The organism is Pseudoduganella sp. SL102 (genome assembly GCF_027856995.1).
Taxonomy (GTDB): Bacteria; Pseudomonadota; Gammaproteobacteria; order Burkholderiales; family Burkholderiaceae_D; genus Rugamonas; species Rugamonas albidiflava.
The window spans coordinates 4188220-4416909 of record NZ_CP115554.1; the positions used below are offsets into that span (position 1 = coordinate 4188220).

Genomic DNA, 228690 nt, shown 5'->3' on the forward strand with positions numbered 1-228690 from the left:
TCCACGGTCGCATCGTCCTTCTCCTTCCCCAACCTCGGCAGACGCACGCCCCTGGTCAGTACGATGTCCACCTGCCGCTTAGCACCGACCTCGATGACGGGAAACGTCTCTTCGGCCAGCTTGATGTAGTAATTCGCCAGGTTGTCCAGTGCACGCCCCACGCCGCTACCGATGCCGCGCTGCATCCGGTCGCCCATGCCTTCGGGCGACGTGGCCAGCGTACCGAACGGTGTGGTGGAAAACGTTGCGCCACTTTGCGCAAAACCCTGGCCAATACCGCTGACAATGCCGGCACGCAGCGCATTGGCCAGCATCTGCCCCTGCATGGTCACCAGGCGGCCGCGCAGCCCCAGCATGCCGTCCTCGCCTAGCACGTTGCCGTCGATCTTGACTTCCAACGCACGGCCATCCCGGCGCACGCAAGACAGGTTCACGGTTCGCAGGTATGCGCGGGAAGCGCTGATGCTGCCGTAGCCGGAAGCGATCACGAAACACTCCCTCACCTCGCTGCGGTAATGGTTCGGCAGCACGGCGTTGTCCAGCAGGCGGATCAACACCGGCAATGGGTTGGCCTGTGCCTGCCCGCCGGTCGGCGCCGCGATGCCACTCAACGTTTCGCCACGAATAAAACCCACCGGCAGATACGTGTCGAGCATGCCGCCTTCGGAACTTTCCTGATCCGCCTCGCGGCCGGCGGATTCCGGCGCGTCGGCCGATTTCGCGGCAGGTGTCGGCTGCGCCAGGTTAACGCGGATCAGCGCTGGCGCCGGCTCGGCGGAAGGCACCGGCATATCCGCTGTGCCGTTGGCCACTGGCAGCGGTGTTACAGGACTGCCAGGAGGATAGCCGGACGGGTCTACCAGCGGCGGAGCGCCGGAGGCGGTATGCGACGGCATGGCGGGCGGACGGCCTGTCGGCACCGGTGCAGATGGCGCGGCCGGTGGCGCAACGGGCGCTGCTGACGCGGCCAGGTTCTGCTCCTGCTGTTTGCGTTCCAGATCGGCCAGTCGCTGCATCAGTGTCTGTTCACCGGCCTTGCGCTCCGCATTGAAACGGTCCTGCGCATCCTTGTCCACCTTGTATTGCGCCAGTGTCTTGCCGGCGGTCCCTACCCACTGGTCCAGCGGGTCCACACGGGGCGGGGTCACACCCTCCTGTTCCGGGTTGACCACCACTTTTTCCTTGGCCTGGCCAGCATTGGGGGCCGTCTTGGGCTCGTCGGCACCGGCCAGGCTCAACACCAGCCAAAGCATGCCGATACCGCCTGCCAGGATGCTGCTGGCCGTCATGTACTGCTTCTGCCTGGGGCTCAGACGGCTCGTTACCGCTTCCCATCGTTCTCGAAGCTTCATCGCGCGCCCTCCTCCTGGCCCGCGATGACATGGACCAGCGTCGCCTCGCCCGGCCGCAGGTTGTGCCGCTCGATCGCGACCGCCAGCACGCCTTCGCGGTCGAATTCCTGTTCGGCCAGCACCATGACGGTATTGCCGATATTGCGCAACCGGTAGGTTTCGCCGACCAACGCCCGCGTCTCGACGCGGCGCAGTTGCGTGTATTCGGCCTCCTGCCATAAGGCCTTGCGCACTTCCATGTGTTCGGCCTGCGCACCATCGGCGTTGCGGCCAGTCGCCATCGATACCAGCAAGGCCTTCAGGGCCCGCACATGGTGCGCAGCGGCGGGCCTGTTGCTCGTCGACGCTGTCTGCGTGCTGTCGATATGGCGGTCACGCAGGATCAGCGTGTCCGCCGCCATGCGTGCCGGGCGCAGCAGCAGGGTGTAGGTGGCGCGCGGCGACGACACGAATAAATTGATCGGCTTGGCCAGGCTCCCGGAAACCGGCCTGACGTAGATTTCGCCCTTGTCGAGGTCGCAATTGAGGATGACGTCGCCGCGCGGATTGACAGTGGGGGTTGCCAGTTGCGCCGCGGTCTGCGGCACGGCGCCGTTGGCCGGCGCGCCCTCGCAATTGCTGCTGGAGTGGATATTGCCAACCACGTTGACGATGCGTTGCCCGTCCAGGCGCACGCGCGTGGGCGCGTCGGTCGAAATGGCCGCTTCCATGATTTCGCCATCGCGCACGTCTCGCGGCTGGCCCGCATGGGAGCAGGCGCCGTGGCAGGCCATTACGAGCGGCAGGATGACGTGTCTACGTTTCATCGCGAAGTTCCTTGAAGGTTTTCAGGTGGGTGCGTCCGCCCGAATACTGGAAGGCCAGGTGATAGCGCTTTTGCAGCAAGGAGGTTTCCTGGCCGTTGACCAGCGTGCGCAGGCGCCCGGTCATCAGTACTGTCTGCGCCTCCTCGTCCGGCTCCAGCTGCTGCAGCTGGAAATAGGTGCTGCCGTTGATCTTGCGCAGACGCTCGGCTTCCAGCTCCATGCGTAGCTTCAGCGTTTCGTAGTCCTCTGGCGCGACAAAGCCCAGCAAGGCATCTTTCTTCCAGGTTGCCGAGGCAGGCGTAACGTCGAGCATTAGCCAGGCAACATAGCCTGCCATCTGCTCCAGGTATTCATTACTCACACGTTCCCCCGACACCCAGAACGATTTGGTCACCTGCGGCGGCATGACGATCACGCGCTGCGCGCCGACCAGTTCATAGGTGATCAACAGCGTGACAAACAGGCACAAACCCAGCACGCCCATGGCAATCCGGTGGCCGCGGATGCGCACGCGCAGTTCCCGCAGATCGTCCTGGTAGCGGATGTTGTCCATGTTCGCTCCTTATCCCACCATGCGGCGGATGTGCGATGGCGGCGTGGCGCGCATCGAACTCACCGGATTGGTGGGCAAATGCCAGTACAGCCAGTGCAACGCATAGGCAGGGTGTTTGTCAGCCTTGGTGCGCGCCATCTTGCGGGCGAAGTAAATGCCAATGGCCACGGCAGCGCAGAAGCCCCACAGGCTGCTGGCCAGGTAGCCCACAAACAGCATGAAAAGGACGGGTGCTGCGACATCGATGTCCCACAGGCCGATCTTCCACTGATCGTCCAACCGGCGTGGGATATAGGTGTCGGTCAGCATCCCGTCCTCCGTGGCGATTCAGATCACCGCGCCCATGATCGCGCCGGCGATCACGAGACCCACGGCACCGAAAATGGCCAGTCCGACGTAGAACAAGACCGGACCGAAGTTGCGGAGCGCGGCTAGGGAGATCAGCGCCACCACGAAACCGATGAACCCGACCAGCGCCTTGATGCCGGGCGCCAGACTGGCCATCTGGGTCAACGCCGACACCAGTGGACCGGTCAGGCCCGTGAAAGCGACCAGATCGATTGCCTGACCAGGGGCCGCAAGGACAAGCCCCAGCAGCATCACGATGTATAGCGCTGCCGCGCTTAGGCCCTTGCGGGGCAGACGCCACGGTACGGGCGTTGGCGCCCAAGTATTCAACGTACTCATGCATTTCTCCTTTGGATTCATATGGCACGCGCAGGGTGTGCTTGCCCGGCTCGCGTCATCCGGGCGTCCAGCGCGTCCCGGGTGGGCCGCGCACCATCGCCTTGCGACGTGGCCGCCCGCGCTTGGGATGGTGACCGCGCGGCCGGGTCCACGGCCAGGGCAATTCCTTGACACGCTCGTCGCGGGCAGGCGTAGCGCCTTTCATGGCAAGGCCTCTTGTGCAAGGTGGAATGTGACGACGGCATGCCGGTTGGCCCGGCGACCGTCGCTGGTCGTGTTGTCGGCCACGTAGCAGCACGCGCCGCGCCCTTCCACTGTGATCCGCGCGGGTGCAATACCCAACTGTTCGCGCAGAAAAGTGCCCACGACACGTGCGCGCTGCCATGCGAGGCGCTGATTGAATGCACGGCTACCTGTGCTGTCCGTCCTGCCGACGACCGTGATGTGCGCCGCATGGCGTGCCTGGTCGGCTAACTGGACAAGCGCAGCTGTAGCCGATTGCTCCAGTTCTGCAGAAGCGGCATCGAAGTGAATCACGAAGCCTTCAGGTTTCATAAACCGGTCCTGGGACGGTGGGGCCTTCTGGCGCGTATCGCTCGGTGCTGCAGGTTGCGCGGAAAGCGCGTTCGTCTTGGGAGTCACCACCGGGCAAGCAGCTTGAAGGCACATGCCGAAATAGCTTGATTCATCGTACCCAAGCTGGGCGATCGAGAATCCCACCAATGGCCGTGTTCCGGAAATCTGCTGGGCACTGTCCGGCATTGGTGTGCTGGCGCAGCCCGAAAACAGGATCGGCAACGGGAGAGCGGCGGACAGCATCAGCGCCGCACGCTGTGCCTGGCGCTTCATCGCAAGCTTACCGAGTCCAGCGGCGCTGTGGCGGCAAGCCGAGCGCTCGCGGGTTGAGACGGTGCAAGCCTGCGCATCAGTGACCGATATACCCGCCACGCATAACGCATTCGCGTGCGCAGGCACTGCTCCGCGGTCATCGTGACGCACGCGGCGTTGTAGGCGCCGACGGCCTCCCATGTGTAGCCATGGCGCGCGATCTTTTCGGAAAGGATGCGTGCACCTGCATTGATGTTGGTGCAGGGTTCGAACAAGTCTTGCTTGCTCACGCCCAGATTGCGCAGTACGCGCGGGTCCGAATTGACCTGCATGTAGCCGATATCGACCGTTTTCGTGCGACGAACGTGGCTGTTGTTCACTGCTGCCGGATTCATGCCGGACTCGGTGTCGGCAATGGCCAGCAACAGGACAGTCGGGACGTTGTGTTTCTTCGCCGCCTGCTCCCAGCAGGCACTGGCCAAGCCGGGGATCAATACCAGCAGCGGCACGGTAGAACGGATGGAGAATCGCATACGTACCTCACGACAAAACCCAAATGAATCGATCTCGCGTCAACGCGAGGACTCTGGTGAATCCGGGTATGCCGGCGGTAGCCTGGCGCGGTGAAATGCAGGTGTGCGCCTGATCGACGCAAATAACGCTTAGATGAAACCTCGGGAAGCCCTGCGCGCGATGTTGCGGCGGGCTTGCTCGAACAGCTTGGCCTTCGCCCCTTCTTGTGCCATCACCAGGGCGACGCACGCCGTGGTGAAATGATCCAGCTTGAACTGCGGATGCGGGTGGCGGTTCTGCTCCGACTTCTGCAAGGCCAGCAGCAAAGTATATTGTTCGCGCCACATGTCTTCGCGCCGGCGCGTGGTTGCCTGGTCGCGCAGCACCAACTGCTGATGCAAGAAGGCGAACACACGGCGCTCCGGCGCTGGGTCATCGAATACCAGCGACACGCACGCACTGATCAGATCGGGAAAGCGCAGCTTCGGTGAGCAATTGGCAGCGTCGTTATAGAGTGCTTCCAGCCAGTTGTACTCGTCGATCCAGACGCGCGTGGCGACAGTCAACCCCTCATGCATGTCAGGCAGCGCCGCCGCAAGATCGCTGTGTGCCAGCTGCGGCGCTTGGTCCAGCGGAATGAATGCGGTAGTCATTGTGATGCACCTCAAGACGTTTCCCCACAGCGGGGCTTGATGAACATCATCGTACTGTTGTCGATTCGGTTCTGCACCTTGATATGCCCTCTATTTTGGCGACATTTCGCCGCACATTCGCGCGCTCCCATGCACGAATGCCATTGCTCGCTTACCTGAACAAATGACCAGTCTTCTCAGGCAGCCTAATCATCGATACCAAAGATCGCGTTCAGTGATCGATAGCGGCAAGATTCGTGTTCAGGAGCGTTGGCAGTGTTGAACCAGATCGAGCGCTGCACGAACTGACTGACAGGGAACAGGTAGTACGAGGCGATGGCATCGTTGGCGATGTTGAGGCGTGCGCACAGCACGAAATCGTACGGGCGCTGTGAACGAAGCGTTACCTTCCAGCGACGAGCGTGTTCTTCATGACGGCAGCATGAAACGGCGATGCGCAGGCGAACACCGCCATTGATACGCAGCATTCCCCGGCCTAGTCGCTCGCTGGCAGCCCCGGCATCGCGGATCAGGTCTTCTACCTGTGGTACAAGCTGGTCGAGCAGCGCAAACGTGGCGGCCTTCGTCAATGCGCTCCGAGCAGTACGGGCTGGAGCAATATCAGCGGCTGCGTAGGCTGCCGCCAGACTGCCGAACACGGACCGGATGAACTGCGGACCAGGCAGCCGGGAGTCGGCCTTGATCAGTGCAGCGTTGACCTTGCCAGTCCGCTCATGTAGCGCCTTCAAGCGCATGGTGATTGCGTCCTTGGCAGGCATCTTCAGCCTGCGCTTTCGTTCCATTTGCGCCGCGTCGAAAACGGCTCGGGGCACGATCTGCGGGTGGGCGTCGAGAACACGCACCCACTGTTCTTCAGGATTTAACAGCCGTCTGCTGTTCAACTGCGTGGAGCTGCGGTTGTACACGATAGCCCCCGTGTACTTTTCGCTGGTCAGAATGCGCCTGACGTTGTAGGGGTCCCAGCACTCGCCAAACTGATTCTTGATACCGCGTGCATTCCAGTGTGCCGCAATGGCCGTATCGCCCAAGCCGTCCTCCAAGTACAGCCGGTAGGTTTCCTTGACTACTGCGACTTCCTGCTCTGGGCCGAGCGCAAATTTTACGCGATCCGTCAGCGCAGGCTTGCGCTCACCTGGGGCAAGTATTCGCTTGAAGGTCCCGTCCGCTGCCGCACACACTCGGCGCAGTCCATATCCCGCATCGCCACCGTGGGCCTTGTAGCCCAGGCGAGCAAAGGAGCATTGTGCATTGAGCACCTTGGCCGAAAGCTCGCGGCTGTACTCCGCGGCCATGAGCCGCTTCAGACCCTTGATCATGGAAGCCATGGGTGTCCCGTCATTCGCAAAAGCTTCGGCCACATAGAGCACTGTCACCCCGGCCTGGCGACACATAAATTCGTAGTGTGCGCTTTCGTCAATGTCCTGGAATCGGCCCCATCGGCTAACGTCATACACAAGCACTGTCCTGTATGGGGCATGCCCGCTGAGAATCTCCGCGAGCATTTGACGAAGTGCTGGCCGCCCTTCAATCGTCAAACCACTTCTTCCTTCGTCGGTATATTCGCGCACGATGTCAATGCCGTTCTGCTGCGCAAACAAAGCAATTACAGCCGTTTGGTGTCGTATGGAATAGTTCTGCATGTCTGTCGACATCCGCGCGTACGCTGCGGCAGCATGCTGCTTCTGTTCACTCATCTTTCCTCATTGTCGCGGTGAAGGGTAGTTGGCGTTTTCACTCGTATGGACCAGGTCGGCCAGGAATCGAATGCCTCTCCCTGCTGGAGCAGTTCTCGTGCCAGGACTGCAGGATCTGGCATGAGCACACGAGATGGAGGTCATCTGTAAAAAAATCCGACAGCCGAACATCGCTTACCTGTGTGCTTAAGTCACGAACTCCGATACTTTACCGAGACTTGCTTGTCGTGAGGTACGCGCTGCTTGACGTCGCTCAATGACGAACGGCAGCTAGGTTTTACGATAGAGCTGGAGGTGAACGATGACAACCTACGCGGATCTGAATACTTCGCAAATCGCAGCATTACAGCTAGTCTTTAATGTGCTAAGCGCACATCATGCCCCGCCGTTTGCTGCTGAATTTCTGCAGGAATTTCGGGTGCAAATCTTGGCTGCCGTCTTGCACGAGGGCCTTCGAATTGATGGACTTTTCCTGCAAGTTTCGCAGGAATGAAAACAACGATTGACATGCGGGCCGCCATTCGGGCATGACTTCGGCGCAAGGCGGCGGCGGTCAGCACGCATGTTGCGCGAGCAGCAGTAATAACTCAACTGCATGGTGATGGCGGTTGCGACTTGTCTAGATGCCCACTTTTGGCCGATAGCGGCTGATCACAGTCCCCTAATTTACGATGCTGCTGTTTATAGGACGAGCAAGACGTTTTGCTCGATGCTTTTAGTTGCGCGTTTGCCCATCGGGATAGTTCGCAATGGCAAAGCCAACAGCGAAAAATGCACAGCCTGTCAAAGACGGTAGCAATGCCAGCGGCATTGCTACCGGGAGGACCGACGAAATGATTCCCGCGCAGCAGACTATACACACACAGCACACGCTACCTGTCCATACCTCTGGATGATGTTGGGAAAATTCCCTCCCCTTGACCCAGCGCCGCGCCAACCCGTCCACCACGTAGGCTGTGGCGAGGAGAAACAGGCCAGGTGCCAACTGCGCCAAGACTGCGAGTCGGAAGCCCGCCAACAGTGCGAGTGCGTTGAAGGCGCGCAAATAGTCGCTGTCCAGAAGTCGCCGGCTCACGGTATCGAATTGCTGTCCCGCTGCCGTCGCTGCCTTGCCTTGTTGAGCAGAGGCCTCATTCATCAATGGTGCGGACACCGGACGCTCGATCATGGCCATAGCGTCTTCCAGCGCCCGGTATGCAAGGCTCCGTCCCCAGGTGGCGCCGTGCGCGGAATACTCACTACGTACTCGTTCGAAAAAGGCCGCTGGTGGCGTGACAGCAGGTAGGTACAGCACCAGCATCAACAGCGTAACCAGCGAAGCAATGGCGACGCCCCGGATCATGGCGTCGCCTCCGCACTTTGCTTTTCATCAGGTGCGCCCCCAGGATCGAGCAAGGTGAACCGTCCCTTGCACAGGTGGCCGCCGGAGACCGATGCAAAGAACTGCAGGTTGGGCAGCTTGCCCAGCAACGACATCGGCACCAACTCGTTGAACTCCTCGGCAATCTGGGTCGATTCCACCATGGTGAAGTCACCCATGTGTCCGTCACGCGCCGTGTTGCGGCCCACCTTCATATTGTGGATCGCCGTCTGGCCGAAGGTCTCATTGATGAATTCCTGCGTGGGCTGGTCCTTGGTGCGAAACGCGATCAGGTTGTTCAGGTTGCCCAGCGCCATGCGCGCGGCTTCCTGGCTACCCAGGCGCTTGGCCAGGTCGGCAATGGTCTGCATGGCGACCGTGGTGTAGATGCCACCTTCGGCGCCTTTGTTCATGATCTCGATCAGCGGCTGGTTGATCACGTTCGACACCTCATCCACGAAAAGCGAAATGCGTCGATACCCGCCCAGGTTGTAGCGGATGCCGGACCGCGCGGCCAGGTCGGCCAGGCACATGGCGCCGATGGCCGACGCCACGGCGGGATCAGGCAGCGAATCGAGACACATCAGGAGCACATGGCCTCCGCGCTCGATCTTCTCCAGATTCATGATGGGCCGCTCGTCATCCGCGTCGAAGGGCTCCGGCGACAACGAGCGCCCCAGGTCACCCGAGGTCAGCATCGACAGGATGGGCAGCAGGTTGGCGGTGATTTTCTGGTAGTGCTCCCGGTTGTGCCGAAGCACGCGCACCTGGGAATCAATGGCCTTGTCATGGCGCGACTCGTGCACGTGGCGCTCGTAGTATTCGACAAACGCCACCAGTTCGGCGCTGGCCACCGGCGATGGCGACTTGATGCTGCCTTTGCGCGCCTTTTCCAGCAGGCGCACCAAGTCGGGATTGGTACGCCAGCCACGGCCCAGCAATTCCTCGTAGAAGCGCTTGAGCGTCTCCTCCAGGATGGGCTCGATGCCCGCCTCGATGTACTTCGTCAGTTTCATCAGGTTGGGCCGGCGCTCCAGCCGTACCATGCCCTGCGTGACCACGTTCACCGCATCCCAGCCGAACGCGGAGAATGCACCGGCGGTGTCGGGCGGCAGAATGGACTGGATGCGCGAAGCGATCTCGGTCGGCTTTTGCCAGTTGAAGGTGAAGTCCAGACGCACGCCGCTTTCGGGGAACGCTGGGTGGAACCACAGGAAGGTATCTTCCTCCCGGTAGTCGGCGCAGGCCCGTTCCACCAGGCGCCGAAGACGTTTGGAATTCTTCGGGTCGAGGATGATCACCACATCACCGCGCCGGATTGCCTGCGTGATCAGCCAGCCCAGACAAACGCCCTTGCCCGACTGCGTCGTGCCCACCACCACCGTACCACCCTCGAAATTCTGCAAGGGCCGCTTGAGCAGCGTTTCCCGCCCTTCCACGCCGTGAATGTAGGGCAGCCCGATCTCGTCGTCGGCCTGCGGATTGACGACATACCCCAGCGCGCGCAATACGGGCGGTGGGATGCGTAGCTCGCGCCAGTCAGTCTTGGCGAGCTCGTACAGCCGCTGCGAATGGAGCGGTTGCCACTCAAAGCCGAAACCGATTACCACCATGTCGGGATCGGTGGTCAGCCGCGCCAGCTGCCTGGTCGTGATCATTTCCATGGCCCGTCCGGAAAGCGCCGCGCGCACGGCGATAATGCATAAGCCCTGGCGTGTCCGCCACAAGGCCATCGGAAGCATCACCCCCAGCAGCGCCAGCCCGAGTGGCAAGGGCACCATTGCCGGCGTCAGCGCGACAATGCTTAGTCCAGCCAGGCTCCACACGGCCGCGGCCACCAGCTCCATCGGGCTGCGCCAAGGCATTTCATAGCGACGCATCAGCATGGCACCCTCCTCGCGATTGCGCCGGCATCGCTACGGGCGTTTCCAGCCCTGCCACGTATTCAGCCAGGACGCATATCCCGGCCTGCTGCTGGCCGTCGATCCGTGTGGACCGCACACCTTCGCCGCTCTCGTCGGGCTCCAGCATTCCGGCATCTTGCAACGAACGGCATGCCTGGCGTGCATCGACACCCTGCTCCGCCAGCGCAGACAATGGCACAAACAGCGATCCGTCGACGACATGGCATAGCGGCCGCTCTCCGTGCAGGGTGCTAACGATGGCAGCCAGTGCGCGCGCGACCCTGCGATTCAGGCGCATTGGCGGACGCAGCTCAGCATGCGACGCAGCGACAGGTTCCGGGAGCCCCGGTGAATTGCCACCCACCGCCGTGGTCTCGTGCGTACCAGCCGCGGCCAGATGGCCTCCGTCCCGCACGGCATCCGGTGGCGTCATTGCCGGCAAAGGCAATTGCGCCTGCGTGCTCCCGCCGGCGGCCACTGTTCGGGCCGTGCGCCTGCGTTCTAGCTTCCTGGACACGTCGTCCACGTGGGGTGGGATCTGCTCCACGTCCACCTCGGCAGCGGATGCGGCATGCGCGGCATGCGCGCGCAGGGTATCGCCCGGCCGCTCCGCGACCATCGCTTCGGGCAGCGGTTGCACCACCGGCACAACATCGGCGAGCAGCAGGCCGGGTGGCGTGATGGGTATGGCATCCAGCGGTTCTGACGCTCCCGGTGGCTGGATCGCGATGATGGATGTGCCAGGTGGACGGACTGGCACGACGCCGGCAGCCACCAGGATGGCCAGTATGGCGTCGGATTTGTCTGGCGCTCCCGGCAGTTGTTCATCGGCCAGCAGGCGGATGACATCAGCCGCGCCGTTTGGCCACACCAGAAACAGGCCGTCGGTACCGAACCACAGACGCGAGCGCGGTGCATTCGGCAGCCAGTTGTGGTCCGACTGCACCAGTTCACGCATGGCCTCGAGGATGTGGCGCGCCAGATGGGCCGGCACCTCGTCCGGCGAAGCATCGCTGGCCGGGGCGCAACGCTCACGCTGGACCACCAGCGCCACCGCATGCCGCACCAGGCGGTCCATCACATTGTGGTCGTGATAAGTGGCCAGGCCCGAGATCGACGCGAGCATGTTGGGCACGATGACCTCGTTGCCGAAGGCAAGGTCTTCCATGGTTGCGGGCGGAACGATCAGCGGCAGCGCATAGAGCCCCACGGCCCGGCGCTCCGGCCCAGGCAGCCATTGCACCATGAAGTGTGTGCTGCGGCGCTGGCGCAGCCAGAGCGTCAGCGGGGCGAGATACGGTTGCCAGACCTGGCCCTGTGCATCGTGCACCTTGCACTGGTTAAAGCAACGGTATAGCTCGCCGCACAGGCCGGCGACGAAGGTGGCGCGCCGCCAGCGTGGCTCCAGCATGCGGCGGTTGGTGATGGTCTGGCGTCCGGCAAAGATCTGCGAATCGGTCGCCTGCAGCGCATAGAAAGCAGTTTCCAGCCCCAGGCGCAGGAGGCCACCTGGCCGATTGAAGTAGCTGTTCTGCGTGGCCGGTAGCGCATTCACGTAAGCAGCATAGTGGCGAATCGGCGCGAGCAAGTCAGCTTCAAACGTCGCGTTGTCGCTACCGTAGCACAGCTTGATCCGGGCGATGATGTCCTTGTGATTTGCCAGCAATTCATCGATGGAACACGCGCGGATACCGGCCTTGACGGACACTCCGTGCTCGACTGCCGGTGATGGCGCAGCATTGGCCTCGCTCGCGCCTCCTCCACGCAGCTTCGACAACAATTGCGCAATGAACATGGCTCGGCCCCAGGAGATGGCGGGCTCTCAGTATCGAACCACCATCTGCGGCAGTCCACGCGAAAAGGAGGCGATTACCGCCCTATTTCAAGGTCAGCTTCCACCCGGCGCCACGATCGCTGGGACGACGCGCTGGCGGCGTATGAAGTAGGCCTGTATCCGGGGATCGCGCGGCATCCGGTGCAACAGGACACAGAAGATGCACCCGTTAGCCATCGGCGGCGGCGCACCGATGCCGGCCACGTACCGCGCGAGGCAGCGCGGACAACGGTGCATCGCAAGGCTTGGCTGTGTGTGCTTCCAGACGCCGCACAGCGCACTGACGAGCACGAAGGCCTTGTCGAAGGTCAGCGTGGACCGATGCGCACTGCGTTCGACAAAAAGTCTGTATGCCGCGACCAGTGCATCGGCTGGCTCGCATCGTTGCAGCTCCATCAGCGCGGTGAAGATGTTGGCGAATTCGGAGCCCTCGGAGCGCAGACAGACATTGCCGTTGAATAGCCAGTCGCTGGACTCGGGACGACGGCCAATGGCGGCGCGTTCCTTGCGGTAGAAATAAGTTCGCAGCGTCGCCTGGCTCAGTCCCGTGACGTCGGCCACGGTCCCGAAGCGCGCTCCCAGTGCAATACACTCACGGGCCAACTGCAACGCCCGGATGTGCGTGTCGGCATCGGTCGCAGCCATGATGCGGTTCAGAAGGTGGCGGTATTGGTTTGCCCCGCAGGCATGCCGGCGGCATTCTGTCCTACTCCCGCGGTGCACAACATGCCTGCCAAGCTGCGCGGGGCCTTCAACAAAGCTGCAAGATTGGCGATTGGCCGGCACAGGCTCTCCTGGGTGACGCTCTGCGCTAGGGTGCTCAATTCCCGCACGCTCATGGTCGGCAGGATGGCGGCGCTGTCGGGATCCAGATGGAACGTGTAGCTGGCGGTGAGCCGGTCCTGCTTGAGGGCGGCCTGGACGATCAACAGGTAGTCGAGGTTCAACTGCTGTACATCCGATAGGTGTGGGGCGTTGTCCATGATGGGTACTCCGTAATGCCCCAGGACCGGGGCGTGGTCGCATCTAAGATTCGGTAGCAACAGCACGGGCTCTGGCGCTGTGCGATGCAGCAGTGGCCGCCTATCGCGAAGCAGGCTACACCGCACCTTCAGGCGCGTCAACAGCAATTGCTATCGCTACTCGTGTGAAAAAGCTTGAGGGATTGACTTTATTGTTCACTTAGGTGGATGCTATAAGCCGTGTACCTAGCTTAACTTTAATTTTGCTAGCGTGAGCAGCTGCTAGCATTTCATGCGCTCTTCCTCGATCCACGACAAACTTATCAATCCATGGAACCTGAACAGCGTAGTGTTCCGCTTACCCGACGGCAGGCTCAGCAGCTAGACTTAAGGCTCATTCCAGGTCTACGTGACCGACTTGTCGCTGAGTTAGATGCCCGCCACGTCTCATCGCACGAATTCGTCCTATTCCTTCACCGCCTAACTGGTCGCGCCAAGCAGACCGTGGCACGCTGGATCGATGCCGATCATCCCGGATTACCGGACCCGGCTTCGCTGGCCGTGCTGTCGCTGCAGCTGGACGTCGATACGGGCTGGCTCCTGGGACTGACCAGCCGACGCCTGCCTTTCGCGGTCGATCGCCTGCCATTGCAACTACTTCAGCAACTGCCCTCGTCGCCTTCCCGGCCCGCCTGGTTCGGTGCAGTAGCCGACAAGACGGCCGTCGCCAGTGGGCTAGCCATGGCCATCATGCACGGCCACGACATGGCGCCCCGGATACTGCACGGCAGCCCTTACTTCTACGATCCTACCCAGAACCGGATCGCTTGCAACGGCGTTTATGTGCTCGAATATCTCGGTCAGACCATCGTCCGCCACATCGAACTGCGGGTCGGTGCCGGCCTGCTGCTACGCTGCGAGAACACCCAGTACGGTGACGTCCTGGTGGACGAAGCTGCGCTGCGTGCGGACGGTGTGCGCGTGCGTGGCCGGGTTACCCTGGCCATCAACGTTTGCGACTTCTGAGGCACAGTCTTCGACGCCGATTGGGTTGTCCCTGGCGCCCCACGGCGCTCGCGCGCAGTTGGCTCCAGGGACTTCCCTCCGCTGTCAAACCGCCTCGGCGATCTGCTTCCATTCGCCGCTGGACAGCTCCAGCAATTTGCCGCCCAGCTCTTCGAATTCAGTGGCGCGGTCATAGCACGCCACTTCCTGCGAATAGCCGGTGACGGCATTGACCAGGCCGTACCCGGTCAATTCATGCTCTTCGAACAGGTGCCGCAGTACGCCGGCGCTTTCGGCCTCGTTCAGCGCATACCGGTTGGCCAGCACTTCGACCGCTTTTACCGGATTACCGACCATCTTGATGCCGATCGTCCTGCGGAACTTCTCCGACAGCAGCTCGAAGGTCGCCTCCGACACAGCCGTCTTCACCAGGTCGCGCACTTTGAGGAAGATGGCCTTGTCATCGGCCTCCAGCGTATCGTCCTGGTAGACCAGCACTTCGTCGTCATCTGCGACCAGATTACGGCCTGCATGGTTCTTGCGCATGCTGCGGTCCTGGACAATCAGGCCGTTGCTGCACACCAGACGGAACAGCAGCGGCTCGACCCGCAGCGTACCGCAACCGATCTCCGAATTGCTGACAATGACGCCGGCCTGCACCACATCGCCCGGCTTCACCTCGCATTGGATCTTCGAACTGACCACCTTGATGTACAGCTTCTTGGCGGTCAGTTCGACCGACTCGAAACGCGCACCAGGCAGTTCCTGCAACACCGGCACAATGCTTTTTGCCAGATCAAAGTTGTCGAGCCGGCGATAGCGTGTGGACAGGAATGCGCGGACATAACCGTCAAGGGTCCGCACCAGATAGCTATCCGGTACATTCACCTTGAGCCAGCCGTTGACGTTCTGGTCCAGCAGTTCGGGGTGGTACTCGCGCATGCGCTTGAAGTACGACAAGGGAATGTCGAGCTTCTTGGCCAGCTGACCACACACGAAATCGTCCAGCGGATAACGCACTTCGCCACCGGCCTCGTCGATCACCAGGCGAAACTGCCCGGAGGGCAAGGTGGAGGCGTGCATTTTTTTGGCCGGCACGATCAAATCGCGCTTGGCCGCAGCCTGGCGTTCCAGTTCAGCTGCCAGGTCCATCAAGGTGCATCCTGCTTTCATGATATTTCTCCAGTCATCAAAACGCGGACGGACCATCCCTGCCGGGGACGGTCCCCGCAGGGTTGAACAACACGGCATCGCTGCCGCACCGGCGCCTGTGCGCCGAACCAATGGCCTTGCGGCCCCTACCACTGCTTCCACAACATAACTACGCGGCCAGCTCTTCGTGCGTGGCGTGACGCTCGGACACGTTCGCCCAATCGGCACCGGCACGACGGGGGATGAACACTTCGGCCTGACGGCCTTCCCCATGGCGACAGCACTTCATGTAGCGCCTTGCCAAGCCATATGCAGCGGCCTGGCCGTCGAACATGGCGTCGGCATCGTTGTCACCGTAGATGCGCAGCCGCGTGACCTGGTCCGGAATCCAGATCCGTTCCAGATTGCTCGCGCAAATGCCCACCCACACGGGATGACCGGTACGCTTCTGGATCGCCAGGCCGGTCTCAATGCCCTCGCAGACGGACAGCTCGCCAGCTGGCTCGCCCAATCGGATGGCAGCACCGTTCACGCCACCACACAGCAGCTTCTTCGACTCCGCGCCCAGCGCCTTACGACCGTCCTGCAGGTAGGTGCGCAGCAGTGAAACCACCTGCCCACCCTGGTCCTGCACGATGGCTACCAGTGCCGGGTAATGACGTACGAGCTTCGGCTTGCCGCTGGACGGATCGAGCTCGTAGTAGCCAAGGCCCGGATGCATGCGCAGCGTGTCCGGATAACCGTCCATGCCCACGCCACGAAACCGCAGATAGCGGTCAACCTCGTCACCTGCCGCGATCGGGCGAGTGTCGGACAGGATGCGATGCAGCAGCCTTCTGGCATCCTTGACCGGCCCGGGTGATTGCAATGGCGCCGGCAGCAGCCCAAGGCTCAGCTCGACGCGGTGCAATGCCGTACCAGCGTTCCAACCGAAGTAGCCCATCAGCAGCTTGAAACCGCCACCGGCGCCACAGGCGCGGCACACGTAATTGCCGTCGCCAAACTTGTCGGTGTATTGGAACCGGTCGGTACCGCCACAACCCGCGAGCGGGCATGGCTGGTTGCGCCGGTTCAGCACTTTCTCGTCCACGCCCAGCGTCCGCAGCAACGGCGTCCAGCGCCCGAAGGCACTGGCGCGCGCGGCCTGGAACCGCCGTTCGAATTCTTCCTGTTCGGGTGTCATGGCGCCTCCTGTTCGTCAAGCGGCTTCCGGCTTGGAAAACAGGTCACCACGTTCCTCGTGCAGGCGAATCTGTTCGTTAATCCACTGCGGATTGGCCGCTAGGCGATCGGCGACCCATTCCGGGTTGGACATCACTGCTTGCCGCACCCATACGGGATAGCAAGCGAGGGATGCCTCGAACCAGCGCCGCAGATGCGCGGCAATCCAGCGGCGTACCTCCTCCGGATCGCAGGCGCCGATAAAGGGCAGCCGCGAAAGAGGACTGCACGCCGCCACGCGCATGCAATTGACGAACGAGAACGGCTGCCGATCGCGCACGGGGTCGGTGAACACCCAGCGCACCAGCTCGAACTTCTCGGCCAATGGCGTACTCGGAATCTCCAGCAGGCGCACCTTGCGTAACAGCCACCAGTGCAAACCAATCACGTCCTCTTCGCTAAATTCCTCGACAGGTCCATCGTCCAACAGGTCCCATGACGTGCTTGCGCACCGGGATGAATCGGCATCTTCGCTCAGGGAATCTTCCATGATTGCCTCCGTAAAAAATAAACGGGACAATCGCCCGCACGGGACGTTGTCCCATGGGGAGTGACAGGGGTTGGTTACCCTTCATTGACATGCTGGCTGTGCTGCCACGGCGGAACCGTGTTCGATGGGCTGCCAGCTACCATCGGAAAAAATCATTCGGCACGCGGATGGCGCCGTTCGAATGCACTGTAGGCGGCGCTCCGTCCAAAGTCAAATGCGGCGTAGCGGATTCATGCCTGAACGCGCGCGCTGCGGTGAGTAGCAGCGCCAATGAGGAAATGGCCTCTATTTCGCTGGCATTTCAATTTGGGATGATGGGCGCTACGCGCTATGCTCGGGCGGGACCGCACTCTCCCGAGGTGATATGATGAACGCGCATACCGACACTCCGGTACTCGTCGGCGTCAACCATGGCGCCACCAACCTCAAGCTGCTGGCGCGCCAGGCTGCCGCGAAAACGGACCGCATCGAATCGGCCAGCCGGAAGATTGGCGTAACGCTCTACAGCCCCGAGGGCAAGCGCCTATACCTGCGCTGCTTCGAGATCAGCCAGATCAACTTCCACTACATCACTGTGTTCGCGCGAATGAAGGTCGCCGACAGTGAGGTGGAGCGCATTGAGCAGGAGTTGCGGACCATGCTCGATAGCCGGCTCAAGCGCCTGAATAAGGCCCTGGTGGATGCGGAGGCAAAGTGCACAGCGAATGGCATCAGCCAGCTTGCGACCTATGACGTGGAACCGCTGGCCTTCGACGCAAAGGTCTTCTCAATGCTGGACCGCCGGCTCCTGGAACTGATCGAGAAGGTTGACCAACTCATGCCAATGCTGGAAACGTTGTGCATCGACGAAGTGATCACACCAAGCCAACTGCTCATCGAGAAATCGCGGAACAAAAATGCTGTGCGTGGTGCGACGAAGGCTATTCGCATCGTCCGGGCCTCCCTGGAGCGGAAGGCGAATACGCCAACGCCCATTACTGCACCGAGTCCTCTCGCTGCATCGGATGAAAAGAGCAATGACCCTGTGACCGACCTGGTAGACGCAGCCGCCGAGCATCACTAAGCTACAGGTCTTCTGTCGATGCAAAATGATCCACAAGCATTTGACACGCTTTGAGATGTCAACTACATTGATCTGGCAGCAGCTGGCCCTGAAGTAGTTGGCGAGCCTTGAATTACTGAAGCATATTTGCAGATTTCCAGCCGAGCATCCTCGCATTCGCGACCAGCCTCGGACTCATCCTGCAGCTCTTATTTTCATATCCGGGTGGCGGAAACACGCGTCATGCAGCGTTGTGTCTCGCCTCCTCTCCGCCATGGACTGAACACCTCAGTCGGCACAATCCCTATCAATTCGATCCGAGTGCGGCACAGGCCCCGCCATTGGATCTATTTCGAAGGAGTGCATCATGCTCGAGACCCGGAAATTCCTGCGCTTGCCCGCAGTGATCGAGGCCACCGGATGGTCTCGCGCCACAATATGGCGCAAAGTGAAGTCGGGTGTATTGCCGGCGCCGATTCCAATCGGCCCCCGATCCGTTGTTTGGGACGCAGCGGAAATCGCACAATGGCAACAGCGTTGTATTGATATCAGCCGTGGCGCTGGCTGATCGAACGCTCCAGTCACTGGTTTAGGAAGGACCTGAGGAAAGCACATGCATCCGACATGGGGATCGGCGTGCAAGCGCGGAGCGTCACTGCAAGACAGGCCCCCCTCACTGTTTTCGCCCAGGCGCCGGTACAGCGGCAGGGACATGTAACTCAACGGTTACCTTATGAGTTATCGGGTGCTAGGCCAAAGACCGCGTTCAAAGACGTGAAATGCTGAACAGGCCAATGGGCCATGGCCTTCTCCGCAAGAAAGAGACTGCCGCGGGCGCACTGCGCAAGCGGCAGCAAGACGTAGCGACCGAGACGCTGGTTCGCCCCATCGAGCATGCCGCACAGGACGAAATCAGCAGGTTCGCCTTCCTGCGCCGGTATGCGCCAGCGAAGCTGCGTATCGGGATAGCATCGGCACGATGCCACCGACAGCCTAACGCGCAAGCGATCATTGAGTATCAGTACGTTCCAGGCAGGGCAACACGACACCGCAGCACCGGCGCGCTCTGCGCAGGCATGTGCCTGGTCGCGTAAGGCCAAAATGAGTGCGCGCGCAGAGCGTACGCCCAGGCAACCAGACTGCGTGCGCTGGTCAGGCAGCCCCGCGGCTGCATATGCCTGGATGTAGCCGCCGAACATAGCCTGCACGGTGGTCTTCCCTGGCAATCCGGCGGCGCGGCACAACCGTACATTGATCGTTCCATACCGCCGAACGATGGCGCGCATTCCATCGAGGATGGACTCCCGGTCCGGGCCCGACGAGCGCTGCGCGCGTGCCAACATCGCCGCATCGAAGGTGGCACGGCTGACCATGGGCATGAGCGCGCTGTCGCAACGCACCCATGCACTGGCTGGGTTAGCGGCGACCGGCGTGCGCAGCCTGCGCGTCGTGCGGTTGAACACGAGTTCACCACAGTACTTCTCGCTGGTAAGGATACGCCGGACGGTCGCCGCGTCCCACGGCTTGCCCAGATGATTGACGCGGCCTTCGGCGCGAAGGCGCGCGGCGATCGCACTGTCGCCCATGCTCTGCTTCAAGTACATCGCATAGATTCGACGTACCAAGCGCATATCGGCCTCAGTGGTCGGCGCCAACGCGACCCGGTCGGTCACCGCCGGCTTGCGTTCGCCGTCCCGCAGCGACGAGCGGCGCGTGCCGTTGGCCGTTACCGGCACGCGGCACAAGCCGAAACCCGGCAGACCGCCCTGCTTAAATCCCATACGCGAAAAGCGGCATTGCGCCTGCCACACCTTGACAGACAGTTCCCGGCTGTATTCCGCGGCCATGATGCGTTTCACGCTCTTAACCAGGGCTTGCATCGGCGAGCCGTCATCGCTAAAGGGCTCCGCGCAATACAAGACCGTGACACCGGCACGCCGACACAGGTACTCGTAGAACGCACTTTCGTCGACATCCTGGAAGCGCCCCCAGCGACTGATGTCGTAAACCACGATCGCACGAAACAGGCAGGGCTGCGCGGTCGCCGCCGTGAGCAACGCCTGCAGGCCAGGGCGCTGTTGCAATGTCAGGCCAGTACGGCCTTCGTCCACAAACGTACGCATCACCGTCATGGCGCGCGCCTGCGTGTACTGATTGATCGCGTCGAGTTGATGCTGGATCGAATGGTCTTGGGTTTCGGTCGACATGCGCACATAGGCCGCGACCGGCATGGCATCGGCGGACGAACCGTTGACAGATGAGTTCATCGTCTACTCCCTATGGAACAGTTGGACTACGATGCCTGCTCAATCAGCACGCGGCCTGGACAGGGGAAGTTGCTGTCATATGCGCCGAGCGAGCATCGTGCTCGTCAATGCAAGGGGCGCGATTGCACACGGATTTTCGTACTACTGTTGTGTTGCGAGCGATGTCTTAGCGGACATCAGATCCGCCGATCGCGTCCGGCCCAAGGATGCGCCCCAGCCGCCGACTCGGTCTCCGCCGTTCTAGTGCGGTAGGGATGTCGAAGGCCCACCATTTTGGCCGCTGCCACCGATGCGGACCGGCCGATGCACATGACAGAGCAAGCGCGGCGTTGCCGTCGCCGACGACGCTCAGCGCCCCCAAGCTGGCGAGGTGCATGCGCGGTTCCGCGCAGACCGCGCTGAGACTGCCGCTTGGTCGAGAACGCTCAGCGCAACCCGGCCGCACCTGAGTGCAAGTGATTGTTAAACGCAGCGCCTTCACCCTACGTAAGCGCGCGTTATGATCGTGTTCTGGTGGCGCGTCTCAGATAGACTGGATCACTCGCCTCGACCAGCACTGTTTGATGTCAGGATACGTCAAAAGGATGGCCGACAATAGCGATAATGGTGTCGACGATTTCCGCTGCGGCGTCGTTGATGGAGCCATTAAGGTATGCTCGTGTCAGACGGTCCTGTTTTCATCCTTGGCTACGCATGGCTCGCCGCGAGACCTTCACATTTTTTCGGTCGTCAAACGAAAGGGACGATGCAAGTAATTTGACCGGTGACGAGCATCCCGACGAGTAGCAGCCACCGGACGTATCTCTAACAGATTGGAGGTTGGGGGCACGTTTGTGGGACGCTCCGGGAATCGCACAGGCAAACTTGGATTTCCCTAGCAGATTCAGAGGCTTAACGAAATTTATCAGCAGACGCTGTCGCTGCTGATGGTCGACGTGGACAATTTCAAGCAGTACAACGATGCGTATGGCCACGTGGGCGGCGACGACTGCCTGCGGCGGGTTGCCGGCGCGGTGGCCAAGGAAATGCGCGCGAACGACCTGGTGGCGCGCTACGGCGGGGAGGAATTCGCCGTCATCCTGCCGAACCAGTCGCTGAAGGGCGCCGCCATCGTGGCCGAGCGCATGCGCTGCCGCGTCGAGCAACTGCACCTGCCGAACCTGGGAGCAGCCGGGCAATGCGTCACCATCAGCATCGGCGCGGCGACGGCGCTGCCGGCGCCCGAGTACGAGCCGGTGCAATTGCTGGCCGAGGCCGATGCGGCGCTGTACCGCGCCAAGCACATGGGCAGAAACCGCATCAGCCTGCCGCTGGAAATGGCGTTGGCGCACTGAGCAGGCGCCGAATGGAGGAACCGGCGCCCTGGTCTGGCGCCGGACTGGGAAATCGGAGTTGCGCTCCGGCCGGTCAGCCGCCGAATGGCAGGTAGTCCACGCCGTCGCTGATGCCGCCGGCCAGCGTGGCACGGAATTCGGTCGATTCCGAGAAGCCCGTCAGGATGTCGCCGCGGGGCACGCTGCCCTCCAGTGCGCCCAGCCAGAAATTGAAGCCCTCCTGGTCGAATTGACGGTCGAGCACGTTCGCGTACAGCTGTGTCAGGTAGCCTGCGTTGTCGAGCGCGCCATAGCGCTGGAGGAACTCCGGGCTGTTGGCGAAATGCTCGGCGATACCGGACAACTGCGCGCCGCCATCCATGGCCTTGAGCCAGAAGCCGATGCCCGATTCGTCCGGCGTGCGGTCGAACGCGGCGGCGTACAGCCGGTAGAGCTGGCCGGCGGTACCGCCGACGTCCAGGGCGATGTTCCCGTCGGCAAACTGCAGGCGTTCCACGTTGACCAGCACATCGGTGACGCCGGAGGCCTTCGCGGTGACGCTGTAGCCTTCGGCAACCGCGCTCACGTCATACGTGCCGCGTGCACCGCCGAACAGCACCGTGTCGAGCCCCGCGGCGCCATCGATGCGCACGGCGGTCGACACGGCGGTGATGGTGTCGTTGCCGGCGGTACCCACCTGGCTCGTCGTCGCGCTGAACGCGTCGATGCCCAGCGTGCGGTCGGCAAAGCGCAGGCTTTCGATGCCGGACAGCACATCGGTGCCCTCGCCCGTCACGGTCAGCGTGTTGCCGTCGCGGACCACGGTGTAGCTGGCGAAGCTCTTGGCGAACACCACCGTGTCCTGCCCGCCCGCGCCGGTGATGGTGTCGCTGCCCGCGCCCAGGTGGAACGTGTCGGCCGCCGCGCCACCGGTCAGCCGGTTGCCGGCGCCGTTCGCGTAGAACGTTGTCCCGCCGGCGCCGCCGATCGCGTTTTCGATCGTCACGCCATAGGCGATGGAGACATTGTTCAAGCCCCGCGCGGTTTCGCTGAAGGCGCCCGCGTTCAGGTTGATCACGGTGGCTCCCGTGCAGGCGGAGAAGTCGAGCGTGTCCGTTCCGCCGGCATCCCACAGGCACATCGGCGCCGTGCCGCTGCTGAAATCATACTCGTCGTTCCCGCTGTGATAGCGCGTGTTCGCGCCATACAGGTACTGGATCGCCTGGATGTCGTACATCATCAGCGTGGCCTGGAACTTGTGGTTGATCGCGTAGCCGGTCGGATCGTTGTACGACATCAGCGTGTAGTCGCCGTTGTCGGTGGCGGCCGGCAGGAACGGGCCGTCGACATCGGAACCGGTCGCATTGTAGTCGCCCGGATGCTTCAGGCCCAGCATGTGGCCGATCTCGTGCATCACGACCGACGGTCCGTAGCTGCCCACCGAAAAATCGGAATTGTACGAGAGCTTGTTGTTCAGGTACATCTGTACCGAGGGGATGCCGATCCCCGGCAGGTAAGCATAGGCGCTGGTACTGGTGCCCTGCGTATTCGTGCCGAATTGCAGCTGCGCCGTCGATGAAGCCACCTCGACAAACGAAATATTGGCCACCGATGCCCACTCGCCCAATGCCTCGCGCACGGCTGACTGTTGCACCGATGACATCGCCTTGAAGCCGGTCCGGTCATCCGCCGAAGCGTTGATCGGCGCGCGGGTCAGGAAGCTGTAGGTCAGCGTCACAGGCGTGTCCGCCGTCCTGTTCCAGCTGCTGTAAACGAGTGCGTCGATGGCGTTGCTGCCAGAGGTGAGGCTCATGGTCGCTCCAGGGCTTGAAAAGTTCGATGCGAATGGTAGCATGATTAGGGAATGCCTTGCGGCAACATCGTGCTGATGCGTGCCAAGGCCAGGTCCGCGCGTTGTCGGCGACGGACAGGATGTCGAACCGTCCATTCAAGCACAAGGGGCGCCGAAGCGCCCCTTGTCTTATCAAGCAACCATTATTGACAATAAAACATCATTGTCAATCAACCATCGTCGTCAATCAACCATCGTCGTCAATCAGCCATCAGCCGACTTCTTGTCGAGCTCCGCATCGTTTCTGCCCGCTTGCCAGGCAACCGTGCCGGTCCGCTTGATTACCGCGCCGCGCCGCCAGACGACGGGCCCGCTGCCGTGACCGGGGCGGCCTGCATGCCCAGGGTGCGCGACAGGAAGCCCCAGCGGTCGGCCACTTCCTCGATCTGCTTCGAGGTCGGCTTGCCGGCACCGTGGCCGGCCTTGGTTTCGATGCGGATCAGCACCGGTGCCGGCCCGCCCTGGGCCGCCTGTGCGGCGGCGGCGAACTTGAAGCTGTGCGCCGGCACGACGCGGTCATCGTGGTCGGCCGTGGTGACCATCGTGGCCGGGTAGCAGGTGCCGGCTTTCAGGTTATGCAGCGGCGAATACTTGACCAGCGCCTTGAACTCTTCCGGGTTGTCGGACGAACCATAGTCGGACGTCCATGCCCAGCCGATCGTGAATTTATGAAAACGCAGCATGTCCATGACACCCACCGCCGGCAGTGCCGCGCCGAACAGGTCCGGCCGCTGCGTCATCGCCGCGCCCACCAGCAAGCCGCCGTTGCTGCCGCCGCCGATTGCCAGCTTGGCCGGCGACGTCACCTTGCTGGCCACCAGCCATTCTGCCGCGCCGATGAAATCGTCGAACACGTTCTGCTTGCGCAGCTTGGTGCCGGCCTGGTGCCATTCCTCGCCGTACTCGCCGCCGCCGCGCAGGTTGGCCATCACGTAGACGCCGCCCATTTCCACCCATGCCAGGTTGGCGACCGAGAACGCCGGCGTCAGCGGCACGTTGAAGCCGCCATAGCCGTACAGGTAGGTCGGGTTGCTGCCGTCGCGCTTGATACCCTTCTTCGCAACGATGAACATCGGCACGCGCGTGCCATCCTTGCTGGTGAAGAATTCCTGGCGCGTTTCATACGCGTCCGGATCGAAATCCACCTTCGGCTGGCGATACACGCTGCTCTTGCCCGATTTCAGGTCGTAGCGGTAGATCGTGGTCGGCGTGGTGAAGCTGGTGTACGCGTAGAACGTTTCCGTGTCGCCCCGCTTGCCCGCGAAGCCGCCGGCCGAGCCGATGCCGGGCAGCGCCACGTCGTGCAGCGGCTTGCCCTTCAGGTCGAAGACCTTGACGGCGCTGTAGGCGTCGGCGAGGTATTCGGCGACCAGCTGGCCATTGACGATGTTGGCGCCTTTCAGGGTCTGCTTGCCTTCCGGCACGATCTCCGTCCATTTGCCGTTGCGCACGTCGATCGCGGCAATGCGCGACTTCGGCGCGTTCTTGTCGGTGACGAAGTAGAACAGCGGGCCGTCGTTGTCGATGAAGGCATACGAAGCGTCGAACGCCTCGAGCAAGCCGGCGACCTTGCCGTCCTTCTGCTTCAGGTCCTTGATGAACACGCGGTTCTTCGGATCGGTGCCCTGGGTGGCATTGATGACGAGGTAGCGGCCATCATCGGTGACTTCCGCCTGGAAGCCCCATTCCTTCTGGTCCGGGCGGTCATACACGAGGATGTCGCGCTCCTGCGGCGTGCCCAGCTTGTGGAAGTACAGTTTCTGGAAGTAGTTCACGCCAGCCAGCTTGGCGCCTTCGGCCGGCTCGTCGTAGCGGCTGTAGTAGAAGCCGGAACCGTCGTGCGCCCAGGCCGTGCTGGAGAACTTCACCCATTTGATATGGTCTTGCGTGTCCTTGCCGGTCTCGATGTCGCGCACGCGGATCTCGTTCCAGTCGGAGCCGGACGCCGCGGTACTGTAGGCCAGGTGCTTGCCCTGCGGGCTGATGGCGATGCCGGCCAGCGCCACGGTGCCGTCGCTGGCCAGCGTGTTCGGATCGAGCAGCACGCGCGGCTGTTCATCCAGCGTTTTCACCGTATAGAGCACGGCCTGGTTCTGCAGCCCGTCGTTGCGGCTGTAGAAGTAGCGGCCGCCTTCCTTGAACGGCACCGAATAGCGCTCGAAGTTCCACAGTTGCGTGAGGCGCTGGCGGATTGCCGCGCGCTCGGGAATCTGGCCGAGGAAGGCTTGCGTCAGCCGGTTCTGTTCTTCGACCCAGGCGCCGGTCTCGGCGCTGTTGGCATCTTCCAGCCAGCGATAGGGGTCGGCGACCGTAGTGCCGTGGTAATCGTCGCGCTGGTCGACTTTCTTGGTGACCGGGTAGGTCAGCGGGCGTTGCTGGCTGGTGCCGGGCGCACAGGCCTGGGCCAGCGCCTGGCCGGTGGTGCCGGCCAGCAGCGCAGCAGCGGCGGCAGCGAGGGTAGCGCGTTTCAGATGCATGAATATCCTTGTGATGTGGAAGTCCGCGTCCGCGTGGCGGACTTGCCGATCATATCGCCAACCATGGCGAATATGAAAGGTTCTGCCGGCGCGTACGGCGCAGTTTATTCGGCCGTTTCATCAGCCCGTCACAATTTATTCATACCATTCCGGCGACTTGTATAAGTGAACCAACGTGAAATCCGCTTCCGCCATCCTGCCTGTCAACGTCAGCTACCTGCGCGCCCCCGCCGGCGATCCAGCCTGCGCGCACCTGCTCGACATCCTCGCGCGGCGCCGGCTGACCGCGCTGTTCCAGCCATTGATCCGCACGCAGACGGGCGAGATCATCGGCTATGAAGGCTTGATCCGGGGGCCGTCCGACAGCCCGCTGCACGCGCCGATGAAGCTGTTCGGGGCGGCGCGCGACCACGGCCTGGCGCTGGAAGTGGAATACCTGTGCCGGCGCATCGTGCTGGAACGCTTTGCGGAACTGCAGCTGCCCGGCAAGCTGTTCATGAACGTGAGCCCCGAATGCCTGCTGCCGCGGCGTGGCGGCGAAGGCGAAACCCTCGGCTGCATCCGCCAGCTGGGCCTGCAGCCGGACCGCGTGATCATCGAACTGACGGAGAACCAGCCCACCTACGACTATGAACGGATGCGCGAGGCGGTGCTGCACTATCGTGCGCGCGGCTTTGAAATCGCCATCGACGACCTGGGCGAAGGCTTTTCCAGCCTGCGGCTATGGTCGGAATTGCGGCCCGAATACGTCAAGATCGACATGCATTTTATCCAGGGCATCAACACGGATCCAGTCAAGCTGCAGTTCGTGCGCTCCATCCAGGAAATCGCGGAAGAGTCGCAGACCCTGGTGATCGCCGAGGGCATCGAGCAAGGCGCCGAGCTGATGGTGCTGCACGATCTCGGGGTGGCCTTCGCGCAAGGCTATCACCTGGGCCGCCCGCAGGCCGATCCGGTCCGCGAGATGCCCGCCGAGGTGCTTGGCGCGCTGGCGCGCGGCGGCGTGGCCGTGTATCCGCAGCGAGGAGTGGAGAAAACCGCCGTGAGCATCGTGAAGCTGCTGCACCATGTGGACGCCGTATCGACGGCAGTGACGAACAACGAGGTGTACCAGCGCTTCGAAGCCGATCCCGCGCTGATGATCATTCCGGTGGTGGACGACGGCGTGCCGCTCGGCCTGATCTCGCGCTTCGCGATGATCGATCATTTCGCCCGCCCCTACGAACGCGAACTGTATGGCAGGAAGTCATGCCGGCAATTCATGGATGCCAGGCCGCTGGTGGCCGACAAGGGCACCAGCCTGCAAGACCTGTCCTGCCGGATGGCCGCCTCGGCGGCCCACCACCTGTTCAACGGCTTCATCATCACCGACGGCGGCCGCTACCTCGGCATGGGTACCGGACACGACCTGATGCGCGAGATCACGCAGTTGCAGATTCATGCGGCGCGCTACGCGAACCCGCTGACCGGCTTGCCGGGCAACGTGCCCATCAACGAGCATATCGACCGGCTGCTGCACAGCGGCACGCGCTTCTGGGCATGCTACTGCGACCTCGATCACTTCAAGCCGTTGAACGACGTGTACGGTTACCGGCGCGGCGACGACGCGATCGGCCTGCTGGGCCACATTCTCGCGCGCCACAGCGACCCGGACCGAGATTTCGTCGGCCACATCGGCGGCGATGATTTCATGATCCTGTTCCAGAGCGAGGATTGGGAGGCGCGATGCTGGCCGAGTTCGGCGCCAGCGGAGCGCAGTTCTACAGCGCGGAAGACCGCGAACGGGGCGGCTACCTGGGCGAGGACCGGCAGGGCCGGAAGGTATTTCATCCGCTGATGAGCCTTTCGATCGGCGCGATCCGGGTGGAACCGCGGCAATTCCATTCGCACCACCAGATCGCCACCAGCGCGGCGGAAGCCAAGAAGCAGGCCAAGAAAATCCACGGCAACAGCCTGTTCCTCGACCGGCGCCAGTCAGCGGCGCATTGAGGCGCTGACTGCCGAAGTCCCGGCACGATACCATCCCGGCACGACGCCTTCGCGGCGCCGGGCCGGCGCGGCGAAGGGCCGGAGGATCAGGCGCGGTGGGCGTCGCGCCAGCGCCGCGTCATCATTTCCGCCGAGCCGATTTCCTCGCGCGTCAGCCGGCATTCGATCAGCTTGCGATTGTTGCACGCGGTTTCATCGCCCGCCTCGGCCGCCAGCGAAATCCACATGTACGACAGCACCGGATCGCGCTCGACACCGCGGCCGCCGGCGTACATGCCGCCCAGGTTGTACTGCGCCAGCGGGTGGCCCTGCTCGGCGGCCCTGCGGTACCAGGCCACCGCCTCGGCATCGTCGCGTGGCACGCCGTGGCCGTTCGCGTACATGACACCGAGGTTGTTCTGCGCGCTGGCGTCGCCCTGCTCGGCGGCATGGCGGTACCAGGCCACGGCGCGGACTTCGTCCTTGGCCACGCCGTGGCCGTTCGCATAGATGACGCCGACATTGAACTGGGCATTCGCCGCGCCCTGCTCGGCCGCCTTGCGGTACCAGGCCAGCGCTTCCGCCGGATCGCGTGCCACGCCGCGGCCCTGCGCGTACATGCCGCCCAGGTTGTACTGGGCCAGCGCATGCCCGGCGCCGGCGGCACGGCAGTACCAGTCGAAGGCCAGCGCTTCATCCTTGCGCGCGCCATGGCCGTTCGACAGCATCACACCCAGGTTGAACTGCGCATAGACATCGCCCTGCTCGGCGGCGCGGCGCAGCCACGAGCAGGCCCGCTCCAGGTCCACCGCAACGCCGCGCCCTTCCGCATACGCGACGCCCAGGTGGCGCTGCGCGGCGGCCATGCCCTGCGCGGCGGCCTGCCGGTACCAGGCTACCGCCTGGGTATCGCTCTGGAGCACGCCATGGCCGCGCCGGTACATCAGGCCCAGGTTCAGTTGCGCCGTTGCATCTCCCTGCAGCGCGGCCTTGCGGAACCAGGCCAGCGCGAGCTGGAAATTGCGCTTCGTACCGAGACCTTGCGCATAGGCCTCGCCGAGCAGCGCCTGGGCGCTGGCGACCCCCTGCCCCGCCGCGCGGCAAAACCAGGTCAGCGCCGTTTCATCGCAGCGCGGCACGCCCCGGCCCTTGCGGTACATCAATCCGAGATTCTGCTGCGCCGAGGCATCCCCCTGGCGCGCGGCCATGCGGAACCAGAACACGGCTTCGGTATCGTCCGGCCTGGTGCCCACGCCGTTGTAGTACATGGCGCCCAGGTGGTTCTGCGCGAAGGCGATACCCTGCAATGCCGACAGGCGCATCCAGATGAAGGCCGCATCGTCGTCGCGCCGGACGCCCTTGCCGCGCTTGTACATCAGCGCGAGGTTGAACTGCGCGTACGCGTCGCCCTTGCCGGAAGCTTCGCGGAACCACGCGTACACGTCTGCATCTTTGTTCGAGTAACGGTCGTTCATGCCTGCTCCCCCATCGTGCGCGTCGGTTTGTTGCATAAAGCTTAATAAACCATTGCGCATACCTTTTGAGAAGGCTCAATCGGCGGACCGGTTGGTCGTGGTCGACGACGTGGTGGGAAAGGTTGATGTGGCGCGACGCGACGTGCGGCGCCGCACGCTAGGCGGCGCCGCACGTCCCGCTCACTGCGCTGTGACGGACTGCTTGCGGAGGAATGCGGCGACCTTGGCGGCGGCCAGCTTGTTGACCGACATCAGCAGCGCCGGCTCGACGGCGGCGATGCCATAGCTTGACGCAAGATGGCGGCCGATGTGCAGCAGCACTTCGGCGGCCACTTCCGCGTCGGCCTCGGCCCGGTGGGCGGTACCGCGGAACGGAATGCCGAGCTGGCTGCCCAGGTTGCCGAGCTTGTAGCTGTACAGCTGCGGATAGACGCGGCGCGACAGCTTCAGCGAGCATACCGTACCGGCATGCATGGGCGCCATGCCCAGGCGGGTGCTTTCGGCGCGCAGGAATTTCTCGTCGAAGCTGGCGTTGTGCGCCGCCAGCGCGTCGGCGCCGATGAATTCGAGCAGGCGCGGCACCACCTCATGCGCGGGCGGTGCCGTGTCGACCATCTGCTGCGTGATGCCGGTCAGGCTGGTAATGAACGACGGCACGCGCACGCCGCAATTGACCAGCGAGACGTAGCGCTCGACGATCACGCCATCGGCGATGCGCAGCGCCGCCACTTCGGTGATGCGGTCGCCCATGTCCGGCGACAGCCCGGTGGTCTCGAAGTCCAGCATCACGATCGGTTTCGTCAACATGGGGATTCCTCAACCGAATTGCCGGACGGCGTCCAGCGCCAGGCCGGCGCCGATGCTGCCGAACCGGTCACCCTCGACACGGCGGGCACCGGGCACGGCGGCCCCGATCCGTTCGCGCAATGCCGCCACGCCCGACGAACCGCCGGTGAAGAATACCGTATCGACCTGCTCACTGCGCACGCCGGCATCGGCCAGCAACCGGTCGACGCTGCCGCCCACCGTGTCGACCAGCGCACCGATCGCCGCGACGAAGCATTCCCGCTCCACCTCCAGCGCCAGCGGGGGCGCCAGCCGGTCCAGCTCGAGCCGCACCGAAGCCTGGTCCGACAGCGCGATCTTGGTTTCCTCGACGCGCATGGCCAGCCAGTGGCCGGCGCGGTCCTCGATCAGGTTTTGCAGGCGCCGCAGCTTTTCCGGCTCGCGGGCGTCGCGCACCAGTTCGCCCAACTGGGCCGACATCTTCCTGGTGTAGGCCTGGTTGATGGTGTGCCACGTCGCCAGGTTGAAGTAATAGCTGGACGGTACCGCACTGCCATTCTTCAATTCGCTGCCGTAGCCCAGTTCCGGCATCACGGCGGCAAGGCTCAGGTATTTGTCGAAGTCGGTACCGCCGATGTGCACGCCCGCATTGGCGAGGATGTCGTCGCGGCGGTCGATCCTGGCCATCCGCGAGGGTGCCAGGCGAACCAGCGAGAAATCGGACGTACCGCCGCCGATGTCGGCGATCAGCACCAGTTCCTCGCGGTCGATCTGGGACTCGTAGTCGAACGCGGCGGCAATCGGTTCGTACTGGAATGCCAGGTCGCGGAAGCCCGCCGCGCGGGCGATGTCGGCCAGCGTGTCCTCGGCCAGCCGGTCGGCGGCCGGATCGTCGTCGACGAAATGCACGGGCCGCCCGAGCACCGCGGCATCGAAGCGGCGGCCCGCGGCGTGTTCGCCACGGTGCTTCAATTCGCCGATGAACTGCCCGAGCAGCTCGCGGAACGACAGCGCGCGACCCGCCACTTCGGTCTGGCCATCCATCAGCGGCGTGCCCAGCAGGCTCTTGAGCGAGCGCATCAGCCGCCCTTCATAGCCGGACAGGTAATCGGCCAGCGCGGCGCGGCCGAACGTGACCTCGTCGTCGTCGGCATTGAAGAACACCACTGAAGGCAGCGTGACCTTGCCGTCTTCGAGCGGCAACATCACCGGCCGGCCAGGTTGCACCCACCCGACCGTGGAGTTGGACGTGCCGAAGTCGACACCACAGGCTGTTGCCATCGCTACCTCATCTGAAAGGGGCAAAATTTTACCAGAGTTGGATTGACCTGTATCAAATCCCGCACCGCCCAGATAGTTACGCTAGGAAATTCGACAAAACGGGAGACCGAGATGGAAGGTTAGAGCAGAGGTACGCGACGGATGCGGTACAAAGTGGGCGAAGACGTGAGAACGGCGGGGCCATCGGGCACCGGCCGTGCCACTGCCGGGCGTGGACGTGCGCTGGAGCGCCTGCGCAGCGGCTGGCGCCGCCGTGCGGGCGCGACCGGCGCGCTGCTGGCTGTCATCGCCGTGACACTGGTGATTGGCAGTTGACAAGACCCGGCCTGCGCGACAGTTGCGGCACGGTAATCGATTTCCTTAAGGTAATAGTTGCCACACGGTAAGTTCATGCAGTATCCTCACCCGAAACGGTGCCGACACGGGCCAACACCAGACCATGAGAAAAACAAAGACACCACCTCCCGCGGACAGCGTGGCCGCCACCAGGACGGCAGAGTACAAGGCCGCGGTCGTGCGTGAAAACCGGCGCGTTACGTCCTACGACGTGGCGCTGCTGGCTGGCGTGTCGCAATCGGCCGTGTCGCGTTGCTTCAAGCCCGGTGCCAGCGTCTCGCCGACGACCTACGCGCGCGTGATGAAGGCGGCCGCCGGACTCGACTACATTCCCAACGCGGCAGCCCGCAGCCTCATTACACGGCGCTCGAACATGGTGGCCGTTGTCATGTGCCACGTCGCCAACCTGTCTTACCCCGAGGCGCTTGCCGAACTGTCCCAGCAACTGGCCCGGCGGGGCAAGCGCGTGCTGCTGTTCACGGTCCAGCACGAAGACGAGGTCGAGCACATCCTGGGCGACATCTGGCAGTACCAGGTCGATGGCGCGATCATCGCCGCCACCCTCAGCGATGAACAGGTGCAGGAGTTCGAGCGACGCGGGTTGCCGCTGGTGGTCTTCAACCGCAACCTGCGCGGCCGCACCGTCAACAGCGTGCTGTGCGACCAGTACGAGGCCGGCCGCATGCTGGCGACGCGGCTGGCCGCCGCAGGGCACCGCCAGTTCGGCATCATGGCCGGTCCCGACGGGTCGGCGGTCGCCGCCGAGCGCCGCGCCGGCGCCTGCGACCGGCTGCTGGAACTGGGCCTGCCTCCACCCGTGCTGGTCACAGGCCAGTTCGACTACGCCAGCGGCGCGCGCGGGCTGCGCGAGCTCATCGAACGGCTCGGGCATCCGCCGGATGCCGTCATCTGCGGCAATGACGTGATGGCGCTCGGCTGCCTCGACCTGGCGCGCCACGAACTGGGTATCGATGTGCCCGGCACGATGTCTGTCGCCGGCTTCGACGCCGTCGAACCGACCGGCTGGCTGAGCTGCAACCTGACCACGCTGCGCCAGCCGATGCACAATATGGCGCTGGCCGCGGCCGACCTGCTGACCTCGATGATCGAGTCGCACGGCAGCCACCTGGCCGAGAAGCGCACCTTCGCACCGCAACTGGTACCCGGCGCAACAGCCCGGCTGGCGCCCCTGGAAGACGCGTCACTGGCCGCCTGATCCAGCCACCATGGCCATGGCGACAAGCATGGTGAACGTTGCGCAATAGTCATTGCGTTAGGAAACGCACGTTCCCGGTCGACGAAACAGCCTACAGTCCATCCATGAGATCGCTTTCGTGGAGTACTTGCCATGGCTTACATGCTGGCCGCCGCCGCGGCCGCCCTACTTGTCCAGCCGGTCTGTTCGTGGGACCGGCCCGGTGTCGACCGCTATCGCGGTTCGCCGGCCGCCGCGCTGGCCAACTATCGCGACATCTCCCCTGCCGACCGCGCCACGCTGGCGCGCAGGATCGCTGCCGGGATTCCGGACGATACCGTGCAGATCAGCCGCACTGCGATTGCCGGGCATTACCAGTATGAAAGCCGTATCGCCGACATGCATTTCGGCACCGGGCGGATGTGCCGCACGGTCACGCGGGCCAAATGGCGCCCGGCGCACCGCGAGCCGGCCGCGGTGTACTGCGTGGGCGATACCTGCGTGCTGGTTCCTGAAGTATGCGGCAACGTCAGCCGCGTTCGCAGGATCGTGACGTCGGGTTCGGGCGGGCCCGGGGCGACCGGCGGAGCGCCGCGCCTTCCCGCTGCGCCGCCCGCAGCCGCACAGCCCCCGCTGGCCCTGGCGCCGCCGCCCGACTATCCGGCCGTTCCGGCAGCCGGCGACGAACTGCCGCCATGGGTAGTGCCGGGCGCGCTGCCGCCGCCGGTGCCCGGCCTGGAGTACCCGGGGCCCGGGCGCGAGGTTTCCGGGCCGCTGCCGTTGTCGCCGGTACCCGAACCGTCGACCTGGGCGATGCTGGCAGGCGGCCTGGCCGTGCTGGCCGCGCGGACCTGGCGCCGCCGCGGCCGGGCACACTAGTCTGGATGGGCGCTACGCTGCGGCGGCCTTGCAGGGGGCGCCGCCGATTCCTAGGCGCCGGCCCAGAATACCAGCACGGCCAGCACGCGGGCACGCCACGTCAACGTCAGCGCCACGGCCAGGGCGGCGGCGGCGATCGCCATCAGCCACACGAGTACCGCGATGGAGGCGGAATCGGCCACCAGGCACAGCACCAGTGCGATGGCCAGTGCCACCGCACCGAGCCAGCGCAGCTGTTGGGCCGTCGCGGCGGGTCGCGGCGCCTTGCCCCGCACCTGCTCCCAATGCGTGTCCAGCGACAGCGCGAACCATCCCATGCCAGCCGTGCAGGCGACCAGTGCCGCCAGCAGCATCAGCGCATCACGCATGGCCAGCCTCCAGCGTGGCGGCTTGTGCCGGTGCGGCCAGGGTGGCGCGCCGCCGCAACCGGCGTGCCGCCAGCAGCGCAAGGCCGGCACCGGCCAGCATGAACAGGTCAGCTCCCGCCACCGGCCAGTAGCCCGTGGCGACGGTGCGCAGCAAGTGGTCGCCCGTGGTGACCCAGTTCAGTACCGGCGCCACGATACCCAGCACGCCGATCGCCAGGCATTGTTCGCGCCAAGCCGGCGCCAGGCGGCCCGCGGCCACCGGCGCGGTGCGCCACACGGCGTGCGCCATCGCCAGTGCCCAGACACCCCAGAAAGCGTATTTTTCCATGGCGCCGCGCCACGGCCAGCCGGCGGGCATCGCATCCGGCAACAAGCGGTTGGCGACCAGCATGCCGAGTGCCGCGATCAGCATGCCGGTGACGGTGGTGACCGCCAGCGCATCGACCACGCGCGCGCCGGCGCTGCCCTGCCGGGCATGCTGGCGCTTGCGCTTTTCGACGAAGAACAGGAAGCCGGTCGCGATACAGGCGCAGCCGGCCAGCCCGCCCAGCACATACAGCCAGCGCAGCAGCCAGTGGCGGAAGTGCTGCAGGTGCAGGCCCGTGAGGAATTCATTGACGCGCGCCACCAGCGTCGGCGGCGGATCCTCGCGCAGCAGTTCGCCCGTGGACGCCTTGAAATGGATGCCCTCCCCGGTCAGCGCGATGCGGTCGGTACCGGAACGGTAGATCGATACATAGCCATTGGCGTCACCGGGGAACTGCACGGCGAGGAAGCCGACATCGCCCGCCATGCCTTTCGCGGCCCAGCGGCGGCGCGCTTCGGCGACCATCGGATCCACCGCGGCCATTGGCGCGGCAACGCCGGCGCGCGCGTACGGCAATCCCGTTTCGCGGGCCTCGACCTGCTCGTGCTTGTCGTGCAGCGCCGCGAGCTGGGTATGGGTGACCGGAAAATAGATGCCGGCGAAGATCACCAGGCCGGTAAACGCAAAGAAGAAATGAAATGGCAGCGCCACCACGCCGGTCAGGTTGTGCAGGTCCAGCATGCTGCGCTGGGTGCTCTTGTTGGGCCGGAACGTAAACAGTTCGCGGAACAGCTTGCGGTGCATGATCACGCCGGTGACGAGGGCGACCAGCATCATCAGCGCGGCGAAGCCGACGATCCAGTAGCCCAGGTTTTTCCAGTCGAACGTCAGGCTGTAGTGCAGCGGATAGAAGAAGCCGCTGCCGATCTTCAGCCGGTCATCCGGCAGCGCGGTACCGGTACGGGGATCGACCGTGCGCAGCGCGAAGATGGCGGTATCCTTTTCCCTGGCATTCGGCACCTCGTAGCCGACGAACAGGGCCAGCACGGGATCGCGGTGCGTGGTGTATGCCCCCATGCGCGTCACGGTGTCGAAGCGCTCGGGCAGCGGACCGTCGACCTGGCCGCGCATCGCCGCGCGGGCATCCTCGAGCGGCTGCATGTCCTCGAACACGGGGCGCAGCAGCTTGTCGAACGACGGCATCGGCTGCGGCTCGAAGCGCGTGGCCGGGATCGCCCAGCGGTCGATTTCCCGGTCGAACACCGACAGCGCGCCAAAGAAGAACACGACCATCAGCACGAAGCCCAGGAACAGGCCGAACCAGGTATGCAGCCAGGCCATCGCCAGGCGGAAATTCGGGAACATGGTCAATCTCCGGTCAGACGATCTGTTGTTGCAGCAGGGACGCCGCGCCGGCCAGCAAGGCGCCACCACCGGCCAGCACCAGCCACACGCGCGACACGCTGCGGGCCACGAAGGTCAGCAGGAACGCCACCAGGAAGACCAGCAAGCCGACGATATAGGACAGGTGCTCGGCATCGTGGAATTCCATGCCCGCGGCGTACAGCAGCGCCGTGCCGAAGGCAATCACGCCCCACGTGAAGGCGTAGCCGCCAAGGACGGCGGCAGCCGTGCGGGAAACGATGTGAAGCGGGGATGAAGTGAGTGCGGCCATGGCGGTAAGCGGTAGGTTGATCGACGTTCCGCCCCGCGCTGCGCGCGCCGCTGGCGGCGCGGGATCGGAACTAGAATGAGAACTATTCGCATTCTAGCAGCGGTTAACGCCGATACCAACCATTCGCGTACCAATAATTACGGGAAACGACGGCGCGGCGCGGCGCGCAGGACAAAAAAAGCGCGCCGCCGGCCGGAGCCGCGCAGCGCGCTTTTAGTATGATCCTGCGCGACCGCCCTTGCGGGCGGCCCATGCAGCGATCTCTCGCCGCTTACAGCTTCCAGCGCAGGGTCAGGCCGATCACGCGGTCGTAGCGACGCACGTCGCGCGGATTGCTGGCGATGCCGTGGTAGTCGTTGTACGTCCGGTCGGTCAGGTTTTCAACGTCCAGCGTGATGCCCATGTGCTCGTTGAACTTGTACGACAGCGAAGCATCCACCGTTTCGATCGGATCGACGATCAGGTCGATCGGGCCGATCGGGGCGGCGATCGCGCGGTAGTTGAACGTATCGACGAACCGGCTGCGGTAGTTGTAGGCCAGGCGCGCGGACCATGGGCCACGCTCGTACAGGCCGACCACGTTGAAGGCGTTCTTCGACATGCCCTGGAACGGCGCTTCCTTGCCGTCGTCCAGGAAGTGACCCTTCATGTACGTGTAGTTCGCTTCCAGGCCGAAGCCGCCCAGCCAGCCCGGCAGGAAGTCGTAGAACTGGCGGTAGCCGATCTCGACGCCTTCCAGCTGGCCTTCGTTGACGTTGCGCGGACGGTCCATGCGGTACTGCTTGCCGTCGAACGTTTCCATCGCGAGAGAGCGGATGATGTAGTTCTCGAACTTGTGCTTGAACACCGTGGCGGTCAGGCTGCCGGTCGGCGCGAAGTACCATTCCAGCGCCACGTCGGCGTTCTTGCCCGTGACCGGCTTCAGGTCCGGGTTGCCGCCGTTGCCGCCGTAGATGCCCAGGCCGTCCGGGGTCGCGCCCAGCGAAATGCCGGGGTTGAAGTCGCCGAAGGCCGGGCGCTGGATCGTCTTGCCGGCGTTGACGCGGCCGATCAGCGTATCGGTCAGGTTGGCTTTCAGCGTCAGGTTCGGCAGCACGTCGGTGTCCGACGACTTCTTGTTCACGGCCACCGGCTGGTTGTCCACGTTCGAGAAACCGTTCACGTCCAGCTTGGTCTTGACGACACGCACGCCCACCGTGCCTTCGACCGGAACCGGGCCGGCGTTGAAGCCGAAGCGGGTCTTGCCGTACAGCGCACTGGTGTCTTCGTTATTGGTGTACAGGGAGTACGGATCCGGCGCGGTGCGGCCATCGCGACCGTACAGCTTGCGCATGGCGTCGATATTGGCGTGCTGGTAGTTGCCACAGATGGTCAGCCACTGGTTCATGCCGTAGTCGTTCGAGAACCGCTGCGACGGGCAGGTCAGGCCCGGCAGCGAGCTGACGGCCGGCAGGCCCGGCACGGCCGGCAGGAAGTTCAGGCTTTCATGCTGGTAACGGGCGCTGCGCTTGGCGATCCGCACACCGGCGCTGAACTCGCGGAAGAAGCTTTCCTCGCCGTTGTTGTAGGTCGCGTCCGCGCGCCAGTCCTTCGACTGCCCGCCCGAGGCCTGCCAGTTGTCGATGAGGTTGTGCAGTGTGTAGTTGTTCGGGTCCAGCATGTTGTAGCCGGGATAGTCGAAGCGCGCACCGCCATTGACATAGGTCTGGCCGACGATCGTGGTCGGATGGGCCAGCATCTCCATGATCGGCATGTCCTGCTTCCAGCGCGCGGTGGTGCGCACGAACTCGGTCGACACGCGCAGGTCCGGCGTGACGGTCCACTTGGCGCCGATCGCAGCCTGGTGGGTTTCCGAATCGTCGCGCGGCGTCTGGTTCGAGCTCAGCGCCAGCGGGCTACCGGACGAGGTGACCGTATCGACCTGGTTGGTACCGGGGAACAGCGTGTACTGGGTGGTCGGGCCCCAGCCCAGGTTACCGAGGAAGAACTGGTTTTCACGGTCGTGGTCGATACGGGTCGACCAGCCTTCCGCCAGCAGTTCCACGTTGCGTGCAGGCTTGAACTGGAATGCCCAGTTGGCGGAATAACGTTCGCGCATGCCGTAGTTGCTGGAATGCCCGAGGTCGACCGGACCGGTGACCGCGGCATTGGGCTTGCTGGTGTTGTTGGTGACGGTGTTGTCCGGCGGCGAGTTCCAGGTCACTTCATCGAAATAGTGCCCCTTCTGGTACGACACGCCGAACAGCGCGCCGAATTCGCCCAGGTCGTTTTTCCAGCGGTTCGAGATCATGCCGGACACCTGCGGATCGGTGGTGTCGGCCTTGTCGCGACGTTCGCCGCGGCCGCTCAGGCTGGCGGAGAAGCCCTTGAAGTCGAACGGGCGCGCGGTGCGCACGTCGATCACGCCGGCGGTACCGCCTTCGACCATTTCAGCGCCCTGCGTCTTGTAGACGTCGACGCGCTGCAGCATCGTGGTCGGGATGTCCGCCAGGTGCAGGTTGCGGTTGGTGGACGTGTAGACTTCGCGGCCGTTCAGCAGCGTCGTCAGGCCTGGCAGGCCGCGAATGATCACATCGGCGGCTTCGCCGCCCGAGCGGCGGATTTGTACGCCGGTGACGCGGCCGAGGATTTCAGCCACGTTCTTGTCCGGGAACTTGCCGGCTTCTTCCGCGACGATCGAATCGATCACTTCATCGGAGTTCCGCTTGATCGTCTGCGCGCTTTGCGCGGCGCGGCGCACGCCGGTGACGACGACCGAGACCGGTGCCGAAGTCGCCTGCGCTTCCGCGACGGCCTGGGCGTTCTGAGCCCAGACCGATGCACTGCTGAGAATGCCGGCACCCGCCAGGACGGCGACCGACAGCTTCATTTTCATCTGTTGCGATGGGGGAGTGTGACCGAACGAAATCGTTGTCATCGAAGATCTCCTGATCGTTATAGTTTTTGTCAAAGACGTGTGCTACCACTGTCAACTTGATGCTGCGGGCCAATGGTAGTGACCGTACCAAGCTCGATCCAATGACTTTTTTGGGGTTTTTGATGCCGAATTTGATATCACAGCGGCGATCAACAGATTTTACTTGGGCAATTTATATTTCTTTGGATCAGTTCAAACGCGGCACAGGGCCGCTTGGGTACTGATTTGAAAGGATTTAATTTGGTCGACCGACGATCAATTTCATTCGCCGCTTGCTCGCAAAACGCTCATTCCAGTGATTGATTCACCCATCAGTGGCGACCGGCCAAGCACGAGTGGGAGGCTGATTTGTACCAAAGCCGCAACAGGGAGAACGTGCGAGGCGTTAGCGTGACGTACTTGCGCGGCGCGCACGATGCCGAACGGATCAGCCGGGGGAGCTGATCGATGTCCGCGCCGGTCGGCGATACCGGCACGCGGCGCCGCCCGTCAGCGCCCGCGTGCGTGGTGAAGCAGTGCTGCCAATGAAGCAGTGCTGCCAATGAAGCAGTGCTGCCAATGCCGTGGCTTCCCGCAGCGCAGCCAGCCCATGCTCAGCCAGCAGGCGGGCGCTTGCGGGGGGTGGCTGGACCAGCCCGGCCGGCGGTGTGATGCAAGGCCGTCTCCAGCGCCGCGGCGCGTCCGGCAGCGGCCGCCGCTTCCGCCTGCGCCACCGCCAGTTCGCGGCGCACGGCGGCCAGCACTTGGAGCGCGTCGTCCCGCGCTGCTGCCGCGGCGGTGGCACTGCCTTCCAGCATGCCGATGCGCTGGTGCAATCCTGCAAGCTGCGACACCACATCGCGCAACTCGGCACGCTGGCTTTCCAGGGCGGCCGCGCCGGCGTCGCGCTCGGTTTCAAGTGCCTTTTGCAGCCTGAGTAAGGCCGCATGCTCACGCTCGCGCTCCTCGACTGCCTGGCGATGGGCGGCGACGGCAGCATCGCGCTCGGCCTGCAGCTGCACACGCAGTTTGTCGAGCGACGCCGCATGGTCGCGCTCCACCGTCCTGAACCAGGCATGCTGTTCATTCAGTTCCTTGCGCGCATCCTCCACGCGCTGGCGCAGCTTTGCGTTGATGGCTTCGCCGGCGGCCAGCTGGTGGCGCAGCGCGGCGAGCTCCTTGCGCGCCGCGCCGGAGATTTCCCGCTCGGCCGCCAGCTCCGCCGCCAGGCCCGCAATGCGCACCACCGCGGCCTCCTCTGCCCTGGCGGCATCGGCGATGCGGGTTTCCGCTTCGGCACGCAGTGCCGCCAGCGCCTCGCCGGCGGCTTCCTGGGCCTGTTTCCACAGGGCGGTCAGCAACTCGCCAGCACCGCTGCGCAAGCTTTCAGGCAAGTCCGGACCATCGATCGTGACCCGGCTGCGCTCCCGCAACTGGCTCCAGAATTTCGCCAGCGCTTCCGCTGGCGCCGACATGCTGCCTTTGCGAACCAGCTGGTAAAGCCGGTTGGCCGTGGGCGTCATGCCATACCGGAAAAACATCACGGCGCACACTTCACGGTACAGCTCCTGGGTGTTGGAATAGCGCGTCCTCAGCGCTTCCACGTCGTTCAACAGCTGCGCTTCCGCAGTCAAAACCGGTTCCATGCCTCCTCCAATTAATAATACAACGTATTACGTAGTATATCCTACTCACCCTTATTTACGGGCGAACGGCGAATTCAGCATCGGGAGTCCAGGTTCGCGAGAGCGGTGCGGGGTATGCCGGCTAGCGTTCCGTCAGTAAGACGCGAAAAGTGATCATTTGATACATTATCGCGGTGGGTATGACGTCTGCTGTTGCATTCTGGCACATTGCTGTTGCTTTTCAGAACAGCTATCATCACCGACTTTCTTTACATCAATTTCCAGGAGCGCGCCACATGGTCCGACCGTGCCCGATTCCGCATGCCCTGGCGCTAGCATGTGTGGCGCTGGGCCACGCGCCGGTTCGGGCGCAGGAGGTGCCGGTCGCTGAAGTGGTGGTCACGGCGACGCGGACCGCAAAAACGGTCGACAGGATCCCGGGCGCGGTGACGGTGGTGTCCCAGCGCGACCTGGAAACGCAATACCTGCTGGCGGACGATCCCTCGGCCGCGCTGGCCACCTACATACCGGGATATTCGCCGAGCCGGCAAAAGATTTCCTCGACCGGAGAATCGCTGCGCGGGCGCACACCGCTGATCCTGCTCGATGGCGTTCCGCAGTCCAATCCGCTGCGCGCCGGCATGCGCGAGGGTTTTTTCGCGGATACCGCGATCATCGAACGGATCGAAGTGATCGCCGGCGCCTCGGCCATGCAGGGCATGGGCGCCACCGGCGGCATCATCAACTACATCACGAAGACGCCGCGCCAACCGGGGACCACGGTCGCCGTGCACGCCAGGGCTGCCACGGGATTCCGCCATGACAACCTGGACTGGAAAACCGGTGTTTCGGTGTCGCACAAGTCCGGTGCCTTCGATCTGTTCGGCTACGCGAGCGTGCAACGGCGCGGCATGGCCTACGACGGCAGCGGCCGCCGGATCGGCATCGATGCGCTGCAAGGCGATACCCTCGATGCGGGCGGGCACGACGTGTTCCTCAAGCTGGGCCGCGATGTCGGCGAACAGCGCCTGCAGCTGACGGTCAACCGCTTCAATTTCCGCGGCGAGCTCGATTACCGCACGGTGCCCGCCGATTTCGCCCGCGGCATCCCCACGTCCTCGGTGCCGGGACGCCCGCCGGGCAATCCGGCCCGCAACGACGTGCGCACCGCCAGCCTGGATTACCGCCATGCTTCGCTGCTGGGTGGCGCCCTGGCGGTACAGGTGTTCAGCCAGGATTTCACGGCACTGTACGGCGGCAGCAACACGATCACGTTCCAGGATGCCCGCCTGGCACCGGTCGGCATGCTGTTCGACCAATCCGAAATCAACGCCGACAAGCATGGCGCCAGGATCACGTGGGTGCGGCAGGACCTGCCCGTGCCGGGACTGGAGGCCACGCTGGGATTCGATTACCTGCGCGACCGCAGTGGCCAGCGCATGGCGCTGACGAACCGCACCTGGGTGCCGACCCTCGACTTCACGTCGACCGCGCCGTTCGTGCAACTGGAGTACGAAGCCGGCCCGGTCACGGTGCGCGGCGGCGTGCGCCGCGAATCCGCCCGGCTTGACGTAGCCCCCTACACCACGCTGTGGTCGTACGGCGGGGTGGCGGTCGGCGGCGGCAAGCGCTCGTTCGACAAGGCGGTGAAGAACATCGGCGCCGTGTGGCGCTTCGCCCCCGCATGGTCGGTGTTCGTGTCGTCCTCCGAAGGCTTCGGCTTGCCGGACGTGGGCATAGTCCTGCGCGGCGTCAACCGCCCCGGCCAGTCGGTCGACACCCTGTTCGAACTGCAGCCGGTCATCACCCGCAGCAGGGAAATCGGCATCAACTGGCGTGGCGCGCGGGGCAGCGCCGGCGCATCGTTCTACGACTCGCGCTCGGAACTGGGCACCGTGCTGCGGATCAACGCCGAAGGCCTCGGCGTGCTGGACCGCGTGCCGACCACCGTGCGCGGCTGGGAAGTCTCCACCGAGTTGCGGGCTACCGCCACGCTGTCGGCGTTCGCCACGTATGCCCGGACCATGGGCAAGACCGCGGCAAGCGCCGGGGCGCCAATGGACCTGGCACTGGGCGCCCGCGCGCAAGGGCCGGACAAGCTGGTGCTCGGTGCCAACTGGCAGCCGCTGCCGGGCACGCGCCTGCGGCTGCAGGCGACCCGCCTGGCCGATCGGGACATCAATATCGGCCGGATGGCCGGCCCCATCAGCCTGGAAGAGCATTTCCGCGGCTACACGCTGGCCGACGTGGCGGCCACGTGGGACACGCGCTGGGGCCGCTTCGGCCTCGGCATCGACAACCTGACGGACCGGCAGTACATCGGCTATTACCCGCAATCGGTGTACCTGAAGGATCCGCTGTCCTACTTTGCCGGCCGTGGCCGCACGTATTCGGCAACTTATACGCGCAGCTTCTGATTCGCTGGCGCAGCAAAGTTCCCCAAAATCGTTTGCGATTTATCAAAACTATTGCATCTGGCTGAGCCGGGGGCTTAATCGATCGGGGTGACAGGTCCATAATCGGCGCGTGTGTCCGACATGTATCCCACGCTGGAGCCCGGTCATGAACATCCTTTCATCAGCGCTGTGGGGGCGGCTGCGCCGCCCCTCCCCCTGCGGTCCGCTTCTGCCGGCGCGCGTGCCCGCCGCGGAGCAACTGCGCGACCTGCTGCGGGCCGGCGCGCCGATGGCCGGCCGCGACCTGTCCGGTGCCGACCTGCGCGGCATGGTGCTCGACGGAGCGGATCTTTCCGGCGCGGTGCTGGAACGAACCGACCTGCGCGGCGCGAGCCTGCGCGGCACCCTGTTGCGCCATGCCTTGCTGACCGGCGTGCTGCTCGATGACGCGGATTGTTCGGGTGCACGCTTCGACGGCGCCTGCCTCGATGGCAGCCGCGCCGTACATGCGCGGCTATGGGGCGCCTCGCTGCGGGGCGTCCGGGCCAACGATGCATGCTGGCCCGGTGCCGACCTGAGCGATGCGCTGCTCGACGAGTTTGTCGCCGTGGGCATCACGCTGAACCACGCCGTACTGGACCGCAGCCGGGCGACGTCGATGGTCTTGCTCGATGCCCACGCCGAGGCCAGCCGCTGGCGCGCCGTGCGCTGGGACAAGGTGCTGGCACTGCGCGCGCAACTGCCCCGTGCCGACTTCCGCCAGGCCCGCCTGCGCGGCTGCGCGCTCAGTGGCGCCGACCTGGCGGGCAGCAACTGGCAACACGCCGAGCTCGACGGGCTGCAGGCCGCCGCCGGCACCGACTGGCACGGCGCGCTGCTGCGCGGCGCACGCGCTGTCGACTGCAACTTCCACGGCGCCCGGCTGGCCGGTGCCGATCTGTCGGGAGGCCGCTTCGTGCGCGCCGATTTCGGCACCTGCGACCTGGCTGGCAGCGTGCTCGACAATGCGCACTTCCCATTCTGCAGCCTGATCGGCGCGCGCATGCAGCATGCGCGCGCACACGGTGCCGACTTTGCCCGCAGCATCTGCCGGCGCGGCGATTTCACCGGCGCGGCCACCGACGGCGCACGCTTCGCGTGGCCCGGCATGGGCGGCGAGCTGGCACTGGTGAGCAGGCTGGCGGCCAGCGTGCCGTGAGCCCTTGCCGGTATGCCGGTCCGCCGTTTCGTCATTTCGTCATTTCGTCATTTCGTCATTTCGTCATTTCGTCATTGCGCAGCGCCTTGCCTGACACCGGCAATCCGGAACCGGCGATCTCGCCCGACCGGATGTGTCGTGCCCCGTGCTACCGCGCGTCGCGCAGATCGGCCAGCGGCGTTGTGCCGAACCGCGCATCGAGGAGGTAGTCGACCAGTTGCGCGCCGGCGACGAGGGGATCGGCCAGTGCGCCATCCCGCTTGAGCGCCATGAAACGCCCGATCGCGGGGAAGTCGCGCTCTGGCGTGCCACGGATCTCTTCCTGCATCGCCGTGTCGATGACGCCGGGCGCGACGCTGGCAATGGCCAGGTTGGGGATGGCGTCGAGCGCGACGGCGCGCGCATGCATGTCCAGCGCGGCCTTGGTGGCGCAATACGTGCTCCAGCCGCCGTAGGGTGCCCTGCCCGCGCCGCTGGAGACATGCGCCACGCGGCGGTCGGCGCAGCCGTTGCTTGCAGCCACGAAGGCGTCCGTCAGCACCAGGGCCGCGGTCACGTTCACCGACACGGCCAGCGCCAGCCGCGCCGCGCCCTGCGTGCCCGGCGCGCCGACGGGTTGCACGACGCCGGCGTTGTTCACCAGCAGTGCGCTGTCCGTGCCGTGGAGGAACGCGGCCAGTTCGCCGCCTGCGAGCCAGGCCTGCAATGCGGCCGCGTCGGCCAGGTCGAGCGCGACCTGGTGCATTGCGGGCAGTGCCTGGTTGCCGTGGCGGGCAATGCCCATGACTTGCACGCCACGCGCCAGCAGCGCGCGCGCGACGCCCTCCCCCAGACCGCGGCTGTGTCCCGTAACGATGGCTTTCATGCTTCCTCCCAGACGAGCGAAAGCGCCATTGTAACGGTGCGCTCAGGCGGGGCCGAGGCGGCGCGTGTCGTAGGTCAGCGTGGCGCAATCGAGGGTGATACGCGAACCGAGGCTGCCGCCGAGGAACTGGTGGACCACGCGCAGGCCGTATGCCGCCATGGCGCGTTCGAAGGCAATGACGTTGCGCTCGCCGACCCGCATCGGGGACGGCAGGCGTTCGAAGAGGCTGGCGCCGCCTGCCGCGACGACTTCGAGTTCCGCATAGTCGGCCGGCCGCGCGCCCAGGCTGCGCAGCAGCGCCGGCACGGCATTGCTGACATAGCGGACGTCGACGCCCGTGTCACCGGCGGGCGCATCCCCGAGCAGGCAGTGCGCCAGTGCGCAGCGCTTCTTGCGGCGCCAGATGATGCCGATGCCGACACAGGAACCCAGCAGCGCCGTCAGGACCATGTCGCCGCTGCCGACCGCGAACGCGCCCGCCCACACATGCCGGGTATCGGCCTGCGGGGGACGTGGTGCGGAACCGGTCGTTGCCGGACGCGGGACGGTGATGGCCATGCGAACCCAATCGTGAAGTTGTCGGAAAAATGCGCGTGCCGGACATTGATTGGGTCGGCACGTAATGATGCACTGAGGAAACTCAACTGTAAAGGATTTTCACCGTCGCCGCAGGCGCATTTTCAATCGTGCAGCGACTTGGCACGTGTATTGCATAAACTTCCATATTCGCGGGAGGAAAACCATCGTGCAGTTCTACAATGAAATGACAGCGCCGGACGGCGTGCGGCCCCACTACCGGGAATTCGACAACTGGCTGGCCCAGCAGACACCTGAAGCGCTGGAACGCAAGCGGATCGAAGCGGACCTGACGTTCCGCCGCGTCGGCATCACCTTTGCCGTCTACGGCGACGACGCGGGCACCGAACGGCTGATACCGTTCGACGCGATTCCCCGCATCATTCCGGCGGCCGAGTGGGCCCACTTGCAGCGCGGACTGGTACAGCGCGTACAGGCGCTGAACATGTTCATCCACGACATCTATCACGACCAGCACATCATCCGCGCCGGCGTGGTGCCTGCCGAACAGATCTACCGCAATGCCCAATACCGGCCCGAAATGCAGGGCATCAGCGTGGTATCGGACATCTATGCGCACATCGCCGGCGTCGACATCGTGCGCGCCGGCGAAGGCGAGTTCTACGTGCTGGAGGATAACCTGCGGGTGCCCTCCGGTGTGTCGTACATGCTGGAAGACCGCAAGATGATGATGCGCCTGTATCCGGAACTGTTTGCCCGGCACCGGGTAGCGCCCGTGGACCATTACCCCGACCTGCTGCTGGACAACCTGCGCTCGGTGGCCCCGGTCGGCGCATCGGACCCGACCGTGGTGGTGATGACCCCCGGCATGTACAACTCGGCCTATTTCGAGCATGCCTTCCTGGCCCAGCAGATGGGTGTCGAACTGGTCGAAGGAAAGGATTTGTTCGTCAACGATAATGCCGTGTACATGCGCACCACGCGCGGCCCGCGCCGGGTCGACGTGATCTACCGCCGGCTGGACGACGACTTCCTCGACCCGCTGGCATTTCGCGCCGATTCGTCGCTGGGCGTGCCGGGGCTGCTGTCGGTGTACCGGGCCGGGCGCGTCACGCTGGCCAACGCCATCGGCACCGGCGTGGCGGACGACAAGTCGATCTATCCCTACGTGCCGGAGATGATCCGGTTCTACCTGTCCGAACAGCCGGTGCTGAACAACGTGCCCACTTACCAGTGCAGGAAGAGCGAGGACCTGCGCTACACCCTGGACAACCTGCCCGACCTGGTGGTGAAGGAAGTACATGGCGCCGGCGGCTACGGCATGCTGGTCGGGCCCGCCTCGACCAAGGCGCAGATCGAGGAGTTCCGGGCCCGCCTGCTGGCCCGGCCGGAAGGCTACATCGCCCAGCCGACGCTGGCCTTGTCGAACTGCCCCACCTTCGTGGCCTCGGGCGTGGCGCCGCGCCACGTCGACCTGCGCCCGTTCGTCCTGTCCGGCAAGACCACCTCGATCGTGCCCGGCGGTTTGACCCGCGTGGCGCTGAAGGAAGGATCGCTGGTGGTCAACTCCTCGCAGGGTGGCGGCACGAAGGACACCTGGGTGCTGGAAAACTGAACATTAAGGGGACACAAGATGCTGAGCCGCACCGCCGACCATCTGTACTGGATGGCCCGCTATACCGAGCGCGCCGAGAATACGGCCCGCATGCTGGACGTGAACGTGCAGACCGCGCTGCTGCCGCAGTCGGAAGCGGATGCGCAGCAGGCCTGGCGCGCCATGCTGGGCATTTCGGAACTGCAGCACGCCTATGACAGCCGCCATGGGGCGCTGGTGCCGCGCGACGTGATCGACTTCATGGTGCGCGACCCGTTGAATCCATCGTCCATCGCGGCCTGCCTGAACGGCGCCCGCGAGAATGCCCGCGCGGTGCGCGGCACGCTGACGACGGAAGTGTGGGAAGTGCAGAACCAGACCTGGCTGGACCTGCAGTTCAAGTTGCGCGACCGCCTGCACGAACGCGATCCGCTGCAGTTCTTCGAATGGGTCAAGTACCGCTCGCACCTGTCGCGCGGCGTGACGATCGGCACCATGCTGCAGGACGAGGCCGTGCACTTCATCCGCCTCGGCACGTTCCTCGAGCGGGCCGACAATACAGCGCGCATCCTGGACGTCAAGTACCACGGCGACGGCGACGAGCGCGGCCGGCGCGATTTCTACTATTGGGCGGCGCTGCTGCGCTCCGTTTCCGGATTCGAGATCTACCGCAAGATGTACCGCGATGTGATCACGCCCGAACGCGTGGCCGAGATGCTGATGCTGCGCGCGGACATGCCCCGTTCGCTGCTGGCCTGCATGGAGGCGCTCGTCAACAACCTGCGCGAGGTACGCAACGCGACCTCCGGTGAAACGGAACGCCTGGCCGGGCAGCTGCACGCGGAGCTGCGCTTTGCCCGCATCGAAGACCTGCTGCGCGCCGGCCTGCACGACTACCTGACCCAATTCCTGCGCCGTATCTATGAGCTGGGGAACCGCGTGAGCCGCGACTTCCTGGTCCCCCTGGCCGCCTGAGGAGATCCCATGCAACTGTCGATCCGCCACCAAACCCGGTACACCTACACCGAACCGCTGGCCTACACGATCCAGCAACTGCACCTGACGCCGCGCATCGAACCGCAGCAGCACGCGCTGCACTGGAAGCTGCTGGCGCCCGGCCACCTGAACGCCTACACGGATGCCTACGGCAACCTGTCGCACATGCTGACGCTCGACCAGGCCCACGGCGCGCTGTCGATCGTGGCCCAGGGCGTGGTGGAAACCAGCGTGCCGTGGCAGGGCCGCATCGCCGCCAACGATTCCCTGTCGCCGCTGATCTACACGGTGCCGACCCGGCTCACCGCGCCGACGCCGGGCATCCTGGAACTGGCCGCGGCATGCCTGCCGGACGGCCGCGCCCGCACCCGCCACCTGATGAAGCTGGCCGAGCACATCTTTGGTGCGGTACGGTATCAAAGCGGTGCGACCGAAGTGACGACGCCGGCCAGCACCGCGCTGCAGCTGGGCCGCGGCGTTTGCCAGGACCACGCGCACATCTTCCTGGCGTGCTGCCACGCGCACGGAATTCCGGCGCGCTACGTCTCCGGCTATATCGATCCGGAAGATACCGGCCACGCCGCCAGCCATGCGTGGGTGGATGCGTGGGCCAGCGATCCCGGCTACGATGGCTGGATCAGCATCGACGTGACGCACTCGCGGCTGATGACGGACGCGTATTGCCGCATCGCCGTCGGCCGCGACTACGAAGCGGCTGCGCCGGTGCGCGGCGTGCGGCATGGCGGCGGTGGCGAGGTGCTCGACGTGGACGTCCGGATCGTCCAGCAGTAATCCTGCCGGCCGGGCACGGCTGGCCCATCAACGAAACGTGGAAGCGGAATCCCATGACATACTGTGTTGCGATGCGGCTCGACGCCGGGCTGGTCTTCCTGTCCGATTCGCGCACCAATGCCGGGGTCGACCAGATCGGCACGTTCCGCAAGATGAACGTGTTTGAGAATCCGGGCGACCGGACCATGGTGCTGATGACGGCGGGCAATCTGTCGATCTCCCAGTCGGTGCTGCAACTGCTGCATGATCACGTGGGCCTCAACGGCTTTACCATCTGGACCGCGCCGAACATGTACGAGGCGACGCGCATCGTCGGCGAGGCGGTGCGCGCGATCCACCAGCGCGAAGCGCAGGCGCTGGCGCAGTTCAATATCGAATTCAATGTGTCGATCATTTTCGGCGGGCAGATCCGCGGCGAAGCATGCCGGCTGTTCCAGGTCTACTCGGCCGGCAATTTCATCGAGGCGCGCGACGAGAATACCTATTTCCAGATCGGCGAGGCGAAGTACGGCAAGCCCATCATCGACCGCGTGGTCACGCCCCGGTCGTCGCTCGACGACGCGGTCAAGTGCGCGCTGATCTCGATGGACTCGACGCTGCGCTCGAACATCTCGGTCGGCCTGCCGCTGGACCTGCTGGCCTACCAGGCCGACAGCCTGGCAGTGACACGCTTCGTCACGATCGATGAAAAGAACGCCTATTTCCAGATGCTGCGCGGCACCTGGGGCGAGCAGCTGCGCCGCGTGTTCGAAGGCATCGACGCGCCCCAGTGGCAAGCCATGCCCGGCGCGGACGATCAACCGGTGCGCATGCCGCTACCGGAAGCGGTGGCGCCGGTGGCGGCACCGCCGATGCTGCAATCGCTGGCCCAGCAGGCCGTCGATTCCCGGCAGTAGGCGGCTGGACTTGTCCGCCGTTGGCACTATGCTGAAGGAAGCGCGGACCAGCCAGCGGGAGGACTATGCGGGAACCTACGCAGGAATCGATGCATGCGCCCGGAGACGAGCGCGGCAATGGACCGGGGAGCGAATCCGGGAACGCAGCCGGGAACGAATCCGGCCACGGTCCGGGACAGCGGCGTGACGAACACCCCCGGCCGGATGCGGCGTCATCGGACGCCGAGCGCGGCGCCTTCCTGGCCATCGTGCGTGCCAAGCGGCTGGCCGTTCGACAGGCGGGCGAAGGTTTGCACCGCCGCGACAATGCGCTGACGCTGCTGAGCGTGATCGCCAGCGCCGTGGCAACGGTGCTGACGGCGGCGCCGGCCCTGGGTGGGCCCGAACTCTCCCGTGCGCTGGGGTCCGCTGGGCCGGACACGCCGAGCTGGCGCATCCTGTGCGGCGTGGCAAGCATCTGTTCGCTGCTGGCGGCCGTTGCGGCCAATCTTCACAGGCAGCAGGAAGTCACGGCACGCCTGGCACGCTGCCAGACTGGCGCCGCCAGGCTGGAGACCCTGGAATTGCAGGTAACGTTCCAGCGCGCGGCGCTGGCCGACGCGACCGCCGAGTATGGCCGCATCATCGCCGAACTGCCGCCTCTGCCGGAGCCCTAGGGAACGATGTCGACCAGGCGCCGGCCTAGCGACCCGGCCGCCGATCCTGCACGCGTTCCTGCCGGCGCAGGCTGTGCCATATGCCCAGCAATACCGGCAAGCCGAGGGCGACGCCGGAGACGGCGTCCCACAAGCCATCTCCCAGCAGTGCGGCGACCAGGCCGACCGCGGTCAGGATGCCCAGCAGGATCGGCATGCCCCACAGGCGCAGGAATGCCGGGCTCATCGCGCTTCTCCGCGGGCCAGTGCCGGCACGCCAGTCGCCTCGGCCGCCGAGCCGTCCTCTTCGGTGGCGCGCACCGGAACGGTCACGCCCCGCTTCACCCACAGGTACAGGCCACTGCCGAGGACGATGATCGTCAGCACGTCCAGCACCGCCCAGAGGAATTGCAACACCGGGCCACCATAGTCGCCGAAGTGCAGGGGCTGCGAGACGAGCAGCGCGGTCAGATACCACGGCAAGTCGCGGCTGTCCGTTATCTCCGTGGTCTGGGCGTCGATCAGCACGGGCTTGTACAGGCGCGATGTGAGCGGTTCGTCGCCATGCATGAACACGCCATAGTGGTGTTCGCTCGTGTACGGCGTGCCGGGGAAGGCGATGAAGCCCACCTTCATGCCCGGCTCCAGGGCCTGGGCCCGCTCCACCGACGCCGCGAGCGATCCGAACTCCCTGATCGGCGCGGCGTTCCTGTAGGGCGCGACCATGTCGGCCATTTCCGTCGACTGCCAATACTTCAGCATCAGGTCGGCCCACGTATTGATCATGCCGGTACCGCCGACCACGAACAGCCACGTCAGCGTAACGATGCCCAGCAGGTTGTGCAGGTCCAGCCATTTGGTACGGTCGGTGCGGGTACGGCGGACGGTGCCGAACTCCAGCTTGCGCATGAAGGGCGCGTACAGCACCACGCCCGAGACGATCGCCACCAGCAACAGGAACCCCATCAACCCGAGGAACAGCTTGCCCCACAGGCCCGCATACAGGTCGACATGGAGGTGGAACATGACGGACATGAAACTGCCTTCGAACTGCGGCGTGGGCAGCACTTCGGCGGTGCGCGCATCGACCGCGGTGGCCTTGTAGTTTTCATCGGTGCCATGGTCGCCCAGCGTCAGGTGCCACAGGTTCGGCTCGTCCGCCTCCTGGAACGCGTACATCATCTTCTTGCCGGGATAGGCAGCCATGCCGGCCGCAACGATCGCATCCATGCTCGCCTTCGGCGTGTTGGCCGGCATGGGTTTCGCCTCGACCTCGGTACCGAGCAGGTGGCCGATCTCGTGGTGATAAATCAGCGGCAGCCCGGTGATGCAAAGCAGCAGCATGAAGACGGTGCAGACCAGGCTGCTCCATTTGTGGATCCAGGCCCAACGGCGGACGGCGACAGGGGTCATGACGGTATGCGGGACTGTGGTGAAGAGGGGATGATAATGCAAACCGTTCTCATTTACCAAAAAAAATCCGGTGGCGATAGCCGGCGCGCGGCGGGCGCCCGTCGCCAGCATTGAATTGCCAGCACGAAATCGCCAGCACGGAATCGCCAGCATCGCGGCCCTGGCGTACAGGCGCGGCACGCTTGACTTCCGACTGGACTTGCAATGCGGGCTGTGGTGAGATACGACCTACCGCAGCCCGGAGCAAGCTCTCATGGATGTGATCACCACCGCAATGACCGCCGCGATCGCCGACGGGGGCATGGATGCCGCGTACACGATGCTGAAATCGCGCCTGGCGGGCAAGTCGCCCCGGGTCGATGAAGCGATCGCCGATCTGGAACAGGATCCTGGCTCGCTGTCGCGCCAGTTCGCCGTGTCCGATGCGCTGGCCGCCGCGGGGCTTGCAGGCGACCGTTACCTGCGGGCGGCGGCGCGCAACCTGGTCGATGAAGTGGACCGGCGCCGTGCACTGCGTCCGACCGCCGCGGTGGACCGGCAAGGCGTGGTGCTGCAAGTGTTCTTTGCCACCGACCGGCAGCCCACCGGCGACCGGCACCCGGCACGCCAGTTCGGTGCCGCACGTGGCGAACTCAGCTATGGCAGCTGCGAGGTCGGCATCGGGCACGACGGCCTGCCCGACCGACCGGCACTGCCGACACAGCTGCGGCGCCACGCGCGGCCCGATCCGGACGGCCACGCGGTGCTGCTGCGAGCGGAGGTGACGGCGCCGCAGCCATTCTTCCCCGCCGTGGCCGATGCCGTCGCCAGGGCGGGCGGCAGCGCCCTGCTGTTCGTGCACGGTTACCGCGTGAGCTTCGAAGATGCCGCGCGCCGTACCGCGCAGATCGCCAGCGACCTGCATTTTGCCGGCGTGCCGGTGTTCTACAGCTGGCCCTCGCAAGGCCGGCTGTCCGGTTATGCCGTCGACGAGTCGAATGTGGAATGGACGCTGCCGCACCTGGCGGCGTTCCTGACCGGGCTGGTCGAGCAAGCCAGGGTCGACCAGGTATACCTGCTGGGCCACGGGATGGGCGCCCGGGCGTTGGCGCGCGTGGTGGCTGCGCTCACGCGTGACCGTCCCGACCTGGCGCCGCGACTTCGCGAGATCATCCTGGCGGCACCCGATCTCGAGGCGGCGGTGTTCCGCGGTGAACTGGCGCCGGCGCTGGCGGCGGTCGGCAGCCGGATAACGCTGTATGCCTCATCCGGCGACGAGACCTTGCAGGTGGCGCAGCGCACGCGGCCCTACCCGCGTGCCGGCGACAGCGGCGACGCACTGGTGATGGCGCCGGGCGTGGAGACGATCGACGCCAGCGATGTCGATACCAGTCTCATCCGCGCTTCGCACGATACCGGGCGCCGCTCGGCGCTGGCGGACATGCAGCAGCTGATCGCCGGGCAACTGCCGCCTTCGCAACGCGCCGGTCTTCGGGCGGTGGATGTTCCCGCAGGGCGCTACTGGACATTCAACGAACGGGAGGTTTCATGACGGCCTATGCAAGTGCCTCGGACGACGCGATCTTTTGCGTGGACGAGCTGGTCGACCAGATGGGCGGAGACGCGCGCGCCGTGGCCAACGTGGTGCGCCGCGTGCGCGCCTGCATCGGCAACGGCATCGATCCGCTGAACCTGGCGGGCGAGGCGGTCCAACAGGCACGCTTCATGGAAGCGCGCCGTATCCTGCACAACCTCCGGCACGATGTCAGCGAGCTCGGCGCCAGCCGCTTCGTGGGCGCCTGCCTGGCATTGGAACTGGCCCTGGCAGAAGGCAGGGTAATCGAGATTCCCCTGCTGTTCACCGCCGCGGAAAGCGAACTGAGGCTCGTGATGGACCATGCCGGCACGTGGCTCGACCAGCACGCCGGCCGCGCAGCGCAACGCGAGTAAGCAAGACTGGCGGGCGCCACCAGCACTGAAGCCTCTGCTGCGCGCAGCGTGGCTCGACGTGCCGATCCGTCATGCAGACTGGGCTGTACTAACGTCTCGTTACAATTGTTACCCACTTCCCCGAGGCGCCTGCGCCTTTCCGTAAAATCAACATGCTAAGATCGACAGCGTTCCGGACCCATCTGTCGCGGTGGGCCGGACGCCGGGTAGCGCCAGCCTGGCCGGTACGCCTGTTCCGTGCGTGCTTTGCTGCGCCCCGACTCAACAGTAATCGGTAAGATTGGCGACTTTCGACCGCGCGACTTTCGACCGCGCGGCAGAGGTTGCAACATGGATGTTGCAGCATGCATGCTGCAGCATAGCGGCGCTGATGCGCTCCGCCAGGCCGTTTCCGCAGTGCAAGCGCGATGCAGACGCAGTGCAGACTTGCGAAGTGCAGACTTGATAAGGCAATAAGAACAATATGGAATCATTCAACAAGTCCGGCGCTTTGATCTCGTCGGTGCTGGTCATGGTGGGCGCGCTGATCGCCTGCCAGGCGAAGGAAGGCGCGGTGCCGCCGGCATCTGTCATCGAGGCGGTGGCGCAGCGCCTGAGCGCGCATGGCGGTGCCGCGGCCGAGCGAAGGCTGCGCGAGTGGGCCGAGCAAGGTTCCGTCGTGGCCAAGCGTGAACTGGGCATGCTTTACCAAAACAAGACACCGCGCCGCGGCGAAGCGATGCGGCTGTTCGAGGAAGCGGCGCGTGCCGGCGATGCCGAGTCGGCGTTCCAGCTGGCTGAAATGTACCACCGTGCCGGCGATGGCGGCGATCGCCAGGCCGACAAGGCCTGGCCACTGTATGCGCAAGCGGCCGAGCACAGGCATCCGAAGGCGGTGTTGCGCCTGGCCTCGCTGGCGCAAGGTGGCAGCGAGGAAGCTGCCCGCTGGCTTGCCGCGACCGGCAGCCCGAAATAGCGCCGCGGGCGGCATGGATGGCCGCACGCTGCCAGGTATCGTCGCGTTGGCGAATCACGCGAGCTGACTGCCGCAGGCTCCCGGTGCGCTGTCAAACGCTGTATCCCGGCCTCGCGCGGCGCCGCGAATTAACGCTTTTAACATCACTTAACTTGCCTTCTCCGCATTGCAGTTTCATTATGAATGCATGAGAAGCAACAGCGATCTGCTGTTGCGGAACAGGAGAACGACCATGCAAGCCAACCAGCCATCCGTCCACATCATGCACGCCGATGCCGTCATGACGGCCGGCCTCCATGCCCTGCTCGCCGAGCATGGGGCATTCCACCTGACGCTGCAGGACCGGCAACCGCACGGCCAGGCCCATGCGCGCGTGATCATTGCCGATTACGATAGCGGTATCATGCTGGCCAGGCAGTTGTCGCCGGACCGTTCCAGCGCCGCGCCCCGTGTCTTGATCGTGACCCAGCTCGACAAGGAGTGGCAGGTGCGCACGGCCATGGACAGCGGTGTGCATGGCTACCTTCTGCAGGGCTGCTCGGCGGAGGAACTGGTGCGGGCCGTACAACAGCTGGGCCAGGGCATGCGCTATCTCGCCGAGGCGGTCACGCGCTGTGTCGCAGACAGCCTGAGCCGGGAATCGCTGACCGGCCGGGAAACGGATGTGCTGTTACTCCTGGCCCGTGGCTGCTGCAACAAGTCGATCGCGCGCGAACTTGGCATTGGCGTGGGAACTGTCAAGACCCATGTCAAGGGCTTGATGAGCAAGCTCGACGCTACTGCGCGCACCCACGCGGTGGTCGTGGCCGCGCAGCGCGGCTTGATCGGCAGCGGGACCCGCCTGCCCGCCCCTTTGCCGGGCCGCCAGCCGCGCCCCGCTGTGGCGATGCAATAAGTATGTTGAAGATGGCAGGCTTCGTTGACGGCGATCAACGAGCTTGCCCGGCGATTTCCTACGCTGGCATTTCAGCCTGCAATGGAGACCGTCATGCCGAATCGCTTGTCCAGCCGCCGTATTCGTACCACATCCATCCTGAAGGCGCTGAGTGCCCTTCCCTTGCTGCTGGCGCTTGGCGCCTGCAGTCGCCCGCCGCCCGCGGAGGCGCTGCTGGCCGATGCCCGCCGTTTCAGCGCCCAGGGCGATCCGAAAGCCGCGATCATCCAGCTCAAGAATATCGTGCAACAGCAACCCGACCACGTGACGGCGCGGCTGATGCTGGGCCAGATGTACCTCGATACCGGCGACATGGCTTCGGCGGAAAAGGAACTGCGGCGTGCCCGCGAACTGGGCGCGCAGGCGGACCTGGTTCAGCCCGGGCTAGGCAAGGCGCTCCTGTCGCAAAGCCAGTTCCAGCGGCTGCTTGACGAATTCCCCGCGCAGGGAGCCAGTGCCGAGGCGCTGGCCCTGCGCGGGCAGGCCCTGCTCTACCTGGGCCGGCCCGACGAAGCCCGCTCCATGTTCGAGCGTGCCTTGCAGCTGAAACCGGGGCTGTCGGATGCCACCCTTGGCCTGGCGAAGCAGGCGCTCATCGGCGCCCAGCCGGATAAGGCCGGGCAATTGCTGGAGCAGGCCATTGCCCAGAATCCCGACAATGTCGATGCGCTGCGGCTGAAGGGGGACCTGCAACTTGCCGCCCACGAGCCGGCGGCAGCGCGCAAGAGCTACGAGCGCATCCTCGACATCAAGCCGAACAATGTGCAAGCGCGCCTCGATCTGGCCAACCTCGCGATCCAGCAAGACCGCCTGGATGACGCCCGCCAGCAGATCAAGCTGGCCCGGAAGGCACAGCCAAAGAACCTGATGATCTCCTATTCGCAGGCGCTGCTGGATTTTCGCGAGAAGCGCTACAAGTCCGCATTGGAGCAGGTGCAGCAAGTGCTTCGCGTGGCACCCGAGCATATGCCCAGCGTGCTGCTGGCTGGCGCGGTATCGGTGCTGACGGGCTCAGATACCCGCGCCGAGCAATACCTGACCCAGTTCCTGCAAGCCAATCCGGAGCACCCCTACGCGACGAAACTGCTGGCGACCGTAACGCTGCGCAGCGGCAAGCGGGACGACGCACTCAACATCATGCGGGCCGCGCTGAAGGGCACCCCGAACGACGCCGACCTGCTGGCCCTGGCCGGCGAGGCGGAGATGCAGGCGCATAATTTTGCGCAGTCCGCCGCCTATTTTGAGAAAGCCAGCGAGTTGAAGCCGGAGCGAAGCGAACTGCGCCTTGGCCACGGCTTCAGCCGGCTGCAGATGGGCGACAGTCCCAAAGCGATCGCCGAACTGGAACGCGCGGCGCAAGGGGGCGGCGGTGCGGAGCGTGCAGGAACGCTGCTGGTGCTGAGCCATATGCGCGACAAGCAGCTCGACAAGGCGCTCAGCGTGGTGGACGCCATGATCGCCAAGGGCGACAGCGCCATGCTGCAAAACCTGCAGAATGGTCCGGTTTGCATAACCGAGAATTAGCTGAATGAAATCAGTAACTTAGGTTTCTGGATAAATAGGGCCAGAGCACTGTATATTTGGCAGTTGCCAAATATTCGACCTCGCCGGCACGCAATCCGGCGGCATGAAGCGGCGCCGCGTGGTGCCGTTTTGGCGTTCACATTGGGGCTATGGTAGTGATTCCAGATCGTCGAAAAGATTTCCTGAAAGCCGCGTTCGTCGAGGCGGCTGTACGCTTTGCTAGCGACGGTAGATTAGTCCGTGCGCCGGCTCTTTTACACGAAGCAGGCGTCAGCCTTGTAGTTGCTACCCGTGTCCTCTCGCCCCTTGGCGAGCGTCGACGCCGCGTGAATGACGACGTCGAGCTCGTGCGGTACGGAGCGCTCAGTTTCCATTGACCAGCCGGTCGAGCACCCTCTCGATCGCATCCCAATGCTCGTCAAGAAAGCACGCGGTGAACGGCGCAGCGTGCGTCGCCGCAAGCTCGTCCGCGAGCCGGCGCAGCGCGTCGCCGCCTTGCTCTATCGTCATCCGTTTATAGTTGTCCATCGTCCCCTCCGTTACCTGAGGGTATGGCGCCTGCGCCCGAGCACGCTTGATGCGCGTCAAGCCCAGAGCGCCTTATCAGCCGCAAGTCCCGGTAAATAAATTCCACGCCAGAATCCAAATTTTCAAAAGTAACGAATACATATTCGATAGTCTATGTCGAACTAATTTACATATCCAACGTTATAGGCCTAACTCGCATCTATAAACCATTGAATTATCAAGCATTGCCACAGCTGGCACGATTAGTGCTGCGCCAACGGTACTGAGTGTGCGGTGGCTCAGCCGGTAGCGAACTCACCGCAAACTAGGGATCTCCTCTATCTCAACCTTGGAGCGCGGAATGAAAGCTACAAATATTCGCTTAATAATTAGCGCAGCAGTGGTTTCAATGGGAGCCGTCACCTCGGCTCCTGCGCATGCAACGGCTATAGCGTATGCGACAAATCAGCTATCGTCGTTCAGGATCGTTACCGAGGGAGCTGCTATTCGCCCTCTCGGAACAGGCTCACGGAATACAACAAACAGTGCAAATTTCACTCACAATGGTTTTCCGTCAGAGGGAGTAACAGTGCAAGACCCAGTGGCAGTGGGGGCGGTGTCTGACGCACTGCAAGCGGTGGTCGGCCCCAATCAATTTGTTGGACAAAACCAGTTCGGCAGGGTAACGGATTCTATAAATCCTGGAATGGTTGGTGCCCGCGCTGACAGCTTTACGTCCGCGCAAAGTGCGCTTTCGGCAGGCGGCGTTCAGAATGTCCAGAATGTGGCCGAGGCCCGTGTAGGTACGAATCAAGGCATGGCAAGCTCGAGTGGGGGCACAAATAACGCAAATCTGGAGATCTCGTATAGGCTGGAAGTTACCGAGGCGGGGACGATCGGTTTCGTATTCACAAACGAGTTTGAGTATTTCGCCTCAACCACAGCCCTCGGTGAAAATGCGCAAGCAACGATCACAAATATCTTTACGATTGCGGATGAATTAGGCGTGACGTTGTTCACTTATTCACCAACTGAGATCAACTTTAACTGTGCCTCAACTAACGGCAATTCAAACTGCGCATCGGGACCAATGACTCAGGATTTTTCCGGTTTTTCCACTGAGCTGACGACGGGCAGGTACACGATAAGCCTTTTGACTAGCTCAAGCGCGTTCGTGGTCAGTCAGCAGACAGCGGTACCAGAGCCAGGCGCGCTCGCCATCTTCGGCGTCGGACTTCTGTCTCTCGGCTATATCAGGCGGCGCAATGTGCGATGACCGTAACGCGCAGGCATTCAGCTAATTACTGATTCGGCTGCGATCAGCGGCCGGACAAGCCACGCCTGCTCGACGTGCACCGGCCGACCATCCTGCAGCGCAACCTCGTAACCACTCAGCACGAAGCCGCGGTGATCCGTCAGCACGATCGTCGGATTGAACAGCGGCTTGCACGCGGATCCGGTTGCCACGCTACCAGCCCGGAGCACTTCAGCCATGTGCGAGGCGCCGCCGCCGCTGCGGTGGCGCTGCGCCGGCCCCAGCAACATCCGCCCCACCACTGGCTCCGCCGCCCGGAACTCGTCACCGGTGATCCGCTGCCCGTCGCGGCGCAGCAGGATCACAGAAACCGGGAGCCCGGACGTGGTTTCGGTGGCGGGCGGGCCGCCCAGGGAATGGCTGGTGCCGAACATTCGAACCTCTGAGAAATACTGTATGCGCGTACAGTATATCAGGCCGATCTACTCTACCTTCTGCCCGGCCAGCGCGGCAGCCCGGCACACGTTGTACTGCCCGGCCACCTGGACAAGCTTCGTCGTGGTGGCGCCGAACGACGGGTCATTCAGCGGCGTCAGCACCGGGCAGGCGGCCACCACCAGCGGATCCGGCCCGGCCGGTGATGGCCTCGTTGATGTTGCGCAGCTGGTCAGGGCTGTGCACGCAATCGCGATACACAGGATTGTCCCGAACGATGGTTTCGACCCGGCCCTGCACGGTGGTGTTCCGGACCACGATTTTTGCGATCGCATCTGCTGCCCCTTTCATGGCGAGGTTGCGCGTTTCGGTGATGGCCTTTTCGAGCTTGGCCTGCCTGGCGACTTCGCCGTCGCGGCCGACGGTCGTCCCGTACCAGAACGTGCAGGCGGCCGACGCGACCCACAGCGCGCCGGCGCCCAGCAGCAGCCACGGGTTCACGACAGCACCGCCAGGCAGTGTTTCGTCAGGTTCTGGCGCGCGTCGTAGCCGACCGAATCCCCGACGCGCTCCGTGCGGTGCCCGATGTTGATCAGGTCCGAGATGGCGTCGACGTTGCCCACGTCCGCCCAGCGGTTGCACCCGCTTTTCCACCAGAACCACGCCGCCGACAGCGCCGCGCCGTTCACGGTCGACATCCAGTCGCCCACGTCGGCCAGCACGTGCAGCGCGCCGGCCACCTCCTGGTGATTTTTCCGGCCGGTGATCTGGATCCAGCCGGCGCCGCGGTAACGCCAGCCGTCGCCGCTTCGCTCGTCGCCGTTGCCCATGCGATTCGCGTACACGTAGTTCGCGATCGCCTCGGGCTTGCGCGCGTACAGCTGCGCAATCTGGATGGTCAGGAACCGTTTCGGCCAGACGCCGCGCAGCCTGGTCGCGCTGTAGTTCAGGTCCTCGCGGAAGCGCGCGAGCTGGCCGCTCTCGTGCACGACCTGGGCGAGGAAGTGTGCGGCCCGCTTCGGCGTGTTGATCAGGAACCGGTCCATGGCGGAATTCAAGGCGGCCACGTACATGCCGGCGGCCGGGCCCACACCAGGTGCGATCCGCAGCAATTGTTCAGGGGTGATGTACATCACAGGGCCTCCCGCACAGTTTTGACTACGGCTGCTGCATCGGTGGCGATCTCCGCCAAATCCTTGTCGCGCCGCTTGTCCAGCCAGCGCACCAGGCCGCCCAACAGCCACCACGCCGGCAGCGCGGCCAGCACCATGAACGGCGCCGCCGCCACCAGCACACCAGCTAGCGGATCGCCGCCGTACAGCGTGCCCAGCTCGCGCGCGGACGTGAACAGGCCAGGCCAGTGCGAGTGCACGGCCATTGCCAGCAGCGGGCCGAACGTGAACGAGCACGCGATCGACGAGGCGAACCGTACGAATGCCTCGCGGATCGTGCGCGGCCACATGAACAGGAACCCGAGCGCAGTTGCGCCGGCGGCAGTCAGCACCGCGACGCCGAAAAATTTGATTGCCGCTGCACCGCCGGCCGTTTCGAGACTCATGGAAGAGGCTTTCATAGGGTAGAAATAGGAAAGGCCACCCGGAGGTGGCCTATAATTGTTGAAACTACATCAGGGACCGCCATGCACTACGACCCCATTCAGCTCGGCGCCGCGATTGCCATGGCGATCAACTATTGGCTGTGGTCACGGAAGAAGTAGCCCGGCCTGGCGGCGCTTGCGCTGCTCCTCCGATTCACCGCCCATCAGCGCCGCCGGCGACAGCACCGGCAGTGCCCGAGCACGCGCTACCGGCAACATCGGCGCCACCAGCGCGCGCGGCGCATCGAGCGCCCGGCCTGACTGCTGGCCGATGACGATGTTCTGCACCGGTTCGCGCACCATGCCGACGCCCAGCGGAATCTTGCTGATCAGCGAGCTGTTTGCGATCCGTTCCAGGATGCCGCCGATCGCGCCGGCCGAGTTCGAGTTGTTCACCGCGGAGCCGGCCGGCTGCACCTGCTCGTAGCTGGCCACGCGCCCGATGGCCTTGAGCTGGGCAATCTCGTCCGGCTGGAAGAACATGCGCAGCTTCCGGTCACCGATCGCTTTCAGCGCGTTGTTGTAGGCCGACTGGCTGAAATTGCCGGTTTCGTCGGCAGCGTTCGACAGCGCCTTGTTCTTCAGGTGCGCCGCGATCTGCGTCTTGATGGCCGTCAGCGCTTCCGGATCCTTCGCCACCGCCGTTTTCAGCCTGGCCACGTCCATGACGTTGCTCTTGCTGCCGCCACCCACGATGAACTGGGCGACGAACTTGTCAGGCTCGATGCGGTCGCGCACAGCCTGCAGGGCGGGCGTTTTCTCCACGATCTGCATGTACTGGCGGTTGACGCGCCGGGCCCGGTCGAACGCGCTCATGGCGCTCGCGCCGACTTCCTGGCCCTGCTGCAGCGGCGTTTCGTCCAGCGCCTGGCGCACGACGCCCAGTGCGTGCCGCATGTTGCCGTCCGATGCGTTGCGCTGCAGCCGGCCGATGCTGGTCTTGAACTGCTCTGCAATGTCGACAGTCAGCGGCGTTTGTCCGGTAGCGAACGCATTGAGCTTGTTGCGGATGTCCGGCGGCAGGAACGATTCGGCGTTCGACTCGTTCAGCAGGTTGCCGGCGCGCTGCGTGAATGCCGACGGATCGAGCTGCGCGCTGCGGCCCGAGTTGTCCCGCGCCCGGTCGTACAGCTTGCCGATGACGCCGCGCGCCCGCTGGTCGTACGCACCCAGGGCACCGGTGATCTGCTCGCCGGCCGCGTAGGCATCGTCCGCCGTGTTCGCGCCCAGCCCGTTCAGGCCGGTCGTGAGCTGGCGGTTGTTCGCGTTCTTCGTCTGCACCAGGTCCTGCGCGGCCAGGTCGCGGCTGTTCGCCGCCAGCTTCATCAGGTTTTCTTGGCGGGTGATCTCGCCCGGGTCCAGAGACAGGCGCGCAGCGGTCGGTGTCGTGCCGGTCAGGCGGTAGTCTGCTAGCCGGCGCACCGCGTCAGGCGTCAGGTTGTCGGACAGCTTGAACGCCTCCTGCACGTCGCGGCGGATCGTTGCGGCCACGTCGGACGGCAGTGACGCCAGCGACAGGCCGGACGGCTGGAGCGCGTTGTTGATGGTGATCTCGATCTGCTGCGGTGGTGGCACCGGACGGCCAGCGACAGCGCGCTTCGCCGCTCCAGCAGCACGACCAGCGGCACCCGCAGCCATCGGCGCGCCGACGCCAGCGACGATCGAGGCCAGCAGCTGCGACTTCGCGTCGCCGCCAGTCTCGCGCGTGTAGCCCCCGGCGGTGCCGGCTGCCGCCGCCGAAGCGAGCTGCATGGCAGGCTTGGCGGCCAAGGCGCGTCCCACTCCCTGGGCCACGCCTGTGGCGCCCTTCGCCAGCGCGGCACCGGCGCCGATCGGCAGCAGGCCGCCGGCCAGCGTGCGCGCGGCATCGCCGACGACACGTTCGCCGGACGTTTGAGGCTTCGGCAGGCCCGCGGCATCGGCCAGCGTTCCGCCGGTGTCTGCCGTCGGCCGGTTGCCCAGCATTGGTGCGGCCAGCGTGCGCAGCGGGTTGCCGACCAGCGCGTCGAAGGCGCCGCCGACACCCTCGATGGCATGCCGGGCGGTCAATCCAACCTGGCGCGGCGCGTCGGCCACGAAGTCGTTGAGCTGTTCGCCGAATTGCTTGGACTTGGCCGGCGCGGCCGGGGCTTTCGCCAACTGCTGCGAGATGGCAGCCTGCGCCTGCTCGGGCGTCGTGCCTTCCGGCACCTCGAAGCGGGCGATGCGCCCATCGGGCATTTCAAAACGAGCGATTGGCATTATTCGAATCCCAGGAATTTGACGCCGCCACCGGCGGGCGCTGCGGCCGGCGTGAATGCGGCGCGGCCGGCGTTGTTGTTCAGCCCCTGAACCGCAAGAGCGCGGTTCTTCTGCTTCTGCGCGATCGTCGCCGCGGAGTCGCCCGGCTGCGGGAAGTACTGCCGGCGGGCGTTCAGGAATTCGCTCTCGCCGATCGCCGCGCCCGACTCTTGGCGCAGCACGGCGTTGATGAAGTCGCGTTGCGCCTGCTCGGCCTGCTGGTCGGTGTCGGACAGCAGGCTGTTGGCCACCGCCCCCGAAATCCCGCCTACGAGCGGCAGGTCCTGCGCCGACATCTTGGCGTTCACGCGACCCGGGCTGTATTGGCCGGTCAGGCCGGACAGGATCTTGTCGGCCTCAGCCGCACGCGCGCCGAATGCGGCGGATTTCCCCTGGAACTCGGTCGGGGCCTTCACAACTGCAGCCCTCGTCGCCGCCTCTTGCCGGTCGATGTCCAGCCGCTGGCCGGCAATGCGGTTGTTTGCCCAGCCGAGCGCGTTCGATGCGGCCTCGCCTGGCGTCATGGTCTTCTTGAGGCTGCGCACAGTCTTCGCGGTGAACGGGTTGACCAGGTCGACGCCGCCGCCGGTATTCACTTCGGTCAGCTTCTCGGCCACCTCCGCCGGGATCGGCGCGCCGCTGGAGCCATCCTTGAAGTACGGCTTGCTGTACACCTTGCCGTCCGGCCCGTACACGTTTTTGTATTCTTTCACCTCGGGCATGAACTTCAGGGCTTCTTCCATCGCCGCCTTGGCCGCGCCTTCGTAGCCGGCCGCCCGGGCAGCCTGCGCGTATTGCATGCGCTCCGTGAAGATGCCGCCCAGCCCGCCCTGCGGCGCGCTTTCCTGTGCCGGCACCTGCTGCCCAGGCACAGACATCTGCGGCTGCGCACCCAGCTTCGGGAGGCTTTCAGGCTGCAGCGGGGGCGATGCGCCGCCACCCTGCCCACGCGCGTGGTACTGCTGGTTGAACTGGGCCAGCGCGGCCGCCTGCCGCTGCGCCGCTTCCTGTGCTGCCATCTCAGACCGACTGTTCTGGATTTGCAGGCCGCGCATCTCCGCAATTTGCGCGGCCTGTTCCTGTTCCTGCTTGCGCCGCTCGGCCTCGCTTTTGCCCTGGCTGAAGCCCTGCAAGCCTGCGCCCAGCCCCTGGCCGAAGCTGACCGGCATGCGCTGCGGCCCACCGGCTTGCAGCATCTGCGCTGCCATGCCCAGCAGCCCTTCGTTTTGCTCCGGCGACAGGCCGCGCAGCATATCGAGTAATCCAGCCATGTTTAGAACCCAAAGTTAGAGAGCCACGAGGTCGATCCAGCCGAACCCGGCGACACGTTGAAATTGCCGCCTGATCCGGATCCGCCCACGGTGAAGTTGCTGTTTGCGCCGGCCCAGTCGTTCCGGAGGTTTTGCGCGCTGTTGCCGCCCAGCCCGGCAAACTGGTTGTACAGGCCCAGCGCCGCAGATGCGCCGCCCATGACGTTCGCCGCCGTGTTCGTGTAGTACGGCTGCGTGTTAGCCGTCGTCTGGCCCAGGCCGCTGAACTGGCCCAGCAGGCCGCCCACGCGGCCGAAGCGATCGAGCGCAGCATTCTCCTGTGCCTGCGCCCAGTTGAACGCCTGATTGCCCAGGCCCTGCGCCAGCCCGATGCCCGTCGCCTGGTTGGCCGAGTTCAGCTGGTTCGTGTTCTGCTGCGACTGCATGTTCGCCTGGTTGGCCTGCTGCTGCCATCCGGCGTTGGCCAGGCCTGTTTGCTGCTGCAGGCCGGCGTTGAACTGGTTGTTCTGGTTCTGCCAGCCAGCGTTGGCCAGGTTCGCCTGCTGCTGGTAGCCGGTGTTCCCCATCAGCAGCTGCTGCAGCAAGCTCGAGTTGAACTGGTTGTTGTTCAGCCCCTGCGACGAATTCTGCTGGTTCGCCTGCTGCTGGAATCCAGCGTTCTGCATGGCTGTGCCGTACTGGTTGCCGTTCAGCTGGCCCATCGCCGACAGCGCGCGGTTCTGACCGTTATCGAAGGCCTGCGCCTGCGCGCCGACTGCCGCCGTTGTGTTCGCCCGGCCGAAGTTCTCCGCGGCCGTGGCCATCTGCTTCGAGAAGTCGCCAAGCGCGCCGCCCTCAGCCAGCGCCTGCCGGCTTCCGCCGAAGCCGCCGGACATAATCGAGCTGCCGCGGATGCTCGGCAGGATCTTCTCGGTCAGGTTGTCGGTAGCGTCAGCCTGCATGGACTTGAACGCGGCCATGCTCTGGTCGATGCCGCCCTGAATCGACTGTTTGAGGTAGTCGTTTTCGGCCGGGTTCCCGTAGATCATGTTGTTGAACGCCGGGTTCAGGTTGGTGCCGTTCTGCGCCGGCGCGCCGACCTGTGCCGCGCTCGTCCAGCTGTTCGCTGCCAGCGGCGCCTGGCCCATGTTCGCCTGTGCGGCCTGTGCCGACGCCCACTGCGATTGCGGCGCCTGCGCCGATGCCGCCTGCATCTGCGGCGCGCTGATGTTCGAGCCCTGCAGGCCCTGCGCCGCCTGGTTGGACTTGGCCCAGTTGTTGTAGCCGTCGGCGCCGATCAGGTTCTGGAACTGGTTGCCGAACTGCGCCATGTTCGGGTTCTGCTGCGTGTACGCCTGGTTGGCGATCAGCCCGAGCAGGCCGGGACTCGCGGTCGTGCTGTTCCCGTACAACATCGCTTCCATGCGCGGGTCGAGTTGGACTTTCGAGGTATTCGTCGTGCTGCCCGACGAGCCACCACCCGCCGCGCCGGCAATGCCGCCCGCCAGCCCGGCCAAGCCCTGTGCGCCACCGAGCGCGTTAAACATCGTGCTCATTGCTCCTCCACCCCCCGTTGCTCCACCCACTGCACCGCCCGCGGTGCCACCTGCCGTGCCGCCGGCCGCGCCTGCCGCACCACCACCCATCGCCCCGGCCAGGCCAGCCGTGGCATACGCGCCCGCCACCGTGTCGGCGATGCCGTGAAACTGCGATGCCGGGCCCGTGTCGATGCCGGCGGCCGCGGCCTGGTCGTAATACTTCTGCCCAGGGCTGCCGAAATAGTTCACGAGTGCTTCGTTGTCGCTGCCGGTAACGGCGTTCCACGCCTTCGTGGACAGCGGATCCACGCCGGTCAGTAGGCGGGTCGGGTCGTTCCAGATGTCCTTCGCGAAGTTCTTGCTGAAGAGGTTTTCGAACCCGGTAAGTTTGCTCAGCCAGCCCATGATTTTCCTATCCTAAAAAGTGCCAGCCGCCAGCGCGGTAGGCATAAAGTCCATCGCCGCTGCCCGGATCCCAGGGCGCCGCGGCGCGGACAATGTCGTTCTCGGTCGGCGATGCCGGCGCCACGGTGTAGGCCGGCGCGCGGAAGGCGCCACCGCCGGCCGCGAACATTGGTACCCACGCGCCGGCCAGGTAGAAGTAGAAACCCGGGCCGTTGCCAGGGTTCCAGTGCGTGCCATCGGCCAGGCGGAAGTCACCGTCGCGCGGCTTCGGTGGCGCCACATACGTCGGGTCCAGGTGCCCCAACGCCACCTGCTGCAGGACGGCGCTGATCTGCCGGAGTGCCGCGTCTATGTAGGCCGCCAGCACCCGGTCAGCACCCGAGGGCGCCTGCGAGGCCGTAAACATCGGCGCGCTGCTCGATCGCTGTTGCATTACCAGCCCCCCATCATTTCGTATTCGATATCGTAGGAATCGAGCCGCACTTCGAACGCCGTGCCGCTCTCGAACCGGATTGCCACGTATCGGCCGCTCACGAAGCAGTCAGCCGCCACGTCCTCGCCGATCACGAACGGCACCGGGTCGCCCCAGTCCGGCTCGCCCCATGGATCGTCCTGGCCGCCGACGCGAATGATCACCGTTTCGCCGGCGTTGCCGTAGATGCGCGGGCGGATGCCCTTGATCAGTTTCATCTGCTCGGGCGCGTCCAGCGGCAGGCCCCGGCGCTCCAGGTAGAACGCCACCTGCTCGCCGTCCTGCGCGGCCGACGAGTCGAGCATCAGGATTTCCGGCGTTGCCGGCGCCATCAGCACGCGCTCGCTGTCCGGCGCCAGGTCCGGGCCACCCCACAGGCTCGAATCCGACGCCCAGGGCGCCGAATCGGAGTCCCACGTTTGCACCAGGCCGCTCGGCGCGGGGCCGCATTCGGCGTGATGCAGGTTCGGGATGTCCTTGAACGTCACGGTTTGGTCGACGTAGTTCCAGACCATGGCCTCATCGCATACCGTGCTGCCGACGCGCGGGTAGCAGACAAACACCTCGTTCGTGAAGGTCGACTTGAACACGAAGCACAGGCCGAAGCCGTTGACGTCGATGCTCTGGAACAGGTGCCGGCGAGACTTGCGATCCAGCACGGACTTGGCCGACTGGCCGTCGTGCACGATGACGTCGGAACCGGTCAGCACGAAGTGCCAGCCGTCCACCTCGACGATGCAGTTCCGGTTCATGGCGCCCGAGGTGCCCAGTACCTGCTGGAAGCTGAACACGTTCGGCACGCCGATGTAGTCCATGCGCCAGATCGAGCGCTCCTTGTAGATCATGAAGCTATCGCGCAGCTGCAGGCCGTCGACGATCACGTCGTTACCCTCGGCGAGGTCAATGTCGCCCGCCTCGATAGTCGGATCGAGCTCGTTCCACGATGACGGCAGTGCACCCGGTGCCGCCGGCGAGCTCCACTTCACCATGTACGGGTATTTGCTCGCGCCTTTCGTGATGTTCAGCGCGACCAGAAACCCCTTGAAGGAGCGCAGCACCTTGCACGTCATGGTCGAGGGCCATGCGACTACCGTTTTCAGCCGGCTCGTCGTCTTGCCGTCCCAGTACAGCGGCGGGCTGCCCTGGCCGGGGTTCACGATCGGGATGCCGCCGATCACCGTCGAAGTCCAGGTGTTCGGCTGGCCGGTCAGGTCGATATCGACGCCCGCTGTCTGCGGCGTCAGGTTCGTGTGCGTGGTAAGGCCAGCGGCCGACGTGACCGCGTACACCTTCTTCAGCCCGCAATAGATCCAGTACCGCACACCGCTGATCGTCACCGGCAGCAGGTGGTACGGCACCACGGACGTTTCGCCGAACACGGACGAGTGGCCGAAGAACGACATCGCCGAGCCGTTCATGAAGCGGACGTTCCGCGCATCGGACCACACGTTGATTGGAAGATCGTGCTGCGACAGGTCCTTGACGACACCGGCGGCGCCGCACGTCGGAATGCGGGCCAGCATCAGACCTCCAGCGCGGCAGCGGCGACGAACAAGGCGTCGACCTCGGCCTCAGTCTTGCCGAGCGCCTGAGTGATCGTGCGCACCAGCTCGTGGTCGCGCTGCATAGTCAGGGCCTGGTCGAGGAAGGCTTCGGCCCGCGCGCGGCGAATGGGATCGGCGATCGCGGCGATATGCTGGCGCACCAGCGGCATCCGGCCTTCCGAGATCATCACCAGGTGCGCGTTCAGCATCGGAATCACTTCCGGCACGGCCACGGCGGCCGGCGGCGGCACGAACTTGCCGTCCGCGTAGCCCGCGCCGATCGCGGCGCTGCCGGTTGCCTCGATCCAGCCTTCAGCCGTGGCGAATTCCTCGTCGGCCTCCACGATGTTGTCGACCATGCCGTTGCGGATAATTGCGTAGCGTGCCATTACTGCCCCCAAATTCGAAGTTCCCCGCGCGCACCGGCGCCAGATTGCGCACCGGTTTGCGTCGCACCGCCACCGCCGCCTGGTGCTGCGCCATCACCCCCATTGCCAGTGAGGGATGCGACACCACCGGCGCCGCCGAATGTCGACCCCGGCATTGGAACCGGGATGTCGCTTGAAATGCCTTGTCCGCCAGCCGCTCCATATACTGCTGCGCTCGGGCTGTTGGATGAGCCACTGCCGCCGCGCGTCGTGTTGTCACCGGTGTTATTTGCGTAGTACGCCGTACCGCCTGCGTTACCGCTCCCGCCGTAGGCGACAATCCCGGCGAACGTTGAATCCCCGCCGGCATTTCCCGCGCCGCTGGTGGCTTTTGGCACGCCGCCGGCGCCGATGACAACAGCTTCCGAAGCGGCCAGCCGGCTCGCCGGAATATTGAAGGGCGCGCCGCCTGCGCCCGCGCCGCCGCTCGCAGGGGCGCCAGCGCTGCTCTTGTTGCCCGACTGCCCGGCGCCCCACAGGATGCCCTCGAACGTGTCGTAGCCCGGTGGCTTGATGAAGTTGCCCGCGGACGTGAACACCTTGTAGAAAGGCCGCAGCACCACCGAGCGCAGCTGGGAGCCGTCGCACTGGAACAGCCGCACCTCGCCCGGATACATGATCCAGTTGGTAACGCCGTCCGACGATGGGATGTTGACGTTGCCCAGGTCGGCATTGCGCACGTACACAAACCAGCCGCTGCCCAGCGTGGCCATCGCATCGAAGGAGAGCGTGATGTTGCCGGTGCAGTCGATGATGCTCGCCCGATCGGCGAATGCGACCATGTAGTTCGCGTTCTTCCACTGTCGGATCATCTGGTTCGGCGCCTGCTCCCAGGTGGCGTTTATGCCGTCCGGCGTGCACAGAAAGCGGCCATTCTTGCCAGCCATCGCCGGGAGTGAGGCGAAGAATGCTTGCTGCGTGACGAACGCGGTCGTCGCGATCTGCGTGGTGTTCGTGTTCGGTGGCGCGGTCGGTGCTCGTGGCACGTCGGTGAATACGGGCGAAGACAGCGGCGCTTTCGCGTTCAACTGCGCCTGGATCGGCGACGTGACGCCGTCCACGTGGTTCAGTTCGGCCGTCGTCAGCGTGGCGCCGTCGAGAATGTTCAGCTCCGCGGCGTTGGCTGTCACACCGTCGAGAATGTTCAGTTCGGCCGTGCTGGCGAGCAGGCCGGACAGCTTGCTCAATTCCTCGTCAGTCGCGGCGATCGCGCCGTCGATGTTCGGGAACGTGGCCTTCAGTAGCGCTTTCAGCAGGCGCAGGTGGTCATCACCTTCGTTCTTGGGATCCCCAGCAGTTGGATATGCAGGGTTCAGATCATCGATAAACGATCCAGATTCGACTGGCATCAGAAAACTCCGTGTCGGTTGTAGGAGCCGCGTGCGCCCAGCGCAGCAGCGATCTCCGTGCGCAGCGGCACCGCGTTGCTGCGTGCGGCCTCCGCCGCTACGCTGCGCAGCAGACCAGCGAAGCGCTGGGCATACACGGACAGATTGCGGTCGTCGCGGCAGAAGTCCGCCAGCTCGACCAGGGCTCCATAGAAAAACAGGTCCGGCGAGCGCGCGAACAGTTCGTTGGTCGGCGCGTCATCGGACAGAAATACGGTTTGCAGGTACCGGAACACCAGGATGTACGGCACGTCAGCGGGCTTGTCGAACGCCAGCTTGGCGCCGTTGACAGCCCAACAGGCCGGCGGGCCTGCCGTGGTGCTGGCAGGGAGCTGCACAGCGGTCGTCATCACGACATCGCAGCGCTCGCCGCCAGCTGTTCGCCACATGGCCAGCGGCGAACCGTAGCCGGCCGGCAGGTCGATGAAGCGGTCGCCGGCGACCAGGGTAAGAGGCGCCTCGACCTCTTTCGGGAAGGCAGTCAGGCGCCGGTGAATTTCGAGTTCCGCGTTGCGGATGAAGCCCGGCACGCGCGCGGCCAGGTCTTTTCGGTGCGAGCGATCGATGATCGCGGCTTTCAGTTCGGCATAGGTCTGCATCATGCGGCCTTGCGCGCGGGTTTGCGCTTGCCTGGCGCCGACACCTCGTCAGCTGCTTCGGTCGGCGCATCGATAGCGGGCGTCTGCGCTTCATGCCAGTCGCGGAACCCTTCGCCGCGCGCACGCTGCTCGCCGGCGGCATCCATCACGACGCACAGCAGATCGCCGATGTACAGCGCTTTCGGGTACTCCTGAAATTCCATGACGGCTCCATAAAAGAAAAACCCCGCCGAAGCGGGGTTTGTGGGGTTTGCGATTGGTTACTCGGTGACGCGGCAAGCGTGGTCCGGTCGAACCGCTGCGAAGCCGTACAGCACGTCGATACGGGTCGATTCGGTGTCGGTCTGGCCGTTACCGAAGGTCATGACACGCACCGAGAAGCCGTCCAGGCTCGCGGTGTAGCCCTCGCACGAGGCCAGGATCGGCAGCGGCGCGAACGCGGCCGTGAATGCGTCCTTGTGGAACGCGAGCTGCTGGCGATAGCCGGTGTTCGCTGCGCCCACCAGTGCCGCTGCAGCACCGTTCGCCGGCAGGGCCGACACCGTGCCCACGGCATCGGCGGTACTCACCGACAGCGCCGGGTAGATGCCGATCGCGCCAGTGGCACCGGTCGCGGTGAAGTCCGCCGTCACGACGAATTGGCGCAGCTTGCCGTTCGAGACGCCCAGGACCGGGTGCGTACCGAACACGCCCGGGATGGTGAACACCGTACCGCGCAGCAGCGTCTGGCCAGCGGTCAGGCTGCCGATGTTCAGCGTATCGCCGGTCTGGTTGGCACCCGAGATGGTGAAGCCGGCCGCGGTTCCGTTGGCAAACACCGGCAGCGACTGGTTTTCGTACATGTCGAAGTTCTGCGCGCGGGTGATGTAGCCTTCCTTGAACGCCTTGTTGCCGGTGTCGGTCGGGTTCTGCTGGTTCTTGATCGCGTCGGCCAGCTCGTTGCTGGCATCCGAGGACAGCAGCACGGTACGATCACCGCCCGGGGCCAGGTTCCGCTCGAGCACGCTGCGTGCCGAGCCGTACGTCTTGAAGGTGTTCGGCAGCGAACCGGCCGTGCCGACCACGTTCGGCGTCGCCAGCACGCCGCGCCGGATCAGGTCAGCTTGCACGACCGATCCCAGCGAGTTCATCGCAGGCTTCAGGAAACGCGTCCTGAAGTCGCTGATCGACAGCGCCTTTTCTTTCGCCGTAAAGGTGAGCGGCACATGCTTTTGCGTAGCCAGCTGCAGGCGCACTTTCTGCTCACCCTGGCCAGGTGCGGCACCACCATTTGCGAAATTTGCGCCATCGAACACGGTCGGCACCGGCGGGATGCCGATGTCGACGAAGTCGCCCTTCTTGTAACCGTTCGGCTGGTCCTTGAATTCTTCTTCGCGGCCGCGGTTGATGTTGGAGAGGAAGTTCATTTCCTCGGACAGCATAGCCGCTGCTTCGCGGGCCAGCATCTGGTGGGTCAGGATTGCGTTTGGCATTTCTCAGGTTCCTATTTGCGGGTTTGTTTGCGTGATGCGTACCACTCGGCGTCGCTCATCCGCGCCGGGTCTTTCTTCGCACCCTGGCGGGCAGCGCTTACTCGAGTTGCCGGCGGCGGCACGGGCGGTGCCGGCTGTTTCGCGGTTTGTTTCTTCTCCAGCCGGTCGAACAGTTCGGCCTTGTGGGCCAGCTTCAGCAGCGCCGGGCTCTGCACGATCGCCCGTGCCAGCACGGGGTTCATCTGCACGCCCTGCGACTGCATGTACTGGCTCACCTGGTTCTGCCGTTCTTCGGACCAGCCGGGAATTTCACGCTGCACGTACGCATCCGCGTCCTGAACTTGCTTGGCAAGGGCTTGCTGCTCATTCAGTGCAAATTGCTGCTGTTTTTGCGTGAGTTCGTTTGCTGCGGTGTTGCGCTGGGCTTCCAGCGCGCGGCGGTTCTCCTGGTGCTGCAGATACGCATCCAGGTCGTTCTGGCGAAGTGCGTTCCAGTCCACGTTCTCGTACTGCGCCAATTGGTCGTTGATTGCCTCGACTTTGGCGATGTCCTTGATGAACTGCTGATGCGTCTCGCGTTGCCGCTCTACTGCTGCGCGCTCGGCCGCGATGGCCTGGCGCTCCGCCGCTACAGCCTGCGTTTTCTGCGTGTAGTCGGCATCCTTCATCATGCCGGCGCGGATCTTCTCGGCGGCAGTCTTCGGCAGGACGAACTTGCGCCCGTCTACCTCGATTTCATCTTCTTCCTCGAGCGGGTCGCCGCCGTCGGTGTCATCGCCGTCCAGCTCGGCGTCAGCCGGGTTCGGTTCGTCGTGTTGATCCGAATCGGCCGTGTTTGGCAGATCGGAATCCAGGCTCTCGCCGGGTTGTTCCTGGTTGTCCATCGATTGATTTCCTTATGCTGGTTTCGTCATTTGAATGAGCCGACGATTGCTCGATATGTCACGTGGCCGGTGTTGTCGCGCCGGATCATGAACAGATCCAGCACTTCGGGATTGCGGGGGTCTGGCAGGGCCTCGAACTCGTAGCCGAACCACGACCGCATGCGCATCACCAGCTCGCCGCCAGTGATGCCCTGCTCCCTGTAGACCGCGAACCGCTCGCGGGCCCGCTCCATGGTGGTGTCGTCCGGCTGGGGCGGTGCCGCCACTGCCGCCGAAGCGGCCAGCAGCAGCGTCAGGAAGGCGCGACGCATCACGCCCGCTCGATCCGGAAGGTTCGAATACCGACCTTCCCCGACGAACTGCCAGTGCCGCCCACCGAGAACGACAGCGAAATGCTGGTCATGGCAGCGTTGCGCGACATCGGCGCCGAGACGAACGTCAATGCGGGCTGCTCGGCCGTGAAGGTGCTCACATTCCGTGAGGCGGTGAACGCTACCAGCTGGGTCAGCAGGCCGTTGATGTGAGCATGCGCACGCAGCCGGTACAGGTTCGTTGCCGCGAAGATCTTCACCTCGACCACGATGCGGAACTTGTCGCCCACCGCCACCTCAGCCGGGAAATTGATCCCGTTCTGGAACAGCTGGTGGAAGTCGTTGGTGCCACTGTTCGCCACTTCCATCGTGAACCACGACGGCCCGCCGCTCGGATCAGCCTCGAAAGCGCCGACACACGTCTGCGTCCCCACTCCAGTCCCCAGGCCGCCAGTAATTCCCCAGCCGGTCGGCACGACGCCGGTAACGCGGTTGTTCGCGGAAATGGTGCCGGCCGTGCCGCGCAGGTTCGGATTCGGGTTCCAAGCGCCCACGCCCAGCGCCGCGTCGTAGGTATCGAGCAGCGCCTTGCGCGTCTTGTTCACGCCGAAGTCGTGCGAGATCATGCGGACCAGTTCCAGCGACGCGCGGTAGCCGCCGAAAGGCATCAGGTGCACCAGGTCGGTGTGGTAAGCGGCCGTCAGCAGCGCGCCGGCATCAGCTTGTGGGTCGGCCATCTGGTCATAGGCCGACCAGAAGCGGACCATGCCCTTGCCGCGGCAGTATTGCTCCACCAGCGAGGACATGAGCGCCAAGTTCTTCTTGATGGTGTCAGTCTCGTTCCCTCGCGGCAGGATGTCGGCCACATATACCGGCACACCGGTTGCGCGGCAGCGGTCGATGATGGCCGTGATCCGGCCGACCGAGGCCAGCACTGCGGCGCTCGTGCCTGGGCGGTCGTTCGTGCCGATCAGTAGCGCGACGGCGGCCGGGTTCGCGGTAGACAGGGCCTGATCGATGCGCGACAGCAGGTTTTCCGTGTAGTCGCCGCCGATGCCCCACATCACGTAATCGCTGAACGTGTCGCCCAGCGCGCCGGCTACCCAGGCGCCGTACCCGGTCAGGTTGAACGACTGCAGCTCGGGCGGGCTGGAGCCCGACGACGTAACCGTGCCGGCGCCGCTGCCCGCGACCGTCGGCGGTGTCATGAACGTGCCGTCGGCGTTGCGCACGGCGACCATGAGCTGATACGGCGAAGTGCCGGACGACAGCAGGTAGAAGCCACCCTTCGAGACGTCCACCCACGCGCCAGCGGTATCGCCGCCGATCGTCAGGCGCAAGCGCCTCTGGCCGTCCGTGTCGACCGTGAACGTCACATTGGACGGCGCCCGGCCATCCATGCGGCAGAAGCTGATCCAGCTCGTTTCCCACGAATTGCCGCCGAGTTGCGTGTAATCCAGGTTGGTGACCATGTGCCACGCGCGGCCATCGGTATCGATCGGCACGCGGCCGGTACTCTGCTGCGTCAGGCTGTCACCCAGGAAGAGCAGCGGACCTTGCTGACTCACCACCGAAACGCCGGAGCCGGACGACGAGCTGGCCGATGCACTGCCCCAGTCGGACAAGAACGGCGCCAGGGTTCGGGCGGTGGGGCTTTCGTCGATCTCGCACGAGACCGCGCCGCCGCTGGCTGTCACCCGCACGAAGATACTGTCGTTCGCCAGGAGGGATGACGGCTTACCCGAAACGATGCCATTCGGCCAGGCTGCCCACACGGCCACGTTGTTTGCCACTTCGGCAGCGCTCGCATTCGTGCTCTCCACCACCGCCGATGCGCCCGAACCAGGCGTCACCGTTACGATTGCCCCACGCGGGACGGCGCGGGGCGCGGATTTGAGGCCGGCGCCGGTCGTGAAAGTCGTCATTGCTGCATTCCTTCTTGTTGTGCGCCCATTACCTGGGGCGCGGGGTTCATGGGCTGGGAAACTGGCTGCTCTTGTGCCGGCATGGGCTGGGCCGGCGGGGCGATATCAGGGCTGCGCATGACCTGCTGCAGCACCTGCTGAACAATCATCTGTACGGCGGCCGGGTCGATCGCCGCGGCGGCCGGCGCAATGGCCTGCAGGCGGTCGGTCTCGGCCTTGAATGCTTCGATTCGCAGCTTTTCGCGGTCGTTCTTGATCTTCTCGACGTCCATCGAGTGATCCTGCTCGGCCGCTTGGAGCTGCTGGCCCAGCTGCTGGATCTGCTGTGCCATCTGCTGCATCTGCTGCTGCGCGCCTTGCGCCTGCGGGTCCTGTCCTTGCAGCTGCGGCGGCAGCATCTTCTTCAGGCGCTCGGCGATTTCGTCGGCACCAGGCCAGTCCAGGTTCTTGGCCAGCAGATCGCCGATCAGCGGTGCCGCTTGCGGGTTCGCACGGATGTACTCGATCATTTGCGCCGCGGCTTCCTCCCTCTTCGTCGTGTAGCTCGGGCCCGCCTCGCACGTGACGTCGTACTTGCCGGCCTTGAGATCGAACGAGCGCATGACTGCCTGGGCGTCCGCCTGCTCCTGCGGATCCTGCTGTTGCGGCGGCTGGGCGCCGTTCACGGCCACCGTCTCGTTGGTGCCGTCCTCGTGGATGATCCGCATCATTCGTGGGCCCGAATAGACCTTCGGGATCAGGTCGGCCAAGATGCGGCCGGCGTGCCGGATGGCCCGGGACAGGTTGTCCGTGAAGTTGAACGTGCTCACGTCGCCCTCGCGCTGGCGTGCCAGAATCGCGCGGCCCGACGTCTCGTTCGACTGGGCGCCCAGGGAGGCGTCGAACAGCCCCATGATCGATTTCATATCGTCGGAAGCATTCATGGCCTCCTGCAGCGCACCGGCGGGCGGGCCCGCAAAAGGTTGGCGCTGCGGCGGCGGGCTCGGCTGGCCGTTGACGTCGACCGCGTCATACTCGATGTACGGGTGAGTCGCCGTGTTGGCCGTGTTCCACTTGTGCGCGTCGGTCACGAACTGCCCTACCGCGCCCACGAACGGTGCTTTCGGCGCCAGGGCCACAAGCTCCGTGCTGGCCGTGCGCCAGAAGTTGAACATCATCTGCGGGTCCTTGGCGAAACGCACCAGGGACAGCAGGTGCCGCTTGCCCTCGACGATCACCTCATCGCCGTAGACCGGGATGATCGGGATGTATTTCCCGGCCCAGGCGTTCGTTTCCAGCACCGCGCTACCGGTGATGAGGTATTGCGTCACCTTCATCGTGCGGGTCGGCCTCTGGTCGACGACCGTCACCTGGTAAGCGTCGAACAGCGCCTTCGTCTCCGGATCCTCGTAGCGGTCCTGCAGCATCACCACGCCATTCGACAGTTTCACCAAGGTGGCCGGCACTTCCTCGCGCTTCCAGTACTCGGCGACGCGCACCTGGTCTTCGGTGAACCAGTCCTGCTTGTCCTGGCCATCAGTTTCGAAGTCGGAGATCTCGGCGTCTGGCCACTTCGCCTCGAACTCGTCCTTCGGCATCATCTCGGCGATGAAGGCCTTGTTCCAGCCGGACGAATCGGCGCCCATGTCGTCGGGATCGCCGTAGACGGTCAGCGGGTTGCGAATCGGCTCGATCTTGATGTCCTGCTCGAACACGTCGTCGCCGGCATAGTCCGTGATCACCCGGAAGTAGCCGAAACCGCCGGTAACGGCGTTCTCCAGCGCGTTGTCGTAGGCCACGTCGGCATCCGACGTGTACTCGATGTTGCGCGTGACGCCGTCGTACACCTTGGCGGTGGCCTGGTCGGCACCGTCGCCCACCGGGTGGTACTTGATGGATGGCGTGTTTTGCCGGGCGTCGTTCGTCACCTGGCGGATGAACGCCGGCAGCCGGTTCAGGGTCAGGCACGGGCGGCCTTCGTCGGCGCGCTGTTTCCGGATCGCCTCGGGCCACTGCTCGCCCAGCCTGGCGAACTTCACGTCGGCGAGCCAGTTGTCGCGGTTTTCCTGCTCACGCTCCTGCGCGCGGGCGAACACCTTCCGCGCCTCGGTCAGGAGGTCTTCGTCTTTGCTTGCCATATTCGGTTATCCCATCCAGCCCCCGGGAGTGGCGGCAGGTTGTTTCGGTTTAGAGCGGGCGGCCACGGGAGCCCGGGCGAACGTGAGCACGAAGGCATCGGCCCGGTCGGGCGACTTGCCGTACACGGCCTTGTATTCCTTCTTCGACTGCATCAGCAGCAGCCCATCCTTGTACTTGTACTTGACCGATGCCAGCTGCGAACGGAGCTCGCCACAGTTCGGCATCGACACCGGCCCGTCGACCAGGTAGTCGCGCGCATCGCGCCAGATGCGCGCCTTGATGTTGTAGTTCTTGCCGTCGGACAGCCGGGCGCCGGTGTGCACGCCCTGGACCTTGCTCGCATACTTGCCGGCCTTGAGCTGGTCGAAACACGACACGCCCGGGCCATCGAGCTCGATCACGATCACGCCGATTTCGCCGCCGGCCGCGACCAGGTCGTCGCATTCGGACGTGACCACGGCTGCCAGGCCCAGACCATCCAGGCCGCGGCGCGATACCTGCGCCAGGTTCAGCCGGCCGCGCCGCTTGTGGATCACGCTTTCGTCATCACCGAAGTGCGCCGCGTCGACGCCAATGCTCCAGGTGCCGATCGGCTCGACGTCGGCCGGGCCATTGCGCTGCGCGGTGGCGATCAGGTCACCAACGATCCAGGCATCGGACGTCGAGGCGTTGTAATCGATGTCGATTTCCTGTGCCACGATCACCGGATCCAGCGATTCGCGCTGCTTCTGGTACCAGGCGTCGTCCTTGCGCGGATCCTGGCGCCAGTGGAAGGTGAAGACCTTGATCTTGCCGCCGTGCCGCTTCCGGTAGAACGGATTGCCGTTGCCGTTCACGGTGGACAGGTCGATCTTGCAGTTCGAAGTCTGCGACAGCGCGGCATCGATGGCGTCCGGTCGCTCGTAGAAGGCCGATTCGTCCTTGAAGTAGATCGATGTGCGGTTACCGCGGCCGATGTTGTCGCCGGCCTCGCCCACGATCGCGGCGCCGGTCTCCGGATTCAGGATCCGCATGTGCGGCGCGTGCTGCTTCTCGACGTATCCCTTCGGGCGGAACTCGGCCGGCAGCAGCGCGATGAACTGGCGAACCTTCCAGAAGAGCGACTTCGGGTCGCCCAGCTTGTCGACGTATTCCTCCTTGCGGCTACCGAAGCCGATCACCACGCCCGGGTAGAACGTCCACATCCACACCGCGATGCCGACGCACAGCCAGGAAATGCCCATGTCGCGCGACTTCTCCGCCAGCCCATCCTCGCGGCCCAGCCAGCGCTCGCGTACCCAGGTGACGAACTCTTCCTGCTTCGGGAACAGCATGAACGGGATGATGGTCGGCAGCCCGATCTCGGCATTCCGCGGATCGAACGTCATGCCCCAGTCGTTGATGAAGTCGACCGGGTTGGACTTATAGTGCTCCTTCAGGCCGGCCACCAGGCCGGGTTCCGTGCGGATCCGCTGCAGGCGCTCAGCGCGCACCTGGTAGACGCGCTCGTAGTCCGGTGCCTTGAAGTCGAACCAGTCAGGCGCCGCCATCGAGCATCCTCTTGTAGGCCTCTTCGGCGGTGATGGTGAGCGTCGATTCGGTCTTCATCGCCGGCAGGTCGTCGGTACCGCCGTGCGCCACCTTGATGCCGTACTGCTTCGGCTTCAGGCGCTGCGCCGCCTCGATGCGGGCGTAGATGCGCAGCTTGGCCTTGGCCACCGCGTCCTTGTCGGTCTTGCAGTTGTCGGCGATCTCAACGATCTCATCGAACTGCGTGTCGATTTGCGCGCTCTTGGCCGCGTCGTACATTGCCGCGAACAGCGGGTGCTCTGCCTTCCAGCGGAAGACCGTCGCCTTGCTAGGCATGCCCTTGCGCTTGCAGATCGTGGCGATGCTGTCCGTGGTGGATGCCATCGCCGCGCAGAAGCTGGCGGCCAGCTCCGGGTCGTAGATGGATGCGGTCATGGTGATCTGTCAAAAAAATGGCCCGGCGCGCTTCCTGGCGCGGCCGGGCCGAAGTGCCCTGGTCGTTACGCAGGGCGAGGAGACACGTGGTGTTCGATGCGCGGCGGCGCCTGGACGGCGGCGATGCGCGTGCGCTCGAGCTCGATCAACACCATTGCCCAGATGCTCCGGGGATCGCGGGATAGCTGCATGGTTTGCCTATTCGCAACGCGTGTTATCGTTGAGCTTCCTACAACTCAACAAGGGAGAATCATGGATTTCAACGAATTGCTTTTCGCCGCCGAAGCACGCGCGCTGGCATCGAATTGGCTCGGGCAGGATGTCCCGGACGGTCTCGATGGCGAAGCAAGGCGGCAATGGAGGCGGGAGAATCTCGACACGTACATTCTGCGAGCGGCGAAAGAGTTGAAGCGAGTCGCCGAAGTCATTCGAGCAGACCAAGCGGCCGAGTAAGCAAAAAGCCCCGCGTCATCACTGATCGCGGGGCCTCTAGTTCTCCCTGAAGACGCCGGGGGCTGCCATTCTGGCACCCGGATACGCATCTTGAGGGATGGAAATAAGTTGTGAATCGGAATTTACTGTAGAGCTAGGCTTGCCGTCAAGATATTTCACTCAGGAATTTCACGAGTGTTGTTTCGCTCGACAATAGCCTCGATCGCGCGCTGCGCATCCCGGAAGGCGTTGACGAAAACGGTAGCCGGCCGGTGCGCGATCGCCAATTTGCGGCAGACCTCGCCCGGGTGGGCCTGCTGGATGTAGCACCAGTACAGCAGCAGCCGATCGCGGGTGGCCAGGTGCTGCATGCCGGCCTCGATCGCGCTGGCGTCGGCCTCGTCGGGCCCGTGGCGCTCCGGACTGGCGCCCTCGCCCAGGGCCTCACGGCGCAGGTGGTCGCAGAATGCCGCGGTGGGGCTGATGCCGGCGCGGTGCGTAACGCGGTAGACGCGCGCCCAGTTCTCCAGGCGAGAGCCGATGTCGCGGCGTTCCGTCAAGCTGCCTCCCGCTCCGGAGCGATTGCTGCGCCCTTCACGTGCTCCAGCTGCTGCGCGAGCGACAGGATGGCCAGCGCGTCAGCTTGGTTGCTGTCGACCACCTTGAAGCCGCGGGCCCGGGCTGTGTCCATCATCGCGGTCTTGTCGGCGTTGCCCTTGCCGGTCCAGTGCTTCTTGACCTGGCCGACGCCCACCGGGCGCAGCGGCACGTTGTTCGCTGCGCACCACATTTCCAGCATCGCCAGGAAGCCGCCGTACACGTGGGCGGCCAGGGTGCCGGCGTGCTGCTTGACGTCCTCGTAGTAGACCGCGTGGATGTCGGTACCGCTGGCTACGCGCTGCTCGGCGAGGAACTGGCGGAACTTGAGCCAGCGCTGGCCGGCCGCCTCGGTGCGGCGCGGGGCGAACGATGCGCTGCCGCTGTGCACGGTGCCGTCGCGGGTGCAGCGGGCCCAGCCGGTGGTGGTGCCGATGTCGATGGCCAGGATGTTCATGGGTTCGGTTCTCCTTGTTGTTGTGGCGCCCGGCGCGGGGCCGGGCTGTGGTGCTGGGTCAGCCGCGCAGCGCGTGCACGACGCCGCGGAACAGGTAGTCCTTGGCCTGCTGCTCGCGTGGCAGCTGGTCGAACGGCACCAGGCAATGGTGCTGCTTCAGCTCGGGATTTTTCTCAGGGCCGTAGGTCCAGCCTTCGTCGATCTTCTGGCGCATCCAGGCGATGTGACTGGCCTCGGGGCCAAAATCGCCGGACAGATGCAGGTCGACGCCCATGCGTGCGGATACGCGCTGCCATTCGGGAGCGTCTTCCCACGCTGGCTGGCTGCTGTCGCCCAGCGCCTGGCAGTAAGCGCGGTTGACCTCATGCGCTACCCGGGCGATGCGGTCGATCCGCGCACGCGCTCCCTGCAGTTCGTCGGCCACGCCCACGGGCGTCGCCGCGTGCTTTTTCGCCTGGCCGACCTGGTACGGCATCCACGTGGCGTAGCGGCCGCTGGGCGGTGCTTCTTCACCCTCCTGCAGCAACTGCACGTACGGCGTCGGATGCGACACACCGTTGGCGTCGAACACAGCGAGATGCACGCCGCTGATCGCCTCGTCGACGACACGCGTGATGATCGCGGCCAGTGGCTGGCCCTCTTCCGCCGGCGAAAAACCGGAAGACTCGGCATTCGAAGCGGGGTAGAACCAGACGATCCGGCCGACGGTCGGGGTGATGTGGGTGGTGCTCATGGTGCTCCTTGCGTTGGTGCTGCGGTTGGTGCGCTCGCGCGCGAAATGGTCTCAGTCAGGCCCAGTTGGGCAGCGATGCCCCTACTCCCTGCCAGCTATCCCGGGGCACACTGGCCTGTGGCGCCTCGATGCCGTCCATGTGCGGAGAGACGAGCTCGCCCAGGGCTTTGTCGAGGCGGTTGACCCATTGCCGTACGGTCTCGGCGCCGTTCCAGAACAGGTCGGGTCGCTTGTGCTGCGTCAGGTCGGCGCGGATCTTGTCGAGGATCATCCGGCGGTCAGCACGGCCAGGCACCATGCCGCGGGCGATGGTGATGGAGTCGGCCAGCCAGCGGTACCGGTTCACGATCATGGTGATGTGCTGCAGCTGCGCACCGCTGCGGCCGGCATGAAAGAAGCAGGCCCAGTCGTTGGCACCGCTGGTCGAGGCGGTGATAACGCCCAGCAGCGGGCAGCCGTAGGCGATGCACATGCAGGGGTCGCGCTCGGCGACGCGGTCGGCGTGGGTGTGCGTCATGCTGCGAGTCCTTTCCGCTTGTCGATTTCGGCCTGGATCCGGTTGGCGAAGTCCTGGTGGCTTTCGGTGCCGCGGGCGAACAGGCCGATCTCACGACCCTTCTGCTCGATGCCCTGCGGGGTCTTGCGCCAGGCCCAGTCAGCATCGGGCCGCGGCTTCGGCGCTTTCGGTGCAGGCGGGTTCAGCAGCTCTACGATGATCGGCTTCAGGTACGGAACGTGGAACGGCTCTTCGCCCAGCGTTTCCTTTGCCCGCTTGATGGCGTCCAGCAGCAGCACGTCGGTGACGCGCTCGTCCTGCGCCCAGGTCACAGCGACGTCGGGATGGAAGGCCGTGACCTTTTTCACGCCAGCGCCGGTCAGCAGGGTGGCGATGGCGACAGCGCGCATGTCCGGACTGGGTCGATCGAGTCCCGGTCGCGGTGGCAGCCGGTCGTTGTCGTGCTCGCGACTACTGTCCGTAGAGCCGCCGCTGCTTTCTGCTTTTGAAGTTAACTCTCCCTGTCCCTGTCCCTGTCCCTGTCCCTGTCCCTGTCCCTGTCCCTTAAGAGCGTTTTCCAGCGGATTTCCATTGTTCGCGTCGTCGCTTCCAGCGGAAGTCCCTGTGCTTTCCGGCGGAATTCCTGTGGATTCCTGCGGAATATCACTGGAACTCGTGCCCGGTTCTGGTGGAAGTGGCAACAGAGGACGGCCCTCTGCCTCGCGCTGCTTGTTGGATTTCCGAATGCGATCGCACTCTTTCTTCCACTGGTGGTGGACCTTCGCACGCCAGCTTTCCAGCGCTTTCTCCGCGACGACAGGGTGATACAGGCGACCGTCTGCACACTTGATCCAGCCGTGCAGCGCGCCCTCGCGGACGTTCAGCCACTCTTTGACCACGCGGCCGTAGCCGGCAGCCTTGGCCAGGAAGCGATCGTCGTCCGGAAGGGATGCGGCGGGGACCTGGTGCCACGCGGTGCTCCAGAGGAGAACAGCGGCCCAGCATGCCTCGGGGGATTCGTACGCCGCCATGTCGCTGTCACGCAGACGAGCGACATCGAGCGGCATGAACTTGAAGTCCTGCAGGTCGCAGTCCGGTGGTGTAAGGGGTGCCGGTAGGACGGCAGCCTGGTGCGACGTCATGGAGGCGAGACTTCCGCCAGCTGGAACCCGTACGCCTTCGCGGCGCAGCGGTCCCACGCGGCCTGGTATTGCTCGATCGCGGAGTAGGCGTGCCAGTTGAAGCCGTGTTCGTCACGGCCGTAACCGCGCTCGAAGTCAGCTTCGGCCTTCGCATCGATCATCGAGCGCGGGATGATGGAATGATCCATTACGTGCCCTCCTTCGCCTGGTCGATCACGGCGCGCAGTTGCTGGCGCGCGCGGTACTCGGCCCGCTGCTTTTCGCTGTCCCGCTTGTCCGCGATCGCGACCTGGTCGACGCTGCGCCAGACGCGGGCCTGGCGGGCGATGGTCTCGTCCGGTGTTACTGGTGTGGTGGTGCTCTGGTTCATGTGTTTGCCTCGGTGTTACGTCGGTGCCTCGAATTGCCATGTGCCGCCCGCTTCAAAGACGCATGTGCATGCGCGGACGTGCAACTGCGCGGCCCGGGAGCAGCATGGCCATGTTCTGGCCATACCCTGGCCGTTCCGCCGGCGGCCGCGAACGGCTACCCTTGCGCTCGGCCATCCAGCCCTTCGCCAGATCGCGCAACAATTTGCTGCGCGAGACGTCGGCCGCGGTGCACTCCTTCTCCAGCTCGAGGAACTCGTCCGCGTTGAGCAGGGTCTTCACTTCGATGTTGCGTGGTGCCATGGTGGTTTCCTTGTGATGTATTTCAGGACTTCGGTTTGTGAGGGATGTACGGTTTCGCGTTCATGCCGCGGATTAGCTGGGCGGCTCGGTGGCCACCTGATGTTCAGCGGCCAGGCGCAACAGTCCGCTGATGACCTGGTAAGACGGCCGCTTGATTCCGGCGCGGCCGCTTTCCATGTCGCTGATTGATGTTTGCTTCAACCCGATCGCGTTACCGATCTGCGTCTGGGTGAGCCCAGCCTGACGAAGGCTTTTGATCGTGTATGAGATGTCCATGGGAGCGATTATGGGAACTCCGGTAATTGATGTCAACCGGTATTCCGGTTCATTTCCGGGTGAAAATATCGGAATGTCTATAGGGAACCGGTTGAAGCTGGCCAGGAAGGCCGCAAAAATGTCGCAAGTTGAGCTGGCCAAGCGGTCAGGCCTCAACCAGAGCACCATTTCCGATCTGGAAGTTGGCAAGTCACAAGGATCGACCTCCTTGGCTACGCTCGCGGCCATACTGGGAGTCAATGCCCTGTGGCTGGAGACTGGGAAAGGGCCAATGCTTCTGACCGAGGCCCCCCCCGGCCTAGCCGGACTGCCGCCCGGATCGTTCATGCGGGTCGAGGCCGTCGACGACGACGATCCACGGCTGACACTCATCCCGAAGGTGAAGTTGCGCCTGTCGGCTGGCATTAGCGGCTTCGAGGTGGAGCCGGAGCGGTTTGATGGTTCAACCGTCACCGTGCCTACGGACTGGTTGGTACGTAAGGGATACGTGCGCGATAACCTTATCGGCATTCACGTCAGCGGCGAAAGTATGGAGCCCACGCTATATGACGGCGATCTGGTCGTCGTGAATATCGCGGATAAACACGGCGTCGATGGCGGTATTTACGCTTTCAATTACGAGGGCGAAGCGGTTGTTAAAAGACTGACCCGGGATGCCGGGCGTTGGTGGCTGACTTCCGATAATCCGGATCAGCGCAAATATCACAGGAAAGTTTGCGAAGGCGATGCGTGCATCATCGTCGGTCGCGTAGTTCGTAGGGAAAGCGATCGTTTTTAATGCACTATGTAATTACTCGCCTGCGCGGTGTGCGCATGGCCGTGGTGCTGGTTGACCAGCGCTGCCTGGCGGAGCCGCATGCCGCCCGCCTCCTTGCCCGACTACAGGCCCAGTTTGCGACGCCGGCCATGCTTGTGGCGCGTGATGACGCGAGGTGGAAGGGTGCCCGTGCCCGCGCCGACTTTGACGCGCCGCCGTACCTCCATGCGCTGCTGGGTGTAGAGGATCTGGAATGGTCCGAGCTGCCCGACGAGTGCGAGGCCGAATTACCCTTCTGATTAAATTAGCTTGGCGTTTATATGCGACCACTACTATTAATTCCCACCCTCATCCTTTGTGCATGTGCTGCGAAGCCAGCAAAACAGATGAGCGAATCAAATCGTTATCGGGTAGAGGCGTATCCGCAAGCCGGCAATTCGATAAAGTGGTCAACATATTATGAGGGCGTCCACAGCCGATTAGTCGCAGCTGGTGCGCCAACGGATCGCATCACGCTTGCGAAGGATGCGATTGACTTCGCGCACGCCTATGAAGCCGGGTTGATCACCGAAGCGGGATTTAACGACAGGCGGCTTTCGCTATCGAGCCGGCAGGCCTATCTGGATAAGCGCGATGGAGTATACGACCCGATGCCACAGGAAGCTCCCCGTTCGCAGGCATCCAGTGGCAACACGTGGAAGAAGGTCGGCGCAGTGCTGGCAGTAGGTTTGGTTGCCGCTGCGGCAGCCAAGGGGTCTCACGCTGGTGGATATGCCGCACCGGTGAGCAATGATTTTGATTGGGCGTGGGACCTGCAGAATGCGCCGCATGGAGGCACGCAGTGGGTTTGCCGAGGCAGGCAGACCGGCTGGTACGCCGAGCAATGGCGCTGCGCAAACAAGTTCCAATCCGACGCGACCTGGCCAGGCCTGTAAGAGAAAATCCCCCTGCAAGATACAGCCCGCTGCGTGCGGGCTTTTTTGCGTCCACGCAACGGTAGTGCCGAGAAAATATCGACGTTTCTATATCGACGGATATCGGCCACCTTCATAATATGGGAAAACCGGTTGACACCAAATACCGGAAGACCGATACTAGCTCCATCGAAACGCGCACCACAGCGCACCGACTGGAGCCCGAAATGTCCCGCCACGACCCCGACAACGAGCAGTACGAAGAAGCCCTCACCATCGAAGCCCGTGCCCAGCACGCAGTGATCATGGCGTCGCTGAAGGCCGGCGCGCCGCAGAACCTGGCGGTCATCACCAACGCCCTCGACGAATACCTGATGGACCTGCACTCGCTGGCCGACCTGGTCGAGAAGAGCGTCGCCGGCGAGAACGCGCTGCTGCCGATCATCACCGATCTGGTGTGGACCGAAGCCCAGGACCGCGCCAAGACCGAGATGGCGCGCCGCGAGCGCGAAGGCCGTGCCGCTGATGCTGATGCCCGCGCCGAGCGCGCGCGGCTGAACCGCGAATACGCGTGAAGAACGCGCGCCGCCCTGGCGCGCGCCGTCAAGAGATAGGAGCGGCGCACCCCTTCAACGTGCGCCATGCCCTGAACTCGGGTCAGGAAATAGAGGGAGCGGGATCTCGAATGCCCTGGCAGCCGGAACAGACGGCACCCCAACACCAACAACCGCCGGCGCGCCGGTCCAACACAGGGAGCAGCAGGATGGAAAAGACGAATGACGGCGGCCGGGCCTTTCCGGATCCGGGCCGCGCGCAAAGTGCCAAGCAGCGGCAGGTGCTGACTGAAACCGGCATGACGCTGCGCGACTACTTCGCGGCGAAGGCGATCCAAGGAATGCTGGCCGTGCCAGATGACCAACGGTATGGCGATCGGGCAGACAAATCCCTGTCCGTCCAAGCGTGGCAGAACTGGTGCGTCAGCGGCATGGTCGAACACGCCTACCGGGTTGCAGACGCCATGATCGCCGCCCGCGCCGCTGCAGGTGCCGCATGACCGCCCTCGCCCGCGTCGCGCGCCGCATCGTGCGCAAAGCCCTGAAACCGATCCGCCTGTGGCTGCTGGAACTGCGCGCCGCGCGCGCTGCTGAATACGCCGCCGACTTGGCCGCGCTGCGCGAACTGCACACCCAGCTGCTCGCGGCGGAAGAGGAACGCCTGGTGCGCCTGGCCGCCGAACGCATGCAGATCGAACGGGGGCTCGCATGATCGTCGGCACCGTCCTTGGCGCTACGCGCTTCATCCGCACCCAGTACCGCCTCTACCTGCGCGTCGGCATGGAGCCGCGCCACGCACTGAAGCGCGCCGTGCGCAGCTACTTCTCCGGCTTTTAACCAGAAAGGAATCACCACATGAATCAAGTCGCCACCAGCCCGGCCAAGAGCCTCAGCACGTTCCTGGACAAGTACAAGGGCCAGATCGCCAACGCCCTGCCGAAGCACATCACGCCGGACCGCATGGTGCGCCTGACGATGACGGCCTTCAGCCAGAACGCGGCGCTGCAGAAGTGCGATCTGCACAGCATCTTCGGCTCGGTCGTCGTTGCCGCGCAGCTGGGCCTCGAGATCGGCGTCGGCGGACAAGGCTACCTGGTCCCCTACGGGAACAAGGCGACTTTCGTCCCGGGCTGGCAAGGCCTGGTCGACCTGGTCTCGCGCGCCGGCCGTGCCACGGTCTGGACCGGTGCGGTGTATCGCGGCGACGAATTCGACTGGGCGCTGGGAGATCGGCCATTCATCAAGCACCGCCCGGGCGCCGGCGGCGACACCTGGAAGGACATCACGCACGTGTATGCCGTCGGCCGCGTGAACGGCAGCGAATACCCGGTGATTGAGGTGTGGACGATGGAACGCGTGGTGAAGCACCTGAATAAGTTCAACAAAGTCGGCAGCCGCCACTACGCGCTGGAGAAAAGCGGCCAGAACATGGAAATGTACGCCCGCAAGGTGGTGCTGCTGCAGGTGCTGAAGTACATGCCGAAATCGATCGAAGTGCAGCGCGCCGTCGACGTGGCCACGGCGGTGGACGCCGGCAAGAACTTCACCATCGACCAGGACCTGGTGACGATCGACGAGCGCGACGACGACCAGGGCGATGGCGCGGGCGCCGCCGAAGCTGCGGAACATGCCAGCGCCGGTACCGCCACCGCCAGCACCGCCGGCGCGCGCGGCGATCTGCCGATGTGCACGACCGAGAACTTCAACAAGAACAAGGCCGGCTGGCGCGAGCAAATCGTCGGCGGCAAGAAAACGGTCGCGCAGCTGGTCGCGATGATCGAAACGCGCCAGCTGCTCACCGAAGACCAGAAGCTCACGATCGACAGCTGGACCCACGAAAACGACTGAGCCCACAGCCCCGCGCCGGCGGGGCTCCCCTACCCTTACCAAGGAAATCAACATGCAAATCCACGATCTCGTGCAGGGCAGCCCGGAATGGGCAGCGTTCCGCCTCGAGCACTTCGGCGCCAGTGAGGCGGCGGCCATGCTGGGTATCTCCTCCCGCGTGTCGCGCACCGAGCTGCTGCACATGAAGCACACCGGCACGGCGCAGGAGTTCAGCGACTGGGTGCAGAAAAACATCCTCGACTACGGCCACGAGGTGGAAGCGCTGGCGCGCCCACTGGTCGAAGAGCAGATCGGTGACGAGCTGTACCCGGTCACGTGCTCCACTGGCCGCCTGTCGGCTTCGTGCGACGGCCTGACCATGGGCGAAGACATCGCATTCGAGCACAAGCAATGGAATGAAGCGCTGGCCGCGTCGATCGAAGCTGGCCGGCTGCCGGACGAATACATGCCCCAGCCGCAGCAGATCATGATGGTGACCGGCTGCAGCAAGGTGGTGTTCGTGTGTTCGGATGGCACGCCCGATCGCTTCGTGTCGATCGACGTGCTGCCGAACCCTGAATGGCAGGAGCGCATCCGCGCCGGCTGGAATCAGTTCGAGGCCGACCTGGTCACCTACCAGCCGCGCGAGTATGCGGCGAAGCCCGAAGCGGATCCGATCATGGCGCTGCCGGCGCTGGTGATCCAGATCCAGGGCAAGGTGGCGAACAGCAATCTGCCGGCATTCCAGGCGAAGGCCGAGCGCTTCATCGCCGCCATCAAGACCGATCTGCTGACCGACGACGATTTCGCGAACGCCGAAGCCACGGTGAAGTTCTGCGAGCAGGCCGAAGACAACCTCGAGCTGGCCAAGGCCGCGGCGCTGGAGCAGACCGTCGATATCGCCGAGCTGATGCGCACCATCGACCACCTGTCCGGCCAGCTGCGCGCCAAGCGCCTGACACTGCAGAAGACCATCAAGGACAAGAAAGAGCTGATCAAGGCGGGCATCCTCGCCCAGGCCAAGCTGGCCTTCCAGGAACACGTGGCCGCGCTCGAGCAGGAAATCGCACCGCTGCGCCTGGTGTTCCAGGCTCGCGACTTCGCCGGCGCCATGAAGAACAAGCGCACCCTGGCCACGCTGCAGGACGCGGTCGACACGGAACTGGCTGCCGGGAAGATCTCCGTGAACGCGATCGCCGCGGCGGTGCGCGGCCGGCTGACCTGGTACCGCGAGCACGCGGCCAACCACGAATTCCTGTTCGCCGACCTGCAGAACGTCATCCAGAAGGCGGACGAAGATTTCCACCTGGTGGTGAACAGCCGGATCGAGAACCACAAGCGCATCGAGGCCGAAAAGGCGGAGAAAGCCAAGCAGGTGCTGCAGGAACTGGAAGCGGCTCAGGCTCAGGCGGCAGCCGCGGCACGCGCGCAGCAGGAAGCAGCGGTGCAACAGCAGCAAGTCGCTGTGCAGACGCACCAGTCGCCTGAAGCTGAAGTGACATGGCCCGCCCCCGGTTCCACGCCAGCTGCTGCGCGGCCAGCGCCGGCAGCCGCCGCCGACACGCCGCCGAGCCTGCGCCTGGGCCAGATCGGCACACGCCTCGGCTTCAACCTGACGGCCGAATTCCTCGGCACGCTGGGCTTCGCTTCCGCCGGCCGCGATCGCGCCGCGGTGCTGTACCACGAGGCCGACTTCCCGGCGATCTGCGCCGCGCTGATCGACCACATCGACCACGTCCGCCAGGGGATGCCGGCATGACGACGCAGCGTCTTTCCACCTGGTTGGCACTGCGCTGCCGGGAGGCGCCTTTCCAGCGTTTCCTGCGCGTGCCTGACGAGCAGGCTGCCGCGCAGTCCGTGCGCGCCATCTGCGCCGTGGAGTCGCGCGGCGAGATCGATCGTGACGAGGCGGCCGCGCGCCGCTTCCACACGCTGATCCGGATCCCGTACGCCAACTTCATGCTCGACCCGAATAACCAGACCACCACCGAGGAGATGTAATCCATGTTCGAACTGCTCAAACAGACCGTCAAGCTGTCCAACCTGAACCCGCGCGCGGAAAAGCACGGCGACGACACGAAGCCGGCACTGGACCTGAAGATCGAGGCTACGTGCCCGAGCACGATCCTGGCCTACTTCCATCCGGAGTTGCGCCAGCACCTCTACAAGTTCGACGACAACCCCGACTTGGTCGACCAGGTGAGCGACGGCGGCGACGGCCTGACGGTGCTGCGGTACCCGAAGATGGGCGCCATCAAATGGGACTGGGAAGGCGCCGGCTACAAGGCGGAGGTCGACTACGGCCTGGGCGGCGCGAGCAACATCGTGCTCGACGACGTGAAGGTCGACCACTTCGCGATCGAGGCGATGAACGGCGGTTCGGTGACGGTCACGTTCCGCGTGATCGCGCATCCCAACGCGGACGACGTGGGCAAGCTGTGCGAATTCATCCAACGCGAGATCGTGCTCGACCTGGTGCCGCCGGCGCCGACGACGGTGGGCGACCTCTTCAAGGCGGCGGCCTGATCATGGCGCGCGGACCTGTGAAACCCGGTGCGCTGGGGACGAAGGAGCAGCAGCAGGCCGCGCGCGCCGCGGCCATCGCCAAGATCACCGAGCTGCTCGGTACCGGCCCGATGACCTCGGGCGACATCCTGCGGATCGTCGGCGGCAACCGCTCGACCTTGATGAGCCAGATGCAATACATGCACGAAACGCTGCGCCGGATCCGCAAGACCGGCGAGAGCCGGAACTACGGGGCGCTCTGGGAGCTGGGCGCCGACGAGAAGTTGCCGTCTTTGGATGACCAGCTCGACCAGATCATCGCGCCAAAGCGCGGCATCGGCCCGGCCAAGCAGATCGGCATGTGGCGGGATTACATGGTGGCCGCACTGTTTGGACCGGCGCCGGGAGCACGAGCATGAGCGCCCTCACCTGGATCGATGTAACGGAGCGGCTGCCGGACGACGAAGCCCTGGTGCTGATCGCGCTAAACGAAGACGGCGACGTGTGGACCGGGTACCGCGATTCCGGCACCTGGTGCTACGTCGACGCGATGCCCATCACCCAGGAGCGCGTGACGCACTGGATGCCGATGCCGCCCGGGCCGGTCGCAGCGCGATGAGCCAGCTCGAGCTATTCGCTGCGATGCCGGCCACGCGCCGTGCCGGTGGAATGCCGCGCAGCGTCGAGGCCAAGTGGGAACGCGCGCGGTCGCTCGAGGTGCGCCAGGCTTTCCTCGACGTGGCCATGGCGCGGCCTGGCGAATGGATCGACGGTAGCGACTTCTACCGCACCGTGGCCGTCCCCCTCGACATTGGCTGCTGCTGGGGTCACGCCATGGGCGCCATGGCCCGCGCCGGCATGCTCGATGAACGGCCGCGCTACTTCGGATCCGACCACCCGAGCAAGGGCAACTACAAAGGCTACACGCACGAGTACCGCTGGCACGTGCCCATGTCGGCAGTGGCACGTACCTGACAGCCCATCACCACCACATAACGAAAGAACACCATGAACGAGAAACCCGAAGAACTGCTGGCCCCGCTGCGCGCCGCCGTCGTCACCGCTGTGCAGCAGCTGCTCGCCGCGTCCGGCGCCGGCTCCGTGGCCCTGCAGCTGGGCACCGGCCAGGCCATCCTCGCCGGCGAAACCGCCGACTTGGCCCGCTTGCTCGGCTACGGCACGCAGCCTTTCGACCGACTCACGCGCCAGACTGCCGCCTTCCTGGCCGCCGCCGGCATCCCGCACGACCGGCTGGCCGACCACGGCAGCCGCGAGTGGAAGTTGTTCATCGCCGGGTACGATTGCGCCGAGCGTGCCGCAGAACCGCCGCTGCTGCTGGAAGCGGCCACGGCGCTGGAATCCTCGGCCCACGTAGACGAGCAGAACGACGTCGATCCGTTCGCCGTGCAGTACGCGCGTGACCTGGCAAGGCGTCTGCGCCGGGCTGCCGCGCGGGCGATCATCGGCAAAGGAGCCGCCAAATGATTGAGAAGCTGTCCGATGCCGAACTGTACGAGCTGACCCGGTACCGGCGCCCGGCTGAGCAACTGCGCGAGTTGGCTAAGCTGGGCGTGCCAGCGCGCCGCATGCGCGACAACACCGTGTGCGTGCTGCGGATGCACCTGCATGCGCCGGCAGCGCCCGCTCCATCGATACGACCGAAACTAAAACTGTAAATGAACCGAAAACGAAAGAAGCACCGCGGACTCCCGCGCCGGGTGTACGTGAACCACGGTGCCTACTACTTCGTGGCCACCGAGCCGACGATCGACCCGCGCAATAAAGCGGCCGGCCCGAAGAAGTGGATTAAGCTCTGCGCCCTCGAAGATGGCGAGCCGGCCATGCTGAACGCGCTGGCCGCCATCATCGGCAGCCCGATCACCGAGGAAGGGTCCATGCCGTGGTGCTGCGCGGAGTTCAAGGCCAGAATGCTCGGCGAGTACACGCCGAAGACCGTGATCGCCTACGGCCGGCACCTCGACGTCATCGCGGACGTGTTTGAGCACTTCCACGCGACGCAGGTCACCACGAAGGACTGGGCCGATTTCCTGCGCGCCCGGTACGCCGGCAAGGCGAACACCGCGCAGAAAATGACAGCGCTGGCCGGCAAGCTGTTTCGGTTCATCATCGGCGACCTGGGCCTGCGCCAGGACAACCCGATCGACCAGCTAGACATGTCCGGCTACCGCACGAAGGTGCGCACCGTCCTGGCCAGCCATGACCAGGTGGCGGCAATCCGAGCGGCAGCCCTAGTCGGCGGGCACGGCAAGCAGACTCCGAACGGCCGCATGCTGGTGTGCATCATCGATATGGCCTACCTATGCTGGCAGCGCGCGCAGGACATTCGCACCCTGCAGGAATCGCAGATCCGGCCCAGCCCGTCCGGCCTGGTCGGCGGATCGGTGACGTTCACGCCCAGCAAGACGAGTCGCACCAGTGGCCTGGTCGTCGAGGTCACGATCACCCCGGCGATCGCAGCGGTGATTGAGCGCGCACGCGCGGAGAAGCGCCGACGCCAAGTCATCAGCAGCTACGTATTCGCTGCCACCGGCCACGATAACGCCGGCCGCCCGTATTCGGCCGGGAGCCTGGTGGAGATGTGGGAGCGCGCGCGGGAACGGGCGGTGGCCCAGGCGGCGAAGGAAGGTCGGGATTTTGGACCGCTGATCCAGTTTCGGGACCTGCGGGCACTCGGCGCCACCGATGCCGCTTCGCGCGGTGAAGAACATGCGGAGATCCAGAAGCGGCTGGCGCACACCTCGGGCAAGACCACCAGCATCTACATCAAGCGGGCGATCGCGAAGGTTTCCGCACTCGATATGGACCTGCCATGGACCATTCAGACAGGCTCCGAATAGGCCTTTTTTCCTGCCAAATATCGGCTCCGAAAATGCCTCCAGACCCGCATTTTCTCGTGGCTCGTAAACTACTGTATATTTGGCGCCGATTCTCAGGAAGCCAGCAACTATAAGGCCTCCTTCAATTTGCGATTCTGTAAAACCTGCGCGCCGGCGTGGTGCTGGGGAGCGGGGACATCGGTGGCGCACGCGCCGGTTTCATGAAGGCGCTCGCACTCGACCCGATGTACCTGCCCGCGCTCGACAACCTGGCCAATCTCGACATCGTGGCGAAAAAGCCCGAGGATGCTCGCCAGCGCTATGAGGCGGCACTGGCACGCGACAAGAAGAACGCCGCGTTGATGACATCCCTTGCGAACCTGGAGGCACGCGTCGGCAAGCCTGCCGATGCGGGGCGCTGGCTGGAGCAGGCCGCCAAGGAAAATCCCGATGACAGGGCGGCAGCCCGGCAACTGGCAAGCTTTTAGCTGGGCTGCAGCGAATCGACGCGGATCTGGCTGGCTTCGCGCTCGAAGAACGCGGCCGCATCGGTCACCCGCACGCCGCCCAGCGCGCAATCGAGCAGCTCGCGCACCGGATAGGCACCGTTGCGGCGATCGCCAACGGAGATCACCAGCTCGTTCGCGCCGTGCCGCCGCGCCAGCGTCAGCAACGATTCACCCGGCTTCAACACCTTGGCGACCGGCACGCAGCGCTCTTCGTCCGGCATCGGCACGCAGCCGACGACTTCGAAGCGCCGCGGCCCGTCGCGCATGGCCGCCAGCTCGAGGCACTCGCGGGCGAGCGCGCCGGCACCGATCAGGATCAGGCGCTCCACCAGGATATCGGACTGCGCCGAGGTGAACAGCAGCAACCTCGTCATCAGCACGCAGGCGCCGCCCAGCACGAAGGCCAGGCTCGCCGCGTGGCCCAGGTCCACGGCGGGCATGACCTCCATCAATGCGGACATCAGCACGAAACCGACCAGGAAGGCCGGTGGAATGCGCGCCATCGCGCCGCGCAAATCCTCGCGCAACTGCTGCTGGTAGAGTCCCAGCGCGCTCATGGCGAACACGTTCACGAGCGCGAACAACATGCCGGTCATGGAGGCGTCGGCGGTGCCGCGCGGCGAGCCGCTCCACAGCAGCGCGGTCGCACTGGCGGCTGCGTGCAGGATGAACATTTCAAACAGCAGCAGGATGAAACCGGTGCGCGAGACATAATGATTGAAGATCCGGATCACGGTAGGAAGCTCCCTCGCCCGTCCGGTGGGCGCAACCGCCATCACGCTGCGGATGGCTCAGCCATGATGCCGGACCCTTGCTGGACGGGCGTTGAGACCGCGCAAAACAAGCCCGGGCATGACGCGTGTTTGCAAATGGTCTATAGTCATGTTCTTTTTCGCGAAAAATACCTTCCTCACCATGAAATTTGACGTAGCCATCGTCGGCAGCGGGCTGGCCGGCCTGTCGGTTGCCCTGCACCTGGCCGAAACGCGCCGGGTTGCCATCATTTCCAAGCGCGAGCTGCTGGATGGGGCCAGCAACTGGGCCCAGGGCGGCATCGCCGCCGTCCTCGATTCGGGCGACAGCCATGCCGAACATATCGAAGACACCCTGGTCGCCGGCGCCGGCCTGTGCGACGAAGGCGCCACCCGGTACATCGTCGAACATGGCCGCGAAGCGATCGAATGGCTGATCGCGCAGGGCGTGCCGTTCACCCGCGACACCACGGCGGAACTGGGCTTCCACCTGACGCGCGAAGGGGGCCACAGCCAGCGCCGCATCATTCACGCGGCCGACGCCACCGGCCACGCGGTGCAGGTCACGCTGGAAGAGAAGGTTCGCGCCCATCCGAACATCATCCTGTTCGAGCACCATTGCGCGATCGACCTGATCACCTCCGACAAGCTGGGCCCCCGTCCGGCCAACCGCAATGCGCAGCCGAAGTGCCACGGCCTGTACGTGCAGGATGTCCGCAACGGCGAAGTCCACACGGTGGCCGCCGAACACACGGTGATGTGCACGGGCGGTGCCGGCAAGGTCTATCTCTACACGACCAATCCCGACACGGCGAGCGGCGACGGCATCGCGATGGCCTGGCGCGCCGGCTGCCGCGTCGCCAACATGGAGTTCATCCAGTTCCACCCAACCTGCCTGTACCACCCGTATGCGAAATCGTTCCTGATCACGGAAGCGATGCGCGGCGAAGGCGGCCTGCTGAAGCTGCCGCCCGAAGCGGGAGCGGCCGCCGGCCAGCGCTTCATGCTGGCCCACGATCCGCGTGCCGAACTGGCGCCGCGCGACGTGGTGGCGCGCGCCATCGACTTCGAGATCAAGAAGCGCGGCCTGGACTACGTGCACCTGGACATCAGCCACAAGCCGGCCGACTTCCTGATCGAGCACTTCCCCACCATTTACGCGCGCTGCCTGGAACTGGGCATCGACATCACGAAGGAGCCGATCCCGGTGGTGCCGGCAGCCCACTACACCTGCGGCGGCGTGGTGACCGACATGCTGGGCCGCACCGACCTCCCCGGCCTGTACGCCGTCGGCGAGACCGCCTGCACCGGCCTGCACGGCGCCAACCGCCTGGCCAGCAATTCGCTGCTCGAATGCGTCGTCATCGGCCGTGCCTGCGCGCAGGACATCCTGTCGAAGGAAAAGAATGGCACGCCCTACCTGCCCGATTGGGATGAAAGCCGCGTCACCGATGCGGACGAGGAAGTCGTCATCGCCCACAACTGGGATGAACTGCGCCGCTCGATGTGGAACTACGTGGGCATCGTCCGCACCACCAAGCGCCTGGAACGCGCGCAGCACCGCATTTCCCTGCTGAAGGAAGAGATCGACGAGTACTACCGCAACTTCCGCATCACGGCCGACTTGCTGGAGCTGCGCAACCTGGTCGACGTGGCCGCGCTGATCGTCAACAGCGCGCTGCAGCGCCGCGAGAGCCGTGGCCTGCACTTCTCGCGCGACTATCCGGAGACGCTGCCGAAGGCCCTGCCGACCATCCTGACGCCCAACCGCCGCTGACGGAACACCGATGACTCCCACGCTGCGCATCGCAACACCGGAGGACATCCCCGCGCTGGAATCGCTGATCGCCCGGTCGGGTATCGGGCTCAGCAAGGGCTTCTACACGGACGCCCAGGCGCAGGCCGTGACACGCCATGTGTTCGGCGTCGACACCCAGCTGATACGGGACGGCACGTATTTCGTCATCGAGCGCGATGGCGTGCCGCTGGCCTGCGGCGGCTGGAGCAAGCGTGCCACCCTGTTCGGTGCCGACCGGATGAAATCCGGCGTCGATCCGCTGCTCGATCCGGCCACGCAGCCCGGCCGCATCCGCGCGTTCTTCGTCGACCCCGCCGCAGCCCGCCAGGGTCTGGGCACCCTGCTGATACGCCACTGCGAAGCCGAAGCGGTCCGCGCCGGTTTCACGGCGCTGGAGATGGCGGCTACCCTGCCTGGGGTTCCGCTGTACCGTTCCGCTGGCTACCAGGCAGTGGAAGAGTTCGCGCTCGGCCTGCCGGGCGGCGTCACGGTACCGCTGGCGCGGATGCGCAAGCAGATCGGCTGAAACAGCCGCGTCAGCGGTCGTTGAACCCCTTGCGCTCGGCCGCCAGCCGCACCAGCAGCGGCGCCGGCCGCCACGCTTCACCATGGGCGCCCGCGGCAAAGCGCTCGATTGCCGCCAGCACGTTCGGCAAGCCCACCGTATCGGCATGGAACATCGGGCCGCCACGGAACAGCGGGAAACCGTAACCCGTCAGGTAGACCATGTCGATGTCCGATGCGCGCAGGGCGATCCCTTCTTCCAGGATCAGCGCCCCTTCGTTGACCAGCGCATACACCAGCCGCTCGACGATCTCCTCGTCGCCGATGCGGCGCGGCTCGATGCCGGCTTGGCGGGCGTAGTCCACGATCAGCGTATCGACCTGCGCGCTCGGGTGCGGCGTCCGGTCGCCGGGGCGGTAGTCATACCAGCCGGCGCCGGTCTTCTGGCCGAACCGTCCCACTTCGCACAGCAGGTCGGCCACCTTCGAATACGTCATTCCTGGCCGCTCGGCGGCGCGCCGCTTGCGGATCGCCCAGCCGATATCGTTGCCCGCCAGGTCACTCATCCGGAACGGCCCCATCGCAAAGCCGAACCGCTCCAGGGCGCCGTCCACCTGGGCGGGCGTGCAGCCTTCCTCCAGCAGGAAGCCGGCCTGCCGGATGTATTGCTCGATCATCCGGTTGCCGATGAAGCCATCGCACACGCCCGACACCACGCCCGTCTTCTTCAGCCGCTTCGCCAGCGCCAGCACTGTCGCAAGCACGTCGTTGCCGGTCGCGCGGCCACGCACGATCTCCAGCAGCTTCATTACGTGCGCGGGGCTGAAGAAGTGAGTCCCGATCACATCCTGCGGCCGCCGCGTGACGGCGGCGATCCGGTCCACGTCCAGCGTCGACGTATTGGTGGCCAGGATCGCCCCCGGCTTCATCACATCGTCCAGTTGCCGGAACACCGCTTCCTTGATGGCCATGTCTTCGAACACCGCTTCGATGACGATGTCCGCTCCCGCAATCTCCGCGCTTCGCACCGTACCGCTGATCAGCGCCATGCGCCGCGCCAGCAGTTCCGGCGTGAGCTTGCCCTTGCCCGCCGCACCCTCGTAATGGGCGCGGATCGCCGTCAATCCCTTGTCCAGTGCCTCGGGCGACGACTCGAGCAGCCTGACGGGAATGCCGGCATTGGCAAAGGCCATGGCGATGCCGCTGCCCATCGTGCCGGCGCCGATCACGGCCGCCTGCTCGATGGGCCGCCGCGGCGTATCGGCCGGCACTCCCGGCACTTTCGCCGCCTCGCGCTCCGCGAAGAACGCATGGCGCAATGCGCGCGATTCGGGCGTGCGGATCAGGTGCATGAAGCGTTCGCGCTCGAATGCCAGGCCTTGCTCGAACGGCATCGAGACCGCCGCCGCGATGGTCTCGACACATTCGAGCGGCGCCGGGAACGGTCCGGCCGCCGCCGCAACGCGAGCGCGCGCGGCCTGCAGGAACGCCGCAGCATCGGCATGCGCCGCCTGCCGGTCGCGCACCTTCGGCAACGGCCGCACCGGCGCGATTTTCTCCGCGAACGCCACTGCCGCCGCCACCAGGTCCGTACCGGGCGCGAACACTTCGTCGAACAGCGCGGGCAGCCTTTCGGACAGCACCGGATTGCCCGACACGATCATCTCCAGCGCCGGCTCGAGCCCGATCGCGCGCGGCAGCCGCTGGGTGCCGCCCGCTCCCGGCAGCAGGCCCAGCTTCACTTCCGGCAGGGCCACCTGCGCGCCCGGCAGCGCCACGCGGTAGTGGCAGCCCAGCGACAGCTCCAGGCCGCCGCCCATGCACACGCTGTGGATCGCCGCCACCACCGGCTTCGCCGATTCCTCGGCGGTGCGGATCAGCGTGTGGAGCGTCGGTTCCGTCAGGGCCTTGGGCGAATTGAACTCGCGGATATCGGCACCGCCGGAAAACGCCTTGCCGGCGCCGGTAATGACGATGGCCGCCACGGCCGGGTCGTCCTGGGCGCGGCGGATACCGTCGACGGCGGCGGTGCGCGTCACCAGGCCAAGCCCGTTCACGGGCGGGTTGTTCAACGTGATGACGGCCACGGTGCCGTGCAGGGCGTAATCCGCACTCATGTCTCGGGTCCTCTTCTGTGGATGGGTCCGCGAACTATACCCGCAAACGTCCGACCGTGCTATTTGCCGGTGCCGCGTCCGCCCCTTTTTACGGCCTGGGGTAAAATCCGCTCAAGTGACCCACCAGAACCCACTTTGCCAGTCAGGAACCGCCATCGCTGCCTTTACCCTCCCCCTGGAAAACTCGTTTGCGTCGCTTCCGCCCGAGTTTTATACGCGGCTCATGCCGACGCCGCTCCCGGCCCCCTACCCGGTCGCCATCAGCGGCAGCGCCGCGCGGCTGATCGGCCTCGATCCCGCCGCGCTCGATGCCGACGCGATCGACGTCCTCGCCGGCAACCGCGTGCCCGACCGCGCCGAACCCCTGTCGGCCGTGTATTCCGGCCACCAGTTCGGCGTCTGGGCGGGCCAGCTCGGCGACGGCCGTGCGATCCTGCTCGGCGACGTGTCCACCGATACCGGCCCGGTCGAGCTGCAGCTGAAGGGCGCCGGCCTGACACCGTATTCGCGGATGGGCGACGGCCGCGCCGTGCTGCGCTCGTCGATCCGCGAATTCCTGTGTTCCGAGGCGATGCATGCGCTGGGCATCCCCACCACGCGCGCCTTGTCCGTGATCGGCTCGGACCAGGGCATCGTCCGCGAGACGATCGAAACGGCCGCCGTGGTGGTGCGCATGGCGCCCACCTTCGTGCGTTTCGGTTCGTTCGAACACTGGTTCTACCGCAATGACGAAGCCCGGCTGCGCATCCTGGCGGACTACGTGATCGACCGTTTCTATCCCGCCTTGCGCGACGAGGAAAATCCCTACGCGGCCCTGCTCGAGGAAGTCACGCGCCGCACCGCGCGCCTGATTGCGCAGTGGCAATCGGTCGGCTTCATGCACGGCGTGATGAACACCGACAATATGTCGATCCTGGGCCAGACGCTGGACTACGGCCCGTTCGGCTTCATGGAAGCGTTCAACGCGCAGCACATCTGCAACCATACCGACCAGGGCGGCCGCTACTCGTATGCGATGCAGCCGCAGATCGGCCACTGGAACTGCTATGCGCTGGCGCAGGCGCTGGTTCCGCTGATCGGGTCGGTCGAACAGACCCAGGAAGCGCTGGACGTCTACCAGGGTGTGTTCGGCGCCACGGTCGACGACCTGCTGCATGCCAAGCTGGGCCTCAAGGAAAGCCGCGAGCCGGACCGCGCGCTGCTGGACGAGATGTTCGGCCTGCTGCAGGCGAACCACGCCGACTTCACGCTGTTCTTCCGCCGGCTGGGCGGCTTGCGCGCCGGCTCGGCCGAGGGCGACGAACCGCTGCGGGACCTGTTCATCGATCGCCCGGCATTCGATGCGTGGGCCGTCAAGTACCGCGAGCGGCTGCGCGCCGAGAACAGCGTCGACGCGGCGCGCCAGGCGGCCATGAATGCCGTCAATCCCAAATACGTGCTGCGCAATTACCTGGCCCAGGTGGCGATCGACAAGGCGCAGCACAAGGATTTCTCCGAAGTGCAGCGCCTGCTCGCCGTGCTGGAGCGCCCGTTCGACGAACAGCCGGAGCACGAAAGCTATGCGGCCCTGCCACCGGACTGGGCCGCCGGCCTGGAAGTCAGCTGTTCATCCTGACCCTGTTCATTCCCAAGCTGTACACCCCGACGCTGTACACACCGACGCTGTACACACCAAATTATCGACATACTGGAAATCATGAGCGATCAAGCAAAGAAAGTGGTGAAATCGGACGCCGAATGGCGCGCCGAACTGGATCCGATGCAATACCACGTGACGCGCCACGCTGCCACCGAACGGGCTTTTACCGGCAAATACTGGGATCACCATGAGCCGGGCATATATACCTGCGTCTGCTGCAATACGCCATTGTTCCGATCGGATGCGAAATTCGAATCCGGCTGTGGCTGGCCCAGTTATTTCGAAGCCCTCGATCCTGAAAATGTGATCGAGAAAGTCGACCGTTCCCATGGTATGCTGCGCACCGAAATCATTTGCGCCGTCTGCGATGCGCACCTGGGCCATGTATTCCCGGACGGTCCGCCGCCCACCGGCCTGCGTTACTGCATCAATTCCGCGGCGCTCCGTTTTACTCCGGACGCTTAATCACCATGATGAAATTCCTGTTTGATATCTTCCCCTTGCTGGTTTTCTTCGGCAGTTATAAATGGGCCGGCAGCAACGAGGAGGCAGCGCAAAGCCTGATCAATGGCAACCTGTCGGGCATTATCTCCGGCGGTGCCATCACGGCCAGCCAGGCGCCGATCATCCTGGCCACCATCACCGGTATCGTCGCCACCGCACTGCAGATCGCTTATTTGCTGCTGCGCGGCCGCAAGGTCGATGGCGCGCTGTGGGTATCGATGGTCGTGTTCGTATTCTTCGGCGGCCTGACGATCTATTTCCACGATGATAATTTCATCAAGTGGAAGCCCACCATCATTTACTGGAGCTTTGCGATCGCCATGGTGGTTGCCTCCCGTTTCTTCGCCAAGAACCTGATCCGCATGGCAATGGAAAAGCAGATCGCCCTGCCAGAGGAAGTGTGGCAGCGCCTGAATATGGCCTGGATCGCGTTCTGGATCGTGCTGGGCTTCCTGAACCTGTTCGTCGCCTTCGTGCTGTTCAAATCCGATACCGGTGCCTGGGTGAGCTTCAAGGCATTCGGCGTTACCGGCCTGATGCTGGCGTTCTTCGTGGCCCAAGGCTTTTACCTGTCCAAGCACATCAAGGATGAAGCATGAACGATCCACGCCTCGAAAAGATCCGCGACCGCCTGCTGGCCAATCTCGGCCCTGCCGAAATCGCGCTCGAAGATGAATCCGCGCTGCATGCCGGCCATGCCGGCGCGGCGTCCGGCGGCGGTCATTACCGCTTAAGGATAACGTCAGCGAAATTCGCTGGCCTGAACCTCGTCACGCGTCATCGACTGGTGTATGATGCCGTGCACGATATGATGCATAAAGAGATTCATGCATTGGCCATTACTGCAGTGGCACCGTCGGAAATTTGAATGTGCGGTTTGGTAGGAATGAATTGCTCTTTGCGTTAAGTCCCTTCTCCTCCCGCGATTGACAAGAACTTTTCCCCGTAGGAAATAATAATGACTTTCAAGCCAGCATTCCGTATTCTGGTTGCATCGATCGCCGTTGCTTCGGCTCCCGCTATTGCACAGAACATCGCCGTGGTCAACGGCAAGGGTATCCCCACCGCGCGCGCCGATGCGATCGTCAAGCAGGTAGTGGCCCAGGGCCAGCAGCAGGATTCGCCCCAGCTGCGCGACATGGTCAAGAAAGACCTGATCAGCCGCGAAGTACTGATGCAGGAAGCTGAAAAGCAGGGTTACGCGAAGAGCGCCGACGTGAAACAGCAGATGGAAAATGCGCGCCAGGCCCTCGTCGTCCAGGCAATGGTGGCCGACTACGTCAAGAAAAACCCGGTCAAGGATACCGATGTGAAGGCCGAGTACGACCGCTTCGTCAAGGAAACGGGCGACAAGGAATACCACGTGCGCCACATCCTGGTCGACACCGAAGCCGCCGCCAACGACATCATCGCCAAGCTGAAGGGCGGCGCCAAGTTCGAGGACCTGGCCAAGCAGTCGAAGGATACCGGCAGCGCCAATAACGGCGGCGACCTGGACTGGGCAACGCCTTCCGCGTTCCCGGAAGTGTTCTCGAAGGCATTCGTCGCCCTGCAAAAAGGCCAGGTGACGGAAAAGCCAGTGCAGACGCCGAACGGTTTCCACGTGATCAAGGTCGACGATGTCCGCCAGGCCAAGCTGCCGACGCTCGACGAAGTCAAGCCGCAGATCGAGGAAGCGCTCACCCAGCGCAAGCTGCAGGCTTACCAGGAAGAGCTGGTCAAGAAGGCCAAGATCCAGTAAATTGCTCCGGCGCCCGTTGGCGGCGCCTGCACCCGTTTGAGTTTGAATTGGCCCCCGAGCGCGGGGGCAGACTCCAGTTTTTTTATAGGACGTGACATGATTTTGAAGCCAGCCCGCCTGTTGACAGCACTGATCGCCATCGCCGCCGTACCCGCGTTCGCCCAGAACGTGGCCACCGTGAACGGCAAGGCGATCCCGGCCTCCCGCCTGGACGCCGTGGTCAAGCAGGTCACCGCGCAGAGCAAGCAGCCGGACAGCCCGCAGCTGCGCGACGCGATCAAGAAGGACCTGATCGCCCGCGAAGTGATGGTGCAGGAAGCGGACAAGCAAGGCTACAGCAACAAGCCTGACGTCAAGCAGGCCCTGGAAAATACCCGCCAGAGCATCGTCATCAATGCGATGCTGGCCGACTACGTGAAGAAGAATCCGGTCAAGGATGCCGAAGTCAAGGCCGAGTACGACAAGGCCAAGGCCGCCAACGGCGACAAGGAATATCACGCCCGCCACATCCTGGTCGCGACCGAGAAGGAAGCCACCGACATCATCGCCAAGCTGAAGGGCGGCGCCAAGTTCGAAGAGCTGGCCAAGCAGTCGAAAGACACCGGCTCGGCAGCCAACGGCGGCGACCTGGACTGGGCAAGCCCGGCCAACTTCGTCAAGCCGTTCTCCGACGCGATGGTCGCCCTGAAGGATGGCCAGATCACCGAGAAACCCGTGCAGTCGCAATACGGCTACCACGTGATCAAGCTGGAAGGTTCGCGCGCCGCCAAGTTCCCGCCGCTGGAAGAAGTCAAAGGCCAGATCGAGCAGGGCCTCACCCAGCGCAAGATCGCCACCTACCGCGATGAACTGGTCAAGAAGGCCAAGATCCAGTAAGCCTGCTGTTCCTCACAAAAAAGCGCTCCGTGGAGCGCTTTTTTCTTTATTACGCGGCCGGTACCGGCAGCGTCGGAATACCCGGCCCCGAGGTACTGTCGCGCACATGCGCGCCGCGCGCGAGCAACCCGGCAAACCCCGCCGCGTCGATATTCGACCCGCACACCAGCGCGACTTTGTTGTCCGCCAGCCGCGCCCGTAGCGGGCCGAACAACGCCGCCGTTGCCACCGCCGCCGCCGTTTGGCCACCAGCTTGGCATCGCGAAACAGGTCGAGCATGGCACGGCAGATTTCATCGTCCGTCACGCGCACCACCTCGTCCACGAAACGCTGGCACACCGCCAAGCTGTAGGGCAGCGTCCGCGGCGCGCCAAGGCTGTCCGCCACGGTATCGACACGCTCCAGGCATTCGGTGCGCCCCGACCGGAAGCTGCGGAACACGATGTCGCTGCACGCTCGAACGCCTGATGAACATCCGGCACATGGTGCAGCCGCACCGCAGGCTGCGGCGCCCGCAATGCGCCGTGTCGCCAGTGCGCCGCAGTACCGTGCCTAGGAATTCTGGTACGCCGTATCCGGCTGCCCATCGCCGATCCGCGTGCGCAGCGTGCGCTCCATCTGCGCCACCTCCTCCTCGACCCAGCTGCGAAAACGTACCACCTTCGGCAGCACCGCCTTGCGCGGCGCCTGCACCCAGTAATAGCCGCCCGGGTAGGACACGCTGGCGCCCCGCATCAGGCGCAGCACGCCCCGGTCGATGTCATCGCAGACGAGCGAATACGGCACCAGCGCGATGCCGTGGCCGACGATGGCCGCTTGCGCCGTCACCGCCAGGTTGGTGAATCCTCGCGAGAAATCAAAGCGCCCTTCCGTTACGCCGTGCGAGCGCAGCAACCTGATCCAGTCATCGGTGGATTCGTCGAACAGCAGCGGGAAGCGCGTCAGGTCGGCCAGGGTGAGATCTTCTCCGGCAGGCGCCACCAGCGCCGGACTGTACACGGCGACCAGCCGGTCGTGGTACAGCGCGGCGGGATGGTCGGTAATGGTGCCATGGCGGATCGCCAGGTCCACTTCCTCGTGTTCGACATCGACCAGGCGCTCGCAGGAGTCGAGGCGGATGTCGAGTTCCGGATGGCGCAGCGTGAAGCGGCCCAGCCGGGGTGCCAGGAACTTGATCGCGAAGGTGTGGGTGGTCGATACGCGCACCACGTTCTCCTCGTCGCCACCGCGCAATGCCTCGACCCTGGTGCGCAGCTCGCGCAGCATCTTCGCCACCGTCACGGCGAGCTCCTGCCCTTTCGGCGTCAGCGTGATGTGGCGCGGGTGGCGCACGAACAGCGCGAAGCCCACCGCTTCCTCGAGCTGCTTCACCTGCAGGCTGATGGCCGCCGGCGTCTTGTGCAATTCCTGCGCCGCCAGCGTGAAACTGCCCCAGCGCGCGGCGCAATCAAAATCGATCAGTCCGGAAAGACTGCGCAGCGTCTTGTTCGATGTCCCTGCCTGCATAAGTTTTCCTTGACCTTCCCCACAAGATTACTCGTTTGTCCACGCGCTGCGCCACGCCGACAATATACCGCACCGATACCGATACATGAGAGGTGAAGACCATGCTGCAACCGATCCGCCAGCGGGCCGATGGCCCGCCATGCCAGGCCAGGCTCGATGCGCGTCCATGGCGAAAGGATTACCTGCGTGCGCTGCTGCGCCTGTTCGCGGAACTGGCGTGCCGGCTGCGCTGAGCTGTCCTGGCTGTTTCGCGGCACGAAAAAAAACCGGGCATCGCCCGGCTTCATCGCTGGCCCGACGAAAGGGCTCAGCCGCCGATCACGCCGCAGGCGATGCGCGCACCGCCACCGCCCAGTGGCGCCGGCTGGTCGGCATAATTGTCGCCGCCGGCGTGGATCATCAGCGCACGGCCTTTCACGTCCGCCAGCGTCTTCAGCTGCGGCGCCTGCACGGGCGTCCTGGCCGATCCATCGGCCGCTACTTCGAGGCGCGGCAAGTCGCCGGCGTGGCCGGCTTTCTCGGCCTTGCCCGGGCCGTGGTGCGCCTTCGTATCATGCGGGTCCAGGTGGCCGCCCGCCGCACCCGCCGGCACCTTCTTGCCATCCGTCTCGGCCGGCGAGCAATCGCCCTTGGCATGGACATGGAAGCCGCGCGCGCCCGGCGGCAGGCCGGCCAGCGAGGGCGTGAACGTGAGGCCGCCGGCCGTCTCCGAGATCGTCACGGTGCCCAGTGCCTTGCCGGTGCCGGACGCATCGACCGCGTGGATCGGCACCGTGACGTCGGCTGCCTGCGCATGGGCGGCAACCGCGAACGCGGCCAGGGCGAGGGTTTGTCGGATCGTGGTCTTCATTTTCTACTCCCAGGGTGTGAATGCCGCACTGTCGCGGTCGGTTGAACGTTGCAATCCTAGCACTGTTGCCACGCGACAGTACACACCGCAGGCGTAAAAAAGCCGGGCAAGCCCGGCTTTTCAGGCGGCGCCGGCCGTTCAGCCGGCGCACTTCAGCCCACGCATCTCAGCCAACGTACTTGCGCGCATTGCGGAACATCCGCATCCACGGCGAATCCTCGTTCCACCCGTCCGGCGCCCACGAATGCTGCACGGTGCGGAACACCCGTTCGGCGTGCGGCATCAGCACCGTGAAGCGGCCGTCCGGCGTGGTGACCGACGTGATGCCGCGTGGCGAACCGTTCGGATTGAACGGATAGGCTTCGGTGGCACTGCCGCGGTTGTCGACGTAGCGCATCGCGGCGATCGCCTCGTCGAGCTTGCCGGTCTGGCTGAAGTCCGCATAACCCTCGCCGTGCGCGATGGCGATCGGCGTCTGCGTGCCGGCCATGCCCTGGAAGAAGATCGACGGCGAGTCCAGCACCTCGACCAGCGCGAAGCGGGCTTCGAACTTTTCCGACTTGTTGGTCGTGAACTTCGGCCACGCCTGGGCGCCCGGGATGATCGACTTCAGGTTGCTCATCATCTGGCAGCCGTTGCAGATGCCCAGGCCGAAGGTATCCGTGCGGGCAAAGAACTGCGCGAACTGGTCCGACAGCGCGGGGTTGAACAGGATCGACTTGGCCCAGCCTTCGCCGGCGCCCAGCACGTCGCCATACGAGAAACCGCCGACAGCGATCACGCCCTGGAAGTCGGCGAGCTTCACGCGTCCGGCGATCAGGTCGCTCATGTGCACGTCGATCGCGGCGAAGCCCGCCTGGTGCATCACCCACGCCGTCTCGATATGCGAGTTGACGCCCTGCTCGCGCAGGATGGCGACACGGGGCCGCACACCCGTGGCCAGGAACGGCGCCGCCACGTTGTCGTCCAGGTCGAAGGTGATCTTCGGCGTCATGCCGGGATCCGTTTCGTCCAGCAGGCGGTCGTATTCCTGGTCCGCCGTCGCCGGGTTTTCACGCATGCGCGAGATTCGCCAGCTGGTTTCGCTCCACAGGCGGTGCAGCTCGGCGCGCGGCTTGGCATAGACCAGCTTCGCGTCGCGCGTGAATTCGATCACGCCACGGTCGTTCAGCTTGCCGATGATATGGCTGCACGCGCCCAGGTTGAACGAGCGCAGCACGTCCATCACGGCCGACTTCTCCTCGGCGCGCACCTGGATCACGGCGCCCAGCTCTTCGCTGAACAGCGCGCGCAGGGTCAGCTCGTTGCGGCGCTCGCCCACCTGGCTGGCCCAGTTCTTGGCGTCGCCCCAGTCGGCCGCATGCTCGCCTTCCAGGGTCAGCATGTCGAGGTTGATCGACAGGCCGGCACGGCCGGCAAAGGCCATCTCCACCAGCGTGGCGTACAGGCCGCCGTCCGACCGGTCGTGGTAAGCCAGCAGCTTGCCATCCCGGTTCAGTTGCTGGATCGCGGCGAAGAACGCCTTCAGGTCTTCCGCGCTGTCGACGTCCGGCACCTCATTGCCCAGCTGGCCCAGCACCTGCGACAGGATCGATGCGCCCATGCGGTTCTTGCCGCGGCCCAGGTCGATGACGATGATCGCCGTGTCGCCCAGGTCGGTGCGCAGCTGCGGCGTCAGCGACTTGCGCACGTCGTACACGGGCGCGAAGCCCGACACGATCAGCGACACCGGCGACACCACGGCCTTCTGCTCGCCGTTGTCGGACCACGTTGTGCGCATCGACAGCGAATCCTTGCCGACCGGGATGGAAATGCCCAGCGCCGGGCACAGGTCCATGCCGATCGCCTTCACGGTATCGAACAGCGCGGCATCCTGCCCCGGCTGGCCGCAGGCGGCCATCCAGTTCGCCGACAGCTTGATCGACGCGATATCCTCGATCGGCGCCGCCGCGAGGTTCGTGATCGTCTCGCCCCCCGCCCTGCGGCCCGATGCCGGCGCGCCGATCACGGCCAGCGGCGTGCGCTCGCCCATCGCCATCGCCTCGCCCAGGTAGCCTTCGTACGACAGCGTGGTCACCGCGCAATCGCCCACCGGCACCTGCCACGGCCCGACCATCTGGTCGCGCACGGACATGCCGCCCACGCTGCGGTCGCCGATGGTGATCAGGAAGCTCTTGTCGCCCACGGTCGGCTGGAGCAGCACGCGCTGCGCCGCTTCTTCCAGCGCCACGCCGGTCAGGTCGATGGCCGGGAAGGCGCGCTCGACATGCTGCACGTCGCGGTGCATCTTCGGCGGTTTACCCAGCAACACGTCCATCGGCATGTCCACCGGATCGGTACCGGTTTCCGGGTCGATCAGTTTCAGCTGGCGTTCCTCGGTGGCCGTGCCGACCACGGCGAACGGGCAGCGCTCGCGTTCGCACAGCGCACGGAAGGTCGCCAGGTCGTCCGGGGCGATCGCCAGCACGTAGCGTTCCTGCGATTCGTTGGACCAGATTTCCTTCGGCGCCATGCCGGATTCTTCCAGCGGCACCTTGCGCAAATCGAAGATCGCGCCGCGCTTGGCATCATTGGTGATTTCCGGGAAGGCGTTGGACAGGCCGCCCGCACCCACGTCGTGGATCGAGATGATCGGGTTGCGTTCGCCCATCTGCCAGCAGCCGTTGATCACTTCCTGGGCGCGGCGTTCCATTTCCGGATTGCCGCGCTGGACGGAATCGAAATCCAGGTCGGCCGTGTTGGTACCGGTCGCCATCGACGAGGCAGCCGAGCCGCCCATGCCGATGCGCATGCCCGGGCCGCCCAGCTGCACCAGCAGGCTGCCGACCGGGATATCGTTCTTGTGCGTGTGCTGCGCCGAGATGTTGCCGATGCCGCCGGCGATCATGATCGGCTTGTGGTAGCCATACACGGCATGGCCCACGTTCTGTTCATAGGTGCGGAAGTAGCCGCCCAGCACCGGCCGGCCGAATTCGTTCGAGAACGCGGCGCCGCCCAGCGGACCGTCGATCATGATCTGCAGCGGCGAGGCGATGCGCTCCGGCTTGCCGTACGCCGCCGCGGTGGCGTCCTCTTTCGCGGTGGCCGCACTGGTCACGTCTTGCGCGTTCTCCCAAGGCCGCACGGCGTCCGGCAGCATCAGGTTCGACACGGTGAAGCCGGCCAGGCCCGCCTTGGGCTTGGCGCCGCGGCCCGTCGCGCCCTCGTCGCGGATCTCGCCGCCGGCGCCCGTGGAGGCGCCCGGGAACGGAGAGATCGCGGTCGGGTGGTTGTGCGTCTCCACCTTCATCAGCGTGTGGATCAGTTCCGTGGACGCGCCGTACTCATGGCCTTCGCCGCGCGGGTAGAAGCGCGTCACAGTGGCGCCTTCCATGATCGACGAATTGTCCGAATACGCGACGATCGTGCCTTTCGGCTGTTTCTCGTGCGTGTTCTTGATCATCTTGAACAGCGAGCGGTCCTGCGCCACGCCGTCGATGGTCCAGTCGGCGTTGAAGATCTTGTGGCGGCAGTGTTCCGAGTTGGCCTGCGCGAACATCATCAGTTCCACGTCGGTCGGGTTGCGCTTGGCCGCCGTGAACGCATCGTTCAGGTAGTCGATCTCGTCGTCCGACATCGCCAGGCCCAGTTCCGCATTGGCGCGCACCAGCGCGTCGCGGCCATGGCCCAGCACGTCCACGGTTTCCAGCGCCTTGCCTTCCAGGCTGCCGAACAGGCCGGCCGCCTGGCTGGCGTCGCGCAGCACGGATTCCGTCATGCGGTCGTGCAGCAGCGCGGCCACGGCCTGCGCCTGCTCGGCATTCAGGCCCTTCGCGGCGCCCAGGCTGGTGCCCAGGATGCCGCCCTTGAGCACCACGCGATACGCCACGCCTCGCTCGACGCGGTGGATGTGCGTCATGCCGCAGTTGTGCACGATGTCCGTGGCCTTCGACGCCCAGGGCGAAATCGTGCCGAAACGGGGAATCACCACGAACGACTCGACGGCGCCGTCGCTGACGTCAGCCTGGGCCGGTTCGCCGTAGGTCAGCAAGCCGTCCAGGCGTGCGCGATCCTCGGCGGAGAGCTCGGCCTGGGTATCGACGAAGTGGACGTACCGGGCCTGGACCGCGGATACGGCGGGCAGCACGGCTTGCAGTTGGGTGAGAAGACGCTGGCTACGGAATGCGGACAGGGCGTTGGAGCCCGGGAGTATCAACATGGTTGGGAGCGAGTCGGTGCAGCGGGGCTGCGGATTAAGAAGAAAATAGGCACGGCAATGGAAACCACGGGCTCTCGAAGTGCGCCAGCGCTGAATGGGCTGGTTGATTTGCCGGCATTATACCTCTTTCAACGGGTAACTTACAGGGTAGCCGGGAGGGTTGCCGGGAGGGTTGCCGGAGGGGTTGCCGAGTCAGGCCCGGCAGCAATTGTATCCAACGAGAATTAGAACCCGCCGCATATGGCGCGCTTGCCCCGCGATTTCTCCGCGATTTCTCCGCGATTACTCCGCAGTTACTCCGCAGTTACTCGTAGCGCAGCGCCTCGATGGGATCCAGCCGCGCCGCCTGCCGCGCCGGCATCACGCCGAACACGATGCCGACGCCACCTGAAAACATCAGCGACAGCGCCACCGCCCACCATGGCACCACGGCCGGCGGGAAATCCGGGATCAGGCCGGCGATCACGGCCCCCAGCACGTAGCCCAGCACCAGCCCGATCAGCCCGCCCAGCGTCGCCAGGATGACCGCCTCGACGAGGAACTGGGCCATGATGTCGCGGCTGCGCGCGCCGAGCGCCTTGCAGATGCCGATCTCCCGCGTGCGCTCCTTCACCGACACGAGCATGATGTTCATGATGCCGATGCCGCCCACCAGCAGCGCCACGCCGACCACCCCGCCCATCACCAGCGTCACCATCGTGCTGATCTTCTCGAAGGTCTGCGCCAGCTGCTCGGCCGACTCGATCTCGAAATCGTTGGGCTGGCCCGGCCGCAGGCGGTGCGCCGTGCGCATCACGCCGGTCAGCTGGCCGATCGTCGCGTCCAGGTCCGCCAGCTCGCTGACGGCGACCGTGATCGAGAGGTTGGGCCGGCGGTGGTTGCCGAGGATGCTGCGGCCCGTGTTGAATGGAATGATCAATTGGTTATCCTGCGACATGCCGAACACGGCGCCCTGCTTTTCCTGCACGCCGACGATCTTGAACCACTCGCCGCCGTAGTGGATGAACTTGCCCACCGGGTCGGCCGGCAGGTGCAGCTCGGCGATCAGGTCTTCGCCGATGACGGCCACGCGCCGCGCCCGCGCGTCATCCGGTTCGCTGATGAAACGCCCCAGCCGCGTATAGCGCCCGTTCACGTCCTGGTAGCTGGGCGAGGTGGCCAGCACCCGCGCCGTGGTCGAGGCACTCATGTAGCGCACTTCCGAAAAGCCGGGCGAGAACACCGGGCTCACGTAACGGATGCCCTCGCCGCGCGCGCGCACCTGCTCCACGTCTTCCAGGCGCAGGTAGTTGATCTTGCCGCGCATCTGGTCCTTCATCTCGTTGTGCGCGCGGATCGTCACGCTGGTACCGCCCAGCCCGGAGAACTGGTCGGAAACGCTTTTCGACAGGCCCTGGATCAGCGAGATCACCGTGATCACGGAAGCCACGCCGATGATGATGCCCAGCGCCGTGAGGAAACTGCGCAGCCGGTGCGCACGGATCGATGCCAGTGCCGACCGCACGCTTTCCCGCAGCAGCATCATGCCGGACTCGCCACGCCGTTGCCGGCGTTGCCGCCGTCGCCCGTGTCGGACACGATCCGGCCATCCTGCAGCCGCACCACGCGCCGGCATTGCGCCGCGATGTCCGGTTCGTGCGTCACCATCACCACCGTCTGTCCCGCCTCGTACACCTCGCGGATCAGCGCCAGGATATCGCGCGTGGTGGCCGAGTCCAGGTTGCCGGTCGGTTCGTCCGCCAGCAGCAGCGCCGGCGAGCCGACCAGCGCGCGGGCGATCGCCACGCGCTGCCGCTGGCCGCCGGACAGTTCGTTCGGCCGGTGGTGCATGCGCGACTCCAGCCCCACCCGTTCCAGCGACCGCGCCGCCAGCTCGCAACGGGCCGCCGGGCCGATGCCACGGTACACCAGCGGCTGCGCCACGTTGTCCAGCGCCGTCATGCGCGGCAGCAGGTGGAAGCTCTGGAAGATGAAGCCGATCTCGCGGTTGCGCACGCGGGCCAGCGCATCGTCATCCATCCGCGCCACGTCGCTGCCGTTGAGCTGGAATTCGCCGCTGCTGGGCCGGTCCAGGCAGCCGATGATGCTCATCATCGTCGACTTGCCCGAGCCCGAGGCGCCGATGAACGCCACCAGCTCGTTGCGTTCGATCGCCAGGTCGACATCGCGCAGCGCATGCACGGTCTGGTCGCCCATCCGGTACTGCTTGCACAGCCCCTTCAGGCGGATCACCGCGCGCTCCCCGCAGCCGCCGGCTTTGCTGCCGTGACGGGCGTGTTCCCGGCCGCCGCCGGGCTGGCCGGCGCGGGAATGACGGAATCGCCGTCGTTCAGCTCGCGCAATACCCTGGCCGGACCGATCGCCACCGTGTCGCCCACGGCGAGGCCCTTCAATACTTCCTGGCTGGTGTCGTCCGACATGCCGACCTGCACCGCCTTCCGGACCGCCCGGCCATTCTCCACGGCGAAAACGTGGTAAGTGCCCTGGGTTCCACTACGCGCGCCCTGTCCTTCTTTGCCCTGTCCGTCACCGCCCTGTCCATCATTGAGCAGTGCCTGCAGCGGAATGGCCGGCCGCTTCACGGTGGCGCCGGCGGCGATTTCCACGCGGGACGTCATGCCCGAGCGCAGCGCGGGCCGGGTTTCGTCGAGCCGCAGCTTGACCACGTAGCTCCGGCCCTGGGCGGTGGCGCCCGGCTGGGCGGCGCGCGGCGCCATCGCGATCTGCTCGACCTTGCCGCCGATCGGCTGTTCCGGATAGGCCGCCGGGAATACCTGGGCCGGCTGGCCCACCGCCACCTGGGCAATATCGGCTTCGTCGACATTGACTTCGGCGATGATGGCGCCCATGTCGGCGATCGTCATCAGCGACGAGCCGGCGATCCCCGTCGTGCTGGCCACCGCCGTCTCGCCCACCTTGATCGGCAATGCGGTCACGGTACCGTCGATCGGCGCCTTCACCTCGGTCTTGGCCAGCCGTTCGCGGGCCTGCGACAGCAGCGCCTCGGCCTGGCCCAGGGCCTCGCGGCTGGCGCGCAATTCCACCTGCGCCAGCTCGGCCTGGTGCACCGCGTCGTCATGCTTCGAGATATCGATGAACTTCGCCTGGTACAGCCGCTGCGCGCGGTCCAGCGACCGCTTCTGGTTGGCCAGGTTGATCTGCGCGCGCTCGATGGCGATCGCCGCGCTGCGCCGATTCGCTTCCTGCTGGGCCACCTCGGCAAGGTACACGGTGGGATCGAGCCGCAGCAGGGGCTGGCCCTTGCGCACGCTGTCGCCCTCGCTGACCAGCACGGCGGCTACCTTGCCGATCACTTCGGCCGACAGCTGGACTTCCTGCCGGAACACCAGCTGCCCGGTCGCCAGGACCGTGGCGCGGATTTCACGGGGCACCACTTTCGTCAGCTCGACTTCGCGGCCCGCCGGCGGGGCCATGAACCTGATGGCCACCGGCACGGCCAGGCAAACCGCGATCACTGCCGTCACTATCCATTTACGCTGCATGGTGCCTCAGGAAAAAAGAACGATCCATGCCGCCCACACGCCGTAGATGACGGCATAGGGCAACACCGCGGTCACGGCCGCGGCGCGCGCGCCGCAACCGGTCCAGACACGCAGGCCGATGGTGGCCAGCACGATGCTCCACACCGTGGTGAAATCCAGCCCGGCGGCCAGGCCATGCCATGGGTTGGCCTCGTCCATGCGCAGCAGCGATGCCAGCGATGCGAGGTTCAGGTCTTCCAGCGTCACGCGGCCGTCCGACACGGCGATCTGCAGCGCCATCAGCGGCAACACCAGCAGCTTCGGCACATTCACCCAGCTGACGAATGCAAACCACTGGCGCAGGCGGACATCGGCATCCAGCGCCTTGCCGGCCACCAGGAAATAGCACGCCTGCACAGCATAGGCGGCCAGCGTGCCGAACACCAGCCCGAGCTGCAGGGTGATCATCATCGGTGTCGGCGCGATGGTCGTTTCCAGCGCAGCCTGTCCTTGCGGCGCCAGGCCCGGAACACCGGCCGTCATCTGCTCACGCTGCCAGGCGAAATCCGCCGTGGCCACCCACCAGTACGCCACCGCAGATTGCAGGGCGAGGAAGGCCAGCAGCGGCAGCCATGCGCTGTGGCGAGCCTTCAGGCCGGCGAAGACGGCGCCGGGTTCGTACAGGATGCGGCCGAGATCGGCAACACCGGGATTCATGCTCCTGCTGGGACTCATGCTCCTCCTTGTCGACATTGGGGCCGGCCATGCCGGCGCGTCATTGTAGCGGCGCACCCGTGCCGCCATTCTCTCGAAAACTCACGGCGGTCCAGTCGCTCATGCCGATGAGCGGCAGTCCTTGGGCAGTACTTGACATGAGCGCACCGGAGATCTTAAAGTGATATCACTTTAATATAACCGAATATCCACAGGGAGAACAGCATGGCTGCACAGTTTCGGCAGGAAGCCTGCCAGGAAACGCGCTTCACTTCGATCAACGGCTACCTGGCGGCCGCCGGCGGCGTGCTGCTCGTGATCGCGGGGGCGCTCGCGCTGCGGGGCTTCCTGCTGCTGCCCGGTATCGTGCTGATCGTGATCGGTGTCTTCCTCGCCGCGGGCCTGTACATGCTGCAGCCGAACGAGACCGCGATCCTCACGCTGTTCGGCAGATACGTGGGGACCGACCGCAGCGAAGGGCTGCGCTGGGCGTTTCCCCTGTACCGCAAGCGCAAGCTGACGGTGCGCGCGCGCAACCTGAACGTGGCCACGCTGAAGGTCAACGACAAGCGCGGCAATCCGATCGAGATCGGCGCCGCCGTGGTCTGGCGCGTGCGGGACACGGCGCAGGCCGTGTTCGAGGTGGACGATTTCGAGCGCTACGTGTCGATCCAGGCCGAGGCGGCGCTGCGCCACCTGGCATCGCAATATGCGTATGACGAGGCGGACGACCTGGCGGCGGGCGAAACCACGCTGCGGGCCGGCGCCAACGAAGTGGCGCTGGCACTGCGCGCCGAGCTGCAGGCGCGTTTCGAGGCGGCGGGCGTGGAAACCGTGGATGCCAAGCTCACGCACCTTGCCTATGCGGCCGAGATCGCCCAGGTCATGCTGCGCCGCCAGCAGGCCGAGGCCATCATCAGCGCGCGCGCCAAGATCGTGCACGGCGCCGTGACCATGGTGGATGCGGCCCTGAAGGCGCTCGCCGAGCGCGACATCGTCGAACTCGACCCGGAGCGCAAGGCGGCGATGGTCAGCAACCTGCTGGTGGTGCTGTGCTCGGACCAGAACGCGCAGCCGATCATCAATGCGGGCACGCTGTATAACTGACCGACCCGCTGACCGACCCGCTGACCGACCCGCCGACCGGGCCGAACAAATACACCAAACCACGGCGCCAGCCTGGCTGAGCCACATCCATGCCCTGAAAGACCAAAGCAGAAACCATGGCAAGTCCCGGTAAAAAAGCCTTTCCGTTGCGGATCGACCCGGCATTGTGGGCCGAACTGCAACGCCTGGCCGCGAACGACCTGCGCAGCGTGAATGCGGAAATTGAATTCCTGCTGCGCGAAGCACTGGCACGCCGGGGCATCAGGGTGCAGCCGCCGGCGCGCGGCGCGGACGACGCGGATGACGGAGGCGGCGGAGGCGACCAGCCCTGAGCGTCACTCCGGCGTGCCGTAACCGCCGCCGCCCGGCGTTTCAATGACGAACACGTCGCCCGGCATCATCAGCGTCTTGCCGATGTGGCCCAGTACCTCGACGCCGCCATCGGCGCGCTCCACGCTGTTCCTGCCGGTCGCGCCGGGCGCGCCGCCGGCCATGCCGAACGGTGCGTGGACACGGTTGTTCGACAGGATTGCCGCCGTCATCGGTTCCAGGAAGCGCACGCGCCGCACCGCGCCATTGCCGCCGTGCCAGCGCCCCGCGCCGCCGGAGCCATGCCGGATCGCGTAGCTGTCCAGGCGCACCGGGAAGCGGAACTCCAGGATCTCCGGGTCCGTCAGGCGCGAGTTGGTCATGTTGGTCTGCACCACATCGGTGCCGTGGAAACCCTCGCCGGCGCCCGAACCGCCGCTGATCGTCTCGTAGTACTGGTGGCGGCTGCCGCCGAACGTGAAATTGTTCATGGTGCCCTGCGCGGCCGCCATCACGCCCAGCGCGCCATACAGCGCATTGGTGATGCAGGTCGACGTTTCGACATTGCCGGAGACGACCGACGCCGGATATTGGGGGTTGAGCATCGAACCGGGCGGAATGATCACGCGCAGCGGCTTCAGGCAGCCGGCGTTCAGCGGGATATCGTCGTCCACTAGGGTGCGGAACACGTACAGCACGGCCGCCATGCACACGGCCGACGGCGCGTTGAAGTTGTTCTCCAGCTGGGGCGACGTGCCCGTGAAATCGATCGTGGCGCTGCGCGCCGCCGCGTCGACCGTTACGCTCACGCGGATGCGCGCGCCGTTGTCAAGGTCCACCGTGAAGGCGCCATCGCGCAGCGCGCCGATCACGCGCCGCACCGCTTCCTCCGCGTTGTCCTGCACGTGGCCCATGTAGGCGCGCACCACGTCCAGGCCGAAATGGGCCACCATCCGGTGCAGCTCCTCGACGCCTTTCTGGTTGGCCGCGACCTGCGCGCGCAGGTCCGCCAGGTTCTGGTCCGGGTTGCGGGCCGGGTAGTGCCCGCCCGCCAGCAGCGCGCGTCTCGGCTTCGCGCAGCACGCCCGCGGCGACCAGCTTGAAGTTATCGATGAGCACGCCCTCCTCGTCGATGGTGCGCGAGTCCGGCGGCATCGAGCCCGGCGTGGTGCCGCCGATATCGGCGTGGTGGCCGCGCGACCCCACGTAGAACAGGATCCCGGCGCCGGCCTCGTCGAAGACCGGCGTGATGACGGTGACATCGGGCAGGTGCGTGCCCCCGTTGTACGGATCGTTCAGCATGTAAACGTCGCCGGGGCGCATCGCGCCGGCGTTGGCATGCATGACGCGCTTGATGCTCTCGCCCATCGAACCCAGGTGCACCGGCATGTGCGGCGCGTTGGCGATCAGGTTGCCGGCGCCATCGAAGATCGCGCAGGAAAAGTCCAGGCGTTCCTTGATGTTGACCGAATGCGCGGTGTTCTGCAGCCGCAATCCCATCTGCTCGGCGATCGACATGAACAGGTTGTTGAAGATTTCCAGCATCACCGGATCGGCCGTGGTGCCGATCGCCCGGCGCGCCGGCAGCGCTTCGACGCGCGTGAGCACCAGGTGATCCTGCGGCGTCACCTGCGCCTGCCAGCCCGCCTCGACGACCGTGGTGGCGTTGGCCTCGGCGATGATGGCCGGGCCGCGCAGCACGTCGCCGATGCGCATCTCACCGCGGTGGTACAAGGCGGTATCGCGCGAGGCGCCGGCGCTGTACATCGGCACCTGGCGATGGGCCCGCGCCGCCCCGTCGCGCGGCGCCTGCTCCGGCACCACCTCCGCCGGCGCATCGGACCGGCCGATCGCTTCGACCGATACCGCCTCGACGACCAGCGCGCGGTCGGGCATCAGGAATGAAAAGCGCTTCCTGTACGCCTGGGTGAACTGCTCGCGCATGGCCGCCTCGTCGCCGTGCAGCACGACCAGTGCCGAGTCGGTACCTTCATAGCGCAGGTGCACGCGGCGCGCCAGGACGATGCGATCCCCGTCGACGCCCTGCCGGCGCAACTCGCTGGACGCGTCGTCGGCCAGCTCCTCCAGTGTGGCGGCCAGCGCAGGCAGCATGCCGCCTTCCAGCCGGGCCTCGACGGCGCGCTCGCGCATTGCCACCTGGTCCGCCAGCCCCATGCCATAGGCCGACAGCACGCCGGCCAGCGAGTGGATGAACACGGTCTTCATGCCCAGCGCATCGGCCACCAGGCAGGCATGCTGGCCGCCGGCGCCGCCGAAACTGGTCAGCGCGTAGCCGGTGACGTCGTGGCCGCGCTGTACCGAGATCTGCTTGATCGCATTCGCCATGTTGCCCACCGCGATCTCGATGAATCCGGCCGCCACCTGTTCCGGGGTGGTCGCCGTGCCGTGAGCTCGGGCGATCTCCTTCGCCAGTGCGGCAAAGCGGGTGCGCACCGTGGCCGCATCGAGCGGCTGGTCGCCGTCCGGCCCGAATACATGCGGGAATTCTTCCGGCTGGATCTTGCCAAGCATGACGTTGCAGTCGGTCACCGCCAGCGGCCCGCCGCGCCGGTAGCTGGCCGGGCCCGGGTCGGCACCGGCGCTGTCCGGTCCCACCCGCAGGCGGCTGCCGTCGAAATGCAGGATCGAGCCGCCGCCGGCCGCCACCGTGTGGATGCTCATCATCGGCGCGCGCATGCGCACGCCGGCCACCTGGGTCTCGAACACGCGTTCGAACTCGCCCGCGTAATGGGATACGTCGGTGGAAGTACCACCCATGTCGAAGCCGATCACCTTGTCGAAACCGGCCAGCCGGCTGGCCCGCACCATGCCGACGATGCCGCCGGCGGGGCCGGACAGGATGCTGTCCTTGCCCTGGAACGCCCGCGCATCGGCCAGGCCGCCGTTCGACTGCATGCATTGCAGCTGCACGCCGGCCAGTTCGGCGGCCACCCCGTCGACATAGCGGCGCAGCACGGGCGACAGGTAGGCGTCGACCACGGTGGTGTCGCCACGCGCCACCAGCTTCATCAGCGGACTGGCCTGGTGCGACACCGACACTTGCGTGTAGCCCAGTTCCCGGGCGATGCGGGCCACGGCCGCCTCGTGCTGCGTGAAGCGGTACCCGTGCATGAAGACGATCGCCAGCGAGCGGTAGCCCTGCTCGAACGCCGCGCCCAGCGCGGCACGCGCCACCGCTTCGTCGAGCGGTGCCACCACCTCGCCCTGGGCACCCATGCGTTCATCGATCTCGATCACGTGCCCGTAGAGCAGTTCGGGCAGCACGATGTGGCGGTCGAACAGGCGTGGCCGGTTCTGGTAGGCGATGCGCAGCGCATCGCCAAAGCCCCGCGTGATGGCCAGCACGGTCGGCTCGCCCTTGCGCTCGAGCAGCGCATTGGTGGCCACCGTCGTTCCCATCTTGACGGCACCGACCAGCCCGGGCGGCACGGCCTCGTTCGCGGCAAGGCCCAGCAGGTGGCGGATGCCGGCCAGCGCCGCATCCCGGTAGCGTTCCGGGTTTTCCGACAGCAGCTTGTGGGTGGCCAGCGTGCCGTCCGGCCGCCGCGCGACGATGTCCGTGAAAGTGCCGCCCCGATCGATCCAGAATTGCCAATCCATGTCCGCTCCCGCCATTGCCGCACCCCGCCCGCGAAAAACGCTATTCTATCGGCTTCTTTCCAGTGCGAGGCGGCCATGAATCCCCTGTACACCGTTGCCCAGATCCGCGAGGTCGAACGCCTGGCCGCGGCCGGCCAGCCGGCAGGCATGCTGATGGAACGTGCCGGCCGGGCCGCGGCCGCCATGGCGCTCGACCTGCTGCCCTTCGCCACGCCGCTGGCGCAGGTGCTGGTGCTGGCGGGACCCGGCAACAATGGCGGCGACGCGTTCGAGGTCGCAGCGCACCTGGCCAACAGCGGCGCGCAGGTCTCGATCGTCCACCTCCCGCCCGGCGGCGCCACGGCGCCCGAGCGGGACCGGGCATTCGAACGGGCCCGTACCAGCCCGGCGCACTTCGTCGACCTCGCGCCCGAGGCGATCGCCGCCGGCGCGTGGAACCTGGTGGTGGACGGCCTGTTCGGCATCGGCGTGCAGCGCCCCCTCGATGGCATGCCGGGCAGCCTGGTCGACGCCGTGAACGCGCTGGCCTGCCCCGTGCTCGCGCTGGACGTGCCGAGCGGGCTCGACGCGGATACCGGCTGCGTCGTCGGCCCCGATGGCCGCGCGGTGAACGCCACCCATACCGTCACCTTCATCGGCGACAAGCCGGGCCTGCATACCTGCGATGGCCGCGACCATGCCGGCGACATCATGGTGGCGGACCTGGCCCTCGCGCCGGCCCTGTTCCCGCCCGCGGCGATGCACCTGAACGATCCGGCGTTTTTCGCACGCCAGGCGCGCACGCGGCGGCACAACAGCCACAAGGGCAGTTACGGCAATGTATTCGTGCTCGGCGGTGCGCCGGGCATGGCGGGCGCGCCCGTGCTGGCCGGCCGCGCGGCGCTGCATGCTGGCGCCGGGCGGGTCTACCTGTGCTTCGCGGGGGAGCCACTGGTGGTGGATGCGGGCCAGCCGGAACTGATGTGCCGCGCCGCGCGCGACGTGGACTTTACCGCCGGCGTGACGGTGGCCGGGCCGGGCCTCGGCGGCGATGCCGAAGCGGCGCGGCTGCTGGCCAGCGCCGTGGCGTCGCACCAGCCGCTGCTGCTCGACGCCGATGCGCTGAACCTGCTGGCGGCCGATCCATCGCTGCTTGCCGCCGTGGCGCAACGGGGCGCGCCCACGCTGGCCACGCCGCATCCGCTGGAAGCGGCGCGCCTGCTCGATACGCCGGTCGGCACCGTGCAGGCCGACCGCCTGGCGGCGGCGCGCACGCTGGCCGGGAAGCTCAATGCCTGCGTGGTGCTGAAAGGCTCCGGCACGGTGATCGCGGCGCCGGATGGCCGGCTCGTGATCAACCCGACCGGCAATGCGGGCCTGGCTACGGCGGGCACCGGCGATGTGCTGGCGGGGCTGGCCGGCGCGCTGCTGGCACAGGGCTGGCCCGCGTGGGAAGCGGCGCTGGCGGCTGTCTGGCTGCACGGCATCGCGGCGGACATGCTGGTGGCCGAAGGCGCCGGCCCGATCGGCCTGACGGCGGGTGAACTGATCCCGACCGTCCGCGTGGCGCTGAACCGCCTGGTCGCTCAGCAGCGCGACCCGGCAGAGACACCGCACTCGCGCTGATTACACCAGTCGCCCGGCGGCGATCGTGATCGTGCGCCCGCAGCGGGCCGCCATGGCCGGGTCGTGCGTGACCAGCACCAGCGTGGAACCGTGCTCGCGATTGAGTTCGAACATCAGCGCGATCACGGCTTCGCCGGTGGCGGCATCGAGGCTGCCGGTGGGCTCGTCGGCCAGCAGCAGCGGCGGCTGCGTGACGAAGGCGCGCGCCAGCGCCACGCGCTGCTGCTCGCCGCCGGACAGGTACTTCGGATAATGCCTGAGCCGGCTGGACAGCCCCACGCGCCCCAGCATCGCCTCGGCCTTGGGCCGCGCATCGCCATCGCCGGCCAGTTCCAGCGGCAGCATCACGTTTTCCACCGCCGTCAGGTGCGGCAACAGCTGGAACGACTGGAACACGAACCCCAGCTTGGCCTTGCGCAGCGCGGCGCGGCCATCCTCGTCGAGCGCGAAGATATCGGTGCCGTCGACCAGCACCTTGCCGCCGCTCGGCGTATCGAGACCGGCCAGCAAGCCGAGCAGCGTGGACTTGCCCGATCCGGATGCGCCCACGATTGCCAGCGTCTGTCCCTTTTGCACGGTAAAATCCACGCTGTGCAAAATGGTCAGCTCGCCGCTTGCATCGGCCACGCGCTTGGTCAGGCCCGTTACCGCGATCGCGGCCGCGCCGGCGGAAGCATGCGTGGCGTGCCCCCTGTTGGCATCCGAAGCAGGCGAGTCTGGAATGAAGTTGCTGGTCGCGTGAGGAAAATCTGGCATGGTCGAAGGTCTGCTTGGCAAAGGTATGCTTGGGTTAGTCAGGAACATCCTGGTGAAGAACATCCTGGTAAGTAAAATCGTTTCGCGGTTCTGCGTGTGCCTCAGCGCCATGCTGCTGCTGTGGGGCAGCCCGGCGAGCGCCTATTCTGCCCCAAAAACGCTGCTCGTGGTGGGCGACAGCCTGTCGGCCGAGTACGGCCTGGCGCGCGGCACCGGCTGGGTGGCCCTGCTCGAGCGCAAGCTGCAGGCGCAGAAGCTCGATATCCGCATCGTCAACGCCAGTGTCAGCGGCGAGACCACCAGCGGCGGGCGCACCCGGCTGCCGGCGCTGCTGAAGAAACACCGGCCCGACTACGTGGTGCTCGAACTGGGTGCCAACGACGGCTTGCGCGGCTTGCCGGTGCCGTCCGCCGACAGCAACCTGCGGGCCATGGTGAAGCAGGCGCGCGACGCCGGCGCACGCGTGCTGCTGCTGGGCATCCGCATCCCGCCGAACTATGGCCGCGATTATTCGGAGAAATTCTTCGCCATGTACCAGGCCATCAGCCGCGACGAGAAGGTGGGCCTGGCGCCCTTCATGCTCGACGGCGTGGCCGAGAAGATGGACCTGTTCCAGGCCGACCGCATTCACCCGCTGGCCAGCGCCCATCCGATCATCCTGAACAACATCTGGCCGCACCTGCAGCCCATCCTAAGGACGAAATGAAGTATCCCGAAATCCTCCCCATCGGCGACGTGCTGGCGCGGCTCGACCAGTTCGACACGATCATCGACGCGCGCACGCCGGCCGAATTCGCGCTCGACCACCTGCCGAACGCGATCAACTGCCCGGTGCTCGACGACGAGCAGCGCATCGTGGTGGGCACGCTGTACAAGCAGGCCGGCCCGTTCGAGGCCAAGAAGGTGGGCGCACCGATGGTGGCGGCCAATATCGCCCATCACATCGACACGCTGTGGCACGACAAGCCGCGCGAGTGGACCCCGCTGGTCTACTGCTGGCGCGGCGGCAACCGCAGCGGTTCGATGGCGCACATCCTGGCGAAGATCGGCTGGCCCGTGGTGCAGCTCGAGGGCGGCTACAAGGCGTTCCGCAACCGCGTGAACGCGGAGCTGGAACAGACGCCGGAACTGGACTTCCGCGTGATCTGCGGCACCACCGGCAGCGGCAAGACGCGCCTGCTGGACACGCTGGAGGCGGTCGGCGCCCAGGTCCTCGACCTGGAGCAGCTGGCCGTGCACCGCGGTTCCGTGCTGGGCAACATGCCCTGCCAGCCGCAACCTACGCAAAAGGCGTTCGAGACGTCGATCTGGGACCGGCTGCGCCGCTTCGACCCCGCCCTGCCCGTGTTCGTGGAATCGGAAAGCAAGAAGGTGGGCGCGGTGCGCGTGCCCGCCGCCCTGATGGAACGGATGCGCGCTTCGCCGTGCATCGCGCTGGAAGTGGCGCGCGAGCACCGCGTGCAGCTGCTGATCGAGGATTACCAGCACTTCGCCTGCAACGCGCCGGCGCTGAACACGCAACTGTCCTACCTGACCGACCTGCACGGCAAGGAACGGATCGGCAAGTGGCAGCAGATGGCCCTCGACGGGCGCATGCCGGAACTGGTCGACGAACTGCTGGTCGATCATTACGACCCGGCCTACACGCGCTCGATCCACCGCAATTTCACCCAATTCGAGCGCGCCCGGGCGATCGCGCTGCCGGACGTTTCGCCGGCGTCGTTCCTGGCCGCGGCACGCGCGCTGCACGAAGGCTGAAGGGCGCCACGCCCACCCGGCACCCGCGCCGGGATGCAGGATTGCAGCCATGTGCACCACCCAACAAAAAAGCCACCTCGCGGTGGCTTTTTTTTGGGTGGGCAGTGCCTGGAGGCTTACTGGGCGCCGTCCGCCTTCGTCTCGGTCACCGGACGCAGGATCTTGACCTTGGCCTTTTCCTTCAGCACTTCGACGTAGTTCAGCATGTCCTGCTGGGCGACGATGTTGCCGATCTGTTCGCGGGCCGAGGCCAGGCGCGCTTCATCGGCGGCGGCCGGCTGGTGGACCTTGCTGATGCGGTAGATGCCATAGCCCATGCCCGGCAATTCCACGCCCACATAGGCCGGCAGCTTCGAGGTATCGGCTTTCAGCACGGCGCGGGCGACAGCCGGCGGCATGCCTTCGGCCTTGGCCCGCGATACGGCCTGCACCGGGCTGAAGCCGGTCGCGTCGTCGGCCTTCTTCAGCGCGGCCAGCTTGGCTTCGCCGGCGGCCTTGGCCGCCTTCATGGCTTCCTCGGCGGTGACGCGCTGGCGGATCTCGGCGGCCACGTCGGCCAGCGGCTTTTGCGACGCCGGCTTGAATTCGACGATGCGGCCCGACACCAGCGTGCTCGGCGCCACTTCCACCGCTTCGGTGTTGCGCTTGTTCTTCACGGCGTCGTCGGCGAACAGCGCGGTCAGGAACTTGGCGTTGTTGTACGGTGCCGGCGCGGCGCCCGCCGCCGGGGTGCGCGTGACATTCTCGGCGGTCTCGATCTTCAGGCCCAGCTTGTCCGCCACGGGCTTCAGGCTGTCGGCCTGCTCGTACACCGTATTGGTGAAGGTCTCCACCACTTCCGAGTACTTCTTGCCGGCCTTCTGCTTGCGCAGGTCGGCGGCGATCTCGGTCTTCACCTCGTCCATCGGCTTGATCACGGCGGGCTTCAGCGAGGTCACGGTGATCACGTGATAACCGAACTCGGATTCGACGACGTTGCTGATCTCGCCCTGCTTCAGCGCGAAGATCGACTGTTCCACGGAAGGCACCAGCGAGCCCTTCTCGATCACGCCCAGGTCGCCGCCCTGCTCGGCCGAACCCGGATCTTCCGATTTGGCCTTGGCCACTTGCGCGAAGCTGCCCGGGGCCTTCTTCAGGTCCGCCAGGATGGCTTCCGCCTTGGCCTTGGCAGCGGCCTTGTCGGCCGCCTTGGCATCCTTGTTGACGGCCACCAGGATATGGCTGGCGCGGCGCTCTTCGGGCGCCGTGTAGCGGGCCTGGTTGGCCTTGTAGAACGCGGCCACTTCGTCGTCGCTCACGGTGACCTGGCCTTCGATGGCCTTCGCATCGAGCACCACGTATTCGATGCGGGCCTGCTCCGGCAGCGCGTACTGCTTGGCGTTCTTGTCGTAGTACGCCTTGACCATCTCGTCGGTGACCTTCACGTTGGCCACGAACTGCTGCAGCGGCATCGCCAGTTCCTGCACGTCGCGTTCCTGTTCGGTCAGGTCGGTGACCAGCTTGGTGACGGTGCGCGGCGCGAAGGCGGTGGCCTGGATGCCGCTGACGAGCTGCTGCACGGCCATGTCATGGCGCATCGTCTGCTCGAAGCCTTCCGGCGTCAGGCCGCTGTTATTGGCCAGCATCGCGCGGTAGCGCTCGATGTCGACCTTGCCTTCCGGCGTGATCATGCCGGGGATATCCTGGATGCTGTCGAGGATCGCCTTCTGCAGCGCCGCATTGCTGACCGTCAGGTGGCCGCGCGCGACTTCGGACGAGACCGCGCGCTGCGCGATCAGGTTGTCCAGCACGCTCTGGCGGAATTCCGGGGTATCGAACATCTTCTGGTTGAACTGCTCGCCGAAGCGCTGGCGGTACTGGTCCAGCTGGCGGCGCAGCGCGTTATCGAACTCCTGCTGTGTCACCGGCTTGCCGTCGACCTTGGCGAGCGTGGTCGCGCTGTCGCCCATGCTGTCGTAGCCCTGCACGCCGACGAATACGAACGATGGAACGATCACGATCGCCAGCAAAATCTGCATCAGTTTCTGATGCGTACGTATGAATTCAAACATGGCCAATTTATCAGGTTATGCATTACAAAAAAAAGGCGAACGTTAGCGTTCGCCCCTTTCGCTGCTCACGCGATTATAGGGGCGGTGTTCCGATGTAGCAAGGTGAGCATTTGAAAAAACGGCAAGGTTGGGTGGGGGGTTAGGGGCATGGGATGGGGCGGAGTGTTGGGGCGGAGCGTGGGGAGCGGAGCGTGGGAAGCGGAGCGTCGGAAGCGGAGCGTGGGGAGCGGAGCGTGGGGAGCGGAGCGTGGGGAGCGGAGCGTGGGAAGCGGAGCGTCGGAAGCGGAGCGTCGGAGCGGAGCGTGGGAGCGGAGCGGTGGAACGGTCGAGCGGTGGAGCGGTGGAGCGGTGGAGCGCAGCGTCGGAAGCGCAGCGTGGGCGCGGTGCGTGCGATGAAGCAGCGGAGCGAGGTGAAAGCGTGAGCAAGCGCGGAGCTGGCAGGGCTGCGCCTCCGCGAAGCAGGGCTTCGCGCGGAGAATGGGGAGCGGACGGGACTCGCCGACATCCTGCCGGCCGCGGCTTCGCTGGTAAGCGAAGCCCTTCGAGTGCCCGCCGTGCTTCCCGCAGGGGAAGCACTCCGCTGCGCAGAATCAGGGCGAAAAAAAGCCCGGCAAGCCGGGCTTTTTTTGCTGATTCTGGCGGAGCGGACGGGACTCGAACCCGCGACCCCCGGCGTGACAGGCCGGTATTCTAACCAACTGAACTACCGCTCCCGGTAGGTCTCCACTGGTGGAGACGATGACGCGACTTCAAGGTATCGGCATTTCTGGCGGAGCGGACGGGGCTCGAACCCGCGACCCCCGGCGTGACAGGCCGGTATTCTAACCAACTGAACTACCGCTCCAGCAAATGCACAATACCGCGTACTGCTATTTACACCGTTACTTCAACCATGCCGGCAATTTCTGGTGGGCGCTGAGAGGCTCGAACTCCCGACCTAATCCTTGTAAGGGATCCGCTCTACCAACTGAGCTAAGCGCCCATGCCGATGGTTGCAACGTCCGGCAACCGGTGAACAGCTGGGCTGCCCACCGAAGGCCATTAGTTTACTGCATCTTTCAGCGCTTTACCAGCCTTAAATTTCGGTACTTTCGCTGCGTCGATCGTGATCTCTTCCTTCGTGCGCGGGTTGCGGCCGGTGCGGGCAGCGCGCTCGCTCACCATGAAGGTGCCGAAGCCGACCAGGGTCACGCTGTCGTTCTTGGCCAGAGTAGTGGTTACGCCATCGATCATTGCGTCCAGGGCGCGCGCCGCGGCCGCCTTGGAGATATCAGCGGAAGTGGCGATATGGTCGATCAGTTCAGTCTTGTTCACAGCTTGTTCCCCGTCACAAAGGTTTAAATCGTTTATACCGTTTATTTCGTTTTCGCGAAAGCCCACGGTATTTTCCAGGCAGAGAAAAATCTCAGGCCGTATTAAACAAGCGGGGCTTGCCCTGTGTCAAGGCGTCAATATGTAAAAAACGGCCTCTGAAATGAAAAACGGGCACAACAGGTGCCCGTTTTCCCCGAGAAGGCGCCCGAAGGCGCCTCAAGGGCCCATTCCTCACACAACCGAACGCAACGTCAGTGCTTGACCACTTCTGTCTGGCCGTCCGGCTTTTGCGCCGCGGCCGCCACCGGTTCCACCGCAGGCACCTCGGCCAGCGGTTCCGGCTGGCGTTCCAGCGCCACTTCCAGCACCTTGTCGATCCAGCGCACCGGCACGATCTCGAGCTTGTTCTTGACGTTGTCCGGGATCTCGGCCAGGTCCTTCACGTTCTGCTCGGGGATCAGCACCGTCTTGATGCCGCCGCGATGCGCCGCCAGCAGCTTCTCCTTCAGGCCGCCGATCGGCAGCACTTCGCCGCGCAGCGTGATCTCGCCCGTCATCGCCACGTCCGCACGGACAGGAATGCCCGTGAACACCGACACCATCGCCGTCGTCATCGCGATACCCGCCGACGGACCATCCTTCGGCGTCGCGCCTTCCGGCACGTGGATGTGGATGTCCTGCTTCTCGAAGACCTCCGGCTTGATGCCCAGCCGCTGTGCCCGGCTGCGCACCACGGTGCGGGCCGCCTCGATCGACTCCTTCATTACGTCGCCCAGGGTACCGGTTCGGATGACCGCGCCCTTGCCCGGCATGGTGACCGATTCGATCGTCAGCAGGTCGCCACCGACTTCGGTCCACGCCAGACCGACCACCTGGCCAACCTGGTTTTCCTTCTCGGCCACGCCGAAATCGTAGCGGCGCACGCCCAGGAACTTGTCCAGGTTCTTCGGCGTGACGGCGACCTTCTTCTCGGTCTTCTTCAGCAGCAGCAGCTTGACCACCTTGCGGCAGATCTTCGACACTTCGCGTTCCAGCGAACGCACGCCGGCTTCGCGGGTGTAGTAGCGGATCACGTCGCGGATGGCGGCTTCGCTGACGGTCACCTCGCCTTCCTTCAGGCCGTTGTTCTTGATCTGCTTCGGCAGCAGGTAGCGCAGCGCGATGCTGGTCTTCTCATCCTCGGTGTAGCCCGACAGGCGGATCACTTCCATCCGGTCCAGCAGCGCCGGCGGGATGTTGTACGAGTTCGACGTGGCCACGAACATCACGTCGGACAGGTCGAAGTCCACCTCGATGTAGTGGTCCGAGAACGTGTGGTTCTGTTCCGGGTCCAGCACTTCGAGCAGGGCCGACGACGGATCGCCGCGGAAGTCCGCACCCATCTTGTCGATCTCGTCCAGCAGGAACAGCGGATTGCGCACGCCGACCTTCGACAGCGACTGCAGCACCTTGCCCGGCATCGAGCCGATGTAGGTACGGCGGTGGCCGCGGATCTCGGCTTCGTCGCGCACGCCGCCCAGTGCCATCCGCACGTACTTGCGGTTGGTGGCGCGGGCGATCGACTGGCCCAGCGACGTCTTGCCGACGCCCGGAGGACCGACGAAGCACAGGATCGGTGCCTTCAGCTTGTCCACGCGCTGCTGCACCGCGAGGTATTCCAGGATGCGTTCCTTGACCTTCTCGAGGCCATAGTGATCCGTTTCCAGCACTTTCTCGGCGTTCGCCAGGTCGCTGTTCACCTTGGACTTCTTCTTCCACGGCAGCGACACCAGCGTATCGATGTAGTTGCGCACGACGGTCGCTTCGGCGGACATCGGCGACATCAGCTTCAGCTTCTTCAGCTCGGCATTGGCCTTGTCCAGCGCCTCCTTCGGCATCTTGGCGGCCAGCACCTTCTTCTCGAGCTCGTCGAAATCGGCACCATCCTCGCCCTCGCCGAGTTCCTTCTGGATCGCTTTTACCTGTTCGTTGAGGTAGTACTCGCGCTGCGACTTTTCCATCTGGCGCTTGACGCGGCCACGGATGCGCTTCTCGACCTGCAGGATATCCAGTTCGCCTTCCAGCTGGCCGAGCAGGTGCTCGAGCCGCTTGGCGACGTTGAAGATTTCCAGGATGACCTGCTTCTGCTCCAGTTTCAGCGGCAGGTGCGCCGCCACCGTATCGGCCAGGCGGCCGGCATCGTCGATGCCCGACAGCGAAGCCAGGATCTCGGGCGGGATCTTCTTGTTCAGTTTGACGTACTGGTCGAACTGCTGCACGATCGCGCGGCGCATTGCCTCGATCTCGGAATCGTCGCCGATTTCCGAATCCAGGGGCTGCAGCTCGGCCACGAAGTGCGTGGGGGTATCGGTAATCTTGCGGATGCGTGCGCGCTGGGCGCCTTCGACGAGCACCTTCACGGTGCCGTCCGGCAGCTTCAGCATTTGCAGGATGTTGGCGACGCAGCCGATTTCATAAATGTCGGTAGGAGAAGGTTCGTCCTTGGCGGCAGCCTTTTGTGCGGCAAGCATGATGCTCTTGCCCTGCTCCATTGCCGCTTCCAGCGCCTTGATCGATTTTGGACGCCCCACGAACAGGGGTATCACCATATGCGGGAAAACGACGACATCCCGTAAAGGCAACAACGGCAGTTGGGTCTGCTCAGTTAATTTGGAAGTTGTCATGGCGTACCTTATGTAAAAGCATGTTTATGATGTAGGCACTCGCAGCCGAATCACAAGACCCGCCGCCGGAATAATTCTTCTCAACACATAATCTTTGTTGAAAACATTGGCAGCGCTGCTCTAAAAGACAGCGGCGACAAATAAAAAAAGCCACGCGCGACGAGCGCCGCGAGTGGCTTTCCGAATGAAGCCTGCTTCTCTTATTGGTTTCGATTGTACTGCGTTGCTCTACGGATGCAAAACGCTTTTTTTGACCGGTGTGCAAAGTGCAATTGCACGCACCGGTCAATTTTCGCCGGATGCTTTCGGCGATTCCTGATAAATCAACAACGGCTTTGCACCCTGGGTAATGGTGTTTTCGTCGATAACCACTTTCGTGACATTCTGCTGATTCGGCAGGTCGTACATGATATCGAGCAGCGCATGTTCCAGGATCGAACGCAGGCCGCGGGCACCGGTCTTGCGCGCCAGCGCCTTGCGGGCGATGGCATGCAGCGCGGCGGGACGGATTTCCAGTTCCGCGCCTTCCATTTCCAGCAGCTTGCTGTACTGCTTGATCAGTGCGTTCTTCGGCTCGACGAGGATCTGGATCAGCGCTTCTTCCGTCAACTCGGCCAGCGTGGCCACCACCGGCAGGCGGCCCACCAGCTCGGGAATCAGGCCGAACTTGATCAGGTCTTCCGGTTCCGCCTCGAGCAGGATATCGCTGTTCGAGCGCTGTTCCTTGCTCTTCACGGTGGCCGAGAAGCCGATGCCGCTCTTCTCCGACCGGTTCGAGATGATCTTCGCCAGGCCGTCGAACGCGCCGCCGCAGATGAACATGATGTTCGTGGTGTCGATCTGCACGAAGTCCTGGTTAGGATGCTTGCGGCCACCCTGTGGCGGCACGGAAGCCATGGTGCCTTCGATCAGCTTCAGCAGCGCTTGCTGCACGCCTTCGCCGGACACGTCGCGGGTGATCGACGGATTGTCGGACTTGCGCGAAATCTTGTCGATCTCGTCGATGTAGACGATGCCCCGCTGGGCTTTCTCGACATCGTAGTTGCAGCTCTGCAGCAGCTTCTGGATGATGTTCTCGACGTCTTCGCCCACATAGCCCGCTTCGGTCAGCGTGGTGGCGTCGGCGATCACGAACGGCACGTTCAGCATGCGGGCCAGCGTTTGCGCCAGCAGGGTCTTGCCGGAGCCAGTGGGGCCCACGAGCAGGATGTTGCTCTTCGCCAGTTCGACGTCGTCTTTCTTGCCCAGGTGCTTCAGGCGTTTGTAATGGTTGTACACGGCCACCGACAGGATGCGCTTGGCCGTCTGCTGGCCGATCACATACTGGTTCAGCAGCTCGGCGATCTCGTGGGGCGTCGGCAAGTCCGACTTGGCGCCCGTAACGGATTCGATGCTGGACGTCTCGTCGCGGATGATGTCATTGCACAAATCAATGCACTCGTCGCAGATGAAGACGGAGGGCCCGGCGATCAGCTTCTTGACCTCGTGCTGGCTCTTGCCGCAGAAGGAGCAGTACAGAAGTTTTTCGCCGCTGGAAGATTTTTTGTCGGACATGGGACGTTTTCTTTAGTTACAAGAATAGGTGCTGCACGGGTTGCTGAACTGCCGCTGGAAGTGTTGCCGGATGTATCGGGGGTAATCCATTGAGCCTATTGCCAAGCGGTCATTGCGAAATACGTTACGAGATATGTCACCCAGTGTATTAACGTCACCGGGTGCATGAAAGACTACATTACCAGGTACATTACAGGTAACGCCACATAACACACTGCACATAACAAGCTGAACATACTCACTGCGCATACTCACTGCGCATCACACTAAGCAAACTCACCGCGCGTAACACTGCACGCATAGCACTTTATGCATAACACTGTACTCAGCGCGCTGCGTGATGCTGCATGACACTAGCGCATGGAACCACCAAACCCCATCAACCTGCTTGCTGCATACCTCGGCAGAACTTCACGCGACCTGCAGGCAGAGCGTGTGATCGGGCAAGAAGTCCTGCACACAACCACATGCTACCCGAAATAAAAATAAAACGCCCGGAACGGTGTGGCGTCCGGGCGTAATTTTCGCGTTTTCACTGCGATGCGCTGGCCACCGCTTGTGATGCATCAAGCGCGGGTCGTCAACACCTTATCGATCAGGCCATACTCGGCAGCCTCGTCACCGGACATGAAGCGGTCGCGGTCCGTATCCTTGGCGATCTGGTCGATGGTCTGGCCCGTGCGCTCGGCCAGGATGCTGTTCAGGCGATGGCGCAGGTACAGGATTTCCTTGGCCTGGATTTCGATATCCGAGGCCTGGCCCTGCGAACCACCGGACGGCTGGTGGATCATGATGCGCGAGTTCGGCAGCGAGAAACGCTTGCCCTTCGCGCCGGCGGCCAGCAGGAACGCGCCCATCGAGGCGGCCATGCCCGTGCACAGCGTCGAGACGTCCGGCTTGATGAACTGCATCGTGTCGAAAATCGCCAGGCCGGCCGAAACGGAACCGCCAGGCGAATTGATGTACAGCGAGATATCCTTGTCGGGATTTTCGCTTTCCAGGAACAGCAGCTGGGCCACGATCAGGTTGGCCATCTGGTCGTTGACCGGGCCGACCATGAAGATCACGCGCTCCTTGAGGAGGCGCGAGTAGATGTCATACGAGCGCTCGCCGCGGCCGCTCTGTTCGATGACCATCGGCACCAGGCCGAGCATTTCCGTGTCCAGTGCCGGATTGCGGTTCATTCCGATCATTCCTTTTCCTTGTGAAGCGCACCGGCCGGCTGCAGTATGCATTTTCACGCAACCGTCAGCCGGCCGGCGCCGGATGTTTGTACGACAGGGGGACTTAGCCCTGCGCTGCGCTTCCCATCAATTCGTCGAACGGCACTTCCTTCGCCGACGTCTTGGACAGGCCCAGGACATAAGTGACGACGTTTTCTTCCAATACAAGAGCTTCCACTTCGGCCAGGCGGCGGCGATCGCTGTAGTAGTACTTCAGCACTTCGCGCGGATCTTCGTAGCTCTGCGCGAAATCTTCGATCTGCGCCTTCACCTGCTCGGGCGTGGCTTGCAGTTCGTTGTCGCCGACCAGCTTCGACAGGATCAGGCCCAGGCGCACGCGGCGCTCGGCCTTGTCCTTGAACAGCTCCGGAGGGAATGGTACATCTTTTACGTTCATGCCGCGGGCAGCCATGTCCTGGCGGGTCATCTCGGCCAGGCGCTCGGTGTCCTGGTCGATCAGCGCCTGGGGCACGTCCAGCGTGGCGGTGTTCACCAGCGCGTCCATCACGGCTTCCTTGTTGCGCGCCTTGACGCGGCCGTTCACTTCGCGTTCCAGGTTGACCTTGATGTCCTCGCGCATCTTGGCCAGGTCGCCATCGGCCACGCCCAGCGATTTCGCGAACTCGGCATCCACTTCCGGCAGGTGCGCCCATTCCAGCTTCTTCAGCGTGATGGTGAATTCGGCGGTTTTGCCGGCCACGTCCTTGCCGTGGTAATCCTCCGGGAAGGCCAGCGGGAAGGTCTTCGCTTCGCCCACTTTCAGGCCCACGGTGGCGGCTTCGAATTCCGGCAGCATGCGGCCTTCGCCCAGCACGAACACGTAGTCTTCGGCCTTGCCGCCGGCGAATTCCTCGCCGTCGATCTTGCCGACGAAGTCCACGGTCACGCGGTCGCCGTTGGCGGCCACGGCTTCGCCGCCGTCGCCATGCTCGCCTGCCTCACCCTTGGTGTGGAAGTGCACGCGCTGCTTGCGCAGGATGTCGATGGTCTTGTCGATCTCGACGTCGGTCACGGACGATTTCACGGTCTCGATCTCGACCTGGGACAGGTCGCCGATCTCCACTTCCGGATAGATCTCGAAGGTGGCGTCGAACGCCAGCTGGCCTTCCGGCGAACCTTCTTTCGGTTCGATCTTCGGGAAACCGGCAACGCGCAGGTTGTTCTCGTTGGCGGCGTCGTTGAACGCGCGGCCGACCTTGTCGTTCAGGACTTCGGTCTCGATCTGGTAGCCATACTGGGCCGCGACCATCTTCATCGGCACCTTGCCCGGACGGAAGCCGGGAGCGCGCGCGGACTTGGCCTGCACCTTCAGGCGCTTTTCCACTTCGGAGCGGACGTCCGACAGCGGGAAGGAAATCGTGAGTCGGCGTTCGAGTTTGCCCAAGTTTTCGACAGCAGTTGCCATGTAAAAATCGTCCAAAAAATTGTGAATACTGTTGGTGCGAGGAGGGGGACTCGAACCCCCACACCATTGCTGGCGTCAGGACCTAAACCTGGTGCGTCTACCAATTTCGCCATCCTCGCGCTATGGGAAACCTCGAAAAACGCCCCGCACGGATAACCGCTGTGCGGCGCTTTTCGGGATCTCCAGCTTTCCCATCGCTACTTATCGTAACTACTTTGCATAAAAGCAAAGGGCGACCATTAAGTGAAAACGGGTCGCCCTACCCTGCGAATCACAGGGGCTTTCAACTTCAACACGGCATTTTACTGGTTTTTCCCAAAAATGGGGATGATTTTTGACCTTTAGCCAACTGATCAATTAATAAGCTGGCTGCCTCGTCAATACCCTCCCCGCCCATCCGTGATTCAACGCCGCCTATCGCCTCAGCGCACCGGCTTTTTCACGCGGAACCATGCCGCATACAGCGCCGGCAGGAACAGCAGCGTCAATGCCGTGGCCAGCACCAGGCCGCCCATGATCGCCACCGCCATCGGCCCCCAGAATACCGAGCGGGATAATGGAATCATCGCCAGCGCGGCGGCGGCGGCCGTCAGCAGGATCGGCCGGCAGCGCCGCACCGCCGATTCCACGATGGCGTCCCACGGCGCGGCGCCGGCCTTGATGTCCTGCTCGATCTGGTCGACCAGGATCACCGAGTTCCGGATGATCATGCCGAACAGCGCGATGATGCCCAGGTTGGCCACGAAGCCCAGCGGCCGGCCGAGCAACAGTAGTGCGAACGCGGCGCCAGCCACGCCCAGCGGCCCCGTCAGGAACACCAGCAGGGACCGGGAGAAACTGTGCAGCTGCAGCATCAACAGCGTGAAGATGAGGAACAGCGCCAGCGGCAGGTTGGCCGCGATCGACTGCTCGGCCTCGCCGCTGTCGGCGGCGGCGCCCTTCTCCTCGATCTTGTAGCCGGCCGGCAGGCGCGCGCGCAGGTCGGCCAGCGCCGGGTCGATCTGGCCCGACACGGTCGGACCCTGGATGCCTTCCACCACGTCGGCCTGCACGGTGATCGCCCATTCGCGCCCCAGCCGCCAGACCACGCCCGGCTCCCACACGAATTCCACGCGGGCCAGCTGCGAGATCGGCACCGAGCGGCCGCTGGCCGTCGGCACATTGGTATTGTTCAGTACTTCGATGGTTTGCCGCTCGGCCAGCGGCTGGCGCACCTGGATGTCGATCAGCCGGATGCCTTCGCGGAACTGCCCCACCACCGTGCCGGACAGGATCGTGTTCGCCACCCGCATCACGGTCTGCGTGGTGACGCCGAGCGCGCGCATGCGGTCCTGGTCCAGGTCCAGCCGCAGCACCTTCACCGATTCGTTCCAGTTGTCGTTGGTGCCCACCGCGTTCGGATTGGCGCGCACGATGTCCTTCACCTGGTCGGCGATGGCGCGCACCTTGTCCACCTCGGTACCGGTGACGCGGAACTGCACCGGGTACGGCACTGGCGGCCCGTTCGGCAGCAGCTTCACGCGGCCGCGCACTTCCGGAAAGTCCTCATGGAACACCTGCGTGATCTTGCGGTGCAGTTCCGCACGCGCCTGCAGGTCCTTCGGCAAGACCACGATCTGCGACACGTTCGACTGCGGGAAGATCTGGTCCAGCGGCAGGTAGAAGCGGGGGCTGCCGGTACCGACATAGCTGGTCACCGACACCACGCCCGGCAGCTTGCGGATGAATTCCTCGAACTTCTTCACCTGCGCCTCGTTGGCGGCGAACGCGGTGCCTTCCGGCGACCACATTTCCACCATCAGCTCGGGCCGCGACGAATCCGGGAAGAACTGCTTCTCGATGAAGTTGAAGCCGTAGATCCCCAGCGCGAAGATCACCAGGGTGGCCGCGATGGTGGTCTTGCGCCACTCCACGCACCAGGTCACCACGCGCCGGAAGCGCTGAAAGCCCGGCGAATCGAACACGTCGTGCCCGTGCTCGCCCGGCGCGTGCGGCTGCACCTTCAGCAACAGGTAGCCGATGTAAGGCGTAAACACCACGGCGATCACCCACGACATGATCAGCGCGATGGCATTCACCGAGAACAGCGAGAAGGTGTACTCGCCGGCCGTCGATTGCGCCAGCCCGATCGGCAGGAAACCCGCCACCGTGATCAGCGTGCCGGTCAGCATCGGCAGCGCGGTAGACGTATAGGCGTAGGTCGCCGCCTCCAGCCGCGACAGGCCCTCCTCCATCTTCCGCACCATCATCTCGACGGCGATGATGGCATCGTCCACCAGCAGGCCCAGCGCGATGATGAGCGCACCCAGCGAGATCTTGTGCAGGTCGATACTCAGCATGCGCATGAACAGGAACGTCACGGCCAGCACCAGCGGAATGGTCAGCGCCACCACCAGGCCGGGCCGCACGTCCAGCCGCAGCTTCGGCTTGGTGTGCAGGCCGAGAGCCACGAAACTGACCGCCAGCACGATCAGTACGGCCTCGATCAGCGTGTGGACGAATTCGCCCACGGACGCCGTGACGGCCTGCGGCTGGTCCGACACGCGCGCCAGCTCGATGCCTACCGGCAGCTTGCCCTTCAGGTCGCCCACGGTCTGTTCCAGCGCCTTGCCCATCTCGATGATGTTGCCGCCCTTTTCCATCGACACGCCCAGGCCGATCACTTCCTTGCCGTTGAAGCGCATCTTGTCGCGCGGCGGATCCTGGTACACGCGCTTGATCGTGGCGAAGTCGCCGAGCCGGAACGTGGTGCCGTTGGCGCGCAGTTCCAGGTTCTCCAGGTCCTTTACTGTGGTAAGCGCGCCGGTCACCCGCACCTGCAGGTTGTCGGTCGGCGTCACCAGCGTGCCGGTCGCCTCGATGGTGTTCTGCGTGCCGATCTGGGAAACGATCTGCTCGAACGGAATGCCCAGCTGGGCGAACTTCTGGTGCGAGAACTCGATGTCGATCTTTTCATCCTGCACGCCGAACAGCTCGACCTTCGACACCTTCGACACGCGCAGCAGCTGCTGGCGCACGAAGTCGGCGTAATCCTTCATCTCGGCATAGGTAAAACCGTCGCCGGACAGCGCGAAGATCGAGCCGTACGTATCGCCGAATTCATCGTTGAAGGTGGGCCCGATCACGCCCTGCGGCAGCGTGCCGGCGATATCGCCAACCTTCTTGCGCACCTGGTACCAGGCGTTGCCGGTTTCCTTCGGTGGCGTCGATTCGCGCAGGCTCAGCATGATCAGCGTCTGCCCCGGCTTGGAATAGCTGCTGATCTCGTCGATGTACGGCGTTTCCTGCAGCTTCTTTTCCAGCTTGTCGGTGACCTGGTTGGCCATCTGCAGCGCCGTGGCGCCCGGCCAGAACGCCTGCACCACCATGATCCGGAAGGTGAACGGCGGGTCTTCGTCCTGGCCCAGGTTCTGGTAGCTGAGCATGCCGCCGATCAGCATCACGGCGATCAGGTAGCGCGTCAGCGGAATGTGCTCGAGGGCCCACCGCGACAGGTTGAAACCTCTCATCGCGCCCCCTCGGCGGCAGGCGCGGCGCCCTTCGGCACCGGCGCGCGCGGCACATCCGCGCCGAGGATGCGCACCTTCTGGCCCGGCTTGAGCAGGTGCACGCCGGCCGTGACGACCGTCTGGCCGGCGCTCACGCCGCTTCCCAGCACCAGCTCGTTGCCATCGGCGGCCACCACCGTGACGGGCACCAGCTTCACGGCGCCGTTCTCGACCACCCAGACGGACGTGGCATTGCGTTCATGGAACAGCGCGGACAGCGGCACCTTGATCTTCGGCTGGCCCTTCGACGCGAACTGCACCACAGCCGTCATGCCCAGCTTGGCCTGCGTGAGCGTCTGCGGCAGCGTCACCTTGAAAGCGTACGTGCGCGTGGCGGGATCGGCCACCGGCGACACTTCGCGGATCTTGGCCGGCACCGCCTGGCCAGGCGCGGCCCACAGGCGCACATGCACGTCGCTCATCTGGCGCAGCGCATCGACGCGGTCTTCCGGCACGCCGAACACCACTTCCTTGTCATCCGTGCGGGCCACCGTCACCACGGGCGTTCCGGCGGCGACCACCTGGCCGGCCTCCGCCGCCACCTGCGTGACCACGCCATCCATGTCCGCCACCAGGTTGGCGTAACCCGTCTGGTTCGACTGCTCGCGGTAGCCGGCGCGTGCCGCATCCACCTGCGCCTCGGCCGCGCGCAGCGCCGATTCTTTTTCGTCCAGTACCGCCTGGGCCACGAAGTTCTGCGCGCGCAGTTCGCGATAGCGCTTCACGTCCGCCGCCGCCAGGTCGCGGGTGGTTTCCGCGGCGCGCAGCGTGGCCAGCGATTGCGCCTGGCCCAGCCGCAAATCCTGCGGGTCGAGCTGCATCAGCGCCTGGCCCTTGCGCACGCTGGTGCCCACGTCGACCTTGCGCGAAACGATCTTGCCCGGCACGCGGAACGCCAGTTGCGACTGGTAGCGGGCGCGCACCTCGCCGGAGAATTCCGCGTTCACGTCCACATCGGAACTCTGCAGCACGATGGCGCGCACCGGCCGCACATCGGCGGCTTTTTCCGGCGCTTCCGAGCAGGCGGCCAGCAGCACGGCGATCGCCGCGATCAGGTAGGGCTTCAGGACTTGCACGGGACTTTCCTTCACTCTTAGAGATGGCGCTGCAAAGTTGCGCTGCAACGCCGGGCTGCAATCAAGCCTGCACTCATGGCCGTACGCCGGGCCATCAACGAAGCCGGCAAGCCGGCAGCACGCCGGGCCGCAGCCTGGCCGCCAGCCCAGCCGCCGTCGCCCGGTCACCGGACGCGACATTCCGGCTGCGATTGCGGCGGGCACGCTTAGCCACTATCATGGCGGGCTGAATTGATGACTTTCCGTACATTAATTTACAAAATGAGATGAAAATTATAGTCGTGGCGACTGACTTTGAAAATGACTTTCGCGTCAGTTAGCCGCGCCCACACCCATGGCAGTCGACCATTATGAAAACTTTCCCGTCGCGTCGCTGCTGCTGCCGCGCCGGCTCGTCCCTGCCGTGCAGGCCATTTATGCGTTCGCCCGCGGCGCCGACGACGTCGCCGACGAGGGCGATGCGACGCCCGCGCAGCGCCTCGCCGCGCTGGCCGAGTACGAAGCGGCGCTGGTGCATATCGAACTGGGCGCGCCGCCGCCCGGCCCGGTATTCGAGCGCCTGGCGGCCGCGATCGCCGCGCACGACCTGCCCTTCAAGCCTTTCCACGACCTGCTCTCCGCGTTCCGGCAGGACGTGACGGTCACCCGTTACCAGTCGTACGACGAACTGCTGGACTACTGCCGCCGCTCGGCCAACCCGGTCGGCGTGCTGATGCTGCACCTGTACGGCGCCGCGACGCCGGACAACGTGCGCGATTCCGATGCGATCTGCACGGCGCTCCAGCTGATCAACTTCTGGCAGGACGTGGCCGTCGACCAGCACAAGGAACGCATCTACATCCCGATGGACGACCTGGCCCGCTTCGCCATCTCGCCGGCCCACCTGGACAACCCGGCCGCGCACGGCAAGTGGCGCGCGCTGATGCGCTTCGAGGTCGAGCGCACCCGCGCCCTGATGCTGGCCGGCGCGCCGCTGGCGTGGCGGCTGCCGGGCCGTATCGGCCTGGAACTGCGGCTGGTGGTGCATGGCGGCCTGCGCATCCTGGAAGCGATCGAGCAGGTGGATTACGACGTGTTCCGGCGCCGCCCGGTGCTGCGCCGCGCCGACTGGCTGAAAGTTTTCTGGCGCGCGCTGCGTCCCTTGCCGCTAGAATAGCGCCTTCAATCGCGCAATATTGCCAAATAATTACATGTCTCCCGACGATTACTGCCAGCAGAAAGCCGCCGCCAGCGGCTCGAGTTTCTATTACAGCTTCCTGTTCCTGCCGCCCGAACGGCGCCGCGCGATCACGGCGCTGTATGCGTTCTGCCGCGAAGTCGATGACACGGTCGACGAATGCAGCGACGAATCGCTGGCCCGCATCAAGCTGGCCTGGTGGCGCACCGAGATGGCCGCCATGTACGAGGGCAAGCCCAGCCACCCGGTCACCAAGGCCCTGCAGCCGCACGTAGCGCCGTACGGCCTGCAGCAGGAACACATGCAGGCCATCATCGACGGCATGGAAATGGACTTGAACCAGACCCGCTACCTCGACTACGCGGGCCTGTCGAAATACTGCTGGCACGTGGCCGGGGTGGTCGGCATCCTGTCGGCCAGCATCTTCGGCGCTACGCGCCCGGAAACGCTGCGCTACGCGGAGAAGCTGGGCCACGCGTTCCAGCTGACCAACATCATCCGCGACGTGGGCGAGGATGCCCGCAAGGGCCGGATCTACCTGCCGATCAACGAACTCCAGCAGTTCGGCGTGACGGCGGCGGACCTGCTGAACGCCCGCCACACGGACAATTTCACGAAGCTGATGGCCTTCCAGGCCGAGCGCGCCCAGCGTTCGTACGAGGAAGCTTTCGCCCTGCTGCCCAAGGAAGACCGCCGCGCCCAGCGCCCGGGCCTGATCATGGCGGCCATCTACCGCACCGTGCTCGACGAGATCGAGCGCGACGGCTACCACGTGCTCACGCAGCGCATTTCGCTGACGCCGATCCGCAAACTGTGGCTGGCCTGGAAGACCTACGTCCGCGGATGACGATGGCGCGCCCATGCTGAACGTCGCCGTGGTGGGCGGCGGGTGGTCCGGCTGCGCGGCCGCCGTCGAACTGGTGCGCCGCGGCGCCGCCGTCACGCTGTTCGAGGCCGCGCGCACACTGGGCGGCCGCGCGCGCCGCATCGACGTGGCCGGCCGTACCCTCGACAATGGCCAGCATATCCTGCTGGGCGCCTATGCCAGTTCGCTCAAACTGATGCGCACCGTGGGCATCGACCGCGGCCGCGCCGTACTGTCCGTGCCGCTCCAGATGCGCTACCCGCCGGGCGGCATGCAATTCGTCGCGCCGCAGCTGCCCGCGCCGCTGCACCTGGCGTTCGCGCTGCTGGGCGCCAAGGGACTCGACCGGGAAGACAAGCTGGCCATGGCGCGTTTCTCCACGGCCGCCCGCTGGATGGGCTGGAGCCTCGACAATGACTGCCCTGTCGCGGAGCTGCTGGAGCGCTTCAGCCAGACGCCCCGCCTCGTCAACCTGATGTGGCGGCCGCTGTGCCTGGCCGCCCTGAATACGCCGCTGGAAAGCGCGTCCGCGAAAGTCTTCCTGGCCGTGCTGCGCGACAGCCTGGGCGCGCGCCGCCAGGCATCGGACATGCTGCTGCCGCGCCACGACCTGTCGGCCCTGTTCCCGGATGCCGCCGCGCAGTGGTTGCAGCAACGTGGCGCTATCGTTCGGTTAGGTGCAAAAGTCTCGCAACTCCAGGAGAACAACGGCCGCTGGCTGCTCGATGGCGAAGCTTTCGACAAGGTCGTGCTGGCCGCGCCGCCCGTGGCCACCGCCGCGCTGCTGGCGCCCCTGCCGGCGGCCGCGCCGCTGGTCGAGCAACTGGCGGCGTTCACCTACGAGCCGATCACCACCTGTTATCTCCAGTACGGTGCTGGCCTCCGCCTGCCGCAGCCGTTCTTCGCGCTGGAAGACGCACCGGCCGCCGGGCACTGGGGCCAGTTCGTGTTCGACCGCGGCCAGCTCGATCCGGCCCAGGCCGGGCTGCTGGCGGTGGTCGTCAGCGCGTCGGGCGAAGCCGCGGCCCTGCCCCAGCAGGAACTGGCGCAGGCCGTCGCCGCCCAGCTGGCGCAGGCGTTCGGCCGCCCGGAACTGGGCAGTCCGGCCTGGCTGAAGGTCGTCACCGAGAAACGCGCCACCTATGCCTGCACGGCCGGGCTGGTACGCCCCGCCAACGCCACGCCGCTGGACGGCCTGGTACTGGCCGGCGACTACACGGCGGGCGAATACCCGGCCACGCTGGAAATGGCGGTGCGCAGCGGCCTGGCCGCCGCCGCGCTGCTGCGCTGACAACGTGCGCCCTGCCCCCGCCCTGTCCAGTGCAATGCTGTCCGCTGCAACGCTGTCCGCTGCAATGCTGTCCCGCGCCGCCCTGTCCCCCCATCATGCCGCCTGGTCGCCCTTTCCTGCAGCCTGTCGCAGCTTGCTGGCATGTTCCTTGCCACCTCCATACAGTGGCAACATCGGAGGATTGGATATGCGACTGACTTTGACAACGCTTGCCGTTCTGGCCATCGTGCTGCTAAGCGCAGCGGCGATCGTCCAGATCGACGCCCACGGCCAACCCGTGGCGCTGCAACTGGCAATGAACTAGGAACGACCCGATGGGCAAGCAGGATTATCTCGACGCGCTGAGGAAAGCCATGACGGGCTTGCCACCGGAAACGGTGGCCCGCACGCTGGCCTACTACGAGCAGCGCTTCATCGACGGGCTGGTGGCGGGGCGCAGCGAGGCCGAAATCGCGGCCGAGCTGGACGACCCGCGCAAGATCGCGATGACCCTGCGCGCCAACGTGCACCTGCAGGCCTTCGAGCAAAAGCGCACGCCCGCCGGTTTCGGCCGGATGCTGGCGTCGTTCGCCGGCCTGGCCGTGTTCAACCTGTTCATGGTGGTGCCGGCGGCCGTATTCGCCGCGCTGCTGCTCGCCGTGTATGCCTGTTCGTTCGCGTTCTACATGAGTGGCATCGCGGTCGCCGCCAGCGGCCTGGCCGGGGCCAACGAAATGATTCTGGCCGGCCCTCTGCGCCATGTCGTCGAAGACCGCGCCGCGCGCGATCGCCTGCAGACCCGGGTGTCGATCGGCGAGCGCGGCATCCAGGTGGACCAGCTGCGTCCGCCGGACCTGGAGCACGAGCTCGACGAGGAAGCCAGCCGCTCCGGCCGCCTGCTGGACAATGCCGAAGCCATGGCCGACGGCAGCGTGCGCATCTCGATCGATCCGGAAGGCGCCTCGCGCGCCACGCAGACCCTGATCGGCTTCGGCCTGGTGGTGGGCGGCATCGCGCTGTTCCTGCTGTCGCTGGTGGTCACGCGCTACAGCGCCATCGGCCTGCGCCGCTACGTGCAGATGAACCACGCCTTGCTGCGGGGCCGGTGATGCGTATCCGTACCCTCGTCAAGGTCGGCCTGTCGCTGTTCGTGCTGGCATTGGGACTGATCGGCGTGTCGTATACGATGCTGCGCGCCCAGGGCGTGGCCAATCCGTCGACCACTGCCGGCCGCGTCACCCGCACCGACGTGCGCGAGATCGGCCACGGCATCACGGCCATTGAACTGCAGGGGCCGATCGACCTGGTGCTGCGCCAGGGCAGCACGCCCTCGCTGAAAGTGCGCGGCGAACAGCGCCTGCTCGGCAACGTCGCCACCTCGCAGGAAAACGGCACCCTGCACATCGCCACCACCGGCATGCTGTTCCACCACAAGCGCCCGTTGCAGGTGGAAGCCGTGCTGCCCTCGCTTCAGTCGGTCGACATCCGCGGCAGCGGCGACAGCACGATCACCGGCTTCTCGGGCGAACGGCTGACGATCACCCTGAACGGCTCGGGCAACCTGGCGTTCTCGGGCCGCTACCGGCATGTGAACGCCGCCGTGCACGGCACCGGCGGACTGGACCTCAAATCGGGCAGCGGCGAAGCTGTGCGGCTGGCGCTGTTCGGCTCCGGTTCCATCAGCGCCTCGGGCAGCTGCGCCGAACTGGATGCCGAACTGACCGGCTCGGGCACCATCGATGCGCAGCACATGGCATCGAATACCGTGGCGGTCGAAGTCAAGGGCTCCGGTACCACAGAGGTGTTCGCCCGCGAATCGGCCGCGGTCGCCGTGGCCGGCAGCGGCGATGTGACCGTCTACGGCAATCCGGACGAGCGCAGCGTCAGCCGGAACGGCTCCGGGGAAGTCACGTTCGAGTAAGCCAGCGCGCCACGTCGGCGCCGGCCGCCACGCCGCCCGCCAGGCAGGCCGTCAACAGGTAGCCGCCGGTCGGCGCCTCCCAATCCACCATCTCGCCGGCCACGAACACGCCCGGCAAGGCGCGCACCATGGTGCCCTCCAGCGCCTCGAACGCCACGCCGCCGGCGCTGCTGATGGCTTCGTCGATCGGCCGCGGCGCGCGCAGCGTCAGCGGCAAGGCTTTCAAGGCACGGGCCAGCGCCACGGGATCGGCGAACTGCTCCTTGCCCAAGCATTCGTGCAGCAGGCCCACCTTCACGCCCTTGATGCCGAGCCGGCCCTGCAGGTGGCTGGACATCGACCGCGAGCCGCGCGGCCGCGCCACTTCGGCCAGCACGCGGTCGGCCGGCAAATCCGGCAGCAAGTCCAGCTCGACGACAGCGCTGCCGTGCAATGTCATCTGGTCGCGCACGGGCGCCGACAACGCATAGATGAGGCTACCCTCGACGCCCGTCGCCGTGACGACGAACTGGCCCTGCTTGCGGACGGGCTGCCCGTTCCCGTCCGTCCATGACGCGGCCACGGTGGTCAGCGGCTGGCCGGCATACCGTTCCGCGAACAGCGCGCTCCAGCCCACGTCGAAACCACAGTTGGCCGGCCGCAGCGGCGCCACGCCGATGCCGCGCGACGCAAGCAACGGCAGCCACGCGCCGTCGGAGCCCAGCCGCGCCCAGCTGGCACCGCCCAGGGCCAGCACGGTGGCGTCGGCGCCGACGAGCCGTTCGCCGTCCGGTGTGGCGAAGCGCAGGGCGTCGCCGGCCCAGCCGGTCCAGCGGTGGCGCTGGTGGAAATGCACGCCCGCCTCGCGCAGGCGGTGCAGCCACGCGCGCAGCAGCGGCGCGGCCTTCATCTCGGTCGGGAACACGCGGCCGGAGGTACCGACGAAAGTATCGATGCCCAGGCCGTGCACCCAGTCGCGCACGGCATCGGGGCCGAACGCGTCCAGCATCGGCCGCAGCGCGGCGGCGCGGGCGCCATAGCGCGCCACGAACTGTTCGTAGGGTTCGGCGTGGGTGATGTTCATGCCGCCGCGGCCGGCCAGCAGGAACTTGCGGCCGACGGAGGGCATCGCGTCGTACAGGTGGACGTCGAACGCGCCGGTGCGCGACAGCGTTTCGGCTGCCATCAGGCCGGCCGGTCCGCCGCCGACGATCGCCACGCGCGGGCAGGAAGTGTCGGGGGATGCAGGGGTCATCATGAGGAGCGAGATTGTAGTGCAAAACGCGCCCCGCCCCGGCATACTGGTGGCCTTGCTGGGAAAATCACCGCTGGAGACGCCATGGGCCCGCTATTCTGGATCAAACGCTACCTGCTCGCGGCCGTGCCGCTGTTCGCCATCCTGGCCGCGGTGGAATGGGCCAAGGGCACCACGGCGCCGGCGGACATCGCCAGCGCCGCCATCTGGGCCGCGGTGGCCGCGGCGATCTTCACGGGCGCCGCGTGGAACCGCTACCGCAAGGCGCTGGCCTGCGCGGCATGCGACGCGGTGCTGCCGAAGCCCGCCGCGGCGCAGGCACCGCGCCGGAAGAAGAAGTAACCGAGGCAAACGGCCGGGCTTCAGGACCCGTCGTAAATACTCAGCCGCCCGTTACCGGCGGGAAGAACGCAACCTCGGCGTTCTCGCTCAGCGCTTCGTCGCCGTCGCACATGCGCTGGTTGCAGGCCATTCGCAAGGCGCGCCCTTCGCCCAGCGCCTCGGCCCACGCACCGCCCCGGGCGACCAGCAGGTCGCGCAGCGCGCCCACCGTGCCGACATCGGCCGGCACGTCGATGGTCTCGCCGCCGCTGCCCAGCTTTTCACGGACACTGGCAAAAAACTTCAGGTTGATTCGCATATCAATACAGCAGTTCGGTCAATACAGCAGTTCGTTGAACGGAATGAAGCGCACGGTGTCGCCGGCGCTGATCGGCTGGTCGGCCGGGTTGTCGATCAGGCCATCGCCCCACACGGTGGAGGTCAGCACGCCCGAGCCCTGGTTGGGGAACAGGTCCAGGCCGCCGTGGGCATTGATGCGGGCGCGCAGGAATTCGTTGCGGCGGTCGCCTTTCCAGTCGAAGTCCGCGCGCAGCGGGAACACGCGCGGCTCGCTGCCCGCGTGCACGCCCTGCAGTTTCAGCAGGAATGGCCGCACGAACAGCAGGAACGTCACGAAGCTCGATACCGGATTGCCCGGCAAGCCGATGAAGAAGGCATCGCCAACTTCGCCGAACGCCAGCGGCTTGCCCGGCTTGATGGCGATCTGCCACATGGCCAGCTTGCCTTCCGCTTCCACGGCGGGCTTCACATGGTCTTCCTCGCCGACCGATACACCGCCGGACGTGATGATCAGGTCGCTGCCCGCGGCGGCCCGGCGCAGCACGGCGCGGGTGGCCTCCAGGCTGTCGGGCACGATGCCGAAATCGGTCACGTCGCAGCCCAGGTTCTCCAGCAGCGCGCGCAAGGTGAACCGGTTCGAGTTGTAGATGCCGCCCGGCGCCAGCGGCTCGCCCGGCATGGTCAATTCATCGCCGGTAAAGAACACGGCCACGCGCACGCGGCGCAGCAGCGGCAGGCTGGCCAGCCCGATCGAGGCGGCCAGCCCCAGTTCCTGGCTGCGCAGCCGGGTACCGGCCGGCAGGATCACGCTGCCGTTGCGGATATCCTCGCCGGCGCGGCGCACCCATTCGCCGGGCACCGGCGCATGGCGGATCGCAACGGTGTCGCCCTGCGCCTCGCACTGCTCCTGCATCACCACCGCGTCGGCCCCTTCCGGGATGAATGCGCCGGTGAAGATGCGGGCGGCCGTGCCGGGCTGCAGCGGCTCGCCGACATGGCCGGCGGGAATGCGCTGCGAGATGGGTAAAGTGATCGGCAGCGTGGCGGAGCCGCCCGCGCAGTCGGCGGCGCGCACCGCATAGCCATCCATCTGCGTGTTGTCGCGCGCCGGCACGTCCAGGCTCGACACGCAGTCGGCGCCCAGCACGCGGCCGCTGGCCTCCAGCGTGGGCACCGTCTCGATCTCCGCCACGGGGCGGCAGGCCGCCAGCAGGAAGTCCAGCGCCTGCTGGCGCGACAGCATCGGCTTGCGCGCGCCCGTCATGTCACAGGGCCGTGCCGGCGGCGTCGACGTTGGCGGCGATATATGCCTTCATCTTGTCGACGTCGGGCGGCATCACCGTGTACTTTTGCGGCAGCGACTCGATATCCTCGAAGCCGGCCGGACGCTCGGCATCCTCGCCCAGCGCTTCCAGGATCGTTTCGTTGAATTTCGCCGCCAGCGCGGTTTCCAGCACGATCATCGGCACGCCCGGCTCCAGGTGCTCCTTGGCGACCTTAATGCCGTCCGCGGTATGGGTATCGATGACGATGCCGTAGTCGTCGGCCACGTCGCGGATCGTCTGCAGGCGGTCCGCATGGGTCGACTTGCCGGACTTGAAGCCGTACTGCGCGACCTTGGCGAATTCGTCGCCGTCGCTGCCCGGCCCACCGGAAAGATCGAAGCCGCCATCGCTTTCCACCTTCGTGAACAGCGCCTTGACGCGCGCCGGATCGCGGCCCACCAGGTCGTAGATGAAGCGCTCGAAGTTCGAGGCCTTGCTGATGTCCATCGACGGGCTGCTCGTGTGATACGTCTCGGCCGACTTTCGCACGCGGTAGATCCCGGTCCTGAAAAATTCGTCGAGCACGTCGTTCTCGTTGGTGGCGACCACCAGCTTGTCGATCGGCAGGCCCATCATGCGGGCGATGTGGCCCGCGCAGATGTTGCCGAAGTTCCCCGACGGGACCGTGAACGACACCTTCTGGTCGTTCGACGTGGTCGCGGCCAGGTAGCCGCGGAAGTAGTAGACCACCTGCGCGACCACGCGGGCCCAGTTGATCGAGTTGACGGTGCCGATCTTGTAGCGCGCCTTGAACTCCAGGTCGTTCGACACGGCCTTGACCATGTCCTGGCAATCGTCGAACACACCCTCGACGGCGATATTCAGGATGTTCGGGTCCTGCAGGCTGAACATCTGCGCCGTCTGGAATGCGCTCATCTTCTTGTGCGGCGACAGCATGAACACGCGGATGCCGCGCTTGCCGCGCATCGCGTATTCGGCGGCGCTGCCGGTATCGCCCGAGGTGGCGCCGAAGATGTTCAGCTGCGCATCCTGCCTGGCTAGCGCATACTCGAACAGGTTGCCGAGCAATTGCATCGCCATGTCCTTGAAGGCCAGCGTGGGACCGTTGGACAGCGCCTGCAGCACCAGCTTCCTGCCGTCGCTTTCTTCCAGCACGCGCAGCGGGGTGATGTCCGCCGCGTTCTCGCCTTCGCGCGCATTGCGGTACACGTCGGCCGTATAGGTCTTCTGCGCCAGCGCCTTCAGGTCCGCTTCCGGAATGTCGGTGGCGAACTTGCCCAGGATCGCAAAGGCCAGATCGGCATACGGCAGCTTGCGCCACGCATCGAGCTCGGCACCGGTCACTTGCGGGTATTCGCTGGGCAGGTACAGGCCGCCATCGGGCGCGAGGCCACCCAACAGGATGTCTGAAAAACGTGCAGGAGATGGCTGGGAAGACACTTCGGCGGCCGACACGTCGGCGCGGGTGGACACATATTGCATGGTTCTGGTAATCCGGTTATGCACAGAAGAGGGATTTCTATTATAGTGCGGCCGCAGTTTCTTTGCGAAATTTGCCAGCTTTTCGAATTTTATGTTGTATCGGGCGGCGTCCGCGGCGGCGGCGGACTGGCGCCTGTTCCGGCAATCGTTGGCTGGCAAGCAGTCGGGGTCTGTCCCGCCAGAGGTGGATTGCTGCCAAGCCTCTTGGATAATCCACCCCAAGTGCAAGACCCGGGGTCAGACCCGCCGGGTCTGACCCCAGCATTTCGTCCTTGGGTTCTCGCAGGCACTACTGGCATGTCACGGTGCTGATCGCCAACCCGTTGCAGCTCCGCAGCCAAGCGAAATCCGCCAGCCAGCTAGCAAGCCGCGTGATTCACCGTCACCACGTGCACGGCCAGGCCGCCCAGCGAGGTTTCCTTGTACTTCGCGCCCATGTCCGCGCCGGTCTGCCGCATCGTCTCGATCACCTCGTCGAGGCTGACGAAGTGGGTACCGTCGCCCTTCAGCGCCAGCGAAGCGGCGGTGATGGCCTTCACGGCGCCCATGCCGTTGCGCTCGATGCAGGGGATCTGCACCAGCCCGCCGATCGGATCGCAGGTCATGCCCAGGTGGTGCTCGATGCCGATTTCGGCGGCATTCTCGATCTGCGCGTTGGAGCCGCCCAGCGCGGCCACCAGGCCGGCGGCGGCCATCGCGCAAGCCACGCCCACCTCGCCCTGGCAGCCGATTTCCGCGCCGGAGATCGAGGCGTTGCGCTTACACAGCATGCCGATCGCCGCGGCGCTCAGCAGGAATTCGCGCACGCCCCGCACCGGGTCGAGCGGCTTGCAATCCTCGGCGTAGTATTTCAGCACGGCGGGCATGATGCCGGCCGCGCCATTGGTGGGCGCCGTCACCACGCGGCCGCCGGCGGCATTTTCCTCGTTGACGGCCATCGCATACAGCGACACGCCATTCAGCGCATCGTGCGGCAGTTCGTTGGCGCGGTCGGCGCCCTGCGCCTGCTGCCACAGCTTGGCGGCGCGGCGCTTCACGTTCAGGCCGCCCGGCAGCTGGCCGGAGGTTTCCAGCCCGCGCGCGATGCAAGAGCGCATCACCTGCCAGATCCGGTCCAGGCCCGCGTCGAGCTGTTCGGCCGGCATGTGGGCCAGTTCGTTCGCGCGCAGCATCTGCGGAATGGTCAACGCCGTGCGCGCGCCGTGCGCCAGCAGGTCCGCCATCGTGTCGAACGGATAGGGCACCGCCGGCTCGCCCGCCGGCTTTTCTCCCGACTTATTGCCAGGCGCGGCGCCCTCGCCTTCGGCGCGGATGAAGCCCCCGCCAACCGAGTAATACACCTTGCTGGTATCGCCGCCGGCGCGGTGCAGCGTGAAGCGCATGCCGTTCGGGTGTTCGGGCAGGTTCTCGGTCTTGTGGAAGACCAGGTGGCGGGCGCGCACGAAGGGCACCGTCTTCACGCCCAGCAGGTTCAGTTCGCCGCTCAGCTGCGCCTCCGCCAGCATCTCGTCGACCCGGCCAGGATCGACGCCCTGCGGCGTTTCACCCATCAGGCCCAGGATCACGGCCGTGTCGGTACCGTGGCCCACGCCGGTCAGCGCCAGCGAGCCATACAGCTCGGCCGTCACGCCGGTCACGTCCTCCAGCGGCCCATGGTCCAGCAGGAAGCGGCGCGCGGCCACCATCGGCCCCACGGTGTGCGAACTGGAGGGGCCGATGCCGATCTTGAACAGATCGAATACGCTCATGTCCATCTTTGTCTCTCTTTATAGTAATAGTGAAGATGGCGTGGCGGGCCTCAGGCGGCCTGGCTGACTTTCACGTCGATGTTGGCGAGCATGTCGCGCACGATCTCGTCGACGCCGATGCGGGCCTGCCAGCCCCAGTCGGCCCGCGCCGCGCTGTCATCCAGGCTGCGCGGCCACGTGTCGGCGATCTGCTGGCGGCTGTCCGGCTTGTAGGAGACCGCGAAACGCGGCACGCTGGCCTTGATCGCCGCGGCCAGTTGCGCTGGCGAGAACGACACGGCGGCCACGTTGTACGACGAACGGATCTTCACCTGCTCCGCCGGCGCCTCCATCAGTTCGAGCGTGGCGCGGATCGCATCGGCCATGTAGATCATCGGCAGCGTGGTATCCGGGCCGAGGAAGCATTCATAGCGCTCGCCCCGCAGCGCCGCATGGAAAATCGCGATCGCATAGTCGGTGGTGCCGCCACCGGGCGGCGACTTGTAGCTGATGATGCCGGGGTAGCGGATGCTGCGCACGTCGACCCCGTATTTCAGGTGGTAGTACTCGCACAGGCGTTCGCCGGCCAGCTTGCTGATGCCGTAGATCGACGTCGGGTCCATCACCGCCATCTGCGGCGTGGCGTCCTGCGGCGTGTTCGGGCCGAACGCCGCGATCGACGATGGCCAGAACACCTTTAGGGGCTTGCCGATCTCGCCACGTTCACGGGCAATCTCGAGGACGTTCAGCAAGCCATCCATGTTGAGCTTCCATGCCTTCAGCGGCGCCTGCTCGCCGGTAGCGGACAGCATCGCGGCCAGCTGGTAGACCTGCGTAATGTCCTGCGACGAGACCAGCTGCGCCAGCGCTTCTTCGTCGAGCACGTTCAGCACCTGGTATTGCGCGGCGCCATACACGTTGTTCGGCGAGATATCGGTGGCAAACACATTGTCCGCGCCATGCTTCAGCGACAACGCTTCCACCAGTTCGCTGCCGATTTGCCCGTTGGCGCCGATGACGAGTATCCGTTCCATTATTGTTCCTTCAGAATGCCGAGTTCCTTGCCGGCCTGCGCGAACGCGGCCAGTACCTTGTCGAGCTGCTCGCGGGTGTGCGCCGCGGAGAGCTGCACGCGCACGCGCGCCTGGCCCATCGGCACCACCGGATAAAAGAAGCCGGACAGCAGCACGCCCAGTTCATACATGCGTGCCGCGAATTTCTGCGCTACCGGCGCCTCGAACAGCATCACCGGCACCACCGGGTGCGTGCCCGGCTTGATGGTGAAGCCGATGCGCTCGATCTCGCGGCGGAAGTACGCCGTGTTCTCGTGCAACCGGTCGCGCAGTTCGGTCGATGCGGAGATCTTTTCCAGCACGGCCAGCGAAGCGCCGGCGATCGACGGCGCCAGCGTGTTCGAGAACAGGTACGGGCGCGATTTCTGGCGCAGCGTCTCGATCACCTCCTTGCGGCCGGACGTGAAGCCGCCCATCGCGCCGCCCAGCGCCTTGCCCAGCGTGCCGGTGATGATGTCGATCTTGCCCAGCACGCCATGGTGCTCGTGCGTGCCGCGGCCCGTCTTGCCCATGAAGCCCGAGGCGTGGCATTCGTCGATCATCACCAGCGCGCCGTACTGTTCGGCCAGCGCGACGATCCGGTCCAGCTGGGCGATCGTGCCATCCATCGAGAACACGCCATCGGTCACGATGACTTTATGGCGCTTGCCGGCGGCCGCCTGCAGCTGGGCTTCCAGGTCGGCCATGTCGTTGTGCGCATAGCGGTAGCGCGCCGCCTTGCACAGCCGGATGCCGTCGATGATCGAGGCATGGTTCAGCGCATCGGAGATGATCGCGTCGTTCTCGTCGAACAGCGGCTCGAACACGCCGCCGTTGGCGTCGAACGCGGCGGCATACAGGATCGTGTCCTCGGTGCCGAGGAAGGCGGATATCGCCTGTTCCAGCTGCTTGTGCACGGTTTGCGTGCCGCAGATGAAGCGCACCGACGACAGGCCGTAGCCATAGCGTTCGGTGGCGTCGATCGACGCCTTCGCCACCCATTCCTCGCCGGACAAGCCCAGGTAATTGTTGGCGCACATGTTGATCAGCGTCCGTCCATCGTCGCCCGTCACTTCCGCGCCCTGGCGCGAAGCCAGCACGCGCTCGGGCTTGTACAGGCCCTGTTCGCGCAGCTGCTCCAGGTTGTGCCGCAGGCCGGCGTAGAAATTCGCTTGTGTGCTCATGGTTTTCCTCGGGTTGGGTTCGCGCGGTCTTGCGGGGGCGGCGGCCGGTTGCTTGACCGGCATGTTCGCCCTGTTGTACCGTGCATCGCGGAGAACAGGGTATCGAACTTCGCCCCGATTCCTGTATTTTCTCCGGTTTTCATTATGTTGAACTTTTGTTCGATATACTGAATCCTACATAAGCTTATTGAACTTTGCAACCGCCAATGATGAAATCACCCGCCCCACCCGCCGCCAACGCTCCGCCCGAGGTGGGCGCCGCCCTGCAACGCCTGCGTCTTGCACGCGGCCTGACGCTGGAAGACGTGTCGCGCATCGCCGGCGTGTCGAAATCGATGCTGTCGCAGATCGAGCGCGAAAAGGCCAATCCCACCATCGCCATCACGTGGCGCCTGGCCAATGCGCTGGGCGTGGCGATCGGCGAACTGCTGGCCGACGAGCAGCGCCCGGTCGACACGATCCGCGTCGTCGACGCGCACGAGACGCCGACCCTGCCCGGCAATCATGCCGGCTATGTGCTGCGCATCCTCGGGCCGATGGAACTTGCCGGCAAGTACGAATGGTACGAACTGACCTTGGCACCGGGCGGCGAACTGGTCTCGCAGCCGCACGACCCGGGCACCACCGAGCACGTCACGCTGCTGCACGGCGCCATCGAGATCGAGGTGGGGGCGCACAAGAAGAAGGTCAAGCTGGGCGGCACCGCGCGCTATCCAGCCGACCAGCAGCATGCGCTGCGCAATATCGGCAAGGTCGAGGCGAAGGCGCTGCTCGTCGTCATTCACCGCTAGTGATTCAAAGCTGGTCGAGCACCGCCAGGGCTCGTCCAGACCTCTTCCATCGCTGAGCCCCAGGCCCGCTTCCAGCCGTGCTCTGCGTTTCCACGGCGCCCCCTACAATGCGTTCCTGTCCATGACATTCACCAAGTATGAACATCGTCTGCATCGCCTGGGGCTCGCTGCTGTGGAAGCCCGGCCCGTTGAAGCTGGCGTCCGGCTGGCACCCTGGGGGGGCCCTCCTCCCGCTGGAATTCGCCCGCGACAGCGATGACAGCGACGAGCTGGCGCTGGTACTGTGTCCCGGCGCGCCGCCGGCGCCCACCTACTGGGCCTACGTGGATGCCCCCGACCTGGCCGCCGCGCGCGCCATGCTGGCCGCGCGCGAGAAGATCGCCCCCGGTCATCCGGAATTCATCGGCAGCATTCCCGCCGTCGGGGGCGCGCCTGTCCAGCACGAAATCGCCGCCTGGCTGAGCGCCCGGCGCATCGATGCCGCGATCTGGACGGCCCTGCCACCCAAATTCGCCGGCAGCGGCGGGCGCAAGCCGTCCGCCACGGAAGTGGTCGCGTTCCTGGCCAGCCTGGAAGGCGAAACCCGGCAGGCAGCCGAGTTCTACCTGCGCCGCACCCCGCCCCACATCGATACGCCTTACCGCCGCGTGATCGCGCGGAGCCTGGGCTGGCATCCATTGCGCGAAGCCGGCGTCACGCGCATGCGCTGACACCGCACGGCCGTTCTTTCCGGCCGGACATCGTTCCTGATAACATTGGCAGGATAGCCAGCCATCTCCTCGCCAATGCCGCCCATGCCACCAGACCACACCGCCAGTACCGATCAACCTGCCCTGCCCCTGGCGGTCGCGTTCACCGCCGATGCGACCACCGGCTACGCGGCCATGCAGAACGACGTGCCGGTCGTGCGTGCCATCGCGCTCACCAATGCGGGCACGGCCGCGCTGGCGAATCTCGACGTGGCCATCGTCTGCCAGCCCGCCTTCGCCACCGGCCCGGTGTACCGCTTCGAGCACCTCGCGGCGGGCGAAACCCGCACCATCGCACCGGTCGACCTCAAACCGGAGCATGCCTGGCTGAGCGGCCTGGACGAAGCCGAACGCGCCAGCGTGACGCTGACCGTGCGGGCCGACGGCCATGCGCCCCTGGAAGCACGCCATGACATCACGGTGCTCGCCTACGACCAGTGGGCCGGCACCCGGCTGCTGCCGGAGTTGCTGGCGGCCTTCTGCATGCCCAACTCGCGCGTGGTCGACCACCTGCTCGCCGCCGGCGCCACGCTGCTGCGTGAGGCGCCCGGCAGTCCTTCCCTGCACGGCTACCAGTCGCGCAACCGCGAGAAAGTGTGGCAGCAGGTCTCGGCCCTGTACGGCGCGGTGCTGGCGCAGGACCTGCACTACGCCAATCCGCCGGCATCGTTCGGTACCGACGGCCAGAAGATCCGTACGCCCGAACGCATCCTCGAAACGAAGGTTGCCACCTGCCTGGACCTGGCCATGCTGTTCGCCGCCTGCCTGGAACAGGCCGGCCTGCACCCGGTCGTGCTGCTGAAGGAGGGCCACGCCTGGGTCGGCGTGTGGCTGGTCGATACCTGCTTCCCCACCGCGCTGGTGGACGATGCGCAGTCGGTGCGCAAGCGCGTGCGCTCCGGTGAACTGATGGTGTTCGAGACCACCGGTGTCGCCGACGGCCGGCGCCAGCCGCTCCGCCTGGCCTGCGTAGCCGGCGAAGAGCACCTGGCCGACGACGCCGCGTTTGCCTGCGCGATCGACATCCGCCGTGCGCGCACGCTGCACATCCGCCCCCTGCCTTCGCGCACCGCGCCCGCCGCGGCCGAACCCGTGGTCGAACAGGATACGCTGGCGATCGAGCCGATGCCGCCGCTGCCGCCGCTCGACCCGGCGCTGCTGCCGGCCGCCGAGGCGCCGGCCGATACGCCGGAAGGCCGCCTGGCACGCTGGAAAAGCCGGCTGCTCGACCTCACGCTGCGCAACCGCCTGCTGAACTTCAAGCCGGCGAAGACCACGCTGCGGGTGATCTGCCCAGACCCCGGCGCGCTCGAGGACACGCTGGCCGACGGCACGGAGTTCCGCCTGCGCGCGGCGCCCGTGCTGATGGGCGGCACGGACCCGCGCGACGCCGCCCATTTCACGGCCCGGGCCGGCGCCACGCCGCTCGATGCGCTGGCCACCGACGCGCTGGGCCGCAACGAGATCCTCGTCGACGTGCCGGCGGGGCTGGACGATGCCGGGCTCGAAGCCCGCCTGCTGGAAATCTACCGCGCGGCCGGCACCAGCCTCGAGGAAGGCGGCGCCAACACGCTGTTCCTGGTGTTCGGCTTGCTGGAATGGCGCGAGGAAGCGGATGCCGAGGCCGCCCAACAGGCGCCCATCCTGCTGGTGCCCGTCACGCTCACCCGCCAGTCGGTGCGCAGCGGCTTCCGGCTGGCGCGCCACGATGACGAAGCCCTGGTCAACCCGACCCTGGTGCAGAAGCTGGCCCAGGATTTCCAGCTCAAGCTGCCGGCGTTCGACGTGCTCCCCGCCGACGACAAGGGCATCGACGTGGCCGGCATCCTGCAAGCGTTCCGGCTGCACGTGGCCGAACTGAAAGGGTGGGAAGTGCACGCGCAGGTCCACCTGGGCATTTTCTCGTTCACCAAGTACCTGATGTGGAAGGACTTGCAGGACCGCCACCGGCAACTGCAGGAAAACCCCGTGGTCGCCCAGCTGGTCGAGCATCCGGGCGAGGCGTTCGCGCCGGCCGCCCTGGGGTTCGAACCCCGCACGCTCGATGCCAGCCACCGTCCCGAAGACCTGTTCGCGCCGCTGCTGGCCGACTCTTCGCAGTTGCGGGCGATCTGCGTGGCCGGCAGCGGCACCAGCCTCGTCATCGAGGGCCCCCCCGGCACCGGCAAGAGCCAGACCATCACGAACCTGATCGCCCACCTGCTGGCGGCCGGCAAGTCGGTGCTGTTCGTGTCGGAAAAGATGGCCGCGCTGGAGGTGGTGCAGCGCCGCCTGAACGCGGTCGGCCTGGGACCGTTCAGCCTGGAGCTGCACTCGTCGAAGGCGAAGAAGGCCGACGTGATCCGCCAGCTGGGCGTCGCGCTCGACGCGGCCGGCACCCGCAGCGTCAGGGAATGGGAGCTGGAGGCGGCGCGCCTGGCCGCGCTGCGCGGCGAACTGAACGACGTGGCCGTGGCGCTGCACCGCCTGCACCCGAACGACCTCACGATATACGACGCCATCGGCACCTGCATCGACCATGCCGGGAAACGCCCCGCGCAGTTTTCCTGGCCCGACCCCGACGCCCATACCCGCAGCGAACTCGAAGCATGGCGCGAGACCAGCCGGCAGATCGGCGCGCTGGCCAGCCAGCTGCCGACGCTGGCCGGCCATGCATTGGGCCGCATCGGCACGGCGGCGTGGTCGCCGTCGTGGGAACAGGATCTGCTCGACAGTGCCACCGCGCTGGCGGCGCGCAACACGGCCCTCGGCGGCGCCAGCACCGGGCCGCTGCGCTTGCTGGGTGCCGCGCCGGATGGCCTGTCGCTGGCCGACTTCGCCGCGCTGGATCGCCTGGCCGAGGCACTGCTGCAGGCGCCGCGCTTGCCGGCCGGCGTGGCGCGGGTGGCGCACGACACGGCGGCCCGCGCGCGGCTGGCGGTGCTGCGCGAGCACGGCGTGGCCCGCAACCGCGCCTGGGAAGCGCTGGCGGGCACGTATGCCGACGATGCCGCGCAGCTGTCCGGGGCGGAACTGCGGCGTGAATGGGAGGCCGCGCAGGCGGCCTGGTGGCCGAAAAGCTGGTTTGCCCGGCGCGCCCTGCTGAAGCGCCTGCAGGGCTACCGGCGCGACGGACAGGCGCCGGCGCCCGCCGACATGCCGGCCCTGCTCGACGCGCTGGGCAAGGTCAACGAACAGGATGCCGCGCTGGCCAGCCTGTCGGGCGAGGCCGGCACGCTGCTGCAAGGCGACTTCGCCGGCCACCGCACCGACTGGGAAGCGGTGGCGCGCGCCGAACGCTGGGCCAGGGAGTTCGCCGATGCCGTCGTCCGCCTCGCCGGCGGCGACGCTGAACTGGCCGCCGCCCTGCGCGCCAGCCTGCTGCCCTATGTCACGGAGAACCGTGCGCTGCTGGCCGGCGACGCGCCGCTCGGCGCCGGCCTGGCCGCCTACCGCGATGCCTGGCGCGAGTTTTCCACGCAGTTGCGCAATACCTCGAACCTGGGCGGCTGCGGCGACAACCTGGGCCTCGACACCGCCGCCGGGGGCGCGTTGGCGCGCATCGCGGCGATCCTCGAAGGCTGGCAGCAGCATGCGCGGCAGCTGCGGCCGTGGTGCCTGTGGCAGGGCGTGCGCGCCCGCGCCATCGCGGGCGGCCTTCAAGGCATCGTCGCCGCGCTGGAATCGGGCTCGGTGGCGCTGGACCGGGTGCCGGAGCATTTCGAATACAGCTACCGGAACTGGTGGGTGCGCAAGGCGATCGACCGCGAGCCCGTGCTGTGCGCCTTTTCCAGTGCCGACCATGAACGCAAGATCCGTGAATTCCGCCAGGCCGACGAGCGCTTCCAGCAGCTCACGCAGCAATACGTGGTCGCCGCGCTGGCGGCGCGCGTTCCCGCCAGCACCGCCGCGGCAGCGCTGGCGCCCGGCTCCGATTCCGAGCTGGGCCGGCTGCTCCGCGAACTGCAGAAGCAGCGCCGGCACATGCCGATCCGCCAGCTGATCGCCGGGCTGCCGACGCTGCTGCCGCGGCTGAAACCTTGCCTGCTGATGTCGCCGCTGTCGGTGGCCCAGTACCTCGACGCCGCCCATGCGCAGTTCGACGTCGTCATCTTCGACGAAGCGTCGCAGATTCCCGTGTGGGACGCGGTGGGCGCCATCGCCCGCGGCAGGCAGCTGGTCTGCGTGGGCGATCCGAAGCAGTTGCCGCCCACCAGCTTCTTCAGCCGTGGCGATGACGGCGAAGGCCCGGCCGACAGCGAGGTGCAGGACCTGGAAAGCATCCTCGATGAATGCCTCGGCATCGGCCTGCCGGAACTGACGCTGAACTGGCACTACCGCAGCCGCCACGAAAGCCTGATCGCCTTCAGCAATGCCGCTTACTACGGCAACGAGCTGGTCACCTTCCCCTCGCCCGTCACCGCGGACACCGCGGTGCGCTTCCAGCACGTGCCGGGGGTCTACGACCGGGGCGGCAGCAAGACCAACCGGGCCGAGGCCGAAGCCATCGTGGCGGCCATCGAGCAGCACTACCTGGACGCGGCGCGCCGCCGGCACACGCTGGGCGTGGTCACCTTCAACAGCGCCCAGCAGCAGCTGATCGAACGGCTGCTCGAGGCGCGCCGCCGCGCCAATCCGGCACTGGACACCGCCATCGCCCAGCCGGACCAGGAAGCGCTGTTCATCAAGAACCTGGAAAACGTGCAGGGCGACGAGCGCGACATCATCCTGTTCTCCATTACCTACGGGCCGGATGCCCAGGGCAAGGTGAGCCTGAATTTCGGCCCGCTCAACCTGGAAGGCGGCCAGCGCCGGCTGAACGTGGCGATTTCCCGCGCGCGGCAGGCGGTCGTCATCTACAGCACGCTGCTGCCGGAACAGATCGATCCGGCGCGGGTGCGCGCCGCGGGGGTCCTCGACCTGCGCAACTACCTGGAATTCGCCATCCGCGGGCCCGCTGCGCTGGCTGCGCGGCACTCTTCCCCTGCGCTGGCTGCGCGGCCGGGCGATACCGCGACAGGTGCGAACGCGGCCCCAGGCAAGCCGGCGAGCGGCGGCTTCGAACGCCAGGTGGCCGCCGCCCTGCGCGCGCACGGCTGGACCGTGCACCAGCGGGTCGGCGTGTCGGCCTACCGCGTCGACCTGGGCGTGGTGGACCCGGGCGCGCCCGGCCGCTACCTGCTGGGCATCGAATTCGACGGCCCCTCCTACCATTCCGGCGCCACCGCGCGCGACCGCGACCGCCTGCGCCAGCATGTGCTGGAGAGCCTGGGCTGGAACCTGGCCAGGGTCTGGTCCACCGACTGGTGGCTCGATCCGGAGCCACCGCTGACGGCCCTGCTGGCCAAGCTCGACGGGCTGATGCAGCGGCGCGAAGCGCCAGTGGCCGACGATGCCGCTCCCGCCGTGTCAGCGCCGGTCGAGCAGGAGGCATCGCCCGCGACGGAGCATGGCGACGAGACACCCGCCACGGTGCAGGCGGAGGCCACGCCGGGCGCCGCCCTGTACCTGCCGGTGACGCTGCCGAAAGGCGACCCGGAACGGTTCTACGAGCCGGCCGCCGCCGCCGAGCTGCGCCACCAGCTGCACCGCATCGTCCATGAGGAGGGGCCGGTGGCGCAGGCGGCACTGTTCCGCCGGATCATTCGTGCGTGGGGGCTGGCGCGCACCGGTTCGCGCATCGAGAAGCACCTGGCGGCATTGCTGCCGGCGGGCGTGCGGACCACCGGCGAGGATGGCGTGTTCTACTGGCCGGAGCAGCTGGACCCGGCCACGTGGGAGGGCTACCGGCTGCCCGGCGCGGAACCGGAGTCGAAGCGCGCCATCGATGAAATCTGCCTGGAAGAGCTGGGCAATATCGCCCTGTACGTGCTGGCCCAGCAGGGCGGCACCACCCAGGCCGGACTGGTGCGCGCCGTGTCCCGGTTGCTGGGCATGGCGCGCACCGGCGCCGAGGCGGAGGCACGCATCGGCCGGGCGCTGGCGCATGGGCGCCTGGCCGGCCTGGTCGCCGTCAGCGACGGCGTGGTGTCCGTGCTGCCTGCACGGAGCGACGTGCCCACGGATGCCGGCACGGCTTGACGTTCATGCCAGCGCGGCCGATCCGTCAGTCGAACGGATTGGCCACCTTCTTCACGGCCGGCGGCGGCAGCGCCGCCGGCAAGTCCTTCTGGCCTTCCAGTTTCGCCAGCGCCGCGCCGAGCAGCTGGTGCAGCGCGCGCGCATGCTCGAGGCCCTTGCGGTCCAGCGTCAGGTCGACGTCGCCATCGATGGTGATCCGGTCGAGACGGTTCTCGATGGTCAGGCCGCCGATCGTCAGCACGTCGGCCTCGTTCGCGTAGGGCACGAATTTCTTGCTCATCTGGGATTATCCTTTCTATCCTTTGCGCTTGCCGGGCTTCGGCAGCTTCAGCATCACGGCCTTTTGCCGCGCCGTCAGCGACGGTATCAGATCGATGCCGATCCTGCTTTCCAGTTGGGCGATCGTCATGGTCTGCGGCCTGGCGTCGGCCTCGTTGGCCACGAACCAGGCGCCGCCGGCACCCTGGCGCGGGCTGTACACCACCTTGTACAGGTGGCTCGGCACCAGTACGTTGCCCACTTTGCGCAAGTCGCTGCCCAGGAAGGCGGGCCCGGTGATCACGTACAAATCGCCCTCCTTCTTGACCATCTTGCGCACCGCGCTTTCGATGCCGGCCCACACGTGCCGGTTATTGTCGGCTTCCTGCGGCACCATGTTGGCCAGCGTGAAGCTCTGGTACTGGCTGGTCTCGTCCGGCATGTTGCCGCTGGGCGCCATGTGCCCCCGGTCGAAGCCGCTGCGCGCATAGTCGGCCAGTTCGGCGCGCTGCGCCTTCGGCAACCGGCTCTCGGCGTGGAAGGCGTTATCGCGCGACATGTCCTCGGCCGCAGCGATGCGCCGCGGCGTCAGGTGCTCGGCCGACCACAGCGGCGTGCGCGTGACACCGCTGTGCATCACGCCGAACACGTTGTAGCACAGCGGGCGGGTGGCCCGCGCCAGCTTCTCGTTGAGGATGCGCGGCGCCTGGCCTTCCAGGTAATGCTGGGGGCAGGCTTCGGCGGCGAAGACGGTTGGGCAGAGCAGGACCGCCGCGACGGCGGCGGCGTAAAGCGGGCGGATGAACATCGGGTGGCGGCGATCAGGGAGAATGCGAGAGGCGCATTCTAACGGAGCGCGATTCGCGGCAGCAAGCGCGCGGGGCCGTGGCACGGCCCCGCGCCGGCTTCATGGGCCGCTTTCCCGCCGCGTCAATGCAGCCGGTCGAGCGCCTCCAGCACACCCTTGCGGTTCTTGTGCTTCACCTCGTAGGTGCGCACCTTGCGGCGCTGGGCGGCAGTGAGCTCGGCCAGCGCGCCCTTCACCTGGGGCACCGTCAGGTGTTCGTAGTTGGCGATCGGCACGCTGCGGTCGGGCGACGCGCCGGCCCGGTCCTTGGCCTTGGCGCCCTCCGTTTCGCCGAACTGCTTGCGCTGCTTGTTGACGATGCGCGCCGCCACTTCCTCCTCGCGGCCCTTGTAGCGCCCTTCCTTCTCGAACTGCTTTTCCAGCTTCTGGTATTCCTGTTCCCGTTTCGGGCTGGCACCTCGCGGCATGATGTCCTCCATGGTCGATGTTTGTTCCATGGTAGCGAAAGCGCCGCCGGCCGGGCGCACGAGTATCAGAACTGCTCGATCCAGCCGGCCAGCGCTTGCGGCGTCGGCGCAGCATCGATTGGCGCGAGGCGCACGCGGACGCCTTCCGGCCCGCCGGACACCTGCAGCGTCTGGCCGTGCCGGCCCAGCCACAGCAGCAACGCCAGCCAGGCCGCATGCGTGCTCGACACCGCGCTGGCGGTGGGCGTCTCGAGGAATTCGGTCAGGCGCGCGGTGTGCACGATGACGCCGCCGTCGGCGCTGCGCTGGAAGCCATCGTCGAACGCCTCCTCCAGCAAGCCGAACACGTCGCCCGGCACGGCGCCGCCGCCGGCCAGCGCATCGAGCCTGGCCCGCACCAGGCACCCGAACGCGGCGCCGCGGAAGGCTTCGGAACTGATCAGGTCCGAGTAATCCATCATCAGCCAGTCCGGTTCCGGCGGGGTCAGGCCGGCGCACAACGCCGCCGACAGGTAGGCATCGACCGGCACCGCGGCGGCATCGGCGGCCACGCCGGCGCACAGGGCGTACAGCGTGCCGATGCGGTTGGCCACCGCCTGCTTCTGGCGGATCAGCAGCTTCTCGCGCAGCAGCTGGGCATGCTCGCGCCGCAGCCGTGCCAGCTCGACCGCCTGGCGCATCTCCATGCGCAGCGCGGCGATGTCCCAGGGTTTCTGGATATAGCGGTGGATCTGTCCCTGGTTGACCGCTTCGACGGTGTGCGCCATTTCCGAGTACGCCGTGGTCAGGATGCGCACGATGTGCGGGTACCTGTCCCACGCATAGAACAGCAGTTCGTTGCCGTACGCGCCCGGCATGCGCTGGTCGGACACCAGCACGGCGATGGACTCGGCATGCTGGTCCAGCATGCGCTTGCCTTCCTCGACGGATCCCGCCGTGTACACGGTGGCTTGCGCGGCCAGCGCGCGCTGGAAATACTTCAGGGCCGTCGGCTCGTCGTCGACGTACAGGATGGCTGGCAGTGATTTGGCGGCGTCGCTCATGCTTGTTCCTTTGGCGATCCGGGGAAGTTCATCGTGACGGTCATTCCCCGGCTTATTCTTGTAGAGGGTTGTTTCTGGTATTGCTGGCCTGGCTGCTGGCCTGGCTCCTGGTCCGATTCGCGGTCCCGTTCCCTGTCTTGCCCGCCGTCCAGCGCGGCCGTCCCCGGCTGGACACGCAGGTGGCCGCCGAACGAACGCATCACGCGGTTGCAGAAGATCAGGTCCCAGCCGTCGCCGTCCACGCCGTGCATCGGCACCGGGTCGAGCTGCAGCCGGTGCACGATATCGGGTGCGGCGCAGGCGCCATTATGCTCGACGGCGATGGCCGGCCGCGCGCCGGCACCGACCGTCACGCGCAGCCGCGGTGCAGGCCGGCCGCGCAGCGCGCGCAAGCCATTGTCGAGCAACGCGGACAAGACCAGCGCCACGCAGTTCGGCGCCGCGCGGATCGCGAAGTCGTGGAGCACGTCGACCGTGACGGCGGCCCGCTCGCCGTCACTCATCGGATACGAGTCCAGCATCGCCGTCACCATCCGGTGGGCGCTGCCGCCAGCCAGCCTGGCCGCCGGCGCCAGCGCCGCGCGCTTGACGGAATCGACCAGGGCATCGAGCACCGCCCGGCAATAGCGCGCATTATCGTCGATGTGGGCCACGGCGTTGCCGACCTGGGCACGTACCGGCAGCCGGTCGAACGCCCCGCCCGGCTCCTCCCGGGTGTCGTTGACCCGCTGCGCCAGCGCGCGCGCAAAGCCGGCGATCGTCGCCAGCGGCGCGCCCAGTTCATGCGACAGGAACGCCACCGTCTCTTCCACCGCCAGCAGGCCGTGGTCGCGCGCGGCGCGGTCGCGGGCCCGGCGGATCGCTTCCGCGCTGGCCTGGCCCAACACCTCGCGGAAGGCGTCCTGGCGCACCGGCTTTTCCAGCACGCGGAACACGTCGCCGCCATTCACCGCTTCCAGCAGCACTTCCTTGTCCGCGTAGGCGGTGACCAGGATGCGCACCAGGCCCGGCCAGGTCCGCTCGACCTCGCGCAGCAGCACGCTGCCGGCCTTGCCCGGCATGCGGTAATCGGTAATCAGCACATCGACTTCGTGGTCGGCCAGCACTGCCAGCGCCGCATCCACGCCGGGCGCGGTCAGCACCCGGTATTCACTGCCGAAGGCACGCCCGAAATACTTGCGGGCCATGTCCTCGTCGTCCACGTACAGCACGGTCGGCGTGCCGCTTTCCACGACCTGTTCCATCAACGCTCCCCGCCTGCCCGTGGCAGGTCGAATGTAAATCTGGTCCATTCTCCCGGCATGCTCTCCGCCGTCAGGCGCCCGCCGTGCCGTTCGATCACGCTATAGCAGATCGACAGCCCGAGCCCCAGGCCCTGGCCCACCTCGCGGGTGGTGAAGAACGGTTCGAACACGCGGCTCAGGTGTTCCGGCTCGATGCCGGGCCCGTTGTCGCGCACCGTGACGCGCAGGCGCGCACCGTCGTCGCAGGCGCCGATGACGATTTCCGGCGCCGCCGTGCCACCCTTGCGCAGCGCCAGCGCGGCATTTCCGAGCAGGTTGATCAGCACGCCGACGATGGCCGCCTCGTCGCCCTGCACCAGGGTGGCCACGGCGATCTCGCGCCGGATCGCGATCCCCTTGGTTTCATGGCCGACCAGCCGCACCGCCGCGTCGACCGCCCGCTCCAGCACGAACGCGTCGCTGCCGGTATGTTCCTTGCGGTAGGCGAACGTCTTCAGGTCCGACACGATGTACTGCACCCGCTGCATGCCCTGCCTGGCATCGTCGAGGCATTCGAGCAGCATCGGGCTGCCTTGCGCCACCGGGTCTTCCAGCGCCACGTCGATCGCCATCAGGCAGAAGTTGACGGGGTTGTTCACCTCGTGGAGCAGGCCGGCCGACAGCGTACCCAGGGCCGCCATCTTTTCCTGCTGCAGCATCTGGCCCTTGATCTCGGCGAGACTGCGGTTGGTGTGTTCCAGCTCGTCGTTCTTCTCCGCCAGTTCTTCCTTCAGCTCGAACAGCTGGCGCCGCCCCCGCTCGTTGTAGAAGGTGTACACCGTGCTGGCGGCCACAGAGAACAGGATGATCGTCGCGTGGAAGAGGAACTGCGCATGGTCGGTCACCCCCTCAGGCCGGGTGGTGCAGGCGATCCAGTAGGCCAGCAGCGTCAGCACGCCGTAGGCCATCGTGTACATGAAGCCGACCGGGAACAGCGTGCCGACCGCGAAGATGGTCAGGATGATACCGGCGTAGAACAGCGATGCCTCGCCCTGCGTGGCGTGGATCATCCACGCGATCATCGCCTGGGGGAAGGTCAGCCAGACGAACGTCACGGCGTGCACGTGGCGCTTGCCGAAGCCCGTGTACAGCACGCCGAGGCCGGCCAGCACGCCGATGCTGGTGATGAAGCGCGCCACGGCGAAGCGCCCCATCATCTCCGGATACACGGCGAAGTCGAGCACGAAGCCCAGCAGCACCAGCACGATCACGGTGACCGCGCAGGCCCGGCTTTGCATCAGGTGGAAACCGGCCAGCTCCTTCGCGTAGCTGCCGCGCATCGGTCTCGCGGCGGCGGCCATCAGGGCTGGACCGTGGTTTCGGCGAACACGTTCACCCCGGTCGGATCCGTGTACAGGTGCGTTTCGCCGCGCCGCGCCGGCAGGATCGCCTCCATCCGGGCCTCGTCGCGGTAGACCAGGTACCACTCGAGGATATGCTCCATGCTGAAGCGCTCCGGGTTGGCGCTGTGCACATTGGTGACCAGCATCCGGCCGCCGGGCCGCGTGCGCGCGGCGAAGTGGCTGGTGAGCCGCGCGCACACCTTGTCCGACAGGTAGTCGAACAGGCCGGCGCAATACACCGCGTCGAATTCGGCGCCGCCGTCCACCGGCTGGCGGCGCTTGAGCAGCTGCTGCACCGAATCCTGCACATAGTCGATCCGGGTGCGGCGGCCGGTGGCGCGCTGCACGGCGTCGAGGCGCTGGCGGGTCCAGTCCAGCGTTTCGGCCGAAAAATCCATCAGCTCGAACGACAGCAGCTCGGGCTGGTCGAACTTTTCCAGGAAGCGGGCGATTTCCTCGGCCGGGCCGCAGCCCACGTTGAGCACGCGGAACGGCCGCCCCGCGGCGCGCGCGCCCTGCGCCAGGCCGATCAGGTACTGCACGAGGATATCGATGCGGTGCCGGTGGGCGGTGGCCACGGCGGTTTGCAGGAATGCCGTGTTGACCACCTGGAAGTAGGTGTTCGGCCCCTCGCGCGGGTTGCCGAGGATCTGGTTCACCATCTGGTAGTCGCCCGCGTAGCCGAGCGGCTTGGTCACCGTGCGGAACACGAACGGCGCGCGCAGGATCAGCGGATGCAGGGCGCCCTGGGCGAACGCGCGGTGCGCCGGCGCCAGCGCCTCGTCGACCAGCGACGCCTCGTGATTGAGCTGGTCGAAACAGGCCTTCATCTTGCCCATCAGCGGCAATGCCAGTTCCTGGAAGTACTCGTCGGGCAATTTCGCCGCGGGCCCCGCGCCGGACGTGACGTCGGACAGGTCCACCTGTTCCAGCCAGCGCGCCGCGTTGGCCAGGAACGCCCGCGTTTCATTCACGATGATCTGGTAGTCGCGCCGGATGCGGAAGCGCTCGCCCCACTCCTCGACGAAGGCCTGCGCCTTGCGGCCCAGTACCCCGGGCGCCAGCGCCACTTCGCTCAGTTCGCGCCACTCGTCGATCAGGCTGGCCGACACCACGGCTGTCAGGCCCGTGTTGACGATGCTGTTCACCACCGCCTTGCCGACGTAGACGGCGCGCTCGCCCATCCGCACCGTCAGTTCGCCCAGCACTTCGCTGACCTGGATGATCGACCACGGGTTGTACACTTCCATCACGAGCGAGCGGCGCTGCAGGTTGACGATGGTGGCGCGCACCGCCTCGCCCTGGGTATTGTAGAAACTGACGAGCGGATCGATGTGCGTTGGTGAATACACGAGTGGGCTTTTGCTTGCAATAGTAATGTCGAGTGTACATGGATGTAGATGAGCCCGCAATGAAGGCCACTCGGCCGTCCGGGGGACAACAGCGCGGCAGTACACTGTCCTGGACGGTACGGTACCGTACAGATCGCCGAACGCGGCGGATGCGACATTGGCGCTACTGGAGGAGACACCATGACGCAGGTACGCACTGGCCAGGCGCCCGCCAAGCTGGACCGGGAAGCCTTCCACCGCAAGTTCACGCAATCGTTCTACGATCCCCGCTTCGATCCGCTGCGCGGCGACATCGCCAGGCTGGAGGAAATCGCCTGGCGCAACTACTGCGACAGCCGCAAGGCACCGGTCACCGTGAAGGCCGGCCCGGGCTTCGCCGACCCGGACTACGACCTGGCCAAGGAGTGGAAGGAAGCCAGCGACAAGCTGGCCGCCGCGGAGCGCCACCAGAAGGATCCGGCCACGCCCTCGCGCGTGCTGGTGATCTGCGGCGCCTCGCGCAACGACGGCACCTGCCCGGGCGAAATGTCGAAGAGCTACCGCATGGTGCAATGGGCGCGCACGGCGCTGGAGACAGAAGGCATCGAGGTCGACGTGCTCGACCTGTCGCTGGTCACTTCCACGTACAGTCACCACATCCACCCGTGCAAGGGCTGCGTATCGACGGCGATGCCGCTGTGCCACTGGCCCTGCAGCTGCTACCCGAACCACAGCCTGAACCAGGTCAACGACTGGATGAACGAGATCTACGAACGCTGGGTGCTGGCCCACGGCGTGCTGATCGTCGCCCCCACCTACTGGTACCAGTCGCCTTCGCCCCTGAAATCGATGATCGACCGGCTGGTGTGCGCCGATGGCGGCAACCCCGATCCGACCAGCACGCACGGCAAGGATGCGGAACAGGCCAAGGAACTGGAATTGCGCGGCTGGGATTACCCGAAGCACCTGGCCGGGCGGGCCTATGGCGTGGTGGTGCATGGCGACGTGGCGGGCGTGGAAAGCCAGCGCCGCAACCTGGCCGACTGGCTCGACTGGATGGGCCTGATCGGCGCCGGCCAGCAGGCCGTGTTCGACCGGTACATCGGCTATTACGAGTCATACGCGGAAAGCCACGATACGCTGGACCGGGATGCGCCGCTGCAGGAGGAAGTGCGCAACAGCGCCCGCGCCGTGGCGGAGGCGGTGCGGCAGATCCGGGCCGGCAAGCTGGTGCCGCCGGATGCGCGGCTGCGCAAGCCGCGGCCGAAGTAGCCATCGACAGCGGGCCGCCGGGCCGGCCCTGCCCTGGCGACCGGTCGCGCGCCGTTTCGCTTCTTCAGCTGCCTGCCGCCGCGACCTGCCGCTCGAACAGGTCCACTACCCGTTCCGCCCGCTCCAGCAGGGTGCGTTCGCCGCGCCGGTGCGCGAACGCGGCGGCCGCGGCGCGGAAGCGATCATCGTCGAGCAGCGAGCGCACGGCGCCGTGCCAGTCGCCATCGGGCTTGACCCGCGCGCCATTGATGCCGCCGCCCCAGCTCTCGACCCGCCGCGCCAGCAGGAACTGCTCCAGGTGCATCGGCAGCAGCAGCACGGGAACGCCGGCCAGCAGGGCTTGCACCACCGTCGCGTCGCCGGCATGGCACACGCACAGCGCCGCGCCGTGCAGCGCGGCCTCGATGGCGACCGGTTGCGATGAATACGCGATCGCGGGCGACGCCAGCGGCGCCGGCCGGCCACCCGCCACCTCGGGCAGGTAGCACAGCACCCGGCAACCCTCGTCGACCAGCGCCTGCAGCACGGCGCCATGGGCCGGATGATCGTGTTTCAGATAGGCAAATACGCGTGGACCGGTGCCGGGCGGCCAGGCCGGCACGGTGCCGCCGAGCGGCATCGTCACCGGCCCGATCCACTCGCCCTCGGCCGCGGTGCGGCCATAGTGGTCGAATTCCGGCCACGTGCACAGCAGCGGCGCATCGCCCAGCAGCAGCCGCGCGGCGTGCAGCAACTCCGGCGCACCGTGCATTTCCAGCACGGCATTGACCACGTTGAGCAGGTGCGCCTCGGCGCGCACCAGGCGCTGCGGCGCCACGCCTTCCCAGTCGCGCAGGCAGGGCAAGGCGCGGTCCGCGGGCGGACTGTAGAAACCGATCCCGACGGACGCCGTCGGGATGTGCAGCGTGCGCGCCGCCAGCAGCGCGGTGGGCGCATAGTCGGCCACCGCGAGGTCCGGGCGCAGCATGTCGAACAGGGCGCGCCAGCCGGCCGTCAATCCGGCCAGGCCGGGCACTTCCAGGTAGCCGGCGGCCAGCAGGATCTCCGCCAGGCTGGCATGGTTGGGCGGCATGCCCTCGGTGCGGTGCAGCCAGACGGGGGCCTGGAAGCGTGGTACCGGCAGGTCGGCCAGCACGCGCTGGGTATATCCCAGGTCGCGCAGCGACAGGCTGACGCGATGGCCGCGCGCGAGCAGCACGCGGGCCAGTGTCTTCAGCCGGCCGGCGTGCCCCAGTCCGCCACCGATTTCCCAGGCAAGGTGGATGTGTGCCATGAGTTTCACTCCAGGCGCCCGTCCGGGCGATGCCGATGCCGCCGGTCGGCGGTGCCACCGCGTGGCGCAACCATTATACGAGAGCGTTCGATGAGTGGAAGTCTCATTGCTGTAATCCCTCTCTTACACGGGCACGGGATGCTAGCCGCTACTCAGCGCAGCAGTGCCATCGCATACTCGTTATACAGATGACAACGCTTTACTACCGGCATTGCATCCCAACGACCGGGAAGCTCCCGCTTCCGCCCAAATAAAGAGACAAGAATGCCTACTACCGCCCTCGCCCAACGTCCCGCAACCGGCATCGACACCAGCGACGCCAGGGCCGTTTACCACGCCCTGTACGACGGTGCCGACCCCGCCCTGGCGGCCGACTACCTCGAAGCCCGGCTGGCCGAGGCGGCGGCGCTGCCCTGCGACCTGCCCGCCACGCTGGACGAAATGGCGCAATGGATCACGCGCCACACGGATGCCGTCGGCACCGAGTACCGCGCCTACCTGGCGGCACGCAAGAACGGCGCGCCGCGCCGCTTCTTCAAGACACGCTCGCAGGCCCTTTACTTCCTGAAAGCCGTGGCGCCCACCAAGCTGGTGGATGGCGCCTGGCTGTACGGCGTGCTGGAGCGCTGGCAAGACCCGGATTACCAGGCCCTGATCCGCATCTACCTGGAAGAGCTGGGCAATGGCGTACCGGACAAGAACCACGTGACGATCTACCGCAAGCTGCTCGAACAGCACGGCTGCGAGCACTGGCAGGATCTGCCGGAACGGCACTTCGTGCAGGGCGCGATCCAGCTCGCGCTGGCCGCCGGCGCCGACGACTTCCTGCCCGAACTGGTCGGCTACAACCTGGGCTACGAGCAGCTGCCGCTGCACCTGCTGATCACGTCGTACGAATTGAACGAGCTGGGCATCGATCCCTACTACTTCACGCTGCACGTCACCGTCGACAACGCCGATACCGGCCACGCCCACACGGCGCTGGAAGGCCTGAAGCGCCTGGTGCCGCGGGTGGGCGACAGCGCCGCGTTCCTGCGGCGCGTGGCGGCCGGCTTCCGACTGAACGACCTGGGCGTCGGCACGGTGGAAGCGATCGCCGCGTTCGACCTGGAGCGGGAAACCGTCGCCATGCTGGCCGCCAAGGCAGTGGTCGGCAAGAACATGCATTCGGATTACTGCCGCGTTGCCGGGCGCACCATCAACGACTGGCTGGCCGAGCCGGCGCAGATCCCGCAGTTCCTGGAAAAGCTGGAACAGCAAGGCTGGATCCGCCGTGGCGAGCCCGCCGAGAACAGCCGCTTCTGGAAGCTGATCCACGGCGAACGCGCCGAGATGTTCGGCGTGTTCAGCGCCTACGAGCAGCAGTTGCTGGAAGACTGGATCGTCACCCCGCGCGACGGCGGCGAGCCGGTCATCGCCCGGGTACCGAGCCACCGCGCGCTGCGCCGCAGCCTCGACACGCTGGAATCGGCGCCGGCCCGCAACACCGCGCCGCGCGGCGTGATCCGGCATACCTTCCCCGCCGACGAGCATGCATGGCAGACCATCGGCTGCGAACTGCGCCTGCTCGAGGCCCAGCTGGCCGCCACGGCCAGCAAGGACGAGGCCATGGCGCTGCTGATCGGCCTGATGGCGCCGAACCAGCACCATACATCCGCCGGCCTGATGGCCACGCGGGTGTTCGCCCGCCTGCTGCAGTGACACGGCCGCGCCGCCGGCAGCGACAGCACACGACGACACCACAAGCATAACGACACGAGGGGATACGATGATGAATGTCACTGCCAGCGGGGGCTTGCCCGACCTCGGGCTCCCGGCCACCGCAGCGCCGGCCGACCGTTCCACCCATGAAGCAGCCCCGCTCGCCCCGCGTGCCGGGGTATTGCCCGATGCGCCGGCCCTGCTCGAACTGGGCCGCGCGCTGCAAGCCGCCGGCTACCGATTCACCACGGTCACCCCGGCCACCCACAGCAGGGTGAAGGGCCGCAGCGACCACGTCTGGGCGCGCGACCTGGCCGACATCTTCGGCTGGAGCCGGCCGTTCCGCGCCGAGGCGCTGCCGGCCGAGATGCTGGCGCTGATGGTCCGCGCCGGCATCGCGCAGCCGCACCGCGACGGCTGGCGCTCCACGCTGCGCGCGTCCACCCTCGATGGCGTGCTGTATTTCCATTCCGCCTATCCGACCAGCGAGGCCGACGCGGTGTTCTTCGGCCCCGATACGTACCGCTTCGCGCGCGCGCTGCGCGCCGAACTGGCCGTGATCGCCGCCACCGGCCGCCCGGTGCGGCGTGCCGCCGACGTGGGCGCCGGCGGCGGGCCGGGCGCGCTGACGATCGCGCGCCGCTGCGCCAATGCCGAGGTGCTGGCGCTCGACATCAACGACCGGGCGATGCACCTGTGCCGCGTGAACGCGCAGCTGGCCGGGCTGCCGAACGTCGCCGTCCAGCGCAGCAACCTGCTGTCGGACGTGCCGGGAGACTTCGACCTGATCGTCTCGAATCCGCCCTACCTGCTCGACAAGTCCGAGCGCGCCTACCGCCACGGCGGCGGCGAGCTGGGCGCCGGGCTGTCGCTGGCGCTGACGAAGCAGGCGATCACCCGCCTGGCGCCGGGCGGCAGCCTGCTGCTGTACACGGGCGTGGCGATGCTCCACAACGACGACCCGTTCCTGCGCCGCATCGAACCGCTGCTGGCCCAGGCCGGCATGAGCTGGCACTACGAGGAAATCGATCCCGACGTGTTCGGCGAAGAACTCGATACCCCGGCCTACGCCGAGGCGGACCGCATCGCGGCCGTCTGGCTGAAGGCTTCCAAACCCCTGCACTGAAAGACATCATGACTCACCAACTCCAGGCAACCGTCGTCACCCACGGTGGCGCGGGGGGCAGCCGCGACCAGGATGACGGCTGCGTGTTCGCCGCCCGCACGGGCCTCGACCGCCTCACCGGCGGCGGCAGTGCGCTCGACGCCGCCGTCGCCGCCGTGGTGGCGCTGGAAGACGACGGCCGCTACAACGCCGGCAGCGGCTCGGTGCTGTGCCTCGATGGCCGTACCGTCGAAATGGACGCCGCCGTGATGGATTCGCAAGGCGCGCTGGGCGCCGTGGCTTGCCTGCAGCGCGTGAAGAACCCCGTGCTGGTGGCACAGGCCGTGGCGGGCACGCCGCACTGGCTGCTGGCCGGCGAAGGCGCCGAGCGTTTCGCGCGCACCGCCGGCTTCGAAATCCACCATGAAATCAGCGAACGCCAGCGCGCCAAGCACGCGCGCCTGATGGCCACGCTCGGCGGCCGCGAACCGGCCACGCCGGGCATCGCCAACCGCGCCTTCAAGGATTACTGGAACTACGACACGCCGCCGGCATTCACGCCGTGCGACACGGTGGGCGCCGTGGTGCGCGATGGCGCCGGCAACTTCGCCGTGGCCTGCTCCACCGGCGGCCCGGCGCCGTCGCTGCTGGGCCGTGTCGGCGATACGCCGATCATCGGCAGCGGCTTCTACGCCGGCGCCGACGGCGCGGTGGCCATCACCGGCATCGGCGAGCACATCGTGCGCCACCTGCTGGCCTACACCGTGTATGGCTGGATCGCCGGCGGCATGGCCATCGGCGAAGCGGTGCGACGCGGCGTCGGCCTGCTGCCGCAAGAGATCGACGTGGGCATCATCGCCGTCGACCGTACCGGCGCGGCCATGCACAGCAACCGCGAAATGCCCTGCGCGGAGGAGCGCGCATGAGCGGCCAGGTGAATGAGCAAGCGGGTGAACAAATGAGCCAGCAAGCGAGTCGGCAAGTGAACGAGCAGGCGAACGGGCATTTCGACCGCAGCCAGCACGGCCACCTCGTCATCGTCGGCGGCCATGAAGACCGGGAAAACAGCAAGGATATCCTGTCGCGCTTCGTGCAGCTGAGCGGCGGCACGCAGGGTACGATCGCCGTCATCACGGCGGCCAGCCGCGTGCCCGACGAGATGTGGCGGCGTTATGACAAGGTGTTCCGCGAAATCGGCGTGCGCGATGTGATCCGCGTCGACCTTCCCGACCGCGCCACCGCCAACGATGCCGGGCTGGCGGCGCGCGTGCGCAAGTGCGAAGGCATCTGGATGACCGGCGGCGACCAGAAGCGCCTGCTGGCCATGATCGGCGGCACGCTGCTCGACGAAGCCATGCACGGCGCGCTGAAGGAATCGGGCGCCTGCATCGGCGGCACCAGCGCCGGCGCGTCCGCCATGTGCGGCCACATGCTGGCCGACGGCAAGGCCGACCTGCTGCCGGAAAAGGGTTCCGTCAGCCTGGGCGCCGGCCTCGGCTTCGTGCAGCGGGTCGTCATCGACCAGCATTTCAGCGAACGCCACCGGTTGGCGCGCCTGCTCACCATCGTGGCGCAGAATCCCTACCTGCTGGGCATCGGCATCGACGAGGACACCGCGCTGGTGGTCGAGCGGGGCGTCGGCATCGAAGTGATCGGCGCCGGCAGCGTGACCGTGGTCGACGGGCGCACGATGATCTCGAACGTCGCCGACATTCCCGCCGGCGGCACGCCGCAGCTGATCGACGTGCGCCTGCACCTGCTGCCGACCGCCAGCAGCTTCGCGCTGCCCGAGGAAATCCACCACCCGCACCAGCTGCCGCCGGGCGCCACCCGCGACACGCCGGCCGCCCTGAACGACTTCGTCCGCAACGTCACCAAGAGGAATCCCCTGTCATGAAGATCCTGGACCAGCGCGTGCTGCGCGGCCCCAACCTGTACGCGGCGCGGCCGTGCCTCTTGACGATCCTGGACCTGGGCGAGCTGCACGACGTGCCGTCGACGGCGATTCCCGGCTTCACCGACGCGCTGCTGGCCCTGATGCCCAGCCTGATGGCGCACCGCTGCTCGCCCGGCCACTACGGCGGTTTCGCCGAGCGGCTGCGCGACGGTACCTACATGGGCCACATCATCGAACATGTCACGCTCGAGCTGCAGTGCCTGGCCGGCACGCCGGCGGGCTTCGGCCGCACGCGCCGCATGCGCGGCCAGCCCGGCGTGTTCCGCGTGGTGTGCGCCTACAAGATCGAGGCGGTGGCGCAGGAAGCGTTCGACCTGGCCATGGCTTTGGTGGGCGCGCTGGCCGCCGGCCAGCCGTTCGACCTGGATGCGCCGCTGGCGGCGCTGCGCCAGACGGCCGAGCGCCACGCCATCGGCACCAGCACGAAGGCGATCCTGCAGGCGGCGCGCCGCCGCCGCATCCCGTACTTCCGCGTCGCTGAAACGGGCAACCTGTTCCAGCTGGGCTGGGGCAGCCGGCAAAAGCGGCTGCAGGCCACCATGACGGGCGACGCCGGCAACATCGCCTGCCGCATCGCCAGCGACAAGCAGCTGACCAAGACGCTGCTGAAGGAAGCCGGCGTGCCGGTGCCGGGCGGCAGCGTGGTGGCCAGCGCCGACGAAGCGCTGCGCGCGGCGCGCCGGCTGCGCGGCACGGTGACCGTGAAACCGCTCGACGCCAACCAGGGCAAGGGTGTGACGACGCAATGCACCACGCCCGAAGAAGTGGCCGCGGCCTTCGAGGCGGCCCGCAAGTTCTCGCGCAGCGTGATCGTCGAGCGCTTCATCGAAGGCCATGACTACCGCGTGCTCGTCACCGGCGACGTGGTCGCGGCGGCATCGCTGCGGCGCCCCCCCTGCGTGACCGGCGATGGCCACCGCACGGTCCGCGAACTGGTCGCCATCGAGAACGGCAATCCGGCGCGGGGCAAGGGACATGCCAATATCCTGACGCAGATCCCGCTCGACGATCATGCGCTGCAAGCCCTGCGGAAACAGGGCTACGGCTTCGACAGCGTGCCGCCGGTGGGCGTACCCGTCACGCTGCGCGGCAACGCCAACCTGTCCACCGGCGGCACCGCCGAGGATGTGACGGACCTCCTGCCCGGCGACACCCGCGCCGCCTGCGTGCGCGCGGCCCAAAAGATCGGGCTGGACGTGGCCGGCATCGACCTGGTCTGCCGCGATATTTCCAGGCCGCTGGCCGAACAGGGCGGCGCCATCATCGAGGTGAACGCCGCGCCGGGAATCCGAATGCATCAATACCCGGCCGCCGGCACGCCGCGCGACGCCGGCGACGCGATCGTCGAAGCGATGTACGGCGGCGACGATGGCCGCATCCCCGTGATCGCCATTACCGGAACCAACGGCAAGACCACCACCACGCTGATGGCGGCCCACTGCGTGCGCATGGCCGGCCTGCGCACCGGCGTGACGACCACCGAGGGCGTGTACATCGACGGCCGGCGCATCGTCAGCGGCGATTGCAGCGGCTACTGGTCGGCGCGCACCGTGCTGACCGACCCGACGGTCGATTTCGCCGTGCTGGAAACGGCGCGGGGCGGCATCCTCAAGCGCGGCCTGGCGTTCGACCGGTGCGACGTGGCCGTGGTGCTGAACATCAGTGCCGACCACCTGGGCCTGGAGGGCGTCAATACCGTGGAAGACCTGGCGCGCGTGAAAGGCGTGGTGGCCAGCGCCGCGTCGCGCTGTGTGGTGCTCAATGCCGAGGACCGCCACTGCGTGCGCATGGCGAGCCGCCTCGCGGACCGGGTCGAGATCCTGTTCTTCGCGCTCGATCCGGACAATCCTGTGCTGCTGAAGCACCTGCACCACGGCGGCCGCGGCGCCTACCTGCACGACGGCCGGCTGGTGATCGCCGACGGCACGCGCCACCAGGTGCTGCTGCGCGCGGAAGACATGCCGTCCACGCTGGGCGGCCACGCGCGCTACAACATCGCCAACGGCCTGGCCGCCGCCGCCGCCCTGCTCGCCTCGGGCTTCACGCCGGAACGCATCGCCGCCGGCCTGGCCAGCTTCGTGTCCGATGGCCGCAACAACCCGCTGCGCAGCAACGTGTTCGACGTGCGCGGCGTGACCGTGGTGGTCGACTACGCGCACAATCCGGCCGCGTACGCCGCGCTGTCGTGCATGGCGCGCGGCCTGTCGAAGGGCCGCGCGGTGGGCGTCATCACCGCGCCGGGGGACCGCCGCGACCAGGACCTGGAAGCCGTCGGCGAAACCTGCGCGCGGGGCTTCGACGAGATCGTCGTCTACGAATCGAACAACCGGGGCCGCGGCGCCGGCGAGTGCGCGCGGTTGATGCTGGACGGCGCCGCCGCCAGCGCCAAAGCGCCGGAAGCGGTCCACAGCCGGCTGGACGGGCACGAGGCGCTGCGCCACGGCCTGTCGCTGTGCCAGCCCGGCGACGTGATGGTGTTCGCCTGCGGCTCGTCGCTGAACGAGGTCGTCGAGGCGCTGCGGGAAAGCGATCCGGCCAGCGCGCAGAAGATCGCCGAGCAGGCCGCGCTGGCCGGGGCGTGATCGTGGCGGGCCAGCGATTGCGCCTGAGTGGCGGTACAGCAGGGTTCTGTCCCACACGCCGCTTGCATAAGCCACCCCAAGTGCAAATTCCGGGGTCAGACCCGCCGGGTCTGACCCCAGCATTTCGCCGTCGGGGTGAATGCATGTGCTTTTAGTCTTTTCGCAATGAGTCACCTACGGCTTCCATCAGGTGCACGTGGAATGCCCGCCCCTCAACCCGCCAGCCCCATCCGCAGCAGCCACGGCGTCACCCCTGTCCACCGCTTGAACGAGCGCCGGAAGTTGGCGGCGTCGTGGAAGCCCAGGTAGCGCGCCACGGCCTCGTTGTCGGCGCCCTGGGCATGAAACATCCACAGCGCCACGTGCGTGCGCACCTGGTCGAGTTCGGCCTGGAAATGCGTGCCGTGCCGCGCCAGCTGCCGCTTCAGGGTGGCCGGGCTGACGCCGAAATCGGCGGCCGCCCGTTCCAGCGCCGGCGCGGCGCGCACGCGCTCCAGCAGGTAGTCGTACAGCGCGGCCAGCAGCCCGGCCGGCCGTTCCGGCTCGCCCTCGGCGGCGCGCAGCGCCAGCCCGGCGGCCATCGCGCTGCCGCGCGGCCATGGCCGGTCCAGCCAGGCATCCTCGATCAGCATCGCGTCGAACTGGCAATCGAAGCGCAGCGCGCTGCCCAGGTGCACGTGGTGCTGCTCCACGTGGCGGGGTGCGCCGCGGTTGAAACAGAAGCGCCACGGCAGGCGTTCGCCGCCCAGCCAGCGGCACAGCGCCACCACGGATGTCATGTGCATTACCACCAGCGCCGGCCGCAAGCCCGGCGCGCCATGGCTGTCGACCCAGTACAGCGCCGCCATGCCATCCCAGGTTTCCAGCCGGGGCCGCAGCAGCGGCGTCAGGCGCGCATGCCAGCGGCACAGGATCGCCAGCGCCTCGCGCAGGCTGGGTGCCTGCACCAGCGCGTTGCTGGGCGCGCCGTCGTGCCCCGGCAGCAGTTGCTGGCCCAGCATGAAGCTGGTATCCGGGCTGTCCAGCAGGCGCAGCGCATTGCCCAGCAGCTGCAGGTACTGGGCCGGCGCCACCAGCGTGCCCGGCACCGCGCCCCCTTCCAGGCCGGTACCGCGCAGCAGCATGGCGTCATCGATGTCGCGCGACCGGGCATACGCCAGCACCAGGGCCGGCTGCTGCTGCGCGGGAATCGACGGCTCGGCGGCGCCGCGCCACGCGCTCATGTGCCCTCCTTCATGTGCAGGCGTTCAGGTGCCGCCGTCATGCGCCCGCCTTCACGCATCCACCTGGCGGCACAGGTCGGCGAGCACCATGTCCGGCGTGCGGCCGGCGCTGGCGCCGGCCGGCGCGCAGCTGTGGCGCAAGGTCAGCGGCACAGCCATGCTGCCTGCATGGTGGCGCATCATCGCCACCATCACGCACAGGTGGCGCGCCGCGTCGCGCGCCGCCGCCTCGGACAGGTCCGGCATCAGCACCGCGAACCGGTCGCCCGCATAGCGGCACAGCAGGTCGTCGTTGCGCAGGTTCAGCAGCAGCATGTGGCTGACGGCCTGCAGCACCCGGTCGCCCTCGGCCTGGCCGTGCTCGCGGTTGATGCGGTGGAAGCCGTCAATATCGAGCAGCACCAGGGCGCCGCCGCCGCGCTGCCGTTCGAGGTGGGCGCGCAGGTAGCGGGCGTCGGCCAGTTGGGTCACGCGGTCGAAGGCGCGGTGGTCGCGGAACAGCCGCTCGCGTTTCTTCAGGTGTTCGGTCAGGCTGGCCTGCTCCTGGCGCCAGAACACCATGCCGGCGGTGAGGATCACCATGCCGAGCGGGACCAGCGCTTCCAGCGCGTTGTCCCACAGCGCCGCCTTGTCGACGGCGAAGATCTCGTCCATGCAGTCGGCCCACGAGCCCAGCGCGATGGCGGCGAAACCGGCCGCCAGCAGGCGCGTCACCTGGCCGTCGGGCCGGGCGCCGAGCACGACCAGGCACCACGCGGCGGCCACCAGCGCCGTGCCGCCCTCGCTGGCGATGTCGAACCATTTCCAGGCGCCGGGCGGGATGGCCATGCCGGCACCGGCAAACAGCACGGCGACGAGGATGCCGGCCAGGCCGGCGGCGATGAGTGCGGGGCGTTGGAACGTGTTCATGACCGGCCAGCCTAGCGCCGGCTTGTGACGGCGTGATGACAGCATGACGACTGCCCGCGCCTGGCCGGCGGCGGCGTTGCGGCGCCGCCCGGGGTGCGATCGGCTCACCACCGGCCCGTATTTCCCCCGCTCGCCGGCATCCCGCCGGGCGCGGCCACGGAGACCGCCGGGTCAATTCGGCTCAAACGCCGCCCCGGCGCGCGGCCGGGCCGCCGGCTGTCACGGATCGGTCACATGGGCTGCCTAGAATCCGCCCCACTTCAACCACACCCTACACACCATGCGATATTTCGCCATCCCCGCCCTGGGCCTGCTGGCCGCCGCGGGAGCCCATGCCGCCGGCGACCCGACGGTCGTCATCGCCGGCCAGCGCGTCAGCCTCGCCAATGCCATCGCCGCGCAGGAGAAGGCCGACAACATCGTCAGCGTCGTCTCCAGCGACGGCATCGGCGGGCTGCCCGACAAGAATGCCGCCGAGGCGCTGGCGCGTCTGCCCGGCGTGGCCGTGCAGCGCGACCAGGGCGAAGGCCGCTACGTCACCGTGCGCGGCCTGGGCCCGGACCTGAACGCCGTCACCATCAACGGCGCGCTGGTGCCTTCGCCGGAAGCGGGCACGCGCGCCGTGGCGCTCGACGTGCTGCCGGCGGGCCTGATCCGCACGCTGGAAGTGTCGAAGACGCTGACGCCGGACCAGGATGCCAATTCGCTGGGCGGCACGGTGGAAGTGAAGACGCTGTCCGCCTTCGACCTGCCCGGCGCGCTGCTGGCGGTGGGCGCCGGCGCCAGCCACGACACCAACACGGGCCGGAACAGCCCGAGCGCCAACCTGCTGTGGGCCCAGCGCTTCGCCGGCGGCAAGCTGGGCGTGGCGGCCGGCCTGTCCGGCGAGCGGCGCAAGTTCGGCTCGGACAACGTGGAGACCGGCGGTGCCTGGAGCGGCGACCGGCTGGAAGGCTTCGAACTGCGCGAGTACCTGCCGGTGCGTGAACGCTACGCCGCCGCGCTGAACCTCGACTGGCGCCCCGACGCCGCGTCCAGCTATGCACTGCGCGGTTTCGTCAGCCGGTTCTCCGACGACGAGGTGCGCGACCGGCTCACCGTGGGCAACCTGGAGAACGACGACCTGGCCGAGGGCGAGACCGGCGAGGCGCGCTTGGAGCGCCGCCTGCGCCAGCGCAAGTACACCCAGGAGATCCGTTCGCTGACGGCCAGCGCCGATCGCCGCCTCGCCGGCTGGCGCCTGCATGCCGAAGCGTCGGCCAGCCGCGCCACCGACGACGCGCCCGAGTCGGTCAACGATGCGCGCTTCCGCGGCAGTTTCGATGGGATCGGGTTTGCCAACACGATGGCGCCGCGCCTGGTCGCGCCGGCCGCCGTGTTCGATCCCGCCAGCTACAACCTGAATGCGATCACGCTGCAGCAAAGCTACGCCGAGGACCGGGCCAGGGCGCTGCGCCTGGACCTGACCCGCGAGCTGGCCGACGGCCTGGCCATCAAGTTCGGCGCCAAGGCCAGCCGGCGCGACAAGGACAACGACACCAACCAGTGGAGCTATGACAGCGGCAACGCCGCCAGCGCGAATTACTGGGGTGCCGGCACGCGCTCGATGAGCGGCTTTGTCGGCAAGCACCAGCTGGACTATGCGTTCGGCCCGATCGGCACGGCGCTGGACCCGGCGGCGATCCGCGCCCGTGTCGCCGGCTTGCCGCGCGCCGGCGCGCAACAGGCCGCCGAATCGGCCCTCGACGATTTTTCCATCGGCGAGGACATCGATGCCGCCTACGTGCAGGGCACGCTGGCACGCGGCGCCTGGTCCCTGCTGGCGGGCGTGCGCGCCGAGCGCACGCGCTTCAAGGCGCTGGGCCAGCAGATCGCCATCACCGAGGACGAGGATGGGGAGGAAAGCCAGGCGATCACCCCGCGCCGCGCCAGTCGCTCGTATACGAACTGGCTACCGACGCTGCAGGCCCGCTACGACATCGACCGCGCCACCAGCATGCGCGCCGCGTGGAGCAACTCGGTGGTGCGGGCCAACTTCAGCCAGCTCGCCCCGGGCGTCAGCCTGGACAGCGCGACCGAGGCCACCATCGGCAATCCCGACCTGGCGCCGCTGAAGTCGCACAACCTGGACCTGGGCATCGAACGGGTGCTGGGCAATGACGGTACCATGTCCGCCTACGTCTTCCACAAGGACATCAGGAACTTTACCTATGCGACCAACCTGGCCGGCAGCGGCCACTGGGCGGACTATACGACCGCCACGTCCTACGCGAACGGCGACAGCGCCCGGGTGAAAGGCGTCGAACTGGCGTGGCAGCAGCCGCTGCGCATGCTGCCGGCGCCGTTCAACGGCCTGCTGGTGGGAATGAATGCCGCATTCACCCGGTCGCGCGCCGCGATCGACAGCTTCGACGAGGATGCCGGCACCCGTACCGGCCGCACCATCCGCATGCCCGGCCAGTCGAACCGCATGGCCAATGCGATGATCGGCTACGAGCACGGTCCGCTCAGCACGCGGCTGGCCGTCAACTACAAGTCGCCGTACCTGCTGGAGCTGGGCGAGGACGTGCTCGACGCCAGCGCCGACCGGATCGTCGACGCGCAGACGCAGCTGGACTTCTCGCTGGCCTGGCAGCTCGGCCGCCGCTGGCAGCTGACGTTCGAGGCCAGCAACCTGAATAACGAGAAATACTATGTGTACCAGGGCGTGAAGTCGCATAACGTCCAGTACGAACAATATGGCCGCACCTATAAAATCGGCCTGAAAGCGAGCCTGTTCTGATGAAGCATGTCGTCATACTGTCGCTGCTGGCCACCGCGCTGGCAGCCCACGCCCAGGCCGTGCCACCCGCCGTGGCGAAGGCGCGCGACCTCGCCGCGCTGCCGCAAGGGTGGCTCGCGCTGGACAAGAGCGCCCTGCGGCTGGTCGATGCGGCCGGTGCGGAGCGCGCCACCCTGCCGGTGCGCGGCCGCCAGGTCGACGTGCGCAGTGCCGGCGGCGCGTCGCTGGCCATCGTCATCGATGCCAATGCGGAACGCGTGATTCCCGTGCGCGCCGATGGCCGCGCCGGCACGCTGGCCGCCCTGCCGCCGCTGCCGGAAACCGGCTTCGGCATCGAGGCGGCGTGCCTGTACCGGGACGCCCAGCAGCTGACCTATGCTTTCCTGGCGGGCAAGGATGGGCAAGCCGAGCAATGGCTGCTGGATGGCGATGCGCCGCGCCGCGTACGCCGGCTGGCATTGCCGCCGCACGTGCAGGCCTGCCGCGTCGACGATGCCACCGGCACCCTGTATGTGGCCGAGGAAGGCATGGGCGTGTGGGCGTACCGGGCCGACGCCGAGGGCGCCCCGGCGCGGCGTGCCGTGGCCCTGGCGCCCCCGTTCGGCAAGCTGGCCGATGGCGCACAGGCGCTGGCCGTGGTGCCGGGCGGCGTGGTGGCCGCCGATGGCAAGGGCAGGCTGCACGCCTGGCGCCGTACCGGCAATGGCTGGACCGCGGCCGCCGTGGCCGGCCAGAGGACGGAAGGCCTGGCCACCGATGCCGCCGGGGGCTTGCTGGCCCGTGACGACACCGCGTGGCGCGGCGTGCCGCTGGCGCTGAAGGCGGTTGCGCCGGCCGCGCCACTGCCGGTGGTGATGCCGCGCGCGCAGACCGAACCGGTGGCGCGGGCCGGCGACGCGGCCGACGATCCGGCCATCTGGCGGCACCCGGCCGACCCGGCCGCGTCGCGCGTGCTGGGCACCAACAAGAAACAGGGCCTGCTGGTCTATGACCTGCAGGGACGCCAGCGCCAGCTGCTGGAAACGGGCCGGCTGAACAACGTCGACGTGCGGCAGGACGTGGCCTTCGGCGCCGAACGCTTCGACCTGGCGCTGGCCACCCAGCGCGACGACAACCTGATGGTGCTGTTCACCATCGCCGCGGACGGCACCGTGGCCGAGGCGGCGCGCCTGCCGACGGAACTGGACGAAATCTATGGTGCCTGTGTGTACCGGCCGGCCGGCGGCGGCCTCGATGCCTTCGTCAACGACAAGGATGGCCGCTACCTGCACTACCGGATCGCCCGCGCGGACGGCAAGTTCACGGCGCGGGTGGTGCGGCGCTTCCGCACCGCCAGCCAGCCGGAAGGCTGCGTGGCCGACGAAGCCAGCGGCCAGCTGTTCGTCGGCGAGGAACGGCGCGGCCTGTGGGTGACCAGCGCCGAAGCGGGCCGCGAAGCCCGGCTGGCGATGGTGCTGCCGGCTGGCGGCGTGCTGCAGGCGGACGTCGAGGGCGTCGGCATCTACCGGTCGGCGGCGCGCAGCTACGTGGTCGTGTCCAGCCAGGGCAACGACAGCTACGTGGTGCTCGACGCGGCCGCGCCATACCGGGTGCGCGGCGCCTTCCGGATCGGCGTCAACGTCGCGGACGGCATCGACGGCGCATCGGAAACGGATGGCCTGGAAGTCACGTCGGCCGACCTGGGCGGCCCGTACGGGCGCGGCATGCTGGTGGTGCAGGACGGCTACAAGCGCATGCCGGACGGGCCCCAGAACTTCAAGCTGGTGGCGTGGGACGATATCGCCCGGGCCCTCGGCCTGGATTGACAGCGCGTGAAAAAGGTTTAGACTTCCTTCCCTGCCCGCCGGCCCGCCTGCCCACTTGGATCAGCTACCCCCAAGTGCAAAATCCGGGGTCAGAAATGAGTGCCGGCCTTCATGCCGGTACCGTTCCGCAGGCGCGAAGCATGCTTCGCGAAACCCCTGCTTCACCCCGGCGGGTCTGACCCCAGCAGTTCGTCCTTGGGTTAATTTCACGCGCTAACGGCGTGCCGGAATGCCAGGATGCCTAACGTAAGGGCATTGGCACGTGGCGGATATTTTCAAGCGGAGTACTCCCCCAAAATGACCATCTGAGCCTTCGCACCGCGGTGTTCGATTCAATGCGCACCGCAGTCCGCACCGACATTCCGCGCCGTCGTCACGGCCGGACCGTTTTTGCGTTCGATTCATGCGCTCGATTCACGCGCTCGAAGAGGCTCACCCATGGCTCATTCCAACGCCGCCGCATCGGCGGCCGCATCATCAACATCGTTATCATCATCGCCACCGGCAAAGCCGTCGGCACATTCGCCGGCAACATCGTTCATCGAACTGCACGGCGTCACCTTGCGCCTGCCCGATGGCCGCACGCTGTTCGAGGGCCTGACTTTCACCTTCGGCGACCGGCGCACCGGCCTCGTCGGCCGCAACGGCATCGGCAAGAGCCTGCTGGCACGCCTGCTCGCCGGCCAGCTGGCGCCGGACCGGGGCCGCGCCACCGCACGCGGCAAGCTGTATTACCTGCCCCAGCACATCGACGCCGATGCCGCCATGACCGTTGCCGAGGTCACCGGCCTCGGGCCCCTGTTCGCCGCGCAAGAGCGCCTGGTCACCGGGCACGGCACGCCGGAAGACCTGTCCCTGCTGGATGGCCGGTGGACCGTGGCCGACGAGTTCGCCGCCGCGCTGGCCGGCGCGGGCGTGCCGGGCCTGCGCGCCACCACGCCGGCGGCCGCCCTGTCCGGTGGCCAGCTGGCCCGCGCCGCCCTGGCCGGCGCCTTCCTGTCCGGCTGCGACGTGCTGGTGCTCGACGAACCCACCAACCACCTCGACCGGGAAGGCCGCGCCTGGCTGCGGGAGCGGATCGACGCGTGGCCCGGCAGCCTCGTCGCCATCAGCCACGACCGCGCCCTGCTCGACACGATGACGACCATCGTCGCGCTCGACGAACGGGGCCTGCACGCGCATGGCGGCAATTTCACGCAGTACCAGGCCTGGTGCGACGCCGAAGCGGCTGCGGCGCAGGCCGCCCTCCACCATGCGCGCGCGGTGCGCCAGGCCACGGCGCGTCAACTGCGCCAGGAACATGACGCCCGGCAGCAGCGCAACGCCCGCGCCAGCTGCGCCGCCCGGGACGAGAACCAGGCCGCCATCCTGCTCGGCCGCCGCAAGGCCACCGCCCAGGCCACAGCTGGCCGCCAGGCGCGGCAGGCGGACGTGCTGCGTGCCCGGCTCGACGATGCGGTGCGCAGCGCGGCGGCGGGCATCGGCGAGGGACCATTGCCGGCCCTGCTGCTGGATGCCGCCACCGTGCCGGCCGGCCGCACCGTGATCGCCTGCGAAGGCGCGGTGGCACCGTGGCCGGCCGGCGCCGCCCCGCTCGACCTGATGCTGGCCGGTCCGGTCCGGCTGGCCATCGCCGGCCCGAACGGCTGCGGCAAGAGCACGCTGCTGAAGATGCTGGCGGGCGACATCCTGCCGCGTGCCGGCTTATGCTCGGCCCGCGTACCGTCCGCCTGGCTGGACCAGCATGCCCGGCACCTGCTGCCGCCGGCGTCCACGGTGCTGGAGCGCCTGCGGCAACTGGACAGCGCACTGCCGGAAGGCGCATTGCGCAGCCGGCTGGCATTGCTGGGCCTCGATGCGGCACGGCTGGACACGCCCGCCGGCGCCCTGTCGGGCGGCGAGCGCATCAAGGCGGCGCTGGCTTGCGCCCTGTGGCAGCGCGACGGCGCGCGCCTGTTGCTGCTCGACGAGCCCGGCAACCATCTCGACCTGCCGTCGCTGCGGGCGCTGGAACAGGCCCTGTCGGCATGGCCCGGTGCGTTCGCCATCGTTTCCCACGATGACCGGCTGCTCGACGCGCTGCGGCTGACGCACGTCTTGCGCTGGAGCCCGGCGGGCTGGCGGCTCGAGACCTGCACGTGAGTCGTGACGCGCTGCGAAATCCGTTGCAGACACGTTGCAAAGAAGTTGCAAATGAGTCGCACAGAACGCCGCAGGCCGGGCTGCAAACAGGGCAACAGCGCAGTGCCAGCGCGGCGGACCCAACTGAACCAATGTCCTCCGCGTCGCAGCCACGCCGCCACCGGCATGCAAGATCGTAGCCACCCATAGAATTGCCAGGGAATTATATGATTGCAACACTTATTACTATATGCCTTTGCAAATGGCTGCCGCATCGGAAGCCGGTGGTATGCTTCCGCCGATAACACAACAATTGGGGAGAACGCGCCGTGTCCATTGCTGAAAGACTGTTCAAACTGAAGGAAGCCGGCACGGATGTGCGCACGGAAGTCGTGGCCGGTGTCACGACCTTCCTGACGATGGCCTACATCATCTTCGTGAATCCGGCGATCCTGGCCGATGCCGGCGTGCCGAAGGATGCCGTGTTCGTCGCCACCTGTCTCGCGGCCGCGCTCGGCACGCTGATCATGGGGCTGTACGCCAACTATCCGATCGGCATGGCGCCCGGCATGGGCTTGAACGCCTACTTCGCCTATGCGGTCGTGCTCGGCATGGGCGTGCCATGGCAGACGGCGCTGGGCGCCGTGTTCATCTCCGGTTGCCTGTTCCTGATCATCTCGATCTTCGGCTTGCGGGAAATGATCGTCAAGGGCATTCCCAGTTCCCTGCGCACGGCCATCACCGTCGGCCTGGGGCTGTTCCTCGGCCTGATCGCGCTCAAAAGCGCCGGCATCGTCACCGCGAACGCGGCCACCATGGTCACCGTCGGCGACCTGCACAAGGCGCCGGCGCTGCTGGCCATCGTCGGCTTCCTGCTGATCGTCGCGCTGGACCGGCTGCGCGTGAAGGGCGCCATCCTGATCGGCATCGTCATCGTCACCGTGCTGTCGTTCTTCTTCGGCGGCAATACCTTCAACGGCATCTTCTCGGCCCCGCCGTCGCTCGCCCCGACCTTCGCCAAGCTCGATATCGCCGGCGCGTTCGGCACCGGCATCCTCAATGTCGTGCTGGTGTTCTTCCTCGTCGAGCTGTTCGACGCGACCGGCACGCTGATGGGCGTGGCGGCCCGCGCCGGCCTGCTGGTCGAAGGCAAGATGCAGCGGCTGAACAAGGCGCTGATGGCCGACAGTACCGCCATCGTGGTGGGCGCGGTGATGGGCACGTCCAGCACCACGGCTTACGTGGAAAGCGCGGCCGGCGTACAGGCGGGCGGCCGTACCGGGCTGACCGCCGTGGTCGTCGCCCTGCTGTTCCTGGCCGCGCTGTTCATTTCGCCGCTGGCCGGTGTCGTGCCGGCCTACGCCACCGCACCCGCGCTGCTGTTCGTTTCCTGCCTGATGCTGCGGGACCTGGCCGACATCGAATGGAACGAAAGCACCGAAAGCATCCCGGCCGCCGTTACCGCGCTGCTGATTCCCTTCACCTACTCGATCGCCCATGGCATCGCGTTCGGCTTCATCACCTATGCCGCGCTGAAACTGCTGACCGGCAGGATCCGCGAAGTGAAGGCCGTGGTCTGGGTGATCGCCCTCGTCTTCCTCTTCAAGTACACCTGGCTGGGCGCGTGATGAGCGTACGACGGGCAAATCAGGGGCACATGAGGCGCACATGAGCGGGAGCTGGCACTGCGAATAATTGCTTTCATGGTGTCAGCTCTTGACCATGTCCCATGCGGGACTCCTCCTACACGAATTTAACCGCCGGTTAGCCTTCCCTCATAGCAGCGGCGGAATGCCCCGGATAGTAACCGGAAGTTACGAACTGATGAGTCGAAAACGCCTCTTATTGCCGCGCGGAATTGACTTGTAGGGACTTCAATACTTGATAGGATTGCCACTCGAAGCCATCGAAAAGGGAACCTGTCACATGTACCGCCACGCGTCCTGCCCTGCACCACAGCCATACGGCAACGGCCCAGCGCCAGCGCTGCACGGCGCCCGGTGCACCCGGGACCGCGCAGCGCGCTTCGGCGGCATACCGCGGATCCAATCCCGCCTCTCCCCTTCGGCTGCGCCGGCCCCAGGCGCGCCGGCCGGCTTCGCGCTCCCGGGCTTGCTCTGCGCGGCTTCGCTCCCCGCGGTTCTGCTCTCTTCCACGGCGCGCCCACCTGCAAATCCCCTTACAGCCAGTGCGGTGGCGGAGTACCCGAGGCGGTACCGTTCGCCGCGCCGGCCTTGTGCCGCATCGGCACGGCCGCTGCCGCGGGACGGCGCCGTCGATCAGGGCAATGCCAGGGCCAGCGGTGCCATCTTCGCGACGGCACCGCGTCCCCCCGGCACTGCAGTTCCCGCTGCCCACACGCCGATCATCTTCATGCCCAACAACGGCCACATAACTAAAAGAGGATCCCATGAGTGACTTCGAATATCCGCGACCGCAACTGGTTCGCGACAACTGGCAAAACCTGAACGGGACCTGGCAGTTCGCCTATGACGACGAGCGGCGTTTCTGCCGCCCCGACCAGGGCATCGAGTGGACGCACGAGATCCAGGTGCCCTATGCGCCCGAGACGAAGCTCTCCGGCATCCACGACATGGGCTTCCATACGATCGCATGGTACCGGCTGGAATTCGACATGCAGGGCCGCGGCGAGCGCACCATCCTGCACTTCGGTGCGGTGGACTACGAAGCCAAGGTCTGGGTCAACGACCGGCTCGTCACGACCCACCTGGGCGGCCATACATCGTTCCACGTCGATATCACCGATGCGCTGGTCGAAGGCCAGCGGCAGGTGATCGTGCTGCGCGCGGAAGACGATCCGCACGACCTGGCCAAGCCGCGCGGAAAGCAGGACTGGCAGCTGGAACCGCATTCGATCTGGTATCCGCGCACCACCGGCATCTGGCAGACCGTCTGGCTCGAGCAGGTGCCTGCCACCTACCTGAAAGGCATCAGGTGGACGCCCCATTTCGACGGCTTCGAGATCGGTTGCGACATCCAGGCGGCCGGCGACCGGCGCGAAAAGCTCACCGTGGAAGTCAAGCTGTGGCACGGCGAAGTGCTGCTGGCCGACGACGAATACAAGCTGATGGGCCAGGAAGCACACCGCAAGATCGCCATTTCCGACCCCGGCATCGACGATTCGCGCAACGACCTGCTGTGGAGCCCGGAACGTCCGACCCTGCTCGACGTGGAGCTCACCCTGCGGTGCGACGGCGAAGAGCTGGAAACGGTACGATCCTATACAGCACTGCGTTCGGTGGCGATCAACCGGGACCGCTTCATGTTGAATGGAAGGCCCTACCCGCTGCGCCTGGTGCTGGACCAGGGTTACTGGCCGGACAGCGGCATCACGGCGCCGAACGACGCGGCATTGAAGCGCGACGTCGAACTGGCCAAGCTGATGGGCTTCAACGGCGTGCGCAAGCACCAGAAGATCGAAGATCCGCGCTACCTGTACTGGGCGGACAAGCTGGGCCTGATGGTGTGGGAGGAAATGCCTTCGGCGTACTCGTTCAGTCCGAAGTCGATGACGCGCCTGATCAAGGAATGGCAGGAAGCGATCGAACGCGACTACAGCCACCCGTGCGTGATCGTGTGGGTGCCGTTCAACGAGTCGTGGGGCGTGCCGAATTTGACGTCGATGCAGGCACATCGGAACGCCGTGGAAGCGCTGTATCACATGACGCGGATGATGGATTCCACGCGGCCCGTGATCGGCAACGATGGCTGGGAAGCGTCCGCCACCGACATCCTCGGCATCCACGATTACGACAGCGATCCGCAGCGCATCAAGGCGCGCTACGAAGTCAGCGATCCGGCCCGCACGCTGTTCGACCAGCGCCGTCCGGGCGGCCGCATCCTGACGCTGGACGGCTTCCCGCACCGCGGCCAGCCGATCGTGCTGACGGAATTCGGCGGCATCGCCTTCGACACGAAGGCCCCGGACATCGACACGTGGGGCTATTCGCGGGCCAACACGGCCGAGTCGTTCTACGAGCACTACACCGCCCTGCTGAAGGTGGTGAACGAGACGCAGATGTTTTCCGGCTTCTGCTATACGCAGTTCGCCGATACGTACCAGGAAGCAAACGGGCTGCTGAACGCGGACCGCACGCCGAAGATTCCGTTCGAGAAGATCAGCGCGGCTACCCGCAGCGTCCAGCTCGTCGCGCAGGATCCGCCCGCGCCAGCGTGACCGGCGCCGGGTCCGAAGCGGACCCGAGACAGCATTCCTGCCCGGTCTCCCCAGACCGGGCGAACAGCAGCATCACAATTCACGACTCACAATTAACGACCCGTTACGGGCAAGGGAGAAACCATGTCGACCATTATCGTGTTCTGCCACCTGCGTTGGGACTTTGTCTTTCAGCGCCCACAGCACCTGCTGACCCGCCTGGCCAAACATTACAAGATCGTGCTGGTGGAAGAGCCCATTCATCACGACGGCGAAAGCTTCATGAAGACCTGGCAGCCGGCGCCGAACATCACCGTCTGCCAGCCGCACACGCCGGTGCAGCAGCATGGCTTCCATGACGACCAGATTCCCCTGGTGCAGCCGATGGTCGCCAAGCTGGTGCCGGAAGGCGAGGATCCGATCGTCTGGTTCTACACGCCGATGGCGCTGCCGCTGCTGCCGCAACTGCACGCGAGCCTGGTGGTGTACGACTGCATGGATGAACTGTCCGCCTTCAAGAACCCGCCGCGCCAGCTGCTGCAGCGCGAAACCGCCCTGCTCAATATCGCCGACCTGGTGTTCACCGGCGGCCCGAGCCTGTACGAAGCGAAGAAGAACCGCCATTCGAACGCCCACTGCTTCTCCAGCTCGGTCGATGCGCAGCACTTCGCCCACGCGCTGGACCGCGCGGCCAGCCATCCCGACCAGGCGCACATCCCCCATCCGCGCCTGGGCTTCTATGGCGTGATCGACGAGCGTTTCGATACCGAGCTGACCGCCAAGATCGCCGACGCCAATCCCGACTGGCAGATCGTGCTGGTGGGCCCGGTGGTCAAGATCGACCCGGCGCACCTGCCGCAGCGCCCCAATATCCACTACATGGGCCAGCGCGGCTACGATGACCTGCCGAAGTTCCTGGCCGGCTGGGATGTCTGCCTGATGCCGTTCGCGATCAACGAGGCCACCAAGTTCATCAGCCCGACCAAGGTTCTGGAATACATGGCCGCCGAACTGCCGATCGTGTCCACGCCGATCCGCGACGTCGAACAGCCGTACTCGCACGTGGTGGCGATCGGCCACACGGCCGGGGAATTCGTCGCCCACGTGGAAGCGGCGCTGGCCCAGACGGCCGAGCAGACCGCCGAGATGGAGCGCAAGATGCGCGAAGTCGTCGCCAAGACGTCCTGGGAAAACACGGCGGCGCGCATGCGCGACCTGATCGAGAACACCACGCCGGCGCGCAAGTTCGCCCGCCTGACCGCGCCGGAGATGTCGTACGGCGAAGCGCCGCACAACGCGCCGAACGTCAACCCGCTGCGTACCACGGCCACCTCGTCCACCAAGGTCGGCTCGCTGATCGGCGGGGTCGGTACCTACCAGGTGGCGCCGGCGATCGCCGCCGCGGCGGGCGCGCAGCCTGCCGCCAAGGCGGAGTAACGGCAGCGGAGTAATTGAAAAAGGGAGCCTCGCGGCTCCCTTTTTTTGTCTTGGCGTAGGCAGTGGGGTTCCGGGTGGTACCCTGCGGTCAGGGTCAACGAAAGCCATCATTTGCATGCCACTGTTGCATGCGCTTACCCCAAGAACGAAATGCCGGGGTCAGAAAGGAATGCTGGCATGCATGCCAGCATCGTTCCGCAGGCGCGAAGCAGGCTTCGCGAAACCCCTGCTACACCCCGGCGGGGCAGAGCAGGGGTTTCGAGGAGCATTGCTCCTAGCCTGCGTCGCGGTACCGGCATGCTTGCCGGTACTCCTCCCTGACCCCGGCCTTTCGCTGTTGGGGTGAATGCATGCGCTTCCATGGTTGGGGGCCGGCAGGGAAAACCGGTCGGTCCGCCGCAGCGGTCCGACACCGAAAAAGCCGGTGTCCGACACCAGGAGAAGCCGGTTGCTACGGGAAAGGAAAGGACAACCCGCGGCGGCAAGCACCGCGCGGGCTCAATGCCGGTGCCGGAACCGCCACGGCAGCGCGTTATGGATGGCGGTGGCGGCGATCGCCGCCTGGCCCGTCGCCACGCTGATCTGGTTCAGGCCCAGCACCACGTCGCCAACCGCGTACAGCCCCGGCACCGTGGTGCGCCCATGGTCGTCGACGATCAGCTTCTCGCATTCGCCGCAGCGGGCGCCGAGCGCTTGCGCCAGGCCGGAGCGGGCCTTCTCCCCCAGCATCGGATAGAACACGTCGAAGCGGTGGTCGGCGCCGTCTTCGGTGTGGAGCACCGGTTCCATCGCCTCCGTCAGCGTCACGCCCTTCAGCGGCGCGTCCACGTAGCGCACGCCGGCAACGCGCAGCTTCTCCGCCTCCTCCGCCGACAGCGGTGTCTCGGGGTCCCGTTCGAACAGGGTTACGTCGCACGAGAAAGTGCGCATGAACAGCGCATGCCCGGTGCGGTTGTGGGGCTGGGAGGCGACCGCGACGCGCTTGTCGAGGATGTCGTAGCCGTCGCACACCGGGCACAGTCGCACCGCGCCGGCGGCCACGGCATCGGGCCAGCCCTCGACGGGCAGGCCGGCATCGGCGACACCGGTCGCCAGCACCACCACGGGCGTGTGGATTTCACCGCCTTCGTGGCTGGCCACGAACACGTCATCGACCTTCTTCAGCGCGGTGATCTCGATATCGTCCACCGCACCACCATAGCACTCGAGCTGCTCGCGCAGACGGCCGAGCAGCTCGCGGCCCGGCACGCCGCCGGGAAAGCCGGGATAGTTGTGGCTCACGGGGATCAGCGACAGGCGGCTGTTGCCCTTGTCCGCGACCATCACGTCGCGGCGGAAACGCCGCAGGTAGACGGCGGCCGTCAGGCCGCCGGGTCCGCCGCCGATCACCAGTACTTCGCAAACACGGACATCACTCACCGGACACCTTTTTATCGGGTGCCACCGCCCGTCGTGCTGGTACCGGTGGTACCTGTAGTACCAGTGGTACCGGAAGTCCCCGTTGCCGTGCCCGACGCGCCAGTACCCGTGCCGCTGGTGCCGGTGGTCGTGCCGCTGGTCCCCGTGGTCATGCCGCTGGTACCGCTGGTGCCCGTCGTGGTGCCGCTCGCGCCGACGCCCGTGCCGCTGGTGCCCGTCGCGACGCCGCTGCCAGTGACACCGGTAGCGGAGGCGCCGGACGTGGTGCCGCCGGCACGGGAACCCGCCGCGCCGCGTGTCGTGGTCGAGCGGTTGGTGCCGGCCGGCGTCACGCTGTTATAAGTGCCGCCCGACGCGGCCGGCGTGCCGGTCGGGTTCACGGTACCGGTGGCGTTCATCGTGCCGGTCGGATTCACGGTGCCGGCCGGGTTCATCGTGCCGGTCGTGCCGGGCGCGCTGGTCATGCTCGACGGGCCGATGGTGGTGGTGGAAGAGCCGGTCTGCCCCTGCGACAGGGTGGCGCCGCTGGTGGTGTTGCCGACCGTGCCCAGCGGCGTGGTTACGCCCGGCGTGCCGACCACGCCGGTAGCCGAAGGCATCGCACCGTTGACGGGGGCCGGCGCCGGTGCACGTGTCGGGGCACGGTTCACGGGCGCGGCGACGGTGCCACGGTTGACGCCGGTATTCACGCTGCTGTTGACGCCAGTGTTGACCTGGCCGCCCGTCGCCGGCGTGGTGACGGTCTGCGCCGTCGCGGCGGAAGCGGCCAGCACGGCCGCCAGCATGACGGCGTTGCGTTTCGCATGCATATTCATGGCTTGCTCCTTTCGGTTCATGGTGCGCCGATTCTGTCACGGCGCGCCGCGCGCGGCCGTAGGAGCACGCCGCATGGGCCAGTCGGAAGCTTGCCCGACACCGCCTGCCCGACGTTCACCGCCGGCCATCAGGCGGCGGAGACCGGCGCACGCGGAGCCCTGCCGGGTGCGCCGCGCTTGCTCTTGTCCTCCGCGCTCTTCGCCCCCGCGTTGCGCCTTCCCTTGCGCGGCATCGGCTTGACCTGGGCCGGCTTGACCTGCTCGGCGGCCCGGGCCAGCCGCTCCTGCAGCAGTGCCAGCACGGCGGCTTCCTCGGGCTGCAGCGTGTGCAGGTCGCTGGTGAATTCCGCCTCGGCACGGGCGCGCAGCGCGGCCAGCTCGGCGCCGTCCATGTACGCCTCCACCACGGCCGGGTGTACATAGCACTTGCGGCACACCGACGGCGTGTTGCCGAGCTTCTTTGCCACCGATTCGATGGCCCGCACCACGTTCTTCTTGGCCTGGGTCTCGGAATCGAATTTCTCGAATGCCTGCAGCGCCAGCGCGGCCAGCACGGTGCCGGACCAGGTGCGGAAATCCTTGGCCGTGTAGTCTTCGCCGGTGATGCCGCGCAGGTAGTCGTTGACGTCGGAAGAGTCGATCGCATGCGTGGTGCCGTCGTCGTCGACGTACTGGAACAGTTCCTGGCCCGGCAGGTCGCGCATCCGCTCGATGATGCGCGCCAGGCGGCGGTCGGCCACCTTCACGTCGTGGAACACGCCGCTCTTGCCGCGGAAGCGGAATTCCACCTCGCGGCCATCGACCCGCACGTGGCGGTTGCGCAGCGTCGTCAAGCCGAACGACTTGTTCTCCCGCGCATATTCCTCGTTACCGATGCGCATCATCGTATGCTCCAGCAGGTAGACGATGGTGGCCAGCACTTTCTCGCGCGGCAGCCCCGGCAGCTTCAGCGCCGCGTCGACGGCCTGGCGGATGCCGGGCAGCGCCTGGCCGAAGGCGATCATGCGCTCGTACTTCACGTCGTCGCGCACGCTGCGCCAGCGCGCGTGGTAGCGGTATTGCTTGCGGCCTCGCGCATCCCGGCCGGTGGCCTGCAGGTGGCCGTTGGCCTGCGGGCAGATCCACACGTCGGTCCAGGCAGGCGGAATCGCCAGTGCCTTGATGCGCGCCAGCGTGGCCTCGTCGTCGACCGCGCTGCCATCCGCGGCGACATAGCGGAATCCGCCGGGGGTGGCGCTGCGGGACAGGCCCGGCTTGCCATCGGTGACATAGCGCAGCCCCGCCGCGCGCGCCGCCAGCGGGGGATCGGTGACCAGTTCGTCGGGTTTCATCGGCACTCCTCAAGGTGAAGCGAGTGTGCCAGCCAGCGGCGGGCCGTTCCGTACGGTAGGCAACATCCATGGCATTATTACAATGCCGGGTTGGGCAAGGCGCCGTTAGCTGGGTTACAATGCGGGTCCACCGTTTTACGAGCGGCAGACTGCCAATGACTCCACGTTCTGTACTCATCCTCGCGATGGCCTTCGGGCATGGCGCAGCGTTCGGCGCCGACACGATCGAAGAACGCACCTGGAATACCTCCGCCGAACTCGGCGCCATCACCACCTCCGGCAATACCACCGGTACTTCCGTGACCGGCAAGATCGATGCGCGCCAGGAGCTGGAAGACTGGAGCAACCAGTACATCCTGTCGGGCTTCTTCAAGGAAGACCAGACCCAGACCAACGACGGCAACAAGAGGTATGTGCGCTCGGCCGAGCGCTTCGCCCTGTCCGCCCGCGCTGCCTACAAGCTGATGGAAGAAGGCGAGCGGCTGTTCGTGCTGGGTTCCCACGTGGACGACCGCTTCGGCGCCTACTCGCGCTACTCGTCGTTGTCGGTCGGCCGCGCCAAGCGGCTGCTGAAGTCGGACGACAAGATCGTCGAGGTGGAACTGGGCCCGGGCTATTTCTCCGGCGTGCGCGCCACCGGCGAGGAAGAGGATGGCGTCACCGTCCGCGGCGCCGCCAACATGCGCTGGCAGATCAGCGATGCGGCACTGTTCACGCAGACCCTGGCTGTCGAGCGGGGCACGTCGAACACCCATTCGGTGGCGGAAACGGCCTTGTCGACCAAGATCAACGGCACCATGCAGATGAAGGCCGCCTTCAGCGCGCGCAACGATTCCAACGTGCCGGTCGAGAAGAAGAACACCGATACGCAGACGTCGCTGACGCTGGTGTATTCATTCTGACTCCTTCGTTCTGACTCCTTCGTTCTGACCTGTTCGTTCTGACCTGTTCGCCCGGCGCCGCTCAGGCACAAGCGCCGAACACCAGCAGCGGCATCGCGCTCCACGCGATGGCCGCCAGCGCCAGGATCGCCCCGCCCAGCCGGGCCATGTGCATCAGGCTGCGCGGCGGTTCGCTGCCGCGCCAGGCCCGCCAGGCCAGCCAGCCGGCAGCGCCCAGCGCCAGCACGGTGGCCCCCAGCAGCACCGCCCATGGCGCCATGCTCGCGTGCCCCGGCCGGCAGGCGCCTGCCGCGTACAGGTAGCAAAAGAAGAAATGCGCGGCCCACAGCACCAGCGGCGCCGTGCCCCGCCACAGCTTGTTCCAGAATCCGTCGCGCTCCATCACCTGTTCACCCCATCAGCCGCGGCCAGATATGTACCGCGGCACCGATCACGGCCCCCTGCAGCACCGTGTAGTACCAGATCAACGCCGTGTTATCGAGCGAGCCGCGGCTGTGCGGGGTCAGGTGCCGGCGCAGCGAGCGGGCGATCACGTACAGGCCGGTGATCACGCACAGCAGCACGTGCAGGCCCTGGTAGGCCACCATCGCCGCCACCGCCGCGCTCCACGCATGGCTGGTCGGATCGAGGCCGCTGCCGAGCTGCCCGGCCAGGTCGAGGCCGAAGCCCGCCACGACGAGCACCATCGCCGCCCCGAACAGCCAGCACAGGGGTCCCTGCCGCGCCGCCAGCGGCCGGCGCCGCGCCAGCGCGACCAGCGCGGCGCCGGCCACCAGCAAGCCGAACGACAGCGCGCCGCTCCACCCGCCGGGCAGCCGGGCGCCGGGCGGCGGGCACACGTCCAGCCGCATCGACACGTGCACATAGGTGAACAGGAACGACAGGAACACGCCGGCATCGACCACCAGCATGATGATCGTGGCCCACCATGAATGGCTGGCGGTGCCGGCCGCGCCGACCGGCAGCACGATAGCGGCGCCCGACGCATCCTCGCCCACCTTCGCCTGGCGGCAGGGTGCCGGGCGGTCCTGTTCCCACAGCCAGGCCAGCAGCGCGACGATGGCGACCACGCCGCAGATCCAGGCCACCATCGTCTGCTCCGCCGTGAGCAGCAGGAAGAAGCCGGCCGTGCCCGCGGCGGACAGGAACGGCGTCCAGCCATCGGTCGGCAACACCAGCAGGTAGCGCAGCTCCGCGCCGACGGGCGTGGTGACGATCGTTTCACGCTTGCCCGTGACCGTGCCGGGCAGCCAGTGCGCGCCCTCCTCCACCTCGCGCATCATGTCCGGACTGCTCCACAGCGGATCGGTGGAATCGACTTGCGGGATGCTGCGCGTGGCATACGATTCGGACGGCAGCCATTCCAGCGTGCCGGCATTCCACGGGTTGCCGGGATCGGTTTCCGGCTTCATCAGCGCCCGCGCCATGCCGCCGAAGAACAGCACCACGCCGGCGGCGAACACGAAGGCGCCCACGGTGGACAGCATGTTCAGCGTTTCCCAGCCCAGGCCCGACGGATACGTGTAGACGCGCCGCGGCATGCCCAGCAGGCCGCTGATGTGCATCGGGAAGAAGGCCAGGTTGAAGCCGCCGAACATCAGCCCGAACGACCAGCGCGCCACCCGCGCCGGCACCGCGTGCCCGTTCACCAGCGGCAGCCAGTAGCACAGCGCGGCGAACAGCGGGAACACCATGCCGCCGATCAGCACATAGTGGAAATGGGCGACGATGAAGTAGCTGTCGTGCACCTGCCAGTCGTACGGCACCACGGCCACCATCACGCCCGTCAGCCCGCCCAGCACGAAGATGAACAGGAAGCCGAGGATGAACAGCGCCGGCGGCGACATGGCCAGCCGGCCGCGCCGCGCCGTGCCGTTCCACAGGGTGCCGATCCAGGCGAAGACCTGGATTGCGGTGGGCACGGCCACGGCCATGCTGGCGGCCGAGGCGAAGCCCGCCTCCAGGTGCCCCAGGCCGGTGGTGAACATGTGGTGGGCCCACAGCCCGAAGCTGAAGAAGCCCACCGCCACCATCGCCACGATGACGGCGCGGCGCCCCACCAGCGCACTGCCGGCGATGGTCGGGATCATCGTCGACACCATGCCCGCCGCCGGCAGGAAGATGATGTACACCTCAGGGTGGCCGAAGAACCAGAACAGGTGCTGCCACAGGATCGGGTCGCCGCCCCGCTCGGCGATGAAGAATGGCCAGTCCCAGGCCCGCTCCAGCTCCAGCAGCGCGGTGCCGGCGATCACGGCCGGAAAGGCGAACACAATCATCACCCCCACCACCAGCATCGCCCACGCATACACAGGCATGCGGACCAGCGTCATGCCGGGCGCCCGCGTGAACAGGATACCGATGATCAGTTCGATGGCGCCGGCGATCGCCGAGATTTCGATGAAGCCGATGCCCAGCAGCCAGAAGTCGGCGTTCAGGCCGGGCGAGTAGGCCTTTCCTGTCAGCGGCGGATACATGAACCAGCCGCCATCCGGCGCCAGGCCGACGAACAGCGTGCAGAAGAAGCCCAGCCCGCCGAACGCGTAGGCCCAGTAGGCATAGGCGGACAGCCGGGGAAACGGCAGGTCGCGTGCGCCGAGCATCCCCGGCAGCAGGTACACGGCCACCGCCTCCACCACGGGAATCGCGAACAGGAACATCATCACGGTGCCGTGCATCGTGAAGACCTGGTTGTAGGTGCCCGGGCCCAGCAGGCCGTTCTCCGGCACGGCCAGCTGCATGCGGATCAGCAGGCCGAGCACCCCGGCCAGCAGGAAGAACAGCAGCGAGGTGCCGATGTACAGCAGGCCGATGGTGGTGTTGTTGACGGAACTGAGCAGGCGCCAGCCGCGCGGCGTGCGCCACACGTCCTCGAGCCGCTCCAGCTCGCCGGGCGGGCGCGGCACCGGATTGGGCAGCCGGCGCGTCACTTCAGCGACTCCAGCCAGGCCGCCAGCGCGCGCAGCTCCTCGCCTTCCAGGCCGCTGACGGCCGGCATCCGCACGCCCGGCTTGTGCGATTGCGGATCGGCGATCCAGCCGGCCAGCGTGCCCTGGTGGGTGGACAGCGTGCCGGCCGCCAGGTACAGGCGGCTGCCCACGTGCGTCAGGTCCGGCCCGGTGGTGGCGCGCGTGGTTCCCACCGCAAGGGCATCGTCGGCGCTGCCGTCGGTCACGCCGCGCACCACGTGGCACGCGGCGCAGCGGCGTTCCAGGAATGCTTGCCGCCCCCGTGCCAGTTGCGCGGTGGCCGGCGCCGGGGCCGGCCGCGCCTGGGCCGCCAGCCATGCATCGAATTCAGCCTGCGGCTGCGCCACCACGTGCAGCGCCATCCTGGCGTGCTGCGTGCCGCAGAACTCCGCGCACTGGCCGCGCCAGGTGCCGGGGCGGTCCGCCTGCAGCATCAGGCCGTGCACGCGGCCGGGCACCATGTCGACCTTGCCGGCCAGCGCCGGCACCCAGAACGAGTGGATCACGTCGCTCGTGGTCAGCGCCAGGTAGACCGGCCGGCCGGCCGGAATGCGGATTTCGTTGGCCAGCACGATGTCGCGGCCCGTGGCGGGATCGGTATAGCGCACCTCCCACCACCACATCTTCGCCGTGACCGCCACCCGCAGCCCGTTCAGCGACGACGGCCGCGACAGGCTTGCCGTGCTGGCCAGGCTCCACGCCAGCAATGCGGTCAGGATGACGAGCGGCAGCAGCAGGCCGCCGCCGACGATCCATGCATGCGTTGCCACCGTGCCGCGCGCGCGCAGCGCGCGCACCACCAGATACATCACGCCGGCCAGGATCACGCAGGCGCCGACCGTCATCGTCCAGCCCAGCTGGTCGATCAGTGCGGCATCCGGCCCGGCCGGCGCGAGCGCGGACTGGCGCGGCGCCGGCACCAGCGGCGCATGTGCCGCCGTGGAAGGTGCGGTCATGCGGGTGCTCTCATGCCGGTGCACTCATGCGGGCGTCCTCATTGCAGCGTGTAGAGGTAGGCCGCCATGTGGCGCGCATCCTCGGGCGACACGCCCAGGTTCGGCATCAGCGTGCCCGGCTTCACGCCGGGCGGATCGACGATCCACCGCACCAGCGGCTCGGGCTGGTTCGGCAGGCGCCCGGCCAAGTAGCTCTGGCGGCCGAAAGTGTCCAGCGGCGGGCCGGCCGTGCTGCGCGCCGCCTCGACACCGGGTATCGAATGGCAGGCGCAGCACTGGAACTGCATCAGCAGCTGCTTGCCGCGCGCCACGTCGCCGCCGGGCACGCGCTGCACGGGCGGCTTGTCGTCGCCGCAGCCGCCCAGCAAGCCAGCCAGCGACGCTGCCAGCGCGATGGCGGGCAGGACGGTGGTGATGGGCCGGCTGTTTGTTTCGCGCACGTACTGTTCCTGCAGAAAACGGGGGAACCCATATAATAAAACAAACACCTCTTTGACTTTATTCAACGGTGCGCACCCACCGGGACACTTTTGCCCGCACCTTTTTATTGGACTTGCTCCTGTTACCCATCGATGGCATCCAACCGACTCCGCCTGATCGTCAAGACCGCGCTGGCCACCACCATGGCGCTGGGCGCGGCCGCCGCGCTGGGCGGCTGGATCGTGCTGGAAAGCGGCTGGTACAACGTGGCGGCCACGCAGCAGCACTTCCAGCCCATGCACACGCTGCTGGAGAAGGGCATGCGCGAATCGGTGCGCTTCCACGCCCGCAACGTGGCCACGCCGCCCCTGGCGGACGGCGCCCGCGTCGTCCGCGGCGCGCACCTGTATCACCAGCATTGCGTGCAGTGCCATGGCGCCCCCGGTGTCGCCCAGAGCCCGGTCGGCAAGAGCATGCAACCGGTACCCGGGCCGCTGGTCGATGCGGCGCGGCGCTGGCAGCCGCGCGAGCTGTACTGGATCACGCGGCACGGCATCCGCATGGCCGGCATGCCGGCCTGGGAATTCCACCTGCGCGACGAGGAACTGTGGGACCTGGTGGCCTTCCTCCGCCAATTCCCGTCCCAGACGCGCGACAGCTATCGCGTGCTGGTCGACAACGCCGCGGCGCCTGCCCCAACCAGCGCCCGCGCGGCTGCTTCCCCACCCTTGCCCGCCTATCCCGATGTGGAGCGCGGCCGCATGGCCCTCACCCAGTACGCCTGCCAGGCGTGCCACTCGATCCCGGGCGTGACGGGCCCGGACACGTTCGTCGGCCCGCCGCTGGCCGGGCTGTCGCAGCGCAAGTACGTGGCCGGCGTACTGCCGAACACCGCCGATAACCTGGCGCGCTGGATCCGCGTGCCACATGAAATCGACCCGCAGACCACCATGCCCACGCTCGGCGTGACCGCGCGCGATGCCCGCGACATGGCGGCCTATCTTCTCAGCGAGGACTAGACATGGAGCGCCACGAGGAACCCGATACCGGCAAGCCCGCGGAGCACCGCTTCACGCGCCGCGTCGCGCTCGTCAACGGCATTACGCTGATGGCGGTCCTGGTGCTGGCCGCCATCTGGTTCGCCTACGACGCGCTGCTGCTGGTGTTCGCCTGCATCCTGTTCGCGATCCTGCTGTACGAACTGGCCGGCATCGTGCACCGGCGCCTGCACCTGGGGCGCAATGCCGCGCTGGCGGTGGTGGTGCTCGCGATGTTCCTGGTCTTGGGCATCGGCGGCTGGCTGATGGCGCCGCAGATCGGCGAACAGGCCGACCGGCTGGGTGCCGCCGTGCCCGAGGCGCTGCAGCGCTTCCGCGCCGCGATGGAAGAACAGCCGCTGCTGAAGCGCCTGATGGCCAGCGTGCCCTCCCCCGAACAGATGCAGAAGCAGCTGGCGCAGCTGGTGCCCAACGCGGGCCTGTTCTTCTCCGGCCTGCTGGGGGCGGCCGGCAATGCCGTCATCATCCTGTTCGTGGGAATCTACTTTGCCGCCCAGCCGCACATCTACCTGAACGGGCTGGTCACGCTGGTGCCGCCGCGCAAGCGCCAGCGAGCCCGCGAGGTGCTAGATGAACTGGGCCGCACGCTGTCGCGCTGGCTGCTGGGCAAGGCCGCCTCGATGCTGCTGGTGACGATCCTGTCGGCCACCGGCCTCGCGCTGCTGGACGTTCCGCTGGCGCTGATCCTGGGACTGATCGCCGGCTTGCTCGACTTCATCCCCTACCTGGGACCCCTGATGGCGGGTGTGCCGGCCATGCTGATCGCCTTCTCCGACAGCCCCCAGCAGGCACTGTACGTGGTGCTGCTGTTCGGCGCCATCCAGCTGGCCGAAGGCTACCTGCTGTCGCCGCTCATCGAGAAGCGCACCGTGTCGCTGCCGCCGGCGCTGACGATCGTCATGCAACTGCTGTTCGGCGCGCTGTTCGGCATGGCCGGCGTAGCGCTGGCCACGCCGCTGACCGCCGTGCTGGCGGTGCTGGTGACGATGCTGTACGTGCAGGATGTGCTGAAGGATCCGGTGCGGACGCCGTCGCAGAAGCACGATGGTTGATGGCGCGGGATAGGGCCGGTATCCAGCCTTTACCCGCGTGCGCCCACCTTCGGACCAGGCCGCTCCCGCCCCAATGCAGCGCTGATCGGAATCATCGCGGACTGAACCGGCCACCGCATCGGCACCAATGAACCCTCTGGCGATCGCGCGGACGTCATTAGCTCTCAACCGGCTGATCGCAGGCTGTACACGTTTCGGCGCACCAGACTGGATTGCCGTCCGGCTATTGGCTAAGATGAAAGTTTTCATCCACCAGACTGGCATTACGTGTTCAACTCTCGCTTTGATTCTCTCCCGGCTTCGCCGCTCGATAGTTGCAACGATCCTGCCCTTGCTGCCGTTCCGCCGGCACTACGGGTGATTGGAAGATAGAAGACAACAACAAGGAATTCGCATGCGCAGCCAGCACAGCGAACCACTCGATGCTGCCCGCCGCGAGCGCATCGCGCGCATAGTTCCACACAATTTGGTCCTCGAACCGGGAGACAGGTATGTCAGGCTGCAAAAGGTTGGTCGCTGGCGTTGTATTGGGAACTCTGTTGTCTGCTTCCGCCTGTGCGGCGGAAGACACCGTGCTGAACGCATCTGATCGTGCCGCAATCGTGCAGACGCTGGCGGCGAAATTGAACGCGAATTACATCGAGCCCGCAGTGGCCGACAGGGTAAGCCGTGCGATCGCCAGGAAAAACGCCGAAGGGGGTTATGCGTCCACAGCCAGCGCGCAGGCGTTCAGCGAAGCGCTGGCGCAAGACCTGCGCGACTTGAGCGGCGACCTGCATTTCGGTGCCAGGGTGAACGAACGTTTTAGCGAGCCCGGCACCGGCGCGGACGTACCCAGCCGTACCGAGATGGACGAAGCGCGTGCGCAGACCTTGCAAGGCGGTTATGAGATCCAGAAGGTTGAACGCCTTCCCGGCAACGTGGGATACATCGAGCTGCGCGGCTTCGGCGCCCCTGAATTCGTCGGCCCGGCATACACGGCAGCGATGTCGCTCATGATGGGAACCGATGCACTGATCCTCGATCTGCGCCGTAACGGCGGCGGGTTCGCAGCCAGCGTGGCGTATCTGATGAGCCATTTCTTTCCACTTGGCGACGTACGTCATCTGAACGACATGTATTACCGCCCTGAAAACGCGACAACGCAGTTCTGGACGCTTCGGTCGGTCGCGCCGCGTTATGACAAGCCTGTGTATGTATTGACCTCGGCGCGCACGGGGTCCGCCGGGGAAGAATGCGCCTACGACTTCCAGACGCAGCAACGCGGCACGCTGGTTGGCGAAACGACCGCCGGTGCCGCGAATCCCCCGCGCCCGTTCAGCGTCGGGCACGGAATCGTGGTCGGGATCCCGGCCGGGAGGTCCATCAACCCCATCACCAAGACCAGCTGGGAGGGGGTCGGGGTAAAACCCGACATCGCCGTTCCCGCAGCGCAGGCGCTGCAGGCGGCGCATGCCGCCATCCTGCGCAAGCTCGTTTCCGCTGCAAAGGACGACAAGGAACGCACGAAACTGCAGGATGTCCTGGCGATGGTGGAGAAAGGGGAAACCGAGACGCCGGTCTATACGCTGAGGGGGAAGCGTTAGCCGGCGCCGCTATCGCATGCCTGTCAGGCGGAATCGGCAGCCAGGCGGCGCCGCCGGCGAACAGCACCACCAATAATGCCAAGGCCGGCAATCAGCGTGGCCCAGGAGGCGGGTTCAGGAACTGTGGAAACGATGACGTTGTCGATCGCGAATTCGGGAAATTCCTGGCTCCCTGTGATCGTCAACGACGAAATGTTGACGAAATCTTCTACAGTAAAGGTTGAAAATGTTTCAGCCGGTCCGGCGTCCACCAGTATCGTGGTCGTGACGATGCCGTCAGCACCTGTCGCCGTTAGCGTGAGAGTCAGTGGCTTATCGTTGCCGGTAAAAGTCTTGGCAACATCCAGCGATGTCAACGAAAACACGCCGTTGTTGGCGAGATCGATCGTGACACTGCTCTCGTTGAAAGAATAAAAGGCAGTGGTGCCATTGGAAGCGCACGCGGGACTACACTGACCCAGATGATCGGCAGGATCATCGATAATATAAAATCCGAATACGCTGATTGGCGAGTAAGTAACCCGGAACCCATCCTCGACAAAGCTGTACGGCGAGTAACCGTAACCACCGGCCTCAGCCTCGAAGTCGATCGTCTCCGCCATCGCGGACGTGGCGAGAATGGTGGCTGCCATAGCCAGCAAAACTTTTCGAATCATTGTTCATCCCATCATGAAATAACCGGCGACACTCACGCCAATTCAATGTCCAGGCGCACAGCATCCACCGTAAATACGGTTCGGGGTATTGGATGTTCGGAAAATCAATTACTGCTGCAATGACGCGCTCGCGCACGCCAGCGGGATTGGCAGTGGCTTGGATTACGCCATTGCCTGGCTTTCAATAATGATAATAGTTATGTTTTTCCGAAAGGGTCAAGTTTTTTCGGACAGATTTGCGTCGTGCTGGGAATAAAGTTTGTTCGCACGGCGAGGCGAGACAGGCACCATCGCATGCGCAGCCGAGGGACACAGCCGCAGATCCCGCGGGCACCACGCCAAGCTTCAACCCAGCCCCTCTTGACGGGGCCTGAAGATGCAGAACGATTTCGGAAGGTCTTCGTCCACGTAACGCCGCCAAGAAATCTGTGAGAACACTTCCGGATCGTTAGCCCGCAACAATCAAGTTTGCTGTCGGCCACCAGGCAGGTGCGCTGCGCGACAGTCTCCTCCCGCCCCATTGCAGACCTTCGTTAGCGGTTGCGACTCGTCTGGATTCCACCTCTCCATCACCAATTCGGGCGGTAGGGTGACGCCGTGAGGCCGGTCCTGCAACCGCCTTAGCTACGGCGTTGCCGTCGATCAGGCTGGTGTCACCAGACCGAGGTGATTCCAGCCTTCCAATCGCCTTGCAGAGGCGGTTTTCAGTTCGGAACAGGTTCAACAGATAGCATAACGTCGTCACCTGCGCCACGACTCTCCCTCGGACATGCTTTTATCTGAAACGACATGTCATAGCAGAACCTGACTTCACGCAGGTAACCGGCAGGAGTTGCGCCTATATACACTGCGTCTCTTATCATCCCTGGATTCGCTTGCGTAAACAAGGATCTAATCGCGCCAGCGCTAATTTTTCCGGCCTTGCCGGGGATTGCCGCAGGACTCGGTTTCACTATTTTTTCCCACAAAGAAGCAGCCTTTTCGAAATACGCATCCGGCTGATCCCAATAGCAAGTGCCGTGTGCTTCCCATTCGTGTTGAATCAGCTTCGTTGAAGGTGTAAGGCAGAGATTTTTCTTCAACGTGGTAGTACTTAATTGAGAAGCCTGCTTACAGTAACGGGGATGCCGCCCTTCGCTGCTGTTGGGCCATAGTCCGTGCATGACCCAGGCGAACCGGTTGTCGTTACACTGCATTTTATCCGCTGAACTGCTCATTTTGCGTTTGCACCATTCGGGAGACCAGGTTAGCGCCAACGAGAACCAGCTGACCTCCGCATGAACCACCTCGTCAGCAGGTGGATCGATCACAGCCACTGGCGTGATGGTTTCGGGTATGTGGCACTGAGCAGGAATAGCCTGATCTCTTGCGTTACCCTGACCACAGGTCAAAACAAAAGCGACGAACAGAAAGATTTGCTTCATTGACCTCTCCCGAGAACTGCGCTATCTAAAAATACTCATAGCAAAACATCGTAGCCTGGATTTATTACCGATATTTACATTGTATCTGTAGGAGTGCGACGACCGGTAGTCAACAAATGGACAGCTTGCATACACGGCCGAAAGCGGCCGGTCGAGTGCCGGTAATTGATGGAGAAGTTCCCGCGGCCCCAGGCCAAGAAATCTTAGTCTGCCAGCTGCTTCTGCGTCTGGTACAGCCGCGCATAGAAACCGCCCTGCGCCAGCAGCGCCTCGTGCGTGCCCATCTCGGCGACAGCGCCACCGTTCATGACGACGATCCGGTCGGCGTTCTCGATGGTCGACAGCCGGTGCGCGATGACAACCGTGGTGCGGCCTTCCATCAGCCGCTCCAGCGCGGCCTGTACCTGGCGTTCGGACTCGGTGTCGAGCGCGCTGGTGGCTTCGTCCAGGATCAGGATCGGCGCATCCTTGTACAGCGCGCGGGCGATGGCCAGGCGCTGGCGCTGGCCGCCGGAGAGGCGCAGGCCGTTCTCGCCGACCTGGGTGGCGTAGCCCTGCGGCTGGCGCACGATGAATTCATGGGCATACGCCGCCTTGGCCGCCGCCTCGACGCGTGCCGGGTCCGGTGCGGGGTCGCCGTAGGCGATGTTGGCGGCCAGCGTATCGTTGAACAGCACCACATCCTGGCTGACCAGCGCGATCTGCGCGCGCAGGTCGGCCAGCCGGTAGTCGCGCAGGTCCACGCCGTCGAGCAGGATGCGCCCGCCGCTCACATCGTAGAAGCGTGGCAGCAGGCTGGCCAGCGTGGTCTTGCCGCTGCCGGAACCGCCCACCAGCGCGACGGTCTCGCCGGCCGGGATGTCCAGCGACACGTCGGCCAGGGCCGGCGCGGAATCGGCGTCCACGCCGCCGTAGCGGAAGCTGACCGAGGCCAGTTCGATGTGCCCGGCAACGCGTGCCACGCCGTGGCTGCCGTCGTCCATCTCGATGGGCGAGTCGATCACGCCGAACACGGACTTCGCCGCGGCCAGCCCGCGCTGCAGCGGCTCGTTGATCTTGGTGAGGTTCTTGATCGGCGACTGCATGGCCAGCAGCGCCGCCATGAACGTGACGAAATCGCCCGCCGACAGCGCATTGGCCTGCGCGCGCAGCATGGCGAAGTAAATGACGGACGACAGCGTGGCGCCGATCATCAGCATGATGATCCCCGAGTTCATGGCAGCAGTGGCGGCGTGCTTCACGGCCAGCTGGCGATTCAGCTTCACCACCTCGTCGAAGCGGCGCTGCTCGTACTGCTGGCCGCCGAAGATCTTGACCACCTTCTGGCCCCCGATGCTCTCGTCCAGCACCCGGGTCAGCTCGCCCATCGCGTGCTGCGAACTCTCGGACAGGCGGCGCATGCGCTTGCCGGCGAACGTCACCACGGCCGCCACGAGCGGCAGCAGCGTCAGGCAGAACACCGCCAGCTGCCAGTCGTACACGAACATCGTGACCAGGTAGCCGATGGTGGCCACGGAATCGCGCACTGCCACGTTGATCACGTTCAGGCCCGCCTGCGACACCTGGTTCGCATCGAAGGTCACCCGCGACAGCGTGGTCCCCGTCGACGACTGGTCGAAATAGCCGTTCGGCAGCCGGAGGATGCGGGCGAACATCTGTTCGCGCAGGTCGGCCTGGACCCGGTTGCTGAGCCATGCGGCGCCGTAGTCGCCACCGAAGCTGCTCACCATGCGCAGGCAGGCCAGCGCCATGATGATGGCCGGTATCGTCCACAGCGCGGCCTCGCCGGGCGTGACCGGCATCAGCCTGTCGATCCAGCCCCGCACCTCGGCGAGCACGCCGCCGGCGGCCATCGCGCCGTGCATCGTGCCCTGGGTGGCGTTCTGCGCGCCCAGCGCGTCGACCACGTTCTGCAATTGGCCAATCAGCAGCACGTCGGTCAGCGAGGCAACACCCACCGCGAGCACGGTAGCAACGAGGGCACCGGAATACGGCGTGAATTGCCGCAGCAGGCGTAAATACAGTTGGCGGTTCGACACGTGACGGCTGGCAGAGGATAAAGGCAGCATTGTAACCGCGATCGATGCCCGGATGAAATTCGGCAAGTCCGCCCGCCGCAGCGACATTATTTAAGTTCTGGGACGATGCATGGCAATAGCAACAAGTCAAGCGTGCGCTGCATCCCCCATCCGTGGAATGCCGGACACAGCTGGAACCCGCATGAATCCTGGGCTTGCACATATGCAAGTCAGCATCCGTTGCAAATAACATACGAATCAAAAAAACATCTCAAATTGTAAGCATCTGTATAAAAACTCGTCAGTTCCTCGTCTTATACTCGAATTGCAATTTGCAAAACATTTTGCATCCTCTTCCACAAAGTCAATGAAAGTGAATCAATGAAAACCTTCCTCACTCTCTTTGCATCAGCGGCGCTGACACTATCGGCAGCCGCGCATGCGGAAACGCCCACGTCTCTGACCGAAGGGTTCGACGATGTCGACTCGTTGAGCGGCTGGGTGCTGGACGCCGGTACGACCGGCTGGTTCCAGGGCAATGAGCTGTTCGGTTCCCAGGGTGGCGCCGCCGGTTCGCATATCGGCGCCAATTTCAACAGCGCCGATCTCGAGACCGACCTCATCGACAGCTGGCTGATCTCGCCGGAATTCTCGTTCGCGGGCGGCACGCGCCTGACGTTCTACACCCGCGACAGCGCCGAGGAAGGCTACAGCGATACGCTGGACGTGCTGTTCAGCGCGGGCAGCGGCACTGCCACCTCCGGCTTCACCACGTCGCTGTTCTCGATCACCGGCGAAGCCTATCCGGACGGCTGGACCCGCTACACCTATGATTTCACCGGCACCGGCACGGGCCGCATCGGCTTCCACTACACGGGCGACTATGAAACGGCCAGCTATATCGGCATCGACAGCGTGGCGATCGCCGCCGTGCCGGAACCGTCGACCTGGATGATGCTGGGCCTGGGCCTGGGCGCAGTCGGCTTCGCCGCGCGCCGTAGCCGCCGCGCCGCCGCCGGTGCCGGCCTGGCGCTGGCCGCGCTGGGCATGTCGCAGGGCGCCATGGCGCACGATACTGTGCAAGCGAACGCGCAAGCCAGCGCGCAAGTCAACGCGAAAGACAAGGGCATGGTCATCGTGCGCGATGCCGAGACCGGTGAACTGCGCGCCCCTACCCCGGAAGAGTACCGGGCGCTGGTTCCCACCGCGGCGGCTGCGCACGAGCGCAAGACCGCCCGCGGCATCGTGCAGGAACCCCAGGTGCAGGTGACGAAGAACGGCACCCGCAAGGTCAACGTGGCCGACCGGGCCGTGTATTCCGTCCTTACCCGCAATGCCGATGGCACGCTCACCGAAACTTGCGTGACCGGCGAAGCCGCCGCCAATGCACTGGTCAACAACACGCGCACCGCGCAAGCCAAGGAACAACGCTATGAAGCGCAATAATCGCACGCAAGTGAAGCACGTCGCCGCCGCTGTCGCCCTGGCTTTCGGAGCGCTCGGCGCCGCGCAGGCCGCCCAGATCGTCATCGTCAATGCGAATGGCCCCGGCGTGGGCTTCAACGACCCGGCGCCGGCGCAACCGGTCGGCGGCAATGCCGGCACCACGCTGGGCGAACAGCGCCTGATCGCGTTCACCTATGCGGCCAACCTGTGGGGCGCCAAGCTGGAAAGCACCGTGCCGATCCGCATCGAGGCCAGCTTCGAGCCGCTGAACTGCACGGCCAACAGCGCCACGCTGGGCTCGGCCGGCACCCAGGAAATCTTCGACGTCTTCCCCAACACGCCGATCCCGAACACGTGGTTCCCGGGCGCGCTGGCCAACAAGCTGTCCGGCGAAGACCAGAGCCCCACGGTGCCGGACATCCGCGCCCGCTTCAACTCGCGCCTGGGCCTGGCGGAAGACTGCCTGCCCGGCACGCCGTTCTACCTGGGCCTGGATGGCAACAAGGGCTCGGGCACCGACTTCGTCGCGGTGCTGCTGCATGAAATGGGCCACGGCCTGGGCTTCCAGAGCTTCACCGACGAGGAAACCGGCCAGTACTTCTTCGGCACGCCGGCGGTGTGGGACCACTTCATGACGGATAACCGCACTAACCGCAAGTGGACCGAACTCACCCCCGAGGAACGCGTGGCCAACGCCATCAGCGGCGACGGCATGTCGTGGGATGGCCCGAACGTGAACGCCGCCGTGCCGAGCGTGCTGGGCCCGCGCGGCGTGGTCACGATCGCCGGCCCTGCGGCCGGTGCGGCAGCCGGCGAGAAACCGTTCGGCGAAGCCAGCTTCGGCCCGCGCATCACCGATGCCAACCTGACCGGCCAGATCATGCCGGTCGTGGAAGACCGCGCCGCCAACACGGGCTTCGCCTGCGAACCGCTGACCGGCGCCAACGCCAAGGCCGTGAAGGGCAATATCGCCCTGGTCGACCGCGGCACGTGCACCTTCGTGGTCAAGGCCGCCAACGTGCAGGCTGCCGGCGCGACCGCGATGATCGTGGCCGACAACGCACCGGGCGACCCGGCAGGCATGAGCGGCAGCGATCCGGCCGTCACCATCCCGGCCGTGCGCATCTCGCAGGCCGACGGCCTGGCCCTGAAGGCGGCACTGGCGAAACGCGGCCGCACCGCGTCGGGCGTCACCGTCCTGCTGGGCTCGGATCCGACCCAGCTGGCGGGTACCGACAAGCAGAAGCGCATCCTGATGTTTACGCCGACCACGTTCCAGCCGGGTTCCTCGGTGTCGCACTACACCACGGCCGCTTCGCCGAACCAGCTGATGGAGCCGTCGATCAACGGCGACCTGACGCATGAGCTGGAGCCGCCGAAGGACCTGTCGCTGCCGCTGCTGAAGGATATCGGCTGGTAAGCACCCGACGGTAGTCTTCCGCAAGGATCAGAAAGGCCGGGCATTGCCCTAATGCCGTTCAGTTAAACGCCGCCGGCGCATCGAAAGCGCATGCATTCACCCCAACAGCGAAGGGCTGGGGTCAGACCCGCCGGGTCTGACCCCGGAACTTGCACTTGGGGTGGGCTTATCTGAACAGCATTACGGGCATTGCCCGGCCTTTTTCTTTACTCCTGCTATTTTCTCCTGCTATTTCTCCTGCTGTTTGCCCCTGCTGTTTGCCCATGCTCGCCCGGCAGACACGCAGCGCCGCTACTCCGGTTGCGGCAGCCTGGCCAGCGCCTGCCGCAGCACGCCATGGGCGATCGCCACCTCGGGCGCATCGTGCAGCAGGGCCTGGTAGCGCTTGCGGAAGTCGTCGTCGATCGCCGGGCGCGGACCGACCAGGCCTTCGAAGGCCGTGCGGTACTGGGCCGCCTCGCCCGCCTCGATGGCTTCCTCGTCGTCGAGCCGTTCGTCCAGTTCCGCCATCAGGCCGGACAGCTTCAGCAGCCAGGCAAAATGGGGATGGTTCGTCACCAGCTGCAGGTGCTCCAGCACGCCGCCGACGGCGCCGAAGTACTGGGTCTCGACGTCCAGCAATGCCTTGTGCACGCCGCGCGCGCCGCGTGCCAGGCTGCGCAGGTCGATGCGCAGCGCTTGATCGGTCATGATTCATCCTCCTGGTGTGGTGAGGGGGCCATCATAGCCGGTCGGTACGGACGCTGCAGGAAACCTGGCCCGGCGATGATGGCAAGGCCGCGCGGAAGCCGCAGCGTCAGCCCGCCGGCAGCAGGTTCGCGCACGGCGTTCCCGCCTGCCAGCAAGCCAGGTTGCCGTAGGTGATCGCGGCGATCTCGCGCAGCGCCTCGATCGTGAAGAAGCCCTGGTGCCCCGTGACCAGCACGTTCGGGAACGAGGTCAGGCGTCCGAAGACGTCGTCGGCGATGATCTCCGAAGAATGGTCGCGGAAGAACAGTGCGCTTTCCTGCTCGTAGACGTCGATCGCCAGCGCACCCAGCCGGCGCGACTTCAGCGCCTCGATCACGGCGGCCGTGTCGACCAGCGCGCCGCGCGACGTGTTGACCAGCATGGCGCCCTCCTTCATCCGGCCCAGCGTGGCGTGGCCGACCAGGTGGCGCGTGGCCTCGGTCAGCGGGCAATGCAGCGACACGATGTCCGATTGCGCCAGCAGGTCGTCCAGCGGCACCATGCTGCCCAGTTCCTCGAACGCGGCGGACGGAAACGGATCGTGGCCGAGCACCCGGCAGCCGAAGCCGCGCAGGATGCGCGCCGTCGCCAGGCCGATCTTGCCGGTGCCGACGATGCCGGCCGTCTTGCCGTGCAGCGTGAAGCCGAGGAGGCCGTCCAGCGCGAAATTGCCTTCGCGGACCCGGTTGAAAGCCCGGTGCGTGTGGCGGTTCAGCGTGAGGATCATCGCCAGCGCATGTTCCGCCACCGCTTCCGGCGAATAGGCGGGCACCCGCGCGGCAAACATGCCCAGGCGCGCCAGCGCCGCCAGGTCCAGGTTGTTGAAGCCGGCGCAGCGCAGCAGGATCGCGCGCACGCCCAGCGCGTGCAGGCGCTCCAGCACGGCGGCATCGAGGATGTCGTTGACGAACACGCACACGGCATCGCACCCCTGGGCCAGCACGGCGGTGCCGGTATCGAGCGCGGTATCCAGATAGTCGATCGCCACGGCGGCGGGCCGCGCTTCCTCGAAGAAGCGGCGGTCGTATGGCTGGGCACTGAACATCGCCAGCCGGATGGTGTGCGGATCGGTCATCGCTCGAAGCTTTCGCGGGGACGCGGCGGCGCCGCGGAAGCCTTAGTATGGCATCAGTCCCGGCGCCTCGCGCGTGTTATGACGTCAACTCCCATGCCGGCAACTCCATGCCGGCAGCTTCCATGCCGGCTGCATCCGCCCCCGGGACATCACCTGCCGACGTACCACTGCGCGAACTGCGCCGGTTCCAGCGCCCGCGCATACAGCCAGCCCTGGGCTTCGTCGCAGCCGGCCGCGCGCACCAGCGCCGCCGCCCCTGCCGTCTCGACACCCTCGGCGACCACCCGGTAGCCGAGGTCGTGCGACAGCGATGCCATGGCGCCGACCAGCGCGCGCTTGCGCTCGTCGCCTTCGATGCCGCGCACGAAGCCCTGGTCGATCTTCACCACATGGGCCGGAATGCTCTGCAGGTAGGACAGGCTGCTGTAGCCGGTGCCGAAGTCGTCGATGGCGATGCGCACGCCCACCGCATGCAGCGCGGAGAGCGTGCTTTCCGCCGCCGCCTGGTTGCCCATGGCCGCGCTTTCCGTAATCTCCAGTTCCAGCCGCTCCGGCGCCACGCCATGGGTGCGCAGCTGCGCGGCGATCATCTGCGCGAAATCGGCTTCCAGCAGGTTCGGCGCCGCGACGTTGACGGACAGCGTCAGCGGCATGCCGGCATCGTGCCAGGCGCGCAGCTGGCGCAGCGCCGCGTCGACCACCCAGGCGGTGGCCGGCCGGGCCATCGAGGTCTGCTCGACGATCGGCATGAATTCGCCGGGGGAGACGGCGCCCAGCACCGGGTGGCTCCAGCGCAGCAGCGCTTCGGCGCCCAGGCAGGCGCCGGTGGCCAGGTCGATGCGCGGCTGGTAGGCCAGGCGCAGCTGGTCGCCCGCTTCCAGCGCGTTGCCGAACTCGGTCAGCAGCGTGAAGCGGCGCTGGTAGGCGGCATCCTGGGCCGACGAGTACACCGCCACCTGCACGCCGGTGGCATACGCGTCATGCACGGCGCCCTGCGCAGTGCGCAGGACGTCCAGCGCATCCGTGCCGCCCACGGCGAACGGCGCGATGCCCACCGCGGGCGTGGTCACGAAGCGCGACGTCGACCAGGCGTCGCGGCCCTGCAGCCACCGCTCCAGCCGCGCGCGGCATTCGTCGAGCGACAGTTCGGGCGCCACCACCACGATGAACTGCGTGGCGGCGACATGGTACATCTTGCCGGCGGCGCCGAACTCGGCGCGGAAGGAGCGCACCGCCTCGGTCACCAGCCCGTCCACATAGGACGGCCCCATCACGCGCCCCGCGTTGGCCAGCTGCTCCGGGCTCGCCAGGTGCACCAGCATGGCCAGCCGCGCCTCCCCCGCCGGACGGTCCTTGTCCAGGTCGCCCATGTCGTCGAGGTACTGGTTCCGGTTCGGCAAGCCGCTGATCGGGTCGATCCGGCCCATCGCGTGCTGCAGCTCGATCTGCGCCATCACCATCGCCGCCAGGTCCGACAGCGCATCGCGCTCCGCCTCCGTGATCTGGCGCGGCGCCGTGCCCAGCACGCACATGGCGCCCAGCGCATGGCCGTCGCGCGTGGTCAGCGGCGCGCCGGCGTAGAAACGCACGCCGCTGCGGGCCAGCGGGCTGTCGCAAAAATACGGGTCCTCGAGCAGGTCGGGGATGACCAGGAAGCCGTCTGTCTCGGCCACGGTGGCGCACGGCGCCTTCTCGCGCGGGATCGACCAGTGCTCGACGCCCACCCGTGACTTGAACCACTGGCGGTCGCTGTCGGTCAGCGACACGGCGGCGATCGGCAGGCCGAACATGCGCGCGGCCATGCGCGTGATGCGGTCGAATGCATCGGAGGGAGGGGTATCGAGGAGGTCGAGTTTGCGCAGCGCATCCAGGCGCGCCGCTTCGGTGTGGCAGGTCATATCGGCAAGTCAGCATCGTGCGCCGGGGGGCGCGTGGTGAAATGGCGATGCGTGGCTTGGGCACCGGGGATGCCTGCGCAGGCATGAAGCAAGTTGGCGCAAAGCAACTTGCATTGTACAGGCTTTCGGGCATGCCCGCCGAAAGCGGCAACCGTGCGGCGACGGCGACCGGCCGGAACCCCTTTTCGATGTTGCGCGAATACGTCGGCGCCCTGCCCCGGCTTCAACCCGGAATTACTTGACGCGCTGCTTCTCCAGCTTGCGTGCGAGCGTGCGCCGGTGCATGCCGAGGCGGCGCGCGGCTTCGGAAATATTGAATTCGGTTTCCGCCAGCACCGCGTGGATGTGCTCCCACTCCAGCGTCTTGACCGACGTGGCGCGCCCCGTCAGTTCCACCTCGGCGCTGCCCGCCACGTGCGCGAAGGCGGCTTCGATATCGTCGGTATTGGACGGCTTGGCCAGGTACTGGGCCGCGCCAAGTTTCACCGCCTCGACGGCCGTGTTGATGCTGGCATAACCGGTCAGCACCACGATCAGCATGTCCGGGTCGTGCTGGTGCAGCATCTGCACGCAGGCCAGGCCGGACGAGTTGCCCTTCAGCTTCAGGTCCACCACGGCATAGCCGGGCGCGTGATCGGCCAGCAGCGCGGCGGCTTCGTCCACGTTCGCGGCATGCAGCACGTGGTAGCCGCGCCGCTCGAACGAGCGGCCCAGCGTACGGGCAAAGGCTTCGTCGTCTTCGACGATCAGCAGGCAACGTTGTTCTTCGGTCATGGCGATGGAATCAGTGGAATGCACAGGCGGGCTTCAGGATCGGGCTTCAAGTTCGGGCTTCAGGTTCGGGCTTCAGGTTCGAGCTTCAGGTTCGAGCTTCAGGTTCGGGCTTCAAGCTCGGGGGCCGGAATCGGCGAAGCCGGGCGGCATGCCTTCGAGGGCGATGGAGGACAGCGGCAGGCGGATCACCACCTCGGCGCCGCCTGCCTCGCGGTTGCGGGCGCCGACGGTGCCGCCCAGCGTGCGCGCCACGTTCACGACCAGGAACAGGCCGAGGCCGCTGCCGGGCCTGCCCTTGGTGGAATTATACGGTTTGCCGATCTGCGCCAGCACGGCCGGGTCGAAGCCGGGGCCGGCGTCCAGCACGCGCAGGATCAGGTGGCCGTCCTCGCGCGTGGCTTCCAGTTCCACGCGGGCCGGCGACGCCTCGAGCGCATTGTCGAGCACGTTGCAGATCATCTGCTTGAGGGTTTCATCGAACACCACCGGCAAGTCGTCGACGATGCGGTTGAAATAGAAGAAGTGCTGGACCGGCCGGGTGCTGCGCCATTCCTGCGCCAGCTCGTCCAGGAAGGTGGCCAGCGTGGTCTTGGTGGACGACTCGCCGCGCGTTTCGCCGGCCGACAGCAGGATGCCGGACACGATGGCCTTGCAGCGCTTGAGCTGCGCCTGCATCTCGCCGATCTCCTCGAGCAGTTCGGGATTGCGGGCGAATTCGGGCATGCGCTTCCAGTCGCCCAGGATCACCGACAGCGTGGCCAGCGGCGTGCCCAGCTCGTGCGCGGCGCCGCTGGCCAGCAGGCCCATGCGAACGACGTGTTCTTCCTCGGCGGCGCGCTGGCGCAGGTCGGCCAGCTGGGCATCGCCGGCGCGCAGGTTGGCCGTGATGCGGGTGATGAAGAACACCAGCAGCGCCGCGTTGAGCATGAAGCAGATCAGCATGCCCTGCACGTACAGCGACAGCACGCCGCCCGCGTGCTCGACATCGAGCGGCAGCGGCAGGTGGTTGCGCGACAGGCCGGCCAGGCAGGCCGCCGTGATCAGCACGAAGGTCCACGCATACGCCGGCGCGAGCAGCACGGCGGACAGGATCACCTGCAGCAGGTAAAGGAAGGCGAAGGGATTGGTGGCGCCGCCGGCCAGGTACAGCTGCGAGGTGAGGATGGCCACGTCCACCAGCAACGCCATGAACAGCTCGGTATTGCGCACGTAGCGCACTTCGTGCCAGCGCAGGTGGCTGGCCACGTTGAAGGCGATCAGGCAGGCCAGCACCTGCAGCATCGGCACCAGCGGCAGCACGATGCCGTAGAGATACGTGGCGGCGGTGATGGTGGCCACCTGGCCGACCACGGCGATCCAGCGCAGCTGGATCAGCTGCATCATGTTCTTGTGCCCGGCCGCGTATTCCACGCCGGCCGCGGCCACCTGCGCGCGGCGGCCGTCCGGCTTGCGCCGCTCGCCGGTTTCCCGGCGTTCGGCCTGGTCCCGTTCGGCCTGCTTCTGTTCGGCCTGCTCTTGCCCAGCCAGTTTCTTCATCCGTTTCCCTCGTCCGGCGCCGGTCGTAGCGCAGCACGAGATAATAGCCGCCCGCGACCATCGCGGCCAGTCCGAACCAGGTCAGCGCGTAGACCAGGTGGTTGTTCGGAAAGGCGATGACGGTCAGGCCGCCGGTCGGTTTTTCGCTGGCGTCGCGCGGATACTCCTGCCCGCGCGGCGCATCCACGAAGAAAGGCGCGGCCTGCGGCATGCCCCTGGCCTGGGCGATCGGGCCGATGTCGCGGGTGTACCAGCGGTCGTTGGCCGGGTCGTTCTCGCGCAGGATCCGGCCCTTGGGTTCGGGCAGACGGAGCAGCCCTGTCAGCGTGATTACCCCAGAGGCAGAAGCCGGGGTCAGACCCGACGGGTCTGACCCCAGGTTTTGCCCTTTGGGTGAAAGCCCGCGAACCTGCGCGCAGACATCCCCCGAAGCCTTCGGCGGCGGCGGCAGCTTCAGGTCGCCCGACCGCATCGGCACGAAGCCCCGGTTGACGAAGACGATGCCCTCCTCCGTGCACAGCGGCGTCATCAGCCAGAAGCCGATGCCCAGCGCCGTGGTGGTCTGCACGCGCGTGGTGTAGTCGTACAGGAAGGTGCCGCGAATGGCCACGCGCAGGTATTCGTGCGTGTCGGCCGCCACGCGCGGCCACTCGGCGGCACGCGGCGCGGGAACCGGCTCGGCATGCACGCGCGCATCGACGCGGGCGATCAGGTCCTGCTTCCACAGCAGGCGCTTGACCTGCCAGCTGCCGAGAGAAACAAAGGCGCAAAGAAAAACGCCGCGGCGGCGGCGAGGGCGATGCGGGTTCCCCTGGAGGGACCCGCGGCCCGCGCTGCGCGCTGCGGCGTCGACGCTGCGCCACGTGGTGGCGCGTCGGTCATGGCATGTCGTGCGCCTGCTGCGGCGTCATCACATGCGGCATGTTCGGCATCATGTTCTTGTTCATGTGGTACATGACCCACAGCGAACCGGCCAGCGTGATGACGACGATGATGATCGTGAAGATCAGGGCCAGCATGTTCCAGCCGCCTTCCGACTTCGCGTTCATGTGCAGGAAGTACACCATGTGCACCACCATCTGCACGGCGGCGAAGCCGAGGATGACGAAGCCGGTCGTGGCCGGATCGCTGATCACGTTGTTCATCACCAGCCAGAACGGGATCGCCGTCAGGATCACGGACAGCACGAAGCCGATCACGTAATCCTTCATCGAGCCGTGCACGGCGGAGCCGTCGTGGTGGTCGTCGTGATGATCGTGGCCGTGATCGTCGTGGCCATGACCGTGGTGTTGATTGTGGTCGCTCATGGCAGCACTCCCATCAGGTAGACAAAGGTAAACACGCCGATCCAGATCACGTCCAGGAAGTGCCAGAACAGCGACAGGCAATTCAGGCGGCGCAGGTTTTCCGGGATCAGGCCGTGCTTGTTGATCTGGAACATCAGCGTGACCAGCCAGATTGCGCCGAACGTCACGTGCAGGCCGTGGGTACCAACCAGCGCGAAGAACGCCGTCAGGAAGCCGCTGCGCTGCGGGCCCGCGCCCAGGTGGATCAGGTGGTGGAATTCATAGATTTCCACCGCCAGGAACAGCAGGCCGAAGATGCCCGTGATGCCCAGCCACAGCAGGGTGCCGGCCTTGTTCTTCACCTTGGCCTGCAGCATCGCGAAGCCGTACGTGATCGACGAGAACAGCAGGAAGGCCGTGTTCAGGGCGATCAGCTTCAGGTCGAACAGTTCGGCGCCGCCCGGGCCGCCGGCGAAGTTGCGACCCAATACCGCATAGGTCGCGAACAGGCAGGCGAAGATCAGGCAGTCGCTCATCAAATAGATCCAGAAACCCAGCATGGTGCCGTTTTCCGGATGGTGCTCGCGCACCAGGTAGCGCGAGCTCGGGTCGGCGCTAGCCGCGCCGGCGGAGGTTACGTAGGTATCAGACATGGCTTCCCAGCAAAGCGGTATGGCGTTCTTCGGTACGGGTGACTTCTTCCGCCGAAATGTAGTAGTCGCGCTTGTAGTTGAACGTGTGGACGATGATCGCCACCATCATGGCGACGAAGGCGGCGCCGACCAGCAGCCAGATGTGCCAGATGATGCCGAAACCGACCGCCGCCGACAGCGCCGCGATGATGAAGCCCGCACCGGTGTTGGCCGGCATGTGGATCTTCACGAAGTCCTTCAGCGGACGCTGGTAGCCGTTCTTCTTCATGTCGGCCCAGCTGTCGTTGTCATGCACGACCGGGGTGAACGCGAAGTTGTAGTCCGGCGGCGGCGACGAGGTCGACCACTCCAGCGTACGGCCGCCCCACGGGTCGCCCGTCACGTCGCGCAGCTGCTTGCGGCGCAGGAACGACACGAAGAACTGCATCAGCATCGCGCCGATACCGCCGGCGATCATCAGCACGCCGATGAAGGCTGCCACGAAGTACGGCTGCATGGCCGGATCTTCCAGCATGTTCAGGCGGCGCGTCACGCCCATGAAGCCCAGCGCGTACACCGGCATCCAGGCGACGTAGAAGCCGACCACCCACAGCCAGAACGAGACCTTGCCCCAGAACACGTCGAGCTTGTAGCCGAACGCTTTCGGGAACCAGTAGTTGATGCCCGCGAACAGGCCGAACAGCACGCCGCCGATGATCACGTTGTGGAAGTGGGCGATCAGGAACAGCGAGTTGTGCAGCACGAAGTCGGCCGGCGGGATCGCCAGCATCACGCCGGTCATGCCGCCGATCGTGAAGGTGACCATGAAGGCCACGGTCCACATCATCGGCAGTTCGAAGCGGATGCGGCCGCGGTACATCGTGAACAGCCAGTTGAACAGCTTCGCGCCGGTCGGGATCGAGATGATCATCGTGGTGATGCCGAAGAAGGCGTTCACCGACGCGCCGGAACCCATCGTGAAGAAGTGGTGCAGCCACACGAGGTAGGACAGGATCATGATCACGCAGGTCGCGTACACCATCGAGGTGTAGCCGAACAGGCGCTTCGAGCAGAACGTGGAGACCACTTCCGAGAAGATGCCGAAGCACGGCAGGATCAGGATGTACACCTCCGGGTGGCCCCAGATCCAGATCAGGTTCACGTACATCATGGCGTTGCCGCCCATCTCGTTCGTGAAGAAGTGCGTGCCCAGCAGGCGGTCCATGCCCAGCATCGCCAGCACGGCGGTCAGCACCGGGAAGGCGGCCACGATCAGGATGTTGGTGCACAGCGCGGTCCAGGTGAACACCGGCATCTTCATCAGGTCCATGCCGGGTGCGCGCATCTTGACGATGGTGACGATCAGGTTCACTCCGGACAGCAGCGTGCCGACCCCGGCGATCTGCAGGGACCAGATGTAGTAGTCGACCCCCACGTCGGGCGAGGCGAGGATGCCGGACAGCGGCGGATAGGCCAGCCAGCCGGTACGGGCGAATTCACCCACGAACAGGGAAGCCATCACCAGCGCGGCGCCCATCGCGGTCATCCAGAACGAGAAGTTGTTCAGGAACGGGAAGGCCACGTCGCGCGCGCCGATCTGCAGCGGCACCACGTAGTTCATCAGGCCCGTCACCAGCGGCATCGCCACGAAGAAGATCATGATCACGCCGTGGGCGGTGAAGACCTGGTCGTAGTGGTGCGGCGGCAGGAAGCCGGCATTGTCGCCGAAGGCGATGGCCTGCTGGGCGCGCATCATCAGCGCGTCGGCGAAGCCGCGCAGCAGCATGACCAGGCCCAGGATCATGTACATGATCCCGATCTTCTTGTGGTCGATGCTGGTGAACCAGTTACGCCACAGGTTGCCCCAGACGCGGTAGTACGTCATCGCGCCCAGCAGTGCTCCGCCACCCAGGACGACGGCAGCGAAGGTGACCAGCAGGATCGGCTCGTGGAACGGGATCGCTTCCCAGCTCAGCCTGCCGAAAATCGGATCGTTTTCAGTTGGATACGCTTGCATTGTTGCTCTTCATGGATAGTTGGGTCTTGTCCGCGGGCGTCGTGCAGATTTCCGCGTCGGCTTGCGCCAGCTTGGCAACCTCGCTGGCACCCCGCCGGCGCGCTTCCTGGTGGGCCTTGTGCCTGGCGTTGCGGTTCGCATCGTCATGCATCTGCTGTGCCATGCAGGGCGTGCCCGGCTCGACGCACAGGTTCAGGATCGCGTCGTACAGCGTCTTGTCGACGGTGGCCCAGCGGCGCACGGGATCCTTCTCGCTCGGCTTGGCCAGCTGCATGTAGTCGGCGCGTTCCAGCGAACCGCCTTCGGCCTTCACCTTCGCCACGTAGGCGTCGAAGTCGGCGTGGTTCATCGCGTGGTACTTGAAGCGCATGTGCGTGAAGCCGGCGCCGCTGTAGTTCGACGAGAAACCGTCGTACGTGCCGGGCTTGTTCATCACCGCGTTCAGCTGCGTTTCCATGGCCGGCATCGTGTAGATCATGCCTGCCATCGCCGGGATGTAGAACGCGTTCATGACGCTCGAGGCGGTCATGCGGAACTTGACGGGACGGTCGATCGGCGTTGCCAGTTCATTCACGGTGGCGATGCCCTGCTCCGGGTAGATGAACAGCCACTTCCAGTCCAGCGCCACCACCTGCACTTCGAGGGGACGCACGTCGGCCGGCAGCGGACGATTCTCGTCGAGGCGCTGCAGCGGGCGGTACGGGTCCAGCAGGTGGGTGCTGATCCAGGTGATCAGGCCCAGTACGATGATCAGCAGCAGGGGCACGCCCCAGATCACGAGCTCCAGCTTGGTGGAGTGATCCCAGTCCGGATCGTACTTCGCGGACGTGTTGCTTTGACGATAACGCCAGGCGAACCAGAGCGTCAATGCAATGACAGGAACGACGATCAGGCACATCAGGAGGAACGATACGATCACCAGATGAGCCTGCTGCGCCGCGATATCACCGGACGGATTCAACACCACCGTATTGCAGCCGGTGAGCCACAAGAGGGGGAGAAGACCCAGTCCACTGCGAACAATGGATGATTTCATTAAGTTATGTGCGCTACAGAGGATTGAGAACATGCTACTGTACCGTTACAGGCATGCGGATTGGAATTGGACACTTTGTCTCACCTCCGGGCGGAAGACGTGCATAACGCTCCGGCACGAGTCGTAAAGCGCCAGTTGCAGGCTCGAGTTGCAAGCACGAGTTCCAGGCACGTTCTGTACATTGCTTTTTCGGGCGCCGGAAATCCGGCGAAGTTATCATCGGTGCTTTCATGGATGCTTTATCGACTAGTCATCATTGCCCGGCCGGCATTGCTCGTTTTGCTTGTCGTGCCTGTTTTGCCTGTACTGCTGCTCAAGGTTCATCACAGGTATCACATGCATTCCCTGCATTGCTTCAATCGCCACTTGCGGTGATCATTGGTTGTCCGTGGAATCGCGCTTGACACTTCGCTCGACATTTCACCTGAAACTTCACATATGTAATACGGCGCACAGTCGAGGCAGGCACAGTCGAGGTAAGGTTTCATCGTGTGTGATTCAGTTCGCATAGAACTTGTGTACAAACCATGAGAGACGAATATGGCAACGACTACCTATGACGGAAGCAACATCCCGGCGGATTATCAGCCAAGTCCCACCAGCAGCGGCGCACGCAACATTAATGCTCGCGATGGCGAAATACATCCCGGCGAAATCGCCGTGGGCGTGGTGATTGGCCGGGCATCCGAATATTTCGATTTTTTCGTCTATGCGATCGCCTCGGTGCTCGTATTCCCTTCGCTGTTCTTCCCGTTCGACGACCGGCTGACCGCCACCCTGTATTCCTTCGTCATCTTCTCGTTCGCCTTCATCGCGCGGCCGTTCGGCACCGTGTTCTTCATGTGGATCCAGCGCCGCTTCTCGCGTGAAGGCAAGCTCACGGGCGCCCTCTTCCTGCTCGGCATTTCCACCGTCGGCATCGCCTTCCTGCCCTCGTTCGCCGATGCCGGCACCACGGCGATCGTGCTGCTGGCCCTGTTCCGTATCGGCCAGGGCCTGGCCCAGGGCGGTTCGTGGGACGGCCTGCCGTCGCTGCTGGCACTGAACGCGCCGCAGAACAAGCGCGGCTGGTATGCGATGCTGGGCCAGCTGGGCGCACCGGCCGGCTTCATGGTCGCCGCCGGTATCTTCGCCTACATGATCGCCAGCGTGTCGACGCTGGACTTCCTCGACTGGGGCTGGCGCTTCCCGTTCTTCGTGGCCTTCGCGATCAACGTCGTCGCGCTGTTCGCCCGCCTGCGCCTGGTGTCCACGCCCGAGTACTCCCGCCTGCTCGACGAGCGCGAGCTGGAACCGGTAAGCCTGTCCGAGCTGTCGCACACCCAGGGCCGCAACGTGATCATCGGCGCCCTGGCCGCACTGGCCAGCTATGCGCTGTTCCACCTGGTGACGGTCTTCCCGCTGTCGTGGGTGCAGCTGTATTCGACCCGCGCGCTGGACAGCTTCCTGTGGCTGCAGTTCTGGGGCGCCGGCGTGGCCCTGCTGGGCACCATCGCCTCCGGCGTGATCGCCGACCGCTTCGGCCGCCGCACCACGCTGGGCACGCTGGCCGCGCTGATCGCCGTGTTCTCCGGCTTCGTGCCCGCGCTGATGCAGGGTGGCGAGTCGCGCCAGAACATCTTCATCATCGTCGGCTTCGCCCTGCTGGGCCTGTCGTACGGCCATGGCCGCCGGCGCCGTGACCGCCAACTTCGCACCGCGCTACCGCTATACCGGTGCCGCCCTGACGTCGGACCTCGCCTGGCTGGTCGGCGCCGCATTCGCACCGCTGGTCGCGCTGGGCCTGTCGGCGCACTACGGCCTCGGCTATGTCAGCCTGTACCTGCTGTCCGGCGCCGTCGCGTCGCTGGCCGCGCTGTCGGTGAACCGGGCGCTGGAAATCAGGGATTGACACTAGCTTTGCCGCACAGAAAACCGGGGACTTGTTCCCCGGTTTTTTTTTGGCGCGGTTTTTCTTGTCGACCACATGAAAACCGGAGCGGACAGGGCAAGATGAACAATCATTGTCAATTTGCTACTATTATTTTGCAAGCGACGGCAGTTTATCAGGGTCAGCCTTCCCCCGGCCCATCAACCCACTACGCGAGGATCAATGAAACTACAAACCTGCAAGGCCGCCCTGCTCGGTGCTGGCTTGGCGCTGTGCATGGCCGGTGCGCACGCCGCCAATGGCGTCTCGTTCCAGGCCGGCATCGAGCGCGTATCGTTCGGTGTCATCGACCTGACGCCGCAAGACGGCGTCGCGGCTTCCTATTCGTCCAGCCTGCTGGCCAGCAGCTATCGCGGGCGGATCGATACGCGATACACCGACCGCAAATTCGAGGATTCCACATCCGGCCAGTGCCCCGTCACCCACGCGCTGGATGTCGGCCCGTTGCACGCTGCCGCGACGGCAGGCGGAGGTATCGGCGAAATCAGCATCGAAGGATTCGCCGCACCGCTGGACGGCTACTCGGGCGTCGCGGAAGCCACTGCATGGCAGCGCTACGCGGTCACGCTGGGCGCCGGCAGCGCCCTCACGGTGACGGGCTACGCCTACCTCGACCTTGCCTACTCGGGCAATGGCGTGACCACCAAGAACACGAATGGCTCGGCCTCGGTCTATGTGGGTGACGAATGGCAGGACATGTCGACGTTGACGATCCTGTCCGGCACCGCGCCCGGCTACAGCGAAGCCGAGAATCTGTGGCTTTCCCTGGCCAATTCCGGCACCGACGACATGACCGTCTGGGTCGAGTTCAGGGTCAGCGCACAATCGCAGGTCAGTGCGCTGCCGGTCCCCGAGCCGGCCACGTACGCCATGCTGGGCCTCGGCCTGCTCGCCATCGGTGCCGTGGCGCGCCGCGGCGCAACGCGCGCCTGACCCATCGAAAGGATCGACATGAAACAACAACACTGGCTTTCGATGCTGCTCCTTCCGGCGGCCGCCGCATGTTTCCACACCGGCGCTCTCGCCGCGAGCGGCTTTACGCAGACCCTGGAATTCAGGAACCTGCAGTTCGGCGTCATCGACCTGGCCCCGCAAGACGGCGTCGCCGCCGGCTTCACCCTCGACAGTGCCACCACCCTGCACGGCCTCTCGCTCTCCAGTTCCGCGATCCCATCCGGATCGCAGAGCGTCAGGGAAGTGGTCCAGGGTACCGGGCCGTCGGCATTCGACACATCCTTCCTGTCCGGGCAAGTCACGACCGCCAACACCGGCATTCCGGGCAGCCTGGCGCTGACCACGGCGGTAGGCCGGGAAACCGGGGGCGAATTCTCCGCCAGCGCGCTGGTCGACCAGACCTACACGCTGACGCTGGCCGCCGGCTCGGCCCTGACGCTCAGTGGCGAACTGTTCCGCAGTGGACTGCTGGGCAACCCGGCCGATACCGGTTTCTACACGAGCTGGAGCACCAATATATCGCTGACATCCGGAAACACCGTGAATCGCTACTTCATGGGAAAGGATAACGCCGCGCTGAACGACTCGGAAAGCGAAGCCTTCTGGTACGCCATCTCGAACACGACGGATGTGGCCAGATCGGTTTCGCTGAGGATCTTTGCCGTGAACGAAACAACCGGTTATGCATGGGCGCCGTCCGCCGTCCCCGAGCCTGCCACCTGGGGAATGTTGCTTTCCGGCCTGGGGCTCGTCGCGTTTGCCGCGCGCCGACGCGCGTAGCAGCTCCCAAGAAAAAAATGCCGGGAAGGTTATTCCCGGTATTCAGGCAGCCATTCGCAAACCACCGGCTCGGCCATCCCGCACACAATGCGCCGAGCCGATCTTCAATGCCGATCAGAAACTGGCGGCGATGTTTTATCTTTGCGTTATTTGCGCTGGCGTGCCCGACCGACACAGGCAAGCAACAGCATGCCGGCACCCAGCATCGCGTACGTGGCCGGTTCCGGCACCGGCGAGATCTGCGTCACGGTCTTCACCGTATAGTCCGTGAATGTCCGCGTGTAGTACTCGCCCGGCATCTGATAACCGAAATCCACTTGCTCGATGCCGTACGACGTATCGTAGCTGGTACTTTCGCCGACCCACCAAGCCTCGCTGCCAGGGGCCGCGGAGTACCACACATTGCTTGCCTTCAGTTCCAGTCCGCTTGCCTCGCTGTATGAGAAGGACGCGAGATTGCACTCGTCGGTTGGGGTGCTTGGGGGACACGCCGCATAATTGTAGTCGTCATGCTCGAACGTCAGCGACGTCAATTCATTCAGCGCGAGGATGCCGTCCGAATTGCCGTCGGCGCCCGCGAACCGGCCCGTGAACGTCAGTTCGGGGTCGTCCCAGCCCGACCCGCCGCCGGGAAACACGTAAAACCCCTTCCACGTGAATTCCCATTCGGTGACAGCGGGCGCGGCAGCTTGCGCCAGGCTTCCGATTGCGGCGAGCACGGCGCCGCAAACCATTTTCTTGATCATTGATTCTTCCTTGTCGATTGGATTCACTGCCCCGTATCGAGGCCATGGACAGTATATTTTTATTATTAATTTTCTGATAATCACTGCGAAGAAATGGTGTTAATCGGGCGCAACACTAGCGAACTGCAAGCCGCGCATCCGCTGGCCACCCTCACGCGTGCAGCAGTCCGGCAGCTGGCCAGCTGCACAGGAGGCAGATTCGCAGCAGGAGCCGATGGAGTCCGTCTCCACCGGCAGTTCAATAAAAAAGCCGGAAACCTGTGTTTCCGGCTTTTTCGCCGTCATGCCTGAGCGCCGTCGTGTCGGCGCCCTGTCACGATTTTTTTTGTCCGATCACTTCTGCAGCCGGGCACGGCGAGTGCCGGCCAGCAGCAGCAAGCCGGCGCCCAGCATCGCGTACGTGGCCGGTTCAGGCACCGGCGAGATCTGCGTGACGGTCTTCACGGTGTAATCGGTGAAGGCCATCGAGTACTCTTCGCCCGGCCACTGGTAACCATAGCTCCGCTCGTAGACGCCGAACTGGGTATCGTAGGTCGTACTGTGGGCGGTCCACCATTCGTCTTCGCCGGGCACGCCCAAGTAACTGGTGTGTCCAGCCGAGAACTCCAGGCCGCCGGCCGCGCTGTACGAGAACGACCACAGGCCGCAGGTGAACGTCGGCGACTCCGCCGGGCACGCTGCGTAGTCGTGGACGCCACGATTCAGCGTCAGCGACGTGACTTCGGACTTCACCAGGATGCCATCCCCGTCCGCATCGATGCCGGCGAACTTTCCGGTGACGGTCAGTTCCGGATCGTCATAGCTTCCTTCCCACTCCTGGAACACACTGAAGCCCTTCCACGTGAATTCCCACTCGGTGGGCGCGACATCGGCCGCCTGCGCCAGCGTCCCAAGTGCGGCGAGCACGACGCCGCAAACAAGTTTCTTGATCATCTGTTCTTCCTTATGGATTGAGTTCATTGCCTCGCTCGAGGCCATGGCCAGTATATTTTTGTTATTGGTTTATGGTTAATGAAACGGAAGAATAGCGTTAATCGGGCGCAACACTAGCGAACTGCAAGGATCAGGCGCAGACATGAGCGAGCATGCGAAGAGTGCGAGTAGTGCGAGTGGTGCGCGTGGATGCGCGACTCACCCCTCGGCGTGCAGCAACTCGCCGGCCTGCTCCACCGGCACCGGCCGGCTGCACAGGAAGCCCTGGATCTCGTCGCAGCCTTGCTGGGTCAGGTACCCCAGCTGGTCGCGCGTCTCCACGCCCTCGGCGATGATGCGGCAGCCCAGGCTGTGCCCCAGCGTGATCATCGAGCGCACGATGGCGGCGCCGGGCGCGTCGTGCAGCATGTCGCGCACGAAGCTGCGGTCGATCTTCAGGTAATCGAGCGGGAAGCGGCGCAGGTACGACAGGCTCGAATAGCCGGTGCCGAAATCGTCGATGGACAGCCGCACGCCGCTATCCTTGAGCAGGCGCATGGCGGTGATGACGGCTTCGATATTCTGCATCATCAGCGATTCCGTCAGCTCCAGTTCCAGGTACTCCGGCGCCAGCCCGCTGCTCGCCAGCGCATCGCGCACTTCCTGCACGAAGCCGGCCTGCCGGAACTGGCGGGCCGAGACGTTGACGGCGACGGGAACCCGCGGCAGGCCGGCATCCTGCCAGGCCTTCGCCTGCCGGCACGCCTCGTACAGCACCCACTCGCCGATCTCCACGATGCGCCCGGTTTCCTCGGCCACGCCGATGAAGCGGTCCGGCTGCACCAGGCCCAGTTCCGGCTGGCGCCAGCGCAGCAGCGCTTCCAGGCCGGCCACGCGGCCGGTGCCGCAATCGATGCGCGGCTGGAAGTACAGCACGAACTCATGCCGCGTCAGCGCATTGCGCAAGTGCCCTTCGATCAGCGTGCGTTCGGTGACGCGGGCATTCATTTCGCTGGTGTAGAACTGCAGCTGGTTGCGGCCGCCATCCTTGGCGCGGTACAGCGCGATGTCGGCATGCTTGAACAATGACGGCGCGGTATCGCCGTCCCGGGGGTACACGGAGACGCCCATGCTGCACGTCAGCGCCAGGTCGTGCGCGCCCAGGCGCATCGGCGCGCTGACCGCGTCGAGCACGGCCTGCACGGTGCGCGGCGACAGCGTGCCGTCGCTCTGCCCCGGCTGGTCCGGCAGCAGCAGGATGAACTCGTCGCCGCCCAGCCGCGCCACCGTATCGGAATCACGCAGCGCCTGGCGCAGGCGCCCCGCCACCGTCTGCAACAGGCTGTCGCCGACGGCGTGGCCCAGCGTGTCGTTGATCAGCTTGAAGTTGTCCAGGTCCAGCACCACCACCCACAGCTGGTGGTTGTAGCGCGCCGCGTAGGCGATCGCCTGTTCCAGGCGGTCGTG

204 protein-coding genes, 4 tRNA genes and 6 pseudogenes (3 of these 214 running past the window's edge) are annotated in these 228690 nt (G+C 65.8%); 85 read left to right on the plus strand and 129 right to left on the minus strand.

What is annotated here, in order from left to right; all coding sequences use genetic code 11:
- Positions 1–13, minus strand: the 5' portion of a protein-coding gene (locus OU994_RS17715; RefSeq protein ID WP_281606960.1) for a DsbC family protein. It extends 800 nt beyond the left edge of the window; 13 of the gene's 813 nt are visible here — the first part of the coding sequence; its start codon is at positions 11–13; its stop codon lies beyond the left edge, outside the window.
- On the minus strand, positions 1–1352 hold the 5' portion of the coding sequence (locus tag OU994_RS17720) for a TrbI/VirB10 family protein (RefSeq protein WP_281606961.1). The gene continues 4 nt to the left of window position 1, outside the view; the window shows 1352 of its 1356 coding nt (coding positions 1–1352); the start codon lies at positions 1350–1352; the stop codon falls past the left edge of the window. The genes OU994_RS17715 and OU994_RS17720 overlap by 17 nt, the downstream gene beginning before the upstream one ends.
- Positions 1349–2158 carry a type-F conjugative transfer system secretin TraK gene (locus tag OU994_RS17725; protein ID WP_281606962.1) on the minus strand — a complete coding sequence of 270 codons (810 nt, stop codon included), beginning with the start codon at positions 2156–2158 and terminating at the stop codon, positions 1349–1351. The genes OU994_RS17720 and OU994_RS17725 overlap by 4 nt, the downstream gene beginning before the upstream one ends.
- Positions 2148–2711, minus strand: coding sequence for a type IV conjugative transfer system protein TraE (gene traE / locus OU994_RS17730; RefSeq protein WP_281606963.1), 564 nt, complete (start codon positions 2709–2711; stop codon positions 2148–2150). Before traE ends, OU994_RS17725 begins: the two co-directional genes overlap by 11 nt.
- Positions 2712–2720: 9 nt before the next feature.
- Entirely contained in the window at positions 2721–3020 is a 300-nt protein-coding gene (traL, locus tag OU994_RS17735) for a type IV conjugative transfer system protein TraL (protein WP_130189391.1), read from the minus strand.
- 18 nt (positions 3021–3038) lie between these two features.
- The gene (locus tag OU994_RS17740) at positions 3039–3398 is read right to left on the minus strand and encodes a hypothetical protein (protein WP_281606964.1); all 360 of its coding nucleotides are present in this window, start codon (positions 3396–3398) and stop codon (positions 3039–3041) included.
- A 201-nt stretch (positions 3399–3599) separates the two neighbouring features.
- Positions 3600–4247 (minus strand): OmpA family protein, encoded by a 648-nt coding sequence (locus OU994_RS17745; RefSeq protein ID WP_281606965.1) that lies wholly within the window; start codon positions 4245–4247, stop codon positions 3600–3602.
- Positions 4244–4759 (minus strand): lytic transglycosylase domain-containing protein, encoded by a 516-nt coding sequence (locus OU994_RS17750; protein ID WP_281606966.1) that lies wholly within the window; start codon positions 4757–4759, stop codon positions 4244–4246. Before OU994_RS17750 ends, OU994_RS17745 begins: the two co-directional genes overlap by 4 nt.
- 129 nt (positions 4760–4888) lie before the next feature.
- Complete coding sequence (locus OU994_RS17755) at positions 4889–5392, minus strand: hypothetical protein (RefSeq protein WP_281606967.1); 504 nt, start codon at positions 5390–5392, stop codon at positions 4889–4891.
- Between the two features lie 185 nt (positions 5393–5577).
- Positions 5578–7086: a recombinase family protein gene (locus OU994_RS17760; RefSeq protein ID WP_281606968.1), complete on the minus strand. Its 1509-nt coding sequence runs from the start codon at positions 7084–7086 to the stop codon at positions 5578–5580.
- A gap of 301 nt (positions 7087–7387) precedes the next feature.
- Here OU994_RS17760 and OU994_RS17765 point away from each other — a divergent pair, with 301 nt between their 5' ends.
- On the plus strand, positions 7388–7579 hold the full coding sequence (locus OU994_RS17765; RefSeq protein WP_281606969.1) for a hypothetical protein: 192 nt from the start codon (positions 7388–7390) through the stop codon (positions 7577–7579).
- A gap of 222 nt (positions 7580–7801) precedes the next feature.
- On the opposite strand, the gene OU994_RS17770 is transcribed toward OU994_RS17765, so the two are convergent.
- The 5 genes from OU994_RS17770 to OU994_RS17790 all read right to left on the minus strand — a co-directional run bounded on the left by OU994_RS17770 (position 7802) and on the right by OU994_RS17790 (position 13167).
- Positions 7802–8428 carry a DUF4400 domain-containing protein gene (locus tag OU994_RS17770; protein WP_281606970.1) on the minus strand — a complete coding sequence of 209 codons (627 nt, stop codon included), beginning with the start codon at positions 8426–8428 and terminating at the stop codon, positions 7802–7804.
- Complete coding sequence (gene traD / locus OU994_RS17775) at positions 8425–10332, minus strand: conjugative transfer system coupling protein TraD (protein WP_281606971.1); 1908 nt, start codon at positions 10330–10332, stop codon at positions 8425–8427. The genes OU994_RS17770 and traD overlap by 4 nt, the downstream gene beginning before the upstream one ends.
- Positions 10313–12145 (minus strand): MobH family relaxase, encoded by a 1833-nt coding sequence (gene mobH, locus OU994_RS17780; protein ID WP_281606972.1) that lies wholly within the window; start codon positions 12143–12145, stop codon positions 10313–10315. Before mobH ends, traD begins: the two co-directional genes overlap by 20 nt.
- 93 nt (positions 12146–12238) lie before the next feature.
- On the minus strand, positions 12239–12829 hold the full coding sequence (locus tag OU994_RS17785) for a FlhC family transcriptional regulator (RefSeq protein ID WP_281606973.1): 591 nt from the start codon (positions 12827–12829) through the stop codon (positions 12239–12241).
- An 8-nt stretch (positions 12830–12837) separates the two neighbouring features.
- The gene (locus OU994_RS17790; protein ID WP_130189380.1) at positions 12838–13167 is read right to left on the minus strand and encodes a flagellar transcriptional regulator FlhD; all 330 of its coding nucleotides are present in this window, start codon (positions 13165–13167) and stop codon (positions 12838–12840) included.
- Positions 13168–13650: 483 nt separating this feature from the next.
- Here OU994_RS17790 and OU994_RS17795 point away from each other — a divergent pair, with 483 nt between their 5' ends.
- The gene (locus OU994_RS17795) at positions 13651–14172 is read left to right on the plus strand and encodes a S24 family peptidase (RefSeq protein WP_281606974.1); all 522 of its coding nucleotides are present in this window, start codon (positions 13651–13653) and stop codon (positions 14170–14172) included.
- An 84-nt stretch (positions 14173–14256) separates the two neighbouring features.
- Here OU994_RS17795 and OU994_RS17800 read toward each other — a convergent pair whose 3' ends face one another.
- The 3 genes from OU994_RS17800 to OU994_RS17810 all read right to left on the minus strand — a co-directional run bounded on the left by OU994_RS17800 (position 14257) and on the right by OU994_RS17810 (position 17014).
- Entirely contained in the window at positions 14257–15303 is a 1047-nt protein-coding gene (locus OU994_RS17800) for a DUF932 domain-containing protein (protein ID WP_281611660.1), read from the minus strand.
- 169 nt (positions 15304–15472) lie between these two features.
- On the minus strand, positions 15473–16486 hold the full coding sequence (locus tag OU994_RS17805; RefSeq protein WP_281606975.1) for a toprim domain-containing protein: 1014 nt from the start codon (positions 16484–16486) through the stop codon (positions 15473–15475).
- 15 nt (positions 16487–16501) lie between these two features.
- Positions 16502–17014, minus strand: coding sequence for a hypothetical protein (locus tag OU994_RS17810; protein ID WP_130189376.1), 513 nt, complete (start codon positions 17012–17014; stop codon positions 16502–16504).
- 364 nt (positions 17015–17378) lie between these two features.
- Between OU994_RS17810 and OU994_RS17815 the strand changes: the two genes are divergently transcribed.
- On the plus strand, positions 17379–18077 hold the full coding sequence (locus OU994_RS17815) for a hypothetical protein (protein WP_281606976.1): 699 nt from the start codon (positions 17379–17381) through the stop codon (positions 18075–18077).
- Positions 18078–18423: 346 nt separating this feature from the next.
- Positions 18424–18624, plus strand: a complete 201-nt coding sequence (locus OU994_RS17820; protein WP_130189374.1) for an AlpA family transcriptional regulator — start codon at positions 18424–18426, stop codon at positions 18622–18624.
- A gap of 163 nt (positions 18625–18787) precedes the next feature.
- Here the strand turns inward: OU994_RS17820 and OU994_RS17825 are convergent, their stop codons facing one another.
- Complete coding sequence (locus OU994_RS17825) at positions 18788–20323, minus strand: recombinase family protein (protein ID WP_281606977.1); 1536 nt, start codon at positions 20321–20323, stop codon at positions 18788–18790.
- A 902-nt stretch (positions 20324–21225) separates the two neighbouring features.
- Here OU994_RS17825 and OU994_RS17830 point away from each other — a divergent pair.
- A pseudogene (locus OU994_RS17830) lies at positions 21226–21657 on the plus strand (GGDEF domain-containing protein); the annotation flags it as partial.
- Positions 21658–21730: 73 nt separating this feature from the next.
- On the opposite strand, the gene OU994_RS17835 reads toward OU994_RS17830, so the two are convergent.
- Positions 21731–23449, minus strand: a complete 1719-nt coding sequence (locus OU994_RS17835) for a DUF4214 domain-containing protein (RefSeq protein ID WP_281606978.1) — start codon at positions 23447–23449, stop codon at positions 21731–21733.
- A 320-nt stretch (positions 23450–23769) separates the two neighbouring features.
- On the minus strand, positions 23770–25965 hold the full coding sequence (locus OU994_RS17840) for a prolyl oligopeptidase family protein (RefSeq protein ID WP_281606979.1): 2196 nt from the start codon (positions 25963–25965) through the stop codon (positions 23770–23772).
- A gap of 193 nt (positions 25966–26158) precedes the next feature.
- Between OU994_RS17840 and OU994_RS17845 the strand changes: the two are divergent.
- Positions 26159–27954 (plus strand): annotated as a pseudogene (locus tag OU994_RS17845) (GGDEF domain-containing protein).
- 86 nt (positions 27955–28040) lie between these two features.
- Here the strand turns inward: OU994_RS17845 and OU994_RS17850 are convergent.
- From OU994_RS17850 to OU994_RS17860, 3 genes are all read right to left on the minus strand, one after another.
- On the minus strand, positions 28041–29408 hold the full coding sequence (locus OU994_RS17850; RefSeq protein ID WP_281606980.1) for a tetratricopeptide repeat protein: 1368 nt from the start codon (positions 29406–29408) through the stop codon (positions 28041–28043).
- Between the two features lie 180 nt (positions 29409–29588).
- A complete protein-coding gene (locus OU994_RS17855) occupies positions 29589–30215 on the minus strand; it encodes a PolC-type DNA polymerase III (RefSeq protein ID WP_281606981.1) in 627 nt (208 codons plus the stop codon).
- A 9-nt stretch (positions 30216–30224) separates the two neighbouring features.
- The gene (locus OU994_RS17860; RefSeq protein WP_281606982.1) at positions 30225–31475 is read right to left on the minus strand and encodes an Hsp70 family protein; all 1251 of its coding nucleotides are present in this window, start codon (positions 31473–31475) and stop codon (positions 30225–30227) included.
- 141 nt (positions 31476–31616) lie between these two features.
- Between OU994_RS17860 and OU994_RS17865 the strand changes: the two genes are divergently transcribed.
- The 3 genes from OU994_RS17865 (at position 31617) to OU994_RS17875 (ending at position 33885) form a co-directional block, all read left to right on the plus strand.
- Positions 31617–31790, plus strand: coding sequence for a hypothetical protein (locus OU994_RS17865; RefSeq protein WP_281606983.1), 174 nt, complete (start codon positions 31617–31619; stop codon positions 31788–31790).
- 124 nt (positions 31791–31914) lie between these two features.
- Positions 31915–33027 carry a LacI family DNA-binding transcriptional regulator gene (locus OU994_RS17870; RefSeq protein ID WP_281606984.1) on the plus strand — a complete coding sequence of 371 codons (1113 nt, stop codon included), beginning with the start codon at positions 31915–31917 and terminating at the stop codon, positions 33025–33027.
- A 132-nt stretch (positions 33028–33159) separates the two neighbouring features.
- On the plus strand, positions 33160–33885 hold the full coding sequence (locus OU994_RS17875) for an MHFG family PEP-CTERM protein (RefSeq protein ID WP_281606985.1): 726 nt from the start codon (positions 33160–33162) through the stop codon (positions 33883–33885).
- Between the two features lie 50 nt (positions 33886–33935).
- Here the strand turns inward: OU994_RS17875 and OU994_RS17880 are convergent, their stop codons facing one another.
- The 5 genes from OU994_RS17880 to OU994_RS17900 all read right to left on the minus strand — a co-directional run bounded on the left by OU994_RS17880 (position 33936) and on the right by OU994_RS17900 (position 40777).
- Positions 33936–34253, minus strand: coding sequence for a DUF3325 domain-containing protein (locus OU994_RS17880; RefSeq protein ID WP_281606986.1), 318 nt, complete (start codon positions 34251–34253; stop codon positions 33936–33938).
- The gene (locus OU994_RS17885) at positions 34246–35925 is read right to left on the minus strand and encodes a PepSY domain-containing protein (protein ID WP_281606987.1); all 1680 of its coding nucleotides are present in this window, start codon (positions 35923–35925) and stop codon (positions 34246–34248) included. The genes OU994_RS17880 and OU994_RS17885 overlap by 8 nt, the downstream gene beginning before the upstream one ends.
- Positions 35926–35938: 13 nt before the next feature.
- On the minus strand, positions 35939–36235 hold the full coding sequence (locus OU994_RS17890; protein WP_131145764.1) for an iron uptake protein: 297 nt from the start codon (positions 36233–36235) through the stop codon (positions 35939–35941).
- A 271-nt stretch (positions 36236–36506) separates the two neighbouring features.
- Positions 36507–39152 carry a TonB-dependent receptor gene (locus OU994_RS17895; protein ID WP_281606988.1) on the minus strand — a complete coding sequence of 882 codons (2646 nt, stop codon included), beginning with the start codon at positions 39150–39152 and terminating at the stop codon, positions 36507–36509.
- A 593-nt stretch (positions 39153–39745) separates the two neighbouring features.
- Entirely contained in the window at positions 39746–40777 is a 1032-nt protein-coding gene (locus OU994_RS17900) for a DNA-binding protein (protein WP_281606989.1), read from the minus strand.
- Positions 40778–41052: 275 nt separating this feature from the next.
- On the opposite strand from OU994_RS17900, the gene OU994_RS17905 reads away from it, so the two are divergent.
- Both OU994_RS17905 and OU994_RS17910 read left to right on the plus strand, forming a co-directional pair.
- Positions 41053–43173 (plus strand): TonB-dependent receptor, encoded by a 2121-nt coding sequence (locus OU994_RS17905; RefSeq protein ID WP_281606990.1) that lies wholly within the window; start codon positions 41053–41055, stop codon positions 43171–43173.
- A gap of 145 nt (positions 43174–43318) precedes the next feature.
- The gene (locus OU994_RS17910; protein ID WP_281606991.1) at positions 43319–44350 is read left to right on the plus strand and encodes a pentapeptide repeat-containing protein; all 1032 of its coding nucleotides are present in this window, start codon (positions 43319–43321) and stop codon (positions 44348–44350) included.
- A 148-nt stretch (positions 44351–44498) separates the two neighbouring features.
- Here the strand turns inward: OU994_RS17910 and OU994_RS17915 are convergent, their stop codons facing one another.
- On the minus strand, positions 44499–45215 hold the full coding sequence (locus tag OU994_RS17915) for an SDR family NAD(P)-dependent oxidoreductase (RefSeq protein ID WP_281606992.1): 717 nt from the start codon (positions 45213–45215) through the stop codon (positions 44499–44501).
- A 42-nt stretch (positions 45216–45257) separates the two neighbouring features.
- On the minus strand, positions 45258–45773 hold the full coding sequence (locus OU994_RS17920) for a chemotaxis protein CheD (protein WP_281606993.1): 516 nt from the start codon (positions 45771–45773) through the stop codon (positions 45258–45260).
- Positions 45774–45978: 205 nt separating this feature from the next.
- Between OU994_RS17920 and OU994_RS17925 the strand changes: the two genes are divergently transcribed.
- The 5 genes from OU994_RS17925 to OU994_RS17945 all read left to right on the plus strand — a co-directional run bounded on the left by OU994_RS17925 (position 45979) and on the right by OU994_RS17945 (position 50686).
- The gene (locus tag OU994_RS17925; protein WP_373922622.1) at positions 45979–47367 is read left to right on the plus strand and encodes a circularly permuted type 2 ATP-grasp protein; all 1389 of its coding nucleotides are present in this window, start codon (positions 45979–45981) and stop codon (positions 47365–47367) included.
- An 18-nt stretch (positions 47368–47385) separates the two neighbouring features.
- Positions 47386–48321 carry an alpha-E domain-containing protein gene (locus OU994_RS17930; protein WP_131145758.1) on the plus strand — a complete coding sequence of 312 codons (936 nt, stop codon included), beginning with the start codon at positions 47386–47388 and terminating at the stop codon, positions 48319–48321.
- A gap of 9 nt (positions 48322–48330) precedes the next feature.
- Positions 48331–49134, plus strand: coding sequence for a transglutaminase family protein (locus tag OU994_RS17935; protein WP_131145757.1), 804 nt, complete (start codon positions 48331–48333; stop codon positions 49132–49134).
- Between the two features lie 53 nt (positions 49135–49187).
- Positions 49188–50030 carry a peptidase gene (locus OU994_RS17940; RefSeq protein ID WP_281606994.1) on the plus strand — a complete coding sequence of 281 codons (843 nt, stop codon included), beginning with the start codon at positions 49188–49190 and terminating at the stop codon, positions 50028–50030.
- Positions 50031–50119: 89 nt separating this feature from the next.
- Positions 50120–50686, plus strand: a complete 567-nt coding sequence (locus tag OU994_RS17945; RefSeq protein ID WP_281606995.1) for a hypothetical protein — start codon at positions 50120–50122, stop codon at positions 50684–50686.
- 25 nt (positions 50687–50711) lie between these two features.
- Here OU994_RS17945 and OU994_RS17950 read toward each other — a convergent pair whose 3' ends face one another.
- Together OU994_RS17950 and OU994_RS17955 are read right to left on the minus strand one after the other, a co-directional pair.
- On the minus strand, positions 50712–50912 hold the full coding sequence (locus tag OU994_RS17950) for a hypothetical protein (protein ID WP_281606996.1): 201 nt from the start codon (positions 50910–50912) through the stop codon (positions 50712–50714).
- Positions 50909–52078, minus strand: coding sequence for a PepSY domain-containing protein (locus OU994_RS17955; protein WP_281606997.1), 1170 nt, complete (start codon positions 52076–52078; stop codon positions 50909–50911). The genes OU994_RS17950 and OU994_RS17955 overlap by 4 nt, the downstream gene beginning before the upstream one ends.
- A gap of 253 nt (positions 52079–52331) precedes the next feature.
- Here OU994_RS17955 and OU994_RS17960 point away from each other — a divergent pair, with 253 nt between their 5' ends.
- The 5 genes from OU994_RS17960 to prsT all read left to right on the plus strand — a co-directional run bounded on the left by OU994_RS17960 (position 52332) and on the right by prsT (position 57420).
- Positions 52332–53609, plus strand: a complete 1278-nt coding sequence (locus tag OU994_RS17960) for an alpha/beta hydrolase (protein WP_281606998.1) — start codon at positions 52332–52334, stop codon at positions 53607–53609.
- Positions 53606–54007 carry an Hpt domain-containing protein gene (locus OU994_RS17965; protein ID WP_281606999.1) on the plus strand — a complete coding sequence of 134 codons (402 nt, stop codon included), beginning with the start codon at positions 53606–53608 and terminating at the stop codon, positions 54005–54007. Before OU994_RS17960 ends, OU994_RS17965 begins: the two co-directional genes overlap by 4 nt.
- 463 nt (positions 54008–54470) lie before the next feature.
- The gene (locus OU994_RS17970; protein ID WP_281607000.1) at positions 54471–54962 is read left to right on the plus strand and encodes a hypothetical protein; all 492 of its coding nucleotides are present in this window, start codon (positions 54471–54473) and stop codon (positions 54960–54962) included.
- Between the two features lie 232 nt (positions 54963–55194).
- Entirely contained in the window at positions 55195–55857 is a 663-nt protein-coding gene (locus tag OU994_RS17975) for a response regulator transcription factor (RefSeq protein ID WP_281607001.1), read from the plus strand.
- Between the two features lie 93 nt (positions 55858–55950).
- The gene (gene prsT, locus OU994_RS17980; RefSeq protein ID WP_281607002.1) at positions 55951–57420 is read left to right on the plus strand and encodes an XrtA/PEP-CTERM system TPR-repeat protein PrsT; all 1470 of its coding nucleotides are present in this window, start codon (positions 55951–55953) and stop codon (positions 57418–57420) included.
- A 363-nt stretch (positions 57421–57783) separates the two neighbouring features.
- On the opposite strand, the gene OU994_RS17985 is transcribed toward prsT, so the two are convergent.
- Positions 57784–57948 carry a hypothetical protein gene (locus tag OU994_RS17985; protein WP_281607003.1) on the minus strand — a complete coding sequence of 55 codons (165 nt, stop codon included), beginning with the start codon at positions 57946–57948 and terminating at the stop codon, positions 57784–57786.
- A 340-nt stretch (positions 57949–58288) separates the two neighbouring features.
- Between OU994_RS17985 and OU994_RS17990 the strand changes: the two genes are divergently transcribed.
- The gene (locus tag OU994_RS17990; protein WP_281607004.1) at positions 58289–59203 is read left to right on the plus strand and encodes a PEP-CTERM sorting domain-containing protein; all 915 of its coding nucleotides are present in this window, start codon (positions 58289–58291) and stop codon (positions 59201–59203) included.
- A 17-nt stretch (positions 59204–59220) separates the two neighbouring features.
- Here the strand turns inward: OU994_RS17990 and OU994_RS17995 are convergent, their stop codons facing one another.
- The 20 genes from OU994_RS17995 to OU994_RS18090 all read right to left on the minus strand — a co-directional run bounded on the left by OU994_RS17995 (position 59221) and on the right by OU994_RS18090 (position 79772).
- Positions 59221–59616 carry a hypothetical protein gene (locus OU994_RS17995; protein WP_281607005.1) on the minus strand — a complete coding sequence of 132 codons (396 nt, stop codon included), beginning with the start codon at positions 59614–59616 and terminating at the stop codon, positions 59221–59223.
- A 145-nt stretch (positions 59617–59761) separates the two neighbouring features.
- The gene (locus tag OU994_RS18000) at positions 59762–60118 is read right to left on the minus strand and encodes a hypothetical protein (protein ID WP_281607006.1); all 357 of its coding nucleotides are present in this window, start codon (positions 60116–60118) and stop codon (positions 59762–59764) included.
- Positions 60115–60750: a glycoside hydrolase family 19 protein gene (locus tag OU994_RS18005; protein ID WP_281607007.1), complete on the minus strand. Its 636-nt coding sequence runs from the start codon at positions 60748–60750 to the stop codon at positions 60115–60117. Before OU994_RS18005 ends, OU994_RS18000 begins: the two co-directional genes overlap by 4 nt.
- Entirely contained in the window at positions 60750–61175 is a 426-nt protein-coding gene (locus OU994_RS18010; RefSeq protein WP_281607008.1) for a hypothetical protein, read from the minus strand. The genes OU994_RS18005 and OU994_RS18010 overlap by 1 nt, the downstream gene beginning before the upstream one ends.
- A gap of 144 nt (positions 61176–61319) precedes the next feature.
- The gene (locus OU994_RS18015) at positions 61320–63455 is read right to left on the minus strand and encodes a hypothetical protein (RefSeq protein ID WP_281607009.1); all 2136 of its coding nucleotides are present in this window, start codon (positions 63453–63455) and stop codon (positions 61320–61322) included.
- Positions 63455–64747, minus strand: a complete 1293-nt coding sequence (locus tag OU994_RS18020) for a hypothetical protein (RefSeq protein ID WP_281607010.1) — start codon at positions 64745–64747, stop codon at positions 63455–63457. Before OU994_RS18020 ends, OU994_RS18015 begins: the two co-directional genes overlap by 1 nt.
- 20 nt (positions 64748–64767) lie before the next feature.
- On the minus strand, positions 64768–66687 hold the full coding sequence (locus tag OU994_RS18025) for a hypothetical protein (protein WP_281607011.1): 1920 nt from the start codon (positions 66685–66687) through the stop codon (positions 64768–64770).
- Between the two features lie 7 nt (positions 66688–66694).
- A complete protein-coding gene (locus OU994_RS18030; protein ID WP_281607012.1) occupies positions 66695–67120 on the minus strand; it encodes a hypothetical protein in 426 nt (141 codons plus the stop codon).
- Positions 67120–68682 (minus strand): hypothetical protein, encoded by a 1563-nt coding sequence (locus tag OU994_RS18035; RefSeq protein WP_281607013.1) that lies wholly within the window; start codon positions 68680–68682, stop codon positions 67120–67122. Before OU994_RS18035 ends, OU994_RS18030 begins: the two co-directional genes overlap by 1 nt.
- Positions 68682–69092 (minus strand): hypothetical protein, encoded by a 411-nt coding sequence (locus OU994_RS18040; RefSeq protein WP_281607014.1) that lies wholly within the window; start codon positions 69090–69092, stop codon positions 68682–68684. The genes OU994_RS18035 and OU994_RS18040 overlap by 1 nt, the downstream gene beginning before the upstream one ends.
- Complete coding sequence (locus OU994_RS18045; protein ID WP_281607015.1) at positions 69092–70480, minus strand: hypothetical protein; 1389 nt, start codon at positions 70478–70480, stop codon at positions 69092–69094. Before OU994_RS18045 ends, OU994_RS18040 begins: the two co-directional genes overlap by 1 nt.
- Positions 70480–71121, minus strand: a complete 642-nt coding sequence (locus tag OU994_RS18050) for a hypothetical protein (RefSeq protein WP_281607016.1) — start codon at positions 71119–71121, stop codon at positions 70480–70482. Before OU994_RS18050 ends, OU994_RS18045 begins: the two co-directional genes overlap by 1 nt.
- A complete protein-coding gene (locus OU994_RS18055) occupies positions 71118–71321 on the minus strand; it encodes a hypothetical protein (protein ID WP_281607017.1) in 204 nt (67 codons plus the stop codon). The genes OU994_RS18050 and OU994_RS18055 overlap by 4 nt, the downstream gene beginning before the upstream one ends.
- 57 nt (positions 71322–71378) lie before the next feature.
- Positions 71379–72590: a P22 phage major capsid protein family protein gene (locus tag OU994_RS18060; RefSeq protein ID WP_281607018.1), complete on the minus strand. Its 1212-nt coding sequence runs from the start codon at positions 72588–72590 to the stop codon at positions 71379–71381.
- Between the two features lie 11 nt (positions 72591–72601).
- On the minus strand, positions 72602–73474 hold the full coding sequence (locus OU994_RS18065) for a hypothetical protein (protein WP_281607019.1): 873 nt from the start codon (positions 73472–73474) through the stop codon (positions 72602–72604).
- Between the two features lie 26 nt (positions 73475–73500).
- Positions 73501–73788, minus strand: coding sequence for a hypothetical protein (locus OU994_RS18070; RefSeq protein ID WP_281607020.1), 288 nt, complete (start codon positions 73786–73788; stop codon positions 73501–73503).
- Positions 73785–75710 (minus strand): GDSL-type esterase/lipase family protein, encoded by a 1926-nt coding sequence (locus tag OU994_RS18075; protein WP_281607021.1) that lies wholly within the window; start codon positions 75708–75710, stop codon positions 73785–73787. The genes OU994_RS18070 and OU994_RS18075 overlap by 4 nt, the downstream gene beginning before the upstream one ends.
- Positions 75707–77827, minus strand: coding sequence for a portal protein (locus tag OU994_RS18080; protein ID WP_281607022.1), 2121 nt, complete (start codon positions 77825–77827; stop codon positions 75707–75709). Before OU994_RS18080 ends, OU994_RS18075 begins: the two co-directional genes overlap by 4 nt.
- A gap of 6 nt (positions 77828–77833) precedes the next feature.
- Positions 77834–79357, minus strand: a complete 1524-nt coding sequence (locus OU994_RS18085; protein ID WP_281607023.1) for a hypothetical protein — start codon at positions 79355–79357, stop codon at positions 77834–77836.
- Positions 79344–79772 carry a hypothetical protein gene (locus OU994_RS18090; protein WP_281607024.1) on the minus strand — a complete coding sequence of 143 codons (429 nt, stop codon included), beginning with the start codon at positions 79770–79772 and terminating at the stop codon, positions 79344–79346. Before OU994_RS18090 ends, OU994_RS18085 begins: the two co-directional genes overlap by 14 nt.
- A 252-nt stretch (positions 79773–80024) precedes the next feature.
- Between OU994_RS18090 and OU994_RS18095 the strand changes: the two genes are divergently transcribed.
- Positions 80025–80225: a hypothetical protein gene (locus tag OU994_RS18095; RefSeq protein WP_281607025.1), complete on the plus strand. Its 201-nt coding sequence runs from the start codon at positions 80025–80027 to the stop codon at positions 80223–80225.
- Between the two features lie 155 nt (positions 80226–80380).
- Here the strand turns inward: OU994_RS18095 and OU994_RS18100 are convergent, their stop codons facing one another.
- The 9 genes from OU994_RS18100 to OU994_RS18140 form a co-directional block, all read right to left on the minus strand.
- The gene (locus OU994_RS18100; RefSeq protein ID WP_281607026.1) at positions 80381–80764 is read right to left on the minus strand and encodes a hypothetical protein; all 384 of its coding nucleotides are present in this window, start codon (positions 80762–80764) and stop codon (positions 80381–80383) included.
- Positions 80761–81258, minus strand: a complete 498-nt coding sequence (locus OU994_RS18105) for a hypothetical protein (protein ID WP_281607027.1) — start codon at positions 81256–81258, stop codon at positions 80761–80763. The genes OU994_RS18100 and OU994_RS18105 overlap by 4 nt, the downstream gene beginning before the upstream one ends.
- A gap of 58 nt (positions 81259–81316) precedes the next feature.
- Positions 81317–81991 carry a RyR domain-containing protein gene (locus OU994_RS18110; RefSeq protein WP_281607028.1) on the minus strand — a complete coding sequence of 225 codons (675 nt, stop codon included), beginning with the start codon at positions 81989–81991 and terminating at the stop codon, positions 81317–81319.
- 55 nt (positions 81992–82046) lie between these two features.
- The gene (locus tag OU994_RS18115; protein WP_281607029.1) at positions 82047–82508 is read right to left on the minus strand and encodes a hypothetical protein; all 462 of its coding nucleotides are present in this window, start codon (positions 82506–82508) and stop codon (positions 82047–82049) included.
- The gene (locus OU994_RS18120) at positions 82505–83629 is read right to left on the minus strand and encodes a DUF1376 domain-containing protein (protein ID WP_281607030.1); all 1125 of its coding nucleotides are present in this window, start codon (positions 83627–83629) and stop codon (positions 82505–82507) included. The genes OU994_RS18115 and OU994_RS18120 overlap by 4 nt, the downstream gene beginning before the upstream one ends.
- The gene (locus OU994_RS18125; RefSeq protein ID WP_281607031.1) at positions 83626–83817 is read right to left on the minus strand and encodes a hypothetical protein; all 192 of its coding nucleotides are present in this window, start codon (positions 83815–83817) and stop codon (positions 83626–83628) included. The genes OU994_RS18120 and OU994_RS18125 overlap by 4 nt, the downstream gene beginning before the upstream one ends.
- A complete protein-coding gene (locus OU994_RS18130; protein ID WP_281607032.1) occupies positions 83817–83999 on the minus strand; it encodes a hypothetical protein in 183 nt (60 codons plus the stop codon). Before OU994_RS18130 ends, OU994_RS18125 begins: the two co-directional genes overlap by 1 nt.
- 52 nt (positions 84000–84051) lie before the next feature.
- Positions 84052–84300 carry a hypothetical protein gene (locus OU994_RS18135; RefSeq protein WP_281607033.1) on the minus strand — a complete coding sequence of 83 codons (249 nt, stop codon included), beginning with the start codon at positions 84298–84300 and terminating at the stop codon, positions 84052–84054.
- Between the two features lie 72 nt (positions 84301–84372).
- Complete coding sequence (locus OU994_RS18140; RefSeq protein WP_281607034.1) at positions 84373–84576, minus strand: helix-turn-helix transcriptional regulator; 204 nt, start codon at positions 84574–84576, stop codon at positions 84373–84375.
- Here OU994_RS18140 and OU994_RS18145 point away from each other — a divergent pair.
- The 18 genes from OU994_RS18145 to OU994_RS18230 all read left to right on the plus strand — a co-directional run bounded on the left by OU994_RS18145 (position 84575) and on the right by OU994_RS18230 (position 94458).
- A complete protein-coding gene (locus OU994_RS18145) occupies positions 84575–85354 on the plus strand; it encodes a helix-turn-helix transcriptional regulator (RefSeq protein WP_281607035.1) in 780 nt (259 codons plus the stop codon). The genes OU994_RS18140 and OU994_RS18145 overlap by 2 nt on opposite strands.
- Before the next feature lie 35 nt (positions 85355–85389).
- On the plus strand, positions 85390–85632 hold the full coding sequence (locus OU994_RS18150) for a hypothetical protein (protein WP_281607036.1): 243 nt from the start codon (positions 85390–85392) through the stop codon (positions 85630–85632).
- An 87-nt stretch (positions 85633–85719) separates the two neighbouring features.
- On the plus strand, positions 85720–86268 hold the full coding sequence (locus OU994_RS18155) for a hypothetical protein (RefSeq protein WP_281607037.1): 549 nt from the start codon (positions 85720–85722) through the stop codon (positions 86266–86268).
- A gap of 206 nt (positions 86269–86474) precedes the next feature.
- On the plus strand, positions 86475–86822 hold the full coding sequence (locus OU994_RS18160) for a hypothetical protein (protein ID WP_281607038.1): 348 nt from the start codon (positions 86475–86477) through the stop codon (positions 86820–86822).
- 188 nt (positions 86823–87010) lie between these two features.
- Entirely contained in the window at positions 87011–87301 is a 291-nt protein-coding gene (locus OU994_RS18165; RefSeq protein WP_281607039.1) for a hypothetical protein, read from the plus strand.
- Positions 87298–87513, plus strand: coding sequence for a hypothetical protein (locus OU994_RS18170; protein ID WP_281607040.1), 216 nt, complete (start codon positions 87298–87300; stop codon positions 87511–87513). Before OU994_RS18165 ends, OU994_RS18170 begins: the two co-directional genes overlap by 4 nt.
- The gene (locus tag OU994_RS18175) at positions 87510–87638 is read left to right on the plus strand and encodes a hypothetical protein (RefSeq protein WP_281607041.1); all 129 of its coding nucleotides are present in this window, start codon (positions 87510–87512) and stop codon (positions 87636–87638) included. The genes OU994_RS18170 and OU994_RS18175 overlap by 4 nt, the downstream gene beginning before the upstream one ends.
- A gap of 18 nt (positions 87639–87656) precedes the next feature.
- On the plus strand, positions 87657–88649 hold the full coding sequence (locus tag OU994_RS18180; RefSeq protein ID WP_281607042.1) for a recombinase RecT: 993 nt from the start codon (positions 87657–87659) through the stop codon (positions 88647–88649).
- 52 nt (positions 88650–88701) lie between these two features.
- On the plus strand, positions 88702–90387 hold the full coding sequence (locus tag OU994_RS18185; protein ID WP_281607043.1) for a YqaJ viral recombinase family protein: 1686 nt from the start codon (positions 88702–88704) through the stop codon (positions 90385–90387).
- Entirely contained in the window at positions 90384–90629 is a 246-nt protein-coding gene (locus OU994_RS18190; RefSeq protein WP_281607044.1) for a hypothetical protein, read from the plus strand. Before OU994_RS18185 ends, OU994_RS18190 begins: the two co-directional genes overlap by 4 nt.
- Before the next feature lie 3 nt (positions 90630–90632).
- Positions 90633–91154 (plus strand): hypothetical protein, encoded by a 522-nt coding sequence (locus OU994_RS18195; RefSeq protein WP_281607045.1) that lies wholly within the window; start codon positions 90633–90635, stop codon positions 91152–91154.
- A 2-nt stretch (positions 91155–91156) separates the two neighbouring features.
- On the plus strand, positions 91157–91552 hold the full coding sequence (locus OU994_RS18200; protein ID WP_281607046.1) for a hypothetical protein: 396 nt from the start codon (positions 91157–91159) through the stop codon (positions 91550–91552).
- A complete protein-coding gene (locus OU994_RS18205; protein ID WP_281607047.1) occupies positions 91549–91752 on the plus strand; it encodes a DUF551 domain-containing protein in 204 nt (67 codons plus the stop codon). Before OU994_RS18200 ends, OU994_RS18205 begins: the two co-directional genes overlap by 4 nt.
- Complete coding sequence (locus OU994_RS18210) at positions 91749–92108, plus strand: hypothetical protein (RefSeq protein ID WP_281607048.1); 360 nt, start codon at positions 91749–91751, stop codon at positions 92106–92108. Before OU994_RS18205 ends, OU994_RS18210 begins: the two co-directional genes overlap by 4 nt.
- A 33-nt stretch (positions 92109–92141) precedes the next feature.
- Positions 92142–92618, plus strand: coding sequence for a hypothetical protein (locus OU994_RS18215; RefSeq protein ID WP_281607049.1), 477 nt, complete (start codon positions 92142–92144; stop codon positions 92616–92618).
- Positions 92615–92809 carry a DUF4224 domain-containing protein gene (locus OU994_RS18220; RefSeq protein ID WP_281607050.1) on the plus strand — a complete coding sequence of 65 codons (195 nt, stop codon included), beginning with the start codon at positions 92615–92617 and terminating at the stop codon, positions 92807–92809. The genes OU994_RS18215 and OU994_RS18220 overlap by 4 nt, the downstream gene beginning before the upstream one ends.
- A complete protein-coding gene (locus tag OU994_RS18225; protein ID WP_281607051.1) occupies positions 92810–93991 on the plus strand; it encodes a tyrosine-type recombinase/integrase in 1182 nt (393 codons plus the stop codon). It begins immediately after the preceding gene.
- A gap of 200 nt (positions 93992–94191) precedes the next feature.
- Complete coding sequence (locus OU994_RS18230; RefSeq protein WP_281607052.1) at positions 94192–94458, plus strand: tetratricopeptide repeat protein; 267 nt, start codon at positions 94192–94194, stop codon at positions 94456–94458.
- On the opposite strand, the gene OU994_RS18235 is transcribed toward OU994_RS18230, so the two are convergent.
- Complete coding sequence (locus OU994_RS18235; protein WP_281607053.1) at positions 94455–95213, minus strand: nucleoside-diphosphate sugar epimerase/dehydratase; 759 nt, start codon at positions 95211–95213, stop codon at positions 94455–94457. The genes OU994_RS18230 and OU994_RS18235 overlap by 4 nt on opposite strands.
- 181 nt (positions 95214–95394) lie before the next feature.
- Here OU994_RS18235 and nadB point away from each other — a divergent pair, with 181 nt between their 5' ends.
- Together nadB and OU994_RS18245 are read left to right on the plus strand one after the other, a co-directional pair.
- A complete protein-coding gene (nadB, locus tag OU994_RS18240) occupies positions 95395–97008 on the plus strand; it encodes an L-aspartate oxidase (RefSeq protein ID WP_131145738.1) in 1614 nt (537 codons plus the stop codon).
- A gap of 10 nt (positions 97009–97018) precedes the next feature.
- Entirely contained in the window at positions 97019–97555 is a 537-nt protein-coding gene (locus OU994_RS18245) for a GNAT family N-acetyltransferase (protein WP_281607054.1), read from the plus strand.
- Between the two features lie 10 nt (positions 97556–97565).
- Here the strand turns inward: OU994_RS18245 and OU994_RS18250 are convergent, their stop codons facing one another.
- On the minus strand, positions 97566–99650 hold the full coding sequence (locus tag OU994_RS18250) for a 3-hydroxyacyl-CoA dehydrogenase NAD-binding domain-containing protein (protein ID WP_281607055.1): 2085 nt from the start codon (positions 99648–99650) through the stop codon (positions 97566–97568).
- 115 nt (positions 99651–99765) lie between these two features.
- On the opposite strand from OU994_RS18250, the gene OU994_RS18255 reads away from it, so the two are divergent.
- The 6 genes from OU994_RS18255 to OU994_RS18280 all read left to right on the plus strand — a co-directional run bounded on the left by OU994_RS18255 (position 99766) and on the right by OU994_RS18280 (position 104410).
- Positions 99766–101265: a YdiU family protein gene (locus OU994_RS18255; RefSeq protein ID WP_373922467.1), complete on the plus strand. Its 1500-nt coding sequence runs from the start codon at positions 99766–99768 to the stop codon at positions 101263–101265.
- 81 nt (positions 101266–101346) lie between these two features.
- Positions 101347–101754: a peptide-methionine (R)-S-oxide reductase MsrB gene (msrB, locus tag OU994_RS18260; RefSeq protein WP_281607056.1), complete on the plus strand. Its 408-nt coding sequence runs from the start codon at positions 101347–101349 to the stop codon at positions 101752–101754.
- 8 nt (positions 101755–101762) lie between these two features.
- Positions 101763–102392 (plus strand): septation protein A, encoded by a 630-nt coding sequence (locus tag OU994_RS18265; RefSeq protein ID WP_131149069.1) that lies wholly within the window; start codon positions 101763–101765, stop codon positions 102390–102392.
- Positions 102389–102661, plus strand: coding sequence for a BolA family transcriptional regulator (locus OU994_RS18270; RefSeq protein ID WP_131145733.1), 273 nt, complete (start codon positions 102389–102391; stop codon positions 102659–102661). The genes OU994_RS18265 and OU994_RS18270 overlap by 4 nt, the downstream gene beginning before the upstream one ends.
- A 90-nt stretch (positions 102662–102751) precedes the next feature.
- Positions 102752–103534: a peptidyl-prolyl cis-trans isomerase gene (locus tag OU994_RS18275; RefSeq protein ID WP_281607057.1), complete on the plus strand. Its 783-nt coding sequence runs from the start codon at positions 102752–102754 to the stop codon at positions 103532–103534.
- Positions 103535–103630: 96 nt separating this feature from the next.
- The gene (locus OU994_RS18280) at positions 103631–104410 is read left to right on the plus strand and encodes a peptidylprolyl isomerase (protein ID WP_131145731.1); all 780 of its coding nucleotides are present in this window, start codon (positions 103631–103633) and stop codon (positions 104408–104410) included.
- A gap of 49 nt (positions 104411–104459) precedes the next feature.
- On the opposite strand, the gene OU994_RS18285 is transcribed toward OU994_RS18280, so the two are convergent.
- The 3 genes and pseudogenes from OU994_RS18285 to OU994_RS18295 form a co-directional block, all read right to left on the minus strand.
- Positions 104460–104639, minus strand: a complete 180-nt coding sequence (locus tag OU994_RS18285) for a hypothetical protein (protein WP_281611768.1) — start codon at positions 104637–104639, stop codon at positions 104460–104462.
- A 74-nt stretch (positions 104640–104713) separates the two neighbouring features.
- Positions 104714–104851, minus strand: a pseudogene (locus tag OU994_RS18290) (threonine/serine dehydratase); the annotation flags it as partial.
- A gap of 111 nt (positions 104852–104962) precedes the next feature.
- Positions 104963–105916 carry a LysR substrate-binding domain-containing protein gene (locus OU994_RS18295; RefSeq protein WP_281607058.1) on the minus strand — a complete coding sequence of 318 codons (954 nt, stop codon included), beginning with the start codon at positions 105914–105916 and terminating at the stop codon, positions 104963–104965.
- Positions 105917–106017: 101 nt separating this feature from the next.
- Between OU994_RS18295 and OU994_RS18300 the strand changes: the two genes are divergently transcribed.
- Positions 106018–106149 (plus strand): hypothetical protein, encoded by a 132-nt coding sequence (locus tag OU994_RS18300; RefSeq protein ID WP_281607059.1) that lies wholly within the window; start codon positions 106018–106020, stop codon positions 106147–106149.
- A gap of 74 nt (positions 106150–106223) precedes the next feature.
- Here the strand turns inward: OU994_RS18300 and sodC are convergent, their stop codons facing one another.
- The 6 genes from sodC to OU994_RS18330 form a co-directional block, all read right to left on the minus strand.
- Positions 106224–106766 carry a superoxide dismutase [Cu-Zn] SodC gene (gene sodC / locus OU994_RS18305; protein ID WP_281607060.1) on the minus strand — a complete coding sequence of 181 codons (543 nt, stop codon included), beginning with the start codon at positions 106764–106766 and terminating at the stop codon, positions 106224–106226.
- A 166-nt stretch (positions 106767–106932) separates the two neighbouring features.
- Positions 106933–110964 carry a phosphoribosylformylglycinamidine synthase gene (gene purL, locus OU994_RS18310; protein ID WP_281607061.1) on the minus strand — a complete coding sequence of 1344 codons (4032 nt, stop codon included), beginning with the start codon at positions 110962–110964 and terminating at the stop codon, positions 106933–106935.
- A gap of 304 nt (positions 110965–111268) precedes the next feature.
- On the minus strand, positions 111269–112489 hold the full coding sequence (locus tag OU994_RS18315) for an ABC transporter permease (protein WP_281607062.1): 1221 nt from the start codon (positions 112487–112489) through the stop codon (positions 111269–111271).
- Positions 112486–113196 carry an ABC transporter ATP-binding protein gene (locus tag OU994_RS18320; RefSeq protein WP_281607063.1) on the minus strand — a complete coding sequence of 237 codons (711 nt, stop codon included), beginning with the start codon at positions 113194–113196 and terminating at the stop codon, positions 112486–112488. The genes OU994_RS18315 and OU994_RS18320 overlap by 4 nt, the downstream gene beginning before the upstream one ends.
- Positions 113193–114449, minus strand: coding sequence for an efflux RND transporter periplasmic adaptor subunit (locus tag OU994_RS18325; protein WP_281607064.1), 1257 nt, complete (start codon positions 114447–114449; stop codon positions 113193–113195). The genes OU994_RS18320 and OU994_RS18325 overlap by 4 nt, the downstream gene beginning before the upstream one ends.
- A gap of 24 nt (positions 114450–114473) precedes the next feature.
- Positions 114474–115181: a YIP1 family protein gene (locus tag OU994_RS18330; protein WP_281607065.1), complete on the minus strand. Its 708-nt coding sequence runs from the start codon at positions 115179–115181 to the stop codon at positions 114474–114476.
- Positions 115182–115385: 204 nt separating this feature from the next.
- On the opposite strand from OU994_RS18330, the gene OU994_RS18335 reads away from it, so the two are divergent.
- Both OU994_RS18335 and OU994_RS18340 read left to right on the plus strand, forming a co-directional pair.
- Positions 115386–116267 (plus strand): SPFH domain-containing protein, encoded by an 882-nt coding sequence (locus OU994_RS18335; RefSeq protein ID WP_281607066.1) that lies wholly within the window; start codon positions 115386–115388, stop codon positions 116265–116267.
- A gap of 116 nt (positions 116268–116383) precedes the next feature.
- Positions 116384–116599 (plus strand): hypothetical protein, encoded by a 216-nt coding sequence (locus tag OU994_RS18340; RefSeq protein WP_281607067.1) that lies wholly within the window; start codon positions 116384–116386, stop codon positions 116597–116599.
- 3 nt (positions 116600–116602) lie between these two features.
- Here OU994_RS18340 and OU994_RS18345 read toward each other — a convergent pair.
- Positions 116603–120197, minus strand: a pseudogene (locus tag OU994_RS18345) (hydantoinase B/oxoprolinase family protein).
- A gap of 75 nt (positions 120198–120272) precedes the next feature.
- Here OU994_RS18345 and OU994_RS18350 point away from each other — a divergent pair.
- Positions 120273–121802, plus strand: coding sequence for an NAD(P)H-hydrate dehydratase (locus OU994_RS18350; protein ID WP_281607068.1), 1530 nt, complete (start codon positions 120273–120275; stop codon positions 121800–121802).
- Here the strand turns inward: OU994_RS18350 and OU994_RS18355 are convergent, their stop codons facing one another.
- Complete coding sequence (locus OU994_RS18355; RefSeq protein WP_281607069.1) at positions 121803–122558, minus strand: ABC transporter ATP-binding protein; 756 nt, start codon at positions 122556–122558, stop codon at positions 121803–121805.
- A gap of 109 nt (positions 122559–122667) precedes the next feature.
- On the opposite strand from OU994_RS18355, the gene OU994_RS18360 reads away from it, so the two are divergent.
- Both OU994_RS18360 and mnmH read left to right on the plus strand, forming a co-directional pair.
- Entirely contained in the window at positions 122668–123264 is a 597-nt protein-coding gene (locus tag OU994_RS18360) for an arylesterase (protein WP_281611663.1), read from the plus strand.
- Positions 123261–124316, plus strand: a complete 1056-nt coding sequence (gene mnmH, locus OU994_RS18365) for a tRNA 2-selenouridine(34) synthase MnmH (protein WP_281607070.1) — start codon at positions 123261–123263, stop codon at positions 124314–124316. The genes OU994_RS18360 and mnmH overlap by 4 nt, the downstream gene beginning before the upstream one ends.
- 116 nt (positions 124317–124432) lie before the next feature.
- Here mnmH and OU994_RS18370 read toward each other — a convergent pair whose 3' ends face one another.
- The 12 genes from OU994_RS18370 to OU994_RS18425 all read right to left on the minus strand — a co-directional run bounded on the left by OU994_RS18370 (position 124433) and on the right by OU994_RS18425 (position 139150).
- Positions 124433–126367, minus strand: coding sequence for a SurA N-terminal domain-containing protein (locus tag OU994_RS18370; RefSeq protein ID WP_281607071.1), 1935 nt, complete (start codon positions 126365–126367; stop codon positions 124433–124435).
- A 636-nt stretch (positions 126368–127003) separates the two neighbouring features.
- A tRNA-Asp gene (locus tag OU994_RS18375) sits at positions 127004–127080 on the minus strand.
- A gap of 54 nt (positions 127081–127134) precedes the next feature.
- Positions 127135–127211 (minus strand) — tRNA-Asp (locus OU994_RS18380).
- Between the two features lie 62 nt (positions 127212–127273).
- Positions 127274–127349, minus strand: a tRNA-Val gene (locus OU994_RS18385).
- A gap of 59 nt (positions 127350–127408) precedes the next feature.
- Positions 127409–127681 (minus strand): HU family DNA-binding protein, encoded by a 273-nt coding sequence (locus OU994_RS18390; protein ID WP_107142294.1) that lies wholly within the window; start codon positions 127679–127681, stop codon positions 127409–127411.
- Between the two features lie 251 nt (positions 127682–127932).
- Positions 127933–130344 (minus strand): endopeptidase La, encoded by a 2412-nt coding sequence (lon, locus tag OU994_RS18395; protein ID WP_131145716.1) that lies wholly within the window; start codon positions 130342–130344, stop codon positions 127933–127935.
- 285 nt (positions 130345–130629) lie between these two features.
- Positions 130630–131898 (minus strand): ATP-dependent Clp protease ATP-binding subunit ClpX, encoded by a 1269-nt coding sequence (gene clpX / locus OU994_RS18400; RefSeq protein ID WP_131145715.1) that lies wholly within the window; start codon positions 131896–131898, stop codon positions 130630–130632.
- A 566-nt stretch (positions 131899–132464) separates the two neighbouring features.
- Positions 132465–133082, minus strand: coding sequence for an ATP-dependent Clp endopeptidase proteolytic subunit ClpP (gene clpP / locus OU994_RS18405; RefSeq protein WP_371861255.1), 618 nt, complete (start codon positions 133080–133082; stop codon positions 132465–132467).
- 103 nt (positions 133083–133185) lie between these two features.
- Entirely contained in the window at positions 133186–134526 is a 1341-nt protein-coding gene (gene tig / locus OU994_RS18410; RefSeq protein ID WP_281607072.1) for a trigger factor, read from the minus strand.
- A 32-nt stretch (positions 134527–134558) separates the two neighbouring features.
- A tRNA-Leu gene (locus OU994_RS18415) sits at positions 134559–134645 on the minus strand.
- A gap of 303 nt (positions 134646–134948) precedes the next feature.
- Complete coding sequence (locus OU994_RS18420) at positions 134949–138035, minus strand: efflux RND transporter permease subunit (protein WP_281607073.1); 3087 nt, start codon at positions 138033–138035, stop codon at positions 134949–134951.
- Entirely contained in the window at positions 138032–139150 is a 1119-nt protein-coding gene (locus OU994_RS18425; protein WP_281607074.1) for an efflux RND transporter periplasmic adaptor subunit, read from the minus strand. The genes OU994_RS18420 and OU994_RS18425 overlap by 4 nt, the downstream gene beginning before the upstream one ends.
- Positions 139151–139484: 334 nt before the next feature.
- On the opposite strand from OU994_RS18425, the gene hpnC reads away from it, so the two are divergent.
- The 5 genes from hpnC (at position 139485) to OU994_RS18450 (ending at position 144383) form a co-directional block, all read left to right on the plus strand.
- Entirely contained in the window at positions 139485–140306 is an 822-nt protein-coding gene (gene hpnC, locus OU994_RS18430) for a squalene synthase HpnC (protein ID WP_281607075.1), read from the plus strand.
- A 34-nt stretch (positions 140307–140340) separates the two neighbouring features.
- Complete coding sequence (gene hpnD / locus OU994_RS18435; protein WP_131145711.1) at positions 140341–141174, plus strand: presqualene diphosphate synthase HpnD; 834 nt, start codon at positions 140341–140343, stop codon at positions 141172–141174.
- Positions 141175–141187: 13 nt separating this feature from the next.
- Positions 141188–142483, plus strand: coding sequence for a hydroxysqualene dehydroxylase HpnE (gene hpnE, locus OU994_RS18440; protein WP_281607076.1), 1296 nt, complete (start codon positions 141188–141190; stop codon positions 142481–142483).
- Between the two features lie 314 nt (positions 142484–142797).
- Positions 142798–143571 carry a DUF1700 domain-containing protein gene (locus OU994_RS18445; RefSeq protein ID WP_281607077.1) on the plus strand — a complete coding sequence of 258 codons (774 nt, stop codon included), beginning with the start codon at positions 142798–142800 and terminating at the stop codon, positions 143569–143571.
- Entirely contained in the window at positions 143571–144383 is an 813-nt protein-coding gene (locus tag OU994_RS18450; protein ID WP_307731720.1) for a GIN domain-containing protein, read from the plus strand. The genes OU994_RS18445 and OU994_RS18450 overlap by 1 nt, the downstream gene beginning before the upstream one ends.
- Here OU994_RS18450 and OU994_RS18455 read toward each other — a convergent pair.
- Positions 144370–145617 (minus strand): TIGR03862 family flavoprotein, encoded by a 1248-nt coding sequence (locus OU994_RS18455; RefSeq protein WP_373922623.1) that lies wholly within the window; start codon positions 145615–145617, stop codon positions 144370–144372. The genes OU994_RS18450 and OU994_RS18455 overlap by 14 nt on opposite strands.
- An 84-nt stretch (positions 145618–145701) precedes the next feature.
- Between OU994_RS18455 and OU994_RS18460 the strand changes: the two genes are divergently transcribed.
- Positions 145702–145959 (plus strand): hypothetical protein, encoded by a 258-nt coding sequence (locus OU994_RS18460; protein ID WP_281607079.1) that lies wholly within the window; start codon positions 145702–145704, stop codon positions 145957–145959.
- 40 nt (positions 145960–145999) lie between these two features.
- Here the strand turns inward: OU994_RS18460 and moaD are convergent, their stop codons facing one another.
- The 6 genes from moaD to kbl all read right to left on the minus strand — a co-directional run bounded on the left by moaD (position 146000) and on the right by kbl (position 152969).
- On the minus strand, positions 146000–146257 hold the full coding sequence (moaD, locus tag OU994_RS18465; RefSeq protein WP_281607080.1) for a molybdopterin converting factor subunit 1: 258 nt from the start codon (positions 146255–146257) through the stop codon (positions 146000–146002).
- A gap of 18 nt (positions 146258–146275) precedes the next feature.
- Complete coding sequence (gene glp, locus OU994_RS18470) at positions 146276–147502, minus strand: gephyrin-like molybdotransferase Glp (RefSeq protein WP_281607081.1); 1227 nt, start codon at positions 147500–147502, stop codon at positions 146276–146278.
- Between the two features lies 1 nt (position 147503).
- A complete protein-coding gene (gene thrC / locus OU994_RS18475) occupies positions 147504–149006 on the minus strand; it encodes a threonine synthase (protein ID WP_281607082.1) in 1503 nt (500 codons plus the stop codon).
- A gap of 359 nt (positions 149007–149365) precedes the next feature.
- Positions 149366–150760, minus strand: a complete 1395-nt coding sequence (locus tag OU994_RS18480; RefSeq protein ID WP_281607083.1) for an L-serine ammonia-lyase — start codon at positions 150758–150760, stop codon at positions 149366–149368.
- Positions 150761–150804: 44 nt separating this feature from the next.
- Entirely contained in the window at positions 150805–151767 is a 963-nt protein-coding gene (locus OU994_RS18485) for an NAD-dependent epimerase/dehydratase family protein (RefSeq protein WP_281607084.1), read from the minus strand.
- Entirely contained in the window at positions 151767–152969 is a 1203-nt protein-coding gene (kbl, locus tag OU994_RS18490; protein ID WP_281607085.1) for a glycine C-acetyltransferase, read from the minus strand. The genes OU994_RS18485 and kbl overlap by 1 nt, the downstream gene beginning before the upstream one ends.
- A 209-nt stretch (positions 152970–153178) precedes the next feature.
- On the opposite strand from kbl, the gene OU994_RS18495 reads away from it, so the two are divergent.
- From OU994_RS18495 to OU994_RS18505, 3 genes are all read left to right on the plus strand, one after another.
- A complete protein-coding gene (locus OU994_RS18495) occupies positions 153179–153760 on the plus strand; it encodes a helix-turn-helix domain-containing protein (protein ID WP_281611665.1) in 582 nt (193 codons plus the stop codon).
- Between the two features lie 137 nt (positions 153761–153897).
- A complete protein-coding gene (locus tag OU994_RS18500; RefSeq protein ID WP_281607086.1) occupies positions 153898–154470 on the plus strand; it encodes a hypothetical protein in 573 nt (190 codons plus the stop codon).
- A gap of 84 nt (positions 154471–154554) precedes the next feature.
- Positions 154555–160569: a DUF3320 domain-containing protein gene (locus OU994_RS18505; protein ID WP_281607087.1), complete on the plus strand. Its 6015-nt coding sequence runs from the start codon at positions 154555–154557 to the stop codon at positions 160567–160569.
- A 25-nt stretch (positions 160570–160594) separates the two neighbouring features.
- Here OU994_RS18505 and OU994_RS18510 read toward each other — a convergent pair whose 3' ends face one another.
- The 7 genes from OU994_RS18510 to OU994_RS18540 form a co-directional block, all read right to left on the minus strand.
- Positions 160595–160849: a hypothetical protein gene (locus OU994_RS18510; RefSeq protein WP_281607088.1), complete on the minus strand. Its 255-nt coding sequence runs from the start codon at positions 160847–160849 to the stop codon at positions 160595–160597.
- A gap of 15 nt (positions 160850–160864) precedes the next feature.
- Positions 160865–161635 (minus strand): DNA/RNA non-specific endonuclease, encoded by a 771-nt coding sequence (locus OU994_RS18515; RefSeq protein ID WP_281607089.1) that lies wholly within the window; start codon positions 161633–161635, stop codon positions 160865–160867.
- A 122-nt stretch (positions 161636–161757) separates the two neighbouring features.
- Positions 161758–162102 carry a hypothetical protein gene (locus OU994_RS18520; RefSeq protein WP_131145686.1) on the minus strand — a complete coding sequence of 115 codons (345 nt, stop codon included), beginning with the start codon at positions 162100–162102 and terminating at the stop codon, positions 161758–161760.
- Positions 162103–162167: 65 nt separating this feature from the next.
- Positions 162168–163145 carry a response regulator gene (locus tag OU994_RS18525; protein WP_281607090.1) on the minus strand — a complete coding sequence of 326 codons (978 nt, stop codon included), beginning with the start codon at positions 163143–163145 and terminating at the stop codon, positions 162168–162170.
- Positions 163142–164389 carry a hybrid sensor histidine kinase/response regulator gene (locus OU994_RS18530; RefSeq protein ID WP_281607091.1) on the minus strand — a complete coding sequence of 416 codons (1248 nt, stop codon included), beginning with the start codon at positions 164387–164389 and terminating at the stop codon, positions 163142–163144. Before OU994_RS18530 ends, OU994_RS18525 begins: the two co-directional genes overlap by 4 nt.
- A complete protein-coding gene (locus OU994_RS18535; RefSeq protein WP_281607092.1) occupies positions 164389–165708 on the minus strand; it encodes a sensor histidine kinase in 1320 nt (439 codons plus the stop codon). The genes OU994_RS18530 and OU994_RS18535 overlap by 1 nt, the downstream gene beginning before the upstream one ends.
- Positions 165709–165728: 20 nt before the next feature.
- The gene (locus OU994_RS18540; protein WP_281607093.1) at positions 165729–167123 is read right to left on the minus strand and encodes a class I SAM-dependent methyltransferase; all 1395 of its coding nucleotides are present in this window, start codon (positions 167121–167123) and stop codon (positions 165729–165731) included.
- 180 nt (positions 167124–167303) lie between these two features.
- Here OU994_RS18540 and OU994_RS18545 point away from each other — a divergent pair, with 180 nt between their 5' ends.
- Positions 167304–168374, plus strand: a complete 1071-nt coding sequence (locus OU994_RS18545) for a flavodoxin family protein (protein WP_281607094.1) — start codon at positions 167304–167306, stop codon at positions 168372–168374.
- A gap of 64 nt (positions 168375–168438) precedes the next feature.
- Here OU994_RS18545 and OU994_RS18550 read toward each other — a convergent pair whose 3' ends face one another.
- On the minus strand, positions 168439–169647 hold the full coding sequence (locus OU994_RS18550; RefSeq protein WP_281607095.1) for a glycosyltransferase: 1209 nt from the start codon (positions 169645–169647) through the stop codon (positions 168439–168441).
- 264 nt (positions 169648–169911) lie between these two features.
- Here OU994_RS18550 and OU994_RS18555 point away from each other — a divergent pair, with 264 nt between their 5' ends.
- From OU994_RS18555 to cphA, 5 genes are all read left to right on the plus strand, one after another.
- On the plus strand, positions 169912–171348 hold the full coding sequence (locus OU994_RS18555) for an iron-containing redox enzyme family protein (protein WP_281607096.1): 1437 nt from the start codon (positions 169912–169914) through the stop codon (positions 171346–171348).
- A 67-nt stretch (positions 171349–171415) separates the two neighbouring features.
- Complete coding sequence (locus tag OU994_RS18560) at positions 171416–172474, plus strand: class I SAM-dependent methyltransferase (RefSeq protein WP_281607097.1); 1059 nt, start codon at positions 171416–171418, stop codon at positions 172472–172474.
- A gap of 8 nt (positions 172475–172482) precedes the next feature.
- Positions 172483–173379, plus strand: coding sequence for an isoaspartyl peptidase/L-asparaginase (locus tag OU994_RS18565; RefSeq protein WP_281607098.1), 897 nt, complete (start codon positions 172483–172485; stop codon positions 173377–173379).
- 32 nt (positions 173380–173411) lie between these two features.
- A complete protein-coding gene (locus tag OU994_RS18570) occupies positions 173412–174350 on the plus strand; it encodes a cyanophycinase (protein WP_281607099.1) in 939 nt (312 codons plus the stop codon).
- Entirely contained in the window at positions 174347–176992 is a 2646-nt protein-coding gene (gene cphA / locus OU994_RS18575; protein ID WP_281607100.1) for a cyanophycin synthetase, read from the plus strand. The genes OU994_RS18570 and cphA overlap by 4 nt, the downstream gene beginning before the upstream one ends.
- Positions 176993–177204: 212 nt before the next feature.
- Here cphA and OU994_RS18580 read toward each other — a convergent pair whose 3' ends face one another.
- Positions 177205–178215: an AraC family transcriptional regulator gene (locus tag OU994_RS18580; RefSeq protein ID WP_281607101.1), complete on the minus strand. Its 1011-nt coding sequence runs from the start codon at positions 178213–178215 to the stop codon at positions 177205–177207.
- Between the two features lie 51 nt (positions 178216–178266).
- Positions 178267–179124 carry a diguanylate cyclase domain-containing protein gene (locus OU994_RS18585; protein ID WP_281607102.1) on the minus strand — a complete coding sequence of 286 codons (858 nt, stop codon included), beginning with the start codon at positions 179122–179124 and terminating at the stop codon, positions 178267–178269.
- A 280-nt stretch (positions 179125–179404) separates the two neighbouring features.
- Between OU994_RS18585 and OU994_RS18590 the strand changes: the two genes are divergently transcribed.
- The 6 genes from OU994_RS18590 to OU994_RS18615 all read left to right on the plus strand — a co-directional run bounded on the left by OU994_RS18590 (position 179405) and on the right by OU994_RS18615 (position 191446).
- Complete coding sequence (locus OU994_RS18590; RefSeq protein WP_281607103.1) at positions 179405–181906, plus strand: TonB-dependent receptor; 2502 nt, start codon at positions 179405–179407, stop codon at positions 181904–181906.
- On the plus strand, positions 181906–183711 hold the full coding sequence (locus OU994_RS18595) for a phytase (RefSeq protein WP_281607104.1): 1806 nt from the start codon (positions 181906–181908) through the stop codon (positions 183709–183711). Before OU994_RS18590 ends, OU994_RS18595 begins: the two co-directional genes overlap by 1 nt.
- Before the next feature lie 561 nt (positions 183712–184272).
- Complete coding sequence (locus OU994_RS18600) at positions 184273–185853, plus strand: ABC-F family ATP-binding cassette domain-containing protein (protein ID WP_281607105.1); 1581 nt, start codon at positions 184273–184275, stop codon at positions 185851–185853.
- Positions 185854–186167: 314 nt separating this feature from the next.
- A complete protein-coding gene (locus OU994_RS18605) occupies positions 186168–187460 on the plus strand; it encodes an NCS2 family permease (RefSeq protein WP_373922624.1) in 1293 nt (430 codons plus the stop codon).
- A gap of 782 nt (positions 187461–188242) precedes the next feature.
- Positions 188243–190030, plus strand: coding sequence for a glycoside hydrolase family 2 protein (locus tag OU994_RS18610; RefSeq protein ID WP_131145668.1), 1788 nt, complete (start codon positions 188243–188245; stop codon positions 190028–190030).
- Between the two features lie 123 nt (positions 190031–190153).
- A complete protein-coding gene (locus OU994_RS18615; RefSeq protein ID WP_281607107.1) occupies positions 190154–191446 on the plus strand; it encodes a glycosyltransferase in 1293 nt (430 codons plus the stop codon).
- 498 nt (positions 191447–191944) lie between these two features.
- Here OU994_RS18615 and OU994_RS18620 read toward each other — a convergent pair whose 3' ends face one another.
- From OU994_RS18620 to OU994_RS18630, 3 genes are all read right to left on the minus strand, one after another.
- Positions 191945–192865, minus strand: coding sequence for an NAD(P)/FAD-dependent oxidoreductase (locus OU994_RS18620; protein WP_281607108.1), 921 nt, complete (start codon positions 192863–192865; stop codon positions 191945–191947).
- 11 nt (positions 192866–192876) lie between these two features.
- Positions 192877–193680 carry a hypothetical protein gene (locus tag OU994_RS18625; protein ID WP_281607109.1) on the minus strand — a complete coding sequence of 268 codons (804 nt, stop codon included), beginning with the start codon at positions 193678–193680 and terminating at the stop codon, positions 192877–192879.
- Between the two features lie 128 nt (positions 193681–193808).
- Entirely contained in the window at positions 193809–195011 is a 1203-nt protein-coding gene (locus tag OU994_RS18630) for a DNA topoisomerase IB (RefSeq protein ID WP_281607110.1), read from the minus strand.
- 155 nt (positions 195012–195166) lie between these two features.
- Here OU994_RS18630 and OU994_RS18635 point away from each other — a divergent pair, with 155 nt between their 5' ends.
- The gene (locus OU994_RS18635; protein WP_131145664.1) at positions 195167–195913 is read left to right on the plus strand and encodes a YdiY family protein; all 747 of its coding nucleotides are present in this window, start codon (positions 195167–195169) and stop codon (positions 195911–195913) included.
- Positions 195914–195974: 61 nt separating this feature from the next.
- Here OU994_RS18635 and OU994_RS18640 read toward each other — a convergent pair whose 3' ends face one another.
- From OU994_RS18640 to OU994_RS18655, 4 genes are read right to left on the minus strand one after another with little or no spacing between them, the layout of a single operon-like run.
- The gene (locus OU994_RS18640) at positions 195975–196295 is read right to left on the minus strand and encodes a hypothetical protein (RefSeq protein WP_281607111.1); all 321 of its coding nucleotides are present in this window, start codon (positions 196293–196295) and stop codon (positions 195975–195977) included.
- Positions 196296–196302: 7 nt separating this feature from the next.
- Positions 196303–198843, minus strand: a complete 2541-nt coding sequence (locus OU994_RS18645) for a cbb3-type cytochrome c oxidase subunit I (RefSeq protein WP_281607112.1) — start codon at positions 198841–198843, stop codon at positions 196303–196305.
- The gene (coxB, locus tag OU994_RS18650; protein WP_281607113.1) at positions 198840–199838 is read right to left on the minus strand and encodes a cytochrome c oxidase subunit II; all 999 of its coding nucleotides are present in this window, start codon (positions 199836–199838) and stop codon (positions 198840–198842) included. Before coxB ends, OU994_RS18645 begins: the two co-directional genes overlap by 4 nt.
- A gap of 38 nt (positions 199839–199876) precedes the next feature.
- Positions 199877–200278 carry a cytochrome c family protein gene (locus OU994_RS18655; RefSeq protein ID WP_281607114.1) on the minus strand — a complete coding sequence of 134 codons (402 nt, stop codon included), beginning with the start codon at positions 200276–200278 and terminating at the stop codon, positions 199877–199879.
- A gap of 132 nt (positions 200279–200410) precedes the next feature.
- On the opposite strand from OU994_RS18655, the gene OU994_RS18660 reads away from it, so the two are divergent.
- The 3 genes from OU994_RS18660 (at position 200411) to OU994_RS18670 (ending at position 203954) form a co-directional block, all read left to right on the plus strand.
- Positions 200411–201277 (plus strand): c-type cytochrome, encoded by an 867-nt coding sequence (locus OU994_RS18660; protein ID WP_281607115.1) that lies wholly within the window; start codon positions 200411–200413, stop codon positions 201275–201277.
- A 2-nt stretch (positions 201278–201279) separates the two neighbouring features.
- The gene (locus OU994_RS18665; RefSeq protein ID WP_281607116.1) at positions 201280–202368 is read left to right on the plus strand and encodes an AI-2E family transporter; all 1089 of its coding nucleotides are present in this window, start codon (positions 201280–201282) and stop codon (positions 202366–202368) included.
- 539 nt (positions 202369–202907) lie between these two features.
- Positions 202908–203954, plus strand: a complete 1047-nt coding sequence (locus OU994_RS18670; protein ID WP_281607117.1) for a S41 family peptidase — start codon at positions 202908–202910, stop codon at positions 203952–203954.
- A gap of 23 nt (positions 203955–203977) precedes the next feature.
- Here OU994_RS18670 and OU994_RS18675 read toward each other — a convergent pair whose 3' ends face one another.
- The 3 genes from OU994_RS18675 to msbA form a co-directional block, all read right to left on the minus strand.
- A complete protein-coding gene (locus tag OU994_RS18675; RefSeq protein WP_281607118.1) occupies positions 203978–204610 on the minus strand; it encodes an NF038120 family PEP-CTERM protein in 633 nt (210 codons plus the stop codon).
- Positions 204611–205314: 704 nt separating this feature from the next.
- Positions 205315–206034 carry a hypothetical protein gene (locus tag OU994_RS18680; protein ID WP_281607119.1) on the minus strand — a complete coding sequence of 240 codons (720 nt, stop codon included), beginning with the start codon at positions 206032–206034 and terminating at the stop codon, positions 205315–205317.
- Between the two features lie 203 nt (positions 206035–206237).
- Positions 206238–208073: a lipid A export permease/ATP-binding protein MsbA gene (gene msbA / locus OU994_RS18685; RefSeq protein WP_281607120.1), complete on the minus strand. Its 1836-nt coding sequence runs from the start codon at positions 208071–208073 to the stop codon at positions 206238–206240.
- A 360-nt stretch (positions 208074–208433) separates the two neighbouring features.
- Here msbA and OU994_RS18690 point away from each other — a divergent pair, with 360 nt between their 5' ends.
- Together OU994_RS18690 and OU994_RS18695 are read left to right on the plus strand one after the other, a co-directional pair.
- The gene (locus tag OU994_RS18690) at positions 208434–209498 is read left to right on the plus strand and encodes a choice-of-anchor J family PEP-CTERM protein (RefSeq protein WP_281607121.1); all 1065 of its coding nucleotides are present in this window, start codon (positions 208434–208436) and stop codon (positions 209496–209498) included.
- On the plus strand, positions 209485–210918 hold the full coding sequence (locus OU994_RS18695) for a PA domain-containing protein (protein WP_281607122.1): 1434 nt from the start codon (positions 209485–209487) through the stop codon (positions 210916–210918). The genes OU994_RS18690 and OU994_RS18695 overlap by 14 nt, the downstream gene beginning before the upstream one ends.
- A 291-nt stretch (positions 210919–211209) precedes the next feature.
- Here OU994_RS18695 and OU994_RS18700 read toward each other — a convergent pair whose 3' ends face one another.
- The 10 genes and pseudogenes from OU994_RS18700 to cyoA form a co-directional block, all read right to left on the minus strand.
- Positions 211210–211608: a hypothetical protein gene (locus OU994_RS18700; RefSeq protein ID WP_131145652.1), complete on the minus strand. Its 399-nt coding sequence runs from the start codon at positions 211606–211608 to the stop codon at positions 211210–211212.
- A 106-nt stretch (positions 211609–211714) separates the two neighbouring features.
- Entirely contained in the window at positions 211715–212704 is a 990-nt protein-coding gene (locus OU994_RS18705; protein ID WP_281611666.1) for a 2-hydroxyacid dehydrogenase, read from the minus strand.
- 167 nt (positions 212705–212871) lie between these two features.
- A complete protein-coding gene (locus OU994_RS18710) occupies positions 212872–214620 on the minus strand; it encodes a GGDEF and EAL domain-containing protein (RefSeq protein ID WP_281607123.1) in 1749 nt (582 codons plus the stop codon).
- Positions 214621–214854: 234 nt separating this feature from the next.
- Positions 214855–215394, minus strand: a complete 540-nt coding sequence (locus OU994_RS18715) for a response regulator transcription factor (protein ID WP_131149057.1) — start codon at positions 215392–215394, stop codon at positions 214855–214857.
- A gap of 111 nt (positions 215395–215505) precedes the next feature.
- Positions 215506–216930: an ATP-binding protein gene (locus OU994_RS18720; protein ID WP_281607124.1), complete on the minus strand. Its 1425-nt coding sequence runs from the start codon at positions 216928–216930 to the stop codon at positions 215506–215508.
- A 121-nt stretch (positions 216931–217051) separates the two neighbouring features.
- Positions 217052–217660 (minus strand): annotated as a pseudogene (locus tag OU994_RS18725) (SURF1 family protein); the annotation flags it as partial.
- 148 nt (positions 217661–217808) lie between these two features.
- Positions 217809–218237, minus strand: a complete 429-nt coding sequence (gene cyoD, locus OU994_RS18730; protein ID WP_281607125.1) for a cytochrome o ubiquinol oxidase subunit IV — start codon at positions 218235–218237, stop codon at positions 217809–217811.
- Positions 218234–218869, minus strand: a complete 636-nt coding sequence (gene cyoC / locus OU994_RS18735; protein WP_281607126.1) for a cytochrome o ubiquinol oxidase subunit III — start codon at positions 218867–218869, stop codon at positions 218234–218236. The genes cyoD and cyoC overlap by 4 nt, the downstream gene beginning before the upstream one ends.
- Complete coding sequence (gene cyoB, locus OU994_RS18740; RefSeq protein ID WP_281607127.1) at positions 218862–220865, minus strand: cytochrome o ubiquinol oxidase subunit I; 2004 nt, start codon at positions 220863–220865, stop codon at positions 218862–218864. The genes cyoC and cyoB overlap by 8 nt, the downstream gene beginning before the upstream one ends.
- Complete coding sequence (gene cyoA / locus OU994_RS18745; protein WP_281607128.1) at positions 220846–221901, minus strand: ubiquinol oxidase subunit II; 1056 nt, start codon at positions 221899–221901, stop codon at positions 220846–220848. The genes cyoB and cyoA overlap by 20 nt, the downstream gene beginning before the upstream one ends.
- A 540-nt stretch (positions 221902–222441) precedes the next feature.
- Between cyoA and OU994_RS18750 the strand changes: the two are divergent.
- The 3 genes and pseudogenes from OU994_RS18750 to OU994_RS18760 all read left to right on the plus strand — a co-directional run bounded on the left by OU994_RS18750 (position 222442) and on the right by OU994_RS18760 (position 225565).
- A pseudogene (locus OU994_RS18750) lies at positions 222442–223792 on the plus strand (MFS transporter).
- A gap of 201 nt (positions 223793–223993) precedes the next feature.
- Positions 223994–224764: a PEP-CTERM sorting domain-containing protein gene (locus tag OU994_RS18755; protein WP_281607129.1), complete on the plus strand. Its 771-nt coding sequence runs from the start codon at positions 223994–223996 to the stop codon at positions 224762–224764.
- Between the two features lie 18 nt (positions 224765–224782).
- Entirely contained in the window at positions 224783–225565 is a 783-nt protein-coding gene (locus OU994_RS18760) for a PEPxxWA-CTERM sorting domain-containing protein (RefSeq protein WP_281607130.1), read from the plus strand.
- Between the two features lie 146 nt (positions 225566–225711).
- Here OU994_RS18760 and OU994_RS18765 read toward each other — a convergent pair whose 3' ends face one another.
- From OU994_RS18765 to OU994_RS18780, 4 genes are all read right to left on the minus strand, one after another.
- Entirely contained in the window at positions 225712–226311 is a 600-nt protein-coding gene (locus tag OU994_RS18765; protein ID WP_281607131.1) for a PEP-CTERM sorting domain-containing protein, read from the minus strand.
- 99 nt (positions 226312–226410) lie between these two features.
- Positions 226411–226596, minus strand: a complete 186-nt coding sequence (locus OU994_RS18770; RefSeq protein ID WP_281607132.1) for a hypothetical protein — start codon at positions 226594–226596, stop codon at positions 226411–226413.
- Between the two features lie 48 nt (positions 226597–226644).
- Positions 226645–227244, minus strand: a complete 600-nt coding sequence (locus OU994_RS18775; RefSeq protein WP_281607133.1) for a PEP-CTERM sorting domain-containing protein — start codon at positions 227242–227244, stop codon at positions 226645–226647.
- Between the two features lie 198 nt (positions 227245–227442).
- Positions 227443–228690, minus strand: the end of a protein-coding gene (locus OU994_RS18780) for an EAL domain-containing protein (RefSeq protein WP_281607134.1). 1254 nt of this gene lie beyond the right edge of the window; only the last 1248 of its 2502 coding nucleotides appear in the window; its start codon lies beyond the right edge, outside the window; the stop codon is at positions 227443–227445.

Coding starts and splice junctions, on each gene's coding strand:
- OU994_RS17725 (WP_281606962.1), bottom strand. CDS start 2,158: ATGAAACGTAGACACGTCATCCTGCCGCTCGTAATGGCCTGCCACGGC.
- traE (WP_281606963.1), bottom strand. CDS start 2,711: ATGGACAACATCCGCTACCAGGACGATCTGCGGGAACTGCGCGTGCGC.
- traL (WP_130189391.1), bottom strand. CDS start 3,020: ATGCTGACCGACACCTATATCCCACGCCGGTTGGACGATCAGTGGAAG.
- OU994_RS17740 (WP_281606964.1), bottom strand. CDS start 3,398: ATGAGTACGTTGAATACTTGGGCGCCAACGCCCGTACCGTGGCGTCTG.
- OU994_RS17745 (WP_281606965.1), bottom strand. CDS start 4,247: ATGAAGCGCCAGGCACAGCGTGCGGCGCTGATGCTGTCCGCCGCTCTC.
- OU994_RS17750 (WP_281606966.1), bottom strand. CDS start 4,759: ATGCGATTCTCCATCCGTTCTACCGTGCCGCTGCTGGTATTGATCCCC.
- OU994_RS17755 (WP_281606967.1), bottom strand. CDS start 5,392: ATGACTACCGCATTCATTCCGCTGGACCAAGCGCCGCAGCTGGCACAC.
- OU994_RS17760 (WP_281606968.1), bottom strand. CDS start 7,086: ATGAGTGAACAGAAGCAGCATGCTGCCGCAGCGTACGCGCGGATGTCG.
- OU994_RS17765 (WP_281606969.1), top strand. CDS start 7,388: ATGACAACCTACGCGGATCTGAATACTTCGCAAATCGCAGCATTACAG.
- OU994_RS17770 (WP_281606970.1), bottom strand. CDS start 8,428: ATGATCCGGGGCGTCGCCATTGCTTCGCTGGTTACGCTGTTGATGCTG.
- traD (WP_281606971.1), bottom strand. CDS start 10,332: ATGCTGATGCGTCGCTATGAAATGCCTTGGCGCAGCCCGATGGAGCTG.
- mobH (WP_281606972.1), bottom strand. CDS start 12,145: ATGTTCATTGCGCAATTGTTGTCGAAGCTGCGTGGAGGAGGCGCGAGC.
- OU994_RS17785 (WP_281606973.1), bottom strand. CDS start 12,829: ATGGCTGCGACCGATGCCGACACGCACATCCGGGCGTTGCAGTTGGCC.
- OU994_RS17790 (WP_130189380.1), bottom strand. CDS start 13,167: ATGGACAACGCCCCACACCTATCGGATGTACAGCAGTTGAACCTCGAC.
- OU994_RS17800 (WP_281611660.1), bottom strand. CDS start 15,303: ATGGACCTGGCAGCTGAACTGGAACGCCAGGCTGCGGCCAAGCGCGAT.
- OU994_RS17805 (WP_281606975.1), bottom strand. CDS start 16,486: ATGACACCCGAACAGGAAGAATTCGAACGGCGGTTCCAGGCCGCGCGC.
- OU994_RS17810 (WP_130189376.1), bottom strand. CDS start 17,014: ATGGAAGATTCCCTGAGCGAAGATGCCGATTCATCCCGGTGCGCAAGC.
- OU994_RS17815 (WP_281606976.1), top strand. CDS start 17,379: ATGATGAACGCGCATACCGACACTCCGGTACTCGTCGGCGTCAACCAT.
- OU994_RS17820 (WP_130189374.1), top strand. CDS start 18,424: ATGCTCGAGACCCGGAAATTCCTGCGCTTGCCCGCAGTGATCGAGGCC.
- OU994_RS17825 (WP_281606977.1), bottom strand. CDS start 20,323: ATGAACTCATCTGTCAACGGTTCGTCCGCCGATGCCATGCCGGTCGCG.
- OU994_RS17835 (WP_281606978.1), bottom strand. CDS start 23,449: ATGAGCCTCACCTCTGGCAGCAACGCCATCGACGCACTCGTTTACAGC.
- OU994_RS17840 (WP_281606979.1), bottom strand. CDS start 25,965: ATGCATCTGAAACGCGCTACCCTCGCTGCCGCCGCTGCTGCGCTGCTG.
- OU994_RS17850 (WP_281606980.1), bottom strand. CDS start 29,408: ATGAACGACCGTTACTCGAACAAAGATGCAGACGTGTACGCGTGGTTC.
- OU994_RS17855 (WP_281606981.1), bottom strand. CDS start 30,215: ATGTTGACGAAACCGATCGTGATGCTGGACTTCGAGACCACCGGGCTG.
- OU994_RS17860 (WP_281606982.1), bottom strand. CDS start 31,475: ATGGCAACAGCCTGTGGTGTCGACTTCGGCACGTCCAACTCCACGGTC.
- OU994_RS17865 (WP_281606983.1), top strand. CDS start 31,617: ATGCGGTACAAAGTGGGCGAAGACGTGAGAACGGCGGGGCCATCGGGC.
- OU994_RS17870 (WP_281606984.1), top strand. CDS start 31,915: ATGAGAAAAACAAAGACACCACCTCCCGCGGACAGCGTGGCCGCCACC.
- OU994_RS17875 (WP_281606985.1), top strand. CDS start 33,160: ATGGCTTACATGCTGGCCGCCGCCGCGGCCGCCCTACTTGTCCAGCCG.
- OU994_RS17880 (WP_281606986.1), bottom strand. CDS start 34,253: ATGCGTGATGCGCTGATGCTGCTGGCGGCACTGGTCGCCTGCACGGCT.
- OU994_RS17885 (WP_281606987.1), bottom strand. CDS start 35,925: ATGTTCCCGAATTTCCGCCTGGCGATGGCCTGGCTGCATACCTGGTTC.
- OU994_RS17890 (WP_131145764.1), bottom strand. CDS start 36,235: ATGGCCGCACTCACTTCATCCCCGCTTCACATCGTTTCCCGCACGGCT.
- OU994_RS17895 (WP_281606988.1), bottom strand. CDS start 39,152: ATGACAACGATTTCGTTCGGTCACACTCCCCCATCGCAACAGATGAAA.
- OU994_RS17900 (WP_281606989.1), bottom strand. CDS start 40,777: ATGGAACCGGTTTTGACTGCGGAAGCGCAGCTGTTGAACGACGTGGAA.
- OU994_RS17905 (WP_281606990.1), top strand. CDS start 41,053: ATGGTCCGACCGTGCCCGATTCCGCATGCCCTGGCGCTAGCATGTGTG.
- OU994_RS17910 (WP_281606991.1), top strand. CDS start 43,319: ATGAACATCCTTTCATCAGCGCTGTGGGGGCGGCTGCGCCGCCCCTCC.
- OU994_RS17915 (WP_281606992.1), bottom strand. CDS start 45,215: ATGAAAGCCATCGTTACGGGACACAGCCGCGGTCTGGGGGAGGGCGTC.
- OU994_RS17920 (WP_281606993.1), bottom strand. CDS start 45,773: ATGGCCATCACCGTCCCGCGTCCGGCAACGACCGGTTCCGCACCACGT.
- OU994_RS17925 (WP_373922622.1), top strand. CDS start 45,979: ATGACAGCGCCGGACGGCGTGCGGCCCCACTACCGGGAATTCGACAAC.
- OU994_RS17930 (WP_131145758.1), top strand. CDS start 47,386: ATGCTGAGCCGCACCGCCGACCATCTGTACTGGATGGCCCGCTATACC.
- OU994_RS17935 (WP_131145757.1), top strand. CDS start 48,331: ATGCAACTGTCGATCCGCCACCAAACCCGGTACACCTACACCGAACCG.
- OU994_RS17940 (WP_281606994.1), top strand. CDS start 49,188: ATGACATACTGTGTTGCGATGCGGCTCGACGCCGGGCTGGTCTTCCTG.
- OU994_RS17945 (WP_281606995.1), top strand. CDS start 50,120: ATGCATGCGCCCGGAGACGAGCGCGGCAATGGACCGGGGAGCGAATCC.
- OU994_RS17950 (WP_281606996.1), bottom strand. CDS start 50,912: ATGAGCCCGGCATTCCTGCGCCTGTGGGGCATGCCGATCCTGCTGGGC.
- OU994_RS17955 (WP_281606997.1), bottom strand. CDS start 52,078: ATGACCCCTGTCGCCGTCCGCCGTTGGGCCTGGATCCACAAATGGAGC.
- OU994_RS17960 (WP_281606998.1), top strand. CDS start 52,332: ATGGATGTGATCACCACCGCAATGACCGCCGCGATCGCCGACGGGGGC.
- OU994_RS17965 (WP_281606999.1), top strand. CDS start 53,606: ATGACGGCCTATGCAAGTGCCTCGGACGACGCGATCTTTTGCGTGGAC.
- OU994_RS17970 (WP_281607000.1), top strand. CDS start 54,471: ATGGAATCATTCAACAAGTCCGGCGCTTTGATCTCGTCGGTGCTGGTC.
- OU994_RS17975 (WP_281607001.1), top strand. CDS start 55,195: ATGCAAGCCAACCAGCCATCCGTCCACATCATGCACGCCGATGCCGTC.
- prsT (WP_281607002.1), top strand. CDS start 55,951: ATGCCGAATCGCTTGTCCAGCCGCCGTATTCGTACCACATCCATCCTG.
- OU994_RS17985 (WP_281607003.1), bottom strand. CDS start 57,948: ATGGACAACTATAAACGGATGACGATAGAGCAAGGCGGCGACGCGCTG.
- OU994_RS17990 (WP_281607004.1), top strand. CDS start 58,289: ATGAAAGCTACAAATATTCGCTTAATAATTAGCGCAGCAGTGGTTTCA.
- OU994_RS17995 (WP_281607005.1), bottom strand. CDS start 59,616: ATGTTCGGCACCAGCCATTCCCTGGGCGGCCCGCCCGCCACCGAAACC.
- OU994_RS18005 (WP_281607007.1), bottom strand. CDS start 60,750: ATGTACATCACCCCTGAACAATTGCTGCGGATCGCACCTGGTGTGGGC.
- OU994_RS18010 (WP_281607008.1), bottom strand. CDS start 61,175: ATGAGTCTCGAAACGGCCGGCGGTGCAGCGGCAATCAAATTTTTCGGC.
- OU994_RS18015 (WP_281607009.1), bottom strand. CDS start 63,455: ATGCCAATCGCTCGTTTTGAAATGCCCGATGGGCGCATCGCCCGCTTC.
- OU994_RS18020 (WP_281607010.1), bottom strand. CDS start 64,747: ATGCTGCGCGGCCTGTCGCCGGAGCAAAACGAAGGGCTGCTGGGCATG.
- OU994_RS18025 (WP_281607011.1), bottom strand. CDS start 66,687: ATGGGCTGGCTGAGCAAACTTACCGGGTTCGAAAACCTCTTCAGCAAG.
- OU994_RS18030 (WP_281607012.1), bottom strand. CDS start 67,120: ATGCAACAGCGATCGAGCAGCGCGCCGATGTTTACGGCCTCGCAGGCG.
- OU994_RS18035 (WP_281607013.1), bottom strand. CDS start 68,682: ATGCTGGCCCGCATTCCGACGTGCGGCGCCGCCGGTGTCGTCAAGGAC.
- OU994_RS18040 (WP_281607014.1), bottom strand. CDS start 69,092: ATGGCACGCTACGCAATTATCCGCAACGGCATGGTCGACAACATCGTG.
- OU994_RS18045 (WP_281607015.1), bottom strand. CDS start 70,480: ATGCCAGTCGAATCTGGATCGTTTATCGATGATCTGAACCCTGCATAT.
- OU994_RS18050 (WP_281607016.1), bottom strand. CDS start 71,121: ATGATGCAGACCTATGCCGAACTGAAAGCCGCGATCATCGATCGCTCG.
- OU994_RS18055 (WP_281607017.1), bottom strand. CDS start 71,321: ATGGAATTTCAGGAGTACCCGAAAGCGCTGTACATCGGCGATCTGCTG.
- OU994_RS18060 (WP_281607018.1), bottom strand. CDS start 72,590: ATGCCAAACGCAATCCTGACCCACCAGATGCTGGCCCGCGAAGCAGCG.
- OU994_RS18065 (WP_281607019.1), bottom strand. CDS start 73,474: ATGGACAACCAGGAACAACCCGGCGAGAGCCTGGATTCCGATCTGCCA.
- OU994_RS18075 (WP_281607021.1), bottom strand. CDS start 75,710: ATGACGACTTTCACGACCGGCGCCGGCCTCAAATCCGCGCCCCGCGCC.
- OU994_RS18080 (WP_281607022.1), bottom strand. CDS start 77,827: ATGGCAAGCAAAGACGAAGACCTCCTGACCGAGGCGCGGAAGGTGTTC.
- OU994_RS18085 (WP_281607023.1), bottom strand. CDS start 79,357: ATGGCGGCGCCTGACTGGTTCGACTTCAAGGCACCGGACTACGAGCGC.
- OU994_RS18090 (WP_281607024.1), bottom strand. CDS start 79,772: ATGACCGCATCCATCTACGACCCGGAGCTGGCCGCCAGCTTCTGCGCG.
- OU994_RS18095 (WP_281607025.1), top strand. CDS start 80,025: ATGGATTTCAACGAATTGCTTTTCGCCGCCGAAGCACGCGCGCTGGCA.
- OU994_RS18105 (WP_281607027.1), bottom strand. CDS start 81,258: ATGAACATCCTGGCCATCGACATCGGCACCACCACCGGCTGGGCCCGC.
- OU994_RS18110 (WP_281607028.1), bottom strand. CDS start 81,991: ATGAGCACCACCCACATCACCCCGACCGTCGGCCGGATCGTCTGGTTC.
- OU994_RS18115 (WP_281607029.1), bottom strand. CDS start 82,508: ATGACGCACACCCACGCCGACCGCGTCGCCGAGCGCGACCCCTGCATG.
- OU994_RS18120 (WP_281607030.1), bottom strand. CDS start 83,629: ATGACGTCGCACCAGGCTGCCGTCCTACCGGCACCCCTTACACCACCG.
- OU994_RS18125 (WP_281607031.1), bottom strand. CDS start 83,817: ATGGATCATTCCATCATCCCGCGCTCGATGATCGATGCGAAGGCCGAA.
- OU994_RS18130 (WP_281607032.1), bottom strand. CDS start 83,999: ATGAACCAGAGCACCACCACACCAGTAACACCGGACGAGACCATCGCC.
- OU994_RS18135 (WP_281607033.1), bottom strand. CDS start 84,300: ATGGCACCACGCAACATCGAAGTGAAGACCCTGCTCAACGCGGACGAG.
- OU994_RS18145 (WP_281607035.1), top strand. CDS start 84,575: ATGGGAGCGATTATGGGAACTCCGGTAATTGATGTCAACCGGTATTCC.
- OU994_RS18140 (WP_281607034.1), bottom strand. CDS start 84,576: ATGGACATCTCATACACGATCAAAAGCCTTCGTCAGGCTGGGCTCACC.
- OU994_RS18150 (WP_281607036.1), top strand. CDS start 85,390: ATGGCCGTGGTGCTGGTTGACCAGCGCTGCCTGGCGGAGCCGCATGCC.
- OU994_RS18155 (WP_281607037.1), top strand. CDS start 85,720: ATGAGCGAATCAAATCGTTATCGGGTAGAGGCGTATCCGCAAGCCGGC.
- OU994_RS18160 (WP_281607038.1), top strand. CDS start 86,475: ATGTCCCGCCACGACCCCGACAACGAGCAGTACGAAGAAGCCCTCACC.
- OU994_RS18165 (WP_281607039.1), top strand. CDS start 87,011: ATGGAAAAGACGAATGACGGCGGCCGGGCCTTTCCGGATCCGGGCCGC.
- OU994_RS18170 (WP_281607040.1), top strand. CDS start 87,298: ATGACCGCCCTCGCCCGCGTCGCGCGCCGCATCGTGCGCAAAGCCCTG.
- OU994_RS18175 (WP_281607041.1), top strand. CDS start 87,510: ATGATCGTCGGCACCGTCCTTGGCGCTACGCGCTTCATCCGCACCCAG.
- OU994_RS18180 (WP_281607042.1), top strand. CDS start 87,657: ATGAATCAAGTCGCCACCAGCCCGGCCAAGAGCCTCAGCACGTTCCTG.
- OU994_RS18185 (WP_281607043.1), top strand. CDS start 88,702: ATGCAAATCCACGATCTCGTGCAGGGCAGCCCGGAATGGGCAGCGTTC.
- OU994_RS18190 (WP_281607044.1), top strand. CDS start 90,384: ATGACGACGCAGCGTCTTTCCACCTGGTTGGCACTGCGCTGCCGGGAG.
- OU994_RS18195 (WP_281607045.1), top strand. CDS start 90,633: ATGTTCGAACTGCTCAAACAGACCGTCAAGCTGTCCAACCTGAACCCG.
- OU994_RS18200 (WP_281607046.1), top strand. CDS start 91,157: ATGGCGCGCGGACCTGTGAAACCCGGTGCGCTGGGGACGAAGGAGCAG.
- OU994_RS18205 (WP_281607047.1), top strand. CDS start 91,549: ATGAGCGCCCTCACCTGGATCGATGTAACGGAGCGGCTGCCGGACGAC.
- OU994_RS18210 (WP_281607048.1), top strand. CDS start 91,749: ATGAGCCAGCTCGAGCTATTCGCTGCGATGCCGGCCACGCGCCGTGCC.
- OU994_RS18215 (WP_281607049.1), top strand. CDS start 92,142: ATGAACGAGAAACCCGAAGAACTGCTGGCCCCGCTGCGCGCCGCCGTC.
- OU994_RS18220 (WP_281607050.1), top strand. CDS start 92,615: ATGATTGAGAAGCTGTCCGATGCCGAACTGTACGAGCTGACCCGGTAC.
- OU994_RS18225 (WP_281607051.1), top strand. CDS start 92,810: ATGAACCGAAAACGAAAGAAGCACCGCGGACTCCCGCGCCGGGTGTAC.
- OU994_RS18230 (WP_281607052.1), top strand. CDS start 94,192: ATGAAGGCGCTCGCACTCGACCCGATGTACCTGCCCGCGCTCGACAAC.
- nadB (WP_131145738.1), top strand. CDS start 95,395: ATGAAATTTGACGTAGCCATCGTCGGCAGCGGGCTGGCCGGCCTGTCG.
- OU994_RS18245 (WP_281607054.1), top strand. CDS start 97,019: ATGACTCCCACGCTGCGCATCGCAACACCGGAGGACATCCCCGCGCTG.
- OU994_RS18250 (WP_281607055.1), bottom strand. CDS start 99,650: ATGAGTGCGGATTACGCCCTGCACGGCACCGTGGCCGTCATCACGTTG.
- msrB (WP_281607056.1), top strand. CDS start 101,347: ATGAGCGATCAAGCAAAGAAAGTGGTGAAATCGGACGCCGAATGGCGC.
- OU994_RS18265 (WP_131149069.1), top strand. CDS start 101,763: ATGAAATTCCTGTTTGATATCTTCCCCTTGCTGGTTTTCTTCGGCAGT.
- OU994_RS18270 (WP_131145733.1), top strand. CDS start 102,389: ATGAACGATCCACGCCTCGAAAAGATCCGCGACCGCCTGCTGGCCAAT.
- OU994_RS18275 (WP_281607057.1), top strand. CDS start 102,752: ATGACTTTCAAGCCAGCATTCCGTATTCTGGTTGCATCGATCGCCGTT.
- OU994_RS18280 (WP_131145731.1), top strand. CDS start 103,631: ATGATTTTGAAGCCAGCCCGCCTGTTGACAGCACTGATCGCCATCGCC.
- OU994_RS18295 (WP_281607058.1), bottom strand. CDS start 105,916: ATGCAGGCAGGGACATCGAACAAGACGCTGCGCAGTCTTTCCGGACTG.
- OU994_RS18300 (WP_281607059.1), top strand. CDS start 106,018: ATGCTGCAACCGATCCGCCAGCGGGCCGATGGCCCGCCATGCCAGGCC.
- sodC (WP_281607060.1), bottom strand. CDS start 106,766: ATGAAGACCACGATCCGACAAACCCTCGCCCTGGCCGCGTTCGCGGTT.
- purL (WP_281607061.1), bottom strand. CDS start 110,964: ATGTTGATACTCCCGGGCTCCAACGCCCTGTCCGCATTCCGTAGCCAG.
- OU994_RS18315 (WP_281607062.1), bottom strand. CDS start 112,489: ATGATGCTGCTGCGGGAAAGCGTGCGGTCGGCACTGGCATCGATCCGT.
- OU994_RS18330 (WP_281607065.1), bottom strand. CDS start 115,181: ATGAGTCCCAGCAGGAGCATGAATCCCGGTGTTGCCGATCTCGGCCGC.
- OU994_RS18335 (WP_281607066.1), top strand. CDS start 115,386: ATGGCTGCACAGTTTCGGCAGGAAGCCTGCCAGGAAACGCGCTTCACT.
- OU994_RS18340 (WP_281607067.1), top strand. CDS start 116,384: ATGGCAAGTCCCGGTAAAAAAGCCTTTCCGTTGCGGATCGACCCGGCA.
- OU994_RS18350 (WP_281607068.1), top strand. CDS start 120,273: ATGAATCCCCTGTACACCGTTGCCCAGATCCGCGAGGTCGAACGCCTG.
- OU994_RS18355 (WP_281607069.1), bottom strand. CDS start 122,558: ATGCCAGATTTTCCTCACGCGACCAGCAACTTCATTCCAGACTCGCCT.
- OU994_RS18360 (WP_281611663.1), top strand. CDS start 122,668: ATGCTGCTGCTGTGGGGCAGCCCGGCGAGCGCCTATTCTGCCCCAAAA.
- mnmH (WP_281607070.1), top strand. CDS start 123,261: ATGAAGTATCCCGAAATCCTCCCCATCGGCGACGTGCTGGCGCGGCTC.
- OU994_RS18370 (WP_281607071.1), bottom strand. CDS start 126,367: ATGTTTGAATTCATACGTACGCATCAGAAACTGATGCAGATTTTGCTG.
- lon (WP_131145716.1), bottom strand. CDS start 130,344: ATGACAACTTCCAAATTAACTGAGCAGACCCAACTGCCGTTGTTGCCT.
- clpX (WP_131145715.1), bottom strand. CDS start 131,898: ATGTCCGACAAAAAATCTTCCAGCGGCGAAAAACTTCTGTACTGCTCC.
- clpP (WP_371861255.1), bottom strand. CDS start 133,082: ATGAACCGCAATCCGGCACTGGACACGGAAATGCTCGGCCTGGTGCCG.
- tig (WP_281607072.1), bottom strand. CDS start 134,526: ATGGCAACTGCTGTCGAAAACTTGGGCAAACTCGAACGCCGACTCACG.
- OU994_RS18420 (WP_281607073.1), bottom strand. CDS start 138,035: ATGAGAGGTTTCAACCTGTCGCGGTGGGCCCTCGAGCACATTCCGCTG.
- hpnC (WP_281607075.1), top strand. CDS start 139,485: ATGGCAGTCGACCATTATGAAAACTTTCCCGTCGCGTCGCTGCTGCTG.
- hpnD (WP_131145711.1), top strand. CDS start 140,341: ATGTCTCCCGACGATTACTGCCAGCAGAAAGCCGCCGCCAGCGGCTCG.
- hpnE (WP_281607076.1), top strand. CDS start 141,188: ATGCTGAACGTCGCCGTGGTGGGCGGCGGGTGGTCCGGCTGCGCGGCC.
- OU994_RS18445 (WP_281607077.1), top strand. CDS start 142,798: ATGGGCAAGCAGGATTATCTCGACGCGCTGAGGAAAGCCATGACGGGC.
- OU994_RS18450 (WP_307731720.1), top strand. CDS start 143,571: ATGCGTATCCGTACCCTCGTCAAGGTCGGCCTGTCGCTGTTCGTGCTG.
- OU994_RS18455 (WP_373922623.1), bottom strand. CDS start 145,617: ATGACCCCTGCATCCCCCGACACTTCCTGCCCGCGCGTGGCGATCGTC.
- OU994_RS18460 (WP_281607079.1), top strand. CDS start 145,702: ATGGGCCCGCTATTCTGGATCAAACGCTACCTGCTCGCGGCCGTGCCG.
- moaD (WP_281607080.1), bottom strand. CDS start 146,257: ATGCGAATCAACCTGAAGTTTTTTGCCAGTGTCCGTGAAAAGCTGGGC.
- glp (WP_281607081.1), bottom strand. CDS start 147,502: ATGACGGGCGCGCGCAAGCCGATGCTGTCGCGCCAGCAGGCGCTGGAC.
- thrC (WP_281607082.1), bottom strand. CDS start 149,006: ATGCAATATGTGTCCACCCGCGCCGACGTGTCGGCCGCCGAAGTGTCT.
- OU994_RS18480 (WP_281607083.1), bottom strand. CDS start 150,760: ATGGACATGAGCGTATTCGATCTGTTCAAGATCGGCATCGGCCCCTCC.
- OU994_RS18485 (WP_281607084.1), bottom strand. CDS start 151,767: ATGGAACGGATACTCGTCATCGGCGCCAACGGGCAAATCGGCAGCGAA.
- kbl (WP_281607085.1), bottom strand. CDS start 152,969: ATGAGCACACAAGCGAATTTCTACGCCGGCCTGCGGCACAACCTGGAG.
- OU994_RS18495 (WP_281611665.1), top strand. CDS start 153,179: ATGAAATCACCCGCCCCACCCGCCGCCAACGCTCCGCCCGAGGTGGGC.
- OU994_RS18500 (WP_281607086.1), top strand. CDS start 153,898: ATGAACATCGTCTGCATCGCCTGGGGCTCGCTGCTGTGGAAGCCCGGC.
- OU994_RS18505 (WP_281607087.1), top strand. CDS start 154,555: ATGCCACCAGACCACACCGCCAGTACCGATCAACCTGCCCTGCCCCTG.
- OU994_RS18510 (WP_281607088.1), bottom strand. CDS start 160,849: ATGAGCAAGAAATTCGTGCCCTACGCGAACGAGGCCGACGTGCTGACG.
- OU994_RS18515 (WP_281607089.1), bottom strand. CDS start 161,635: ATGTTCATCCGCCCGCTTTACGCCGCCGCCGTCGCGGCGGTCCTGCTC.
- OU994_RS18520 (WP_131145686.1), bottom strand. CDS start 162,102: ATGCCGCGAGGTGCCAGCCCGAAACGGGAACAGGAATACCAGAAGCTG.
- OU994_RS18525 (WP_281607090.1), bottom strand. CDS start 163,145: ATGAGCGACGCCGCCAAATCACTGCCAGCCATCCTGTACGTCGACGAC.
- OU994_RS18530 (WP_281607091.1), bottom strand. CDS start 164,389: ATGGAACAGGTCGTGGAAAGCGGCACGCCGACCGTGCTGTACGTGGAC.
- OU994_RS18535 (WP_281607092.1), bottom strand. CDS start 165,708: ATGCGCGGCAGCTACGCGAAGGAGCTGGCCGGTTTCCACCTGATGCAA.
- OU994_RS18545 (WP_281607094.1), top strand. CDS start 167,304: ATGACGCAGGTACGCACTGGCCAGGCGCCCGCCAAGCTGGACCGGGAA.
- OU994_RS18550 (WP_281607095.1), bottom strand. CDS start 169,647: ATGGCACACATCCACCTTGCCTGGGAAATCGGTGGCGGACTGGGGCAC.
- OU994_RS18555 (WP_281607096.1), top strand. CDS start 169,912: ATGCCTACTACCGCCCTCGCCCAACGTCCCGCAACCGGCATCGACACC.
- OU994_RS18560 (WP_281607097.1), top strand. CDS start 171,416: ATGATGAATGTCACTGCCAGCGGGGGCTTGCCCGACCTCGGGCTCCCG.
- OU994_RS18565 (WP_281607098.1), top strand. CDS start 172,483: ATGACTCACCAACTCCAGGCAACCGTCGTCACCCACGGTGGCGCGGGG.
- OU994_RS18570 (WP_281607099.1), top strand. CDS start 173,412: ATGAGCCAGCAAGCGAGTCGGCAAGTGAACGAGCAGGCGAACGGGCAT.
- cphA (WP_281607100.1), top strand. CDS start 174,347: ATGAAGATCCTGGACCAGCGCGTGCTGCGCGGCCCCAACCTGTACGCG.
- OU994_RS18580 (WP_281607101.1), bottom strand. CDS start 178,215: ATGAGCGCGTGGCGCGGCGCCGCCGAGCCGTCGATTCCCGCGCAGCAG.
- OU994_RS18585 (WP_281607102.1), bottom strand. CDS start 179,124: ATGAACACGTTCCAACGCCCCGCACTCATCGCCGCCGGCCTGGCCGGC.
- OU994_RS18590 (WP_281607103.1), top strand. CDS start 179,405: ATGCGATATTTCGCCATCCCCGCCCTGGGCCTGCTGGCCGCCGCGGGA.
- OU994_RS18595 (WP_281607104.1), top strand. CDS start 181,906: ATGAAGCATGTCGTCATACTGTCGCTGCTGGCCACCGCGCTGGCAGCC.
- OU994_RS18610 (WP_131145668.1), top strand. CDS start 188,243: ATGAGTGACTTCGAATATCCGCGACCGCAACTGGTTCGCGACAACTGG.
- OU994_RS18615 (WP_281607107.1), top strand. CDS start 190,154: ATGTCGACCATTATCGTGTTCTGCCACCTGCGTTGGGACTTTGTCTTT.
- OU994_RS18625 (WP_281607109.1), bottom strand. CDS start 193,680: ATGAATATGCATGCGAAACGCAACGCCGTCATGCTGGCGGCCGTGCTG.
- OU994_RS18630 (WP_281607110.1), bottom strand. CDS start 195,011: ATGAAACCCGACGAACTGGTCACCGATCCCCCGCTGGCGGCGCGCGCG.
- OU994_RS18635 (WP_131145664.1), top strand. CDS start 195,167: ATGACTCCACGTTCTGTACTCATCCTCGCGATGGCCTTCGGGCATGGC.
- OU994_RS18640 (WP_281607111.1), bottom strand. CDS start 196,295: ATGGAGCGCGACGGATTCTGGAACAAGCTGTGGCGGGGCACGGCGCCG.
- coxB (WP_281607113.1), bottom strand. CDS start 199,838: ATGACCGCACCTTCCACGGCGGCACATGCGCCGCTGGTGCCGGCGCCG.
- OU994_RS18660 (WP_281607115.1), top strand. CDS start 200,411: ATGGCATCCAACCGACTCCGCCTGATCGTCAAGACCGCGCTGGCCACC.
- OU994_RS18665 (WP_281607116.1), top strand. CDS start 201,280: ATGGAGCGCCACGAGGAACCCGATACCGGCAAGCCCGCGGAGCACCGC.
- OU994_RS18675 (WP_281607118.1), bottom strand. CDS start 204,610: ATGATTCGAAAAGTTTTGCTGGCTATGGCAGCCACCATTCTCGCCACG.
- OU994_RS18680 (WP_281607119.1), bottom strand. CDS start 206,034: ATGAAGCAAATCTTTCTGTTCGTCGCTTTTGTTTTGACCTGTGGTCAG.
- OU994_RS18690 (WP_281607121.1), top strand. CDS start 208,434: ATGAAAACCTTCCTCACTCTCTTTGCATCAGCGGCGCTGACACTATCG.
- OU994_RS18695 (WP_281607122.1), top strand. CDS start 209,485: ATGAAGCGCAATAATCGCACGCAAGTGAAGCACGTCGCCGCCGCTGTC.
- OU994_RS18700 (WP_131145652.1), bottom strand. CDS start 211,608: ATGACCGATCAAGCGCTGCGCATCGACCTGCGCAGCCTGGCACGCGGC.
- OU994_RS18710 (WP_281607123.1), bottom strand. CDS start 214,620: ATGACCTGCCACACCGAAGCGGCGCGCCTGGATGCGCTGCGCAAACTC.
- OU994_RS18715 (WP_131149057.1), bottom strand. CDS start 215,394: ATGACCGAAGAACAACGTTGCCTGCTGATCGTCGAAGACGACGAAGCC.
- OU994_RS18720 (WP_281607124.1), bottom strand. CDS start 216,930: ATGAAGAAACTGGCTGGGCAAGAGCAGGCCGAACAGAAGCAGGCCGAA.
- cyoD (WP_281607125.1), bottom strand. CDS start 218,237: ATGAGCGACCACAATCAACACCACGGTCATGGCCACGACGATCACGGC.
- cyoC (WP_281607126.1), bottom strand. CDS start 218,869: ATGTCTGATACCTACGTAACCTCCGCCGGCGCGGCTAGCGCCGACCCG.
- cyoB (WP_281607127.1), bottom strand. CDS start 220,865: ATGCAAGCGTATCCAACTGAAAACGATCCGATTTTCGGCAGGCTGAGC.
- cyoA (WP_281607128.1), bottom strand. CDS start 221,901: ATGAAATCATCCATTGTTCGCAGTGGACTGGGTCTTCTCCCCCTCTTG.
- OU994_RS18755 (WP_281607129.1), top strand. CDS start 223,994: ATGAAACTACAAACCTGCAAGGCCGCCCTGCTCGGTGCTGGCTTGGCG.
- OU994_RS18760 (WP_281607130.1), top strand. CDS start 224,783: ATGAAACAACAACACTGGCTTTCGATGCTGCTCCTTCCGGCGGCCGCC.
- OU994_RS18765 (WP_281607131.1), bottom strand. CDS start 226,311: ATGATCAAGAAAATGGTTTGCGGCGCCGTGCTCGCCGCAATCGGAAGC.
- OU994_RS18770 (WP_281607132.1), bottom strand. CDS start 226,596: ATGACGGCGAAAAAGCCGGAAACACAGGTTTCCGGCTTTTTTATTGAA.
- OU994_RS18775 (WP_281607133.1), bottom strand. CDS start 227,244: ATGATCAAGAAACTTGTTTGCGGCGTCGTGCTCGCCGCACTTGGGACG.